General features: G+C 68.6%; 160 protein-coding genes, 8 pseudogenes and 1 other annotated feature (2 of these 169 running past the window's edge). Of the genes and pseudogenes, 76 read left to right on the forward strand and 92 right to left on the reverse strand.

The features are described from left to right. On the forward strand, window positions 1-507 hold the end of the coding sequence (gene acmB / locus MVF96_RS17600; RefSeq protein WP_137810409.1) for a methyl acetate hydrolase AcmB. 699 nt of this gene lie to the left of the window's left edge; only the last 507 of its 1,206 coding nucleotides appear in the window; the start codon falls outside the window, past its left edge; its stop codon occupies window positions 505-507. Window positions 508-1,094: 587 nt separating this feature from the next. Here acmB and MVF96_RS17605 read toward each other — a convergent pair. After that, window positions 1,095-2,354 (reverse strand): HNH endonuclease, encoded by a 1,260-nt coding sequence (locus tag MVF96_RS17605; protein WP_137810408.1) that lies wholly within the window; start codon window positions 2,352-2,354, stop codon window positions 1,095-1,097. Between the two features lie 570 nt (window positions 2,355-2,924). Between MVF96_RS17605 and MVF96_RS17610 the strand changes: the two genes are divergently transcribed. From MVF96_RS17610 to MVF96_RS17635, 6 genes are all read left to right on the forward strand, one after another. Next, complete coding sequence (locus MVF96_RS17610) at window positions 2,925-4,307, forward strand: FAD-binding oxidoreductase (RefSeq protein WP_068970093.1); 1,383 nt, start codon at window positions 2,925-2,927, stop codon at window positions 4,305-4,307. A 32-nt stretch (window positions 4,308-4,339) separates the two neighbouring features. Then, window positions 4,340-5,530 (forward strand): helix-turn-helix transcriptional regulator, encoded by a 1,191-nt coding sequence (locus MVF96_RS17615; protein WP_068970089.1) that lies wholly within the window; start codon window positions 4,340-4,342, stop codon window positions 5,528-5,530. 201 nt (window positions 5,531-5,731) lie between these two features. Then, window positions 5,732-7,591, forward strand: a complete 1,860-nt coding sequence (locus tag MVF96_RS17620; RefSeq protein WP_247449868.1) for an acyl-CoA dehydrogenase — start codon at window positions 5,732-5,734, stop codon at window positions 7,589-7,591. A gap of 65 nt (window positions 7,592-7,656) precedes the next feature. Further along, window positions 7,657-8,418: an SDR family NAD(P)-dependent oxidoreductase gene (locus MVF96_RS17625; RefSeq protein ID WP_065631863.1), complete on the forward strand. Its 762-nt coding sequence runs from the start codon at window positions 7,657-7,659 to the stop codon at window positions 8,416-8,418. Between the two features lie 31 nt (window positions 8,419-8,449). Next, the gene (locus tag MVF96_RS17630) at window positions 8,450-8,968 is read left to right on the forward strand and encodes a PH domain-containing protein (RefSeq protein WP_247449872.1); all 519 of its coding nucleotides are present in this window, start codon (window positions 8,450-8,452) and stop codon (window positions 8,966-8,968) included. Beyond that, complete coding sequence (locus MVF96_RS17635) at window positions 8,955-10,463, forward strand: PH domain-containing protein (RefSeq protein ID WP_247449874.1); 1,509 nt, start codon at window positions 8,955-8,957, stop codon at window positions 10,461-10,463. Before MVF96_RS17630 ends, MVF96_RS17635 begins: the two co-directional genes overlap by 14 nt. A gap of 25 nt (window positions 10,464-10,488) precedes the next feature. Here MVF96_RS17635 and MVF96_RS24770 read toward each other — a convergent pair whose 3' ends face one another. After that, window positions 10,489-10,947, reverse strand: coding sequence for a chromate transporter (locus tag MVF96_RS24770; protein ID WP_247449876.1), 459 nt, complete (start codon window positions 10,945-10,947; stop codon window positions 10,489-10,491). Further along, window positions 10,857-12,137: a chromate transporter gene (locus MVF96_RS17645; RefSeq protein ID WP_247449879.1), complete on the reverse strand. Its 1,281-nt coding sequence runs from the start codon at window positions 12,135-12,137 to the stop codon at window positions 10,857-10,859. Before MVF96_RS17645 ends, MVF96_RS24770 begins: the two co-directional genes overlap by 91 nt. Between MVF96_RS17645 and MVF96_RS17650 the strand changes: the two genes are divergently transcribed. The 3 genes from MVF96_RS17650 to MVF96_RS17660 all read left to right on the forward strand — a co-directional run bounded on the left by MVF96_RS17650 (window position 12,136) and on the right by MVF96_RS17660 (window position 15,204). After that, entirely contained in the window at window positions 12,136-12,591 is a 456-nt protein-coding gene (locus MVF96_RS17650) for a chromate resistance protein ChrB domain-containing protein (protein WP_247449881.1), read from the forward strand. The two genes, MVF96_RS17645 and MVF96_RS17650, sit on opposite strands and share 2 nt — an antisense overlap. 73 nt (window positions 12,592-12,664) lie before the next feature. Further along, entirely contained in the window at window positions 12,665-14,497 is a 1,833-nt protein-coding gene (locus tag MVF96_RS17655; protein ID WP_247452131.1) for a hydroxysqualene dehydroxylase, read from the forward strand. Between the two features lie 41 nt (window positions 14,498-14,538). Then, window positions 14,539-15,204 (forward strand): TetR/AcrR family transcriptional regulator, encoded by a 666-nt coding sequence (locus MVF96_RS17660; RefSeq protein WP_247449883.1) that lies wholly within the window; start codon window positions 14,539-14,541, stop codon window positions 15,202-15,204. On the opposite strand, the gene MVF96_RS17665 is transcribed toward MVF96_RS17660, so the two are convergent. Further along, window positions 15,135-15,650: an NUDIX hydrolase gene (locus MVF96_RS17665; protein ID WP_418930397.1), complete on the reverse strand. Its 516-nt coding sequence runs from the start codon at window positions 15,648-15,650 to the stop codon at window positions 15,135-15,137. The genes MVF96_RS17660 and MVF96_RS17665 overlap by 70 nt on opposite strands. An 80-nt stretch (window positions 15,651-15,730) precedes the next feature. On the opposite strand from MVF96_RS17665, the gene MVF96_RS17670 reads away from it, so the two are divergent. After that, on the forward strand, window positions 15,731-17,440 hold the full coding sequence (locus tag MVF96_RS17670) for a nucleobase:cation symporter-2 family protein (RefSeq protein ID WP_247449886.1): 1,710 nt from the start codon (window positions 15,731-15,733) through the stop codon (window positions 17,438-17,440). Between the two features lie 28 nt (window positions 17,441-17,468). Here the strand turns inward: MVF96_RS17670 and MVF96_RS17675 are convergent, their stop codons facing one another. After that, the gene (locus tag MVF96_RS17675) at window positions 17,469-17,846 is read right to left on the reverse strand and encodes a cupin domain-containing protein (protein ID WP_078113335.1); all 378 of its coding nucleotides are present in this window, start codon (window positions 17,844-17,846) and stop codon (window positions 17,469-17,471) included. Window positions 17,847-17,997: 151 nt separating this feature from the next. On the opposite strand from MVF96_RS17675, the gene MVF96_RS17680 reads away from it, so the two are divergent. From MVF96_RS17680 to rsgA, 4 genes are all read left to right on the forward strand, one after another. Next, entirely contained in the window at window positions 17,998-18,231 is a 234-nt protein-coding gene (locus MVF96_RS17680; RefSeq protein WP_247449888.1) for a hypothetical protein, read from the forward strand. Next, window positions 18,232-18,615 carry a VOC family protein gene (locus MVF96_RS17685; RefSeq protein WP_247449889.1) on the forward strand — a complete coding sequence of 128 codons (384 nt, stop codon included), beginning with the start codon at window positions 18,232-18,234 and terminating at the stop codon, window positions 18,613-18,615. A gap of 72 nt (window positions 18,616-18,687) precedes the next feature. Beyond that, a complete protein-coding gene (gene aroA, locus MVF96_RS17690; protein ID WP_247449891.1) occupies window positions 18,688-19,989 on the forward strand; it encodes a 3-phosphoshikimate 1-carboxyvinyltransferase in 1,302 nt (433 codons plus the stop codon). Between the two features lie 22 nt (window positions 19,990-20,011). Continuing rightward, on the forward strand, window positions 20,012-21,046 hold the full coding sequence (gene rsgA / locus MVF96_RS17695; protein ID WP_211538389.1) for a ribosome small subunit-dependent GTPase A: 1,035 nt from the start codon (window positions 20,012-20,014) through the stop codon (window positions 21,044-21,046). A gap of 9 nt (window positions 21,047-21,055) precedes the next feature. Here the strand turns inward: rsgA and MVF96_RS17700 are convergent. The 9 genes and pseudogenes from MVF96_RS17700 to hpf form a co-directional block, all read right to left on the reverse strand. After that, a pseudogene (locus tag MVF96_RS17700) lies at window positions 21,056-22,254 on the reverse strand (fatty acid desaturase family protein). A 72-nt stretch (window positions 22,255-22,326) separates the two neighbouring features. Then, a complete protein-coding gene (locus MVF96_RS17705; RefSeq protein ID WP_247449893.1) occupies window positions 22,327-23,670 on the reverse strand; it encodes a fatty acid desaturase family protein in 1,344 nt (447 codons plus the stop codon). A 232-nt stretch (window positions 23,671-23,902) separates the two neighbouring features. Beyond that, window positions 23,903-25,045, reverse strand: a complete 1,143-nt coding sequence (locus MVF96_RS17710) for a GNAT family N-acetyltransferase (RefSeq protein ID WP_139363036.1) — start codon at window positions 25,043-25,045, stop codon at window positions 23,903-23,905. 82 nt (window positions 25,046-25,127) lie between these two features. After that, window positions 25,128-26,243: a ferredoxin reductase gene (locus MVF96_RS17715; protein WP_247449895.1), complete on the reverse strand. Its 1,116-nt coding sequence runs from the start codon at window positions 26,241-26,243 to the stop codon at window positions 25,128-25,130. A gap of 76 nt (window positions 26,244-26,319) precedes the next feature. Beyond that, window positions 26,320-26,886 (reverse strand): DUF6912 family protein, encoded by a 567-nt coding sequence (locus MVF96_RS17720; RefSeq protein ID WP_247449897.1) that lies wholly within the window; start codon window positions 26,884-26,886, stop codon window positions 26,320-26,322. Between the two features lie 51 nt (window positions 26,887-26,937). Next, window positions 26,938-28,428 carry a wax ester/triacylglycerol synthase domain-containing protein gene (locus tag MVF96_RS17725; RefSeq protein ID WP_247449899.1) on the reverse strand — a complete coding sequence of 497 codons (1,491 nt, stop codon included), beginning with the start codon at window positions 28,426-28,428 and terminating at the stop codon, window positions 26,938-26,940. A 55-nt stretch (window positions 28,429-28,483) separates the two neighbouring features. Then, window positions 28,484-29,005 (reverse strand): Rv3235 family protein, encoded by a 522-nt coding sequence (locus MVF96_RS17730; protein WP_336276196.1) that lies wholly within the window; start codon window positions 29,003-29,005, stop codon window positions 28,484-28,486. Between the two features lie 260 nt (window positions 29,006-29,265). Next, complete coding sequence (gene secA, locus MVF96_RS17735; protein ID WP_247449903.1) at window positions 29,266-32,094, reverse strand: preprotein translocase subunit SecA; 2,829 nt, start codon at window positions 32,092-32,094, stop codon at window positions 29,266-29,268. A 152-nt stretch (window positions 32,095-32,246) separates the two neighbouring features. Continuing rightward, window positions 32,247-33,068, reverse strand: coding sequence for a ribosome hibernation-promoting factor, HPF/YfiA family (gene hpf, locus MVF96_RS17740; protein ID WP_058251942.1), 822 nt, complete (start codon window positions 33,066-33,068; stop codon window positions 32,247-32,249). Window positions 33,069-33,421: 353 nt separating this feature from the next. Here hpf and MVF96_RS17745 point away from each other — a divergent pair, with 353 nt between their 5' ends. Beyond that, window positions 33,422-34,093, forward strand: a complete 672-nt coding sequence (locus MVF96_RS17745; RefSeq protein WP_418930398.1) for a ComF family protein — start codon at window positions 33,422-33,424, stop codon at window positions 34,091-34,093. Between the two features lie 19 nt (window positions 34,094-34,112). On the opposite strand, the gene lpqB is transcribed toward MVF96_RS17745, so the two are convergent. The 3 genes and pseudogenes from lpqB to mtrA form a co-directional block, all read right to left on the reverse strand. Beyond that, on the reverse strand, window positions 34,113-35,861 hold the full coding sequence (gene lpqB, locus MVF96_RS17750; RefSeq protein ID WP_247449905.1) for an MtrAB system accessory lipoprotein LpqB: 1,749 nt from the start codon (window positions 35,859-35,861) through the stop codon (window positions 34,113-34,115). After that, window positions 35,858-37,529, reverse strand: a pseudogene (gene mtrB / locus MVF96_RS17755) (MtrAB system histidine kinase MtrB). Before mtrB ends, lpqB begins: the two are co-directional and overlap by 4 nt. Next, entirely contained in the window at window positions 37,526-38,209 is a 684-nt protein-coding gene (gene mtrA / locus MVF96_RS17760; protein ID WP_247452133.1) for an MtrAB system response regulator MtrA, read from the reverse strand. Before mtrA ends, mtrB begins: the two are co-directional and overlap by 4 nt. 89 nt (window positions 38,210-38,298) lie before the next feature. Between mtrA and MVF96_RS17765 the strand changes: the two genes are divergently transcribed. Together MVF96_RS17765 and MVF96_RS17770 are read left to right on the forward strand one after the other, a co-directional pair. Next, complete coding sequence (locus MVF96_RS17765; protein WP_247449908.1) at window positions 38,299-38,952, forward strand: dTMP kinase; 654 nt, start codon at window positions 38,299-38,301, stop codon at window positions 38,950-38,952. 378 nt (window positions 38,953-39,330) lie between these two features. Further along, window positions 39,331-39,846, forward strand: coding sequence for a hypothetical protein (locus MVF96_RS17770; RefSeq protein ID WP_137811466.1), 516 nt, complete (start codon window positions 39,331-39,333; stop codon window positions 39,844-39,846). Window positions 39,847-39,926: 80 nt separating this feature from the next. Here the strand turns inward: MVF96_RS17770 and ahcY are convergent, their stop codons facing one another. From ahcY to MVF96_RS17830, 12 genes are all read right to left on the reverse strand, one after another. Beyond that, complete coding sequence (ahcY, locus tag MVF96_RS17775) at window positions 39,927-41,396, reverse strand: adenosylhomocysteinase (protein ID WP_058251947.1); 1,470 nt, start codon at window positions 41,394-41,396, stop codon at window positions 39,927-39,929. Window positions 41,397-41,504: 108 nt separating this feature from the next. After that, window positions 41,505-41,684 (reverse strand): methionine/alanine import family NSS transporter small subunit, encoded by a 180-nt coding sequence (locus MVF96_RS17780; RefSeq protein ID WP_058251948.1) that lies wholly within the window; start codon window positions 41,682-41,684, stop codon window positions 41,505-41,507. Further along, window positions 41,681-43,258 carry a sodium-dependent transporter gene (locus MVF96_RS17785; protein WP_137810654.1) on the reverse strand — a complete coding sequence of 526 codons (1,578 nt, stop codon included), beginning with the start codon at window positions 43,256-43,258 and terminating at the stop codon, window positions 41,681-41,683. The genes MVF96_RS17780 and MVF96_RS17785 overlap by 4 nt, the downstream gene beginning before the upstream one ends. A gap of 188 nt (window positions 43,259-43,446) precedes the next feature. Continuing rightward, a complete protein-coding gene (locus MVF96_RS17790; RefSeq protein WP_058251950.1) occupies window positions 43,447-43,749 on the reverse strand; it encodes a WXG100 family type VII secretion target in 303 nt (100 codons plus the stop codon). A gap of 46 nt (window positions 43,750-43,795) precedes the next feature. Next, window positions 43,796-44,119, reverse strand: coding sequence for a WXG100 family type VII secretion target (locus MVF96_RS17795; protein WP_014927790.1), 324 nt, complete (start codon window positions 44,117-44,119; stop codon window positions 43,796-43,798). 118 nt (window positions 44,120-44,237) lie between these two features. Further along, window positions 44,238-45,068, reverse strand: coding sequence for an ESX secretion-associated protein EspG (locus MVF96_RS17800; RefSeq protein WP_058251951.1), 831 nt, complete (start codon window positions 45,066-45,068; stop codon window positions 44,238-44,240). Continuing rightward, window positions 45,065-46,120 carry a PPE domain-containing protein gene (locus tag MVF96_RS17805; RefSeq protein ID WP_058251952.1) on the reverse strand — a complete coding sequence of 352 codons (1,056 nt, stop codon included), beginning with the start codon at window positions 46,118-46,120 and terminating at the stop codon, window positions 45,065-45,067. The genes MVF96_RS17800 and MVF96_RS17805 overlap by 4 nt, the downstream gene beginning before the upstream one ends. Window positions 46,121-46,197: 77 nt before the next feature. Continuing rightward, a complete protein-coding gene (locus tag MVF96_RS17810; RefSeq protein WP_137810653.1) occupies window positions 46,198-46,509 on the reverse strand; it encodes a PE family protein in 312 nt (103 codons plus the stop codon). Further along, window positions 46,506-47,798, reverse strand: coding sequence for a hypothetical protein (locus MVF96_RS17815; RefSeq protein ID WP_247449911.1), 1,293 nt, complete (start codon window positions 47,796-47,798; stop codon window positions 46,506-46,508). The genes MVF96_RS17810 and MVF96_RS17815 overlap by 4 nt, the downstream gene beginning before the upstream one ends. Window positions 47,799-47,845: 47 nt before the next feature. Next, a complete protein-coding gene (locus MVF96_RS17820; RefSeq protein WP_058251955.1) occupies window positions 47,846-48,154 on the reverse strand; it encodes a type VII secretion target in 309 nt (102 codons plus the stop codon). A gap of 58 nt (window positions 48,155-48,212) precedes the next feature. Next, the gene (locus MVF96_RS17825; RefSeq protein WP_078113319.1) at window positions 48,213-48,524 is read right to left on the reverse strand and encodes a YbaB/EbfC family nucleoid-associated protein; all 312 of its coding nucleotides are present in this window, start codon (window positions 48,522-48,524) and stop codon (window positions 48,213-48,215) included. A gap of 8 nt (window positions 48,525-48,532) precedes the next feature. Further along, window positions 48,533-48,913, reverse strand: coding sequence for a hypothetical protein (locus MVF96_RS17830; protein ID WP_137809593.1), 381 nt, complete (start codon window positions 48,911-48,913; stop codon window positions 48,533-48,535). 373 nt (window positions 48,914-49,286) lie between these two features. Here MVF96_RS17830 and MVF96_RS17835 point away from each other — a divergent pair, with 373 nt between their 5' ends. Continuing rightward, window positions 49,287-50,933 carry a MinD/ParA family ATP-binding protein gene (locus MVF96_RS17835; protein ID WP_247449913.1) on the forward strand — a complete coding sequence of 549 codons (1,647 nt, stop codon included), beginning with the start codon at window positions 49,287-49,289 and terminating at the stop codon, window positions 50,931-50,933. A 299-nt stretch (window positions 50,934-51,232) separates the two neighbouring features. Here MVF96_RS17835 and MVF96_RS17840 read toward each other — a convergent pair whose 3' ends face one another. Continuing rightward, window positions 51,233-51,859, reverse strand: a complete 627-nt coding sequence (locus tag MVF96_RS17840) for a DedA family protein (protein ID WP_058251958.1) — start codon at window positions 51,857-51,859, stop codon at window positions 51,233-51,235. Between the two features lie 241 nt (window positions 51,860-52,100). Here MVF96_RS17840 and MVF96_RS17845 point away from each other — a divergent pair, with 241 nt between their 5' ends. The 3 genes and pseudogenes from MVF96_RS17845 to MVF96_RS24495 all read left to right on the forward strand — a co-directional run bounded on the left by MVF96_RS17845 (window position 52,101) and on the right by MVF96_RS24495 (window position 54,460). Then, entirely contained in the window at window positions 52,101-53,177 is a 1,077-nt protein-coding gene (locus tag MVF96_RS17845) for an alpha/beta fold hydrolase (protein ID WP_058251959.1), read from the forward strand. Between the two features lie 34 nt (window positions 53,178-53,211). After that, the gene (locus MVF96_RS17850) at window positions 53,212-53,736 is read left to right on the forward strand and encodes a hypothetical protein (RefSeq protein ID WP_137809591.1); all 525 of its coding nucleotides are present in this window, start codon (window positions 53,212-53,214) and stop codon (window positions 53,734-53,736) included. 59 nt (window positions 53,737-53,795) lie between these two features. Then, a pseudogene (locus MVF96_RS24495) lies at window positions 53,796-54,460 on the forward strand (TM2 domain-containing protein). Between the two features lie 89 nt (window positions 54,461-54,549). Here the strand turns inward: MVF96_RS24495 and truA are convergent. From truA to infA, 8 genes are all read right to left on the reverse strand, one after another. Further along, entirely contained in the window at window positions 54,550-55,488 is a 939-nt protein-coding gene (truA, locus tag MVF96_RS17860; protein ID WP_137809590.1) for a tRNA pseudouridine(38-40) synthase TruA, read from the reverse strand. Then, on the reverse strand, window positions 55,445-56,065 hold the full coding sequence (gene rplQ / locus MVF96_RS17865; RefSeq protein ID WP_058251962.1) for a 50S ribosomal protein L17: 621 nt from the start codon (window positions 56,063-56,065) through the stop codon (window positions 55,445-55,447). The genes truA and rplQ overlap by 44 nt, the downstream gene beginning before the upstream one ends. A gap of 81 nt (window positions 56,066-56,146) precedes the next feature. Continuing rightward, window positions 56,147-57,199: a DNA-directed RNA polymerase subunit alpha gene (locus MVF96_RS17870; protein ID WP_058251963.1), complete on the reverse strand. Its 1,053-nt coding sequence runs from the start codon at window positions 57,197-57,199 to the stop codon at window positions 56,147-56,149. A gap of 79 nt (window positions 57,200-57,278) precedes the next feature. After that, window positions 57,279-57,884 (reverse strand): 30S ribosomal protein S4, encoded by a 606-nt coding sequence (rpsD, locus tag MVF96_RS17875; RefSeq protein WP_058251964.1) that lies wholly within the window; start codon window positions 57,882-57,884, stop codon window positions 57,279-57,281. A 24-nt stretch (window positions 57,885-57,908) separates the two neighbouring features. Further along, window positions 57,909-58,316 carry a 30S ribosomal protein S11 gene (gene rpsK / locus MVF96_RS17880; RefSeq protein WP_004023536.1) on the reverse strand — a complete coding sequence of 136 codons (408 nt, stop codon included), beginning with the start codon at window positions 58,314-58,316 and terminating at the stop codon, window positions 57,909-57,911. Further along, the gene (gene rpsM, locus MVF96_RS17885) at window positions 58,316-58,684 is read right to left on the reverse strand and encodes a 30S ribosomal protein S13 (protein WP_004023537.1); all 369 of its coding nucleotides are present in this window, start codon (window positions 58,682-58,684) and stop codon (window positions 58,316-58,318) included. Before rpsM ends, rpsK begins: the two co-directional genes overlap by 1 nt. A gap of 210 nt (window positions 58,685-58,894) precedes the next feature. After that, window positions 58,895-59,008 carry a 50S ribosomal protein L36 gene (gene rpmJ, locus MVF96_RS17890; RefSeq protein ID WP_005207978.1) on the reverse strand — a complete coding sequence of 38 codons (114 nt, stop codon included), beginning with the start codon at window positions 59,006-59,008 and terminating at the stop codon, window positions 58,895-58,897. 117 nt (window positions 59,009-59,125) lie between these two features. Continuing rightward, a complete protein-coding gene (gene infA / locus MVF96_RS17895) occupies window positions 59,126-59,347 on the reverse strand; it encodes a translation initiation factor IF-1 (RefSeq protein WP_004023539.1) in 222 nt (73 codons plus the stop codon). A 248-nt stretch (window positions 59,348-59,595) separates the two neighbouring features. Here infA and MVF96_RS17900 point away from each other — a divergent pair, with 248 nt between their 5' ends. From MVF96_RS17900 to fdhD, 6 genes are all read left to right on the forward strand, one after another. Next, window positions 59,596-59,742, forward strand: coding sequence for a hypothetical protein (locus MVF96_RS17900; RefSeq protein WP_247449915.1), 147 nt, complete (start codon window positions 59,596-59,598; stop codon window positions 59,740-59,742). A 16-nt stretch (window positions 59,743-59,758) separates the two neighbouring features. Further along, on the forward strand, window positions 59,759-59,941 hold the full coding sequence (locus MVF96_RS17905; RefSeq protein ID WP_247449917.1) for a hypothetical protein: 183 nt from the start codon (window positions 59,759-59,761) through the stop codon (window positions 59,939-59,941). Between the two features lie 27 nt (window positions 59,942-59,968). Beyond that, a complete protein-coding gene (locus tag MVF96_RS17910) occupies window positions 59,969-60,361 on the forward strand; it encodes a phage holin family protein (protein WP_058251965.1) in 393 nt (130 codons plus the stop codon). Further along, window positions 60,358-61,107 carry an SIMPL domain-containing protein gene (locus MVF96_RS17915; protein WP_211538375.1) on the forward strand — a complete coding sequence of 250 codons (750 nt, stop codon included), beginning with the start codon at window positions 60,358-60,360 and terminating at the stop codon, window positions 61,105-61,107. The genes MVF96_RS17910 and MVF96_RS17915 overlap by 4 nt, the downstream gene beginning before the upstream one ends. Before the next feature lie 280 nt (window positions 61,108-61,387). Further along, entirely contained in the window at window positions 61,388-61,837 is a 450-nt protein-coding gene (gene dtd / locus MVF96_RS17920; protein ID WP_247449919.1) for a D-aminoacyl-tRNA deacylase, read from the forward strand. A 40-nt stretch (window positions 61,838-61,877) separates the two neighbouring features. Beyond that, entirely contained in the window at window positions 61,878-62,744 is an 867-nt protein-coding gene (gene fdhD / locus MVF96_RS17925; RefSeq protein ID WP_247449921.1) for a formate dehydrogenase accessory sulfurtransferase FdhD, read from the forward strand. Here fdhD and MVF96_RS17930 read toward each other — a convergent pair. The 7 genes from MVF96_RS17930 to MVF96_RS17960 form a co-directional block, all read right to left on the reverse strand. Next, window positions 62,716-63,846, reverse strand: coding sequence for an ABC transporter ATP-binding protein (locus tag MVF96_RS17930; RefSeq protein ID WP_078113311.1), 1,131 nt, complete (start codon window positions 63,844-63,846; stop codon window positions 62,716-62,718). The genes fdhD and MVF96_RS17930 overlap by 29 nt on opposite strands. A gap of 49 nt (window positions 63,847-63,895) precedes the next feature. Continuing rightward, entirely contained in the window at window positions 63,896-65,209 is a 1,314-nt protein-coding gene (locus MVF96_RS17935; protein WP_247449923.1) for an ABC transporter substrate-binding protein, read from the reverse strand. Between the two features lie 106 nt (window positions 65,210-65,315). After that, the gene (locus MVF96_RS17940) at window positions 65,316-66,152 is read right to left on the reverse strand and encodes a carbohydrate ABC transporter permease (protein WP_247449925.1); all 837 of its coding nucleotides are present in this window, start codon (window positions 66,150-66,152) and stop codon (window positions 65,316-65,318) included. A 4-nt stretch (window positions 66,153-66,156) separates the two neighbouring features. After that, window positions 66,157-67,182: a carbohydrate ABC transporter permease gene (locus MVF96_RS17945; protein ID WP_247449927.1), complete on the reverse strand. Its 1,026-nt coding sequence runs from the start codon at window positions 67,180-67,182 to the stop codon at window positions 66,157-66,159. Window positions 67,183-67,270: 88 nt separating this feature from the next. Continuing rightward, window positions 67,271-69,358: a bifunctional lysylphosphatidylglycerol flippase/synthetase MprF gene (locus tag MVF96_RS17950; RefSeq protein WP_247452134.1), complete on the reverse strand. Its 2,088-nt coding sequence runs from the start codon at window positions 69,356-69,358 to the stop codon at window positions 67,271-67,273. Window positions 69,359-69,410: 52 nt separating this feature from the next. Beyond that, window positions 69,411-69,884, reverse strand: a complete 474-nt coding sequence (locus tag MVF96_RS17955; protein ID WP_247449929.1) for a hypothetical protein — start codon at window positions 69,882-69,884, stop codon at window positions 69,411-69,413. Window positions 69,885-69,896: 12 nt separating this feature from the next. Beyond that, window positions 69,897-70,277, reverse strand: a complete 381-nt coding sequence (locus MVF96_RS17960) for a hypothetical protein (RefSeq protein WP_247449931.1) — start codon at window positions 70,275-70,277, stop codon at window positions 69,897-69,899. Between the two features lie 380 nt (window positions 70,278-70,657). Between MVF96_RS17960 and MVF96_RS17965 the strand changes: the two genes are divergently transcribed. Then, the gene (locus MVF96_RS17965) at window positions 70,658-72,268 is read left to right on the forward strand and encodes an HNH endonuclease signature motif containing protein (RefSeq protein ID WP_247449933.1); all 1,611 of its coding nucleotides are present in this window, start codon (window positions 70,658-70,660) and stop codon (window positions 72,266-72,268) included. Window positions 72,269-72,360: 92 nt separating this feature from the next. Here MVF96_RS17965 and map read toward each other — a convergent pair whose 3' ends face one another. From map to rpsH, 9 genes are all read right to left on the reverse strand, one after another. Then, on the reverse strand, window positions 72,361-73,158 hold the full coding sequence (gene map / locus MVF96_RS17970; RefSeq protein WP_058251973.1) for a type I methionyl aminopeptidase: 798 nt from the start codon (window positions 73,156-73,158) through the stop codon (window positions 72,361-72,363). Between the two features lie 53 nt (window positions 73,159-73,211). Continuing rightward, entirely contained in the window at window positions 73,212-73,766 is a 555-nt protein-coding gene (locus tag MVF96_RS17975; protein ID WP_004023564.1) for an adenylate kinase, read from the reverse strand. Then, window positions 73,763-75,067, reverse strand: coding sequence for a preprotein translocase subunit SecY (gene secY / locus MVF96_RS17980; protein ID WP_247452135.1), 1,305 nt, complete (start codon window positions 75,065-75,067; stop codon window positions 73,763-73,765). The genes MVF96_RS17975 and secY overlap by 4 nt, the downstream gene beginning before the upstream one ends. Before the next feature lie 229 nt (window positions 75,068-75,296). Further along, entirely contained in the window at window positions 75,297-75,737 is a 441-nt protein-coding gene (gene rplO / locus MVF96_RS17985; RefSeq protein WP_004023566.1) for a 50S ribosomal protein L15, read from the reverse strand. Beyond that, on the reverse strand, window positions 75,734-75,919 hold the full coding sequence (rpmD, locus tag MVF96_RS17990) for a 50S ribosomal protein L30 (protein ID WP_058251976.1): 186 nt from the start codon (window positions 75,917-75,919) through the stop codon (window positions 75,734-75,736). The genes rplO and rpmD overlap by 4 nt, the downstream gene beginning before the upstream one ends. A gap of 2 nt (window positions 75,920-75,921) precedes the next feature. Continuing rightward, window positions 75,922-76,569, reverse strand: coding sequence for a 30S ribosomal protein S5 (gene rpsE, locus MVF96_RS17995; protein ID WP_058251977.1), 648 nt, complete (start codon window positions 76,567-76,569; stop codon window positions 75,922-75,924). Between the two features lie 46 nt (window positions 76,570-76,615). Continuing rightward, entirely contained in the window at window positions 76,616-77,020 is a 405-nt protein-coding gene (gene rplR, locus MVF96_RS18000; RefSeq protein WP_058251978.1) for a 50S ribosomal protein L18, read from the reverse strand. Window positions 77,021-77,023: 3 nt separating this feature from the next. Further along, window positions 77,024-77,560 (reverse strand): 50S ribosomal protein L6, encoded by a 537-nt coding sequence (gene rplF, locus MVF96_RS18005; RefSeq protein ID WP_058251979.1) that lies wholly within the window; start codon window positions 77,558-77,560, stop codon window positions 77,024-77,026. Between the two features lie 15 nt (window positions 77,561-77,575). Next, window positions 77,576-77,974, reverse strand: a complete 399-nt coding sequence (gene rpsH / locus MVF96_RS18010; protein WP_004023571.1) for a 30S ribosomal protein S8 — start codon at window positions 77,972-77,974, stop codon at window positions 77,576-77,578. A 273-nt stretch (window positions 77,975-78,247) separates the two neighbouring features. Here rpsH and MVF96_RS18015 point away from each other — a divergent pair, with 273 nt between their 5' ends. From MVF96_RS18015 to MVF96_RS18105, 19 genes are all read left to right on the forward strand, one after another. Continuing rightward, a complete protein-coding gene (locus MVF96_RS18015; RefSeq protein WP_068969971.1) occupies window positions 78,248-79,348 on the forward strand; it encodes a PQQ-dependent sugar dehydrogenase in 1,101 nt (366 codons plus the stop codon). Window positions 79,349-79,633: 285 nt separating this feature from the next. Continuing rightward, window positions 79,634-79,975, forward strand: coding sequence for a cupin domain-containing protein (locus tag MVF96_RS18020; RefSeq protein ID WP_083229291.1), 342 nt, complete (start codon window positions 79,634-79,636; stop codon window positions 79,973-79,975). A gap of 124 nt (window positions 79,976-80,099) precedes the next feature. Then, entirely contained in the window at window positions 80,100-83,843 is a 3,744-nt protein-coding gene (locus MVF96_RS18025; protein WP_247449935.1) for a nitrate reductase subunit alpha, read from the forward strand. Next, window positions 83,843-85,528, forward strand: a complete 1,686-nt coding sequence (gene narH, locus MVF96_RS18030) for a nitrate reductase subunit beta (RefSeq protein WP_165629734.1) — start codon at window positions 83,843-83,845, stop codon at window positions 85,526-85,528. The genes MVF96_RS18025 and narH overlap by 1 nt, the downstream gene beginning before the upstream one ends. Further along, window positions 85,525-86,190, forward strand: coding sequence for a nitrate reductase molybdenum cofactor assembly chaperone (gene narJ / locus MVF96_RS18035; RefSeq protein ID WP_165629733.1), 666 nt, complete (start codon window positions 85,525-85,527; stop codon window positions 86,188-86,190). The genes narH and narJ overlap by 4 nt, the downstream gene beginning before the upstream one ends. Before the next feature lie 8 nt (window positions 86,191-86,198). Continuing rightward, the gene (gene narI, locus MVF96_RS18040; RefSeq protein WP_058251983.1) at window positions 86,199-86,948 is read left to right on the forward strand and encodes a respiratory nitrate reductase subunit gamma; all 750 of its coding nucleotides are present in this window, start codon (window positions 86,199-86,201) and stop codon (window positions 86,946-86,948) included. Continuing rightward, window positions 86,945-88,153, forward strand: coding sequence for a nitrate/nitrite transporter (locus tag MVF96_RS18045; protein WP_247449937.1), 1,209 nt, complete (start codon window positions 86,945-86,947; stop codon window positions 88,151-88,153). Before narI ends, MVF96_RS18045 begins: the two co-directional genes overlap by 4 nt. 85 nt (window positions 88,154-88,238) lie before the next feature. Then, complete coding sequence (locus MVF96_RS18050; RefSeq protein ID WP_211538362.1) at window positions 88,239-88,850, forward strand: DUF4262 domain-containing protein; 612 nt, start codon at window positions 88,239-88,241, stop codon at window positions 88,848-88,850. A 138-nt stretch (window positions 88,851-88,988) separates the two neighbouring features. Further along, window positions 88,989-90,389: an O-antigen ligase family protein gene (locus MVF96_RS18055; protein WP_068972027.1), complete on the forward strand. Its 1,401-nt coding sequence runs from the start codon at window positions 88,989-88,991 to the stop codon at window positions 90,387-90,389. 32 nt (window positions 90,390-90,421) lie between these two features. Beyond that, window positions 90,422-91,378, forward strand: a complete 957-nt coding sequence (locus MVF96_RS18060; protein WP_083229461.1) for a glycosyltransferase family 4 protein — start codon at window positions 90,422-90,424, stop codon at window positions 91,376-91,378. After that, window positions 91,368-93,026: a flippase gene (locus MVF96_RS18065; protein WP_247449939.1), complete on the forward strand. Its 1,659-nt coding sequence runs from the start codon at window positions 91,368-91,370 to the stop codon at window positions 93,024-93,026. Before MVF96_RS18060 ends, MVF96_RS18065 begins: the two co-directional genes overlap by 11 nt. Next, window positions 93,023-94,120, forward strand: a complete 1,098-nt coding sequence (locus MVF96_RS18070) for a glycosyltransferase family 4 protein (protein WP_247449940.1) — start codon at window positions 93,023-93,025, stop codon at window positions 94,118-94,120. The genes MVF96_RS18065 and MVF96_RS18070 overlap by 4 nt, the downstream gene beginning before the upstream one ends. A gap of 62 nt (window positions 94,121-94,182) precedes the next feature. Further along, window positions 94,183-95,274: a glycoside hydrolase 5 family protein gene (locus MVF96_RS18075; protein ID WP_058251989.1), complete on the forward strand. Its 1,092-nt coding sequence runs from the start codon at window positions 94,183-94,185 to the stop codon at window positions 95,272-95,274. A 144-nt stretch (window positions 95,275-95,418) separates the two neighbouring features. Next, entirely contained in the window at window positions 95,419-96,810 is a 1,392-nt protein-coding gene (locus tag MVF96_RS18080) for a YveK family protein (RefSeq protein ID WP_068972024.1), read from the forward strand. Further along, the gene (locus MVF96_RS18085) at window positions 96,800-97,906 is read left to right on the forward strand and encodes a glycosyltransferase (RefSeq protein ID WP_068972023.1); all 1,107 of its coding nucleotides are present in this window, start codon (window positions 96,800-96,802) and stop codon (window positions 97,904-97,906) included. The genes MVF96_RS18080 and MVF96_RS18085 overlap by 11 nt, the downstream gene beginning before the upstream one ends. After that, window positions 97,893-99,164, forward strand: a complete 1,272-nt coding sequence (locus MVF96_RS18090) for a hypothetical protein (protein ID WP_068972022.1) — start codon at window positions 97,893-97,895, stop codon at window positions 99,162-99,164. Before MVF96_RS18085 ends, MVF96_RS18090 begins: the two co-directional genes overlap by 14 nt. Beyond that, the gene (locus MVF96_RS18095; protein ID WP_247449943.1) at window positions 99,161-100,378 is read left to right on the forward strand and encodes a lipase family protein; all 1,218 of its coding nucleotides are present in this window, start codon (window positions 99,161-99,163) and stop codon (window positions 100,376-100,378) included. Before MVF96_RS18090 ends, MVF96_RS18095 begins: the two co-directional genes overlap by 4 nt. Before the next feature lie 44 nt (window positions 100,379-100,422). Then, window positions 100,423-101,091 (forward strand): GAF domain-containing protein, encoded by a 669-nt coding sequence (locus MVF96_RS18100; protein ID WP_058252030.1) that lies wholly within the window; start codon window positions 100,423-100,425, stop codon window positions 101,089-101,091. 131 nt (window positions 101,092-101,222) lie between these two features. Beyond that, window positions 101,223-102,716, forward strand: coding sequence for a sugar transferase (locus tag MVF96_RS18105; protein ID WP_058252031.1), 1,494 nt, complete (start codon window positions 101,223-101,225; stop codon window positions 102,714-102,716). A gap of 22 nt (window positions 102,717-102,738) precedes the next feature. Here MVF96_RS18105 and MVF96_RS18110 read toward each other — a convergent pair whose 3' ends face one another. The 3 genes and pseudogenes from MVF96_RS18110 to MVF96_RS24690 all read right to left on the reverse strand — a co-directional run. After that, window positions 102,739-102,879: a hypothetical protein gene (locus MVF96_RS18110; RefSeq protein WP_189340137.1), complete on the reverse strand. Its 141-nt coding sequence runs from the start codon at window positions 102,877-102,879 to the stop codon at window positions 102,739-102,741. A 257-nt stretch (window positions 102,880-103,136) separates the two neighbouring features. Further along, window positions 103,137-104,387 (reverse strand): aminotransferase-like domain-containing protein, encoded by a 1,251-nt coding sequence (locus MVF96_RS18115; RefSeq protein ID WP_247449944.1) that lies wholly within the window; start codon window positions 104,385-104,387, stop codon window positions 103,137-103,139. 19 nt (window positions 104,388-104,406) lie between these two features. After that, window positions 104,407-104,733 (reverse strand): annotated as a pseudogene (locus MVF96_RS24690) (hypothetical protein); the annotation flags it as partial. Window positions 104,734-104,771: 38 nt separating this feature from the next. Here MVF96_RS24690 and MVF96_RS18120 point away from each other — a divergent pair. The 5 genes from MVF96_RS18120 (at window position 104,772) to MVF96_RS18140 (ending at window position 112,101) form a co-directional block, all read left to right on the forward strand. Continuing rightward, entirely contained in the window at window positions 104,772-105,887 is a 1,116-nt protein-coding gene (locus tag MVF96_RS18120) for a DUF559 domain-containing protein (protein ID WP_068972020.1), read from the forward strand. Next, complete coding sequence (locus MVF96_RS18125; protein ID WP_068972019.1) at window positions 105,869-106,549, forward strand: hypothetical protein; 681 nt, start codon at window positions 105,869-105,871, stop codon at window positions 106,547-106,549. Before MVF96_RS18120 ends, MVF96_RS18125 begins: the two co-directional genes overlap by 19 nt. A gap of 4 nt (window positions 106,550-106,553) precedes the next feature. Next, a complete protein-coding gene (locus MVF96_RS18130) occupies window positions 106,554-109,952 on the forward strand; it encodes a helicase HerA domain-containing protein (RefSeq protein ID WP_247449946.1) in 3,399 nt (1,132 codons plus the stop codon). Between the two features lie 46 nt (window positions 109,953-109,998). Continuing rightward, window positions 109,999-111,426, forward strand: coding sequence for an AIM24 family protein (locus MVF96_RS18135; protein WP_226513836.1), 1,428 nt, complete (start codon window positions 109,999-110,001; stop codon window positions 111,424-111,426). Window positions 111,427-111,507: 81 nt separating this feature from the next. Next, window positions 111,508-112,101: a DUF4262 domain-containing protein gene (locus tag MVF96_RS18140; protein ID WP_247449949.1), complete on the forward strand. Its 594-nt coding sequence runs from the start codon at window positions 111,508-111,510 to the stop codon at window positions 112,099-112,101. Between the two features lie 27 nt (window positions 112,102-112,128). On the opposite strand, the gene MVF96_RS18145 is transcribed toward MVF96_RS18140, so the two are convergent. Next, window positions 112,129-113,411, reverse strand: a protein-coding gene (locus MVF96_RS18145) for an IS3 family transposase (protein ID WP_247449950.1) whose coding sequence is annotated in 2 segments (ribosomal slippage) — window positions 112,129-113,123 and window positions 113,123-113,411 — 1,284 coding nt in all. Because the reading frame shifts where the segments join, the coding sequence is not laid out codon by codon here. Continuing rightward, window positions 113,005-113,133 (reverse strand) — a sequence feature (AL1L pseudoknot). Its footprint overlaps the gene before it by 129 nt. 274 nt (window positions 113,412-113,685) lie before the next feature. On the opposite strand from MVF96_RS18145, the gene MVF96_RS18150 reads away from it, so the two are divergent. The 3 genes from MVF96_RS18150 to MVF96_RS18160 all read left to right on the forward strand — a co-directional run bounded on the left by MVF96_RS18150 (window position 113,686) and on the right by MVF96_RS18160 (window position 116,544). After that, entirely contained in the window at window positions 113,686-114,999 is a 1,314-nt protein-coding gene (locus MVF96_RS18150) for an HNH endonuclease (RefSeq protein WP_247449952.1), read from the forward strand. A 369-nt stretch (window positions 115,000-115,368) separates the two neighbouring features. Continuing rightward, window positions 115,369-115,821: an SRPBCC family protein gene (locus tag MVF96_RS18155; RefSeq protein ID WP_137809565.1), complete on the forward strand. Its 453-nt coding sequence runs from the start codon at window positions 115,369-115,371 to the stop codon at window positions 115,819-115,821. Between the two features lie 267 nt (window positions 115,822-116,088). Continuing rightward, complete coding sequence (locus MVF96_RS18160; RefSeq protein WP_247449954.1) at window positions 116,089-116,544, forward strand: SRPBCC family protein; 456 nt, start codon at window positions 116,089-116,091, stop codon at window positions 116,542-116,544. A 107-nt stretch (window positions 116,545-116,651) separates the two neighbouring features. Here the strand turns inward: MVF96_RS18160 and MVF96_RS18165 are convergent, their stop codons facing one another. From MVF96_RS18165 to rplN, 4 genes are read right to left on the reverse strand one after another with little or no spacing between them, the layout of a single operon-like run. Further along, window positions 116,652-116,837 (reverse strand): type Z 30S ribosomal protein S14, encoded by a 186-nt coding sequence (locus MVF96_RS18165; protein ID WP_004019490.1) that lies wholly within the window; start codon window positions 116,835-116,837, stop codon window positions 116,652-116,654. A 1-nt stretch (window position 116,838) separates the two neighbouring features. After that, complete coding sequence (gene rplE, locus MVF96_RS18170) at window positions 116,839-117,420, reverse strand: 50S ribosomal protein L5 (protein WP_055475154.1); 582 nt, start codon at window positions 117,418-117,420, stop codon at window positions 116,839-116,841. Window position 117,421: 1 nt separating this feature from the next. Continuing rightward, window positions 117,422-117,739: a 50S ribosomal protein L24 gene (gene rplX / locus MVF96_RS18175; protein ID WP_005197643.1), complete on the reverse strand. Its 318-nt coding sequence runs from the start codon at window positions 117,737-117,739 to the stop codon at window positions 117,422-117,424. Window position 117,740: 1 nt separating this feature from the next. After that, window positions 117,741-118,109 carry a 50S ribosomal protein L14 gene (gene rplN, locus MVF96_RS18180; protein ID WP_004019493.1) on the reverse strand — a complete coding sequence of 123 codons (369 nt, stop codon included), beginning with the start codon at window positions 118,107-118,109 and terminating at the stop codon, window positions 117,741-117,743. A 604-nt stretch (window positions 118,110-118,713) separates the two neighbouring features. On the opposite strand from rplN, the gene MVF96_RS18185 reads away from it, so the two are divergent. From MVF96_RS18185 to MVF96_RS18215, 7 genes are all read left to right on the forward strand, one after another. Next, window positions 118,714-132,579 carry a non-ribosomal peptide synthetase gene (locus MVF96_RS18185; protein ID WP_247449956.1) on the forward strand — a complete coding sequence of 4,622 codons (13,866 nt, stop codon included), beginning with the start codon at window positions 118,714-118,716 and terminating at the stop codon, window positions 132,577-132,579. Beyond that, window positions 132,576-132,833 carry an MbtH family protein gene (locus tag MVF96_RS18190; RefSeq protein WP_068972014.1) on the forward strand — a complete coding sequence of 86 codons (258 nt, stop codon included), beginning with the start codon at window positions 132,576-132,578 and terminating at the stop codon, window positions 132,831-132,833. The genes MVF96_RS18185 and MVF96_RS18190 overlap by 4 nt, the downstream gene beginning before the upstream one ends. Further along, complete coding sequence (locus MVF96_RS18195; protein ID WP_165629711.1) at window positions 132,811-134,067, forward strand: ABC transporter ATP-binding protein; 1,257 nt, start codon at window positions 132,811-132,813, stop codon at window positions 134,065-134,067. The genes MVF96_RS18190 and MVF96_RS18195 overlap by 23 nt, the downstream gene beginning before the upstream one ends. Next, window positions 134,057-134,839 carry an ABC transporter permease gene (locus MVF96_RS18200; RefSeq protein WP_058252001.1) on the forward strand — a complete coding sequence of 261 codons (783 nt, stop codon included), beginning with the start codon at window positions 134,057-134,059 and terminating at the stop codon, window positions 134,837-134,839. The genes MVF96_RS18195 and MVF96_RS18200 overlap by 11 nt, the downstream gene beginning before the upstream one ends. A gap of 91 nt (window positions 134,840-134,930) precedes the next feature. Continuing rightward, window positions 134,931-135,539, forward strand: coding sequence for an ECF RNA polymerase sigma factor SigK (sigK, locus tag MVF96_RS18205; protein WP_058252002.1), 609 nt, complete (start codon window positions 134,931-134,933; stop codon window positions 135,537-135,539). A gap of 7 nt (window positions 135,540-135,546) precedes the next feature. Then, the gene (locus tag MVF96_RS18210) at window positions 135,547-136,488 is read left to right on the forward strand and encodes an anti-sigma factor (RefSeq protein ID WP_137809559.1); all 942 of its coding nucleotides are present in this window, start codon (window positions 135,547-135,549) and stop codon (window positions 136,486-136,488) included. 144 nt (window positions 136,489-136,632) lie between these two features. After that, entirely contained in the window at window positions 136,633-137,730 is a 1,098-nt protein-coding gene (locus MVF96_RS18215; protein WP_418930399.1) for an alpha/beta hydrolase, read from the forward strand. Here MVF96_RS18215 and MVF96_RS18220 read toward each other — a convergent pair. Together MVF96_RS18220 and MVF96_RS18225 are read right to left on the reverse strand one after the other, a co-directional pair. Next, the gene (locus tag MVF96_RS18220) at window positions 137,706-138,056 is read right to left on the reverse strand and encodes a response regulator transcription factor (protein WP_374100826.1); all 351 of its coding nucleotides are present in this window, start codon (window positions 138,054-138,056) and stop codon (window positions 137,706-137,708) included. The two genes, MVF96_RS18215 and MVF96_RS18220, sit on opposite strands and share 25 nt — an antisense overlap. Before the next feature lie 135 nt (window positions 138,057-138,191). After that, window positions 138,192-138,866: a helix-turn-helix transcriptional regulator gene (locus tag MVF96_RS18225; RefSeq protein ID WP_065631886.1), complete on the reverse strand. Its 675-nt coding sequence runs from the start codon at window positions 138,864-138,866 to the stop codon at window positions 138,192-138,194. Between the two features lie 360 nt (window positions 138,867-139,226). Here MVF96_RS18225 and MVF96_RS18230 point away from each other — a divergent pair, with 360 nt between their 5' ends. Then, a complete protein-coding gene (locus tag MVF96_RS18230; RefSeq protein WP_065631800.1) occupies window positions 139,227-139,982 on the forward strand; it encodes an acetoacetate decarboxylase family protein in 756 nt (251 codons plus the stop codon). Between the two features lie 56 nt (window positions 139,983-140,038). Continuing rightward, the gene (locus MVF96_RS18235) at window positions 140,039-141,055 is read left to right on the forward strand and encodes a pirin family protein (protein WP_247449958.1); all 1,017 of its coding nucleotides are present in this window, start codon (window positions 140,039-140,041) and stop codon (window positions 141,053-141,055) included. Between the two features lie 7 nt (window positions 141,056-141,062). On the opposite strand, the gene MVF96_RS18240 is transcribed toward MVF96_RS18235, so the two are convergent. Then, window positions 141,063-141,731, reverse strand: coding sequence for a CE1759 family FMN reductase (locus MVF96_RS18240; RefSeq protein ID WP_247449960.1), 669 nt, complete (start codon window positions 141,729-141,731; stop codon window positions 141,063-141,065). Beyond that, window positions 141,728-142,828, reverse strand: a complete 1,101-nt coding sequence (locus MVF96_RS18245) for an LLM class flavin-dependent oxidoreductase (protein ID WP_247449962.1) — start codon at window positions 142,826-142,828, stop codon at window positions 141,728-141,730. Before MVF96_RS18245 ends, MVF96_RS18240 begins: the two co-directional genes overlap by 4 nt. Before the next feature lie 132 nt (window positions 142,829-142,960). Between MVF96_RS18245 and MVF96_RS18250 the strand changes: the two genes are divergently transcribed. Beyond that, window positions 142,961-143,494 (forward strand): MTB12 C-terminal domain-containing protein, encoded by a 534-nt coding sequence (locus tag MVF96_RS18250; protein ID WP_006360231.1) that lies wholly within the window; start codon window positions 142,961-142,963, stop codon window positions 143,492-143,494. Between the two features lie 80 nt (window positions 143,495-143,574). After that, the gene (locus MVF96_RS18255) at window positions 143,575-144,210 is read left to right on the forward strand and encodes a DUF4190 domain-containing protein (protein ID WP_247449964.1); all 636 of its coding nucleotides are present in this window, start codon (window positions 143,575-143,577) and stop codon (window positions 144,208-144,210) included. A gap of 120 nt (window positions 144,211-144,330) precedes the next feature. Here the strand turns inward: MVF96_RS18255 and MVF96_RS18260 are convergent, their stop codons facing one another. From MVF96_RS18260 to MVF96_RS18295, 11 genes and pseudogenes are all read right to left on the reverse strand, one after another. Continuing rightward, the gene (locus MVF96_RS18260) at window positions 144,331-144,648 is read right to left on the reverse strand and encodes a hypothetical protein (protein ID WP_006360233.1); all 318 of its coding nucleotides are present in this window, start codon (window positions 144,646-144,648) and stop codon (window positions 144,331-144,333) included. Window positions 144,649-144,953: 305 nt separating this feature from the next. Next, entirely contained in the window at window positions 144,954-145,181 is a 228-nt protein-coding gene (locus MVF96_RS18265; RefSeq protein WP_006360234.1) for an MbtH family protein, read from the reverse strand. 121 nt (window positions 145,182-145,302) lie between these two features. Further along, the gene (locus MVF96_RS18270; protein WP_247449966.1) at window positions 145,303-159,195 is read right to left on the reverse strand and encodes a non-ribosomal peptide synthetase; all 13,893 of its coding nucleotides are present in this window, start codon (window positions 159,193-159,195) and stop codon (window positions 145,303-145,305) included. 75 nt (window positions 159,196-159,270) lie between these two features. Continuing rightward, the gene (locus MVF96_RS24695; RefSeq protein WP_418930450.1) at window positions 159,271-165,981 is read right to left on the reverse strand and encodes an amino acid adenylation domain-containing protein; all 6,711 of its coding nucleotides are present in this window, start codon (window positions 165,979-165,981) and stop codon (window positions 159,271-159,273) included. Continuing rightward, window positions 165,967-172,407 (reverse strand): annotated as a pseudogene (locus tag MVF96_RS24700) (amino acid adenylation domain-containing protein); the annotation flags it as partial. The pseudogene MVF96_RS24700 and the gene MVF96_RS24695, both read right to left, overlap by 15 nt. Continuing rightward, window positions 172,387-175,281 (reverse strand): annotated as a pseudogene (locus MVF96_RS24705) (non-ribosomal peptide synthetase); the annotation flags it as partial. The pseudogenes MVF96_RS24700 and MVF96_RS24705, both read right to left, overlap by 21 nt. Before the next feature lie 4 nt (window positions 175,282-175,285). Beyond that, window positions 175,286-199,480, reverse strand: a complete 24,195-nt coding sequence (locus tag MVF96_RS24710) for a non-ribosomal peptide synthase/polyketide synthase (protein ID WP_418930400.1) — start codon at window positions 199,478-199,480, stop codon at window positions 175,286-175,288. Between the two features lie 58 nt (window positions 199,481-199,538). Then, the gene (locus MVF96_RS18280; protein WP_247449968.1) at window positions 199,539-207,674 is read right to left on the reverse strand and encodes an amino acid adenylation domain-containing protein; all 8,136 of its coding nucleotides are present in this window, start codon (window positions 207,672-207,674) and stop codon (window positions 199,539-199,541) included. Window positions 207,675-208,016: 342 nt separating this feature from the next. Next, window positions 208,017-208,879: pseudogene (locus MVF96_RS18285) on the reverse strand (ABC transporter permease). Further along, complete coding sequence (locus MVF96_RS18290) at window positions 208,876-209,685, reverse strand: ABC transporter permease (RefSeq protein ID WP_207624960.1); 810 nt, start codon at window positions 209,683-209,685, stop codon at window positions 208,876-208,878. Before MVF96_RS18290 ends, MVF96_RS18285 begins: the two are co-directional and overlap by 4 nt. Before the next feature lie 29 nt (window positions 209,686-209,714). Next, window positions 209,715-211,160: an ATP-binding cassette domain-containing protein gene (locus tag MVF96_RS18295; protein ID WP_247449970.1), complete on the reverse strand. Its 1,446-nt coding sequence runs from the start codon at window positions 211,158-211,160 to the stop codon at window positions 209,715-209,717. A 316-nt stretch (window positions 211,161-211,476) separates the two neighbouring features. Between MVF96_RS18295 and MVF96_RS18300 the strand changes: the two genes are divergently transcribed. The 6 genes from MVF96_RS18300 (at window position 211,477) to MVF96_RS18325 (ending at window position 216,867) form a co-directional block, all read left to right on the forward strand. Beyond that, entirely contained in the window at window positions 211,477-212,490 is a 1,014-nt protein-coding gene (locus tag MVF96_RS18300; RefSeq protein ID WP_242697057.1) for a polysaccharide pyruvyl transferase family protein, read from the forward strand. 212 nt (window positions 212,491-212,702) lie between these two features. After that, entirely contained in the window at window positions 212,703-213,599 is an 897-nt protein-coding gene (locus MVF96_RS18305; protein WP_165629700.1) for a glycosyltransferase family 2 protein, read from the forward strand. Continuing rightward, on the forward strand, window positions 213,566-214,708 hold the full coding sequence (locus tag MVF96_RS18310) for a hypothetical protein (RefSeq protein ID WP_242697056.1): 1,143 nt from the start codon (window positions 213,566-213,568) through the stop codon (window positions 214,706-214,708). Before MVF96_RS18305 ends, MVF96_RS18310 begins: the two co-directional genes overlap by 34 nt. A 227-nt stretch (window positions 214,709-214,935) precedes the next feature. Further along, entirely contained in the window at window positions 214,936-215,814 is an 879-nt protein-coding gene (locus MVF96_RS18315; protein WP_165629699.1) for a glycosyltransferase family 2 protein, read from the forward strand. Between the two features lie 190 nt (window positions 215,815-216,004). After that, entirely contained in the window at window positions 216,005-216,502 is a 498-nt protein-coding gene (locus tag MVF96_RS18320) for a phosphoribosyltransferase (protein WP_065631405.1), read from the forward strand. Next, on the forward strand, window positions 216,499-216,867 hold the full coding sequence (locus MVF96_RS18325) for a GNAT family N-acetyltransferase (protein ID WP_247449972.1): 369 nt from the start codon (window positions 216,499-216,501) through the stop codon (window positions 216,865-216,867). The genes MVF96_RS18320 and MVF96_RS18325 overlap by 4 nt, the downstream gene beginning before the upstream one ends. A gap of 24 nt (window positions 216,868-216,891) precedes the next feature. Here MVF96_RS18325 and MVF96_RS18330 read toward each other — a convergent pair whose 3' ends face one another. The 15 genes from MVF96_RS18330 to rpsJ form a co-directional block, all read right to left on the reverse strand. Next, a complete protein-coding gene (locus tag MVF96_RS18330; protein WP_247449973.1) occupies window positions 216,892-217,992 on the reverse strand; it encodes a hypothetical protein in 1,101 nt (366 codons plus the stop codon). After that, window positions 217,989-219,218: a sensor histidine kinase gene (locus MVF96_RS18335; protein WP_058252336.1), complete on the reverse strand. Its 1,230-nt coding sequence runs from the start codon at window positions 219,216-219,218 to the stop codon at window positions 217,989-217,991. Before MVF96_RS18335 ends, MVF96_RS18330 begins: the two co-directional genes overlap by 4 nt. After that, window positions 219,202-220,305: a hypothetical protein gene (locus tag MVF96_RS18340; protein WP_247449975.1), complete on the reverse strand. Its 1,104-nt coding sequence runs from the start codon at window positions 220,303-220,305 to the stop codon at window positions 219,202-219,204. Before MVF96_RS18340 ends, MVF96_RS18335 begins: the two co-directional genes overlap by 17 nt. Further along, the gene (locus tag MVF96_RS18345) at window positions 220,302-221,621 is read right to left on the reverse strand and encodes a sensor histidine kinase (RefSeq protein ID WP_078113107.1); all 1,320 of its coding nucleotides are present in this window, start codon (window positions 221,619-221,621) and stop codon (window positions 220,302-220,304) included. Before MVF96_RS18345 ends, MVF96_RS18340 begins: the two co-directional genes overlap by 4 nt. A gap of 124 nt (window positions 221,622-221,745) precedes the next feature. Further along, the gene (rpsQ, locus tag MVF96_RS18350) at window positions 221,746-222,036 is read right to left on the reverse strand and encodes a 30S ribosomal protein S17 (RefSeq protein ID WP_058252339.1); all 291 of its coding nucleotides are present in this window, start codon (window positions 222,034-222,036) and stop codon (window positions 221,746-221,748) included. Continuing rightward, the gene (gene rpmC / locus MVF96_RS18355) at window positions 222,033-222,266 is read right to left on the reverse strand and encodes a 50S ribosomal protein L29 (RefSeq protein WP_004020547.1); all 234 of its coding nucleotides are present in this window, start codon (window positions 222,264-222,266) and stop codon (window positions 222,033-222,035) included. Before rpmC ends, rpsQ begins: the two co-directional genes overlap by 4 nt. Further along, on the reverse strand, window positions 222,266-222,682 hold the full coding sequence (gene rplP / locus MVF96_RS18360) for a 50S ribosomal protein L16 (RefSeq protein WP_004020548.1): 417 nt from the start codon (window positions 222,680-222,682) through the stop codon (window positions 222,266-222,268). Before rplP ends, rpmC begins: the two co-directional genes overlap by 1 nt. A gap of 3 nt (window positions 222,683-222,685) precedes the next feature. After that, on the reverse strand, window positions 222,686-223,492 hold the full coding sequence (gene rpsC / locus MVF96_RS18365) for a 30S ribosomal protein S3 (RefSeq protein WP_004020549.1): 807 nt from the start codon (window positions 223,490-223,492) through the stop codon (window positions 222,686-222,688). A 2-nt stretch (window positions 223,493-223,494) separates the two neighbouring features. Then, window positions 223,495-223,905: a 50S ribosomal protein L22 gene (gene rplV / locus MVF96_RS18370; protein ID WP_247449977.1), complete on the reverse strand. Its 411-nt coding sequence runs from the start codon at window positions 223,903-223,905 to the stop codon at window positions 223,495-223,497. Beyond that, complete coding sequence (gene rpsS / locus MVF96_RS18375; RefSeq protein ID WP_004020551.1) at window positions 223,905-224,186, reverse strand: 30S ribosomal protein S19; 282 nt, start codon at window positions 224,184-224,186, stop codon at window positions 223,905-223,907. The genes rplV and rpsS overlap by 1 nt, the downstream gene beginning before the upstream one ends. Window positions 224,187-224,203: 17 nt before the next feature. Continuing rightward, window positions 224,204-225,040 (reverse strand): 50S ribosomal protein L2, encoded by an 837-nt coding sequence (gene rplB, locus MVF96_RS18380; RefSeq protein WP_004020552.1) that lies wholly within the window; start codon window positions 225,038-225,040, stop codon window positions 224,204-224,206. Between the two features lie 30 nt (window positions 225,041-225,070). Next, window positions 225,071-225,376: a 50S ribosomal protein L23 gene (gene rplW, locus MVF96_RS18385; RefSeq protein WP_058252341.1), complete on the reverse strand. Its 306-nt coding sequence runs from the start codon at window positions 225,374-225,376 to the stop codon at window positions 225,071-225,073. A 1-nt stretch (window position 225,377) separates the two neighbouring features. Further along, window positions 225,378-226,067, reverse strand: coding sequence for a 50S ribosomal protein L4 (gene rplD, locus MVF96_RS18390; RefSeq protein WP_058252342.1), 690 nt, complete (start codon window positions 226,065-226,067; stop codon window positions 225,378-225,380). Next, window positions 226,064-226,720, reverse strand: a complete 657-nt coding sequence (gene rplC, locus MVF96_RS18395) for a 50S ribosomal protein L3 (RefSeq protein WP_058252343.1) — start codon at window positions 226,718-226,720, stop codon at window positions 226,064-226,066. The genes rplD and rplC overlap by 4 nt, the downstream gene beginning before the upstream one ends. 19 nt (window positions 226,721-226,739) lie before the next feature. Further along, on the reverse strand, window positions 226,740-227,045 hold the full coding sequence (rpsJ, locus tag MVF96_RS18400) for a 30S ribosomal protein S10 (RefSeq protein WP_003938093.1): 306 nt from the start codon (window positions 227,043-227,045) through the stop codon (window positions 226,740-226,742). A 405-nt stretch (window positions 227,046-227,450) separates the two neighbouring features. Between rpsJ and MVF96_RS18405 the strand changes: the two genes are divergently transcribed. From MVF96_RS18405 to MVF96_RS18415, 3 genes and pseudogenes are all read left to right on the forward strand, one after another. Next, a complete protein-coding gene (locus tag MVF96_RS18405; RefSeq protein WP_165629693.1) occupies window positions 227,451-227,927 on the forward strand; it encodes a hotdog fold domain-containing protein in 477 nt (158 codons plus the stop codon). A 121-nt stretch (window positions 227,928-228,048) separates the two neighbouring features. Further along, the gene (locus tag MVF96_RS18410) at window positions 228,049-229,848 is read left to right on the forward strand and encodes an N-acetylglutaminylglutamine amidotransferase (protein WP_065629644.1); all 1,800 of its coding nucleotides are present in this window, start codon (window positions 228,049-228,051) and stop codon (window positions 229,846-229,848) included. Continuing rightward, window positions 229,845-230,686 (forward strand): annotated as a pseudogene (locus MVF96_RS18415) (alpha/beta hydrolase family protein) (it continues 1,071 nt past the right edge of the window). Before MVF96_RS18410 ends, MVF96_RS18415 begins: the two are co-directional and overlap by 4 nt.

Consider the following 230,686-nt stretch of genomic DNA (forward strand, 5'->3'; position numbering starts at 1 on the left):
ATGCGCAAGCGGGGCGAGCTCGTCCCCAACCACCGCTGGGAACAGCCTGCCGATCCCGAGATCGACATGGGCGGGCAGGGCCTCTGGTCCACCGTCCCCGACTATCTGACCTTCCTGCGAATGTGGTTGCGCGAAGGCCGCTCCGACCGCGGTCAACAGATCCTGCGCCCGGAGACCGTCACCACGGCGTTGCGCAACCAGATCGGCGATCTCGCGGTGCGACGGCTGCCCGGAGTGATCCCGCCGCTGAGCCACGATGTCGAATTCGATCCGGGGACACCGAAATCCTGGTCGTATCCGTTCATGGTGAACGACACCGACACCCCCACCGGCCGCAAGGCGGGTTCGCAGTCGTGGGCCGGGCTGGCCAACCTCTACTACTGGATCGATCCCCACACCCGGATCGGCGGCTTCTGGGCCACCCAGATCTTCCCCTTCGTCGACCCCGCATCGATCGACGGGTACCGCGACTTCGAGGCGGCGACGTACCGAGCGTTGGCGGACTGACCTACGGCGCGTTCGTCATCAGGCAACGCCGAGCAGTACCCAGTTGCTCTGCCCGGTGAGATCGCGAAAGCACCGACCCGGTAACGGCATTACGCAGAGATCGCTACCTCACAACGCCGCCGACGACCATGCCGTCGTCGACCACTCCTGTCCGGTGCACTCCAGTCCGTTGCACTCCGAGATCCCCACCGATGAACGCGAGGGTGTAGATGTAGGCGATCGGCGGGGGCACTGGCTGATCTGTCGTACCGGTCTCACCCCATCCATGGTGGCGGGCGCCCGCTGCTCGACCGTCGCGGTCGAGCGGTTCAACCGCGCCCCGGCCCGTCGCAGTGCTCCCTCATCGGTGGTCGACGACGGACTCAGCCAGGGCACGCCCCGAAAGTTCCGCGGAGTGTGGCTCGAGGGCGCGATTGCTGCCGAACGGGGGCGTTGCGTGTTCGTCCGACACCCCGTTCCCGCGACGGTGATCCGCTGCGGTAACGGAGTACGGAGGGGCAGCACTGTGGAGTTGTCAAGGGACGGACGCGGTCCCGGGTACGGTCCGGGTGCAGAAGGTGCTACGCGAAAGTGTGACGGAGGGCCGGTCAGGCGGCGTCGTCGAGTCGCATGGTGCGTCGGTTGTAAGCGGGTAGTGGTCGACGTTGCGGGTCGATGATCGCGGGTGGGACGAGCCAGGGATGACGGTCGAATCCCATCACGATGTCCCAGCCATGGTGGTGGACCTGGGTGTGGCAGCGTTGGCAGAGCAGGCAGCCGTTGTCGAGGTCGGTGGCGCCGCCGTCTGCCCACGACTTGATGTGATGCACCTGCGTATGAGACGGCGGCGCACCACATTTGATGCAGCAGGTGTCGCGGACGATGATTGCTCTGCGGAGGTGTGCCGGATACAAGCGGTGGGTGTGGCCCATCTGCAGCGGCACGCCCTCACGGTCGAGGATGATCTCGGTCAGGGATCCGTCGCAGGAGACCTGTTTCGCCGTCACTTGGCTGACCGATCCGGTCCACGGCAGCGTCGCCAGGTCTCCGGTCGCGGGGATCGTCAGCATCAACTGGGTGCGTGGGCTTCCGACGGTGTCGATGCTCGCGCCGATCGCGGCTTGGTCGAGGATCAGTTCGAAGGCGTCGGCGCGGCGTTGCTCGGCGGTGCGACGGTCCTCGGCGCCGTCGGGTTCGGGCCGTGGGCAGGACCGTTCGTCGATCATAGCCAGGAACTTCTCACCCACGACCTGGGTGAGGTCGGCGCGGACTTCGACGCGGCCGTCGTCGGTGGTGTGCGCGTTCACCGAGTTCAAGCGTGCATCGTCCGACGCTGGGGTTCCGGCGTCAGAGGCGTCGGCGAGGGCGTTGCTGATGGCGTGAGCATGCTTGAGCACTTCGGTCGGCGTAGCACCGGATAGTGCTTGGGCGATGAGTTCGATCTCATACCGGGAGCGTTCTCCCTCGGAAAGAGCGTCACCACACCGTTTTTCGATCTCGTTCATGCCGCGGACGATGGCATCGACGACCTCGCCGGACAGCCGCCCGTCAGCGGCATGACGAGACAGCGCAGGCAACCCCGGCAACGCATCGACGCTTCGCATGGTGCGGTGCGCGGCGGCCGGTGCGTGGCCTGACTCGATCAGCAGTTTCTTGGTGGTGCTACCGGCCTCCTGTGCGACACCGAGTTCGTCGAGTTGCGCTGCGTGCGCGACGATCTGATGATCGGCAAGGTTGCGGATCAGGCGCCACGTGTCGAGGGCGTCGAATGTTGCTCTGCCCGTCGGGTCGTCGGTGGGTGGGGTGGTCTCGATGAGTTGATCGAGGAGCGTGGTGAGCTCTGGCATGACTCCAAGGTACCGGAACATTCGTTCGACTACGAGGAGTTTCCACAGGCTCAGAAATCTCGAAACTGTCGACTGTGCAGCGTTTTTCGTCGAGTGTGCGTCGATTCGCGTTGATTGTGCGTGAATCGTTGACAGAGGTGAACTTCAGTCACATCTGTTACGGATTCTGGGTGAAAAGTTGCGAGTCTGAAGTGGACTGAAGATCCCGCGAACTCGCTCCCCCGGGGCGCATCCGCAACCCGCCGGGCGTGTGGGGCTGGGTCCGCAGGGGTTGTGCAGCGGCGTCGGGTCACCAAGTGGCTTCGACTCGGCGCCTCGACCTCGACGCGCTCCTTCGTCGCTTGCTCGGCCCGGCGGCTCCGCTCGGTGCCGGCTCAACCAGCGGGGGTCGGGTCGACTGACGCCCCCCAGACTTCTGGGACGCACACGAACCCAGAACTCTGGCACGAGCATTTCCCGCGTTCGAGGGATGGCGGGAACAAAAGGGCGTCGGCCACTCTGAGTCCCATGGAGCTGCCGAGTCCGGCGGCCCACCACAGCAGCACCGACGCTCGAACCCGTTCATCCCCAGATCATTACGAAGGAAGCATCGTGTCCATCACCTCCGAACCCATCGACTTCACCGACTTCGACGCCCTGCTCTCCGCGGTCAGCGGTCCCGTTCTGACCCCGGCCGACGAGGGCTACACCGCCGAACTGACCGGCTTCAACCTCGCGGCGATACCCGCCGCTGACGTGGTCGTCGGGGCGACGAACGCTGCCGACGTCGCCGCCGCCGTGCGATATGCGCGCTCGAACGGGATGCGGGTCGGTGCGCGGGCGACCGGGCACGGATCGCCGATCGAGGGGCGCGGCACGGTCGTCGTCACCACGTCCCGGATGGCGGGGGTGAGTGTCGATCCGGTGACCAGGACCGCGCGCGTCGAAGCCGGTGCGCGGTGGCGCGATGTGGTCGCCGCGACCGCTCCGCACGGCCTCACCGGGCTCGTCGGCTCGTCGTCGTCGGTGGGTGTCGTCGGGTACACACTCGGCGGCGGGCTGAGTCCGTTGGGTCGTCAGTTCGGTTATGCCGCCGATCATGTCCGGTCGATCGAACTCGTCACCGCCGATGGTCTCGTCCGCACGGTCGACGCATCCGCGGGTTCGGACCTGTTCTGGGCACTGCTCGGCGGACGGGACGGCTTCGGCATCGTCACCGCGCTCGAGTTCGAGCTCTTCGATCTGCCCACGGTCTATGGCGGCGGGATCTTCTTCGCCGGCTCGGCGGCCGCCGACGTCCTGCACGCCTGGCGCGAATGGGCGCCCTCCCTGCCCGAGGAGGCCGGGACCTCGGTGGCGATCCTCCGCCTCCCGCCGGACCCCAACCTGCCCCCGCCCCTGCAGGGTCAGCTCGCCGTGCACGTCCGCTACACCCACACCGGGGACCCGGCCACCGCCGCCGCGTTGCTCGCACCGATGCGGTCGGCGGGTCCGATCCTCCTGGAGAACATCGACGTCCTCCCGACGGCTGCGCTCGACGCGGTACATATGGACCCGCCCGGGCCGATGCCGAGCGCCGAACGCGGCTGCGTACTCGCCGATTTTCCGGCATCTGCCGTGGATGCCCTGCTCGCGGTAGCCGGGCCGCAGGTCGCGAGCCCGCTGGCCATCGTCGAGGTCCGTCTCCTGGGTGGCCGGTTGCGGTCGCCGCAGCGCGTACCCAACGCCGTCGTGGGACGCGATGGCGCGTTCTCCGTCCTCGCCATCGGCGTACCCGCCGGCCCGCTGGGCGAACAGGTCGGTGAGCATCTCGCGGCCGTCACCGACGCGGTGGCCGCCCACTCCTGTGGAGCGCTGCTCAACTTCTCCGGGCGGACGGCAACCGAACGCGACGCGCTGTGGTCGACCGACCAGCGGACGCGCCTCGAGACCATCCGACGACGCCACGATCCGGCCGGTGTCCTCCGTCCGGGGGACCCCACTATTGTGGGATAGACATCCGTGCAGCTCATGCCCACAATTGTCGAATGACATCGAGTCTGACCGCCGAGCGTGTGCGCCGCGACATCGAGGTCGTGGCCCACGCCGGCCTCGGTCTCGACGACTTCTTCGCCGAGACCGTCGCCTCCCTGAGCCGCGCGGTGCCCGTCGACGCGGTCTGCATCGGCACCTTCGATCCCAACACCGTCCTGCTCACCAGCGCCCGCAAGTACGGATCACTGCTCGGCGAGGATCACCGGGACCCGGACTGGGGTCTCCTCGAATACGGGCAGGTCGAGCCGACGGCCTACCGCGAGATGGTGGCCGCCAAACGCGATGCGGTCGGACTCAACCTCCTCAACCGGGGCGCCACCGAACGGTCCAATCGGATGTCGCAGTTGATGATTCCCGAATACTGCTTCCACGACGAGGCCCGCTTGGTGCTGCGTGACGGGGACCGGGCGTGGGCCGGGATCGCGATGTTCCGCAGCGGGGCCGGATGCCGGCCCTTCGACGCCGACGAGATCGACTTCCTGGGTTCGCTGTCGCGCACTCTCGCCTACGGCGTGCGCGTGGGGTTGCTGAGCAGTGTGGTCGCCGGCGGGGCGAGTGCCGCCGCCCCGGCCGCCGTCGACGCGCCGAGTCCGCCACCGCCGACCGGCCACGGCCCGGCGGTGCTGATCATCGACCGCAGCAACGAGATCGTGCAGATGAGCGCAGGCAGCCAGGAGCGCATCGCCGACCTCGCGTCCGGTCCGAACGGCGCGGCGGTGATGAACCCGATCTACGGCCTGATCGGAGCCGCACGCCGTTACGGCTCGGGTGAGTCCTCCGTCCCGCCGCGCCTCCGGGTGCGCGGGGCGTCGGGCATGTGGCTCGTCATCCACGCGTCTCCGCTGTCGTCGGCCGACGGCCGGGTCGGCGAGGTCGTGGTGACCATCGAGGAGGCCCGCCCGCCCGAGATCATCCCGCTGGTCGTCGAGGCGTTCGGGCTCACGGCCCGTGAACGCGACGTCACCCAGATGGTGCTGCAGAGCGTGGCCACCAAGGACATCGCCACCGCCCTGCACGTTTCCGCCTACACCGTGCAGGACCACCTCAAATCGATCTTCGACAAGGCCGGCGTCCGCAGCCGGCGCGAGCTGATCGCGCGAATCTACTTCGACCAGTACGCCCAGCGTCTCAACGATCCGCTGCTTCCGTCCGGGTCGTTCGCCACCCCCGACACCGAGCTCTAGCAGCTCCTCCCCCGTACCCGCCCAGTGCGCGCATCGCACCGGGCGGGTTCGTCGTCGTCTCATAGTGAGACGTACGCCCTGCCGCACCGTGTGACGAACGGGCCGGGGTCTCGCACGCGGCCGCGGCGTGCCGGGGCATGATGGACGGGCGACGGACATCCGCGTACCAGCGTCCGCCCACCTGACCGACGAGGAAGTGCGATGACCACACCCATGTCCCGGCGGGACCTCGAGTTCCTGCTCTACGAATGGCTCGATGTCGAGGCGCTGACCTCGCGGGAGCGCTTCTCGGCACACTCGCGGGAGACCTTCGACGCCGTGCTCGAACTCAGCGCCGACATCGCGATGAAGTGCTTCGCACCCGCCAACAAGATCGGCGACGCCAACGAGCCCTACATCGGCGACGACGGCAAGGTCGTCCTGCCCGACGAGATCGTCGCCGGCCTCACCGAGTACCGCAAGGCCGGTCTCATCTCGGCCTCCTTCGACGACGAACTCGGCGGCATGCAACTGCCCACCGTCATCCGCCAGGCCTCCGCCGTGTGGTTCCAGGCCGCCAACGCCGCGATGTCGTCGTACAACTTCCTCACCGTCGGCAACGCGAACCTGCTGGCCGAGTACGCCACCCCCGAGCAGCGCGACACCTGGGTCCGTCCCCTCGTCGAAGGCCGCTTCTCCGGCACGATGTGCCTGTCCGAGCCACAGGCCGGCTCGTCGCTGGCCGACATCACCACCAAGGCCGAACCCGCCGGCGACGGCTCCTACCGCATCACCGGCACCAAGATGTGGATCTCGGGCGGAGACCACGAACTCACCGAGAACATCGTCCATCTCGTCCTGGCGAAGATCCCCGGCGGCGGCCCCGGCGTCAAGGGCATCTCGCTGTTCATCGTGCCCAAATACCTCGCCGACGGAACACGCAACGACGTCGCGCTCGTCGGCCTCAACCACAAGATGGGCAACCGCGCCACCACCAACACCCTGCTCAACTTCGGCGACGGCACCTTCCCCGTCGACTCCACCCAGACGGCTCCCGGCGCTGTGGACGATCAGCCCGCCCGCTCCGCTCCCGGCGCTGTGGACGATCAGCCCGCTCGCTCCGCTCCCGGCGCTGTCGGCTACCTCGTCGGCGACGAACACCGCGGCCTGTCCTACATGTTCCACATGATGAACGAAGCGCGCATCGGCGTCGGATTCCTCGCCACCGCACTGGGTTACGCCGGGTACCGGGCCTCCCTCGACTACGCGAAGGTGCGTACGCAGGGCCGACCCGTCGACCACAAGGATCCGTCGACCAAACCGGTCCCGATCATCGAACACGCCGACGTGCGTCGGATGCTGCTCGCCCAGAAGTCCTACGTCGAAGGCGCTCTCGCGTTCGGGTTGTATTGCAGCACCCTCGTCGACGAGGCGGCCACCACGACCGACCCCGCCGAACGCGACCGGCTGAACCTGTTGCTCGAGGTACTCACCCCGATCGCGAAGAGCTGGCCCTCCCAGTGGTGTCTCGAGGCGAACAGCCTCGCGATCCAGGTCCACGGCGGATACGGTTACACCCGCGAATTCGACGTCGAGCAGTACTACCGGGACAACCGGCTCAACCCGATCCACGAAGGCGCCCACGGCATCCACGGCCTGGACCTGCTCGGGCGCAAGGTGATCATGCAGGGCGGGGCCGGTCTCGCCGCGCTGGCCGAGACGATCGAGGCCACCGTCGCCCGCGCACGGACTGTCGACGGACTCGACACCCTTGCCGACACGCTGCACGCGGTGGTGGACCGGCTGGTGAAGGTGACCGCGCACATCTGGTCGGCGGGCGACCCGAAGCTGTCGCTGGCCAACGCCACGATCTACCTGGAGTCGGCCGGCCACATCGTGATCGCCTGGATCTGGCTCGAACAACTCCTCGCCGCCGACGGCCGGACCGGTGACTTCTACGACGGCAAACGCGCTGCGGCACAGTATTTCTTCCGGTATGAACTACCCAAGACCGGCCCACAGCTCGATCTGCTGACCGCACTCGACCGCACCACCCTCGACGTCGAACCGTCCTGGTTCTGACACCGATTCCGACTCGACCGGCGCCCCGCGTCGGTCACCGTGCTGAGTACTCAAGGGAGACAACGATGTCCGTGATGGATCTGTTCGACACCACCGGCAAGGTGGTCATCGTGACCGGCGCCTCGTCCGGGCTGGGGGTCTCGTTCGCCCGCGGTTTCGCCGAAGCGGGCGCGGATGTCGTACTCGCCGCGCGCCGGGCGGAGAAGCTCGCCGACACCGCTGCCGCCGTCGAGGAACTCGGCCGCAAGGCGCTGGTGGTCCCCGCCGATGTCGCCGACCCCGAGCAGTGTCAGCGGGTCGTCGACGCCGCGATGGAGACCTTCGGCAAGGTCGACGTGCTCATCAACAACGCCGGCGTCGGGACCGCGTACCCGGCGACCCGCGAGACCCCCGAACAGTTCCGCGGCGTCATCGACGTCAACCTGAACGGCTCCTACTGGATGGCCCAGGCCTGCGGGCGGGTGATGCAACCGGGTAGCTCGATCATCAACATCTCGTCGATCCTCGGCATCACCACCGCCGGGCTGCCGCAGGCGGCGTACGCCGCGAGCAAGGCCGGCGTCATCGGCCTCACCCGCGACCTGGCCCAGCAATGGGGCGCGCGCAAGGGCATTCGCGTCAACGCCATCGCCCCCGGGTTCTTCGAGAGCGAGATGACCGACACCTACCAACCGGGATATCTCGACTCCCAGATGCCCCGGGTACTCCTCGGCCGGACCGGACACGGCGAGGAACTCGCCGCCACCGCGATCTGGTTGTCCTCGGCCGCAGCCGGATACGTCACCGGCCAGACGCTGCCCGTCGACGGCGGCATCACCGTCACCTAGCATCGGGGAATCCACCCCTAGACTGGCGGCAATGGAGCCCTCATCTGATCCGACCGTGCCGGTGCACCCGACCCTGCGTGACCCGGTCAACAGTGTCGATCCACGCGCCAAGACCCTGTGGCGCATCGGCCCGCTCGTCCTCGGGGTCCTGGGCGTGGTCGCCGCCGTCGTGGTGGCCGTCGTCGTCGACCAGACGCGATGGATCGCGGTGTTCGCCGCGGTCGCGGTGGTCGTCGTGACCGTCGCCTGGGTCGCGGTTGTTCCGCAGTGGCGCTACCGCTTTCACCGCTGGGAGGTCAGTGACGACGCGGTGTACTCGCAATCGGGCTGGTTCGTCCGGCACCGCGTGATCATCCCGATCGCCCGGATCCAGGTGGTCGACACCGAGGCCGGGCCGATCGAACAGTTCCTCGGGCTGGCGACCCTCACCGTGACCACGGCGTCGTCGGCCGGGACGATCCACATCGCCGGTCTCGACGCGGAGGTCGCACGGACGACCGCCGCCGATCTGACCATCCGCACACAGGCTTTCACCGATGACGCGACCTGAGCCGTTCGCCGTCGACGGGCCGGACGACTGGCACCGGTTGTCGCCGTGGATGATGGCCGTCAAACCCGTCGAGCTCCTGCCCTCACTGATCCCGGTCGTGATCGCGCTGGTCTTCGCCGGCTCGGGCGCGCCGCTGTTCACCCTGATCGCCACCGCGGTCATGGTGCCGTTCGTGACGGTGGTGCCCTGGCTGACCACGCGCTACCAGGTCACCGATGAGCACGTCCGGGTGCGCAGCGGGCTCGTCACACGCAAGGTCGCGACCGCGCGCCGGGACCGCATCCGCAGCGTCGACCTCACCGCGTCCCCGGTTCACCGCGTGCTGAAACTGCAGAAGGTCAAGATCGGCACCGGAGGGGACGACGAGTCGTCGGCGGTCGTCCTCACCGCACTCACCGTCGACGAGGCGCGGGCGCTGCACGACAATCTGATGGCCACGCGCACCCTGCGGGGACCGTCGGCGCCCGCCGGCACCGACCCCGACGACCCGACCGCCCCGGTGGCGGCCGAGGACCCCACGGTCCTGGCACGGTTCCAGACCTCGTGGCTGCGCTACTCCCCCTTCTCCGTCGCCGGGCTCGCACTGGCCGCGGGCGCCGCCGGCCTCGCCGCGCAGATCGCCAACGACGCCGGGGTTTTCGCGGAGGGGATCGGATTCGCGCGCGACGCCGTCGACTCCATCCGCGAGACCGCGATCGGACTCGTCGTGCTGGGTGCCTGTCTGCTCGTGATCGTCGTCGGCGGAATCCTGTCCGTCCTGGGGTACGTCCTGAACTACTGGAACTTCCGGCTCCTCCGCTCCCCCGACGGGACCCTGCGCACCGAACGCGGACTGCTGACCACCAACGCGATCAGCTTCGACGAACGGCGCATCCGCGGCAGTCACCTCACCGAGCCGGTCCTCATGCGCCCACTCAAAGGCGCTCGCCTGCAGGCGATCGCCACCGGCAGCACCAAGCACCCGCTATTGCTCCCACCGGCACCGATCGACGAGGCGATGCGGGTCGCCGGTCTGGTCACCGACGAACGCACCGAGCTCACCACGCCGCTCGTCGGACACGGCGTCACCGCCGGGCGACGTCGGATCAACCGCGGATTCCTGTCCGGCGCAGTCGTGTTCGTCGCCATCGGCGTCGCGATACTCACGCACGCCCTCCCGACGCCATGGCTGGCGGTGGGGGTCGTCGCCGTTCTCGGCTCGACCGCGCTCGGTGTCGTCCGCGCCCGGCACCTCGGGCATCGACTGACCTCTCGCTCGGTGGTCATCGCACCGCCGAGCGTCGCGCGGCAACGCATCGTCGTCGACCGGGACGGTGTGATCGGCTGGGCCAGCCGTACGTCGCTCTTCCAGCGCCGGGCGGGCGTCACCACACTCATCCTCGCCACCGCGGCGGGCGCCGAGCACTACCCTCTCGTCGACGTCGACGAGGAGACCGCGGCCGGCGTCGCCCGTGATGTCTCGCCCGACTGGATCCGCCCGTTCCTCGTGCCCTGACGACACCCGTTCAGGTCAGGGTCGTTCAGGTCAGGGGCAGGCCGACGGCGGCGGCGAGCAGGCCGAGCACCGCGCAGATGCCGAGGGTCCGGAGCACCGACTGCTTGAGCGGATAGATCAGGACGAAGGCGATCACGGTGATCACCACGGCCAACGGACGCAGGGTGTCGAGATGCGGGACCGCGAGGTGCAACGGCCCGGCGGTGACGACCGTGGTGTCCCGGAACAGCGTGTGCAGTGCGAAGTACATTGCGAGATTGGCTATCACGCCGACCACCGCGGCGGTGACGCCGTTCAGCGCGGACGTCAGATGCCGGTTGTTGCGGAGCTTCTCGATGAACGGCGCGCCGAGGAAGATGAACACGAAACTCGGCACGAACGTGACCCAGGTGGTCAGGAGTGCGCCGATGGTCGCCGCGACCCAGGGGTCGAGACCGCCCGGATCGCGATAGGCGCCGAGGAACGCGACGAACTGGACGACCATGATGAGAGGGCCGGGGTCGTCTCGGCGAGTCCGAGTCCCCGGACCATCTCACCCGGCGTGACCCAGCCGTAGACCTCGACCGCCTGCTGGGCGATGTAGGCCAGGACGGCGTAGGCGCCGCCGAAGGTGATGAGGGCGGTCCACGTGAAGAACGTGCCCTGCTGGGTGAACACACTGCCCGTCCCCGTGGTCGCCACGACGATGCCCATCGGGATGATCCAGGCCAGCGCACCGACACCGAGCACCAACCCGGCGCGACGCCAGCTCGGGGATGCCGTGTGGATCGCGTCGTCGGCGATGATCGGCGCGGGCCCGTCGTCGGCGACCTCCTTCTGGGCGGCGACGACACGGCGGCCGGTCAGCCAGCCCAGGACGCCGGCCACGGCGATGACGATCGGGAACGGGACGGCGAAGACCGCCAGGGCGATGAACGCGGCGACCGCGATCGCGATCTGCACCGGCCCGGTGAGCGCCCGTTTGCTCACCCGCGTGACCGCCTGGGCGACGATGGCGAGCACCGCGGGGCCGATGCCGGCGAACAGGGCCGCCACGATGGTCGTCGCGCCGAAGGCGACGTAGATCGCCGACAGCCCGAGTATCGCGATCACCCCGGGCAGGACGAACAGGATGCCCGCGATCAGCCCACCGGCGGTTCCGTTGAGCAGCCAACCCACGTAGATGGCCAATTGCTGGGCTTCGGGCCCGGGCAGCAGCATGCAGTAGTTGAGGGCATGGAGAAACCGGCGCTGGCCGATCCAGCGCCGGTCGTCGACCAGTGCCCGCTGCATCACCGCTATCTGACCCGCGGGACCCCCGAAGGTCTGCAGCGAGATCAGGAACCACGCGCGGGTCGCGGTCCGCAGCGAGACCCCCGCGGTCGGGTCGACGTGGTCACCCGACTCGACGGCCGCCGTCCCTTCGGTCTCCGGCGGACCGTCCGCACGTCTCGACGCATCCGAACTCCCGGGTCGACCGGATCTCTCCGACATCACCACTCGCACCCCTTCCACCACGCACCAACGTGCCCACGTCGCCGCGGTCGTGCGGCTCCCAGCAGATGCAACCACGAGGTCGGGTCGGCCGCGCCCACCAACCCGGCCGAGTTCGAACGCATCCGCGCCGAACTCCAGTCGGCCCGCGAAGCCGAGTACGCGGACATAGTCGACGAGGCGCAGCAGGCGGAAGACCATGCCGACCCCGCGAAACAGCTCGGCGTCCTACGTCGCAGGTTCCGTGAGATCACCCGACGGGACCACTTTCCGACAGAGTCGCGCGAGACCGCCCGACAAGCACTTCGCACACTGGCCGACCGACTCCTCGAGACCGAACCGGCGAGGCCGTCGTGAGGTGGGCGACCCGGTCTTGTGGGCGATCGCAGAGATCATCCACGAAGCCGACATCGAAGACGACCGCTACGACGCTCCGGAAGCGCCGGGCCTCGATGTCGTGTTGCGCGGCCTCTCCCTCATCGGCGACGACGAACACACGCTGTCGGTCTCGGATGCGTTTTCGACGGTTTGCACGAGTACTTTCGCCAACGCACCCTCACCGGCCGCGAACCGTCGTAGGCAACCGCGGGGCGCGTCGGAGCACCCCGTGAGACGATTCGCCAAAACCGTCCGACCCACTTTGACGCTGTGGTAGACATCACAGCAGATTAGTCAACGCTGACTGTTCTCCATCGCCGCGGACAGTCGTCGACAAAGGGGTCATGGGGATGTCGGACGCCACTTTTACTTCGAACAGCAACTCGCCGAACAGCTTTCCGCGCCGGTCCATGCTGCGCGGATCGGCTGCCGCCGCAGTCCTGGCCGGTACCGCAGTGGCCCTACCGGGCGTCACGGTCCCCTCGGCGCGGGCGGTGCCCCGCTCCGGCGCCGGCCGCGGCCGCGACGTCGCGATCTTCGGCGGCGGGATGGCCGGCTTGTCCGCCGCGCACGAACTCGTCGAGCGCGGCTTCGGGGTCACGGTCTACGAGCCGTCGCGCCTCGGCGGCAAGGCCTACAGCCACGACGTCCCCGGCACCGCACGGGGTGGTCGCCTCGCACTCCCCGGCGAGCACGGTTTCCGGTTCTTCCCGGGTTGCTACCAGCACGTGCCGGACACCATGGAGCGAATCCCCGTCGGCAACAGCAACGTTCGTGACCGTCACCTCATCGACGTCGAGTCGGCGGTCATCGCCTTCGACGACGCCGGGTATGCCCCGACCACCGCTCCGGCATCGATCATGGGTTTCGTCCAGCACGCGAACGAGATCGTGACGCTGGACAACCTGCGCAACGCGTTCATGACCGGACTCAAGTTCGTCGTCGATGTGCCGCCTCCCGAACTCGCGTTCTTCGTCACCCGCGAGCTGATCATCGCGACCAGTTGCACCGAACGTCGAATCGGCCAGTGGGAGAATCAGTCCTGGATGCAGTTCGTGAAGTCCAAGGGCAAGTCACGGGCGTATCAGCGATATCTCGTAGGCGCCCTCACGCGAGCGCTTGTCGCCGCGAAACCCGACACCGCCTCGGCACGGACCATCGGCCAGATCGGACTGGCACTGGCCACGTCGGCGACCGGATTGATCAGCGGATACGACGCCGGGCTCGTGCACGGCGGCGTCGACCGAATCCTCAACCGCCCCACCAACCATGCGTGGATCGACCCGTGGGTGGCCCACCTCCGCGGTCGCGGCGTCCGCTTCGAGATGGGGACCGGCCTGGCGCGACTGAATCTGGCGCGCGGCCGGATCAGTGGAGCGCAACTCACCTCCGGCGCTCCGGTCGATGCCGATTGGTATGTCGCCGCGATGCCCATCGATCGCCTCCGTCCGTTGTTGTCGCCCGAGTTGGTCACGGCCGACCCGTCGCTGGCCGGTATCCACGCTCTCAAGGACGACTGGATGGTCGGCATCCAGTACTTCCTGTCCCGGCGCGCCGACATGCCGCCGAGCCACATCGCCGCGCTGGGTACCCCCTGGGCTCTGACCGGCCTGTTCCAGGCCCGCCCCTGGAACGTCGACTTCGCGCGCACCTACGGTGACGGCCGGGTGAAAGATTGTCTGTCCATTGACATCTCGGAGTGGGAGAAGCCAGGCATCCTCTACGGCAAACCCGCCAAACAGTGCACCCGGCAAGAGATCGCGCGGGAAGTGTGGGCCCAGATGAGCCGAGCGATGAACTCGGGGGCCCGGAAGCTCCTGCGTTCGGAGGAGATCGTCACCTGGTCCCTCGACCCCGGGATCACCTGGTCGCCGTCCATCGCCAACGCCACACCGCTCATGGTCAACACCGCCGGCTCGTACAAGAACCGGCCGAACGCCTACACGTCGATTCCGAATCTGTTCATCGGCGGCGACCATGTCCGGAGCAACATCGATCTCGCGACGATGGAGGGCGCCAACGAATCCGGCCGTCGGGTGACCAACGCGATCATCGCCGCGGCCGACAGCCCCGCCCGCGCGGCGACCGTCTTCCCGCTCTGGGAGCTGCCGATGCTCGAGCCGCTGAAACAGATCGACCGCGATCGCTACCGCGCGGGCCTCCCGCACATCCTCGACGTGTGAGGCCGCGGGTCATCCGCGCCGCGCCGAACTACGATCCTCGTGTGACCACCTCTCCCGGCGCCCCGCGCGCGCGGCAGCAACGCAGCGGGGTCACGCAGACCCGCATTCTCGATGCCGCGATCCGAGTCCTCGTCGATCGCGGGTACGCCGCCGCGAGTACGGTCGCCATCCAGAACGAGGCGGGCGTGAGCCGGGGCCGGTTGTTGCACCACTACCCGTCGCGGGACGTCCTGCTGATGGCGGCCGTCGGACACCTCGCCCGCACCCGCATCGCCGAACTGCCCAGCCACGTCGAGTGGCCGACCGATCCGGTCGAGCGCATCGCGCTGGCCACCGATGTCGGCTGGTCGACGTTCCACCAGCCGTACTTCGTCGCGTCGATGGAGTTGTGGGTCGCGGCGCGGACGAATGCCAATCTGCGGACGGCATTGCTCCCCACCGAACGCGAGATCGGCCAGACCGTCCGGCGCGCGGTCGCCGGGTTCCTCGGTCCCGAGCTGACCGCGTCACCGCGATACGCCGCCCTCTACCCGCTGCTCCTGACGAGCATGCGCGGCGCGGCGACCACCTACCTCATCGACCGGCGCGACCCGCTGACCGACCCGCATCTCCCGCTGTGGCGAGACCTGACGCGCACCTACCTCCTCGGTGACGCCGGGTCCGCGGACCCCAGCGACTCGAGCAGACGGTCGACGAACGGAACCTGAGCGGGGTTGAGCCGGCTCCGCGCGAGATCGACGGAACACCATTCGGCGCGGTCGATCTCGGGGAACGCCTGCATCCGTCCCGACCGCGGCGGCCACATCAGCTCGAAGGTGTTGCTGACGACCGACACGACGTCGAGGTCGCCTTCCACGGCGAATCCGATCACCCTCTTGCCACTCTTCAACCTGACCTCGCCGAGTTCGATCGGCGGGGCGTCGGGCACCGGGCTCCCGATCTCCTCGGCGTACTCACGTCGCGCGGCGGCCCACTCGTCCTCGCCCGGTTCGACGAGCCCCTTGGGCACCGACCACGACCCCGCGTCCGGTTTACGCGCCCAGATCGGACCCCCGGGGAACACCAGGAGAACTTCGACGGCAGCGGCACCGTCGGCCGACGTCGTCCGGCGATAGAGCAGGATTCCCGCGCTGCAGCGGGAGGCGGTGGCCATCACGGATATATCTTGGCGGAAACGTCGCAGATACACGCTCGCGCCTTCACGGAAACGTGCGAACCGTAGAACAACTGACCATGTCGGTTCTCGATGTCGTCAAGAACGGAAGGTCCGCCGCACATCCGGTGGACGAGATCCCGCCGTTCATCAAGCTGTTCCCGCTCGGCCTCCAGCACGTCCTGGCCATGTACGCCGGGGCCGTCGCGGTACCCCTCATCGTCGGCGGCGCGATGGTCGGCGCCGGCCAACTCGAGCAGGGTGACATCGTCCACCTGATCATGGCGGACCTGTTCGTGGCGGGCATCGCGACGATCTTGCAGGCCGTGGGGTTCTGGCGGTTCGGGGTCCGACTCCCGCTGATGCAGGGCGTCACCTTCGCCGCGGTCGGCCCGATGATCACCATCGGGACCTCGTACGGCATCACCGCCATCTACGGGTCGGTCATCGCGTGCGGGTTGTTCATGATCGCCGTCGCACCGATCGTCGGGAGACTGATCCGCTTCTTCCCGCCGCTGGTCACCGGGACGATCATCCTCATCATCGGGGTGTCCCTGATGCGGGTGGCGGCCGGCTGGTTCGGCGGCGGCACCGCCGCGGGCCCCGACTTCGGCGACCCGAAGAACATCTCCTTCGGATTCCTCACCCTGGCCGTCATCATCGGCATCGAACGATTCGCCCCCGCGGCGATCCGCCGGGTGTCGATCCTGCTCGGCCTGGTGGTCGGCACCCTGATCGCGATCCCGTTCGGCATGACGCACTGGGATCAGGTCGGCGAGTACCCGTGGGTCGGCATCCCGCAGCCGTTCCAGTTCGGCGCACCCACCTTCGAGGTCAGCGCCATCATCTCGATGATCATCGTCGGCGTCGTAATCATGACCGAAACCACCGGCGACATCGTCGCCGTCGGCGAGATCGTCGACCAGAAGATCACCCCGCGCAAGCTGGCCGACGGAATGCGCGCCGACGGCCTGGGCACCGCACTCGGCGGCGTGTTCAACACGTTCCCCTACACGGCCTTCGCGCAGAACGTCGGCCTCGTCGCGATCACCGGGGTCAAGACCCGCCACGTCGCGACCTGCGCCGGCGTGATCCTGGTAATCCTCGGCCTGCTGCCCAAGATGGCCGCCGTCGTCGAGGGCATACCGCTGCCGGTGCTCGGCGGCGCCGGAGTCGCCCTGTTCGGCATGGTCGCGGCCAGCGGCATCCGGACGCTCGCGAAGGCGAAGCTGAACAACACGAACATCCTGGTCGTCGCGATCTCGGTCGGTGTCGCCATGCTGACCGAGGCCAAGATCTACTACACCGACCGCGAACTCGGCGAGGCGCCGGTCAACGTGGTCCTGGATCTCTACGCCCAGTTCCCCGACTGGTTCCAGACCATCTTCCATTCGGGGATCTCCGCGGGTGCGCTCACCGCGATCGTGTTGAACCTCCTGCTGAACACGCGCAGCGTCTCCGCCGATCCGGTCGACTACCACAACACCGGCGACATCGCGGTGGTCGGTGCACCCGACGGTTCAACCGACCTCTCCGGCGCCGACAGCGTCCGCGCCGCCGCCTTCGACCCGCGTGACGCGTTGGCGGCCGCCGACCCCGACACCCCGCCCGACACGCTTCGCTACCTGGCCGACCACGACTCGTCGCTGCACCCGTTCATCGTCACCAATCCGGCCACGCCCAAGGACCTGGCCGATCACATCAAGAGCCTCGGCGACCCGAAGGTGTTGCGGCTCTTCGACACCTGGGACGGCTACACCTCGGGCGGGTTCTCGCGGCGCGGTTCGTGACGGGCTCGGTTCGGACCGTGGTCGGTCGTCACCCGGTCTGCTGTTTGGCGTAGTTGCTGGCGCCGTAGAAGTCCACGAGCACCACGGGTTCGTCGCCGACCACCCAGGCGTCGTGGCCGGACGGCAGGGACGTGATCGATCCCGGCCCGGCGTCGAACTCGGTGCCGTCGGCCATCACGATGTGCAGGACCCCGGAGACGTGATACTGGAAATGCGGTGCCTCACACAGTTCGGTACCGGCGATCGGTTTGACGTCGACCGACCATCGCCAGCCGGGCTCCAGGGTCAGCCGGCCGATGTCCGACGTCCCAACGGTGAGTAGCTCCACCTGCCCGTGCCCGAAGGTGCGTACCTCGTCGGGTTCGGCGAAGTCTCGGTGCTCGGTCCGGTGCTCGATGCTGGTCATGATTCCCTCCCGGTGATCGTGCGGTAGCCCGACCACGACAACGCTAGGCCGCTGATCTTGCGGTTGTACTGCGACGACCGCACGATCGCGCAACGGTCGGGCCGCTCCCGAATCCCGCGCACCGCGCCCGGTTCGGCCTATCGTGGAACCCATGTCCCCCAGTTCTGATCCCGAGCCGATCGACGACGACGGGCGCATCATCGACCCCGACCTCCCGCACGAGTGGCCGCACGATTCCGCGTTCGCGTTCGGCGATTCGACGCCCATCGGCGAGACGGAACGGCTGGCCCGCGAACGGGCCGCGTACGAGGCCGCGAGCCACGGGAGCGACCTCAACCGCGGACACGCCCTGGGCGGCTCCGCCGGCACCACCGAGGGGCAGTAGATGGAGGTCCTGGCCAGCCGGGTGCTCCTGCTCTCGGCCGATCCCGAACGCCTGCAGTCGTTCTACCGCGAGCGGCTCGGTCTGCCGGTCCACCGCGAGTATCCGGGTGGTGTCGTGTTCTTCGCCGGCAACGGGCTCATCGAGATCTCGTCGCACATGAAGACCGACGAGCCGGCCTCGTCCAGCGATTCGGTTCTCTGGCTTCAGGTCCGGGACGCCGAGGCCGTCGCCGACGAGTTCCGCGACCGCGGCGTTCCCGTGACCCGCGAGCCGCGCACCGAGCCGTGGGGTCTCATCGAGATGCACGCGACCGATCCCGACGGCCGGACCCTGATCGTCGTCCAGATCCCCGCCGATCACCCGCTGCGCAAAGACACGCGATAGATCGGGAACCCACCGCCGTGGACGGCCCATCGGCGGCGGGGAACGTGAGCACCCCATGACAGACTGGACGCCATGAGTTCCTGGAACGCGCCGACGATCACCGAGGGTGGCTTGGGTGCAACCGCCGGAGGCGGCCTGGATGCAACCGTGGAGTTGCCGGGTTCCAAGTCGATCACCAACCGCGCTCTCGTCCTCGCCGCCCTCGCCGAGGGGCCGTCGACCGTCCGTGGAACCCTCCGGAGCCGCGACACGAACCTGATGCTCGCCGCGCTCGAGGCCCTGGGCGCCGAGATCCGCATCGACCCCGCGAGCGAGACCACGGTCTCGATCGTGCCCGGACCCCTGCGGGGTGCCGCGATCGACTGCGGCCTCGCCGGGACCGTGATGCGGTTCCTGCCGCCGGCCGCGGCCCTGGCCACCGGGCGCGTGATCTTCGACGGCGATCCCCACGCGCGCAAACGGCCGCAGACCACCATCCTCGACGCGTTGCGCGGGCTGGGTGTCGCCGTCGACGGCGATCGATTGCCGTTCACCATCGACGCCACCGGCACCGTGCCCGGCGGCGAGGTCACCATCGACGCATCCGGGTCATCGCAATTCGTGTCGGGGCTCCTGTTGTCGGCGGCCCGGTTCGAGGCCGGCGTCGTCGTCCGGCACGTCGGCGCGGCCGTCCCGTCGACCCCGCACATCGACATGACCGTGGAGATGCTGGCGACGGCCGGCGTCGTCGTCGACACCTCCGAACCGAATGTCTGGCGCGTTGCTCCCGGGCCGATCGCGGCCGTCGACTGGACGGTCGAGCCCGACCTGTCGAACGCGGCCGCGTTCCTCGCCGCGGCAGCCGTCACCGGCGGTACCGTGCGGGTGCCGTACTGGCCCGCCGTGACCACCCAGCCCGGTGCACGGATCGCGGACGTCCTCGCCGCGATGGGTTGCGCCGTCGAGCATCTCGACGGCACGCTGTCGGTGCGCGGACCCGCGGTACTCAAGGCCGTCGACCTCGACCTCCGGGACATCGGCGAGCTCACCCCCACCATCGCCGCGCTGTGCGCGCTCGCCGACGGGGAGTCGGTACTGTCCGGGATCGCCCATCTCCGCGGCCACGAGACCGACCGGCTCGCCGCGCTCACCACGGAGATCACCCGCCTGGGTGGGACATGCGCCGAAACCGGCGACGGACTACGCATCACCGGCACCGCCGGTTCCCCGTTACGCGGGGGGACCTGGGAGTCCTACGCCGACCACCGGATGGCCACCGCCGGAGCCATCGTCGGCCTGGTGACACCCGGAGTGGTGGTCGCCGACATCGAGACGACGAGCAAGACGCTGCCTGACTTCCCGGGGATGTGGCAGCAGATGCTGGGGCGCGCATGAGCTCTCGAGGACAGGCGCGCCGTTGAGTCGCCGCGCGGCGAGCTACGACGAATCCGACGTCCGGGTCCGTCCCGGGAAGGGCACCCGACCGCGCACCAAGACGCGACCGTCCCACGACGACGCCGAGCAGGGCATGGTGGTCTCGGTCGATCGCGGTCGCTGGGGCGTGGTGCTCGACGGCGACCCGGATCGGCGCGTCGTCGCGATGCGCGCCCGCGAACTGGGTCGCACCCCGATCGTCGTCGGCGACGACGTGTCGGTGGTGGGCGACCTGTCCGGCCGGCCCGACACGCTGGCGCGCATCGTCCGGGTGGCCGATCGTCGAACGGTGTTGCGCCGCACCGCCGATGACTCCGACCCCTACGAGCGGATCGTCGTGGCGAATGCTGATGCGCTCCTCATCGTGACCGCCATGGCGGATCCACCGCCGCGCACCGGATTCGTCGAACGCGCACTGGCCGCGGCCTATGTGGGCGGCCTGTCCCCCATCCTGTGCCTGACGAAATCGGATCTCGCCGATCCCGCCGAATTCACCGCGGCCTTCGCCGATCTCGACTTGCCGGTGGTGTGCGCGGGCCGCGACGACCCGCTCGACGAGATCCTGTCGACGTTGCGCGGTCGGATCACCGCATTCATCGGCCACTCCGGGGTCGGCAAGTCCACTCTGGTCAATCGTCTCGTCCCGGACGCATATCGGGCGACCGGCGTGGTGTCGGGAGTGGGCAAGGGCCGGCACACGTCCACCCAGTCGGTGGCGTTGGCCCTGCCCGATGACGGTGGCCCGCGTGGCTGGGTCATCGACACCCCCGGCATCCGGTCGTTCGGACTCGCGCACGTCGGACCCGACGACATCGTCGCCGCCTTCGACGATCTCCACGCCGCCATCGAGGAATGTCCCCGCGGCTGTACACATCTGGGCCCACCGGCCGATCCCGAGTGCAAGCTCGACGAGCTGACCGGTCACTCGTATCGTCGCGCGATGGCCGTGCGCCACCTCTTGGTGGCGGTCAGCGGCGGCGAGGGTGACGCGGCCGAGGAGCCACGGACGGCGGAGTGACCGCGCGTGCTACCGCCGGCGACGCCGGGCGCGCAGCTCGCGGATCGCGGTCTTGAGGCCGGCGGCGCGGGGGGTCATCCCGGCGAAACGCTTCTCCGACGCGGTTTCCGGGGCATCGTCGGCGGTGTCGCGCAGAAACGAGTCGGGCAGGGCCAGCTTGTTGATCGTGCGCAGCGTCTGAAGATACTGCACCACAATCGATCCCGTGGTGTAGGGCAGATCGTACTTGTCGCAGAGCGCGCGTACCCGCACCGCAATCTCGGCGTACCGGTTGCTCGGCAGGTCCGGGTAGAGATGGTGTTCGATCTGGTAGCAGAGATTTCCGCTGAAGAAGGCCATCGCGGGCCCGGCGTCGAAGTTGGCCGTGCCGAGCATCTGGCGCAGGTACCACTGGCCCTGGGTCTCGTTCTCGAGCGACTCCGCGGTGAACTTCTCCGCGCCGTCCGGGAAGTGCCCACAGAAGATGACGACGTAGGCCCAAACGTTGCGGATCAGATTGGCACTGAGGTTCGCGGTCAGCGTGTGCTTGAAGTTCGGTCCCGACAGCGCGGGGAACAGGACATAGTCCTTGGCCAACTGCTTGCCGACCTTGCGCGCGAACACCTTCAGCTGCGGATCGCGACCTCTTTGGGTTTCTTCCCCGAGATGACGTCCTTGATGGAGAGGTCGTGCAGACCGATCCCCCACTCGAACAGCGCGGCGAGCAGGATGTTGGTGACCGGCTGGAGGAGCTGCTTGGGCTTCCACGGTTCGTCCCGTGTGACCCGGAGGGTCTTGTAACCGACGTCGTGGTCCATGTCGAGGACGTTGGTGTACTTGTGATGGATGTAGTTGTGGGAGTGCTTCCAGTGCGGCGAGGCGCACACCATGTCCCATTCCCAGGTGGTCGAGTGGACCTCCGGGTCGTTCATCCAGTCCCACTGCCCGTGCATCACATTGTGCCCGAGCTCCATGTTCTCGATGATCTTCGACAGCGCGAGCGCTCCGGTGCCCAGCAGCCAGAGCGGCCGGGAACGGCTGCCCATGAGAGCCGCGCGGCCTGCGACCTCGAGAGCACGGTGCGCCAAGATGGTGCGCCGGAGATACCGGACGTCGCGCATGCCGCGGTCCGCCTCGATCTCGCGGCGGAGCGCGTCGAGCTCGGCACCGAGTGCTTCCACGTCGGCGTCGGTCAGGTGCGCGTACTCGTTGATATCAGTGATTGCCATTGCGCCTCATTATGCCCCTGTCGAGGCCACTGCCTTGGTCTCGATGTGTGCCGGCCGTCTGACCTGCGCCGATCAGGCGGCCTGCTCGTCGGAGCGGGTGGCCGACGAATCGGCGCCGATCCGGGAGCGGAGCGAGCGAGGCGCAGTCCGGTCGCGCCGCCGGGAGCGGAGCGACGCGATGGCCGAGCGGAGTCCCCGGCGCGCGCCGGTGGTCTCGTCAATCGTCGCCTGCAGACGCGCGCCTTCGGGCAGGCCCTGCTTGAAGCGGCGTTCGGAAGCGGTCTCGGGTGCGTCGTCCGCGGTCGCCGACAGGTACTTGTCCGGCAGCGAGAGCTTGGCGATGGTCCGCCACGCCTTCGCGTACTGCACCGGGAACGGACCCGAGGTGTACGGGAGGTCGTACTTGTCGCACAGCGCGCGCACACGTACCGCGATCTCGGCGTACCGGTTGCTGGGGAGATCGGGGAAGATGTGGTGCTCGATCTGGTACGACAGGTTCCCGCTCATGAAGGCCAGGGGGAATCCGGCGTCGAAGTTGGCGCTGCCGAGCATCTGGCGCAGGTACCACTCCGCCTGCGTCTCGTTGTCGATGTCCTGCTTGGTGAACTTCTCCGCGCCGTCCGGGAAGTGCCCGCAGAAGATGACTGCGTTGCTCCACACGTTGCGGATGACGTTGCCGAGCGCGGTCGCGGTCGCAGCCTTGGCATACGCGCGGCCGTAGCCGACCTTGTGCCCCGTCGCGGCACTGACCAGCGCGGGATAGGCGAGGTAGTCCTTGGCGACCTGCTTGCCGATCTTCGACAAGACCTCGTTGCGATTGCGCCGGAACTCTTCCTGGGCCTCCGGGGTCTTGCGCTTCTTGCCCAGCTCGAGGTGCTGCACGGCGACCCCGTATTGGAAGGCGAGCGCGAGAATCGTGTTGTAGACGAGATTTCCGTAGTTGAACGGACGCCACCGCTGATCGCGCGTGACGCGCAGCAGTCCGTAGCCCACATCGTCGTCCATGCCCAGCACGTTCGTGTACTTGTGATGGATGTAGTTGTGGGTGTGCTTCCAGTGCGCCGACGGGTCGGTGTTGTCCCACTCCCAGGTGGCGCTGTGCACCTCCGGGTCGTTCATCCAGTCCCACTGCCCATGCATCACGTTGTGCCCGAGCTCCATGTTCTCGACGATCTTCGCGACGCCGAGGGCGCACGCACCCGCCCACCAGGCCGACTTCCGAGTCGAACCGAACAGCAGGGCGCGGCCGGTGACCTCCAGCCCGCGCTGGAATCGGATCGTGTTGCGCAGGTACCGCGCATCCCGCTCACCACGGTCGGCTTCGATGTCGGCGCGGATCGCGTCGAGTTCGGCTCCCAGAGCGGCCACGTCGGACTCGGTCAGGTGCGCGTATTCGGGGATGTCGGAGATCGCCATACGTGTGGTTCCCTTCGCCGGTGGTCGGTCGATGGCGCGACTTCGAGGTGCGCGTGTCAACCGCTGCCTACGCCTACGTTTCCGTAACTTACGCAAGCGTAGGTTGGCGACGGCGTCGTGTCCAGTGAGTGTGACGAACCGGGACTCAACCGATCAACGGAACGGGTTCCGTGCCGGCGAGGAAGCTGCACAGTCGACGCGAGACAGTGAATGGTCGACGGGGCGGGACTAGTCAGTCCTTGCGGTCGGCCTCGTAGTCGTCGCGGAACAGCTCGAATCCCACGAGGTCCTCGAAGACGCCGTCGGACCGGGCGGCGAGTTTCTGTGTGCCGAACTCGCGGAAGCCGGCGATGCGGGCGAGCTTCTTGCTGCCCTCGTTGCTGTCAGCGGCGAAGAGGGTGAGGCGGCGGAACCCCAGCTTGTCGAAGGCGTACCGGACCGCAGCCGGAAATGCCTCGCCCAGAACGCCTTTGCCGCGGGCCTCGGGGTGCGTGTAGAAACCCGCCTCGGCGCCGGTGACCTCGTCGATGTGCAGCAGGGTGATGTCGCCCAGGTAGTCGTCGGTCTCGCGATCCGCCACCGCCCAGGTGCATGTCGTGCCCTGCGCGGCCGTCCACCACTTGCGGAGGCGTTCGGCCGCGGCGTGTTCGAGTTCCAGCGGATCGGGGCGCGCGAACAGGTACTTGCGCGACACCGGGTCGTCGAGCGTCTCCCGGATGCGCGGGTCGTCGGTCTCCGCGAGCGGCCGCAGGCGGAACCGCTCGGTCTCGAAAACGTCTGTCCGCCAATCGGTCTTGGGATGCTGAGGATCGCCTGCGTGCAGCGATCCGACCCAGGCGTCGCGGATGTGACCGCGGACCTCGATGCCGTTGGGAACCGCGGCGTCGAGACGGAATCCGCAGGAGTGGGCCACCCGCAGCGCGTCGATGTTGCCGGCGACGGTCGTCCATCGGACGACCTCTTTGTCCGCTTCGGAGAATGCGTAGTTGACGGCCAGCAGGACGGCGCGCTTCATCACGCCCCACCCGCGGGCGTCGGGGTGCAGGTCGTAGCTGAGTCGGGTGAGCGGGCCCTCGCCCTCGATGTCGACGGTGCCGACGAACCGGCCGTCGAATTCGACGGCCCACAGCATCCGGGTACCCTTCGCCCAGCTGCGCGGCGCGTAGTCGAGGGCGAAGCGTTCGGCTGCCGCACGACTGTACGGTGCCGGGATCGGGGTCCATCGCATCATGGCCGGATCCGCCGCGAGTTCGACCATCCGGTCGAGGTCGTGGGGCTCATGCGGCCGCAGGGTGACGCCTCCGTCACTCAGGACGGGGATATCGCTGGGGGCCGGGGCCTCAGCGGTCACTGGTGCCTTCGCCGGCGTTTCCACAGAACAGATTCCTCTCGCCACGCACGTCGTTCACCCTACCGGCTCACCGATGGGCGCGAGCCACACGAGACGAAGACGCTGCTCAGACGGCGAGGGTGCAGTCTCCCGCCGCAGCGGAAACACAGGTCTGGATGCGTTCGCCCTCGACGTGTTCGACGCCCGAGCGCAGGTCGCGCACGCATCCCTTGTCGAGCATGACCACGCAGCTCTGGCAGATCCCCATCCGGCATCCGAACGGCATCATCGCGCCCGCGGCCTCCCCCGCCTCGAGCAGCGTGGTCGCGCCGTCGACGACCGCCGATTTCCCGGACCGGGAGAACGTGACCGTACCGCCCTGTGCCCCGACGACGCCGCGTTCGAGGGCGAACCGCTCGATGTGCAACTGCTCGGTCAGGTGCGCCTCCGCATAGAGGCGCTGCAGGCCGTCGAGGAACCCGGCGGGTCCGCACGCCCAGGTCTGACGTTCGCGCCAGTCGGCGCAGAGGGACGGCAGCACGTCGGGAGTGATCTGCCCGTCGGTTCGCGTGTACTGCACATGCAGGTCGACGACGCCGCTGTCCGCCAGGTCCCGGAGTTCGTCGGCGAAGAGCAGATCGGCCGGCGTGGGCGTCGAGTGCACGAGTGTGATGTCGGTGCGCTGGTCGCGGTGTCGTGCGGTGCGCAGCATCGAGATGATGGGCGTGAGTCCGCTTCCGGCGGTCACGAAGAGAATCTTCGCCGGCAACGGGTCCGGCAGCACGAACTCCCCGCGCGGTGCGGCGAGACGGACGACCGTGCCGGGCTGGAGACCGTTCACCAGGTGACTGGACAAGAAGCCCTCGGGCATCGCCTTGACCGTGATCGAGATCGTCTTGTCGTTCGCCGACGAGTCGGGGGTCGAGGTCAGCGAATAGGAACGCCACGCCCAGCGGCCCTCCATCAGGACGCCGATGCCGATGTACTGACCCGGGGCGTAGTCGAACGAGAAGCCCCAACCGGGCCGGATGCGGATCGTCGCGGTGTCCTCGGTCTCCTTGGTCACCGAGACGACCTTGCCCCGCAGCTCGCGGGCCGACCACAACGGATTCGCCAGGTGGAGATAGTCGTCGGGCAGGAGCGGCGTCGTGATCCGGGTGAGCGCGGCGCGGGCCCACTGCGAGCCGCGGCTGCGGGCCGCGACGCCGGAAACCGGTTCCTCGAACCTCTCGAGCAAACCCATCTCACTTACCGCCTTCGACGTCGGGGAACGTGTCGGAGCCACCATAACCTACGCAACCGTAGGTTAGTGGTTCGGTTCAGAGCAGCTCGAGGAGGAACGGCAGTTCCTGAGTCGCGTACCACGCGAGATCGAAGTCCTCGACGTCGCCGACCGCGAGTTCGGCATCGAGGTCACCCATGTCGGCGGCGTCGATGACCACCACGGCCGCACGGACCTTCGGCTCCGCCTCGGCGACGTCGACATGCACCGACGCGATCGCCGACACCGGGACGGGCCCGGCGATCTTGACCACCGCGTCGTCCAGGTCGGGACGCAGTGTCACGTCCTCCACGTCGGCCGCGACGACCACGCGCCGGGGCGGCAGACGCGAGGTGTCCGCGGGGTCGGTGACCGCCTCGTCGGCGACCAGTTCGGACTCGGACTCGCGGTCGCCGGCCTCCGGGGCCTCCCCGGCGAGCAGGCGCAACGACGCACGCGCGGCCTCGCGCAGCGCGACCTCGGACAGCTCCTCGTCATCCCCGGAGACGAAGGCCTCACGCAGCGCGGGCGTCAGGGCGAAACCCGTGCCGCCCAGCGGACGGAACTCGCCGTCGGTATCGAGCCGCAACAGCATCGCCAACGTCGCCGGCAGGTACACCCTCATTCGTCAACTACTCCCGTTCGGCCAGCGGTAGGGCTGGGTCAGCTCATCTGGTCAGCTCTTCTGGGTCAGCTCTTCGTGGGACTCGAAGACGTAGTCGGCCATCGCGGGCAGATCGGCGATGACCCCGCGGTCGGCGACGAAGGCGAAGTGCAGATGGTCACGGTACTCGACCACGCTGATCGCCAGCGCACGCTGCGACACGAGGGTGGGAATCGAGAAGACCTGGCGCACCGGTGCGCCGAGGACGAAACGGTCCGGCACCGGCGACGTGCTCATCGCCACCGGCACGTTGTAGGCACGGCTGTTCAGCGACCGGAACGCCCGAGAGCTGATCTCCGGGAACGGCACCACACCCAGTTCGGGGAAGAGCGGGCTGGGACCGAGAGTCATCCGGCGCGGCGACTGCGCATATCGGTCGGCCAGACCGGCCACCTGCGCCAGCCGAACGGCCGGATTGCTCTCCCCCACCGGCAGATCGGTGACGAAACTCGGTTTGCCGACCCCGATCCACCCGGGTTCCGGCTCGGCCGCGCGCTCGACACCCGGGTCGCGTGCCGACAGCGGCACGACGACCCGCACGGTGTCGGCGGGCACCTCGGCCGGATCGAACGACAGCATCCACTTGCGCATGACCCCGGAGATGATGGCCAGCTCGACGTCGTTGATGGTGCAACCGTGATGCTCGGCGACCTTTGCGCAGCCCCGTCGCGGCAGCGCGACGGTGGTGAAGGACCGGGTGGTGGTACCCGCGTTGTTCAACGGACTGCGTGGCGCCGAGTCGGTCAGCTGCGACACCACGTCCCCCACGCGCCGCACGGTCGTGCCGACGGCGGACCGCATCTCGGACACGATTCCGTTGCCGTGGAGCACCGTGTCCACGAGGTCGCCCGGACGCGCGAGCGCCTCGGCGAGGGCACCGGCGACGAGATGGGTGCCGCCCGGCGGCCTGCCCGGCATCCACAACTCCTCCGGCAGCAGTTCCGCTGTCTCGGTGTCGTCGCAGATGACCTCACTGATCTCCCGGCTGCCCGCATCATCGATGAGGCATCGGTGCGACTTGGTCAGGATCGCGAGTCGGCCGTCGGCGAGACCCTCGATGAGATACATCTCCCAGAGCGGTCGCGTGCGGTCGAGCGGCCGCGACATCACCCGGGCGACGAGTTCGTCGACGTCGACGGCTCCACCGGGCCGCGGCAGACCCGCGCGACGGATGTGGAAGTTGATGTCGAAGTCGGGGTCGTCGACCCAGACCGGGCGCGCGAGCCCGAGCGTCACCTCGCGGACGACCTGGCGATACCGCGGGATGAGTTGAAGGCGGTTCTCGACCAGCGACACCAGACCCGCGTAGTCGAGCGTCGACTGCCGGGACGCTCGCCTGGCCGCATCGGACGCTTCGGATCCGGTGTCGCCCGGTTCGGCGTTCTCCGAGGTCGCCTGCGCGGCCGCGGGATCGACGATCAGCAACGCCCCGAGGTGGGTCGTGGACCGCGAATCGTCGAGGAAGTAGTACATCGCGTCGCGGGGCGACAGACGGGTGACCACGACGCCGATCGTAACCGCCGACGCGGATTTCCGTGGTCTGCGCAGGAGCTACCCGTCAGCCGAACTCGAGGGCCACCAGCTGCCACCGGTATTCCACTCGACCCAACGATCGCCGGCCCGGGTCCGCGGCGCCACGGACCCGGATCGGCTTGCGCTCGATGCGGCCCGCGAACGCCCGGGTCCGCCCACCCCCCTCGTACGAGCCGAACACTTCTGCGGCGCTGGGATCGCACACCTGGACGTGTACGCGCCGCAGCACATTCCCGGCCGACATCTGCGCCACCGGCGTCGATGCGGTCCCCGGCGTCCCGGTTCCGGTCGACTCCGGAATCCGAAAGGCGTCGTGCCGGACGAGGGCTGCGACCTGGTCGGCGATCGCCGGCGACACGACGTCGCCGAGGTGCGCGACCGAGCGACGCCGATCGACCACCTCGAACAGCAGCCGGGACACCGCAACGGTGAAGCGGCGGGCCTCGGCCGCGGCGACCGCGGTCTTGCGCGCCGAAACGGCACCCGGAGCCGACCCCGGGAACGGCCGGATGGCCGTCGGAGTCGCAAGGCCGTGCGGTGCTGCCACCACCGGACCGGCGGGCTCGTACGGCGGCGCCGGACGAACCCGGACCCGCGGTGTCTGCTGCGACGGCCGCGATCCGTGCGGCCGCGACGTGCTCGTGGGTGCGAGTTCAGGACCCGCCAGGAGTGGACGCATGGGATTTGGACGCACGGGGCGTCCCGGTTCCATCGAATCCGAGAAATCCGCCGACGGTCGGTCCCGGACATCTCGGGGACCGACCGTCGGCGGTCACTGCTGGTGGCGGCACCCGCTTGGGGCGCCGGTCAGCGGCGCTGCTTCTTGGACTTCGGCGGCTTCGGCCGGGACCCCTTGGTGGTGGCGCGGGCCGCGGCGCGGCGCTCGCGACGGCTGGCGGATTCCGCGGCGCCCGAGAGCTCCTCCTCCTCGGAGCGCACGACCGTACCGCCGCCCTCGCCAGGGCCCGAGTACGTGACCGCCGCGTCCGCCGACTGAGTCGGGGCCCGCAGGGCGGCCGGGGCCTGAGCACCGGAGTCGGCGGCCGGAGCGGGAGCGGGCACCGGTGCCGGGGCACCCGCGCCCACGGCCGCGCGCAGGTCGGCAGCACTCGGGAGCGGTTGCTCGGCCGCCGGCTGCTGTGTCTGCACCTGCGCGTTGAACAGGATGCTCAGCGTCTCTTCCTTCAAGCCCTCGAGCATGCCGTGGAACATGTCGAAGCCCTCGCGCTGGTACTCGACGACCGGGTCACGCTGGGCCATCGAACGCAGGTGGATGCCCTCGCGCAGGTAGTCCATCTCGTACAGGTGGTCGCGCCACTTGCGGTCGAGCACGCTCAGCAACACGCTCCGTTCGAGCTGTCGCATCGCGCCCTCGCCGGCGATCGCGTCGATCTGCTTCTCACGGGTGTCGTACGCGGCGCGCGCGTCGGCGACGAGCTTCTCGCGCAGCTCGTCGGCCGAGATGTCATCGCGCTCACCGTATTCGGACTCACCGACGACATCCTTCGGATCGAGCTCGATCGGGTACAGCGCACGCAGTGCGGTCCACAGCTCGTCGAGATCCCAGTCCTCGGCGTAACCCTCGGCGGTCGCACCGTCGACGTAGGCCCCGACGACGTCGTCGACCATCTGCTTGACCTGCTCGTGGTGATCCTCGCCCTCGAGGATGGTGCGGCGCTCGGCGTAGATGACCTTGCGCTGCTCGTTCATCACCTCGTCGTACTTGAGCACGTTCTTGCGCATCTCGAAGTTCTGCTGCTCGACCTGCGTCTGCGCGCTGCGGATCGCCTTGGTCACCATCTTCGCCTCGATGGGGACGTCGTCGGGCAGCCGGTTCATGATCGCCTCGAGCGCACCGCCGTTGAATCGACGCATGAGCTCGTCGGCGACCGACAGGTAGAACCGCGACTCACCCGGATCGCCCTGGCGGCCGGAACGGCCGCGCAGCTGGTTGTCGATACGGCGTGACTCGTGGCGTTCGGTGCCCAGCACGTACAGACCGCCGGCCGCGCGGACCTCCTCGGCCTCCTTCGCGGCGTCGGTGCGGGCGACCTCGATGGCCTCGTCCCACGCGGCCTCGTACTCGTCGGGGGTCTGCACCGGGTCGAGACCGGCCTTGCGCAGCCGGGTGTCGGCGATGATGTCGGGGTTGCCGCCGAGCACGACGTCGGTACCGCGACCGGCCATGTTGGTGGCCACGGTGACCGCGCCGAGCCGACCCGCCTCGGCGATGATCTGCGCTTCCTGCTCGTGGAACTTCGCGTTCAGGACGCTGTGCGGGATCTCGCGCTTCTTGAGCTGGCGGGAGAGGTATTCCGAACGCTCGACGCTGGTCGTACCGATCAGGACGGGTTGTCCCGTCGCATGACGCTCGGTGACGTCGTCGACGACCGCGGCGAACTTCGCCTCCTCGGTCTTGTAGATCAGGTCACCCTGGTCCTTGCGGATCATCGGCTTGTTGGTCGGGATCGGCAGCACCCCGAGCTTGTAGATCTGGTCGAACTCGGCGGCCTCGGTCTCGGCGGTACCGGTCATCCCGGACAGCTTCTCGTAGAGGCGGAAGTAGTTCTGCAGCGTGATCGTGGCAAGCGTTTGGTTCTCGGCCTTGATCTCGACGCCCTCTTTCGCCTCGATGGCCTGGTGCAGGCCCTCGTTGAAGCGACGCCCGTCGAGCACGCGGCCGGTGAACTCGTCGACGATCATGACGTTGCCGTTGCGGACGATGTAGTCCTTGTCGCGCTGGAACAGCTCCTTGACCTTGATCGCGTTGTTCAGGTAGCTGACCAGGGGCGAGTTGGCGGCCTCGTAGAGGTTGTCGATGCCGAGGCGGTCCTCGACGAACTCGACGCCGGCCTCGTGGACACCGACGGTCTTCTTCTTGATGTCGACCTCGTAGTGCACGTCGCGCTCGAGCAGCGGGGCGATCCGCGCGAACTCGGTGTACCACTTGCTCGACCCCTCGGCGGGGCCGGAGATGATCAACGGGGTACGGGCCTCGTCGACGAGGATCGAGTCGACCTCGTCGACGATCGCGTACGAGTGGCCGCGCTGGACGAGGTCCTCGAGCGAGTGCGCCATGTTGTCGCGCAGGTAGTCGAAGCCGAATTCGTTGTTCGTGCCGTAGGTGATGTCGGCGGCGTAGGCCTCGCGCCGCGCGGCCGAGCTCATGCCGGTGAGGATGACGGCGGTGTCGAGACCGAGGAACCGGTGCACGCGGCCCATCCACTCGGAGTCGCGCTTGGCCAGGTAGTCGTTGACGGTGACCACGTGCACGCCGTCGCCGGAGAGCGCGTTGAGGTAGGCCGGGAGCACACAGGTGAGCGTCTTGCCCTCACCGGTCTTCATCTCGGCGATGTTCCCGTAGTGCAGCGCCGCCCCGCCCATGATCTGCACGTGGAAGTGCTTCTGGTCGAGCACTCGCCACGCCGCCTCGCGGGCGACCGCGAAGGCCTCGGGCAGCAGCTCGTCGAGCGACGCCCCGTCGGCGATGCGCTCTTTGAACTCGTCTGTCTTGGCACGCAACTCGGCGTCGGTCAACGCCTCGACGTCATCGGACAGCGTCTCGACGTGCGATGCGATCGCATCGAGTCGCTTGACCATGCGGCCTTCGCCGACACGCAACAGCTTGTTCAGCACCGTGGATCGAGTCCCTCACCTGTAGAAAACACACGGAATCCGGCCCGCGCGAACGCACAGACCGGATCCCATGGTACCGAGGTGAGCTGAGCAGACCCTGATCGGATCGTCGGACATCGACCGGATGACCGCCCGCGGGGCCCGCTCGGGCGTCAGGTCAACCTGATGAGCCCGTAGTCGAAGGCGTGCCGGCGATAGACGACGGACGCCTTGTCGGTCTCCTTGTCGTGGAACAGGAAGAAGTCGTGGCCGACCAGTTCCATCTCGTAGAGCGCGTCGTCGACGGTCATCGGCACGGCCGTGTGCTCCTTCACGCGGACGATCTGACCGGGTGTGTATTCCTCCACGCCGTCGTCCCACTGTTCGGCGGAGTCGGCCGCCGTCGAGTTCGGATCACCGACGAAACCGTCCACGGAGAGCTGGTTGTCGCGGAGGGGCGGCGCACCGATCTCGGTGGCTTCGGCGACCGAGAGCGGCCGGCGGTTGCCGTGATGGACACGGCGGCGGTCCTTGACGCGGCGCAGCCGGGACTCGACCTTGTCGAGCGCGTGTTCGAGGGCGGCGTAGAAGTTCTCGCCGCAGGCCTGCGCCCGGACGATCGGCCCCTTGCCCGTCGCGGTGATCTCCACCTGTTGACAGACCTTGGACTGTCTCCGGTTGCGCTCGTGGTTCAGCTCGACGTCGAATCGGTAGATGGTCGGATCGAATCGCTCGAGACGAGCGAGTTTGTCGCCGACGTAGATGCGGTAGTGGTCGGGGATCTCGACGTTGCGGCCGCTGAACACGACCTTCGCGGTGGGTTCGGCCGGCTCGTCGGCGTCCACCGTTCCCGGTGGGCGGACGAAGGCGAATTCCGGATCGTAGGAATCGTTCTCGGTTGATCGGCGGTCGGGCGCGGGACCCTCCTCCACGGTCGGCCGTGGGTCGGCGGTCTTCGGTTCGCGCTGGCCTTTGCGGTGGATGACTGTGGACATTCAACTACCTCCTGAATTGTCCCGAAGCCGGTTGAATCGCCGTGATCTGTTGTCGCACTGGCGATTCGAACGGCACCGAGGATGTGTCCATGTCAGCTGACAGCTGACACTCAAAGACAGGGGCATCACCTCCCGGCAAAAGCGGTCGTGGCCGGCACACCTCGACGGCCTCCGGCAACCTGCTGTACCCCCGACCGTAGCCGCAAGTTCCGGTATCGGCCACGTTTTGCGGCGCGGCGTCGGCATGTCGAGACGAACGGGCACGAGATCCTCCCGCGAGCACCCGCGCCCCGGTTGTGCACACCCTCGCCCACCGCCCCGCACACCTGTGCGAGGTGCACTACCGTCGGCGCGTGACGTGGCGCCGGCAGGTCTTCGAGGCGGGAACCGATCTGATGTTCCCGATCGTCTGCGGCGGGTGCGGTCGCCCAGGTACCCGGTGGTGCCGACGATGCGAGCGCGCGTTGTCCGACGCCCCCATCGCGGCCCACCCTCGGGTCGCGCCCGGCGTCCCGGTCTGGGCGCTGGGCCGGTACCGCGGTCCGCATCGGCAGGCGATCATCGCGCTCAAGGAACACGACCGTCGCGATCTCGCCCGGCCCCTCGGCACCGCTCTCGCGCTCGGTGTCCGCGTGCTGGCCCGGTGGGGTGAGCTCCCCGACGCCGAACGGATGCTGCTGATCCCGGCACCGACCCGCCGGATGACGGCGCGGCGGCGCGGCGGGGACCCCGTCACGGCGGTGGCGGCGAACGCGGCGCCCGCACTGGGCCGACGGGTACGGGTCGCACCGCTGCTGGTGACGTCGGCGACGGCACGGGACTCCGCCGGACTCGACGCCCGGGCCCGCGCCCGGAATCTACGCGGCGCCGTCCGGCTGCGCTCCGGCGCCCTCCCGGCCCCCGGGGCGAGCGCGATCCTGGTCGACGACGTGCTGACGACCGGCGCGACCGTGACCGAATCGGTGCGCGTGCTCGCCGAGAACGGCGTCGACGTCGCGGCGATCGTCGTGCTCGCGGCCGCCTGACGGTAGCGGCTCGGGTCGCTTAGGGCAGGACCGGGATCGCGCCCTCGATCATCGCCGGCTCGACCTCGGTCCAGTACTGGTCGGGCTGGCCGTTGCTGCTGCCGAGTCGCAGCACACCGCGCTGATCGCCCACGTAGATCGTCGAGGCGTTGGCGACCACCGCCCGCACCGGCGGGGACACGTTGCCGCTCAGCAGGCCGACCGCCGGGGTGCCGTCGATCGACAGCTGCACGACCGGCGACTCGGGTGCCTCGCGCGCGATCATCAGCGTCGTCGGCGACGCCCAATCCACCGAGACCGCGCGGTTGCCGATGTTGTAGGCCGCGATCCGCGGGCTGGTCAGCGAGACCTGGCCCTCGGTGTTGGTCGACAGCACCGCGAAGACGATCTGTCCGCCGACCACTAGTGCGGTGCGCACACCGTCCGGGGCCACCTGCATCTCGGTGATCGCGCCTCGCGCGACCGTAGGGATCGACGAAGCCTCGACGGGCACGGTGGCGGTGCCGTCGTCGTCGCGTTGCCATTGGATCGGTTTTCCGTCGACGACGACCCACACGGTGTTTTCGTCGGAGCCGAACGACGGCCGGGTGATCGACGACCCGCCGACGATCGGTCCGACATCGCCGCCGTAGTCGCCGATCACCAGTTCGAGCCTGCGCTCGGGTCCGGACAGACTCCGGACCGCCGCCACCCGCGCCCCGTTGTCGGAGATGGTCGCCGACCGCAGATCGCGCGCCGACCCGAGCGGCCCCTGCACCGGCACGGTCGCGGTGTCGGTCACCGCCCGCAACGCGCCGCCCGTGACGATGTTGAGGCCGACATCGGTGGTGGGCACAGAGTTCGGATCGAAGGCCCGCACGTCGGTGGTCTGCCATCCGGAGGCGCGTTCGGCGGCCAGCGGCGCGCCGTCGGCGTCGATGACGTAGGGCCCGGATATGTCGGCGCCGTCGAGCGTCCAGATGATCTGCGCCGCCAGCAGGTTGCGATCCCGCGCGGGGGCGCTCCCGATGCCGTCGAGATCCACACGTACGCCGCCGCCGGCGAGGCCGACGACCGGACCCCGCAGTGCGGCTCCATTGGGGAAACCGCTGTCCACTGCCGCCGCGAGGTCCGACGCGGGTCCCGCGATCAACCGGTTCACCAGCACGGTCGGGTCGGTCGCCTGTCCGGCGTAGAGCCAGCGCGGGTCGGGGACGAGCCGGCGCCCGGTGCGGTCGCTGTAGTACAGCGAGACCGGCCGGTAGGTGCTGTCGAACTGGTCCCGGTCGATCATCGTGCCGTTCGGCAGGGGCCCGTCGATGCGCCACTGGTCTCCCGAGCGGGTGAGGCTGATGCTGGTCTCGACCCGTCCCGAGGCCGGCAGCAGCTGACCGTCGGACTTGAGGGTCCCGACATTGTCGCCGATGAGCCGCATCCGCACCGAGTCCTCGTTGCGCTGGTCGACGAAGGTGTTGATCTCGTCGACGATCAGCGCGTCGCCGCGGTCGTCCCACTGCTGCGAGGCGACCGAGGTCAGGAAGGCGCGCGCCGAGCGATGCGCCGAGTCGGGATCGACGGTGGACTTGAGGAAGGCCCGCACCAGGGCCTCGGGATCCATGTCGGCCTGGGGCACCGGGACCGCGTTGGTCGCGCCCTCGCGTTCGAACGATTTGATCGGCTGGGGAGACGAGTCGTTGGGGATCGCCCCGCACGCGGTGACCAGCAGCAGCGCCGCGACACCGAGCGCCAGCGCCAGGACGGCGCGGCCGGACCGGGATGACCGCGTCATTCGGCACCCGCTCCCGGGCCCGCGGCGCGCCCACCCGTCCTGGGCGCGGAGGTGCGCTGCAGGGTGCCCACCGATTTCAGGGGCAGCGGCGAACCGAGGACCTTGTGCCCGCGCACGAGCGGCAACGTCAACCGGAAGCACGCGCCCTTGCCCGGTTCACCCCACGCCTCGAGGCGCCCCTGGTGCAGGCGGGCGTCCTCGATGCTGATGGCCAGGCCGAGGCCGGTACCGCCCGAACGCCGGAATCGCGACGGGTCGGATCGCCAGAACCGGTTGAACACCAGCTTCTCCTCCCCGGCCGCAGTCCGATGCCCTGATCGCGCACGGTGATGGCCACCGCGTCACCATCCGAACGCATGGTGAGCGTCACCGGTTTCCGTTCGCCGTGATCGATGGCGTTGGCGAGCAGGTTCCGCAGGATGCGTTCGACGCGACGCGGATCAATCTCGGCCAGGACGGGTTCGGCCGGGAGATCGAGGACGAGCTCGGTGCCGGTCTCCTCGGCGAGGTGACCGACGGTGGCCAGGGCACCGTCGATCGGGATGGCCATGTCCATCCGCTCGGCGGCCAGTTCGGCCATGCCGGCGTCGTGACGCGAGATCTCCAGGAGCTCGTTGAGCAACGTCTCGAAGCGGTCGAGTTCCTTGTCCAGCAATTCCACCGACCGCTTGCGGACCGGGTCGAGATCCTCGCGGCCCTCGTAGAGCACGTCGGAGGCCATCCGCACGGTGGTCAGCGGTGTACGCAGTTCGTGGCTGACGTCGGAGGTGAACTGCCGCTGCAGTCCGCCGAACTCCTCGAGATGGGTGATCTGCTTGGACAGGCTCTCGGCCATGTCGTTGAAGGACATCGCGAGCCGGGCCATGTCGTCCTCACCGCGGACCGGCATTCGCTCCTTCAGTCGGCCGTCGGCGAACCGGACCGCGATCCGCGACGCCGACCGCACCGGGATGACGACCTGACGCGACACAAGCCACGCGATCGCGGCCAGCAGACCGAGTAGCACGATGCTGCCCGTCAGCAGCGTGCCGCGGACGAGGTCGAGCGTGTTCTGTTCCGCGGTCAACGGGAACACGAGATACAGCTCGAGGCCGGGCACCGAGGCGTTCGTGGGACTGCCGACGATCAGCGCCGGCGCCCGACCCCCGTCCCGTCGGGGACCTGGGTGTACTGGTAGGCGACCTGCCCGCCGCGGACCATGTCCCGCAGGTTCGACGGCACCTCGGCCGTCGGCCCGACGCCGCTCGCGACCCCGTTGTCGGAGCCGCCCGGTACCAGCAGGACGGTGTCGAAGGCACCGACGGCACCCGACGCCTGCCCGGTGTCGGCGTCCCGGTCGGTGAGCAGGGACCGCGTCTGACGCAAACGGTTCTGAACGGACATGTTGCCCGCGCCGCTCGACAGATCGCGCTCCACCGAGATGCGGGCGCGATCGATCTCCTCGGTCGCCGCCGCCAGCTTGACGTCGAGCAACCGGTCGGTGATCTGGGTGACGAGGACGAAGCCGAGAATGAGGAGAACGACGACCGACAGCACCAACGTGGACACCACGACCCGCAACTGCAGCGAGCGCCGCCAGATGTGCCCGAAGGCACGTCCGACAGCGCCGGCGGTGCGGGTGAAGCGTCCGAGAGTGCTGTTGACCCGTCGTCGAGATCGACCGATCACGGCGGGCCGGCCTTGTAGCCGACCCCCACCGTCAGGACGACCTCGGGATTCTCCGGGTCGGTTTCGACCTTGGCGCGTAACCGCTGGACATGCACGTTGACGAGTCTAGTGTCCGCCGGGTGCCGGTATCCCCACACCTGTTCGAGGAGGACGTCGCGGGTGAACACCTGACGGGGCTTGCGCGCGAGCGCGACGAGCAGGTCGAACTCGAGCGGGGTCAGCGAGATCGGCACACCGTCGCGGGTGACCTTGTGCGCGGGCACATCGATCTCCACCGGGCCGATCGACAGCAGCTCGGCCGGTTCCTCGTCGGTCCGGCGCAGGCGCGCACGCACCCGGGCGACCAACTCCTTCGGCTTGAACGGTTTGACCATGTAGTCATCGGCGCCGGATTCCAGGCCCAGCACCACATCGACGGTGTCGGACTTCGCCGTCAGCATCACGATGGGCACACCCGAATCGGCACGCAGCACACGGCAGACGTCGATGCCGTTCATGCCGGGCAGCATCAGGTCGAGAAGCACCAGATCGGGACGGATCTCCCGGACCGCGGTCAGAGCCTGCGTGCCGTCGCCCACCACGAAGGGCTCGAAACCCTCGCCGCGCAACACGATCGTCAGCATCTCGGCGAGTGCATCCTCGTCGTCGACGACGAGGATGCGGGGCTTCATGTTGTCAATGGTGACATCACCGTGATGAAACCGTGGTGATCGACGCGCCGGGACGGACGTTCTGACCCGATTGGTTCCGTCCACCTAGACTCCCCCGCGTGGGTCAATTGATTGCCGTGGAAGGACTCGACGGCGCCGGCAAGAACACCCTGGTCACCGGTCTGATCGACCGATGGTCAGCGGCCGGACTCCGGGTCGCGACGTTCACCTTCCCCCGCTACGGCCGGTCGGCGACCGCCGACATCGCGGCCGAAGCGCTCCACGGTTCGCACGGTGACCTACGCGACAGCGTGTACGCGATGGCACTGCTGTTCGCGCTCGACCGGGCCGGAGCGGTCGAGGACATCCACGCCGCCACCGAGGCCTACGACATCGTGATCCTGGACCGCTATGTCGCGTCCAACGCCGCCTACAACGCCGCACGTCTGGAGCAGGGCGCCGGCGGTGAGATGGTGCGGTGGGTCGTCGACCTGGAGTTCGGCCGATTCGACATGCCGGTCCCCGATCGCCATGTCCTGCTCGGGGTGCCACCGGAGGTCGCGATGCAGCGTGCGGCGTCGCGCGCCGACCAGGACGCGGCGCGAGCCCGGGACGCCTACGAACGCGACGACGCCCTGCAGCGCCGGGTCGACGCCGTCTACCGCGAACTCGCGGGGGACGGTTGGATGTCGCCCTGGTACCTGTTCGACGGCGAGGATGTCGCGGGCCTGGCCGACGACCTCCGTACCGACCGAACAGCACCGACCGAATGACGCGTCCGATGACCTCGCGGCGCCCTTTCGATAGCCTTGGACCACCGATTCTGAAGGGCGTTTCATGACCTATCAGCCACCGCCACCAGGTGGTGGACCGCCGCCGTACGGTCCGCCGGGCCCCGGCCGGCCGGGCCCGGGTCCTCAGGGTTCGGGCCCGCCGGGTCCCGGCAGGCAGGGCCCCGGTCAACAGGGTCCCGGTCAGCAGTACGGCCCGGGTCGGCAACCAGTGCCCGGTCCGCATCGCCCGGGGGGATACGGCCCTCCGCCCGCCCCGTACGGCCGCCCCCGTTCGCCCCGGGACAGTACGGTCCCTCCGCGCCCGGGACTCCCGGCTTCGGAGGCCCGCCCGGCCCGCCGCCGCGTGGCAACACCGGGGTGATCGTCGCCTGGGTGCTCGGCGGCGTCGCGATCGTCGCGGTGATAGCCCTGGTGCTCACGGTGGTGGTGACCAGATCGTCGTCGGACGACACCGTGGTCGCCGGTTCGTCGAGCGCGACATCGGGCCCGACCTCCGCCTCCGACGACCCGTCGCCGAGTGAGAGCGGGTCGGAGCCGGGATCGACCGACTACACCGCCCTTTCCGAGATCCGGGCGGCGTTGCTCGCCTACATCACCGCCCGCAACGAGCGCGACGTCGCGCGCATGCGCGCCGCGGTGTGCACCCAGTCCCGAGACCGGATCACCGGCGTACCCCCTGCCGACGGCGGAGACATCGTTCTCGACGGCTTCCTCGACACGGTCTTCGACGGCGACGTCGCCCAGTCCGAGGTCGTGTCCCACCTCGAGAAGGGCACGGAGAGAACGGCATCGGAGAAGTCGAACGAGCGCTTCCTCAAGGAGGAGGGTTCGTGGATCTACTGCCCCGACGCCGAACCCGACATCGGAACCTGACTTCGGGAACCCGGCTTTCGAACCCCCGGTCATAGAAAAGGAGCCCCACCGAGGTGGGGCTCCTTTTCTATGCCGATCGATCAGTAGCGGTAGTGCTCGGGCTTGTACGGCCCCTCGACATCGACGTTGATGTACTCGGCCTGCTCCTTGGTGAGCTTGGTGAGCTTGCCGCCGAGCGCCTCCACGTGGATGCGGGCCACCTTCTCGTCGAGGTGCTTGGGCAGGCGGTAGACCTCGTTGTCGTACTCGTCGTTCTTCGTCCACAGTTCGATCTGCGCGATGACCTGGTTCGAGAAGCTGTTGCTCATGACGAACGAGGGGTGACCGGTCGCGTTGCCGAGGTTGAGCAGACGGCCTTCGGAGAGCACGATGATCGACTTGCCGTTCTCGAAGATCCACTGGTCGACCTGCGGCTTGACGGTGATGCGCTTGGCACCCGACCGCTCGAGGCCGGCCATGTCGATCTCGTTGTCGAAGTGGCCGATGTTGCCCAGGATCGCCTGGTGCTTCATCGCCCGCATGTGCTCGAGGGTGATGATGCCGAGGTTGCCGGTCGAGGTGATGACGATGTCGGCGTTGCCGATCGCGTCCTCAACGGTGACGACGTCGAAGCCGTCCATCAGCGCCTGCAGCGCGTTGATCGGATCGATCTCGGTGACCTGGACGCGGGCGCCCTGGCCGGCCAGCGACTCCGCGCATCCCTTGCCGACGTCGCCGTAGCCGCAGATCAGCACCTTCTTGCCGCCGATGAGGACATCGGTGCCGCGGTTGATGCCGTCGATCAGCGAGTGGCGGGTCCCATACTTGTTGTCGAACTTCGACTTGGTGACCGAGTCGTTGACGTTGATCGCCGGGAACGCGAGGTCGCCGGCGGCGGCGAACTGGTACAGCCGCAGCACACCGGTGGTGGTCTCCTCGGTGACGCCCTGGACCGACTCGGCGATCGCGGTCCACTTGCCCTTGTCCGTCTCGAACCGCTTGCGCAGCAGCTCGAGGAACACCTTGTACTCGGCGGGGTGGTCGTCCTCCGCGGGCGGGACCACGCCGGCCTTCTCGAACTCGGCACCGCGGAGCACCAGCATGGTGGCGTCCCCGCCGTCGTCGAGGATCATGTTCGCCGGTTCACCGGGCCAGGTCAGCATCTCCTCGGCCGCCCACCAGTACTCCTCCAGGGTCTCGCCCTTCCAGGCGAAGACCGGCACACCCTTCGGCTCGTCCGGCGTGCCGTTGGGCCCGACGACGATCGCCGCGGCCGCGTGATCCTGGGTGGAGAAGATGTTGCACGACGCCCATCGCACCTCGGCGCCGAGCGCGGTGAGGGTCTCGATGAGGACCGCGGTCTGCACGGTCATGTGCAGCGAGCCGGAGATACGAGCTCCCTTGAGCGGCAGCACGTCCGCGTATTCGCGTCGAAGCGCCATGAGTCCGGGCATCTCGTGCTCGGCGAGCTCGATCTCCTTGCGGCCGAAGTCCGCGAGGGACAGGTCGGCCACCTTGTAGTCGATTCCGTTGCGGCTGTCGGCCTTCAGCTCGTCCTGAGCGGTCGTCACTTGATCCCCTTGTCGTTCGCGTCGGGCGCCCGTCGATGCAGGCGCGAATGCGTTCGACCCAGGCTAACCGAACGAGCGGGCGGTTCCGAGGGGCAGGTGCTCCGAGCCTCAGGTGTCGCGCGAAGGGTGGGGCCGGGCCGCGCGGTCGGCGTCCTCCCGGACCAGGTCCGGATCCTCCGCCAAGTCCTCCACCTCGGGCCGACGACGGAGGAACACGATGCTCGCGACGAGCCCACCCCACACGATGGTGATCGACACGATGAGCATGACGATGGCGATACCGCTCATCGGACGGTCTCCTTCGTGGACGGGCCGGAGGTGCGGCCGGTGTCGGCCAGCGGTGGCCACGGTAGGAAGTCCGGTTGATCCCGGCCCTTCCAGGACGGCAGGGTGAGCAGCACCGCAGCCACGACGATCAGCGCGATCGTGCCCCAGCCGAAGACGCCGAGGTACCACGTCGGGTATCCCTCGTATCCCTCGTCGATGACCGACCACACCTTCTGCACCAGCATGATCGTGAGGAAGATCGGCGCCACGACCCCGACGAGCGCCAGCCAGATCTTGCCGACCTTGAACGTCGAGACGGCGTTCAGGTGCTGGCGCAGCATGTCTCCGCGGCGGAGCACCCAGATGAGGATGACCGTCATCATGATCGCCGACGCGACGACGCCGACGTTGTTGGCGAACATGTCCACCGTGTCGAGGGCGATCAGGCCCGAGGTCGTGGAGAACAGGGCGATCGAGATCAGACCACAGATGCCGGAGACGCCGACCGCCGCCTTGGTGCGGCTGATGCCCCACTTGTCCTGGAGCGCACCGGACACACCGATCATCAGCGAGATGAGCGAGGTGAAGCCCGCGATCACGAGCGAGCCGAAGAACAGCGCCCCGAAGAACGCGGCGCCCGGCATCTCCGAGATGACGGCCGGGAACGTGACGAAGGACAGGATCGGACCGGTCAGACCCTCGAGATCCGAGACGGCCACCTGCTGCTGGTAGGCCAGGAAGCCGAGCGCCGAGAACACGCCGATGCCGGCGAGGATCTCGAACGAGGAGTTGGCGAACGCGACGACCAGACCCGAGCTGGTCATGTTGGCCCGGCGTCGCTGGAACGACGCATAGGCGATCATGATGCCGAACGCGATCGACAACGAGAAGAAGATCTGGCTGTAGGCCGCGATCCACACGTCGAGGTCCTTCAGCGCGGCCCACTGCGGGGTGAAGAGGGCGTTGAGCCCGTCGGCGGCGCCGGGCAGGGTGATTGCCCGGATCACCAGCCCGGTGAACCCGATGAACAGCAACGGGATGAACACGATGTTGACCTTCTCGATGCCGTTGGCGACACCGAGCGCCAGGACGGCCAGCACCGCGAGCCACACGATGACCAGGGGCAGTGCGACGCCGCCGACGACGGTCGTCGAGACACCCGGATCACCGACCTGGAGGTAGTCCTGGGTGAAGAAGGTCGCCGGGTCGTCGCCCCAGCTCTGGTTGAACGAGAAGAAGAAGTAGCTGGCGGCCCAGGCGATGACCGCCGCGTAGTAGACGCCGATGACGAACAGCAGACCGGTCTGGAACCAGCCCAGCGCCTCGACCGGCTTCTTGATGCGTCGGAACGACAGTGGTGCGGTGCCGCGGAAGCGGTGCCCGACCGCGTAGTCGAGGAACAGCACTGGAATGCCCGCGGTCAGCAGGGCGACCAGATACGGGATGAGGAACGCGCCGCCGCCGCTCTCGTACGCGACGCCCGGGAAGCGCCAGATGTTGCCGAGGCCCACTGCGGAACCGATTGCGGCGAAGATGAAGCCGGAGTTCCGGGTGAACTGCTCCCGACCACCTCCGACGGTCTTGGCAGATGCCACCGCTTACCTCCTCGTCGAGATCTGCGCCCTCGGGGTACGGGTGCCGCGAGGTCTGTAGACGTCGACGCTATCGCACGAAGCGGGACTCCCGCGGGCGTTGGCAGACGGCGCGCCCGAACGCGAACGGGGACCCCCGGCGCACGGCCGTGGGTCCCCGTCCTGACGTCGGGCTACGAGTCGGTCGGCGGTCAGACGAGACCGCGGAAACCCGTTCCGATCGCTGCGTCGGTGTCCTGCATGACACGGCTGGCGTTGCTCACACCCTGCTCCAGCGCGGTCAGCGAGTCACGGGACTGGGTGAAGATCCGATCGAAGGCGCCCTGCGCGTCGACGTAGGCGGCCTTGGCCTGCTGGGAGTTCCAGTTCCCGTCAAGGGCGGCGACCTGCGCCTTGAGCTGCGAGTTCAGGTCCTCGAGCCGGGTGAAGGCAGCCCGGAGGCCGCCGCTGAGATCGCCGAGAGCGGCGAAGTCGTAATTGATGGAGCCGTTCATGGTGGGTTCCTTTCGCAGAACGTGAGGTTCGGGATGCGGACCGGTGTCAGACGCTGGTGTTGAGTCCGCGCGCGGCAGCCGCGTCCTGGTCCTCGTAGCCGGCGAAGCCGTTGGTGAGCTGGGTCTTGATCTGCTCCAGCAGTTGGTTCATGGTCAGCGCGGCCTTGTTCCAGTCGGTGTGCGTGCCGTCGAACGCGACACCGGCCGAGCCCTGCCACGTGGGTGTGGCGTTTCCGGCGTGCTGGGCGATCTGGTTGATGACGGCCTTCATGTCCTCGACGAGACTGCCGACCTTGGCTGCGGTGGCCTGTCCGTCCGCGACGTTCACGGTGACGCCGGCGCCGCCGCCTGCTCCGGGCAAGTTCAGCATGAGTGCTCCTCCTGTGTAACGGCACCGTTTGGCGATGCCCCCGTTGGTATCCGTGACACAGATACCCCTGACAGTTGATTCCCGCGGCGGTCTGTTCCGCGGAATCCCCCGATGCGGATCATGGCATCCATTTCCCGTCGGGCAGGGTCTCTATCAACAGGCTGACCGCCTGTGCGATTCGATGACCCGTTCCCGGCGAGAAGGTGGTCCACACCCGACCGTCCGGGGACTTGCTGGGACTGGACACGATTCGACCCCGTTCGGTGTCGAAAATCGCGACAGCTCCAGAAGATTGAGCGAATCGTCCGTCCTCGTTCATCGAGGCGACGACCTCGGTGCGGGTCCGGCACGACGCGAACCCTGCCGAGACGACGACGGCATCGGCCGGTGCGGCGCCGAGCGCGTGCAGGGCGTCGGTCGTCTCGGTGCCGGCCCGACAACGGCCGAGCCGGTCGACGACCTCGTCGGACGGAGCCGAGAAGGCCGTGAATTCAGCCGGCTCCGCGGCGGATTCGAGAGCGTCGAACTGAGCCCGCACGACCGCGGCGAGGGCCTCGACGTCGGCGACATCGACGACCGTGACGTCGACGCGACGGCCCGTCCGCGTCACGAGTACGTGGTCGTGGCCGTTGCGCGCCACACAGATTCGGCGAACCGCGTCGTCAGTGTAGGAGCGGATCTCGATCTCGCGCTGCGGTTGCGCCAGCACCCGTAGCACCGTCGACGCCCACGGTGTGGGCTCACCGTGCTCGACGAGTTCGAGCGCCGCGATCACCGCGTCGGGGTCGGCTTGGGTGACGTTGGCGGAGTCATTCCCGGTGTCGGACTCCGCGGCAACGTTCCCGAGGTCGAGGACGACCGGCCAGGTCTGGACTCCGAAACGTTCGCCGAGCCGGCACAGGACTGCGGCATCGAACGTCATCCCGGCGTCGTGCACGATCGGCATCATCGGCGTTCACCCGGGTTGCCGAGCATCAGCGTCTCCGATAGGTAGCGCGGATCGACGTCGGGCATTCCGTGCCCGTCTGGCGCCGAGACATAATGCGCAGCAGGACGATCCGACGTGGCCAGCTCGGCCCAGGTCGTCTGTTCCGTGGATTCGGTCGCCACCGAGGGCGGAGGGTCGGACGAGTCCAGTTCGGCGGCGTCGGCGCCGACGGTGCGGACGACCGAACCGCGGTCCGCCGTGGCGACACCCGGGGCCACCGGCGGCGGTACGCCGGGGCCGGTCACGGGGGCCGACGCCCCCGGAGCGCCGCCGGACGTCGTGGCGGCGACCTGCGATGGTCCGCTCGCGACGATCGTCGGTGCGTACTTCAGCTTCTCGGGCGGCGGCAGGAACACTCCCCCGATGCCCGCGGGCATCGCCGCACCCAGAGGCGCGGCCGGCGCCGGGGTCGGAGGTGGCGCGGCCGCGCGGGCCGCCGCCGCCCGCTCGGCGGCGAGCGCGTCACCGGACACGAGCCCCGGTGCGGGTTTCGCCGATTCCCACGGCGCGGCAACAGGTTCGGTGGCATTCTCGTACGTCTGCATCACACGGGCAGCCCGCATTCGCTGGTGCGCGACCGCACGCTCGGCCTGGGCGGCCGCACCGGCGATGATCGGTGCGACCGCGGTGGCGGTGGTTGCGATCTCGTGCAGTTTCTCGACGACGTCGACCTCGGCGAGGTCGGGCATGTTCAACCGCGCGACCGTGATCGCCGCGGCCTGGGCTTCGGCGCGTGTGGCATTCTCGGCCGCCTCGGTCGCGACTTCGGCGAACCACGGGGCCAGCCGGGTCAGCTTCTCGAAAGCCGCACTGGTGTGGGCGGACTGCCAATGCGCCCCCAGGCGTGCCAGCACGGCGGCGTATTCGACACCGGCTTCCCCGACCTCCGCGGCAAGAGCGGCCCAGGCCAGGCCCGCTTCCGCCAGCGGCGCGGGCCCGGGACCGGCGCCGAGGTCGGCGGCGAGCTGTTCGGTCGGACGGGTGTCCCAGTTGACTCCGGTGAAGCCGATCACGAGCGCCTCCCTTCGATGCCGGCGGGTTGTGGATGTGCGAGCGGAATGATGTTGCTATGCAGGGGGTTCGCGCTCTCCTACAACGCCACGCGGAAGGCGTCCGACGCCTCGGCATCACCCTCGATGAAGCCGGCGGCCTGCGCGCGGAGTACGGCGGCGATCTTCCGCATCTCCAGAACTCCCGTCGCCGTGTCCGTTTCGAACTTCTCGGCTACCGTCGTGAAACTCTCGGCAGCTGCGGTCGAGACCTCATCGCGACCCTGCGCGGCCACGGGCAACGCCCGACCGGCGGCGGTGAGCGCGTGTTCCAGGCGGTCGGCGATCCGGTCGAGGTCGCTTGCCGCCGAGATCAGTTCGGCGGGTTCGACGCGGAGTTGCGAGTTGCTCATACTTCCTCGTTTCGTTTCGGACCGGGCACGCCCAGTCGCAGTTCGATGTCCGGGCTGGGATCGGCTTCGGCGGCTTCCTCATGACCGATGACGGCTGGAGCGACCTCAGGCGACTCACCGACCACGCGACGGCCGTTGTCCTCGGTGACGAGATAGTCGGGTACCGAATGCTGGTCGTCCGCGGCGCCCGCGCCGCGCGCACCGGCGGCACCCATCGGGGCACCGCCCATCGGTGCGCCACCCATCGGCATAGCGGCGGGCGCCGTCACGGGCCTGGCGGTCGTCGATGCACCGAGGGCGGGTTCGCCGAGGTTGAAGTTCGTCGGGACGGTCGGTCGAGAAGCGCCCAGCGGCGTCGCTATTCCGCCCACGCCTCCGATGCCACCGCCACCGCCGCCTCCCCCGCCACCACCACCGCCGCCCGCGCCCTTCGACTTCGGCGACAGCGCAGCCGGGACGACGGCAGGTGAACCGTGTTCGACGTTCAGCATCTTGCTGATCGGTTGCATCAGCGAGGTGGGCAGTTCGGTGGCCGTCGACATCGCCGGCGACACGACGTCGAGGATCGAGCTGGCCAGCGTGAACGGCGATTGTCCCGCGCCCGCGGTGGGTGCACCGGTGACGGCGACCGGGGCACCGTTTACGGCCATAGCCGTCGTCGGGCCGAGTAGTTCGGCCCGGGTCACCGCGACCGCGGCGGTCGCCTGCGACAGTCCGACGGAGGCGAACCCGGCCGCAGCTGCGAAGCCTGCGCCGACCGCCGGTGTCATCATCATCGGTACCGCGAAGCCGGTGATCTTCGCGACCGTCGCCGCGATGATCCCCTGCACCACTGCCAAGCCCTTTGCCACGATCGCGGCCGCCGTCTTGGTATCCAACGAGATCCCCGACCCCTGCGTGGCCAGAGCCGAACTGTTCGCCCCCGCCTCGGCGGTCTTGGCGCCGGCGCTCACCGCGCCCTGCCCTGCCCACAGCTGGTCGGCGAGTTTGAGTGCGCTCTGCCCCATCGTCATCGACGTCTCGAGCACCTTGGTGAGGCTCTCGAAGATGACGGTCGGGTCGAATCCGCCACCCGAGAGATCACCGGTGCCGAAACCACCCAGCAGATCGGTCATCGGTTTGATGAACATGTCCAGGTTCGGTGGCTGCAGCGGTGGCAGTCCCGGCATCGGCGGCAACGGGGGCAGCACCGGCAGCGGAGGCAGACCCAGTCCGCCCAGGACGTCGGCGACCGTGCGGTCGAGGATCGGGCCGAGCGGGGTCGCCTCGATCATCTCCTGCACCGTCATGTGATTCAGGGCAGGCACATCCGGGATGCCCGGTAGCGGTGGAACCGTCACAGCACCGAACGGATGGCTGCGGCGCTGGCGGCGTCGGTGCCCTCGAACTCGGCGAGACCCGCCGCAGTCGATGCCGCGGTGGCGGCATGCACGGCCGCGAGTTGCCCCACGGACATGAGGTGACTGGCCTGCGCAGCGATGAAGGCGGCGAGGAACTCCTGCCCGATGAGCCCGAAGACGGGGACCATCGCCGCTGTGTTGGCCGCGGCGTCGATCGACCCGGCGGTGCCGACGGCGGTCGCCATCGCGGCGTTCGTGGCGGCGAAGCCCTCGAGGACCTCCGGCGTCACCTTGACGTTCGTCATTCTCGAACCCCCTCGTGGGTGTCAGTCTGATGGATCGGTGTCATGTCGGCCGGGTCCGTCATTCGGCCGGACGAGCGGCCAGCATGTCGCCGAACGACTCGTTGAACTCCTCGGTCACCGCGGCGATCCGGGCGTAGACCTTCTGTGCGGCCAGCGCGGCGGTCGTCACGACCTGGTCGGCCAGCCGGCTCGCACCGAGTTCGTTGGCGCCGTAGGCGAATTCGAGGTCGATGAGCGCGCCCTTGCCGTCCACCTCGGCGGTGACCAGCCCGTCGGACGACGTCTCCCGGACCGAGATCGCGCGTAGCTTCTCCTGAAACCCGTGCAGGCCGTCGAGCTGCCGTTGCGCGCGCGCCTCGAGTTCGTCCATTCCCCAGGTCATCGCTGCAACCACGACGCGGGCGCGTCGGCTTCCTCGTCGTCGCGCCACTCGGCTCGTGCGAGATCGTCCGGGCGGGGCAACTGCATCTCCTGCACGAGGTCCCGGTCGATGCCGGCGGCGAGCAGGTTCTCGCGGAGCCGGATACCGGCGGACATCGCCGCCTGCTGACAGAGTCGGAGGATGTCCCCGGCGAGCAGAACCGGATCCTTGTCGAGTTCGGACGCCTCGATACGAACTGCCACCGGAAGACCTTGCGCGGTGGTCCGGACGCCGAGCCCGCCCGACCGTGACCGCGCGGTCACGAACTCGTGCAACACCGCCCACGGGTCGTCGGGATCACCGTCGACGAGATCCCGAGGATCGTCGGAGTAGGTCATGGAAAGCTGCACCCCCTTCACGCCGAATATGACGCAGCCGGGGCCCCTTCCGGTTCCATCGAATTTTCGTTCGACGGAACCAGACCTCCCACATACGGATCCGTGAAGAACCGCGCACCCCGCTGCGCACATGTGTTGAGTGTCTGCATAGTGCCATACTCGGTTCGGCCTCACCACACCAGAGATGCACTATGCCGAACGCGTGTCCTCGAGACGGCTCTGTGGACGTCGTCCGGACCAGGTCGAGGACCTTGGGTAGACTGCCGCAGGACGCAGCCGGGGTCGATCGACAAAACGGGGTGGATCGCTGCACGCCTCGCCGAACTCGCCGCAACGCGATCGGCGCCCGGCCGCTTGACCAGAGGATTCCCCGATGACGTACGAGAACCCGACGAGACCGGACGGAACCGGGCCCGGCACCCCTGATGCCGACGCCCCGGCGCCGCCGCCCTGGCTGCAGTTCGCCCCGCCGACCGCCGCTCCACAACAGCCGCCGGCAGCAGCGCCCGCGCCGCCCGCACCCCGGGGACCGTCCGCACGTCCGGACAGCGGATCACCGGCCCGCGAGACGATGCCCCCGCGGCCGGACTTCGAAAGCCGGTCGGCGCCACCGCCCGACCATCCCGCCGCCGTCCGTCCGCCCGCCGACCACGCCGGCGCCGCCGACCACCCCGGGGCCGCGCCCGCCGATCCGCATCCTCACGGCGGGCCCGTTCCGCCGGAGCCGCGTCCCGAGATCTCACCGACTGAGAACCCGGTCGCTCCCCCGTGGTCGCCGCAGGCCCCTCCCGTCCCAGGGCCGGACCACTTCGGACCCGACAACCTCGGACCCGGGCACGTCACCGGCCCGGCACCGTCATCCGGAATGCCGCCGCACCCCGCCGCGTCGCAGATCGTGCCGCCCGCCCCGCCGGCTCCCCAGTCCGCTCCCGCGTGGTCCGCCCAGCCGGGGATGCCACCGACTCCGGTCGCCGGCCATCAACCTCCGCCGTACGCGGGTCCCGCTCCGATGGGCCCCGGTCCCGCGCCCGCCTTTCCCGGGCAGCCGATGCAGCACGGATACGGGCCGCCGTCGGGAGGCCCTTCGCTCGACGAGGTGGCACTCATCCGGAAGGCCCGTCGCGCGCCGAGTCGCGGCTGGCGTCGTGCGGTGCACACGCTGTCTGCCGGTGCGATCAATCCCGGTGAGTCGCAGGGCGACATCGAATATCAGCAGCTGCTCGAACGGGTGAACCGGCCGGTCCGGGGCGACTATCGGATCGCCGTGCTGTCGCTGAAGGGCGGAGTCGGCAAGACGACGACCACCGTCGGCCTCGGCTCGACGTTCGCCTCCCTGCGGGGCGACCGCGTCATCGCCGTCGACGCCAATCCCGACCTCGGTACGCTCGCACAGCGCATTCCGCAGCAGACCCGGTCGACCGTCCGCGACCTGCTCGCCGATGAGAACGTCTACCGCTACTCAGACGTCCGGGCCCACACGTCGCAGGCGCCGAGTCGCCTCGAAGTCCTTGCCTCCGAACGAGATCCGGCGATGGCCGAGGCGTTCAACGAGGAGGAGTACCGCGGCGTCATCACCGTGCTGCAGCGCTTCTACAACATCATCATCACCGACTGCGGCACCGGTCTGAGCCACTCGGCGATGAACGGGGTCCTCGACCTCGCGAACACGATCATCCTCGTCAGTTCCCCGGCTCTCGACGGCGCCCGCAGCGCCGGCGCGACCCTGGACTGGCTGGAGGCGCACGGTTTCGGGCACCTCGTCTCGCGCGCCGTGGTCGTCCTGAGTTCGTCGCGACCCGGGTCGTCGACCATCGACACCGACCAGCTGGGTCAACACTTCCTCACGCGGTGCCGCGCCGTGCACAAGATCCCGTTCGACGACCACCTCGCCGAAGGCGCGGACGTCGACCTCGAACTGATGTCGAAGCCGACGAAGCGATCGTTCGTCGAACTCGCGGCGACCATCGCCGACGATTTCTCGGGTGGCCCCGGACAACGGGAGGAGCCGTTCCTCCGCTGACCGACCCCTGATTCCGGGCGGCGGAAGGGACCTGGTGAGACGCGGGGCAGACCCTTCGTGACGCGCCCTCCGCAAGCTCCGGGCGCTCCTCAGGGAGCGGCGGTTGGTCGCGCCTTTCCGCAAGCTCCGGGCGCTCCTCCGGGAGCGGCGGTTGGTCGCGCCTTTCCGCAAGCTCCGGGCGCTCCTCAGGGAGCGGCGGTTGGTCACGCCCTCCGCAAGCTCCGGGCGCTCCTCAGGGACCGGGGGTTGGTCACGCCCTCCGCAAGCTCCGTGCGCTCCTCAGGGACCGGCGGTTCGCCTCAGGGCGTCTCGGCGCGCCGATCGCGCCGCGCGATCCGCCAGCGCCGACCGAAGTGGATGAATGTCGGTATGACGATCGTGCACACGGAGGCGATGATGAAGATCTCGATGTTGTCGCGGATGACCGGGATGTTGCCGAGGAAGTAGCCGAGCAGGATGATCCCGGCCGCCCAGGTGAAACTGCCGAGCACGCTGAAGAGGGTGAACGTCCGATGTGGCATGCCGCTGAAGCCGGCGACCAGCGGGGTCAGGGTGCGGACGATCCCGATGAACCGGCCGAAGAACACGGTGAGCGGCCCGAAGCGGTCGAAGTAGTGGTTCGTCCTGGCCAGATACTCGGGTCCGATGGTGCGCATCAGTTTGCCCTCGACCACCCCGCGCCCCACACGGCGGCCGATGAAGTAGCCGCACTGGTCGCCGATGATCGCCGCCAGCGGCACAGCCAGGCACAACAGCCACAGCGGTGCGAAGGGATCGGGTTGCGCGGCGAACACGCCGGCGGTGAAGAGCACCGAGTCGCCGGGAAAGATGAACCCGACCAGGATGCCGGTCTCCACGAAGATCAGCACGCAGAGTCCGATGAGGCCACCGGTGGCCACGAAGGACTCGATGTCGAAGGGGTTCATCGAATCCAACACTAGTGGCGCAGCGACCCGCCGGGGCCCGGTGACCGTCGCGACGTGGCAAAGCGTCGGCAACCATTCAGATCCCGGCAACCCAGGTCGCAGCCGGCACCCGGCACCCGCCGCGCACGACGACCGGTGATGCGGTTTACTCGACGCCTAGCGGGACAACGCCCATTGCCATCCACCGCTCCGTCGCGAGGACGCGACCGACACCGCCCGAGCGACACCGAGGGGAGAGACAGTGCCCACCAAGCACCGGGATCCGTCCCCGACCACGACGTCCGGTCCGACGCTGCGTCCGGTCTCCGACACCGACGTCCGCATCGAGTACCACACCATCCACGGCTACCGGCGCGCCTACCGGATCGCCGGCAGCGGTCCGGCGCTGCTGCTCATCCACGGCATCGGTGACAACTCGTCGACGTGGGACGAGGTCATCCCGATCCTCGCGCAGCACTACACCGTCATCGCACCCGACCTGCTCGGCCACGGGGAATCGGACAAGCCACGCGCCGACTACTCGGTGCCGGCCTTCGCCAACGGCATGCGCGACCTCCTCGTCGTCCTGGGGATCAGCAAGGTGACGGTCGTCGGCCACTCCCTGGGCGGCGGCGTCGCAATGCAGTTCTGCTATCAGTTCCCGCGCTTCGTCGAGCGCCTGGTGCTGGTCGCGGCCGGCGGGGTCACCCGCGACGTCAACCCCGCCCTGCGGTTGTTCTCGCTGCCCGTCGTCCCGCAGGTGCTGTCGGTACTCCGCGTCCCCGGCGTGATCCCTGGTCTCACGACGCTCGCGAAAGCGATCGTCGCCGCGCCGATGCCGCCCCTGTTCCCGTCCTCGGCCACGCCCGAACATCTACTGGCCGACCACGAGGACCTCATGCGGGTCCTCGGTGGGCTTGCCGACCCCACCGCGTCGGCCGCCTTCCTCCGTACTCTGCGCGCCGTCGTCGACTGGCGCGGCCAGTCCGTCACGATGCTCGACCGCTGCTACCTCACCGAGCGCCTGCCGGTCCTGCTCGTGTGGGGCGACCGGGACATCGTGATCCCCCATCACCACGGCGAACTGGCGCACTCGGCGATCCCACACTCGGAGTTCGAGACCTTCTCCGGCTCAGGACATTTCCCGTTCCACGACGACCCCGAACGGTTCTGCCGGATCGTCATCGACTTCATCGCGCGCCACGCGCCGGTGGAATTCGATCCGCTCAACTGGCGGCATCTGATGTCCGAGGGCGCCCATCCGGAGCAGTTCGTCGGCGACGACGAGACCGTCGACGAGGTGCTCGAGGCCTTCGGAGACGAGCGCAACGCCACCTGACCCGAAACACACTCGCGTATGCCACCATTGCGGGATGACGTACCCGGGGAATGGCAATGACGGCACCCGTCCGTTGCCGCATCAGCCGAACGCCTACGACTCCAGTCCCGGCTTCGTGCCCGCTCCCGCCCAATTCCCGGGCCCCGGCATGGGTTACGCGCCGCCCGGGCCGTTCTTCGACGCGGGTGCCGCGGCATTACCCGAGCCGCCGCTCGTGGTCATCGGTGACATCACGTGCACCCAGCACTACGTGATCACGCCGTCGGGCACGTTCCCGCTCGCGGGTTCGCAGTGGGAGGTCACCGACATGTCCGTGTCCTCCGAACAGATGTCGCAGACGGGCCTGGTGCTGGCGCTCGTCGGGTTCTTTCTGATCTGCTTTCTGAGTCTGCTGTTCTTGCTGATGAAAGAACGGCGCACAACGGGCTTCATCCAGGTACGGGTCCGGGGCGCGGGCGGCGCGATGCACGTCACCAACGTCCCCGCCACGTCGCCCTGGACGATGAGCGATGTGTCCGGTCGCGTGTACTACGCACGCGAACTGGCTACCGTCGCCTGAGCCGACCGCACGTTCGAGATGAGCACGCCGCTCTATCCAGTCACGAGGAGGACCACCCGATGACCACACCAGACAACCCGGGCGACAAGCCCCACGACCCGTTCGTCAAGCAGCCACCGGCCGACGCCTCGCCGTCGTACGGCACCGACCCCGGCCAGCAGCCGGGGGGTTCGAGTTCGGCACCGCCGGGACCTCGCAGCCCGGCGTCGGCAATCCCCAGTACGGCGACCAGCAGTACGGGAGCCAGCAGTACGGCGACCAGCAATACGGGAACCAGCAGTACGGGGCACCCCAGCAGTACGGCGACCAGCAGTTCGGGGGCCAGCAGTTCGGGGCACCGCAGCAGTACGGCGCACCCCAGCAGTACGGGGCTCCGCAGGGCGGGTATCCCGCGGCGCCCGGTTACGGCTACGGCGGCGCACCCGACCCCACTGCTCCCTACGGCCGTGACCCGTCCACCGGCGAGCCGCTGTCCGACAAGTCGAAGCTGGTTGCCGGCCTGCTGCAGATCTTCCTGGGCAGCCTGGGCGTCGGCCGCTTCTACATCGGCGACAACACCACCGGCGCGATCCAACTCGGCCTGACGATCCTCGGCTACATCACCGCGATCTTCTTGATCGGGTTCGTCATCATCTTCGGTGTCGCCATCTGGGCGCTGGTCGACGGCATCATGATGCTGACCGGCAGTGTTCGGGACAAGAACGGCCTCAAGCTGGGCAACTGACCGCTGCGCTCGAGGAGGCCCCGGGGATCTGTCCCCGGGGCCTCCTTGTGTCACAACAACTCCGGGCTCGCCGTCGAGACGGCGGGTGGTCACCCACCACAGCAACCGGTCGACCCGCGCACGTCACGGGTCACCGTGTTGCGGGCGGCGAGTTCGTCGTCGGCGGGATAGTCGACGCCGACCAGGCACAGACCCCGGGCCTCGGCGACGGGGACCTGACTGCTGCGGGTTCGCTCATCGAGAAGCCCACGGCACCAGTCGATGTCGCGCCTGCCGTCGCCCACACTCGCGACCGCGCCGACCAGCGACCGCACCATCGACCAGCAGAACGCGTCCGCGCTCACCTCGCCGACGAGGACTCCTTCGGCGTCCCGTCTCCAAGAGAACCGCTGCAGTTCCCGGATCGTGGTCGCACCCTCCCGCCGACGGCAGAACGCCGCGAAGTCGTTCAGGCCGAGCAACTCCGACGATGCCGCGTTCAACGCTTCGACGTCGAGCGGCCGACGCCATGTCGCGGTCGTCCGCGCGACCACCGGTTCGGCACCCCACCGTGCATCGGTCAACCGATAGCGGTAATGCCGGCGCAGCGCCGAGAACCGAGCGTCGAACTCGTCCGGGACAACGCGCACGGCCGTCACCCGGACGTCATCGGGACACATCTTCGCGAGACGCCCGACGAGCGTCGCGGGATCACCGGCGATCGATCGGGTCTCCAGTACCGACTTCGGAACCTCGGCGTGCGCGACCTGCCCAGTGGCATGCACACCGGCGTCGGTGCGCCCCGCCACCGTCAGCCGCACCGGCACCCGCAGGACCGTCGACAACCTGGTCTCGAGTTCCTCGCACACGCTGCGCTGGCCGACCTGCCGTGCCCATCCGGCGAAGTCGGTGCCGTCGTACGAGATGTCGAAGCGGAGACGACAGAACCCGCCGGCACCGGAATCGGCGCCGACGGGTTCGGTCTGCGGTTCTCGACTCAGTCGACTACTTCTTCTCACCGTCGACGTCGGCTCCGGCTGCCTCGGCATCGGGAGCGGTCGCGGCGGTGGACTCGTCGTCGATAGCCTCGGCGACAGCCTCGGCGTTGGCGACCTCGGCATCGGTGGCGTCGGCCTCGACGGCCTCCACCACGTTCGCGTCAGCCGAATCGGTATCAGCGACAACCTCTTCGGTGGCGTCGAGCTTGTCCTCGGCGGCCTTCTTGGAGGCGGCGACGCGGGTCGCGCGGCTGGCCTCGCTCGACGCGGTGGACTCGCGCACCAGCTCGATCACGGCCATGGGGGCGTTGTCGCCCTTGCGCGGCAGCGTCTTGATGATGCGGGTGTAGCCACCGGGACGATCGGCGAAGAACGGGCCGATCTCGTCGAACAGCGTGTGCACGACGTCCTTGTCACGGATGTCCTTCAGCACCTCACGGCGGTTGGCCAGCTTGCCGGCCTTGGCGTGCGTGATGATCTTCTCCGCGTACGGACGCAGGCGCTTGGCCTTGGCTTCCGTGGTGGTGATGCGGCCGTGCTCGAAGAGCGAGGTGGCGAGATTCGCCAGCATCGCCTTCTGGTGGCTGGCCGACCCGCCGAGGCGGGCACCCTTGGTGGGCTTGGGCATTGTCTTCTCCTAGGAGGACCCCGCATCACTCGATGCGGAAGTCAGGGTTGGGCAGTGACAGCTACCGCCGCGTCGTAGCGACTACAGCTGCTCGGTCTCCGCGAAATCCTCACCGGAATCGGCGTCGAAGGACGCGTCTTCCGACCACGTGCCGGTGGCCGGGTCGTAACCCGCGACCTGCGACGGATCGAAGCTGGCCGGGCTGTCCTTGAGGGACAGGCCGAGCGCGTGCAGCTTGACCTTGACCTCGTCGATCGACTTCTGACCGAAGTTGCGGATGTCGAGCAGATCCGACTCGGTCCGCGCAACCAGCTCGCCGACGGTGTGCACACCCTCGCGCTTGAGGCAGTTGTAGGAACGAACGGTCAGCTCGAGATCCTCGATCGGCAGGCTGAACGACGCGATGTGGTCGGCCTCGGCCGGCGACGGCCCGATCTCGATGCCCTCGGCCTCGACGTTGAGCTCCCGGGCGAGCCCGAACAGCTCCACCAGGGTCTTGCCCGCCGACGCCAGTGCGTCACGCGCACTGATCGAGTTCTTGGTCTCCACATCGAGCACCAGTCGATCGAAGTCGGTGCGCTGTTCGACACGGGTGGCCTCGACCTTGTAGGTCACCTTGAGCACCGGCGAGTAGATCGAGTCGACCGGGATGCGGCCGATCTCGGCACCCGACGCCTTGTTCTGCACGGCCGGGACGTAGCCGCGGCCCCGCTCGACGACGAGCTCGATCTCGAGCTTGCCCTTGTCGTTCAGGGTGGCGATGTGCAGATCGGGGTTGTGCACGGTGACACCGGCCGGGGGCACGATGTCGGCACCGGTGACGGTGCCCGGACCCTGCTTGCGCACGTACATGGTGACCGGCTCGTCCTCGTCCGAGCTGACCACGAGGCCCTTGAGGTTCAGGATGATGTCGGTGACATCCTCCTTGACCCCGGCCACGGTGGTGAACTCGTGGAGGACACCGTCGATGCGGATGCTGGTGATGGCTGCACCCGGGATCGAGCTGAGCAGGGTACGACGCAGTGAGTTGCCGAGGGTGTAGCCGAAGCCCGGCTCGAGCGGCTCGATGACGAACTTCGAGCGGTTCTCGGCGAGGACTTCCTCGGTGAGGGTGGGTCGCTGTGAGATGAGCATTCTGTGGATCTCTCCTTTGGCCGCCCGCTATATGACGGCCTCGAGGGGTGTACCGAACAGCTGTTGCTGTCGGGCGGTGTTACTTCGAGTAGAACTCGACGATGAGCTGCTCGGTCAGCGGGACATCGATCTGGGCACGCTCGGGCACGCTGTGCACGAGAACACGCAGGGTCGACGGCACGACCTGGAGCCAACCCGGAACCGGACGATCGCCGACGAGCTCCTTGGCGATCTGGAACGGGACGGTCTGCAGCGACTTCGGGCGGACATCGATGATGTCGTACTGGCTGACGCGGTAGCTGGGCACGTCGACCTTCACACCGTTGACGGTGAAGTGGCCGTGGCTGACCAGCTGGCGGGCCTGGCGACGGGTACGCGCGATGCCGGAGCGGTAGATCACGTTGTCGAGACGGGTCTCGAGGATCTTCAGCAGTTCGTCACCGGTCTTGCCGGTGCGACGGTTCGCCTCTTCGTAGTAGCGGCGGAACTGCTTCTCCAGGACGCCGTAGGTGAAGCGCGCCTTCTGCTTCTCCTGCAGCTGGAGCAGGTACTCGCTCTCCTTGATCCGCGAGCGGCCGTGCTGGCCGGGCGGGTAGGGGCGACGCTCGAAGGCAGCGTCTCCACCGATCAGGTCGACGCGAAGACGACGAGACTTCTTGGTTGCGGGGCCGGTATAACGAGCCATGTTTCTCTGTTCCTCCCTTTCCCGCTAGACCCGACGCCGCTTGGGCGGACGGCAACCGTTGTGCGGCTGCGGGGTGACATCGGAAATGGTGCCGACCTCGAGGCCGGCTGCCTGCAGGGAGCGGATGGCGGTCTCGCGACCCGAACCCGGTCCCTTGACGAACACGTCGACCTTCTTGACGCCGTGCTCCTGGGCCTTGCGCGCAGCGTTCTCGGCCGCGAGCTGAGCCGCGAACGGGGTGCTCTTGCGCGAGCCCTTGAAACCGACGTGGCCCGACGATGCCCAGCTGATGATGTTGCCGCTGGGATCGCTGATCGACACGATGGTGTTGTTGAACGTCGACTTGATGTGTGCGTGGCCGTGCGGGACGTTCTTCTTATCGCGACGGCGGGTGCCCTTCTTGGGGCCTGCGCTACGTGACTTCGGAGGCATTACTTCTTCTTCCCGGCGATGGTCTTCTTCGGGCCCTTGCGAGTGCGGGCATTGGTCTTGGTGCGCTGTCCACGAACGGGCAGGCCACGACGGTGGCGCAGACCCTGGTAGCAGCCGATCTCGATCTTGCGACGGATGTCGGCCTGCACCTCGCGACGGAGGTCACCCTCGACCTTCACCGAGGCTTCGATGTACTCACGCAGCTTCGAGACGTCTGCGTCGGTGAGATCCTTCGCTCGGAGGTCAGGGCTCAGGCCCGTTCCCTCGAGGATCTCCTTGGAGGTGGTACGCCCAACTCCGTAGATGTAGGTCAGTGCGATCTCCAGCCGCTTCTCGCGGGGGAGATCCACACCAGCAACACGTGCCATGTGGCGGATTTCCTTTTCGATTCTCAGAGGTCTGCTCCCAGTCCGTCCCGCGAGCTGGTGCCGAACCGTGTGTCCGGCCTCGTGGGCTCCGGCCTCTGATCCGGAGGTAGGCGGTGACGCGTCTGTCGCCGCTGGTGTTGGGAGGTCCTGTTGTATTCAGTTGTCGATCTTCAGTTGTTCTGACTCAAGCGACCCGGAGGGTGCGCGTGATCAGCCCTGACGCTGCTTGTGACGCAGGTTCTCGCAGATCACCATGACCCGACCGTTACGGCGGATCACCTTGCACTTCTCGCAGATCGGCTTGACGCTCGGCTGAACCTTCACGTCAATCTCTCCTGCTCGGCTCGCCCGCGCGCACGCCGAAACGGCCGTACACGTGGGTGTCGGTCTCCTCCCGAACGGATGTCCGGGAAGTCTGTCCCCGGCGACGCCGGGAAAGTCCTACTTGTAGCGGTACACGATTCGCCCACGAGCCAGGTCGTAGGGCGAGAGTTCCACGACGACCCGGTCCTCGGGCAGGATGCGGATGTAGTGCTGCCGCATCTTGCCGCTGATGTGGGCGAGAACCTTGTGTCCGTTCTCCAGCTCAATACGAAACATCGCATTGGGCAGGGGTTCGATCACTCGACCCTCGACCTCGATGGCCCCGTCTTTCTTCGCCATGTCCTCCGCGATCCTGGCCGTGACCACGACATCTGGGCGACGTCGCGGCCCATTGGCCGGGTTGAATCAGTGTTTGTCCGTTAGGGTGTGGGCACCGGTCCGCGAGGACCTGCACCCGGTGTGCGCCGACCGGACCCACGTGCTGACACGCCGAGGCCCGGCGCGCGATGCGCACCGACGGTCCATGCTACGCGAACAGGCAGGCCAGGCCAAATGCGTGCGCGGCGTCGCAAGGAGGTCCGAAGCGGATGGGGACGGTCGACGACTATCTCGACGGGCTCGACCCGGACGACCGCGCGGTCATCTCCCGGACTTATGACGTCTCCCGCCACACGGTCCCCGGCACCACGCAGGGCAAGGGCTACGGGATGGGAGGCCCTGACGTATCGCGGTAGCCCGCTCCTGTCGGTGATGCGCACGAAGAATCACATCGGGCTGTACCCGTTCAGCCCCGAGGCGGTCGACGCCGGGCGGCCCTTTCTCGCGGGTTTCGACGTCCAGAAGGGCACCGTACGTTTCCAGCCCGAAGCCCCTCCGTCAGACGACGCGATCCGCGCCATGATGACGTTCCGTCGCGATCAGATCGATGGTTGAGGCGAGGGTGCTGGCACACTGTCGCGCATGCTTGCCTTCCTCGTCCGCACCGTGCTGACCGCGGTGGCCCTGTGGGTCGCGACGCTGATCGTGCCGGGCATCGACTTCGTGGGCGGTTCGACGACCGCCGAGAAGGTCGGTATCGCCCTGGTGGTCGCCGTGATCTTCGGCGTCCTGAACGCGATCATCAAACCGATCGTGCAGATCATCGCGATCCCCTTCTACATCCTCACGCTCGGTCTGATCCACATCGTCATCAACGCATTGATGCTGGAGCTCACCGCGTGGATCACCCGCAACACCACGCACTGGGGGCTCGAGGTCGACGACTTCTTCTGGTCGGCGATCTTCGGCGCCATCGTCGTGTCGGTGGTCGGGTGGCTCCTGGCCCTGCTGATGCGCGACCCGGTCGACCGATGACGAGAACACGCGGCGCCGACACACTGCGCCCCGCACTCCGGACGACATCGGTCCTCGCGGCGCTCGCCGCCGTGGTCCTGGTGGTGGCCGGGTGCGGCAGCGACACCGGCGGGCAGCCACGGTCGGTGACCGTCGTCGGGTCGGGCCAGGTCAGCGGCACCCCGGACACCCTGCGCGCCGACATCGGCGTGGAGGCGACCGCGTCCGATGTGACGACCGCGCTGAACGAGACGAGCGCCAAGGTCACCGCGGTCACCGACGCGGTCGTCGCGGCCGGAGTGGAGCGCAAGGACGTCGCCACGCAGCAGGTGTCGGTGAACCCGCAGTATTCGAGTCCCGCACCCGGCGGTTCGAGCCAGATCAGTGGATACACCGCGACCAACACCATCCGCGTGACCATCCGCGACATCTCGACGGCGTCGACCGTGCTGAGCGCCGCCGCGACCGCCGGTGGGGACAACACGCGCATCAACAACGTCGCCTTCGCCATCGACGACGACTCGGAACTCCTCGAGAAGGCGCGCGAAGCCGCGTTCACCGACGCCCGGGGCCGCGCGCAGCAGTACGCCGGTCTCGCCGGCGACTCGCTCGGCGACGTGCTGACCATCAAGGAGAGCACCAGCGGCCAGGAACAGCCGGTCTCGCCCGGTACCTTCGAACGCGACGTGGCGGCCGCGCCCGTACCGGTCGAGCCCGGCCAGCAGGAACTCACCTTCACCGTCACGGTCACGTTCGCGCTGGACTGAACACCCCGTCCGTGCACCGCACCCGGACCTCCACACCCTGACGATGACCTCCACACCTGATCCGAAAGAACGCCCTGCCCCCTGCTCCCTGAGGAGCGCCCGGAGCTTGCGGAGGGCGCGTCACGAAGGGTCTCCGCAACCGACTCACCAGGACCCTTCGTGACGGCCTCCGCAAGCTCCGGCCTCCTCAGGGAGCAGTGATTGGGCTCGCGCCGAGCACAACGGGTTCTTTCGTAGTCCACGACGGCCGTCAGGCCGCAGATACCGAGAAGGAGGATCGATGCGCGCCGTTCTCCAGCGCGTCAGCCGAGCGAGTGTGAGCGTCGACGGCGAGGTCGTCGGCGAGCTCGACATCCCGCCCGGCGCCGCGGGCCTCGTCGCCCTGGTGGGGGTCACGCACGACGACACCGTCGACCACGCGAGCAAGCTGGCCGACAAGATCTGGCGCCTGCGGATCTTCGACGGCGGGGACGGCCCCGAACGGGCCGCCGCCGACCTCGGCGCCCCGATTCTGGTGATCAGCCAGTTCACGCTCTATGCCAACACCGCAAAGGGCCGGCGCCCCTCGTGGAATGCCGCCGCGCCTGGGCCCGTCGCCGAACCGCTGGTCGACGCGGTGGTCGACGCGCTCCGGGCCGCCGGCGCGACGGTGGCCACCGGCCGTTTCGGCGCGCACATGGAAGTCGGTCTCGTCAACGACGGCCCGGTCACCCTGGTGCTCGACGTCTGAGACCGCAGACACAAACAGTCGCAGGACTACCGTGGTGCCGGTGGGACGAATCACCGCACGCCGCCGCGTCACCCGCGTCCGACGCGACGCTGAGCCGACGCAGCGCGCGGACACCTTGGCCGTCGAGGAACCGCTCGAGATCCGGGTCGGCGGGCACACACTGGCGGTCACCATGCGCACTCCCGGCCACGACTTCGAACTGGTCGCCGGCTACCTGGTCTCCGAAGGTGTGCTGACCACCGGCGCGGATTACTCGACGGCCCGTTACTGCGCAGGCACCGACGGCCAGGGCGCCAACACCTACAACGTCATCGACGCGACGCTCGCCCCGCATGTGCCGCCACCCGGTTCCGAGATGGTCCGCGCCAACCCCGTCACGAGTGCATGCGGCATCTGCGGCAAGGACAGCATCGCCGCGGTCCACACCGCGTCGGTCCATGATCCCGCCGCCGACACCATGAGCGTGGCCGCCGGGACGGTCCTGGACCTCCCCGACCGGTTGCGCGCCGAACAGAGCGTCTTCGACAAGACCGGTGGCCTGCACGCCGCCGCGCTGTTCGACGCGGATGGTCGCATGCTCGCCGTCCGGGAGGACGTCGGTCGGCACAACGCCGTGGACAAGGTGATCGGGTGGGCGGTTCTCGCCGACCGACTACCCCTGTCGGGCACCGTCCTCCAGGTCTCCGGCCGCGCGAGCTTCGAACTCGTCCAGAAAGCCGCGATGGCGGGAATCCCGATGCTGTGCGCGGTCTCCGCGCCGTCGTCACTGGCGGCCGACGCCGCCGACGATCTCGGCATCACGCTCGTCGGCTTCTCTCGCGGCGAGTCGATGGTGATCTACAGCCGTCCCGATCGGATCTCCCTGCCCGAAGCCGCGATCACCGAAGAGGTTTCGGTCCCGCGCTGAGGTCGTGACGACGCGGGTCGTCGAGGGCGACCCCGCTGATCGGATCGAACCAGTACGTCTCGTCGACCTCCGGGGTCAGCCCGATCACGTCACCGACCTCGATCGTCCGGCGATGATCGACACGGATGACGATGCGACTCCCGCGCAACCGGACGTCCGCGCTGCAGTAGACGAACTGTTCGGCCCCCAGCTCCTCGACGAGATCGACCGTTGCGGTGAGGTTCCCGGCCTGCGGTGCAGCCGACACCTGCCATGACTCGGCACGCAGACCGACGACGACGTCGCCCGCGGACGCCGACGACAGCACCGACGGCGGAACCCGGACCTCGGCGCCACCGAGGCGTACGATGCCCGCGTCCACCCGGGCGTCGATCAGACACATCTGCGGTGAGCCCATGAACGACGCCACGAACAGGTTCGCGGGCCGCGAGTAGATCTCGCGCGGACTCCCGACCTGTTGCAGCACACCGTGATCGAGCACGGCGACCCGGTGCCCCATGGTCATCGCCTCGACCTGGTCGTGGGTCACGTAGAGCGTCGTGATGCCGAGTTCCCGCTGCATGGCCGCGATCTGGGCACGCGTGCTCACCCGCAACTTGGCGTCGAGATTCGACAACGGCTCGTCCATGCAGAACACCTTGGGACGTCGCACGATGGCACGACCCATCGCGACCCGCTGTCGCTGCCCACCGGACAGCTTCGCCGGTTTGCGGTCGAGAAGCGGTGTGAGTTCCAGCATCTCGGCGACCTCACCGACCCGGGACGCGGTGTCCGCCTTGCTCATCCCGGCGTTGCGCAGCGCGAATCCCATGTTGTCGGCGACCGTCATGTTCGGGTAGAGCGCGTAGTTCTGGAAGACCATCGCCACGTCCCTGGCCTTCGGCGCCCTTCCGACGACGTCGACGTCGTCGATCAGGATCGCCCCCGACTCGACGGACTCCAGACCCGCGACCATCCGCAGACTCGTCGACTTCCCGCATCCCGACGGTCCGACGAGGACCATGAACTCGCCGTCGTCGACGGCCAGGTCGAGCGAGTCGACGGCGGGTTTCTGGCCGTCGGCGAAGCGCCGGGTCGCGCCGTCGAAGGTCACCGATGCCACGACCGGCCCCCTCGTCGCCGGCCCACGACCGGCCCCGCCACGTCGCCCGTCATGACGGGAGCTTCGGCGCGATCTGCGCCTCGTAGATCTGCGCGATCTGGCGCTGGGTGTCGGCGAGGGTCGCGGCGACATCGGCGTTCTGCAGGCCGATGCGCTCGTAACCGGTGCCGATGATCTTGTCGCCGCCGGGGACGAAGACCCGCGCGTTGTTCTGCGGTTGTGTCCGCGGAAGCTGCTCGATGGCGGTGGCGAAGTTCGGGTTCTTCTCCAAGAACGCGACCATCGACGGGTCGTCCTGCGCGGATTTGCGCACCGGCATGTAGCCGACATTCTGCGAGAAGTAGGCGGTGTTCTCGGTGTTGGTGATGAACTCGATGAACTTCAGCGCGTTGACCTTGCGCTCGTCGGACAGTTTGGCCGGGACCGCGAGACCGGCACCGCCCGTCGGGCAACCCGAGACCCCCTGCGGCGCGGGCAGGAAAGCAGTACCGAAGTCGAAGGCGGCGTTCTCCGTGATGCCCGACAGATCGCCGGTCGAGGCGATGGTCGAGGCGATGATGCCGGCGCTGAAGTCGCCGGCGATGTCGTTGGAGATCTTCGCGTACCGTTTCGTGTTGATCGAGTCGCTCAGATATTGCGCGGCCGCAACGGTCTTCGGATCGGTGAACTTCAGCTCCCAGTCGTTCGAGTAGGCGCCGCCGAATGTCCAGGTCGGCCCCTGGAAGGTCCATCCGAGGTAGTCGGTCGCGTTGCCCCAGCCGTGCGCGCGCTTGTCGCCGCCGACCACGGTCTGGATCCGCGGGCCCCAGTCGTCGAACTCGTCCCAGGTCTGCGGGCCGCGGTCGGGCAGGCCGGCCCGGCGCCACACGTCTTTGTTGTAGTAGAACAGCGGAGTCGACCGCGCGTACGGCAACGCCCACGTCTGGTTGTTCCACTTGTAGTCGCCGACAAGCGAATCGACGTAGTCGGCGGTGTTCACGTTCGCACGGCCGAAGAAATCGTCGAGGGGGCTGATCGCGCCGATGAGCGCGAAGTTGAACCACCAGACGTCGGACAGGATCATGATGTCGGGCACGGCGCCGCCGGACAGCGCGGCGTTGAACTTCTGCGCCGCCTCCTCGTAGTTCTTGCCGGCGTCGACGAGCTGCACGGTGATGCCCGGGTTGGCCGCCTCGAATCGAGAGATGAGTTCTCGTTCGACCTCGATGGATTTGCCGGGGTGATTCGACCAGAAGCTCAGCTTCGAGGCGTCGCCCGACGACGAACCGCCGTCACCCGAGGTTCCGGCGCATGCGGCCACCAGAGCACCGGCCGCGGCCGTCGCGGACGCGGCGAGGAACCCGCGCCGGGACATGTTCATCATCTGTCGTCTCCTTCGATCGTCTGTGTGTCAGTCGTTCTCGCGCGGGGGTGTTCTCGCGCGGGGGTGTTCTCGCGCCAGGTGTTCTGGCTGGTGGGGTGTCGGCCGGTCAGCCCTTGACCGCCCCGGAGGTGAGGCCCTTGATCATGTGCCGTTGCAGGGCCAGGAAGAGGACGAGCATCGGCAGCATCGCGAGCACGGTCGCCGCCATGACCGGGCCCCAGTTGGTGAGACCGTCGCTGTTCTGCAGGAGGGTCAATCCCACGGGCAGCGTGGCAACCGAGGCGTCGTCGGCCATCAGGAACGGCCACAGGTACTCGTTCCACTCGTTGACGAGGGTGATTGTCGCGAAGGCGACCATCGTCGGGATCGACAGCGGCAGCACCACTCTGGTGAGCAGGCGGAAGTGACCTGCCCCGTCCATCCGCGCCGCCTCGATGATCTCGGGCGGGATGGACAGGAAGTGGTTGCGCATCAGGAAGGTCCCGAATGCGACACCGGCGAGCGGCAGGATGATGCCGATGAAGGTGTTCCGCAGTCCCAGTTGGGCCACCAGGGCGTAGTTGGTGATGACGGTGATCTGGTTGGGCACCATGAGCGCGGCGATGATGACGACGAACACGATGTTCTTGCCCGGGAAGCGCAGGAACACCAGCCCGTACGCGCTCAGCACGCCCAGCACGAACTTGGCCACGCCGAGGATCGAGGTCACGATGACCGAGTTGCGCAGGTAGCTCCAGAACGGTACCGACGTCGTGGCCTCGACGTAGTTCTCTGGACGCCACGTCGACGGCCACCACACGGCCGGTTGCACGTAGATCTCGGTGCGAGCCTTGAACGACGCCAACAGGATCCACACCAGGGGCAGCGCGATGATCACCAGCACCACCGTCATCGCCGCGTACCCGCACGCGTCGGCCAGTCGTCGGCGGGTGGCCGGCGTCATCGCCTCACCGCCGGGGCGCCGTCGCTTCTGCCCGGGGCCCGCCGGCGGACGTCTGGACTCGTCTGTGCGCCCCGGCGTGGCAACCCGTCCGGACACCGGACTCGTGGTGACGGGCCTCATCGCGCTCCCTGTCCATCATGCGCACCTGGATCACCGTGATGGCCAGCAGGACGACGAACATGACGGTCGCGACGGTGGCGCCGTAGCCGGCACGGAAGTTGACGAAACTCTCCTCGTAGACCTGGTAGACCATCGTGGTGGTGCCATTGCCCAACGGGCCGCCCCGGGTCATCACGTTGATGATGTCGAACACCTGTAACGAGTTGAGCAGCACGGTGATCGACAGGAAGAACGTCGTCGGCCGCAGTTGCGGCAACAGCACCTTGCGGAAATAGGTCCACCAGGCGGCTCCGTCGATCGCGGCCGCTTCGTCCAGATCGGTCCGTTTACCCTGCAGCGCAGCCAGATAGATGACGAACGCGTAACCGAGGTTCTTCCAGATGTAGGTCACCGTGATCATGAACAGTGCCCACGACGGCTGCTGGTAGAAGTCAGGCGCAGAGCCCAGTCCGAGGCGCACCATCACGTCGTTGACGAGGCCGAAACTGGGGTCGAAGACGAACTGGAAAGCGATGCCGACCGCCGCCCCGGACAGCACGAACGGAGCAAAAGCTGCCGATCGCACCAGATTTCGGCCGCGCAGTTTACGGTCGAGCAACAGTGCGAGCGCCAGGCCGATGACCATGCTGCCGACGACAGCGGCGACCGTGAAGATGACGGTGTTGGCGACGATCACCCGGGTATCGGCACGGGTGAACCATTCGAGGTAGTTGTCGATCCCGACGAACGTCGCTCCCGCCTCGGCGATGTTCCAGTCGTAGAACGACATCCGGATGTTCTCGACGAGCGGTCGATACGTGAACACGCCGAGGAGGACGAGGTTCGGCACGACGAGCAGGAGGAACAGCCCATAGCCTCGCCAGGGACGCCGCCCCGTTGCGGGCAGCACATGTTCGTCGACCGATGACACTGGCGAAGTCTCGCCGTCGGAGACGACCGGATGGTGAACTCAGGCGGCGATTCCCGTGAACGATGCCTTCACAGCCGGGGCGGGCGGGTCACTCCCCTCGTGACGCCGCCAGCCGGACCAGCTGACCGGTCGTGGCATCCGGCAGGTACGCCCTGGAGATGGCCACACCGATACGCGGCAGGTCGGATTCGTCCCGGAAGGCCAGATACACCGGCTCGTAGCGGGGATTGAACTTCTTCTTGAAGGTGTGCAGTGAGCGGAATCCGTAGTAGGGCTCGAGCGCGGCACCCAGCGTGTCGAGCAGTTTGTCGAGCGGCTCGGCGTCGAAGTCGCCCGTTCGCGCCAGCGGTGCGCCAGACAGCGAGATGAACTGCGCTCCCTCGTCTTTGAAGGCGACTGCCGACGACGCGATGAGATACTCGACGACCGGCCCGAACCCGTCCGTTCGGCGTCGCATGATGTCGAGCGTCCACCCATCGACGTCGCCACCCGGCGCGTACACCGGTAGCCACGAGAGCACGCCGTGCACGTTGCCCGTCGGATCCACCGCGAGTGCCACCCGGACCGCGGGGTCCATCGCCTCCTCGACACTGCCCAGGGTGAATCCCATCTCGGGAAGGCCCTTGTCCCCCACCCACTCCTCCGAGATCGCGCGCACCTGGGTCCTGACGGCGAACGACTCGTCGGCCAGCGAGACCATCCGCATCGAGATGTCCTGCTTGGTGGCCTTGTTCATCGCCGATCGCACGTGCTGCCAGGGCTTGCCCTTGAACTCCAGACCCGGCAGGTCGACGATCGTGTCCTCGGCGATCTGCACACTGAGCCATCCGCGTCCGGTGACGATCTCCGAGGTCGCCGAACCGATCGAGAACCAGCACGGAGTCGCGCCGGCGCTCTCCGCGAGGTCGACGAAGGCGTCGACGGCGTCGGCCAACCGCTCGGATGCGCACACCGGGTCGGCCAGGGCCACCATGGTCCCGACGTGCTTTCGGTAGGTCACGACGGACTGGTCGTCGAGATCGCCCGCAGCGCCGGTGAACTGGTAGCTGTTGCCCGGCCAGGTCGTCATCCACGACATCGTGCCGCCGCCGTGCGCGCGCAGCAGTTCCTTGACGCGGGCGACCGGGTCGTCGCCGTCGACGGACGCACCGACCTGACGCACGCGCCACGGCACCGCGAACGCGAACCGGCCGGGGATCAGGATGGCCAGGACCAGCACCCAGAGCAACGTGGTTCCGAGCGTCACGGCGCCCTCCGACGACACGTCGGTGAAGACCACCAGGATCACCGCCAGCAGGGTCGCGATGACGTTGAGCGCACCGAGGACGACGGCCACCCACCACGCCCACCGTTTACCCCGCCGGAGTTGATCGGCGATGAGCACGTTGACGACGAGGCCGATGAGCATCGTGAAGACCGAGTCGTCCCCGGCGTCGGTCGGCCCGAGCGGCCCGCTGCCCGGGAACAGGAACACCAGGAGGTTCGCGCCCGCGATGACCAGCAGGGCAGCGAAACCCAGCATGCGGACCTCACGCCGGGTCCGCGGCACCCAACCGTGTTCGTTGGTGGCGAAGAACTTCTCCCCCACGATCAGCATGATGATCGCGGCGAGAACGTACTCGACCGAGGCGAGGGTCCCCTCGAACAGGAACGCGACCGAGACGATGGCGCCCAACAGGACCCGGACACGTAGCCGCCAGGGCGAACGCACGGTCGCCGAGGCCACCGCGACCGCCGAGACCACCAACGCCCCCACCCCGGTGGCGCGCGACTCCGCGAGTTGCTCCGCCCACCGCCACGACGTGACCTCGGAGGAAAGCAACCACAGCAGCAACACCGTCAGCAGGGATGCGATCAGGTGGCCGCCCACACCGACCAGAACGGCCTTCACGGTGCCCAACTGCCATTCGGCCCAACCCATTCCGACGACGACCGCCACCAGCGCCAGCAGGTACAGCCAGGGTCCGGGCTCGACGAACGCGGAGCTGACCGGCGTCCACCACTTGCCCTCTCGGAGCGCCGGGAGCCCGAAGGCCACCTCGTGATACCACGACTTGTCGTTCGCCCTACCCCACAGCGATCCGGTCGTCGCACCGACGATCAGCAGGGCCGCCGCGAGAGCCACGGTGAACGGAAGCCGCCGCACGACGGTGAGCCAGGAGACGTCGGAATGCATGGTCAACGGTACGACGACACGACCGGCCGCACACGGTCATCGGGTTGATCGGTCACCCGCCGGACGCTGGAACCCACCGTTCGTCGTCACGACGCCACAGCACGGGTACATGGTCGATGTGGGTGGCACCTGGGTTGAGCCACCACGTCGTGTCCGGACCCCAGCCGGCCAGCACGGTCGCCCCCTCCCGCCTCTCGAGCGCAATCTCGATCCCGGCGCTCGTCAGATAGCCGCTGACGCTCACATGGACGGCGTCGAAGTCAGCGGCGAGGGCTTTCCAGTCGGGCATGAACCAGCGGCGATGCCGACCGGAGGTGTTGTACCAGTTCCATCTCCTCGACGCGGTCACCTCGAGTGGGTAGTGGTCGACCAGCCGAGCCCAGTCCGCGGGTGCCGCGACTTCGTATACCCGCGCGGGTTCGCCGACGGACACCGTCCAGACTCGGGCCTCCTCTCCGATCGAGGTGTCTTCCTCGGCGACGAGCTGCAACGCGCCGAGGCCCGGGCGGGCACGCGTCGTCTGCACCGTCCCCGCGGCTTACGGCGTCGACCACCACTCGTCACTGAACGCGCGGTGAGGATTGCGCTCGAACTCCCGACGCGAGCGCGCCTCGCCGGCTTCGACGTGGGCCCGCCACTCATCCCACCGCACGCACTCGCTCCGGCACGGCAGGGCGGACTCCGGAAGCGCCTCGTTTCCGAACGGGTAGGCGATCACGCGCTGGAGCGCGAGATCGACCGGGTCGTCCCACCATGCACAGACCGGATGGCGGAGCAGCACCCCCGCTATCAGCTCGAGCACCGCAACGACTTCTGTTGCGGCATAGCGGATGTCCTCCTCGTCGGGAGGCTGCCAGTGCCGCGCGAAGTCCACCGCGTACCCGAGTGCACCCAGGAGCTCCGATTCATCCGCCGCCACGAGGCCTTCGACGTCGACGCTCCAAATCGCGGCCCGAACATCTGGAGATGTCCGAGGTCGCCGATACTGATCGACCCGTTCCCCGTGGCGTAACGGAATGACATGTTCGCGCAGAGGGATCGTCCGCGTCGCGTAGCGAGGATCTCTAGGGTGCGGGCCATCTCGCCGCCGGTATCGGTGCCGGATGCCGCACGCCATCGGATTGGTGCTCGCGGCTTACCAGACCGCTGAGATGATGCACTCCGCGCTGTGGCGCGAACCGCCTTACCATCCCCCACCGACAACCGTCCGTCACCCACGAGAAGACGAAATTCGTTGCACACCAACCTAATAGCCGGTAGAGTTGGACCCACATTCGATTCACCACAGGGGGTGAGGTCGTGTTCGATTCCCAACGAGACGTCGGCACCGACGCGCCGACCCCTCGTGCGGTCGAATTGGTTGCCGATCTCCACCGCACCCTCGACAAGTTGCAGACCGTGGATCTGTCACCGTGTACCGATGCCGAACTCGCCGACGTGACCGCGGAAACCGAACGCGCCATCGCACGGTTGACCGTCGCCGGTGACCGGCAGATCGATCAGGTCGAGGCCCGCGACCTGCCCCGCAAGGCCGGCTGCCGCACCCTCATGCAGTACATGACACACCAGCTGCGGGTGTCGAACCCGATGCGACGCCGTAAGCAGATGGACGCCACCGCCCACCGCACCAGCCTCGGCGGCGAACTCCTCCCACCCGAATACCCCTGCCTCGCCGAAGCTTTCGCACAAGGCGCGGTCGGCACCGCACACGTACAAGCCACCCTCGACGTCCTCGACCGCATCCCGGGCACCATCGACCACGACATCAAGGTCGCCGCCGAACGACAGATGGCCGAGATCGCCACCGACCACACACCCGCCGACATCACCCAACTCGGTGCCCGCCTGCTCGCTCACCTCGACCCCGACGGCACCCTGACCGACGACACCGACCAGAAACGACGCCGCGGCCTGTGGATCGGACGGCAACGCGCTGACGGCACCGCCAAAATCTCGGGCACCCTGACCCCCGCACTCGCCGCCCGACTCACGATGATGTTCGCCGTGTGGGGCAAACCCGGACTCAACAACCCCGACGACCCCGCCTCACCAAGCGGACCGGCCGGCACCGCCGACCCCGACGCCCTGGCCTCGGCAGCCGACCGCGACGGTCGCACTCTCGCCCAAACGAATCACGACGCCCTCGACGCCGCACTGGCCGCAGGCTTCGCCGACGGCACACTCGGCACCTCGCACCGAGGCCTGCCCGTGCAACTGATCATCAAAGCCGACCTCGGGGACCTGATCCGAGAAGCCGGACTCGCCACCACCGCCACCGGCACCCTGCTACCCGTCCGGGACCTGATCGCGATGGCCGCCGACATGCAACCGTGGCTGGCGATCTTCAAAGACGCCACCACCGTTCCGCTGTACTTCGGGCGCGGCAAACGCCTCGCCACCCGCGAACAACGCCTCGTCTCCTTCGCCCGCCCCGATGGGGAAGTGTGCTCGGCTCCCGGGTGCGATCAGCCCGCCACCCACATCGAGCTTCATCACGCCGAACGAGACTGGGCCGAGGGCGGACTCACCGACATCGATGACCTCGCACCGGCCTGTCCCCGCCACAACCGCATGGTCGGCGACCAACCCGGCCAATACACCACCCGGATCGTCCGGTCCGGGCCAGACGAAGGCCGCTGCCTCTGGCGATTGAACGCCGAACCCGGCGCACCACCCAACCCCGAACGCCTCAACCGCCGACCCGACATACCCAAGCGGTTGCAGGCCCACCTCGAACAAGTGCGGCGAGAGATCCACGGACGCAACACGTCCGGCGATCAGACACGCCCCCAGCAACAACCCGTATGGCCGATCGTCGACTACTGGCCAGCGGCCCTCCCGCCACTGCGCCCGGGCCAGACCTATACGCCGGTCGAGGCGTGTCTCGCCGAACTTCTGGTACGAAACTGACCGCGCAACAACAGGACAGCATCCAAGAACTTCAAGCCCTACAGTGCGGGATTCGTATCGGTTCCCGTTACGAATCCCGCACTGGCGTGGAGTCAGACCGGGCGCGGGGTGAGGATACGGGGTCCGTCGGCGGTCACCGCGACGGTGTGTTCCCAATGGGCGGAACGCGAACCGTCGTCGGTGACGACTGTCCAGTCGTCGTCGAGGACGGTGGTGTCCGTGGTGCCCAGCGTCAGCATCGGCTCGATGGCCAGGGTGGAGCCGATCACGAGCGTCGGCCCCTTGCCGGGTTCACCCTCGTTCGCCAGGAACGGTTCCATGTGCATCTCGCGGCCGATGCCGTGGCCGCCGTAACCGTCGACGATGCCGAAGGGCCGGCCGAACTTCTTCTCCGCGGCGCGCGTGCCGAGTTCGATGGCGTGGGAGATGTCGGTGAGGCGAGCGCCGTCGACCATGGCCGCGATCCCCGCCTCCATCGACAGCCGCGTCGCCTCGGAGAGTTCCTCGTCGGCGGTGGACAGTTCCCCGACCCCGAAGGTCCAGGCCGAGTCCCCGTGCCAGCCGTCGAGGATGGCGCCGCAATCGATCGACACCAGATCGCCGTCGGCGAGAACGACGTCCGCGGACGGGATGCCGTGGACGACGACGTCGTTCACCGAGCTGCAGATGGATCCGGGAAAGCCGTGGTAGCCCTTGAACGAGGGCACCGCCCCGGCCCCCCGGATCACGGATTCGGCGACCTCGTCGAGATCGAGGGTGCTGACCCCCGGCTTCGCCGCATCGCGCACCGCGACGAGCGCGGCCCCGACGACCGCGCCCGCCGCGGCCATGGCATCGAGCTCGCCCGCACTGCGGAAGGGGACGACGCGCTTGCGCTTACGAAAACCCATGCCCTACAGCGATTCCTCGGTTGTCAAAGACTGTGCGGTCAGAACGCAGCGGGTCAGGAGACGCCGGCGCCGAGCGCGCTCAGGACGCGCTGGTGGACGCCCTGGATGTCACCGACCGCGTCGATCGTCTTGACCTGGTCGCCGTAGTACGCGAGCAGCGGCGCGGTCTCCCGGGTGTAGACGTCCATCCGGTTGCGGATGACCTCTTCGGTGTCGTCGGCGCGGCCACGCGCCAGCATGCGCTCCACGACGACGTCGGTGTCGACGACGAACGAGAGCACGGCGTCGAGCGAGGCGTCGAGATTCGCCAGGATGTCGTTCAGCGCGTCGGCCTGCTCGGTCGAGCGCGGGAAACCGTCGAGGATGAAACCCTTCGACGCATCCGGCTCGCCGACGCGGGCGCGGACCATGTCCACCGTGATTTCGGACGGGACGAGGTTGCCGGCGTCGAGGTACTTCTTGGCCTCCACACCCACGGCGGTGCCCTGGGAGATGTTGGCGCGGAAGAGGTCACCGGTCGAGATGTGGGGGATCCCGAGTGCTTCGCTCAAAAGCTCCGCCTGGGTGCCTTTACCTGCTCCGGGCGGGCCGAGAATGACAAGTCTCACTTCAAGAATCCTTCGTACTTGCGTTGCATCAACTGACTGTTGATCTGCTTCATCGTGTCCAGACCCACGCCGACCATGATCAGTACGGCCGTACCACCGAACGGCAGGTTCTGGACGTTGCCGCTGTTACCGATCTCGAGGAACAGGTTCGGGAGTACCGCGATGATACCGAGGTAGATCGAGCCCGGCAGAGTGATGCGACTGAGCACATACCCGAGGTATTCGGCCGTGGGCGCTCCCGGACGGATGCCCGGGATGAATCCACCGTACTTCTTCATCTCGTCGGCGCGCTCCTCCGGATTGAACGTCACCGCCACGTAGAAGTACGTGAAGAAGATGATCATCAGGAAGTAGACGGCGATGTAGACGCCGTTGCTCGGATCGGTCAGGTACCTGGTGACGTATTCCTGCCAGGTCGACTGCGTCCCATCGGGATTGCGCGTGAGTTCGACGATCAGCTGTGGCAGATACAGCAGCGACGAGGCGAAGATCACCGGGATGACGCCCGCCTGATTGACCTTCAGCGGCAGGTAGGTCGACGACCCGCCGTACATCTTGCGGCCCACCATGCGCTTTGCGTACTGCACCGGGATGCGGCGCTGACCCTGCTCGATGAACACGACGCCGGCGACGATGATCAGCGCGGCGACACAGACCAGGGCGAAGACGAGTCCGCCGCGGCTGTTGAGGATGGTGCGACCTTCGGCGGGGATACGCGCGGCGATACCGGCGAAGATCAGCAGCGACATGCCGTTGCCGATGCCGCGCTCGGTGATGAGCTCACCGAACCACATGACGACACAGGCGCCGGCGGTCATGACGAGCACGATGATCGACAGACCGAAGATGCTCTGGTCGTTGAGGACTTCGCCGCTCTGCGCACAGGACTGCGGAAGGAGCTGGCCACGATCGGCGAGGGCCACGATGCCCGTCGACTGCAGGAGTGCGAGGGCCACGGCCAGGTAGCGCGTGTACTGCGTCATCTTGGCCTGGCCGGCCTGGCCCTCCTTGCGGAGTTGCTCGAAGCGCGGGATGACCACGGTCAGCAGCTGCACGATGATGGCCGCCGTGATGTACGGCATGATGCCGATCGCGAACACCGACAGCTGCAGCAGCGCGCCGCCGGAGAACAGGTTGATCAGGGAGTAGACCGAGCTCGACTCACCGGACGAGACCTCGTCGAGACACGCCTGCACGGCCTGGTAGTCGACACCCGGCGACGGGACGGTCGCTCCCAGCCGATACAGGATGATGATGCCGAGAACGAAGAGGATCTTCTTCCTCAGATCCGGCGTCCGAATGGCCGCGAAGAGGGGGAAAGCACTAACTCCTCCTAGTAACGACCACGCGAGGTCTACGTTCCGGGTCGGTGCGACCCGACCCCCGTGTGCTCGGCAATCGACGATGATCTTTCGGGATGCGGCAGTCTTGGGCGTGTCCGGCAGGACAACCTCTGAGACTCTAACAGTCACACCGAAACGCCCCGGTCGGGCGGCAGCGATGCTGCCGCCCGACCGCGGTGTGTGTCCGTCAGAGTTCGGTGACGCTGCCACCGGCAGCGGCGATCTTCTCCTTGGCGGAGGCGGTGAACTTGTCGGCGGTGATGTCGACCTTGACCGACAGGTCACCGTCGCCGAGAACCTTCACCAGCTTGTTCTTGCGAACGGCCCCGGCCGCGACGAGCTCGTCGACGCCGATGGTGCCGCCCTGCGGGAACAGGCGGGCGATGTCGCCGACGTTGACGACCTGGTACTCGATCCGGTTGCGGTTGGTGAAGCCCTTGAGCTTCGGCAGCCGCATGTGGATCGGCATCTGGCCACCCTCGAAGCCGGCGGGCACGTTCTTGCGTGCCTTGGTGCCCTTGGTGCCGCGACCGGCGGTCTTACCCTTGGACCCCTCACCGCGACCCACGCGGGTCTTGTCGGTCTTCGACCCCGGAGCGGGGCGAAGGTGATGGAGTTTGATGGTCATGCTTGAACCTCTTCGACTGTCACGAGGTGACGAACCGCGTTGATGAGGCCGCGGTTGATCGGCGTGTCCTCGCGGGTGACGGTCTGGCGGATGCCCTTGAGTCCGAGGGTCCGCAGGCTGTCACGCTGGTTGCTCTTGGTACCGATGGTGCCCTTGACCTGAGTGATCTTCAGCTGAGCCATGATCAGACCCCCTGTCCTGCGCGAGCGCGGAGCATACCGGCCGGGGCGACGTCCTCGATCGGCAGACCGCGGCGGGCCGCGACCTCTTCGGGACGCTGCAGCATCTTGAGTGCCGCGACGGTGGCGTGCACGACGTTGATGGCGTTGTCCGAGCCGAGGCTCTTGGCGAGGACGTCGTGGACGCCCGCGCACTCGAGCACGGCACGCACCGCGCCACCGGCGATCACACCGGTACCGGGGCTGGCCGGGCGGAGCATGACGACACCGGCGGCGGCCTCACCCTGGACCGGGTGGGTCACGGTGCCGGCGATCAGGGGCACGCGGAAGAAGTTCTTGCGAGCTTCCTCGACACCCTTCTGGATCGCGGCCGGGACTTCCTTGGCCTTGCCGTAGCCGACGCCGACCATGCCCTGGCCGTCGCCGACGACCACGAGAGCGGTGAACGAGAAACGACGTCCACCCTTGACCACCTTCGAGACGCGGTTGATGGTCACCACGCGCTCGAGCTGGTTGCGGTCCTGGTCGCGGCCGCCACGATCGCGGCGGTCGCCGCGGCCACCGCCGCGACGGTCGTTGCCGCCGCCCTGGTTGTTCTGGTTGTTGTCGTTACCGGCGGGTCCGTTTCCGCCGTCACGCTGACGTCCGGGCATCAGAGGTTCCCTCCGGTCATGTGGGTGTAGCTGTTCGAGATGGTCATCAGAAGCTCAGGCCTCCCTCGCGGGCGGCGTCGGCGAGCGCGGCGATCCGGCCGTGGTAGTCCTTGCCGCCACGGTCGAACACGACGGCGTCGACGCCGGCAGCCTTGGCGCGGGCGGCGATGAGCTCGCCGACCTTGCGGGCCTGCGCGGACTTGTCGCCGCCGGCCGCACGCACATCGGCCTCGATCGTCGATGCCGCGGCCAGCGTCTTGCCGGCCAGGTCGTCGATCAACTGGACGTGGATGTGGCGCGAGCTGCGCTTGACCGCGAGACGCGGACGGGCCGGGGTTCCGCTGACCTTCTTGCGGAGGCGGAAGTGACGGTTGCCGGTCGCCTTGCGACGACGCGTCGAGACGTCCTTGCCGATCGGCTTGCGCACTGTCTTGGTAGCTGAATCACTCATGGCTTACTTACCCGTCTTTCCGACCTTGCGACGGATCTGCTCACCCTCGTAGCGAATGCCCTTGCCCTTGTAGGGGTCCGGACGACGCAGGCGGCGGATGACCGCCGAGATCTCGCCGACTTGCTGCTTGTCGATACCCGAGACCGAGAACTTCGTCGGGGACTCCACGGCGAACGTGATGCCCGCCGGGGCCTCGATCGGCACGGGATGGCTGTAACCGAGCGCGAACTCGAGGTCGCTGCCCTTGGCCTGCACGCGGTAACCGACACCGAAGATCTCCATCTTCTTGGTGTAGCCCTGCGTGACGCCCACGACGAGGTTGTTCACGAGCGAACGGCTCAGGCCGTGCAGCGCGCGGCTGCGACGCTCGTCGTTGGGGCGGGTCACGACGATGGAGTTGTCCTCCTTGGCGACCGAGATGGGCTCGGAGACGGTGAGCGAGAGCTCACCCTTGGGGCCCTTCACGGTGACGTTCTGGCCGTCGATGGTGACGTCCACGCCCGCGGGGATCTCGATGGGGTTCTTTCCGATACGCGACATGTGTTGTTACCTCCCCTACCAGACGTAGGCGAGGACTTCGCCGCCCACGCCCTGGTTGGCTGCCTGGCGATCGGTGAGCAGGCCCGACGACGTGGAGATGATGGCCACGCCGAGGCCGCCCAGAACCTTGGGCAGGTTGGTGGACTTTGCATAGACCCGGAGACCGGGCTTGGAGACGCGGCGCAGACCGGCGATGGAGCGCTCGCGACTCGGGCCGTACTTCAGGGAGACGACGAGGTTCTTCCCGACCTCCGCGTCTTCGGTGCGGTAGTCGGTGATGTAGCCCTCGCGCTTGAGGATCTCGGCGATGTTCACCTTGATCTTCGACGAGGGCAGTGTCACCTCGTCGTGGTACGCCGAGTTGGCGTTACGCAGACGCGTCAAGAAGTCTGCGATCGGGTCAGTCATGGTCATGGGTGACCGTCAACCTTTCTCGTAGCGGTTCCCATACAGCGCCGGTGGCCGGAAAAATCCCGGTGACCTGCGGTGGGCCTTCCACGAAGTGGATAGTTGTTTGGAGAAGGTTCTCGCCGCCGATGCCCTTGGCTTTTCGCCGGCACCGGAGACTATTCAGTTGTGTCCCGGACACCTGAGGTGCACAGGCAACCGGTCTAGTGTAGGGAATCCGCAGCGTAGACCCAAATCGGCACCGGTCGGCAGTGGCGACCATCAGGCACCATCGAGGGTATGGATCGACGCAAACTCCTCAAAACGGGCCTGCTCGGGGCCGGGCTGCTCGGCATCACCGGTACGTCGCTGGTGACCGGGTGCGCCACCGACGATCCGCCGACGCGGGATCGATCCGGCTCGGGTCCGACGGGCACGTCCGCAGACGCCGCGTCGGTCGAGACCGTCGCATCCGGGCTGAACGTGCCGTGGGCGCTGGCCTTCCTCGGTGACGGCGATGCCCTCGTCACCCAGCGCGACGACGCCACGATCGTCCGGGTGTCCCCTGGGGGTGAGGTCCGGACCGTCGGCGAGTTCGCTGACGCCGCTCCCCGCGGCGAAGGCGGGTTGCAGGGCATCGCGGTGGCGCCAGGCGACGAGAGCGCGGTGTTCGTCTACTACACGACCGCCACCGACAATCGGCTGGTGCGCCTGGACTTCGACGGCGACCGGCTCACCCGTCCCCGACCGCTGATCACCGGACTCGACGCGGCCTACAACCATCACGGCGGCGCCCTCGCCTTCGGTTCGGACGGAAGCCTGTTCGTCGCGGTCGGCGATGCCGCCGTACCCGAGGTCGCCCAGGACGTCACCGCGTTGAACGGCAAGATCCTGCGGGTGGACCGGGATGGCCGCCCGTGGCCGGGCAACCCGTTCGGCAACGAGGTCCACTCGTACGGGCACCGCAACGTCGAGGGCCTGGCCTTCGACGGCGCAGGCCGGCTGTGGGCCAGTGAGTTCGGACAGAACCGTCGTGACGAGCTCAATCTGATCCGACCGGGTGGCAACTACGGGTGGCCGGAGGTCGAAGGCGATTCCGATGATCCGCGGTTCGTCGCGCCGGCCGCCACCTGGACCACGCAGGAGGCGTCCCCGGCCGGGCTGGCGATCATCGGCGACCGCGCCTACATGGCCGCGCTCCGCGGCCGGCGGCTGTGGGAGATACCGCTCACGGGGTCGGCCGCCGGCGAGCCGGTGAGCAGGTACGCCGACGAGTTCGGCCGGCTGCGCGTCGTGGCCGCCGCGCCCGACGGCTCACTGTGGTTCGGCACGAGCAACACCGACGGACGCGGCCGGCCGGCCGACGGGGACGATCGTCTGCTCCGGATGCGGCTCGGCTGACCACAGTTCCGGCGCGCGGACCAGAAGCCATCCGACGGGCGCCGATCGGTTCTGTACGGAATCGACAGTTCGATTCTCGAATCATTTCGCGGAACCATTTTCCGAAATCGTCTCATCGCCGGACTCTCATGGGTGCGAGCCCGTCATCACCGGGTGTTTTCGCAACGATTGTGTGGCCTATTCCAGGCGGCAGGATCACCGCGTCGGTCGACAGCGTAACAACGAACTGGCCTCGATCCGCCGAACATCACCTCGTCGCCGCGCCGCGATGTCATGGTGGAACACGTGGATTCGACTCATCTTCCCGAGCTCGTCGACGAGCTCCTGTCCTCGGCCCGCGAAGCGTCGAGCCGACGGGCCTCTCATACGTTGCACGGCAACTCTTCTCGACATCTTCGACAAACGGTGATCGCACTGGTCGCGGGCGCGGCACTGTCGGATCACGACAGTCCCACCGAGGCCACGCTGCAGGTCCTGCGCGGGCGTGTCGTCCTGACCTCGGCGGACGGCGATCCGGCCGGCCGGTGGGAGGGCGCCACCGGCGACCTGGTGACCATTCCGTCGACGCGTCACGGCCTGACCGCACAAGAGGACTCGGCGATCCTGTTGACGGTTGCCACGCGTTGACCTAAGCGACCAGATTGTTTCCCGAATGACCGACGGGTGTATTTCCCACAAACGTTTTCGGCATATCTGATCGACTTTGCGATTCGGGAAGAAACAATTGCCGACCCTCCGTATGGTGTCGCTCATGGCCCGGTCAGAAGATGTACAGGGTTCTGCAGCCACCGCACTGTTGGACATCGGCAGGTTCTTCACCCGATGGGACGAGACCGACGATCGTCGTGTCGTCTTCCGGGACGGCGGTCGGGCGGGTGACGTCTTCTACCGGGATCGATGGAGCCACGACAAGATCGTGCGCTCGACACACGGCGTGAACTGCACGGGCTCCTGCTCGTGGAAGGTCTACGTCAAAGACGGGATCATCACCTGGGAGACCCAGGAGACCGACTACCCCTCGGTGGGCCCGGACCGGCCCGAGTACGAACCCCGCGGGTGCCCGCGGGGCGCGGCCTTCTCCTGGTACACCTACTCCCCCACCCGGGTCCGACACCCGTACGCCCGGGGTGTGCTGGTGGAGATGTTCCGCGAGGCGAAGCGCCGGCTCGGCGATCCCGTGCTGGCGTGGGCCGACGTCGTCGGAGACCCGCTGCGCCGACGCTCCTACCAGCGCGCACGGGGCAAGGGCGGGCTCGTTCGCGTCTCCTGGGACGAGGCCGTCGAGATGGCCGCGGCAGCGCACGTCCACACGATCAAGGCCCACGGTCCGGACCGGTGCGCGGGTTTCTCCCCGATCCCGGCCATGTCGATGGTCAGCCACTGCGTCGGCACCCGGTTCATCCAGCTGATCGGCGGGGTGATGACCTCGTTCTACGACTGGTACGCCGATCTGCCGGTGGCCAGTCCCCAGGTGTTCGGCGACCAGACCGACGTCCCGGAGTCCGGGGACTGGTGGGACGCGACGTACCTGATGATGTGGGGTTCCAACGTCCCGGTGACGCGGACCCCGGACGCGCACTGGATGGCCGAGGTGCGCTACCGCGGCACCAAGGTGGTCTCGGTCAGCCCCGACTACGCCGACAACACCAAGTTCGCCGACGAATGGCTGCCCGCGCAGGCCGGCACCGACGGGGCGCTCGCGATGGCGATGGGACACGTCATCCTCACCGAGTTCTTCGTCCGGCGCTCGACCGGGTTCTTCGACGACTACGTGCGCCGCTACACCGACCTGCCGTTCCTGATCCACTTGGACGAAAAACCGGGCGGGCCGGACGGTGACTCGACCGGCACCGACGTCCCCGGAAAATTCGTCCCTGGGAAGTTCGTGACCGCCGACGAGTTGCCCGGCGCGGAACATGTTGCCTCCGAGGACGTCTGGAAGACGGTGTGCTGGGACGAGGCACGCGATGAGCCGGTGGTGCCCAACGGCTCGATGGGGTTCCGGTACGCCGACTCCGGTGCGGGGCGATGGAATCTCGATCTCGGTGGCGCGCAACCCGCGCTGACACTCATGAGCGATGCGGCCGAATTCGTCGAAGTCGCGTTCCCGGTCTTCGACGCCCCCGACGGCAGCGGCGCCGTGGTCCGCCGAGGTGTCCCCGCGCGGCGGATCGGGGGACGGCTCGTCACGACCGTCTTCGATCTGATACTCGCGCAGTACGGCGTCACCCGGGACGGGCTCCCCGGCGAGTGGCCCACCGGCTACGACGACGCATCGGCGCCGTACACACCGGCGTGGCAGGCCGAGATCACCGGCGTGCCGGCCGCGGCGGCGATTCGCGTCGCGCGCGAATTCGCCGCCAACGCCGAGGAATCCGGCGGCCGCTCGATGATCATCATGGGCGCCGGGATCTGCCAGTGGTTCCACGGCGACGCGACCTATCGGGCGATCCTGTCCCTGCTCATCCTCACCGGATGCATGGGCCGCAACGGCGGCGGTTGGGCGCACTACGTCGGGCAGGAGAAGTGTCGTCCGATCACGGGCTGGATCTCGCTGGCGAACGCGCTGGACTGGACGCGCCCGCCGCGGACCATGACCGGGACCTCGTACTGGTACATGCACACCGGGCAATGGCGCAACGACGGGTACTCGACATCCTCACTCGCCTCCCCGCTGTCGCGCGGCACGATGGACCACGAGCACACCGCCGACGCCATCGCCCAGTCGGCGCGGCTCGGCTGGATGCCCTTCTATCCCCAGTTCTCCACCAACCCTCTCGACGTCGCCGACGAGGCGACCGCCGCCGTGGATCGCGGTGACGCCGCCGATCCGGCGTCCTACGTCGCAGAGCGTCTGCAGAACGGCCAACTGACATCCGCCATCACCGACGTCGACGCACCCGAGAACTGGCCCCGGACCCTCGTGCTGTGGCGGTCCAACCTGCTCGGTTCCTCGGCGAAGGGCAACGAGTACTTCCTCCGGACCCTGCTCGGCACCCACCACAACGTGCTCGGCGCCGAGAAACCCGAGACCCCGAGGCCTGCCGAGATCCGTTGGCACGACGACATTCCGGAGGGGAAGCTCGACCTGCTGCTGTCGGCGGATTTCCGGATGACATCGACCACGCTGCTGTCGGACATCGTCCTGCCTGCTGCGACCTGGTACGAGAAGCACGACCTGTCCTCGACGGACATGCACCCGTTCGTCCACGCGTTCACACCGGCGATCGACCCGCCGTGGGAGGCGAAGTCCGACTTCGACCTGTTCCACCGGCTCGCACGCAAGCTGTCGGACCTGGCACGCACCCACCTCGGTACACGGCGCGATCTCGTCAGCGTCCCTCTGCAGCACGACACCCCCGGCGAGGTTGCACAACCGCACGGCCGGATTCTGGACTGGCGACACGACGGCGTTGTCGGACAGCCAGGCCGGAACATGCCCAACTTCACCGTGGTGGAACGGGATTACACCGCGATCGCGGACAAGCTGGCGTCCATCGGACCGCTCGCGGACACCCTCGGCTTCACCGTCAAGAACGTGACCTACCCGCTCGAGGAACAAACACGCACACTCGCCGAATCCAACGGCGTGATGCTCGGCGGCGCCGGCGACGGACGACCGGCCATCGACACCGACGAGAAACTCGCCGAGGCGATCCTGACGTTGTCGGGCACCACGAACGGCGAACTCGCGGTGGCCGGCTTCGAACAGCTGCAGCAACGCGTCGGCTTCCGCCTCGACGACCTCGCGCGCGGTTCGGAGGAGAAGCGCATCCGCTTCGCCGACACCCAGAAGGCACCCGTGCCGGTGATCACGTCGCCGGAGTGGTCCGGGTCGGAGACCGGCGGCCGCCGGTACGCACCGTTCACGGTGAACATCGAGCGGCTCAAGCCGTTTCACACGCTCACCGGACGGATGCACTTCTATCTGGACCACGACTGGATGATCGACATGGGCGAGTCGCTCCCGATCTACCGGCCGCCGCTGGACATGCACCGCCTGTTCGGCGAACCCAAGCTCGGACCCGACGGCGCCCGGGAGATCACGGTGCGGTACCTGACGCCACACTCGAAGTGGTCGATCCACTCCGAGTACCAGGACAACCTGTTCATGTTGTCGCTCTCCCGCGGCGGGCCGATCGCCTGGCTGAGTCCCCAGGACGCCGCCTCGATCGACGTCGCCGACAACGACTGGATCGAATGCACCAACGCCAACGGCGTTTTCGTGTGCCGTGCAATCGTCAGCCATCGCATGCCGGCCGGGGTCTGCTACGTCCACCACGCCCAGGAACGCACGATCGACGTCCCGAAGTCGGAGGCGACGGGCCGCCGGGGCGGCATCCACAACTCGCCGACGCGGCTGCTGGTGAAACCGACCCACCTCATCGGCGGTTACGCCCAGTTGTCCTACGCCTTCAACTATCTCGGACCGACCGGCAATCAACGCGACATGGTCTCGACCATCCGCAAACGCAGCCAGAAGGTGACGTACTGATGCGGGTCATGGCCCAGGTCGGGATGGTGATGAACCTCGACAAGTGCATCGGGTGCCACACCTGCTCGGTGACCTGCAAGCAGGCGTGGACCAATCGGTCCGGCACCGAGTACGTGTGGTTCAACAACGTCGAAACCCGTCCCGGACAGGGGTATCCGCGACGGTACGACGACCAGGAGACCTGGCAGGGCGGCTGGGTCCTCAACCGCAACGGCAGGCTGCGCCTGCGCGCCGGCGGCCGCGTGCGGAAGCTGTTGACCCTGTTCGCGAGTCCGGTCCAGCCGACCATCGAGGACTATTACGAACCCTGGACCTACGACTACCAGACCCTCATCGACGCCCCGCTCGGCGACGATTTCCCGGTCGCCCGTCCCAAGTCCCTGCTCACCGGCAAGGACACCAAGGTCACCTGGTCGGCGAACTGGGACGACAACCTCGGCGGTGCACCGGAACTCGCCGAGCGCGACCCCATCGTCGAGAAGCTCCGGCGCGATTCCGAAGACGCGGTGAAGTTCGGCTTCGAGCAGACCTTCATGTTCTATCTGCCGCGGATCTGCGAACACTGCCTCAATCCGTCATGCATGGCATCGTGCCCCTCCGGTGCGATCTACAAACGCAGCGAGGACGGCATCGTGCTCGTCGACCAGGACCGCTGCCGCGGCTGGCGGCAGTGCATCACGGGCTGCCCGTACAAGAAGATCTATTTCAACCACAAGTCCGGCAAGGCCGAGAAGTGCACGCTGTGTTACCCGCGCATCGAGGTCGGGCAACCGACGGTGTGTTCCGAGACGTGCGTCGGCCGGCTTCGCTACCTGGGCATCTTCCTCTACGACGCCGACGCCGTGACTGCGGCCGCCTCGGTCCCCGATGATCGCGATCTGTATGAGGCGCAACTCGATCTGATGCTCGACCCCGAGGATCCGGCGGTGATCGCCGCCGCTCGACGCGACGGCATCCCGGACGACTGGCTCGAGGCCGCGCGCCGATCGCCGGTCTACGCGCTGGCGAAGAAGTACCGTGTCGCGCTCCCGCTGCACCCGGAATACCGCACGATGCCGATGGTCTGGTACGTCCCACCGCTGTCGCCGATCGTCGACCTGCTCGCCGAGCAGGGTCACGACGCCGAGGGCGCGGGAACACTGTTCGGCGCGATCGAGGCCCTTCGGATTCCGGTGGAGTACCTGGCCGAATTGTTCACCGCCGGTGACACGGTCGTCATCGACACGGTGCTGCGCCGCCTGGCCGCCATGCGCTCGTACATGCGCGACGTGACCCTGGGCCGTGAACCCGACGCCGGAATACCGGCCGCGGTGGGGATGACCGAGGAGGCGGTGTACGAGATGTACCGCCTGATGGCGATCGCGAAATATGAAGAGCGATACGTGATCCCCACGGCTCATCTCGAACAGGCCGAGAAACTGGACGAGATGGGATGTTCGCTCGACTACGACGACGGACCCGGCATGTTCGACTCGTCGCCGTTCGGCGAGGCCAGCGGTCGTCCCGCGCCGGTGTCGGTGGAGACGTTCCATGCGCTGCGTCAGCGTCAGACCACTGACACGGCGGCCGGCGAGCACACGATGGCGGGCCGGACCAACCTGCTCAATTGGGACGGCAACGGGGCCCCGCCGGGCCTGTTCCCCGAACGCGTACCCGGATCGACTCCCGACGAGGAAGCACGATGAGGGGACCACGGTTGTTCGCACGTCGCTCGCGGGCGACCGACGAGGGCACCGTCATACGGTTGATCGCGTCCTGGTGCCTGAGCTATCCCGACGACGAGGTCCTCGGCCGCGTCGATCTGATGCGGGCCGCCCTCGCCGAGATGGATGACGCACAGACCCCACATCTGCTGCGGCAGATCACCGACCACCTCGCCGACGGCGATCCGGCAGCGCTGCGCCGCGAGTACATCGAGCTCTTCGATCTCTCGAAACGGCACACGCTCTACCTGTCGTACTGGTCCGACGGCGACACCCGGCGTCGGGGCGCGTCGCTGGGCGAGTTCAAGCAGGCCTACCGCGACAGTGGATTTCTCGTGGACCTGCGCGGTGAATTGCCCGACCATCTGCCGATCGTTCTCGAGTTCAGCGCGCGGGCCGATCCGGGCCGCGGCGTCGAGCTGCTCGAGAAGCACCGTGCAGCACTGGAATTGATCCGGTTCGCCCTGCTCGACGCGGAGTCGCCGTACGCCGGGGCGGTGGCGGCGGTGTGCGCCACCCTGCCCAGTCCCTCCCCACCCGACCGGGCCACGGCCATGGCGATGTGTGCACCCGCACCGACGGAGACTGTGGGACTGGAACCCTTCGATCCCCGCCTGCTTCCGATCAACCCGACCCGCGCGTGAGGTGACCCGTGGACATCTTCCTGTGGGGCGTGGTGCCCTACGCGACGCTCGGACTGCTCATCGGTGGAACCATCTGGCGCTATCGCTACGACAAGTTCGGGTGGACGACGCGGTCATCCGAGCTCTACGAGTCCCGCCTCCTGCGGATAGCGTCGCCGCTCTTCCACTACGGCGTGCTCGTGGTGATCATCGGCCACGCGATCGGATTGCTGATCCCGGAGTCGTGGACGGAGGCCATCGGCGTCTCGGAGACGCTGTACCACTGGGGTGCCGGGGGTTTCGGGATCCTGGCGGCAGTCGCCACCCTCGTCGGGGTCGCGATGCTGGTGTACCGCAGGCGGACCGTCGGCCCGGTGTTCATGGCCACCACGCGTAACGACAAGGCGATGTACCTGGTGCTGGTCACGGCGCTGGTGGCAGGCACCTACATCACGCTGATCGGCACGCTCGACCCGCACGCGCCCGGCGTGAACTACCGCGAGACCGTCTCGCCCTGGTTCCGTTCACTGTTCGTGTTGCAACCGGACGTCACGGCGATGGCGGCGGCGCCCTTGCGTTTCCACGTGCACATCCTGATCGGGATGCTCCTCTTCGCGATGGTCCCCTTCACCCGGCTGGTGCACATCTTCACCGCGCCGGTGCACTACCTCTTCCGTCCCTACATCGTGTACCGAAGCCGCGACCGACGTGTCGCGCCGGGTAACCAGCCCCATCGGCCGGGGTGGGCGCCCGTCGGAGTGAAGGACCGTGATCGATGAGCACCGACACCACGACGCCCGCCATCAGCTCGCATGCGCAGACCACGAACCTCGCTCTCGCGACACTCGCGTTCACGATCAGCTTCTGGGCCTGGAACCTCATCGGTCCGCTCGGGGTCGTCTACACCGACCAACTCGACCTGAGCGCCACCCAGAAGTCGATCCTCGTCGCCATCCCGATCCTGGTCGGCTCGCTCGGGCGAATCCTGACCGGCGCACTGACCGACCGCTTCGGCGGCCGCCTCATGTTCACCGTTCTGCTGGTCGCCACCATTCCGTTCGTCCTGCTGGTCGCCGCCGCCGGACATTTCGACAGCTACGCGTTGCTGCTCGTCGCCGGCTTCTTCCTCGGCGTCGGCGGGACGACGTTCGCCGTGGGCATCCCCTTCGTGAACGCCTGGTACGACAAGTCCCGGCGCGGGTTCGCGACCGGCGTCTTCGGAGCCGGGATGGGCGGAACGGCGTTGTCGGCCTTCTTCACCCCCCGGTTCGTGTCGTGGTTCGGATACATCGCGACGCACATCATCATCGCCGTCGCGCTCGCGGTGGTCGCCGTGGTCTGTTGGTTGTTCATGCGCGACTCACCCAGGTGGGCCGCGTCCCACGACTCGGTGGTCCCCAAACTGATCGGTGCGGCCAAACTGCCGATCACCTGGCAGCTCGGTTTTCTCTACGCTGCGGCGTTCGGCGGCTTCGTCGCCTTCAGCACCTACCTGCCGACCTACCTCAAAGACGTCTACGACTTCGACCTCCAGGCGGCCGGCACGCGCACCGCCGGTTTCGCGATCGCGGCCGTCATCGCCCGGCCCGTCGGCGGTGTCCTGTCCGATCGCTTCGGACCGCGCATCATCACCGTGATCTCCTGTGGCGGTGCCGCCGTGCTCGCCGTGTGGATGATCACCAAGCCGCCCCTCGAGATACCCGCCGGTCTCGACTTCGTCCTGATGGCGGTCTGCATGGGACTCGGTTCGGGGTCGGTCTTCAGCTGGGTCGCGCAGGCCGCGCCCGCCGAGCGGGTCGGTTCGGTCACCGGGATCGTGGGTGCCCTCGGCGGGCTCGGCGGCTTCTTCCCGCCCATGGTCATGGGGGCCACCTACGACGCGACCACCCACAGCTACACGATCGGGCTCGTGCTGCTGGTCGTCTTCGCCACGTGCGCGGCCCTGTTCACCGTGTTCGGCATCCGACGCACGGCGAACACCTGACGCCCACCTCCTCGGCTGCGGCGTCGGGAGAATTGTCGGGGCCTCGTGTTCTGATGTTCGCACCCGTCGAACAAAGGAGCGATCCATGTCAGACCACGCTGCCGCGATCCGAGGTCTGCCCCGGTGGCATCCCAATCCGCTCATCCGTTCCACCATCGAGACCATCCGGCGCTGCGGCTGGCAGGTGACCTCGGTCGGCGAGGCGGACGCCGAGTTCGACGCACCGCCTGCAGATGCTCGAACCGAGTGCGGGTTCTCCTACACCTCCGGACTCTCGCTGCACTCGATCCCGGAGCTCTCGATCTACGGCGTCGATCCCCTGACCGCGACACACGTGCTGAACGAACTGGGCGCCCTGCTCCACCAGGAGGACTGGCGTGATCTCGTCGCCGCGCAGTCCGACATCCCGTTGCAGACGGTCGCCGTGACCGTCCGACTCATCGAGCAACTCGACCACGACGAGCTGCTCCTGGCGAACCTGTTGTTCCCCGACCACCCGAAACTGCAGGTGGTCTGGCCCGACGACCACGGCCACCTCCCATGGGAAGACGGCTACACCCTGCTCCCGATGCACCAGCCGGTGAAGGGGATGCCGCAACTCCTGGATCCCCCGCGCCCGCAACCACGCCTTCTCACAACCGAATCCGGGCCCGACCGAACCCGCCCGCGACGGGCACGTCGCATCTCGGGTCACTGACCTGCGGCCGGCGGCCTCCCGGCGTGTCCGGGGCGACATGTGTCCGTGTTGCCCCGGACAAACGGAGCCCGGAGATGCCACCATGGTTGGTCTGGGGGCTCGAACAGACCACGGGGGCACGTGGAAAGGCAGGTCGGCGTGGCGCACCTCCCGGTCGTGGTCGCTGCACTCGTCGCCCTCGTCCTCGCGGTCGCCTTCGTCGCCGTCATCTACCGGCGTCCGCAACGCGGTCTCCTGGTCTTGGCCGCGCTCACCCCCCTCGACGGTCTCCTCGACATCGCCCCGTTGCCCGGCGTCGCCTCGGCGTGGAAGGAGGGCGTCCTCGCGCTGACGCTGATCTGCGCGGCCAATCGCCGGGTCCGGCCCGCCGACCGGACGGACCCGCCGTTGCAGCTGCCGTGGTGGCCGGCCGCGGCCGTGCTGGTCGCGTTCGGGGTCGTGTCGGCGCTCTACGTCTACGGCCCCATCGGGCTGTACGGCGTCAAGGTCACCTTCTTCTACCTCTTCGTGGTCCTCGCGCTATGGCTGACGCCGTTCGACGCGCTCGACCGCGACCGACTGGTCTCGATCATCATGGCGCTCGGGGTGCTCACCACCCTCGTGGGCATCGGCCAGCAGCTCCTGGGTCCGGCGCGGCTGGTCGAACTCGGCTACACCTTCGGCGAGCAGGTGCGGACGAGCGGTCCGCTGTTCCGGACGTTCAGCACGTTCAATCAGCCCTTCGGTTTCGGACTCTTCGTCATGCTGGCCCTGCTCGTCGGCGGAGCAGTGGCGCTGTCGGACACCGCCCGCCGGCGCAACCGGTTGTTCCTCGTCTGCTGGCCGGTCATGGCGATCACGATGGCCACGTCGGTGGTGCGGGCGGCGATCCTCGGCCTCATCGTCGGTGTGATCTGGCTTGCGGCCCTTCGCTTCCGCCGCCTCATCGCCCCGCTGCTCGCAGTCGGGGTCGTCGCCGTCATCTCGCTGCCGTTCCTGCCGTCGAACATCACCAAGGTGTTCTTCTCGTCGAGCAGCCTGAGTCAGCGCGGCTCCGGGTGGGGTGAGATCTTCGCGAGCATCTGGGTGCACCCGCTCGGGACCGGCCTGGCGTCGAGCGGATCGGCGGCCGACGCGATGTCGGCGGCCCAGGGCGACACGACGCGGACGATCACCGCCGGCGCCGGCGGTACCGTGCAGCAGTTGTCGAAGAACTACCAGCCGGACAACTACTACGTGAAGCTGCTCATCGAACTCGGGCCGATCGGGTTGTGGTTGTTCCTGGCCCTGATCGTGACCGCGATCATCTGGTGCGTGCAGTACTCGCGCCGGATGCCCGACCCGGATGGAGCCCTCGTCCTGGGTGTCAGTGCGTCCATGGTCGCGGCGATGGTGGCCTGCCTGGTCGCCACCTACTTCGAGATCTTCCCGCTCGACTTCTACTTCTGGTTACTGTTGGGAGCTGCTGGATGCGCGACGGCACAACACGAATCACGTACGGTGCGCTTGCACTTCGTCCCGGAGGCAGCGGCGTCCAGACCTACATCCGCGAACTCCTGAGGGCACTGCCCGGCCACGTCGACGGCACCGCCCTGTCCGCAGTCGTGCAGACCGACGCGGTCGGCGAACTGCCCCCGGCGATCACCCCGGTGGAGCGTCCCGTCGCCGACGGTGTCCGACGGGCGGTGTTCGGCGTACTCCCCACCCGCTCGGGCGGCGTGTTCCACGGTCTCGACGTCGACCTACCAGTCGCCGGCCCCGCCACCACGGTCGCGACCGTGCACGACCTGTCGGTGCTCGACATGCCGTCCGCGTCGAGCCGGTTTCGCGCCGCGGGCGAATCCGTACTCGTCCGCACGACCCTCCGTCGGGCCGACGTGCTGATCGCCGTCTCCGAGTTCACCGCCGAACGAATCCGCGAGACCTGCGGACGGGATGCCCACGTCACCGAACTCGCGCCCGCCGACTGGGCCCGCCCACCCGCGCCGGCCGATGTCGAACGGGTTCGGGCGAAATACGATCTGCCGGAACGCTTCGTGATGCAGATCGGCACCGTCGAACCCCGCAAGAACGTCGAACTCGTCGCGGCGGTCGCCCGGCGCCTCGACATTCCGTGCGTGCTCGGCGGCGCGGGTTCGACGGGCCCGGGCGCCCCGTCGTCGGCGGTCGGGCTCGGTTACGTCGATGTCGGGGACCTGCCGGCGCTCTACGCCGCGGCGACCGTGACCGCCTACGCCTCGTTCTACGAGGGTTACGGCCTTCCGCCCGTCGAGGCGATGGCCTGTGGCGGTGCCGTCGTCGCGAGCGCGGTGGGCGCGCTTCCCCAGGTCGTGGGTGACGGCGCGACACTGGTGCACGGCCACGACGAGGACGACTGGGTCCGTGCCCTCGAACCCCTCGTGCGCGACGACTCGGCGCGCACCGAACTCGTCGCCGCCGGCACCTCGGTGGCGTCAGCCCTCAGCTGGGACACCACGGCCCGCCGGACGGTCGAGGCCTACCGGGCCGGCGGCATCGACATACCCGGTGCGGGGCGCCGTGAGCCCTGACGTCACCGGCCCGCTGCCGTCCGATGCGCTGGTGGATCAGCAGGCCGAAGCCGAGCTGCTGGCCCGCGCGACCGGTGCCGGGAGCGCAGCGGGCGGGCCGAACACCACCGGCGCCGGGAGCGCAGCGAGCGGGCCGAGAATCACCGGCGCCGGGAGCGCAGCGAGCGGGCCGACGACTGCGCCGGCCGCCGAGCCCGGCGCGCACCCGGCCTCGGATGCGCGGGCCGCCACCCGTGCCACCATCGCGATGCTGACCAGTCGCGTGGTCATCGCCGCCCTCGGCTGGGCCGGGAGCGTCCTCATCGCGCGCACCCTGTCCCCGGAGGACTGGGGCACCTACTCCTTCGTGTTCGCGCTGCTCGGTCTGACCGCGATCTTCACCGACCTCGGGGTCGGCCGGGCGGTGATGGCCCGGCTCATCTCCGACGACCCCGACGACGTCGCGAAGACGTCCTCGGCGTTCATCGCCCTGCGGGTGGTGCTCGGCCTTCTCGGCTACCTGATCGCCGTCGCCTACGTGATCGTGCTGCAGTATCCCGGCGACGTGATCCGCGCGACCGCGATCGCCGGACTCGTCGTCGTGTTCGCCACGCCCGCACAGGCACTCACGGTCATCTTCCAGAGCCGGCACCGCCTCCTGCTCACCGCGATCGCCGAGAGCCTGGGCCAGGTTCTGCAGCTGGCGCTGACCATCGCCGCCGTGCTCGTAGCGCCGGCACTGCTGGTGTTCGTACTCGCCCCGGTCGCGAACGAGATCCTGTCGCTGATCATCAAGGTCGTCGGGATCGCGCGCCGGTCGTCGGGACTGCGGCCGTCGCGGGTCGTCGAATGGTCGCGATGGAAACCGATGCTCTCCGATGCCCTTCCGCTCGCACTGGGCCTCGCCCTGACCATCGCGCTGCAGAAGGTCGACGTCCTGCTGCTGAGTCTGCTCGATTCCCTCGACGCGGTCGGCATCTACAGCATCGGGTACAAGTTCTCCGACATCATGGACACCTTCATCCTGGCCGCGATCGGACCCGTCAGCACCCTGCTGGTCGCCGCCTGGCCCGACCAGTCGGCGGTCCTGCGCCAGCGGTGCCGGAGTGCGGCGGTGGTGTTCGCCGCGGGCGGTGCCGTGGCCGTGGCCGCCTTCTGGCCGAGCGCCGGCCCGATCATCGGACTCCTGTACGGCGACCGGTTCGTCGTCGGGGCCGACGCCGCGCGGCTGCTCGTTCTGGGCGCGGCGCTCACCGCCTTCATCGTGCTAGGCATCTTCCTGCTCGCGGCGACCGGTCGGGCGAATCGCTACCCGTGGATCGCGGTCGGCGGCCTGGCACTCAACGTGGTGCTCAACCTGATCCTGATCCCGCGGTACTCCTATGACGGGGCCGCCTTCTCCACCGTCATCACCTTCGCCCTCGCGGTGGTGGCACTGTGGGTAGTCATCGGTCGGACGCTGCCCATCACGGGTCTGCTCCCACTCGGCGCACTCACCACGTTGACCCTGTTGACGGTGGCGGCGTGCGCCATCGGGGTCTGGCTCGCAGATTCGGTTCCCTGGCCGGTCATCTCGGCCGGTACCGCACTGATCGTCGCCGGACCCGCGGTACTGCTCACCCGGGCGGTGACCACGCCGCCCGGACGACACACGAAGGTGGTCCGATGACCGATTCCGAGCACCCGTGCACGATCGTCTTCGTCGCGCACACCGGCCAGGTCTCCGGGGCGGAGAAGGTGATGCTCGATCTGATCGACGTCGCGCTCGAGCGCGGCCACCCGGTGCGGGTCGTCAGTCCCGACGGCCCCCTGGTGGGACGACTCCCGGTCCCGGTCGACCATGTGTCCATCCCGCCGCTCGGCCTGAGCGGCGAGCGCGGTGTGGCGCGCCTCGCGGGTGCCGGTCGCCTCCTGCTCGACTGGGTACGCGCTGGTCGCACCCTGCGCCGGGTGACACGTCGGTCCGACACCTCGACGATCGTCAACTCCTTGTTCGCACTCCCCGCCGTACGCGTCGCGCAACCGACGGGCCGCGTCTCCTGGCTCGTGCACGACACCCTGACGTCGGGGCGGCAGCGCGCCGTCATCCGCGTCAGCGCACCCGTGATCCGGCGCGCCGTGGCGGTGTCGGAGGCGACGTCGGTCCCCCTCGCGGACCTCGGTCTGCCGGTCGTCGTGGCCCACAACGGAGTCACCTGGCCGGTCCCCGCGCTGCCCACCGGGCTCCACGACCCACCGGTCGTCGGGATGCTGGCTCTGCTCACCCCCTGGAAGGGGCACATCGTCGCGCTCGACGCGGTCGCCGGTCTGCCGGACGTCGAACTGGAGTTCGCCGGGGGCTCCTTCCCCGGGGACGCCGATCACGTTGCCGCACTGCATGCCCGGGCCGCCAGACCGGACCTCGCCGGACGCGTCCGGTTCCTCGGGCACACCGATCTCCGCGCCGCCCTGGAGCGGTGGGATGTCGTGCTCTCGGCGAGTGTGACGCCCGAGGCCGGACCGCTCTCGGTCCTCGAGGCGATGGCCTACGGCACACCGGTCATCGGCACGGATCACGGCGGCACCACCGAGTTCCTACGGGACGGCGCCGGAGTCCTCGTCCCGCCGTCGGATCCCGCCGCGCTGGCCGCGGCGATCAGCCGCGTCCTCGACGACGCCGACCTGCGCCGTTCGCTGACCGCGGAGGCGCGTCGTCGGATCGCGGACGGACACGACAAGTCGGCGACCCTACCGCGTATGCTCGACGAGTTGTTGTCCGGCTGAGGAGAAGTCCACCGCCGGCACCTGCCGCGCGCGATGCGCGTCTCGTCAGATAGGCACCATCCATGACACGGTCCCTGCACGGTCGGGCCACCCGGTCGGCCCTCGCATACGTGTGCATCCTCGTCGCAACCCTCGCCGCGATCGTATGGGTCCGCAGCGACGCGCATTCGGCGCCGGCTGCGTGCTCACTCGCCAACGGCGAGAACAAGGTCGCGGCGTCGCCGGGTGCCTCGTTGCTCGGTGCGTCCGATGAGGACCTCAATCGGGAGCTGTCGGTCGCCCAGGACCTCGGTATGTGGGCGGTGCGACTCGACGTGGACTGGTCGGTCGTCGAACCCCGGCGCGGACAACGGAACTGGGCGCCCATCGACCGGGTGGTCAACGCCGTGGTCGCCCACGGGATGTGTCCGCTGGGGCTGGTGACCTACACACCGCTGTGGGCGGCACGCGCGTCCGACTTCCCGCGCAACAGCCACTACCGGCCCGCCGACCCCAACGTCTTCGCATCCTTTGCCGCGGCCGCGGCGCAACGGTACGCCGAATCGATCGCGGTCTGGGAGATCTGGAACGAGCCCAACCTGGCGAACTACTGGCTGCCGAGGGCGAACTCGGCCGAGTACGGCCGCCTGCTCGCTGCGTCCTACGCGGCCGTCAAACGCGCGGTCCCCGGCGTCGCGGTGATCTCCGGAGGGCTCGCACCCGGCACCGACAACGGCCGCGACATCGCACCGCTGACCTTCGTGCGCAATCTGTATCAGGGCGGATTCAACCGCTCGCTGGACGCACTCGGCGTGCATCCCTACACCTATCCGGCTCTGCCCAACGACCCCGCCGCGGCATCGTGGAGCACCGCGGCACGGATGTGGGACATGCGCGACGTGATGGTCGCCGCGGGCGACGGCGACAAGAAGATCTGGATGACCGAGTTCGGCGCACCGACCGGAACCGGCACGAACGCCGTCACCGAGGAGGTCCAGGCACAGAGCATCGCGATAGCCATCGGCGCCCAGAGCGACGCGCCCTGGCTCGGACCGCTGTTCGTGTACTCGCTGCGAGACGCCGGCACCGACCCGAACAATCTCGAGCACAACTTCGGCCTGGTGCGCCGCGACTGGTCACCGAAGCAGGCGTACTCGATGCTCGCCTCGCGGTGACCTCCGAAATCGTTTCTCGCACACGCCACGCCCGCCGGTGCCGACCACGATTGCCCGCTTCCTTCGTTATGGTGAACTGACAGCTGATCGACACTGCAATGTCCGGGGATGGTCGGGGGGCATCCGACACCACAGGAGTTAGGCGTGACCTCCAGCTTCGATGCCGCCGGGCGACGTGATGCGCCGCCCTCGGTCGACCTGTTCGGGCACTTCGGTGATCTCTTCCGTGTCGCCGTCCCCGCGATCCTGATCGGCATCCTCGTCGGCGCCTCGGTGTTCGCGCTGCGGACCGCATTGGTCCCGAAGGAGTACTCGGCCACGGTCGTCACCGAGATCACGCCGGCCGGCACGATCATTCCGGGCGACGCCTTCGTCGAACAGTTGCGTGCCCCGTTCGTGGCGCTGTCCACCGACGAGAACGTCCTGCAACAGGTGCTCACCCAGGTCGACACCGGATGGACGACAAGCGAGTTGAGCTCGCACGTCACCACGACTCCGGGAACGGCTCCCACACTGATGGACTTCACCGCCACGGCGCCGACGAGTACCCAGGCCGAAGACGTCGCCCGCGCGATGGTCACCGCCATCTCCGCCGCGTCGCTGTCCACCCATGCCCGCGACATCACCCGGCAGATCGATCAACTGCGTGCGCAGGTGACCGCCGAGCGCGTCCGCAACCGCGCACTGCCCGACCGCAGCGAGGCGAAGGTCGAATCCGATGCGACCCTCGCCGATCTCGACTCCCAGCTCACCCGGTTGCAGAACTCGTCGTCGGACACGCTCACCATCCTCGCGGCACCGTCGGCGAGCGAGGTGCCTGTCAGCCCCAAACCGGCCCAGGAGGGTGCGGTCGCCGGCATCGCCGCGACGATCATCGCGGCGGAGCTGCTCGCACTGCTCCGTGGGCGGGTCGGCCGGAAACCGAACCCGATCTGGGCCCGCCGCGCGGCGCACCGGTACGGCGCGGAGCTCACCTACGGACAGCGGGGCGAGCCGGCGCTGCCGGCGAATCTGCTGCCCGCGTTCGCGCAACGCCATCGCCGCGCCCAGGTCGCGCTGATCCTCACCGGCGACCACATCGACGCCGCTCGCGCGATCGACGACATCCGTCACCCGGAGGACGACGCGACCACCGGGCACCGTCTGCGCATCGTCCGGTTCCCTCTCGCCGAGCCCTGGTGGCAGAGCGTCGATCCCGGGGACGTCGCGCTCGCGGCTGTGGTCGTCTCGTCTGCTGGACGTGATCGCAAGGCGGCCGACCGGGCGCTGTCCCAGCTCGCGACCATCGGGTCGACCCGTCATCTGATCGTGCAGCGCACGGGGAAGCAGCCTTCCGCGCCTGCCCTGTCCACCGCCGCGGACCCGGTCCCCGACAATCGTGCCGGGGGCGAAAGTGCCGGGGCCACAGCCGCATCGAGAGCCGAGGTTGCCACACCCATGACACCCCAGCCGCCGTCTGACGATCGACGAGGCGCGACACTCGATTCCGACCGGTTCCGAACCGCGCCGGGAGATGTGGGCAGCAATGCCCGGTGACCGCGTCGCCGTCGTCCACGAACGACTCACGGAGATCGCCGGGTCCGAGCACGTCGTCGAACAACTCGCCGCGACGTGGCCGACGGTCGAGGTACACGCGCCGATCTCACGGACCGAGGGGGTACCGGCCGGATTGGCCGAGCCGCCGATCACCTCGTCGCTCAATCGCGCCTACCGCCTGCTCGGCGAACGCAGCTACGCCCCGTTGCTCCCGCTGATGCCACTGGCATTCCGGCGGATGCCGCTGCGGGATGCCGACGCGGTCGTGACCAGCCATCACGCCTTCGCCACCCAGGCGGTGCACGCGACCGACGCGCCGGTCATCGCCTACGTACACAGTCCGGCCCGCTGGGCATGGGATCCGTCGCTGCGCGCGGGCGAGGGCGGCGGGGCAGCCGGCGCCGCGATCCTGTCGGCGCTGTCGGTGGTCGCCCGGCGCTGCGAAGTCGGCGCCGCGCCCCGTCTGCACACCGTCGTCGCGAACTCCTCGGCCGTCGCCGAGCGCATCCGCGAGCACTGGGGACGTGAGTCGGTCGTCGTGCACCCGCCGGTGGACCTCGACGGCTTCACACCGGATCCCGCGGTGCCCCGTGAGGACTTCTACCTCCTCGCCGGACGACTCGTCCCGTACAAGCGACCCGACCTCGCGATCGCGGCGGCCGCCCGCGCCGACGTCCGGCTCGTGGTCGCGGGAGACGGACGGGCCATGCCGCAGTGTCGCGAGCTCGCCGGCCCGAAGACGACGTTCCTCGGCCGCGTCCCCCACGACACCCTGCTGAACCTGCATCGCAGCGCCCGCGCGGTCCTGATGCCCGGGATCGAGGACTTCGGCATCGTGCCCGTCGAGGCGATGGCCACCGGCACGCCCGTCATCGCGCTCGGTGAAGGCGGCGCCCTCGACACCGTCGTACCCGGATCGACCGGTCTGCTGATCGAACCGGGGACCGACGACGAGATCGTCGAGCGGCTGGCCGCGTCGTTGCGCGACTTCGCCGTCGACGACTACGACCGATCCGAGATCCGCGCCTGGGCCGAGCGCTTCCGGCGCGAACGGTTCCGCGACGAGATGCGCGAGGTCGTCGATGCCGCGCTCTGACAACGCCGCAACCGCCGGGGCGCAGCGTGCCTCCGTCCTCGACCGTGCACTGGCCACGTCCCGCACGATCTCGGTGACCGGCCCGATGACGGCCCCGGATCTCGACCTCATCCGGGCTCGCCTGACCCGGGCGTGGACACCGACGTCGAGACTGAGTCTCGTCCCCGATCCGGCGTCGGCGAGCTGGGCCCACGACGTGGCGACCCTGCCGCGGGTCGTCGAGCGGCCCGACCTCGCCGACCTGCCGATCGGCGACATCATGACGCGCCTGCGGAACCGTCCCGAGCCGCTGCCCCGACTCGAGGTGCTCGTGTGTGGTCAGTGGCTGGTCATCGACCACACCCACGGCATGGGCGACGGCCGTCTCGGCGTCGAGCAGATCGCCGGTCTGGCCAGCCACCACGAGTTCCCGATGACCGAGCGATTCGAACGCTCACTGCCGCCGGACGCCGCCTGGCAGGCACTGCGTCGTCACGTCCTGCGACACCCGAGACGCCTGCGCGACATCATGCGCCTGCGTGCCGCGAACGTCTCGCCGCCGACCGACGGACCCACGCGCGTCATCGAGGACTGGCATGCCACCCGCTGCGCCGTCACCGCCGCGATGCGCCCGGGGCAGACCGACGAACTCAAGCGTGCGATCGCCGACACCGGTGTCCGGATGTCCTCGGCGGCGGTGACCGTCGCGCTGTGGCGCGCCGCCCTGTCCGCGCAGGGCGTTTCCCTCGACGAGCGCACGCAGATCCTCTTCGACTGCCGCCGTTATCTCGACGCCGGGCACGCCGAGGACCACGGCAACTTCGCCGTGGGCATACCACTGCGCTTCCCACGCGACGCGACGCCGATGGAGATCGGGGACCGCATCCGTGCGGTCGCCGAATCCGGTTGGCCCGCGGCCGTTCTGGCCGCGGGAGAACTCCGGGCGCGCCTGCGTCGATCGTCACCCGAGGAGCCGCCCGTCCCGCGCCGGGTCGAGGTGCCCGACCGGTTACGACTGTCGGTCAGCGACCTCGGGCGGATCGGGATCTTCGGTGATCTGCCGTGGGATCTGGCGGCGGCCTCGCATCACCTGTTCGCCTATGTCGAGCCCGATGGCCCGGATGCGGCGAGCATGCTCGTCAGCGAGATCGACGGTTCGCGCAGTTTCACCGCGACGTTCTGCAGCGATTTCGTCGGTCGCCCGGTCATCGAGGCGGCTCTCGACCACCTCTGCGAAGATCCGGTGTCCCTGCTGGATCGGCTGCTCACACGCTCATGAGGACGGTGTCGCGGCGCGTCGGGCGCCCGCCTGCGACCGTGCTCGTGGCCGTCCTGCTCGTCACAGCACTGCTGACCGCCGCATGTTCGGCCTCCGCCGGCCCGGCGTCTGACGATGCATCGCAGAGCTTTTCGGCACCGCCGGGGGCGTCGGCCGGCGATCTGGTGGGATCACCCATACCGACCGACGCCTACATCTCCCTGCGGCGCATCGTCGACCGCACCGTGCGGTTCCGCTACCTGTCCACCGACCCGGTCAGCGGTGCGCTGGTTCCCGTCTCGGCCGCGGTGTTCGTGCCGCGCGGCCGGACACCGGCGGGCGGATGGCAGATCCTGGCGGTCGGACACCCGACGACCGGCATCGCGGGCAACTGCGCCCCGTCGCTGCACGGCAACCTGCTGGGCACCGTCGGGCTCATCGCGTCGCTGCTCGAGCAGGGATTCGTCGTCGTACAGACGGACTATCGAGGACTCGGCACACCAGGACCCCACCGTTATCTCGACCCGGCGCCCGCCGCGAACGACATCATCGACTCGGTGCGTGCGACGCGGATGATCGTCGACGGCACCAGCGATCAGTGGTGGGGCTTCGGGGTGTCACAGGGCGGGCACGCGGTGTTCCACGCCAACGAGATCGCGGCGACCTACGGTCGCGGTCTGCGACTGCGCGGGACGGTGAGCATGAGTCCCGCGCTCGACGTCGCGCCGTTGGCCGATGCGATGGATGCCGGCACCCTCACCCCGGAGCAGATCGCGTTTCTCCCGCTGGTCCTGACGGGATTGAAGGCGATCCATCCCGAACTCGTCATCGACGACTACGTGCACGGACCGCTGCGTGAGGCGTTCGGCGTGTTCCTGGAGTGCAACGACGCCGCGATGGTGCAGAAGCAGGCCATCGTCGAGGAGGTGCGACCGGAGGACTATCGCCCGGTCGACGACGTGGCCACCGACCGACTCCGGACGTGGCTGCGCGAGGTGAGTCTGCCCCAGGGTCGGGCTTCGGCCCCGATGCTCGTCGCCTACAGCGACGCCGACGACGTCATCCCGGCCCCGTGGACCGCGGGAGCCATCGATCGGGGATGCCGGCTGGGCGATGCGATCACCGCGATCGAGGTCCGCGGTCAGCCGCACGGCATACTCGACATCGGCTCCGCGGCGACCGACTGGGTCCGGGCCGTGCGGTCAGGACAGCGTCCGCCGAACACCTGCGCGTGAGCTGTGTGCCGACCGGGTCGACCCGGGCAGCGAGAGGAGTGACGATGAGTTCGAACACCGAGGACGGTGCGAACACCGTGAACCCCGTCGACGACCCCACTCCGGATGGCGAGCCGACCACGGACCCAGCCCAGCTCGCCGCACTCTTCGACACGTCACCCGAGGCCGGCGTGCACGCCGTCCTCGAAGCGGTGCGCGGGCGCAACCCCGACATGGCCCGGTCGCTCCGCGCGATCCTGTCCGATCCGGAGCGGATGCGTGCGCTGAAGGACAGCGGCCTGCTCGACGACCCGCCGACCCACAGCCTCGACGAGACGATCCGGCTCACGATCGATGCCGTGGGCGTCCCGCACGTCGCCGTCAACCTCATCACACCGGACGAGCAGGCGACCGCCGCGATCGCCTTCCGGTCCGGGAGTCCCGACGGTCCCAGCACCCGGTCGCTGGTCAACTCCCTCTGCGTCCTCCCGGTGGTCAGCGGTTCACCCCTCATCATCGACGACATCGCCGACCACGCGCTCCTCGCCGACCACCCGACCGCCGTCAGCGGGGAGGTGACCGCCTACCTCGGCATCCCGCTCGCCGACGACGACGGACATGTCATCGGCACGTTCTGCGCCTGGGACTCGGAGGCGCATCACTGGTCCACCGCGGAGGTCCAGCTCATGTCCGATCTCTCGATCCTGGTCCAGGAGCTCATCTTCGGGCGATGACACGGGCGCGTGCCCTCGTGACCTGGCGGTGAGCATTCGGTACCCAACACGTGGCCGGTAGGCGCACGCGGGACCGCCGCGTACACCTACAATCGTCGGGACGGGGGGCTGTTCTTTCGGATGGAGTGGACTTGTCGACCCGTGTATCGCAGGCCGAGTTCCCGCAGACCACGAGGCGCACCCCGGTGTACTCGTCGCCCAACGGTCGGCGCACCTTTCACGAGCTGATCCGCGACGATCCCCTGAGCACGATCGTGACCGTGTCGATCGACGTGTTGTCCGCGACGATCGCGGTGGCCGCCGGGATCTGGTGGGTGAGGAGTGGCAGCGGCGCGAACCCGCCGTTGTGGACACTCGCCACCTTCGTGCCGACCCTCGTGATCGTCTTCTCCTTGCGCGGGGTCTACCGTCGGGGGCTCAATCGCCGGTTCCTCGACGAGGTCGGCCGGGTCATGACCGGATGCACGATCACCGCGATGATCCTGCTGTGTTCTCTGCTCCTCTCCTACTCCGACGACAGACCCGGCGCCGCGGTCACCAAGGTGTGGGTGTCGGCGCTGTTCTGGGTTCCGTTCGGTCGTCTCATCCGCGACATCATCCAGCGGAGTCTGCGCAAGAACGGTCATCTGCTGTCCCCCACGCTGATCATCGGCGACGGGCCGATCACCGCACAGGTGGTCGGCCGCATGGTGGCCGCGCCGGAGCACGGTCTCCGGCCGGTCGGCATCCTGGCCGCCGGCGCGCCACCCCGCGCCGATCGGGACGAGGGACCCACCAACGAGATCGCGCAGCTCGGCGGGGTGGACGAACTCGACGACGCGATCCGGGCGACGAAGGCCGAGGTCCTGGTCGTGGCCTTCGCGGTCACCAATGTCGAAAGGCTCACCGCCGCCGTCCGTATCGCCCACCGGCACGGGGTCAAGGTGTGGATCGTGCCGCGCATGTTCGACGTCGTCGGACGCCGCAGCCGGGTCGACCACATCGGCGGGCTGCCCCTGATGTCCGTCCCGCACACCAACCCGCGCGGTTGGCAGTTCCGTACCAAGCACATCGGGGACCGGGTGGTCGGAGCCCTGATCCTCGCCGCGATCTCACCGCTGTTCCTCACGCTCATGCTGCTGGTCCGGCTGAGCTCGCCGGGCCCGATCTTCTTCGCCCAACCGCGGGTGGGTCGCGACGCGCGGGTGTTCAACTGCCTGAAGTTCCGCTCGATGCGGCCCGAGGACCCCGCCGCGGAGAAATTCCGGCCGACCGCGGGCAGCGCACCCGGCGGCGTCGAGGGCGTCGACCGCCGCACCAGGATCGGCAAGATCATGCGCTCGACGTCGATGGACGAACTACCCCAGTTGCTCAACGTGATCCGCGGGGACATGAGTCTCGTGGGTCCACGCCCGGAGCGTCCCGAGTACGTCTCGCTGTTCGAGGTGCAGATCCGGCGATACGGCGAACGCCACCGGGTGAAGGCCGGGGTCACCGGCTGGGCGCAGGTGCACGGCCTGCGCGGTCAGACCTCCATCGCCGACCGCGCCGAGTGGGACAACTACTACATCGAGAACTGGTCACTCTGGCTCGACGTCAAGATCCTGCTCCTGACCGTGCTCGCGGTGCTCAAACGGGCGGAGTAGCCGCGGCCACCCACCCGCCTCGTCACATCGTCGGACGTCGGGTGTCGTACGCGGGGCGATACGGCACCCGTCCCCGCTCGTCGCGGATGGTGACGATCAACGTGCGGGCGATGACGACGAGCAGGATGATGCCGCTGACGATCGCGAGGAGCAGTGCGGCCATGACGACCTCCTGACGCCGGAACATGGTGTGCCGGCATTCAATCGCCGATCACGACCTGGTGGTAGATGCCGACCGCGCATCCGTGGACTCAACTGCCCGCCCATGGTGACGCGACCCCACCGGTCGGCGCCACTGATTTTATCCGGCGGGCCGGTGCCGTGGTCCGGCGACGGCATCGCCGACGGACAGCATCATCCGGCACACCGCCGAGAAGTGCGGTGCGGCAACGACACGCAGTCCGCGACGGTCGGTATCTCTCACGCCGGGCGCGTCAACGCGTCCGGCGCCCCCGGGCGATCAAGTGATGCCCATACGTCCCGCAACACGTCGACGCCGGCGGCGAGGTCGTCGGCATCCTCGGTGAACGGAACGCGGATGTAGCGTTCGTGCGCCCCGTCGACGCCGAACTTCGGTCCGGCGCTGATCCGCACACCTCGGTTCAGGGCGGCGGCCGCGAGCGCGGAACTCAGCGGCGCCCCGAGTCCGACCCACATCGCCAACCCACCGTTCACGTCGGGAATCTCCCACTCCGGCAGATGTTTTCGCAGAAGTTCGGTGAGCGTGTCCCGGCCGGTACGAAGCTGCGCGGAACGAACGGCGAGCAGGTCGTCGTAACCGGCCAAGACCTCGGCGGCGATCCGCTGGTCGATGATCGGCGAACCGAGGTCACCGGCGGGTCGCCGTCGGACGATCCGGTCGACGATGTCCTCGTCGGCACGAATCCATCCCACCCGCAATCCACTCCACACCGTCTTGCCCAGCGATCCGATCGTCACCACCGGCACCGAGGACCTCACCGGCGCATGCGCGGCGAACGGGAAATGGTCCGTCCGACGATCGATGTCGAGCTCGGCAGTCGTCTCGTCGACGAGCAGCGCGGTCCCGGCCCGGCGCGCCGCGTCGGCGAGCCGCTCTCGGTGGGCGGACGGCATCGAGGCACCCGTCGGGTTCTGGAAATCCGGTATGCAATAGGCCATCTCGGGTCGCAACCGGCTGAGGACCTCGACGAAGTGGTCCATGTCCCAGCCGGCCGCGGTGACCGGCGTCGACACGAGCCGTCCGCCGGCCTCGGCGATCGCCTCGTAGGCGTGCGGGTAGGTCGGGGTCTCGACGACCACCCGGTCGGCTCGTCGGAGCAGGGTCCGCGCGACGAGTGCGATGGCGTGCTGCCCACCGAGGGTCACCACGATCTGCGCCGGGGTCGTGGGCAGTCCGCGGTCGGTGTATCGCTCGGCGATTCGTCGGCGTAGCAGCGGATCGCCGACCAGGTCGAGTCCGGGCCTGCGCAGCAGGTCGGGCACGTTACCCGTGACCCGCTCGATGATCGCCTCGAGACCGGGCACCGGTTCGGGAACGGCGTGCGCGAAGTCGATCTCGGCAACCGCGCCCGGCCCCCTCCGCGGGAGCATCGCGACGGAGCCGGATCCCCGGACGCTGACCAGATAGCCGGCCTCGCGCAGCGCCTCCGTACGCCGACACCACCGTGGTCCGACTCCGCCCGAGCGCATCGGCGAGAATTCGCTCGGCGGGCAACCGCGTGTATGTCGCGATCCGGCCGTCGTCGATGAGGAGTCGGATGCGGGCGGCGAGGGCCGCGTAGGCCGCGTCGCCGCTCTCCCACTCACCGAGCAGCGTGACGAGTTGCTTCACCCCGAGGTTCGAGCGAGCCACCGGCCGGCCGATGACTCGCGGTGCACCCACAGAATCCTCCTCACCGGTCGCCAGGGTCCAACGACGCCCTGCGGCCGTCGACGTCCAGTCAAACGCAGTGCCCGCGGGCACCACAAGGTCCAATCCGCGGTCGGTGGACTGCCGTCGAGCGGTGGTGGCGGTCCGCAGATCACCCGTGACCACCGGGCGGCTGTCGGGTTCGGGCGATATCGTCGGCGTCGATGAACATCCGCCCGTCAGCTCTCGACGCGGCCGTGCGTCCCGGGCATGTGCTACGTGTCGATGACGTCGACGGCCTCGCCCTGGCCGACCTCGTCGACTCGGTCTCGGCTGACCTACCGGTGTTCCTGGACCATCGCGGACCCGGCGATCGCACCGCCCGGGAGGTCGTCCGGGAGGTCCTCGATGCACTCGAGGACATCGTCGTCGCCCTCTTCCCGGTCTGGCTCCCGGGCCATGAGCCGGGCCTGCCGGTCGACGCCGACGACGCCGAGGCCACGGCGCGCCTGCTGTGCCGGGACGCCGGCTTCCCCTCGCCCGCCGTCATCCATCTGGCCCGTGCGGCCGCCGGCGCGCGACGTCCCGGCCCCGGCCCCGCCGACGACGCCCGGGCGGCCGCGCTGACGTTTCTCTTACGACGGGGATACGGACGTGGTTCCGTGGTCCTGGCCGTGCGCGCCGACACCGCATTGGGCGAGCGGGCCCAGCACGCGGCCGCCGCCGCGTACGAATGGCTGGCCGACCACGCCGACCTCACCGTGTGGCTCACCGCCGACGCCCTGCCCGCGGTCACGAGGGTGCCGGCCATCCGGATCGGAGTACCCGCGGGGCGGCGATTCCCGCCGCCCGGTCCGGTGGAGGCGCTGCACGATCCGTCGTCGGCCTCGGCGAGGCCCGTCCTCGTCGCCTCCCGTCCGTCGGGGAGACCGGCACCGCACAGCGATGCCGAGCAAACCCTCGAACGCGCCCTCGCGCGTGCACCGTGGGCTCGCGACCGACAGTGGAACCGGAGTCCGCGCGACCTCGATCCGCTCCACCCCGCGGTGATCGTCGACCTGCTGTGGCCGAGTGAACGCGTGGTCGTGGAGGTCGACGGCGCGGATCATCGCGGCCCGGTAAAGTACGCGCGAGATCGACGTCGCGACAACATGCTTCAGCGTGCCGGGTACCTCGTTCTGCGTTACACGAACGACCACGTTCTCGACGACACGTCCCTTGTCGTCGCAGAGCTGGCCGCCGTGATCGCCGAGCGCTCCCGACCACCGGCATCGTCCCGACCGACGCCCGCCCGACCCCCTTCGACCCGCGAGGAGCATCCGTGGACCACGCCCAGCTGACGCCGATCCAGAGTGCGGCGCTGTTCGTCCTGCTGGCCGAGTCCCGAGAGCTCTCCAACCCAGAGTTGAAGGAGTTCGGTGCCGCGCTGGACAAGCCGGCCCGCAACCATCTCAACGCCCTCGGCCTCGTCGACTCGCGACTCGGCGCACGCCGCGCGTACTTCCACACCCTGACCGACCGCGGGTGGGCCTGGTGCGCGGCCGAACTGACGTCCGAGCCACCGAAGAGGTCGACTGCACCGACGAAGGCCATGTACGCGGTCCTCGCCGGCCTCGCCCGGTACCTCGACGACGAGGACCTCCGTCTCCACGAGGTGTTCGGCCGTCCCCGACGCCCTACCCACGAGGAGCCCGGGACCCCGATCGCAACGGCTGCGTCCGACCCGGCGTCGTCCACCGTCGATCCCCGGGACCAGATCGCGGCCGCCTACCGCGCCCGGGCCGTCACGGCGGGCGACTTCGTCCTCGTCACCGATCTGCGCGCCGACCTGCCCGGGATGAGCGACGAGGTCTTCGACGCCACGATGGTGGAGTTCCAGCGCGCGCCGGGGGTCAGCCTCATCCCGCAGGAAGACCAGGCGTTGCTGACTCCGGCCGACCGGGCGGCCGCGGTGACGGTGGGCACGCAACCGTGCCATCTGTTCGCGATCGAGGAGAGCTGATCCGATGGACGCCGACGCCCGTCACGCACTGGAATCGATCCGCCTCAACTGGGCCGACACCCCCGACGACGTGTGGGGCACCGCCGACCCCTTCCACGTCGGGGGCCTGCACGAGGACACCATCGTCGACATCATCCGTTCGTTCGACGACGCCCGTCGTTCGCCGTCGGGGAGTCCGATCGGGGTCACGGTGCGCGGTCCGGCCGGATCCGGCAAGACCCATCTCCTGGGCCGGGTCCGGCATCGTGTCCAAGAGGAGGGCGGGTACTTCTTTCTCGTCAAGCTGCTCGACGCCACCGACTTCTGGCGTTCGGTGCTCGTGGCGATCATCGAGGACCTCGGCCGACCGACGCCCCGCCACCGCTCGCAGCTGAATCAGCTCCTCCACCGCCTCGCGATCGACGCCGGGGTCTCGGACGGGACACGTGACGCCGTGACCGGCGGCGCGTCGCTGACACCCGCCGCTCTCGATGACTTCGTCCACGGCGTCTACACCCGCCATTCGCGGCACCGACGCCGGTCGCAGCACATCCTGCGTGCGCTCGTACTGCTGGAGTCCGACGACTTCGCGGCCAAAGACCTCGGCGAGGCGTTTCTGCACCTGGACATCGACGACGCGGAGGAACTCGCCGCCTGGGGCATCCGCAATGCCCGCCTCGGTTATCAGGAGATCGTCGAGAACATCTCGCGGATCATCGCGTTCGACGATGCGGCGGTTCTCGCGATCGACCAGATCGACACCCTGATCGAGGCCGGCAAGACCGCCGAGCCGGGCGAGGAATCACAGGTGGAGAAACTGGCGCACGGCCTGATGTCGGTGCGCGACACCATGAGTCGGACCACATGTGTGGTCTCCTCGATCACCGCCGCGTGGGAGTACCTCGCCGGACACGTCATGCGATCAGCGGTTGATCGGTTCCGGTTGCCACCCACCCTGCAACGGCCCGCGAGTGCGGACTTCGGCCGGCTCCTGCTCGCCCGGCGTTTCGCGCCGGGTTTCGCCGGCGTCGGATTCACGCCGCCCCATCCCACCTGGCCGGTCACCGACACCGCACTGACGGCGGCCACCGATTACACCCCGCGCGAGCTGATGGTGACCGTGGACCGCCAGATCGCCGCGATGCTCCGCAGCGACACGTTCGCCGAGATCACCGACCTCTCCGGCGCCACGTCCAAGACCTCCGCCGGCCAGGGCACACTCCCCCTGATCAACCAGTCCCGCACCACGACAGACGTTCCTGACACGGGGGCGTCCGCTCGGGGGCGCTCGTCGTCTGCTGAATCGTCGTCTGCAGGGTCGTCGTCTGCGGGGTCGTCGTCAACCGACTCGTCGTCGACGACCACCTCGGACAATCCCGCGTTCGCGAAGCTCGACCAGCGGTACGCGGAGTTGATCCGGCGTGCGGACCCGCTACCCGCATTGGTACCCGACACCGAGGACCGGATCGTCCCCTCGCTCCTCCATGCCGGATTGGCGACGTGGATCCAGGCACTGTCCCGCGACGCCGACCGCTGGCAGCTCGATGCCCGGCCGGGACCGAAGAGTCCGCTGCACGGGCGGATCCGACAACTCGTCGACCCGAACCGGGACATCGAGCAGTCCTGGAGCTTCCGTGCCATCGCGGCATCGAACGCGCGTGCCGTCCAGACGCGCCTGTCGAGCGCGACGACGACCTCCGGTTTCACCCTCGGCGACATCGAACGCACCCTGGTGATCCTGCGGCGAGATCCCTGGCCCACCGGGCCCAAGACCCGGCAGATGGTCGAGGAACTGCACGATCGGGGCGGACGGGTCGTCGCCTGGACCGAACAGGACATCAAACGGCTGAGCGCGCTGGCACAACTGCGGGCCGAACGGCCCTCGCATCTCCGGGAGTGGATCTCCGACCGCAACCCGGCTGCCGAGATCGCCTTTCTCACCGACATCCTGGGCCCCGCACTCGAGGCGCCGGCGCCACGCGTGCAGTCAACGGATTCCGCGGCAACTACTTCGGACACGCCTGCCAAACGCCACGAGCCCGGCACCGCGGACGAACGCTCGACCACGACGCCACCCCGCGAGACGACGACGGACGAGTTCCGGTCGACCGACCCTCGGTCGGGGACGGCGGGGTACGACACCGCCGAATCGTCGTCGCGAACCGCACCCGCCGGCGAACAGTCGATCACCCTCGGGCGAAGTGTCGCCACCGGCGAGGCGGTGACCGTCTCGCTGCTCGCCCTGCGCAAGCATGTGGCGCTGTTCGCCGGATCCGGTTCGGGGAAGACGGTGTTGATCCGCCGCATCGTCGAAGAGGCTGCCTTGCAGGGCGTTTCGTCGATCATCCTCGACGTGAACAATGACCTCGCACGCCTGGGGACACCGTGGCCGGACGCCGACCCGCGTCCGTGGACGCCCGACGACCGCGAGCGCGCCAAGCGCTACCTGCACGACACCGAGGTCGCGGTCTTCACGCCGGGTCGGGCATCGGGGCGGCCATTGAGTTTCCAGCCGCTACCCGACTTCAGCACGGTGGTCGGCAACCCCGACGAGTTCCGTGCCGCGGTCGACTCCGCCGTCGGCGCCCTGATCCCGCATGCCCGGGCCATCGGGACCAGCGCGAAAGCCTATCGGCAGCAAGCCGTCCTGCAGCAGTCCATGGAGGCCTTCGGACGTCGCGGCGGCGGCGCCCTGCAGGCATACGTCGGACTGCTGACCGAACTGCCAGACGACGCGAGCACCCTCGCCGACGCCCCGAAGCTCGCCGCCGAACTCGCGGAGAACCTCAAGGCCTCGATGGCGATCGATCCCGTCTTCGGGGGTGACGCCGCCCCGGCCGACCCGGGGTATCTGCTCACTCCCTCACCGGGTTTCCGGGCCCGGGTGTCGGTCGTGAACCTCGCCGGCCTGGGCACTGACGACCGGCGGGCCGGTTTCGTCAATCAGCTCCAAATGGCGCTGTTCGCCTGGATCAAGAAGAATCCGGCCGCCGACCGGCCACTCGGCGGACTGCTCGTTATGGACGAGGCGCAGAACTTCGCCCCGTCCGTCCGGATGACCGCGGCGTCGAAGAGCACGAGCGCATTGGCGTCGCAGGCTCGCAAGTACGGCCTCGGGCTCATCTTCGCGACCCAGTCGCCCACCGGCATCGACAACAAGATCTCGGCCAACTCCTCGACCCAGATCTTCGGACTGCTCAATCATCCGACGCAGATCGACCGCGCCAAGGAACTCGCCGCCAACAAGGGCAGCAGGATTCCCGACATCGGCAAGCTCCCGGCGGGGACGTTCTACATCGCGAGTGAGGGCGGGCGGTTCGCCAAGGCCGAGACGCCGCTCTGTCTCACCTACCACCCGTCGAGTCCGCCTACCGAGGACGAGGTCGTCGAGCTGGCGCGCTCCACGACACCGCGTCCGCGGTGACGGCCGGGCCCGACTTCGCCGACGGCCGAAGACGATGGTTGGCACAATGGACACCGTGCTCACGCTGACCGCCGGAGAGAACCGTCCGCTGCCGTCGACGGCCGTGACCGTCTCGGTGCGCTCGGCATCGCCGGTCAACACCTCGGCGATCCTGCTCACCGATGCCGGTCGCGTCCGCTCCGACGCGGACCTCGTCTTCTACAACCAGCCCAGCGGCCCCGGCGTCGGATACCGGTCTGCCGGCTCGGCCGACATCATCTCGGTCGACACCGCCGCGCTGCCTCGGGAGATCGCGACGGTCGTCGTCGCGGCGAGCCTCGACGGGACCGGGCCCACGAGTTTCGCGACCGCCGGCGCCCTCAGCGCGACGCTGACCGGAGGCGGCACCGAACTCGTCTTCAGCCCCTCCGGTCTCACCAGCGAAGCGGCCGTCGTGTGCCTCGAGATCTACCGGCGCAACGACGTCTGGAAGGTTCGTGCCGTCGGCCAGGGATACGACGCCGGTCTCGCGGGCCTCGCCACCGCCTTCGGCATCGAGGTCGACGACGAGCCCGCGACGCCGCCTCCTGGACGGCCGCCGCGAGTCACCGATCCGCAGCCCTGGCCGCCGGCCGCGTCGACGCCAACCGCGCCGCCGCCGACACCCGAACCACCGGCCCCGCAATGGAATACACCGTCCACACCGCCGCCTCCGCCCCGGCCTCCGGTCACCGCCCAACCACAGGGAGTTCCCATGCACAGCGATCTGTTCGCGCCGTCCCACGCCGAGGTCACCGGGCAGGGGATCCAGAAGCAGGGAAGCAAGATGTGCCGGGTCGGCCTCGCCGGTGAGGTCATGGCCCGCACCGGCTCGATGGTGGCCTACCAGGGCAACCTGAAGTTCGAGGCGCTCGGCTCGGGCGGCCTCGGACGGATGATGCGTCAGGCGATGACCGGCGAGGGCGTTCCGCTGATGAAGGTCACCGGACAGGGCGACCTGTTCCTGGCCGATGCGGCGTCGGACGTGCACCTCATCGACCTCGACGGTTCCGACGGCCTCACCATCAACGGCGCCAACGTCCTCGCCTTCGACTCCTCGCTGTCCTACGACATCGCCCGTGTGCAGGGTGCCGGCGCGATGAGCAACGCCGGACTGTTCAACTGCGTCTTCACCGGGCGCGGCCGGATCGCCATCACCACCGACGGCACCCCGGTCGTCCTCAACGTCGACGCCGCGACCTATGCCGACCCGCAGGCCGCGGTCGCGTGGTCGTCGAGCCTGCGCACCTCGGTGAAGTCCAATGACTCGTTCAACCTCGGCACCCTGATGGGACGCAGCACCGGCGAACGGTTCACCCTCGAGTTCTCCGGGCGCGGGTTCGTCGTCGTGCAGCCGTCCGAACTCCCGCCCGGCGGGTTCGTCGGCGGGACCGGTGGCGGCGGGTCGGCCGGGTCAGGGGCCGGCGGCGTGTTGGGTGGCATCCTCGGGCGCTGACGAGGCGGAACTCGGACGTCGCCCGAATCTGTCGGTGCCGACTGCTCTACTACGCTCCACCTTCGAACAACAGGAGCGAGCATGACCCACCACTTCTCCGATCTGCGGGGTCTGCCCCGCTGGCACCCCGACCCGCTGGTACGCGAGACGCTCGACCGCATCCGGCGCTACGGTTGGGCGGTGACGGCCGTCAGTGACGAGTGCACGTGTCACTCTCCCGAATGCGAAGCACCTGACTGCTCTTTCGCGTACACCACCGGCCTGCGCTTACACGACCTCCCCGAGTTGGCGGTGTACGGACTGGATGCACGAACGAGTGCATCGGTTCTCAACGAGCTGGGCAGCGTGTTTCACACCTATGACTGGCACTCGATCGTGTCGAATTCGGTTCCCATACAACTGGATTCGCTTGAGGTTCCGGTCACCGTCATCGAACTGGTGGACAAATCCGATCTCATCGTCACCAACGTCCTCTACCCCGACGCTCCGGTCTTACAGGCCGTGTGGCCTGACGATCTGGGCAGCTATCCGTGGGAAGAGGGTTACACCCTTGCACCGGAACACCAATTCGTGATGGGCGTGCACGACCCGCGAGCGACCGGTGGCGACAGTCCGCGCGTCATCTACCCGCACCCCGGAATGAACCGGGCCCAGCGGCGCAAGGCGGCCCGATGAATCGCCCCGGGTTTGCTGGAGGCTCGGTTAGTTGGTTCCAGCGTTTGCGGGGACCGGGTTCTCACGGTAGCTGGTGACGGTGTGGGTCGACCAGTAGGCGCTCTCGTACTCGACGGGTGGGACGTGTCCGATCTCGCCGTGCAGGCGGCGGTGGTTGAACCATTCGACGTACTCAGCGACGGCGATCTCGACCTCGCCCACACCTGCCCAGCCGCCTCGCGGGCACATCACGGGGTTACGGATGCATTCGGCTTTGAACAGCGAGTTGAACGCCTCAGCCATCGCGTTGTCGTATGAATCCCCTTTGGAGCCAACAGATGTCACCGCTTCGGCTTCGGCCAGTCGTTCGGTGTAGCGGATGGCTCGGTATTGCACTCCGCGGTCGGAGTGGTGGATCAGCCCGGCCACGTCGTGGCCGGCACGCGACCGTGCCCACAATCCCATGTTCAGGGCGTCGAGGGCGAGGTCGGTGTGCATGGTGGTCGAGACCTGCCAGCCGACGACCATCCGCGAGAACACGTCCAGGACGAACGCCGCGTACACCCAGCCCGAGTGGGTGCGGATGTAGGTCAGGTCCGCCACCCACAACGCGTTCGGTGCCGCCGCGGTGAACTGACGGTTGACCCGGTCAGCCGGCCGGGGTGTTTCAGCTCCCTCGCTGCGCGTGGTCTTGCGTGTCTTGAGTCTCGCTATCCCTTGCAGCCCATCGACTTTCATCAATCGCTCGACGGTGCAGCGGGCAACACTATGGCCCTGTCTGCGCAATTGGGCATGCACCTTGCGGGCACCGTAGACGCCGAGGTTGTCGGCATGCACCGCGCGGACCTGGGTAAGGAGCTCCCGGTCACGCACCACACGAGGCGCCTCGGTCTTCTGGGGGCTCAGGTGGGCTCGTACCGTGGACGGAGCGATCTGGGCGGACGTATCGCGCAATGCCGCACAGATCGGATCGACTCCGTGTTCATCGCGGTGAGCCGCGACGAACTCCACGATCAGCGCTGTGGGCGGTCGATCTCCGCCGCAAAGAAAGCCGAAGCCTGCTTCAAGATCGTGTTCGCTCGCCGCAGTTCACGGTTCTCCCGCTCCAACGCCGCGATGCGGTCAGCGTCCTCACTCGTGGTGCCCGGGCGGACCCCGCCGTCGATCTCGGCCTGACGAACCCAATTGCGCAACGCCTCGGGATGGACTCCGAGCTGATCGGCGATCCGCTTGATCGCACCTCTCGACGAATCGGGATCTTGTCGCGCTTCACATGCCATCCGGGTGGCCCGGTCCTTGAGTTCCTCACTGTACTTGCGTGGTGCTGCCATGCTCTCCATCCTTCACAGGTTCGAGAGCCTCCGACAGACCCGGGGCGGTTCACGACGCCGACGCCGACGCTGAGCAGGCGAGCGGCCAGGTGATCAGCCTGAGTTGCGGGGCCGGGCCATCGACCGTTCGGTTCTTGTCGGTGCCCCCGGATACAGTGAGTTCCTAGAGGCCACAGATGAAAGACGCATATCGGCAAGCGGTTACGCCGGTGTCGAACCAACGATGACGAGAAGCCCTACCTCCAGTTCTGTCCTGTGATGTGGAAGGTTCGTCATGACAACAACACTCGCCACCACGCCGTGCCGAGAGACCGAAGGTGCCGAACACCTCGACGGTGAGGGGTATCTCGCTGTGCTGACCGCGATTCGCGAGTCGCTGTGGGATCTCGCACCTGGTGGCGCAGAGCCAACCGCTCGTCAAGCGCACACCGCGATGACCCTGCTGATCGAACTCCGCGCCATCGTGGACCACCATGCCGCCGTCGGCGCCGCCACTCTCGACCGCCTCGGAGTCGCCCGAGAATCGACCGGCAAGACATCCATCCTCTTGATCGCCATGGGCGCGGCCCCCACAATCGCACACCGCTGGTTACGGATTGGCAATTGCCACCCCCGGCTTACGCAGCTACCCGGCTACACCGCCGACGGCGCCATCCCCGGCGAACATGCCGACGCCATCGTCACCGGTATCGCGCACGTCGAGCGTCGAGCACCCGAGGGTGTCTGCATCGAGGAACGAGCAGAAGTCGAGCAGGCATTGATCGCCCAGGCGATGTCCGGAGCCACCCCTGCGCAGATCGCGAGGAGAGCCCGCGAACTGGGCAACGAGTATGCGGCCATCACCGGCGGGCTACCGCCTGGCGAAGACCGCACCATCAACGAGTTCACATTCACACCGACCGGCGACGGCAGGCTCCGCGTACGTGGCGACCTCGACACGGTCATCGCCGAAAAGCTGACCGCTGCAATCGAATCCCTGAACAGTCCGCGACCGGAGCCCGACGGATCCGACGATTCTCGGACGCCCCGCGCCCGTAACTCGGACGCCCTGGAACTCATCCTCGATGCCGCGGCCGTGGCCGACACCAGCCTCGCCACACCGCCGAAGACCCACGTCAGCGTGCTGCTGCCGGCGACCGCTCCGGACAAGGCGAGCCTGTTGTGGATGGGCTCTATCAGTCCCACCACCGCGAGGTTGCTGGCGTGCGACTCCACGATCACCGATGTCGTGATCGACGGCGACTCCGTCCCCTTGCAGATGGGCACAACCAAGCGATTGTTTCCGGCGCACCTGCGGCGAGCGATCATCATCCGCGATCAAGGCTGCATCAAATGTGGGGCACCGGCCGGGCGCACCCACGTCCACCACATCGAGTTCTGGAGCAAGGGCGGACCCACAGACCTGGACAACGGGTGCCTGCTCTGCGCGTCATGCCATGCCCACATCCATGCCGGTGACTGGGACATCGTCATGGGCACCGATCACCACCCCTGGTTGATCCCACCTGCATCGATCGACCGGCGGCGGAGGCCACTCCCGGCGTTCAACCGCCGCACCAGGACTCTCGATGACCGGGCCGCAGCCTGATCGATCCACCTCAGTGATCGATGACCGGCTCGCATACGCGAGCGGCCGGAGAAAACCCGCGCGTCAACACTGCTGACGCAGGATCCCGACGAGGACGACGCCCTGCTCAACACCTTCGCGCGCCGATCCGTCGGACCGCGCATGCCCTTTGAGAACTCCATAGTGTTCACGCCCGGCCTGTGGTGCGGGCGAAAAGCGTGAGGCCCCACCTTCTTGGTGGGAGGTGGGGCCTCACAGCGGCCGGGCTCGGCACCGGTGGTGTGCTGGGCGGGATCCTCGGGCGCTGTGGCCCACCGGGTCTCGTAGCGAAAAGCGATGTCATAGAACATACTTGGCTACCGAATCCGGCGGGCGGGTAACGTCGACGCCATGCCCGAAGCAAGTGCGACCATCCTCGTCCGACACCCCCTCACCACGGTGTGGGAGTACTGCCTCATCCCGGAGCACGTCGCGGCGCTGACGCCCGGCGTGATCGGCGTCGAGACCGTCACCGACGGGCCGGTCTCGGTCGGGACCGTCTGGCGCGGCCAGATGAAGGGGCTCGGCCGCGCCGTCGAGTGGACCGGCGAGTTCACGCGGGTGGATGCGCACACCGCCACCGAGTTCTCCTCCACGGAGTCACCGCTCGAGTTCGCCATCTCGGCCACGTTCGCGGAGGTTGGTCGCGGCGTCGAACTCACCTATCGCATCCGCAACGCCGGCGTCGGCGGGGCGGTCGGGAAGCTCGCCGACGCGCTGGCGATCCGCGCGTATCAGCGATCGCTCGCCGCGAACGCGAAGAAGCTGCCGCGCCTGGTCGACGAATGGGCCGCCACCCGCTGACGACGACGCGGTCCGAGGAGTGCGATGTCGGGCATCAGTCCACGAGCGATCGATCTCCGACGGAGAAATCCATGACGACGACGGTCATGAAAGTCTTTGTTAGACATACGAATCGGGGACAATTCGGACGTAGCCTTCGGGCCGACGGGGAGTACTCTGACCGGCGGATGCATCTCGTTCGGACCGTGCACCACCCGCCCCGAGACGGTGTGCGGCGTGGCTCCGGCCCTGCCGACCCACAATCGTTCGCACACCAAGGGTTCCGTCATGCCCGAATCCAGCGCATCCGTCACAGTCCAGCAACCACTCGACATCGTCTGGGACTACATGTCCGCTCCCGAACACACCACCGCCTACCTACCGGGAACCGTCGAGGTCACTCCGCTGTCCGATGGGCCACTCGCCGTCGGCTCTCAGTGCAAGGGTAAGACGGCCGTCCTCGGTCGGACCGTGGACTGGCGGGGAGAGTTCACCCGCGTCGACACCTGTAAGGAGACGGAGTTCCAGACCGTCGAAGCGCCGTTCCCGTTCACCACGCACATCTCTTTGGAGGAGACCTCCGACGGCGTCCGGGTGACGTGTCGGATCACGTCCTCGACCGGTTTCGGCGGGGTGTTCGGCAAGATGGCCGATCCCATCGTCAACCGCATCTATCAGCGTTCGCTCACCGCGTCGATCGAGAGCGTCCCCGACCTCATCGAGGAGTGGCTCGCTCAGCAGTGACACGACAACGGCCCCACCTCGCCGAAGCGAGATGGGGCCGCTGGGGAATCGGTAGCACGAATGCGCTCCATGAGCGCATTCGTGCTACGAAATCCTGGGGGTGAGAGTCACCAGCTGGACTTCTGCACGCCCGGCAGCTCGCCGGCGTGCGCCATGTCGCGCAGGCAGATTCGGCACAGGCCGAACTTGCGGAACACCGAGTGCGGGCGGCCGCACTTGTTGCACCGGGTGTAGGCCCGCACGGCGAACTTGGGCTTCTTGTTGGCCTTGTTGACCAGAGCCTTCTTTGCCATGTCAGTTGTCCTTAACGTTGTTGTCCTTGAACGGGAAGCCCAGGGCACGCAGCAGCGCCCGGCCTTCGTCGTCCGTGGTGGCCGACGTCACGACGGTGATGTCCATACCGCGGGGCCGGTCGATGTTGTCGATGTTGATCTCGTGGAACATCGACTGCTCGTTCAGGCCGAACGTGTAGTTGCCGTTGCCGTCGAACTGACGGTCCGACAGGCCGCGGAAGTCGCGGATACGCGGGAGAGCGATGGACACGAGACGGTCCAGGAACTCCCACATGCGGTCGCCACGGAGGGTGACGCGCGCACCGATCGGCATGCCCTCGCGCAGCTTGAACTGTGCGATGGACTTGCGAGCGCGACGGATCTCCGGCTTCTGGCCGGTGATCTTGGCCAGATCCTCGACGGCGCCGTTGATCAGCTTCGCGTCACGGGCGGCGTCGCCGACGCCCATGTTCACGACGACCTTCACGACGCCCGGGATCAGCATCACGTTGGGGTATTCGAACTCTTTGTTCAGCGTGTCCTTGATCTCCTCGCGGTAGCGAGTCTTCAGGCGCGGCTGGATCTTGGGTTCAGTAGAGGTCATGTCAGATGTCCTTCCCGCTCTTGCGCGAGATCCGGACCTTCTTGCCCGTTTCCTCGTCGACGCGGTAGCCGACGCGAGTCGGGTTGCCGTCGGAGTCCACGACCATCACGTTCGAGACGTGGATCGAGGCTTCCTGGGTCACGATGCCTCCGGAGGAGGCACCGCGCTCGTTGGCCGACGCGGCGGTGTGCTTCTTGATTCGGTTGACGCCCTCGACGAGGACACGCTGGGTCTTCGGGAAGGCCTGGATGACCTTGCCCTTGGCGCCCTTGTCCTTGCCCGAGATGACGATCACGGTGTCACCCTTGTGGACCTTCATGTCAGATCACCTCCGGTGCCAGCGACACGATCTTCATGAACTTCTTCTCACGCAGCTCACGGCCGACCGGGCCGAAGATGCGGGTTCCGCGGGGGTCGCTCTCACCCTTGAGGATGACGGCGGCGTTCTCGTCGAAGCGGATGTAGCTTCCGTCCGCACGACGGCGCTCCTTGGTGGTGCGCACGATGACGGCCTTGACGACCTCACCCTTCTTGACGTTGCCGCCCGGGATGGCGTCCTTGACAGTGGCGACGATGACGTCGCCAATGCCGGCGTAGCGCCGCGAGGAACCGCCGAGCACGCGGATGCACAAGATCTCCTTGGCACCGGTGTTGTCGGCGACTCGCAGGCGGGATTCCTGCTGAATCACTCGTTAGTCTCCTTGACCTGGCTTCTTATGTACGGCGGATTTCCGACCCGACGCACACGGTCTGTTGCCATCGAACACACGCCTGCCTGGGGTTTTGACCAGGTTGTGACACCCGGGCCGTCCGCCCCAGTGGGTTCGTGAGCCGATTCGCGACACAGCGGTGCCGCAGGCAACCCCACAAGTGTAGGGGAATGCCCAGGTCCCGGCCAAATCGATGGTCCCGGCGACCGCGCGGGGGTTTCGGATGACGCCGGGCCGGCAAAGTTTTCCGCGCACTGACCCATCTGGGGTGCACCGCCACGCGAAGCACCCATGAGACGAGATCGACCAGACACAAGCCCGTCCGGCGAGCAATCAGTGCGAGCCGGAAGGGAGCGAAACACGGGGGGCGTGTCAGCGCCGGGGGTAATTCTCGGCTGCCGATCGTGAGCCGAACGGTCACCATGCTCCCCGGGCTCCGCAGTTCAGTCCGACAACTGCGGCCTGACGGCAAGTCCTCGACTCGGGGCCACCAGCCCCGTGAGCGATGACCGGAGTTCGAATCCCCCAGTCCGAGCCGGGTTCGACGCTGCCGTGCGGGCACGCACTCACAGGGGAGGCACGCGTGACCACAGACGACGCGGTCCGGAACACCGTTGCTACCGACATCGACACCGACCTGACGATCCCGATGACCGCCGCTCAGCGCGGCATCTTCTACGCCCAGCAGCTCGAGCCGGACGTGCCGATGACCATCGACGCGTTCGTCGAATTCCGCGGCGACACATCGGGTCCACAGGGCGAGAGCGGTGACGACCCACTCGTCGACGTCGATCCGGACATCATGCAGCGTGCTGTCACCCTCACCGAGAGTGAGACCGAGGCCCCGCTGCTGCGGCTGATCCCGACCGACGACGGCGAACCGATGATGGTTCTCGACCGGTCGCAGCACGTGGTGCTGGGTCGACAGGACTTCTCTGACGCCGAGGACCCGCGCGCGGCCGCACTGGCCTGGATCGACCGCCGGCGCAGTGCCAGCTCCGACGTCTTCGCCGACAACATCCTCGAGACACACCTGCTCAAAGTGGGTCCCGGACACTCGATCTGGTATTGCCACGGTCACCACATCGGCTTCGACGGCTATGCCGCGATGTACATGATGCTTCGTGTCGCCTCGCATTACACGGCGATCGTGAACGGAACGCCGCCGCCGATCGCGGACACCGCGTCGATGGTCGACATCGCCGAGTTCGACCGCGAGTACCGTGCCTCCGCCAAGTTCGCCGAGGACCGCGAGCACTGGGCGTCCCATCTGGCCGATATGCCCGAGATGACCACTCTCACCAGCCTTTCCGCTCCGGCCGCGCCGTTGTCGGTCGTCCGATCGGCGGTCCTCGACGACACCCTCGTCGCCCGGATCCGCGAGCTCGGACACAGCCACCGGGTCCGGCCGGCGTCGGTCATCACCGCTGCGGTGGCCGCCTACGTCGCGCGCTACACCGACCGCGACGAGGCCATGCTGAGCCTGCCGGTCGCGGCCCGCGACCGCGACGTGCTGCGCACCTCGGCGGGTCTGACCTCCAACGTCGTCCCGTTGCGTATCGCGCTCCACGACGATTCCGCCACCGTGACCGATCTCCTGAAATCGGTCAACGCGGAGATCAAGGCCGCCGTCCGGCACCAGAAGTTCCGGCACGAGGACATCACCTCCCAGATCCTCGGGGCAGCGGGGGCGCGGCGTGGCTTCTTCGGCCCGCTCGTCAACGTCATGCTGTTCTTCCAGCACATCGACTTCGGCCCGCTCAAGGGCGAATTGCACGTCCTGTCCACCGGACCGATCGAGGACCTGTCGGTCAACGTGTACGACAGCCTCGACGGCGGGATGACCCTGGACCTCGAGGCGAATCCGAACATCTACCCGGACGACGACATCACCACCCACCACCGTCGTCTCGTCGACTTCGTGACCGCCTTCGTCGGTGCGCCCGGCGACACGAGGATGTCGGACCTGCACCTCCTGACCGACGCCGAACGCGAAGCGCTACCCGAGCGCATGACCGGGGAACGGGTCGACCACGGCACCACCACCCTCGTCGACCTGCTCGACGACGCGACCCGGGCCCACCCCGACGACACCGCGCTCACCGACGCGCAGGACGGGCGATCACTCACCCATCGCGAATTCACCGACGCGGCAACGCAGCTCGCGGCGGCACTCACCCGGCGCGGGATCGGTCCGGAGAGCGTCGTCGGCGTTCAGCTGCCCCGCAGCACGGACCAGATCCTGGCGCTGCACGCGGTGATCCGTGCCGGCGGCGCATTCCTGCCGATCGACCCGGCCGAGCCGGCCGACCGGCTCGGGCACATCCTCGAGGTGGCCGCCCCCGACCTCGTCATCACCGACACGGTGCTGGCCGAACTGCGTGCCGACAAAGGGGTCGCCGCGGCGACAACGCCCCCGGGCCCCGACACGGCCGCGTACGTGCTGTTCACCTCCGGTTCCACCGGCAAGCCGAAGGGCGTGGTCATCACCCACCGCGCCATCGTCAACCGCCTCGCGTGGATGCAGGCCCGCTACGAGCTCGCACCGGACGACCGGGTGCTGCAGAAGACCCCGTCCACCTTCGACGTGTCGGTCTGGGAGTTCTTCTGGCCGTTCACCACCGGCGCGGCACTGGTCGTACCGACTGCCGACGGTCATCGCGACCCCTGGTATCTGCGTGACGTGATCGCCGAACACCGCGTCACGACACTGCATTTCGTGCCCTCGATGCTCGCCGCCTTCACCGCGGCACTCGACGCCGACGATGCATCGGAGCTGACGAGCCTGCGCCGCATCTTCACCAGCGGTGAGGCTCTGACTCCCGCGACGGTCGGTGCCGCCGCGATGCTGACGTCCGCTCCGATCCACAACCTCTACGGCCCCACCGAGGCCGCGATCGACGTCACCCACCACGACCACTGCCGCGCCGACGTCCCGGTGATCCCGATCGGCTCCCCGGTGTGGAACACCGGTGTCCACGTGCTCGACCACCGCCTGCGGCCGCAACCGCCCGGCGCGATCGGCGAACTCTATCTCGGCGGCATCCAGCTGGCCCGCGGCTATCGCTCCCGCGCGGACCTGACCGCATCACGGTTCGTCGCCTCGCCGGCCGTGCCGGGCGAACGGCTCTACCGCACCGGCGATCTCGTCCGTCTGAACGCCTCCGGCGAGCTGGAGTACCTCGGTCGCACCGACTCACAGGTCAAGATCCGCGGCCAGCGGGTCGAACTCGGCGAGATCGAGTCGACCCTCAGCCGGCTGCACGGCGTGACCGCCGCGGGCGTGGTCATCCGGGACGATCTGGTCGCCGGTGAGCCCACGATCGTCGGTTACGTCACCGGCACCGGACTCACCGACAAGGACCTGCGCGCCGAACTCCGAACCGCGCTACCGGATCACATGATCCCCACCGCGATCATGGTCCTCGACGCACTGCCCACCACTGCCAACGGCAAGCTCGACCGCCGTGCGCTGCCGCGGCCCGACCTGCGGACCCACCGCGAGTTCGTCCCCGCGCGTACCGCGCTCGAGCGCTTCGTCGTGGCGACCGTCGCCGATGTGCTCGACCTGCGCGACGGCATGTCCGACGAGGTGGCGAACGAGGCTCCCGCCACGGCTCCGGCGTCGGTGTCGCTGAGCGACAACTTCTTCGAGATCGGCGGGACGTCACTGTCGGCGACACGGATGGCCTCGCGGCTGTCTCGCGCCACCGGCCATCGGATCGGGATCCGTACGGTGTTCGACGCCGACGACCTCGCCGGCCTAGTAGCGGCCCTCTCCGACCTGGGCGTCGACACTGATGAGCCGGCCGTCGGCTCCGCCTCGGTCCCCTCCGACGACACCGCCGGGCGGACCGTCTCCGGAGCCGTGCCGCTGTCCCCGGCCCAGCATCGGCTGTGGCTCGCGACACGGTTGGACTCCGCGTCCTCGGCGACCTACAACATGCCGTTCACCGTCCGCTTCGTCGGCGCACTCGACACCGACGCACTCCGGACGGCCCTGATCGACGTCGTCCGCCGACACGAGCCGCTGCGCAGCGTCGTCGCCGAGATCGACGGTGTGGCATGCATCTCCGCGATCGACCCGGACGCGGTCGACGTCGACCTGCCGGTCCTCGCGACCGGTGACGTCGCCCAGTGCCCAGACCGCGACTTCGCCTCGCTCCCCTTCGATCTGGCCGCCGAGATCCCCGTCCGTGCGCGCCTCGTCCGAACCGCCGACGACGATCATCGACTCACGATGGTCGTCCATCACATCGCGGCCGACGGCTGGTCGCTGGCCCCCCTCGCCGGCGACCTGGCCACGGCCTACCGCGCCCGCCGCGACGGCGCCGAGCCCGAATGGTCGCAGCTGCCGGTCTCCTACTCGCAGACCAGCGCCGCACGTCACGCATGGCTCGACGAGAGTCCGCATGCCGCGGCCGAACTCGAGTTCTGGCGGGACACCCTCGACGGGGCGCCGGGCGAGACCGAGCTGCCCCTGGACCGTCCCCGAGGCCGGGATTCGGAGGTGACCGGTCGGTCCGGATCGTCGGTGACCTCGACCATCGACCCGGACACCTACGGCGCGATCCGGACCATCGCGACCGAGGCCGACGCCACGGTCTTCATGGTGCTCCACGCCTCGGTGTCGCTCCTGCTCCGTTCCCTCGCGCAGTCCTCGGACGTCATCATCGGCACACCGGTGTCCGGACGCGGCGACGCCGACCTCGACGACCTCGTGGGCATGTTCGTCAACACGCTGGCGTTGCGCACCGTCGTCGACAAGGACCTGCCGTTCGCCGACCTGGTGGCACATGTCCGGGACACCGATCTGAACGCGTTCGACAACGCCGACATGCCGTTCGACCGACTGGTGACCGAACTGAACCCGGCCCGTTCGGGCAATGTCCACCCGTACTTCCAGGTGTCGATGGCCCTGGAGGACCGTTCCGCCATCCGGCTCGACTTCGCCGGGCTCTCGGCGACCGCATCCCGCGTGGACACCGGTCGCACCACCTTCGATCTGCAGTTCACGTTCACCGAGGTGCGCGGGGCGACCGGCGAGCCCGCCGGCCTCACCCTCGAGATCGGTTACGCCACCGCTCTCTTCGACCGGGACACGGTGGCCGGACTGGGTTCGCGCCTGGTCCGCATGCTGGAGGCGGCGACCGCGGACCCGAGCGCCCCGATCGGCGACCTGCCGGTGCTCGACCTGCACGAGCGTCTCGATCTCGTCCCGGCAGTCGGCGAAGGCCGCCGTCCGGTCGAACACCTCACCCGGCTGCTGTCGGCGGCCGCGGAGTCCTCGCCGCACCGCGTGGCGGTCACCGACGGCACCCGGTCGCTGACCTACCGCGAACTCGACGCGGCGTCGAACCAGCTGGCGCGGGCGCTCATCGACGGTGGCGCCGGACCTGAAAACCATGTGGCCGTGGCACTTCCGCGCAGTGTCGAGTGGATTGTCGCGATGTGGGCGATCGCCCGCACCGGAGCCGCCTGGCTCCCGGTCGATCCCGCGTATCCGTCCGGCCGCATCGAACACATGCTGACCGACTCGGGCGCACGACTGCTCGTCACCGATCGGTCGTCCGATCCCGGCGCCGGGCCCGCTCTGAGCACAGTCGTCCTCGACGACCCCGCGATCCGCGACTGGATCGAAGCAGAATCAACGGAGCCCATCGCGGACTCGGAGCGCCGAGGCGTCCTCGACGTCGACCAGCCCGCCTACCTGATCTACACATCGGGGACCACCGGCACGCCCAAGGGCGTCGTCGTCAGCCACCGCGGACTCGCCGACTTCGGCGCGCAACAGGTCACGCAGTACGGGATCACGCCCACCAGTCGGACGATGCACATGGCGTCGCCGAGTTTCGATGCGTCGGTACTCGAGATCCTGATGGCGATCTCCGCCGGGTCGACCATGCACATCGTGCCGCCGGGCATCGTCGGCGGCACCGAGCTCGCCGAGCTGATGCGCGATGCGCGGATCACGCATGCCTTCCTCACCCCGTCGGTACTGACCACCATGACGCCGGACGACGTCCCCGATCTCGAGGTTCTCGTCATCGGCGGCGAGCACCCGAACTCCGAGGTGGTCCGCACCTGGTCGACCGGCCCGAAGCTGTTCAACGCCTACGGTCCCACCGAGACCACCGTGGTGGCCGCGGTGTCGCCGCCGATCAGTCCCGACTACACGACGCTGACCATCGGCCGGCCCATCCGCGGCATCTCCGCGCTGGTCCTGGACGAGCGCCTGCGTCCGGTCGCCCCCGGCGCGATCGGCGAGTTGTACATCGCCGGTGAGCATCTCGCCCGCGGGTACCACGGCGTCCGACCGCTGACATCCAAGCGCTTCATCGCCAACCCCTACGGCGATCCCGGCGAGCGCATGTACCGAACCGGCGACCTGGTCCGGTGGACCTCCGATCACGAACTCGAGTTCCGCGGGCGGGCCGACCATCAGACCAAGATCCGTGGGCACCGCATCGAACTCGGTGAGATCGACGCCGCCCTGGTCGCTGACGAGTCGGTGCGGGCGGCGGTCACCACCACGCATGGCGAGGGCGACCGCGCCCATCTCGTGTCCTACGTGACCGTGACCGCGGGCGCCCACGGGCAGGCCGCCGCGGTGCGAGACCGATTGGCGCAGCGCCTGCCCCGGCACATGATCCCGTCGACGATCATCGAGCTCGACGAGATCCCCACGACCCCGATCGGCAAGGTCGACCTCCGGGCACTGCCCGCGCCGGAGCCGGGATCGGTGGACGGCGACGTGGCGTTCGTCGCGCCGCGCAACCCCCTGGAGCAGGCGGTCGCCGATCTGATCGCCGAGCGTCTCGAGCTGGAACGCGGCACCATCGGCCGCGATCACGACTTCTTCGACCTCGGCGGCAACTCGTTGCTGGCGACCCAGATCGTCGGCGCACTCGAGAATCTCACCGGGCGACGAGTCCCCGTCCGCGAGGTCTTCGACCACTCGACCGTCGCCGGCATCGCCCGGCTCGGCGGCGCCGACGAGGGTGACACCGCCCTCGTCGAGGCGCGGACGCTCGCCGACCTCCGGCACGATCCGGACAGCCCCGCGCAACCGGGACCCGCGCAGCAGCAGCTCTGGTTCCTCAACCAGCTCGCGGGCGGTGCTGACGCCGATCCGGGTCGAGCCGACAACGACAACGGTTCGTCGACAGCCGATTACGCCATCGCCTTCGCGCTGGATCTCCGTGGCGATCTCGACGTGGACGCCCTCTCCGGCGCGCTCCGATACGCCGTCGACCGACACGAGATGCTGCGCACCGTCTACCCCGAGCACGACGGGCGCCCCGACCTGGACGTACGTTCCACCGACGAGGTGCAGACCGAACTCACCGTCGTCGAGACGACTTCGGCGGAGTGGCCGGCCCAGGCGCAGGCGCTGGCGCGTCGCCCGTTCGACCTGACCGTCGACGTACCGCTGCGCGTCGCACTGCACCGGATCGACAGTGACACCGCGCATCACAAGCTGACCCTTGTCATCCACCACATCGCTGCCGACGGTTGGTCCATGGTGCCGCTGCACCGCGACATCACCACCGCCTACGCCGAACTGCGGACGGCGGCCGAGAACGGTACCGAAGCCGCGGTCACCGCCGCTCCGCCGGCCCTGGACTATCGCGACTACCTGCGCTGGCAGGCCGATCACCTCGAGACCCGAACCGATCTGGCCGACCGGTGGCGACTGGACCTGGACGGGATCGATGTCGGTCCGATCCTCGTGCCCGACGCGCCGAGCGGGTCCGCCCGCACCGCGGGCGTGGTCGAGGTCGACTTCGACGCCGAACTACGCAGCCGCCTGTCCGCACTGGGCGGCGGCCGGGCGACCGAATTCATGTGCGTGCATGCGGTGTTCGCCGCGCTGCTGCATCGGCTGAACGCCGACCCGCAGGTTCATGTCGCCGGTTCGGCGTCGGACATCGTGATCGGCACACCCGTCGCCGGACGCGCCGATCCCCGGCTCGCCGACATCGTCGGCATGTTCGTGAACTCGGTCGTCCTCCGGACCCCGGTCGACGGGAGCCAGGGGTTCGCGGCCCTGCTCGACTCCGTCCGCAGCCGCGATCTGGACGCGCTGGCGGGCGCCGACATGCCGTTCGAGCAGATCGTCTCGATGCTCAATCCGCCTCGCACGGACCGGCATCCGATATTCCAGATCGCGCTGGCGTTCGACGCCGGGGTCTCTGACACCCTCGAACCGGACCACACCAGGGTGGATCTGCCCGGCCTGCAGGTCGTCGCCGAGGAGATCGAGACCGCGGCCGCCCGGTTCGACCTCGAACTGCGAATCCGCAATGGGCGCGCGCGGTTCACCTATGCGACCGATGTCCACACGCACGAGCGCGTCAGCGAACTGGCCCGGATGTTCGTCGATCTCGCACGCGAGGTCGCCGCGGATCCGTCGACACCGCTCGACGACCTCGCCGGGGCCGCTGATCTCGCGGCCACCGCCGATCCGGCTGTGCGCGACCACCGCTCGATCGAGCCGCGGCATCTCGCCGACATTCTCGCCGACACCGTCATCGACCACTCCGATCGCGTGGCGGTCGAGGACGGAGACCGCACGCTCACCTACGCCGAGATCGATCGGATCTCCGCGCGCTGGGCACTCACCCTGCGCGATCTCGGGGTCGGAACCGAGGACGTGGTCGCGATCGCCGTCGATCGCAGCCTGGAATCGGTGATCGCCACGTGGGCCGTGACGAAGGCGGGCGCGGCCGCACTGCCGGTCGACATGCGTTATCCGGCCGAGCGGATCGCCCACATGATCGCCGATTCGGGCGCCATCCTCGGCATCAGCAGCGCCGACCACCGTCGCGATGTGCCGCACGACATCTGGTGGCTGACCCCGGAGGATCTGCGCACCGGCGAGCGCGCTGGCTTCCGGCCCCCGGCCCGGCACCCGGATTCGATCGCCTACATCGTCTACACCTCCGGCTCCACCGGAAAACCGAAGGGCGTCAGCGTGTCCCACCGCGGCCTGGCCGCATTCGCCCAGACCCAGCGGGAGCGGTACGAGGTCGGCCCCGGCGATCGCACCCTGCTGTTCGCCTCCCCCTCGTTCGACGCATCGATGCTGGAGTTCCTCCTCGCTGTCGAGTCCGGCGCGACGATGGTGGTGGCACCGACGACGATCTACGGCGGCGACGAACTCGTCGAGTTCCTCGACGAGCGCGAGGTCACCCACGCGTTCATCACGCCGTCGGCCCTCGCCGCCGCGGCACCCCATCCGCTCCCCCACCTTCGGACCCTCGGCGTGGGCGGCGAGGCCAGCACTCCGGAACTCGTGGCGCGCTGGGGAACCGGCCGTCGCTACATCAACTCCTACGGACCGACCGAGACGACCATCGTCGCGACGATGTCGGCGCCGCTGCACCCGGGTGAGCCGATCACCATCGGCACGCCGGTCCACGAATGCACCGCACTCGTCCTCGACCACCGGTTGCGCCCGCTGCCCGACCACGTCCCCGGCGAGCTCTACCTCACCGGGCCGGGAGTGGCACGGGGCTACCTGGGGCGGCGCAGCCTGACCGCCGGCCGGTTCGTGGCCTCCCCCGACGGAAACGGCGCCGTCATGTACCGCACCGGTGACATCGTGCACCGCGACGCCGACGGCGCGCTGACCTACCACGGTCGCAGTGACAACCAGGTGAAGGTCCGCGGTTTCCGCATCGAACTCGACGAGGTGAGTGCGGCACTGGCGGCCGTGGACGGAATCGACTTCGCCACCACCGTCGTCCGCGGCGAGAGCGCATCGGCCACCCTGGTCGGTTACGTGACGCGCTCCGCCGGGGCGGCCGGCGACCCCGAGTCCGCAGACGCCCCGGAAACAGTGGACACCGCACAGGTGTTGGAGTCGGTCCGCAGCCGCCTGCCGCGCCACATGATCCCGTCCGCGATCGTCGTGCTGGACGAGATCCCATTGACCGGCAACGGCAAGCTCGACCGGCGGGCACTGCCGGAGCCGTCGGCGAGCAGCATGTCGTCCGTCGGTCGCGCACCGCGCGGTGATGCCGAGACCGCGCTGGTCGGCATCGTCGCCGACGTGCTCGGCCTCGCTCGCGAGGAGATCGGTGCCACCGACGACTTCTTCCTGCTGGGTGGCACCTCGCTGCAGGCGACCACCCTGGTCAGTCGGATCAACCGGGTGTCGGCCGACGGCCGCCTCCGCGTCCGGGACGTCTTCGACCACCCGACCGCCGAAGCCCTCGCGGACCTGATCAGCCTGCCGGCCGACTGGGCACCGACCGCGGAGTCCGACGAGTCGTCGGGTCGCCCGGTCCGACGGGAGACATTCCCGCTCGCGCCGGTCCAGCGCCGCCTGTGGTCGCTGGCGGCGGCCGACCCCGCGTCGACCGAATACCTGATGCCCTTCGTCCTGCGACTGACCGGGGACATCGATCTCGCGGCCCTCCGCGGCGCACTCACCGATGTCGTCGCCCGGCACACCAGCCTGCGGACGGTCTTCGAGGCGGTCGACGGGACACCGACGGGCCGGGTGCTCGACGATCCCGCGGCCGTCGTCGGCTCGCTGACCCCCGTCCTCCCCGCGGACCCCGACGCACTGATGAGCGAGATCGCGCGCCTCGCGTCGACGCCCATCGACCCGACCACCGAGGCGCCGCTGCGTGCCACGGTCGTCGCGGACCCCGGTGCGCGTGGCGAGACCGCGACGCACATCCTGCTGCTCGTCGTGCATCACATCGCCGCCGACGGCGCGTCGTTGCCGACCCTCGTCGGCGACCTGGCGCAGGCCTACCGAGAACGACGCGCCGGCCGCGCCGACACCTGGGATGCGGCCGCTCTCGACTACCGCGACCACGCCGTCGAAAGTGCGACAGCGCCCGCGGCGACCGACGAGCTGGGATTCTGGACCGAACACCTCGCGGGTGCGCCCGCCGAGAGCACGGTCGAACCGGTCGGCGGCGGCAGACGCGGTTCCGGTGCCCGGTCGGTGAGTCTGCCGCTCCCGGCACACACCCGGGCGGGACTGACCGCCTTCGCCCGCGAACAGTCGACGACGCCGTTCTCCGTCCTGCATACCGCACTGGCGATCCTGCTGCACCGTCTGGGCGTCGGCGACGACCTGGTCATCGGCAGTCCGGTCGACAACCGCACCGGTATGACCGGCGTCGACCGCGACTACAGCGGCGTGGTCGGCATGTTCGTCAACATGGTGCCGCTGCGCAGCCACCTGCGCAGCGCGGAGACCGTCGCCGCACTCGTCCGCCGGACCCGCGACACCGACATCGACGCCCTCGATCACCGCGGGGTGCCCTTCGACGACATCGTGACCGCGCTCAATCCCGAACGCGCGCACGGTCGACACCCGCTCTTCCAGGTGGCGTTGTCGGTGCACGACTTCGCCGGTGGCGCGCCGACCCCGGTGGGCGGTGCGGATTCCCTTGCCGGGACCGCCGTTCCGATGGACGACGACCTGATGGCCGAGGTGGCCGAATTCGAGTCCCTCGCAGCCAAGTTCGACCTGCAGTTCACCGTCACCGGCCTGGGCGCGACCGACTCCGACACCGACGCCGCCGTCCAGATCACCTACGACGCGGCGCGATACGGCCACGACGACGCCCAGATGCTGGGAACGCGGCTCATGCGCGTGTTGCGCGGCATGCTCGGCGACCCCGGACGCGCGATCGGCGACATCCGCATCACCGACCCCCTCGAGGTGGCCGAGCGCACCCCCGCTCTCGGACCGCGCGGCAACGCACCGACGACGCTGGACGTGCTGATCGCCGATGCGGTGCGGCGGCACCCCGACGGGCTCGCCGCGATCGGGCAGCCCACCGCGGACGGCGAGGGCCCTGAGACGCTCACCTACGCCGAACTCGACGCACGCTCGAACCGGCTGGCCCGGGTCCTCCTGGGCCGCGGGGTGGGGGCCTACTCGCGCTCGGACGACGAGCCGGGGACCGAGGGTCCCGACGTCCGGTCGTCCCGCGAACCGGTGGTCGCGATGGCGATCAGCCGTTCCATCGACTCCCTGGTGGCGATCTGGGCGATCGTGAAGGCCGGCGCCGCATACGTTCCCATCGACCCCGAGTATCCCGCCGACCGCATCGCGCACATGCTCGGCGACAGCGGCGCGCAGCTGGTCGTGACGACCTCGTCGTCGTGGGAACGCATCGCGGAGAGCTCGGCCGGGAGCGAGATACCGACCCTCGTCCTGGACGCCGCGTCGACCCGGACCCGCATGAAGCACTCCTCGCCGGCGCCGATCACCGACGCCGAGCGGGCGTCGACGATCCGCCCGGATCAGTTGGCGTACATCATCTACACGTCGGGATCGACCGGTAAGCCCAAGGGCGTCCTGGTCCCGCACAGCGGGTTGCGCGCGGTGCACGACGAACTCGCGGAACGGATGAACCCCGGACCCACGTCCCGCGTGTTGCACTTCGCCTCACCGAGTTTCGACGCCTCCCTGCTGGAGATGCTGCTCGCGCTGGCCGGTTCGTCGGCACTGACCATCGTCGAACCCCACGTCTACGGCGGCACCGCGCTCAGCGATGTGATCAGGGCGCGCCAGGCGACGCATGCGTTCATCACCCCCGCCGCGGTGGCCAGCATGGATCCCGCCGCCGTGCCGTCACTGCGCGCACTCGCGGTCGGTGGCGAGGCCTACGGAACCGACCTCGTGCGGCGCTGGTCGCCCGGTCGCACGATGATCAACGTCTACGGACCCACCGAGACGACGATCATCACGACCGGCAGCCGGTCGCTGACCCCGAACACGCCGCTGACGATCGGCACGCCGAACAACGGCGTCGGCGCGCTCGTCCTCGACGATCGGCTGCACCCGGTGCCGCCCGGCGTCACCGGCGACCTGTACCTGACCGGCGTGCAGCTCACGCGCGGTTATCACCGTCGGCCCGGCCTCACCGCGGTCCGGTTCGTCCCGGCTCCGATGGTCACCGGGCCCAGGTTCGCCGGCCAACGGATGTACCGCACCGGCGATCTGGTCCGCTGGACCGACGACGGGCAGCTCGTCTACGTCGGCCGCAGCGATTCCCAGGTGCAGGTCCGCGGATTCCGCATCGAACTGGGTGAGATCGACGACGCGCTCGCCGCCGAACCCGACGTCGACTTCGCCGTGACACTCGTGGACGGCACCGGGGCCCAGGCGATCCTGCGCAGCTACGTGACCGCGACGCGCGGGCACGAACCCGATCCCGCCGACCTGCGGCGCCGGGTGGGACGACGGCTGCCGCGGCACATGGTGCCGGTGTCCGTCTCCGTGCTCGAGAACATTCCGCTGACCCCCACCGGCAAACTCGACCGCGCGGCGCTGCCGACCCCGGCCGTCTCCGCCTCGGGCCGGGCGCCGGCCCCCGGGACCGAGACGACCATCGCCCGCGTCTTCGCGGAGGTGCTCGAGGTCGACCTCGATGCCATCGGTGCCGACGACGGATTCTTCGACCTGGGTGGCAACTCCCTGATGGCCACCGCCGTGACCGGCAAGCTGAGCGAGCTCACCGGACAGCACCTGGCGGCGCAATCGCTGTTCGGGGCCCCGAGTCCCGCCGAACTCGCCGAGCTGCTCGACGGAGGGGCGCACTCCGACGGGGACACCGGACCGTCGGCCTCCGGTCTCGACACCCTCCTGCCGTTGCGCCGCACCAGCAGCGACGCCGGAAGCGATGCTCCCCCACCGCTCTTCGTGGTCCACCCGGCGATCGGACTGTCCTGGAGCTTCACCTCCCTGCTGCCCCACCTGCCTGCCGACCGCGCGGTCTACGGCCTACAGCACCCGGCGTTCGCCGGTGATCCGTGCCCGCAGACGATCGCCGACCTCGCCCAGGTGTACGTGGCGAAGCTGCGCACGGTGTCACCGGAGGGGCCGTACCACCTGCTCGGATGGTCGCTGGGCGGGTTGATCGCCCACGAGATGGCCGTGCAACTCCAGGAGGCCGGCGAGACCGTCGAGCAACTCGTCGTGCTCGACAGTTACGTCGTCGCCGAACGGCCCGACCTCGACACCGAGGCGTCGATCGCAGAACTCATGCGCGAGTTCGGACTCGACGTCCCCGACGGTGGCGAGGAGGGCACCGAGCCTTCGGTCGCGGACGCGTTCCGCGTCATCTCCGCGGCGGGCGGCGCGCTCGGCGGCTTGTCCGAGGAGACGCTCACGACCGTGCACGAGGTGTTCCGCCACGCGTCCCCACTCGCCCGGAACTGGCGACCCCGGGTCTTCGACGGCGACCTCACCTTCGTCACCGCGACCGTGGACGCGCACGACGGCCCGCCGGCGGTCGCCGACTGGCGCAGCAAGGTCACCGGTCGCGTCGTCGAGGTCCAGGCGACCAGCACCCACGCACGCATGTTGCTGCCGGAGAACGTCTCCGAGTGGCTGACCGCAATCGAATCAGGCCCGATCGAATCAGACCCGGGCACACCGGGAATCGCAGCACAGGAGGAGGAATCATGACGAACCCGTTCGACGACACCGCGGGGACCTTCCGCGTCCTCGTCAATCACGAGAACCAGCATTCCTTGTGGCCGGACTTCGCCCCCGTCCCCGACGGTTGGACCGTCGTGTTCGGTCCGTCGGGTCACGACGAGTGCCTCGAGTACGTCGAGGAGAACTGGCGAGACATGCGGCCCGCCAGCCTGATCCGCGCGATGGAACGTTCGCAGAACAGTGAAAGGGAGGTCACACATGGGGCGGCACAGTATGGCTGACACCACGTCGGCCGAAACCACTCCGGGGACCACGGCGTCGCCGTCCGGTCCGGTCACGACTCCCGGCGAGACGTCCACCGATGGCGTCTCCCCCGCCCGCAACGCCCTCGAGCTGCGCGGCCTGCGAAAGACGTTCCGCACCGGGCTGTTCGGCCGGGGTCGCCGCGTCCATGCCCTCAACGGCCTGGACCTGACCGTGCCCGCCGGCACCGTGCACGCGCTGCTCGGCCCCAACGGAGCCGGCAAGACCACCACCGTCCGCGCGGTGGCGACGCTGATGAAGCCCGACGAGGGCAGCGTCGTGGTCGACGGTGTCGACGCGCTCGCCGATCCCGGCGCAGCCCGCAAGATCATCGGCGTGTCCGGGCAGTACGCCGCCGTCGACGGGAACCTGACCGGCTTCGAGAACCTGCGGATGGTCGGTCAGCTGTACGGACTCTCCCGGGGCGAGGCCTCGGCACGGGCGCGCGAACTGATCGCCGACCTCGCCCTGCAGGACGCCGCCGACCGCCCGATGCGTACCTACTCCGGCGGCATGCGCCGGCGGCTCGATCTCGCCGGCGCCCTGATCAACCGACCGTCCCTGGTCATCCTCGACGAACCGACGACCGGGCTGGATCCCCGTGGGCGACGCCAGATGTGGGAGGTCATCACCGAACAGGTCGCGAACGGCGCGACGGTCCTGCTCACGACGCAGTATCTGGAAGAGGCCGACGCCCTGGCCGACGAGATCACCGTCATCGACCACGGGACGATCCGGGCCCAGGGCAGTGCCGCCGACCTCAAGGCCTCCACCGGTGCGTCGATCCTCACCATCGAGGTGCGTTCGGACGGGACCGCTCACGACGAGCTGGTCGCCACGACCCTCGCCGAGGTCGGACTCGGCATGCCCGAACGACTCGACGAGTCGGATCGCCCCGACCCGGCACACACCGACAACTCACGGTGGTCCCTGCCGGTCAGCGACGGGAGCCGCAGCGCGGTCGCCGCCGTCCGGGCGCTCGACGCCGTCGGAATCGTCGTCGTCGACGCCACCGTCGCGACGCCGACCCTCGACGATGTGTTCCTGGCCCTCACGGAGCGGGACACGCCGGACAACGATGGCGGCAGTGACCACGGCGAAACATCGGCCACGGCCGATGCCGAGACCACCGTCATCCCGACGGTGGCCGACGCCGATCCCGATCTCTCCCACGCCCCGACGACCCGAACGGATCGACTCCATGCTCACTGACACCGCAGTGCTGGTCGAGCGGAACCTGCTCACCGTCAAGCGAATTCCCACCCTGCTCATCAGTGCCACCATCCAGCCGCTGATGTTCGTCTTCCTGTTCGCCTACGTCTTCGGCGCGACCTTCGGCGGGGGTTCCTACCGGGAATTCCTGATGGCCGGCATCTTCACGCAGACCGTCGTCTTCAACGCCGCCTTCACCACGGTCGGCCTGGCCAACGACACCTCCGACGGCATCGTCGACCGGCTGCGGTCGCTACCGATGTCCCGGTTGGGCGTCATCAGCGGCCGTGTCACCTCGGACATGCTCCTGGGCGTCGTCGGCCTCGCGGTGATGGTCGCGTGCGGGCTCGCCATCGGCTGGCGGGTCCAGGGCAGTGCCGGCGACGCCGCCCTCGCCTTCGGCATCATCGGACTGTTCGCGCTCGCCATGGCGTGGGTGGGTGCGGTGACCGGTCTCGCCGCGCCGAATGTCGAAGCCGCACAGAGCATCGGGTTCTTGTGGATGTTCCCGGTCACGTTCCTGTCGAGCGCGTTCATCTCCGCCCAGAGCCTGCCGGGTCCGCTGCGCGCGATCGCCGAGTGGAATCCGGTGACGGCAGTGGCGACCGCGTCCCGGCAGCTCTTCGGCAACGAGGCACCGCCGACCTTCCCCGAGGCCACCGGATGGGTGGCCGACCACGCGGTCGGATACTCGGTGGGATCGGCACTGGTCATACTGGCGGTGTGCATACCCGCCTCGCTCATCCTGTACCGCCGCGCCGCCAACCGGTGATCTGCAGGTCAGTGATCCATGGATTCGCGATCGGTAGCCCCGGGATCGACGATCACCCGAGAAATCCCTACGTCTTCGTTACCGTGGAACCGTGACACCGGACGATGGCAGCGCGGCCACCGACGCGCACCACGGACGCGGGGGCGAAGCACAGATGCTGCGGGAGTTGCTGGCCGCAGCCGCGACGGGCGACCGGACCGCGTTCTCCACGCTGTACGACCGCACGAGTTCACGGATCTACGGACTCGCGTTCCGCGTCGTGCGGGACCGTCAGTACGCGGAGGAGATCGTCCAGGAGGCGTACCTGCAGTACTGGCAGAAGGCCGGCGAGTACCAGCCCGGGCGCGGTTCGGTCATCACGTGGATGATGACCATCGCCCATCGGCGGGCCGTCGACCGCGTCCGATCCGAGGAGCTCCAGCAACAGCGCATGTCGCAGTATGGCGCGGTCTCGGTGGAGACACCGCGGAACATACCGCTCGAGGTCGTTGTGCAGACCGACGAGGCGCGTACGCTACGAACATGTCTCGGCACGCTCACGGAACTGCAACGGAGCTGCATCGAGATGTCGTATTTCGGGGGCCTGACCTATCCCGAGGTCGCCCGGCACACCGATACCCCCTTGCCCACCATCAAATCTCGGATTCGAGATGGCCTGCGTCGGTTGAGAACCTGCCTGAGGACGCACGAGGACGCCTGATCCCACAATGACCACATCCGATACGACCGGGGACCGCGGGGCCACCTGGCTCGACGACCACGTCGAATTGTTCGCCGTCGGCGCGCTGACCCCCGACGAGACCAGACGCGTCGAGTCAGAACTCGCCGCACTTCCACCCCACGAGCGGGCGGAACACGACGCCCAGATCGCCGACATCCAGGCGGCCATGGCGGGTTTCGCGACGACGTATGCGCTCGACGCACCGCCCGAACTCCGGGACCGGGTGCTGCAGCACGTCTTCGAGGGTGCGGCGCTGACCCCGGAGGCCTACGTACCCTCGGGCATCGATCCGGGCCCGCAGAACCCGGCCGCCGCGGTCGATCCCGTCCCGCCGGTCGCACCCGCGGGAACGGGCCGATCCGGCGAGAGCGACCTCGCGCCGCCGCCGCCGGTCGAATTGCGGCCCCGCGACTCGCGCCACGGACAGCATCGATCGGGTGGAACCGCGCGGCGCCCGGCACGCGCAACGGCGATCCTGGCGGCCGCGGCGGTGACCGTGGCCGTGGCGCTGGGGGCAGGCGTGCTCATCGGTCGCACCACCGCCCCCGAGTCGTCCACCTCGTCGACGGCGCTCAGCGACTCCCAGCGTGAGGTGCTCGGGGTACTCACGGCCGCGGACGCGTCCGTGAGCGTCGAGCCATTGGCCGACGACCGGGGCACCATCGCGGTGGTGACGTCCGAATCGGCCGACCAGGCGGTCGCGCTCCTGCGGGACCTGCGCACGCCCATCCCGGCCGACAGCACGTATCAGTTGTGGCTGGTGGGCGGTGCACCGCAGCCGGTGCCGGCCGGGCTGATCCCCGGAGACGACACCGCCCCGGTGGTGGTGGACGACGTGCGCGGGTCGAGCGTGCTCGCGGTCACCATCGAACCGGCCGGCGGTTCGCCGCAGCCGACGACACCGATCCTCGCCCAGGTCGCCCTCTAGGCCGGCGAGAATTCGATCCTTCGGGTGACAGCCCTGGCGATCTCCGCTCGTATCGTTCTTCTGTGTGCGGGCGATCCATAGACTGTGGGGCCGGCACGTCGGCGCGTCCGATCCGACGGGATCTCGAGAACGAGTAGGTGCGATGTGAACGGAATCGGTCGTCGGGAACAGCGGCAGCGACATCTCGGCGGGTGGCGAGTCCTCGCCGGGTTGCTGACGGTGGGTGCGGTCATCGCGGGCCTCGCGACCGCTCCCGGGGCGCCGGCGGCCGCCACCCCGTCGTCCCCCGACGGTTCCCGCGTCGTCGACTCCTACACCGATGACCCGCAGCAGGTGACGCTGCTCGTCCACTCCGCCTCGATGAACCGCACGGTCCCGGTCACGGTGCTCACGCCACGGGATCGGACCCGGCCGGCACCCACCCTGTACCTACTCAACGGCGCCGGTGGCGGGGAGGACTCCGCGACCTGGGACGCACGGACCACCTACAAGCGGTACTTCGCCGACCGGCACGCTTATGTCGTCACCCCGATCGGTGGCGCCTACTCGTACTACACCGACTGGCAGCGCGACGATCCCGCTCTCGGCCGCAACAAATGGCAGACCTTCCTCACGAAGGAACTGCCGCCCCTGATCGACGACGAGTTCGACACCACCGGCGTCAACGCGATCGCGGGGATCTCGATGGCGGGGACCTCGGTGCTCAATCTCGCCATCGCCGCCCCCGGGTTGTACCGATCCGTCGCCGCCTTCAGCGGGTGCGCTCGGACCAGCGACCCGGCCGGCCAGCAGTACATCCGATTGGTCGTCGAGGACCGCGGTCAAGCGGACATGACCAACATGTGGGGCCCGCTCGACGGTCCCGGCTGGCGAGCCAACGATCCGTACCTGAACGCGGCGAAACTGCGCGGCAGCAAGGTCTACATGACGACCGGGACGGGAGCACCGGGTGTCCACGAGCAGCTGACCGACCCGAGTATCGCGGGCGACGGTTTCACGCTGGCGAACCAGGCGATCGTGGGCGGCGGGATCGAGGTCGCCATCGACATCTGCACCCGGCAGATGGTCGAGCGTATGCGTGCGCTCGACGTCCCGGTCGAGGTGAACTTCCGCCCGACCGGCACCCACTCATGGGGTTACTGGCAGGACGACCTGTACCGGACCTGGCCGTATCGAACGCGACCTGCGCTGAGCGCTCAGTATTCGAGGGCCAGGCCTCACCACTGGTCGAGACCGGTGTAACCGTCCTGGAGTGCTCGCGCGAAAAGGTGGGTTTTCGTCGGCGCACTTCGCCCGACCGCGGTGTACTTCGCCCGGATGCGCGCAAGGTGCGTGCTCACCGTGGACGCCGAGATGAAGAGTCGTGCGGCGGCATCTTCTTTGGACTCGGCGGCTAGCCAGGCGAGCAGAACCTCGACCTCCCGGTCCGACAGACTCGGACGTGTCACTGCCGCTGAGCGCTCGACGGGAACCAGGTAATCAACCGGCTTGGAACGTTGCCGTGGCACGACTCCGTGCCGCGGTGCGGCCGCCGTCCTGGCTCGGAAGATATCTGAAGTGACCGTCATTGTTCCCATCCCCTGTTCAGACCGGCGCTATCTCGTGTGTCCCCGACGCCCCAAATCAATCTGTTTCAACGTTAAGACGGCGTAGTAACTGTCGGTAGACCCAGAAATGGGGACTCGACTCCCGCGGCCATGCCGTCAGCCATGTTTCGTTCGCCCCCAGGCCCCGTCGGGTGTTGACCGTCCCTCGTGCCGGTACCGCTGCGGCACCGGGAGCCATCCGTCTTCGACGGCACGCTTGAAGAGATCCACCTTGGTGCGCGTCGGCCGCCCGGCGTCCGCATACTTCTGGCGAATCCGCTTGAGGTACTCGTTGACCGTCTCCGCGGAGACCCCGAGAGCAGCCCCGACTCGGGCCGACGTCTCGCCGGACGCGTACAGCGCCAACACTTTCTGCAACTGAGGCGACAGGTCGACAGTCGCCAGTTCGGGGTCGCCGTCTATGGCGGCAGCCCATTCTGTGGTGAGGACCGCCCGGCCGTCGGCGGCCGCCCGGATGGCGTCGATGATGACCGACTCGTCCGCCGACTTGAGCACCACGCCGAGCGCTCCGGCGCGCGCCGCCGATCTCAACAGCGCCGGATGCTCTCCAGAGGTGTACACGACGGTGGCCACTCCGGCCGCCGACAATGCGTTGACGTTCTCGCGAGGCGTGGTGCCGTCGTCGAGACGGAGGTCCAGCAGGACCACGTCGAGCTGCATGACACTGAGCACGCCGGCAACCGTCGTCGCCGAGCAGACCAACGAGATGTCCGAAACCGGGTCCAACACTCGTTCGATTCCCCAGATCGGGGACCGATGGTCGTCGACCATTCCAACCCGGATCGCTGCATGACCCTCCGACGAATCCTCGTCGATCAAGGTCGTCTGCTCGTCGTTCACCAACACCCCCACGAGGCACATGCGAGACTCTCAGCCTTTACTCAGCTTCACGTTACTGAAACCTCGACCAAAGCTACGTGCCGAGTCGGACATATCACCCGTCGGAGCGCGAAACTACATCAACTGGTCCCGATCTGACCGCTGGCGTGTCCACATTCTTGGGGACACCACCCGGATGGGTCCCGCCGGGAGCGAAGGCATGCAAGACTAGAACATGTTCTAAAAAGGTGATCGTGCCGGCGTGGTCCGGCGACCCGACCCGACCCGACCCGACACGCAGGAGCAGAACAGGTGAGCGCACCTTCGACGCACGATGTACTCGGTACCCCGGTGACCATGCCGGTCGAGATCCGGCACGCACGGTGCTTCGTCGCCGGTTTCACCGCCGACACCCGGGCCGTGGCACGGGCCATCGACGCCGAATCGGCACAGCCCGGGACGCTTCGCCCGTTGCGCATCCGACCGGGTCGCACCATGTGCATGCTCGTGTTCGTCGACTACGTCGACGGCGACCTCGGACCGTACAACGAGTTCGGCGTGTGCTTCCTCGTCGAGGATCCGACCACCCCACCCGCCTCGCCGATCCGGGCAGTGCGCTCACTGCTGAAGGGGGACGCGCGTGCGCTGGTGCACCGGCTCCCCGTCGACGGCGACTTCACCCTGGCCGCCGGGCGCGGCATCTGGGGATTCCCGAAGACACTCGCCGAGTTCGAGGTCGATCACTCCTCCGCCACCAGACGCGGCCGCCTCGTGTCCGACGGCGCACTCGTCGCCGACCTGAGTGTGAAGCCGGGGCTCAAGGTCCCGGACTCGACCGCCGACACCGTGTTGCACGCCTATTCGCAGCTGGACGGGATCACGCGGATGACACCGTGGCGGCTCACCTCGACCACCGGGACCCGCACCCGCATCGGCGGCGCGCGCCTGACCCTCGGCGACCACCCCATCGCCGACGAACTCCGATCCCTGCAGTTGGGGCGGCACGCCCTGATGTCGAGCTCGGTCGATCGGATCACGATGCGTTTCGAGAACCCCACGCTGGTCTGACCGCGATCTCCGCCGGGTTCGCGGACGTCCGTGCCGCGGTCGCGGACAATGGTTCCATGAGCAATCTCGAGACGGACCCGGTCGAGGTCGAGTGCCATGCCGATGCCGGCGTCGCCGCAGGTTCGGGCCTCCTCCACATGGACGTCCTGACCGCGCGCGACGTACCGCTCGGCGGCCCACGCGCGATGACGGTGCACCGGACCCTCCCGCAGCGGTCACGTTCGCTGATCGGAGCCTGGTGCTTCATCGACCACTACGGCCCCGATGACGTCGCGAGCAGCGGCGGGATGGACGTGCCACCACACCCGCACACCGGACTCCAGACGGTCAGCTGGCTGTTCACCGGCGAGGTCGAGCACCGCGACACGATGGGCAACCACGCGATGGTCCGCCCCGGCGAGATCAACCTCATGACCGCCGGGCACGGCATCGCGCACACCGAGGTCTCGACACCCGACACCACCACCCTGCACGGGGTGCAGCTGTGGGTCGCGTTGCCGGCCGAGAACGCCGACACCGCACGCGACTTCGCACACCACCGGCCCGATGCTCTCGACCTGGACGGGGTCACCGCCAAGGTCTTTCTCGGCGAACTGTTCGGCACCCGCTCGCCGGTGCACACGTTCACGCCGCTGACCGGCGCCCAGCTCGACTTCGCACCCGGCGCCGCCGTCGACATCGACGTCGACCCCGAACACGAGCACGGCATTCTCGTCGACACCGGAAGCGTCGAGGTCGCCGGCGCCGACGCCGCACCGCTGGCCCGCACCGAGCTGGGCTACATCGGCTTGGGCGCAAAGCGGATCACGCTCACCAACGTCGCCGAGACCGACGCCCGGGTGATCCTCCTCGGCGGCGCACCGCTGGCGGAGGACATCGTCATGTGGTGGAACTTCATCGGGCGCACACACGACGACATCGTCGGCTACCGGGACCAGTGGGAGGCGCGCAGCGAACGCTTCGGGCAGGTGCAGGGTTACGTCGGTTCGACGCAGCACCTGCCCGCGCCGCCGCTGCCGCACTCACGGCTGCGCGCCCGGGCCAACACCCCGGGGCGCGCCGCCCCCGGGTGAGGGCGCATCACGCCGTTCCGAGCAACCTCGCGAAGTTCGCGATCCCCGCGGCCTCGACCGCCTGCTGCCTGCCGTCGGCCACGGCCGCGCGCGGCGGTTCCCCGTCGGCGGCATTCCCCGGCCCTGTGCCACCCCTCGGTCCGAGGAGCGAGACGAGTTCGGCTGCGGCACGGCCGATCCGGTCGTTCAACGACGCGGTGTCCCCACCGGCGCCCGCCCAGTCCGCCGACGCGGCGTAGACGCCGGTCGGCAGGACGACGGCACGTAGGTAGGCGAACAACGGTCGCAGCGCGTGGTCGAGCACCATCGAGTGGCGCGGGCTGCCGCCGGTCGCCCCGATCAGCACCGGTTTGCCCGACATGGCGTCGATGTCGACGAGATCGAAGAACATCTTGAACAGTCCGCTGTACGACGCGTTGAAGATCGGGGTCGCCACGATCAGGGCATCGGCCCCCTCGACCGCGTCGAGTGCCGCGCGTGCCCGGCCCGAGGCGAAGCCGACCGTCATCGCCTGTCCCAGGTCGGCGGCGAGGTCACGCAGGTCGACGATCTCGACGTCCGCGCGGCCCGCCCCGAGTCCTTCGGTGACGGCGGCGACCATCCGGTCGACGAGCAGTCGCGTCGACGACGGTTCGGAGAGACCGGCGTTCACCGCGACGATCCGCAGGGCGGTCACGAGGACACCTCCACATCCTGATCGGCTTCCTGGCGGGCGGCGACGAGCGAGGCGTGCGTCGGCGCGTCGGGAACGTCGTCGGGACGTCCCTCCGCAAACCCGGCGCGCAGGTCCGGTAGCACCTCGCCCAGCAGGTCGAGCTGCTCCAGCACGGTCTTGAGCGGCAGTCCCGCATGATCGACGAGGAACAGCTGACGCTGGTAGTCGCCGAAGGTCTCCCGAAAGGTCAGCGTCTTGTCGACGAACTCGGCCGGGCTGCCGACGGTCAGCGGCGTCTGCGAGGTGAAGTCCTCGAGCGACGGACCGTGTCCGTACACCGGCGCGTTGTCGAAGTACGGGCGGAACTCGCGCACCGCGTCCTGCGACCTCGGTCGGATGAAGAACTGTCCGCCGAGCCCGACGACGGCCTGGTGGGCCTTGCCGTGGCCGTAGTGCTCGTACCGTTCGCGGTAGAAGTTGATCAGCCGCTGGAAGTGCTCGTTGGGCCAGAAGATGTTGTTCGCGAAGAACCCGTCCCCGTAGTAGGCGGCCTGCTCGGCGATCTCGGGACTGCGGATCGAACCGTGCCAGACGAACGGTGCCACGTCGTCGAGCGGGCGGGGCGTCGAGGTGAAGGACGTCAGCGGGGTCCGGAACTGTCCTTCCCAATCCACCACGTGCTCGGTCCACAACCGATGCAGGAGGTGGTAGTTCTCGATCGCCAGCGGGATCCCCTGCCGGATGTCCTGGCCGAACCACGGATAGACCGGACCGGTGTTGCCGCGCCCGAGCATCAGGTCGACGCGCCCGTCGGCCAGATGCTGCAGCATCGCGAAGTCCTCGGCGATCTTGACCGGGTCGTTGGTCGTGATCAGCGTGGTCGCGGTACTCAGTTGCAGGCGCTCGGTCTGCGCCGCGATGTAGGCCAGGGTCGTGGTGGGCGACGACGAGAAGAAGGGCTCGTTGTGGTGCTCACCGAGCGCGAACACGTCGAGCCCGATGTCCTCGGCCTTCTTGGCGATCTGCACGATCGCCTTGATCCGCTCGTGTTCTGTGGGCGTCGTGCCCGTGGTCGGGTCGGTGGTGATGTCACTGACGCTGAAGAGTCCGAACTGCATGTCGCGCCTCCTTGTGATGGTTACACCGAGCATAACAGGACCGCGGTCCGATTAATTCCGGTGGCCGGTGAGTTAGTGTTGGCTCACTGCGGAGAAGCGCCGCGGATAGACAACTGCATCGAGGAGAGTCGCATGAAGATCCGGAAGTCCGTCGCTGCCGTCACCCTCGCCGGGGCCGCTTTGTTCGTCGCCACCGGTTGTTCGGAGTCCACCGACACCGTCGACGAGGCGACGAGCGCGGTGTCCACCGCCGTCGAGTCCGCGGCGAGCCAGGTCGAGACCGCCGCCAGCGACGCGGTCGACGAGGTCACCGGGCTCAGCAATGACGACGCACAGGAAACCCTGCGCCAGGCCATCGACCCGAACACCTCCTCCGAGGAGCTCGACCAGGTCATCGACGTCACCAATCCCGCCACCAAACCGGCCGCGATGGCTTTCGCCAAGGGCGCGTCCGCCGCGGGATACACCCCGGACGCGTTCTCGGTGAAAGAGGTCACCGAGGACGGCGACAAGGCCACCGCAACCGTCGCCGTGAAGAGTCCGCATTCCTCGACACCGGTCGACATCCAGCTCGGCTTCGTCAAGGTCGACGGCGACTGGAAGCTCAGTGGTGACGCCATTCAGCAGCTGATCAGCATGGGCAGCGGCCAGCAAGAGGGCAACTAGACCCACGGCGCACGTCGCCTCCTCGCCTACACTCGGACGGGTGTGGTTCCGACCCGGAGCCGGGCGGCGAGGAGGTGTACGTGCGTACCGATCAACCCACCCAACCGTTCGCTCCACCGGTGACCCAGCGGCACGCGCGGTGGCCGCTGGTCAATGATCTCGACGACACCGAGTTGCCGGCTGCGGCCGAACCGACCGGCACGCGGGTCGACGTGCATGTTGCGGTACCCGCGTCGCCGAAGCTGCCGACCAGGGTCGAGCCCGCGGCGGAATCGTCACCGTGGATGGTGACGCGCAACGCCGGCCGGCTGCCGGCACGGGAACATGCCGCATTGCCGCCGGTGGGCGACTTCTGGGGCCTGGAGAACGCCCGCCGGGCACCCCTTGCCGCGATGCCGCTGCCCGCGCGGACCTTTCCGGCGCGCTCGGCGCCGTACCTGACCCGGCCCGTCGGCGGCCGTTCCGTCGCACCGGCTGCCTCGCTGGCTCTGACCTCCGGGCTGATCTCCCTACCCCTGACCCTCCTGCTGGGACTGGGCGCGATCCTCGGACTGATCGCCGTCGTCGCCGGCGCGGTCGGAGTCAGGCAGGTTCGACGCGCCCCCGCAGAGCGCAAGGGCACCGGTCGCGCGATCACGGGCATCGTGACCGGCGCCGGCAGCGTGATCGTGGGCGGCCCGATCCTCTTCCTCGTTCTGCTCCTCGCCGGACTGTAGCCGCAGGCGCACTGTTCGAGGCCTGTCGCCGCCACGCTTGTCGCCGCCACAGTCGCACGACCGCAGAAACAACGAGACCCGCCTGTCGGCGGGTCTCGTCGGGTATGTCGGTGCGGGCCTCTAGCTGACCGCGCGGAGTCGGGGCCGGACCGAGGCGACCTCGCCGCGCTCGCGGCCGAGCCAGGCCTGGATCTCGCCGATGACCTGCAACCGGGAATCAACCGGGTCGATGTCCACGAGAGACGGCATGCAGTGCATCAGTGCGGCGTAGAACGCCGAGGTCGGCGACATCCCGTACTCGGCCAGCACGCTGCCGTAGTCCTCGACGCGATCGGCGAGTTCACCGTAGGTGAGAGCGTCATCGCCCAGCCGAACAGCGGTCAGGTGGGGCGTGATCGCCCCTCGTGTCTGGATGTCATCCAGTAGTAGCTGGTCCATGATTACTGCCTTCCCGCCCGTGGAGCGTCGATCGCTGTGTCCCCGCCTCCCCTGACGTTGGTACTCATGCGATCCTTCAACCAAGTGTGCCCTACCTCATTCAACTAGTAGAACACTGACTCAACATGTGTGGGATATTCCACAACAATTTCGGTAACTGTGCTGCAATCCGATGTTACGGCTGTGACTGCAGTTGCGACAGGTCACCACTGGGTTGATTCTTTACCTGTTATCCACGTGCAACTGTCCCGATATTCGAGCACGACCGACTTTCGCAATCGCGAGTGTCGGGGCCCGTCACCGACTCAGGCGTCGCCGCTCTTGTCCGCCTCCATCGCCTCGATGAGGCTCTTGGGCCGGAGGTCGGTCCAGTTCTGCTCCACGTACTCCAGGCACGCGGCGCGGCTGTCCTCGCCGAAGACCTTGGTCCACCCGGCGGGGATGTCGGCGAACGTCGGCCACAGCGAGTGCTGGTTCTCGTCGTTCACGAGCACGTAGAAGCGGCCGTCCTCGTCGTCGAATGGGTTCGTCATGGGTGTCCTTTCTCCATCGGCACGGCGACTGTCGTCACCCGCCTGCTTTGTTGTTGTCGAACGTAGTGGCTCGCCGCCCGGATTCACGCGAGGTCAGGTCGATGATGTCACGCAAATCCCCTCATTCCGGTGTCCGCTCGCCGAGGCCGTCGACCTGCGACAGCTGGGCATCGAGCGCGGGGCCGACGACCGCGAGCGCGTCGGCGTTCGCCATCCCGAGGTGGTGGGTGGCCACATCGACGTTGTCGACGGCGCCGGTGACGAACGGCCGCCAGGCCGCGGCCAGGGTCGACGGGTCGTCCTTGTCCTCGGTCGCGGTGAACACGTGTACGTCGCCGGCGAAGACATCGGGCCGGTAGTCGAGGACCACCTGGGTCGAGGACTCGAAGCTGTCCATGATGCGTTCCACCTGATCCTCCGCGAGCAGGCCCATGCCGGAGATCTGCTGCCGGATGATCGCGGTGACCTCCTCGGAGGTGGACGCCTGCACGTCGTCGCCGAGATCGAAGAGATCCCGCCAGCCGCCGAGGACGTCGACCACGGTGGACGCGTCCGGCTCGATCGCCGGCCCGGGCTCCGCCGCGGCCGCCTCGACCGGCTCCCCGTGCTGGGGGACGTCGTGGACGATCACCGGTTCGTCCTCCGGGCGGGAGTCCATGATCCCCAGGTAGGCGACCTGCTCCCCGAGTTCCCCGAGGTGGACGGCCATCGCGTGGGCGATCACGCCGCCGACCGACCAGCCGAGCAGATGGTAGGGGCCATGCGGCTGGACCCGCCGGATCTCCTCGACATAGCGCCGGGCCAGCACCCGCGCGTCGGTCACGCTCGGCTCTCCGGTCACCACATGCGGGTCCTGGAGTCCGTAGATGGGCCGATCCCGCAGGTGCGGTGCCAGCCCGCCGTAGAACCACGCCAGGCCGCCGGCCGGGTGCACGCAGAACAGCGGCGGCCGCGAACCCTCGCCGCGAAGGCTGATCACCACGTCGTTGCTCACCGCGTTGTCCTCGGCCAGTCGGCGGGCCAGACCACGCACGGTCGGATCGCTGAACAACCACGCGAGTTCGATGTCGAAGCCGTTGCGGTCGCGCAGCGCCGCCGCGACCCGGGTGGCCGAGAGGGAGTTGCCGCCCAGGTCGAAGAAGCTGTCGGTGGCACCGATCTGTTCGACGCCGAGGACCTCGGCGTAGGCATCGGCGATCGCCTGCTCGACCGGGGTGGCCGGGGCGACGAATTCGACGGAAGCCACCTCGGGAGCCGGCAGCGCCGCTCGGTCCAGCTTGCCGACCGGGGTCAGCGGGAACTCGTCGAGCACCGTGATCGAGGCAGGCACCATGTGTCCGGGCAGCTGCGCGGCCAGCAGACCACGAAGAGCGTCCACCTCTACACCGTCACCGACGACATAGGCGGCGAGGCTCGACGCCACCGAACTCGGGGTCCCCGACGAACCGACACCGACGACGACCGCGGATCGCACCTCGGGCGCCGAGCGCAGCGCCGCCTCGATCTCCCCCAGCTCGATGCGGAGGCCGCGGAGCTTCACCTGGTCGTCGCTCCGACCGGAGTACTCGAGGGTGAGACCTCCCGAGCGCGACTCCCGCCACCGCACGACGTCACCGGTCCGGTACATCCGTCGTCCGGCGCCCGCATACGGACTGGCGACGAACCGCGCGGCGGTCAGGCCCGGCTTGTCGAGGTAGCCACGAGAGAGGGCGGGTCCGAGGACGTAGAGCTCGCCGGCCACGCCGACCGGGACGGGCCGCAGGTGCGCGTCGAGCACCAGGAACTCGACGCCGGGCAGCGGACCGCCGAGGCGGACCGGCTCGCCGGGCGTCGCCGCCTCACCGACCGCGATCATGATCGTCGTCTCGGTCGGGCCGTAACCGTTGTGGATGCGGGTGTGCGGTGCCCAGGCGTCCATCACCGACTGCGGCACCGCTTCGCCGCCCACGGACACCGCCTGCAGGCTGGGCAAGGCGGTCGGGTCGAGCGTCGACAGCACCGACGGCGTGAGGAAGGTCGTGGCGACCTCGTGTCGCTGCATGAACTCCTGCAGCTCCGCGCCACCCACCGCGGTCGACGGCCGGTAGGCGAGCGTCCCGCCGTTGACCGTCGCGAGGAGGTATTCGAGCACCGAGGCGTCGAAGCTCGGGGACGCGAATCCCAGGACAACCGCGCCGTCCTCGACCCCGAGCGCCCGCGACTTCGCGATGGCGAAGTTCCGTAGACCCGAATGTGACACCGCGACGCCCTTGGGGCGACCGGTCGAGCCCGAGGTGTAGATGACATAGGCGACGTTGTCGGTCCGAACCGGTCCGGCCTGCTCCCCCGGCTCCACGGCGGCCTCGGAGGTGGCGTCGAGTTCGGCGACCACCGACGTGTCGTCGAGGCGAAGCCACTCGAAACCCTCGTCCGGCAACGCTCCGACTGCGGTGACCGACAAACCCAGCCGGGCGCCCGCGTCCTCGACCATCGTCGCCACGCGTTCGGCGGGATAGTCCGGATCGATCGGGACGTACCCGCCGCCGGTCTTCGCCACCGCCCAGATCGCGACCAACAGGTCGACGGACCGGGGAATCGCAAGCGCCACCAGTGTTTCCGCACCGACGCCGCGACCGATCAGCCACCGGGCAAGGCGGTTGGACCGGGCATGCAGCGCAGAGTACGACAGCGTCGCCCCGGAGGCGTCGACCACCGCGGTCCGACGCCGATAGCGCGTGCCGGCCTCGGTGAACAGGTCGCCGAGCAACACGGGTTCGGCGGCCTCGCCACCGCGCACCGGCACCAGCGACTCGGCCTCACCCGCCAGCAGGATGGGCGCGGCGGCGACCGGAGCGCCCGGGGTCGCGGTGAGCGCGTCCAGATGGTTGACGAACCGCGCCGTGAACCCGGCGGCGGTGGACTCCGTGAACAGATCGGTGGCGTATTGCACTGCCGCCGTCCAGGTCTCGCCCGCTCCGGCCTTCGCGACCGAGAACAGCAGGTCCACCTTGGCCGGCACCTCCCCCGCGTCGAGCGGGGTGACCGCGATGTCGCCGAGATCGGCTGGCAGCGACTGTCCGGCGAGCTCGGGCACCACGCTCTGGTCCAGGGTCAACCACACCTGGGTGAGCGGCGCGAACGACTCGGAGCGAACCGGATTGAGCCGATCGACGAGGGTCTCGAACGGCAGGTCCGCATGCGCGAAGGCGTCGAGGTCGACACGGCGGACGCGATCGAGCACGTCGGCGAAGGTGTCGGCTCCCGCGTGCGCGGTCCGCAGCACGAGCGTGTTCACGAACATCCCGACGAGCGGATCGAGCACGGCGGCGCCCCGACCGGCGATCGGCGTACCGACCGCCACGTCATCGGTGCCCGACAGATCGGCGAGCAGGACCGCCAGCGCCGCGTGCAACACCATGAACGGGGTGGCCCCGAACTCGTCGGCGACGGTGTCGATCCGCGCGGTGACGTCCGCCGGGATCGTGAAGGACACGCGCGCACCGCGCTGCGACGCGACCGCCGGACGCGGGCGGTCGGTCGGCAGCTCGAGCAGATCCGGCATGCCGGCCAGGTGTGCGGTCCAGTAGTCCAGCTGGGCGCCCATCGCCGACGTCGCGTCGTCGACATCGCCGAGGGCACGTCGCTGCCAGATGGCGTAGTCGGCGTACTGGACGTGCAACGGCTCGAATCGCGGCTGCTCCCCGGCCGTCCGCGCGAGATAGGCGGTGGTGAGGTCGGTGACGAGCGGGCCGAGGGATTCACCGTCGGAGGCCACGTGGTGCAGCACCACAGCCAGAACGTATTCCGTTGTGCCGGACGAGGTCTCGATCTCGAGCAGCCTGGTCCGCACCGGCCAGTCGGCAGTGAGGTCGAAGCCGACGGTGACCGCGGACCCGACGACCGCTCCCGGATCACGACCGTCGGCCGCCGGCACGAACTCGTGGTCGAGCCGGGTCGCGATGTCGGACACCGGGGCGATCACCTGGACCGGCATACCGCCGACCTCGGGGTAGGTGGTGCGGAGGATCTCGTGCCGCGCGACGACGTCGGCGATGGCGGCGCCGAGCGCCTCGGGATCGAGTGCACCGGTCAGGCGCATCACGGCCGGGATGTTGTAGGCCGCCAACGTCGGATCGAACCGGTTGATGAACCACATCCGCTGCTGGGCGTACGAGAGCGGGATCCGGTCGGGCCGCGGTGACACCGCGGCGATCGGCGGGAGTCCGCCAGTACGGTCGCCGAGGCGTTCGGCCAGCAGGCGCGGAGTCGGCGCCTCGAAGACGTCACGCACCGTCACGTCGACACCGAGAGCGTCCCCGAGCCGGGCCGCCGCCCGCATCGCCGACACCGAATTGCCACCGATGTCGAAGAAGTTCGTGGTGGCGCCGACGTTCTCCGGCGACATCGACAGCAGCTCGGCGAAGACCGACGCCGCCGCCGCTTCCCGCGGGCCGGCGACCGGCACGATCGCGGCGGTGTCGACGGTCGGCGCGGGCAACTGCTGTCGCACGATCTTGCCCGCGCTGCTCAGCGGCATCTCGTCGATCAGCATCCACATCCCGGGACGCATGAACTCCGGGAGCGCTTGCGCCACCGAGTGTTTGACCGCATCCAGGTCCACCGAGGCCGGCGTCAGGTAGGCCACGAGTTGCTGCCCGGCTGGGGTCTCGACGACGGCCGCCGCCGCGTACACGACGCCCGGCGCCGACGTGAGGGCCGACTCGATCTCGCCGAGCTCGATCCGCTGGCCACGCAGCTTCACCTGGAAGTCCGTGCGGCCCTGGTATTCCAGCTCACCGTCGGCTCGCCAGCGGACCAGGTCACCGGTCCGGTACAGGCGAGACCCCGGAACGCCGTACGGGTTCGGCACGAAGCGTTCGGCCGTCAGCGCGGGTCGCGAGGTGTATCCACGGGCCAGCTGGACACCGCCGAGGTACAGCTCGCCGGTGAATCCCGGTGCCACCGGGCGCAACCGATGGTCGAGCACCAGCGCGGCCGTGTTCGCGACGGGCCGTCCGATGGAGACCGAGTCGCCCGCGACCCGCGCGACGGTCGCGTAGATCGTCGCCTCGGTCGGTCCGTACTGGTTGTGGATCGGCGCGTGCGGGATCAGCTCCCGTACCGTCTCGGCGACGCGCTGCGGGAGCGCCTCGCCGCCTGTATGCAGGTAGCGCAGCCGTGAGAGACCGCGCAGCTGTTCGGGATCGGCGACCTCGGTGAGCACGGCGAGCATCGAGGGCACCAGCGTCGCCGACGTCACGCCGAAGTCCGCGAGGTAGCGCAGGACGGCGACCGGGTCGCGATGCGCACCCGGCTCCATGACCACCAGGCGACCGCCCGAGAGCGGCGGGCGGAGGATCTCGCCGACCGACGGATCGAAGGTCAGCTCGAGCACCTGCAGGAAGACGTCGCCGGGGCCGAAATCGTAGGCGCCGCGGTCGTAGTCGAGATGGGCGCGCAGGGTTTCGTGACTCACCGTGACGCCCTTGGGACGACCGGTCGAACCCGACGTGAAGATGGTGTAGGCCGGATTCGCGCCGACGACTGCCGACGAACGCTCCGCCGGCGCGAAGAGCGACGCCGGTTCACCAGCGTCCGAGTCGTCGTCGACGGCCACGACGGTCACACCGGGGTCGAGGGCCTCGATGCCCGCCGGGACCAGTCCCGGGCCGATCAGCACCGCCGCGACATCGGCGGTGCGCGCCAGATAGTCGATGCGATCGGCCGGCGCGGCCGGGTCCATCGGCACGAATTGCCCACCGGCGGCGAGAATCGCGTGGACGGCGACGATCATCTCCGTCGACCGCGGGATGCACACGCCGACCGCGACCTCAGGTCCGACCCCCAGACCCACGAGCCGCCGGGCGAGAACGCTCACCCTGCTTCCCAATTCGGCATAGGTCGAATGCGCGCGGGTCGAGGCCCCGGCCGAACTCACCACCGCAATCGCGTCGGGCGACGCGACGACGCGCTCGAGCAGGAGATCGGCGACATGGGTGCCGGACGGGATCAGCTCCGGGCCGGTCGACCACGTGTCGAGGCGGGCCTCGTCGTCCTTCGACATCGGTGGGATGTCGGCGATCCGGGTCTGTGCGTCGCCGGCGATGGCCTGCAGGATGCGCTCGAGGGACCGCGCGAAGACGGCGATCTCGTCGGTGGCGAAGGCGTCGGGAAGGTAGGTCAAGCGGACCGCGATGCCCGACGCGGTCGGCGAGGTCGCGAGGTTGAGCGGGTAGTGCGTGGCGTCGGAGACCTCGACGTCCCGGATCGCCAGTCCCACTGCCGCACTGGCGGCACCGCCGGCCAGTGAGTCGTTGTCGACGGGATATGACTCGTGCACGGTCAGGGTGTCGAACAACTGCGGCCGTCCGACGGCGGTGAGGATCTCGGGCAAGCCGATGTGCTGGTGATCGAGCACGGCGGTCTTGTCCGACTGCAACCGGCCGAGGACCTCGGCGATCGTCGCCTCCGGGTCGACGTCGACGACGGCGGGCAGCGTGTTGATGAACAGGCCGACCATCGACTCGACGCCGTCGAGTCCGGCGGGACGTCCGGACACGGTCTCGCCGAAGGTGACCACCCGGTTGTCGGTCAGCCGGGACAGCAGCACCGCCCAGGCGAGCTGCAACACCGTGGCCGTCGTCGAACCGGATTGCCGCGCCGTCCGCTCCAGGCCCGAGACCAGGTCGGGTTCGAGGACCCAGCGATGCTCGCGCGGCAGATGGTCTGCTGCGGAGTCGTTCTCGGCATCCTCGACGGCGTGGCCGGTGAGTCCGGGGGCGACCAGGGTCGGCTCCTCGACCGGTTCGAGGACTCGTCGCCACGCCGCGAGACCGGCGTCGAGGTCGGTGTCGGCGATGCGGGCCAGGTAGTCGGCGAAGTCGGTGCGTTCGGTCGTTCCCTGGCCGGTGAACGGGGTCCCGGTCGCATAGAGCGCCAGCAGGTCGGCCAACACGAGCGGCCCGGACCAGCCGTCGAACAGGATGTGATGGTTGGTGATGACCACGCTCGTGCCCTGTGCGTGGCGCACGACCACCGCTCGCAGCAGCGGCGGGTCGGCGAGGTCGAACGGTTCGGTGCGCTCGGCCGCCGACACCTCGTCGACGGCAGCCCGGACATCCACCTCTGCGGTGGTCGGCACGTCGAGCACGCGCCAGCGCAGCGGCACCGTCTCGGGCACGACGGTGACCACGTGCCCGCTGGGCACCCGGACGAACCCCGATTTGAGGGTGCGGTGGTGATCGAGCAGTGCGACCACCGCGGTGCGCAACCGCTCGAGGTCGACCTCGCCCTCGAGATGCAGAACTGCCTGCGTCACATACACATCGAGTTCGTCGGTGCCCGCGAGTTGGGACTGGAAGTACAGCCCGCGTTGCAGCGGCGACAGGGCCCAGACCTGCGCGCCGGGGAACCGCTGCGCCACGATGTCCAAGTCATGTTGGGTCACCTCGGCGCCCGGGACATCCGACGGCGAGCGGCCGACGTCGACGCCGTCGGTGACGAGGCGGACGACGTCGGCGAGTTCCGCGGTCCACCGTCGTGCCATGTCGCGGACGTCCTCCGGCGACAGGATCGCCGCGGGGAACTGCAGATCGGCCGAGAGCACACGCCCCTTCGAAGACGCACCGGTGCTCGCGTTGACCGTCAGCACGCTCATGGCCGCCACCCCGTCGGACACCGTGGCCGGGAGGAACGGCGCGTCGGGTGCGGGCAGGAAGCCCGCACCGGCCGGTGTTGCGGTGTCGGACGACGGGGCGACCGACGACAGGGGGTCGGCCCCGTCCGGGTTCGTCGGGTCCTCGCTCTGACCGGTCGTACCGCGGGTCCCGAGATAGTTGAACGCGATCGTCGGCAGCGGACGCGAATGCAGTTGCGCGGCCGGGTCGCCGGGGCCGCGGCCGTCGGCGGCGTAACGCAGCAGGCCGAAACCGATCCCGGAGTCGGGCATGCCGAGACGTTCTTCCTTGGCCGCCTTGACCGCGTGGACCACGTCGTCGGCCGGATCGAGGGCGAGCGGGGCGATCGAGGTGAACCAGCCGACCGTGCGCGACAGGTCGGCGCGCCGCGGGTCCGGGCCGGTGAGCAGGACGTCCTCGTATCGGCCGTGCCCCTCGGTGAGCACGGTGACGGGAGCGGCGTCGGCGATGCCGCGATCATGTTGCCAGGAGCGGACCGCGCGCGCGAGGGTGCCGAGCAGGACGTCGACGACGGACGCCGAGAACGCCTCGGGCACAGTCGTCGTCAACGGGTCGACGATGGCCGGGTCGACGCGGTGGACGATCGAGGTCAGGGTGCCGTATCGGTCGCGGTCGGGGTCGAGCGGCGCGCCGAAGTCGGTCGGAAGGGCTGGGGACCGGTCGAGCCAGTACCCGGCTTCGCCACGACGGGCGTCGAGCTGCGCGGTGAGTGCCCGCTGCCACGCACGTTGCGAGGTCTCCTCGGCGCGAACCGTCACGGGTTGCCCGGAAACCAGCTGGGCGTGGACGGTCAGCAGATCCTCGATCAGGATCGGCCACGACACCGCGTCGACGGCGAGGTGGTGCAGTACCAGCACTATTCGTACGGGCCGATCCGCCTCGTCGGGAGAACCCTGCGGGGCGGCGCCGCTGACCACCGTCGCGGCGACCAGCCGCCCGGCGGCCGGGTCGAGGCGGCGCGCCGCCTGCGCATGCGCGTCGACCAGCGCATCGGCGAACCTGGCCTCGCCGGGTACGGTGTCCGTCGCCACCGACACGATCGAGGCGCCGGGATCGAAAGGTGTTCCGGTGGTGAGGGTCCAGGTGTCACCGGTCTGGGTGCCCCCGGTCTGGGTGTCACCGGTCTGGGTGTCCCCGACGGACTCCAGGCGCGCACCCAGCATCGGATGCGCGTCGACGACCGCGCCGAGCACCGCGCCGAGGTGGGCGACGGTGAGTCCGGCCGGTGCCGTGAGCACCATCGACTGGTTGAAGTCGGCGAGGTCGGCCGGCGTCCGCGCGGCGTCGACGAGCCAGGACACGATCGGCGGGAGATCGACCCGTCCGGCCGGATCGTCGGTGGGCTCCGCGAGCATCGGGGCCCGGTCCCCACCTGCCGACGCCACCCGCGCCATCGCGCGAATGGTCTTCTGCTCGAAGATCTCTCGCGGCGACAGCGACAACCCGGCGGCCTTCGCGGCGGACGCGAGCTGGATGGACATGATCGAGTCGCCGCCGAGCGCGAAGAAGGACTCGGTGACCGAGACGGTGTCGAGACCCAGCAGCCCCGCGACGATCGCCGCGAGGGTCTCTTCGGCGGTCGTCGCCGGTGCGACGTATCCGTCGGCGGGCGTGGTGAACTCGGGCACCGGCAGTGCGCGCCGGTCGAGCTTGCCGCCCGGGGTCACGGGCAGCTCGTCGAGCACCATCGCCGAGTGCGGGATCATGTGTCCGGCAAGCCGATCCGCCGCCCCGGCCAGGACGGCGTCGGCGTCGAGGCGGTCGCCGGCGGTGTCGTCGCCCACGAGGTAGGCGACGAGCCGGGTGCGACCGTGGTCGTCGTCGACACCGGTCACGACGACCGAGCCGACGCCCGGCTGGTCACCGAGAACGGATTCGATCTCGCCGAGTTCGACTCGCTGGCCGTTGATCTTGACCTGGTGGTCGGCGCGCCCGGCGAACTCGATCGCGCCGGTCGCGGTGATCCGCACCAGGTCGCCGGTGGCATACATGCGGTGGCCCGCCTCGCGGGCGAACGGGTCGGCCACGAAGGACGACGCGGTGAGGCCGGGGCGGCCGAGGTATCCGCGCGCCAACGAGTCGCCGCTCGACAGGTAGAGCTCACCCACCACGCCCTGGGGTACCGGGTGCAGACGGCCGTCGAGCACGTAGGCGGCGAAGCCGCGGACCGGTCGTCCGATGGTCACGGGCGCGCCGGGCTCGGATCGTCCGGTGGTCGCCCAGACGGTGGCCTCCGACGGGCCGTAGAAATTGAACATCCGGCGGCCGGATTCCGGTGTGGCCCACCGCGCGATCAGCTCGGGCGGGCAGGCCTCGCCACCGGTGACGAGGTTGCGGACGGTGCGGCCCCGGCGGGGGTCGACGGTCGCCAGCACCGTGGGGGTGATGAGGGTGTCGGTGACCCGATCGCGCTCGAGGATGCGGCCCAGTGCATCGCCGGCGTACTCCGACGCGGGCGCCACGACGAGGGTGTGTCCGACCGCGATCGACCACATCATCTCCAGCACCGAGGCGTCGAAGCTCGGGGAGGCGACGTGCAGGACACGCGTGTCGGGGGCCTGCGCCGGCGTTCCGGTGACCTCGGTCAGCGCGGCGACGAAGTTCGCGATGCCGCGATGCGGAACCCCGACCGCCTTCGGCCGTCCGGTGGAACCGGAGGTGTAGACGAGGTAGGCCAGGTCGTCGAGAAGGACCGGCCGATGACGCTCGACGTCGGTGACGGGTCCACCGGCGACGGCCGGATCGTCGAGCGAGGCGAGTTCGAGCCATTCGCAGGATGATTCTCCCAACCGGTCCCGCGTCGGCGCATCGGTGATGCCGAGGCGCACACCGGAATCGGCCACCATGAACGCAATGCGGTCACTCGGGTAGGCGGGGTCGATCGGCACGTAGGCGGCACCCGCCTTGATGACACCGAACACGGCGACCACCGACCCGATCGACCGCTCGAGGCCGACGGCGACCACGTCGCCGGGCCCGACCCCACGGGAGATCAGCTGGCGTGCGAGACGATTGGTTCGTTCCTCGAACTCCGTGTACGAGATCTCGTTGCCGTCGTGGACCAGTGCCGGACGATGCGGGTCGAGGGCGCGCCGCGCGAGGAGTTCGGTGAGGGTCACCGGCTCGGTGACCCCGCCGTCGGCGGCCGGCGCCGTCTCGCCGATGGAGTTGCGGCTCGGCGCGCTGAGGGTGGCCGCGTCGATGCCGGCGATGTCGACGTCTCCGACGGGCAGCGACGGGTCGGTGGCCATCGCGGCGATCACCTGCAGCCAGACCTCGGCGAAGCGGCGGATGGTCGCGGCATCGAACAACGACGTGGCGTACAGGAAGTCGGCCCGCATCGGCGACGACCCGGTCCGCTCGGACACCGAGACGGTGAGGTCGAACTTGGCGATCGGGGCGGCGGCCCCGAGCGGTTCGGCACTCAGACCCGAGAGCTCCACCCGGTCGATCTCCTCCGGCTGTCCCCCGGCGGCGACGAGGGTGTAGGCGATCTGGACCAGCGGCGGATAGGCCGTGGACCGCTCGGGCGCGAGTTCCTCGATCAGATCATCGAATTGCACGTCGGCGTGCGCGAAGGCATCGAGGTCGGTGGCGCGGATCGTGGCGATGAGGTCGTCGACGGTCGATGCCGGGTCGACGTCGGTGCGCAGCACGAGCGTGTTGACGAACATGCCGACGAGGTCGTGGAGCGCGGCGTCGGGGCGGCCGGCGATGGGTGTGCCGATGACGACGTCCCGGGTCGAGGCGAGCCGCGCGACGGTGACGGCGAGTGCCGCGTGCAGCACCATGAACACCGTGACGTCGCGGTTGCGCGCCAGGTCTTCCAGGGCGGCGGCGAGCGCGTCGTCGACGGTCACGGACTCGACGGCGGCCGCGGTGTCGAGCACGGCCGGCCGCGGGCGATCCATCGGCAGGTCGGTCACCGCGGGCAGATCCGCGAGGACCTCGCGCCAGTGCGCGAGCTGCCGCCCCATCGGTGCGCCGGGATCATCTGCGGCGCCCAGGTATTCGCGCTGCCACAGCGCGAAGTCCGCGTACTGGACCGCGGGCGCGGCGACCGGCGGTGCGGCGTTCGTCCGGGCCAGGTACGAACCGAGCAGGTCGCGCACGAAGATCGGGGTCGACTCACCGTCGAAGGCGATGTGGTGCACGGTGACGACGACGTCCACCGCCTCGGCATCGCGGCGCAGCACCCGGACCCGGAGGGGGAACTCGGCGGCGACGTCGAAACCGGTGGTCGCCGAAACGAACAAGTCCTCCTCGGTCTCCACCGCCTGCCAGTCGAGGCGGGCGCGGGCCGTGTCGGGATCGGTGATGAGCTGGAACGGCCCCTGCTCGTCGCTGGGGTAGGTGGTGCGCAAGATCTCGTGGTTGGCGACCACGTCGCCGACCGCGGCCTCGAGCGCGTCGAGGTCGAGAGTTCCGGTGAGACGCAGCGCCATCGGGATGTTGTAGGCCGCCGAGGCGGTGTCGAACTGGTTGATGAACCACATGCGACTCTGCGCCGTTGACAACGGCAACCGCGCGGGCCGCGGCATCGCGGTGACCCGCGGGACGCTCCGGCCGCGTCCGGACACCAGGCCGGCCAGATCCCGCACCGACGGCGCGTCGAACAGGTCGCCCACCGACACGTCGACGTCGAGCAGGTCGGCCACACGCGCCGCGACCCGCGCCGCGGACAGCGAGTTGCCGCCGAGGTCGAAGAACGACTGCGTCACGCTGACCCGGTCGGTGCCCAGCACATCGGCGACGATGGCCGCGATCGAGGTCTCGGCGTCGGACTCGGGTGCGGCGACTTCCTCGACGGTGAGTTCGGGGACCGGCAGCTTACGCCGGGCGACCTTGCCCGCACTGTTCAGCGGCAGCTGCTCGAGTGCCATCCACACCGTGGGCCGCATGTAGGCCGGCAGTGTCCGCGCGACAACCGATTTCACCGCGTCGATGTCGACCGACGCCGGCGAGACATAGGCGACGAGGTGTGATTGCCCGGACACCTTCGCCACGGTGGCGGCCGCGTGGAGGACACCCGGCGCCGACATGAGGACGGACTCGACCTCCCCCAGCTCCAGTCGCTGTCCGCGGAGCTTCACCTGGAAGTCCGTGCGGCCCAGGTATTCCAACTGGCCACGCGCATTCCAGCGGACGAGATCGCCGGTACGGTACAGACGTTCACCGGGTTCACCGAAACCGTCGGTGTTGTCGGCCGCCTCGCCGCGCGCGGGAGCCGCGAAGGGACTGGCGACGAACCGTTCGGCGGTCAGGCCGGGCTGCGAGGCGTAACCGCGGGCGAGTTGCACGCCCCCCAGATACAGCTCCCCGGGCACGCCTGAGGGCACGAGCTGCAGTCGCGAGTCGAGGACGAAGGTGGTGGTGCTCGGCACCGGGACGCCGATCGGCACCGACGTCTCCCCCGCCCGCACCTGATGAGCGGTCACATCCACCGCCGCCTCGGTCGGACCGTAGAGATTGTGGACCTCGTTGCCCGGCAACGCCGCCACCAACGCCTGCGCCACCGGCGCGGTCAACGCCTCACCCGAGGTGAACGTCAACCGCAACGACGACAGCTCACCCACCCCATCGCCCAGGACATCGAGGAACACCGACAACATCGACGGCACGAAATGGATGACCGACACCCGCTCAGCCGTGATCAACCCCGCCAGATACCGCGGATCACCATGCCGCTCCGGCTCGGCCACCACCAGCGTCGCCCCCACCGCGAACGGCAGGAACAACTCCCACACCGACACATCGAACGTCACCGGCGTCTTCTGGACGAAGACATCCGAGTCCTTGATCGAATACCAGTCCCGCATCCACTCCAGACGATTCACGATCGCTGCATGCGACACCGTCACACCCTTCGGCCGCCCCGTCGACCCCGACGTGAACAGCGTGTACGCCGCATCGGCGGGCTGCAGGGGCGCGAGCCGTTGGTCGTCGGTGACCAGTGCGGTGGCGAGATCGACCTCGGCGGTCGTGTCGACCACGACCGCGGTGACGTCCGCCGGCAGCTCGACGGCGGAATCGGCGGCGACGAGGACCAGCCGGGCGTCCGCGGTGTCGAGCATGTACCGGGTGCGGTCAGACGGCGCGTCGATGTCGAGCGGAACGTAGTGACCGCCCGCCGCGACGACGCCGTGGATGGCGACGAGAAGCTCGACCGACCGCGGGATGGCGACCGCGACGGCGACGTCGGGTCCGACACCGATGGAGATCAGATGACGAGCCAGTGAGTCGACCCGTGCACCGAACTCGGCGTAGCTGACGCGACGCGAACCGAACACGATGGCCGGTACGTCGGACCTCGTCGCCACATGCACCACATCGGTCACCGTTGGGCCTCCATCTCGCCTCGTCGCCTGCCGTCTCGTCCTGCGTTCCCCATTCCCCCCGTGTGTTCGCTGCGCTCAGTCATCCCCACCGGGACCACTGCCGTCGGAACCATCGTCACCGTAGCGACCCGCGTCCCCGTTCAGGCCGTTGTACCCGTCAGGATCGTCGAGGCCGTTGTACCCGCCGCGACTGTTGTACCCGCCGCGACCGTTGTACCCGACCCCGCGGCCGGCCACACCGTTCTCGCCGACTCCCGGCTCCCCCGCGCCGGGCTGCCGGGATCCGATGATGCCCGGCAGGGTCGCACCGGTCGGCCGCGTCGCGGCACCCGCCGACCACGCCAGCACGCGATCACGTTCCGCGGGCGTCACGAGCGGACACTCCCCGACCGCGGCATCCGGTCGGGCGGTGAGCCCGTCGAGGAGCGTAACCAGGCGCTGCGCGAGCAGTTCGACGGTCCCCTCGTCGAACAGGTCCGTGGCGTACACCATCGACGCCGACCAGGACCGGTCCGGACGGGCGACCACCGCGACCGTCAGGTCGAGCTGGGCGGACGTGACCGGCGACTCGAGTGGCGCGACCCGCAGCCCCTCCGCCTCGAGCACCGGTGAACCGCTGCCGGCGTTGGTCAGCGTGAGCATGACCTGTGCCAGCGGCGAGAACGCCCTCGACCGGGTCGGGTTCAGACGTTCGACCAGTGTCTCGAACGGCACGTCGGCGTTGGTGAAGGCGTCGAGGTCGACGACCCGGGTGTCCTCGAGCAGTTCGGCGAAGCTCATCGACGGGTCGACCTCGGCCCGCAGGACCAGGGTGTTGACGAACATACCGATCAGCTGATCGATCTCGGCGCGTCCGCGACCCGCGATGGGCGTGGCCACCGCGATGTCGTCGGTCGCGGTGACCCGGGCGAGCAGCACCGACAGGCCCGCGTGCACCACCATGAACGGCGTCATCCCGCGATCGCGCGCCAGCGCCGAGATCCGCGCCGCGACGTCGTGCGGGATCTCGAAGTCCACCCGCGCACCCCGCATCGACGCCACGGTCGGGCGCGGGCGGTCGGCGGGCAACTCCAGCACGTCGGGAACCCCGGCGAGCTGACGCAGCCAGTACGACAGTTGCCGGCCGACCACCGACGTCGGGTCGTCGACCGCCCCGAGCTCGCGTTGCTGCCACAGCGCGTAGTCGGCGAACTGGACCGGCAGCGGCGGCAGGTCCGGTGTCCGGCCCGCGGCCCGGTCGCGGTAGGCGGTCACTACGTCGGTCATCAGGGGCCGCATGGACTCACCGTCGCCCACGATGTGATGCAGCACCGCGAGCAGGACCCACGAACCCTCACCGCGCTGCCACAACCGGATCCGGACGGGCACCTCGGTGGTTACGTCGAACCCGGCGGACAGTGCGTCGAGGAGCTCGGCCTCCGAGGCACATTCGACGAGCCGGGGCAGTGCCGCCGGACCCTCGGCGTCGTGGACGACCTGCGTCGGCCGGCCGTCGACGGCGGGGAAGGTGGTCCGCAGGATCTCCTGCCGGGCGACGACGTCGCCGATCGCCGCGCTCAGGGCCTCGACGTCGAGCTCGCCGCCGAGTTCGACACCGATCGGCAGGTTGTACGCCGCCGACGCCGGGTCGAGGCGGTTGATGAACCAGATCCGCTGCTGCGCGAACGACAGCGGGATCTCCGCCGGTCTGGGCTCGACCCGGATCACCGGAGCGCGCAACCCGCCGCGGTGTTCTCCGAGAGCGGCCAGGGCCCGCGGGGTGGGCGACTCGAACACGTCCCGGACGCCGATGTCGGCGTTCAACGCGTCGCCGACGCGTGCAGCCAAGCGGGTCGCCGACAGCGAGTTGCCGCCGAGGGCGAAGAAGTCACCCGTCACCGACACCGCGTCGACGCCCAGCAGGTCGGCGAAGACGGCCACGACGCGCGCCTCGGCCACCGTCTCCGGGGCCACGAGGTCGTCCGCCGCGATCTCCGGGGCGGGCAGGGCCCGCTTGTCCAGCTTGCCCGTCGGGGTGAGCGGCAGGGCGTCGAGGACCGTGATCGTCGCCGGGATCATGTACGACGGCAACCGATCCGCGAGATGGTCGCGCAGCTCGCCGACGTCGACGGCCGCGGCCCCGCCCGCTTGCGCGTCCGACGTCGGCACGACGTAGGCGGCCAGGGCGGTCGCGACCGACCCGCCCACCCCGAGCACCACGGCCGTCTGGACACCGGGATACGAGGACAGCGCGTTCTCGATCTCGCCCAGTTCGATGCGCAGCCCGCGCAGCTTCACCTGGTCGTCCGAACGTCCCAGGTACTCGAGCACCAGCTCACCCGACGCCGAGCGCACCCACCGGACACGGTCGCCCGTGCGGTACATGCGATCGCCGGGCACCCCGAACGGGGACGCCACGAACCGTTCGGCGGTCAGTTGCGGGCGCCCGAGGTAACCGCGTGCCAGCGAGACGCCGGTGGCGTACAGCTCGCCGGCCATCCCGACGGGCACCGGCGCCAGGCGCTGGTCGAGGACCAGCAGACCGGTACCCGGCACGGGCGCGCCGATGGTCACCGGTCCGTCCGGATCGAGCGGACCGCTGATGGTGACCGCCACCGAGGTCTCCGTCGGACCGTAGGCGTTGTGGAACGCGACCCGGTGCGACCACGCGCGGACGAGTGCGGCCGAGACCGCCTCGCCACCCGAGGCGAGCATCCGCAGTGCGGGCAGCTCGTCGGGTTCGACCGTCGCCAGCACACTCGGTGTCAGGAACACGTGCGTCAGCGCGTGCTCGCGGAGGAATCCGGTGAGCACCTCGCCGCCGACGACCTCGTCCGGCCGGTAGACCAGCGTCGAACCCGAGGTCGAGGCGAGCAGCCACTCGAGCACCGAGGCGTCGAAACTCGGTGAGGCGTAACCGAGTACACGTGAACCCGGACGGATACCGAACCGCTGCGCCTCGGCGACCGCAAAGGCGTGTGCACCACGATGGGTGACCGCGACACCCTTGGGCACACCGGTCGAGCCGGAGGTGTAGATGACGTAGGCGAGCGCGTCGAGACGCGGGGCACCCGACACCTCACCCGGGGTGAGCGGACTGCCGTCGACCTTGCGCACCGCCTCGGAAAGGGTGTGCACATCGATCGACTCGACCTCGCCCGGGACGTCGACGCCCGAATCCGGTCCTCGTCGATCGGACGTGATGACCAGTCGCACACCGGAATCGGTGATCATGTGCGCGATGCGATCGGCGGGCAGCGTCGGGTCGACGGACAGGTACGCCGCACCCAGCTTCGCCAGGGCCCACTGCCCGACCAGACGGTCGACGGTGCGTCCCACCGCGAGCCCCACCACGTGATCGACGCCGATCCCCCGACCGGTCATCCACCGCGCGAGACGATTCGAGCGCTCGTCGAGCTCGGCGTAGGTGAGCGATGCGCCGGTGCCGTCGGTGACCGCGACGGTCTCGGCATGCGTGGCCGCGATGTCGGCGAAGACCTCGCCCAGCAGTCGCGGCTCCGGCGCCGCCGGACCGTTCACCGGGGCGAGTTCGGCGGCTGCCGCCGCGTCGAGCAGGGCGATCGCCGAGGTCGGCCGATCCGCATCGTCGACGGTCGTCCGCAGGATCTCGCGCAGTGCCGCACCGAACACCCGCACCTGGTCGTCGGCGAAGGCCGACGGGAGGTACTTGAGCTTCAGCAGCAGGCGATCGCCCGACGGTGACGACGCGAGGTTGAGCGGATAGTGCGTCGAGTCGTCGGCATCCACGCCGACGATCTGCAGACCACCGGCCAGCGACGTGTCCGCCGTCGACAGCGAGTCGGAGTCCACGGGGAACGACTCGAACACGGTGAGGGTGTCGAAGAGGGCACCCATCCCGGCCAGCGCGGTGAGGTCGGCGAGGCCGACGTGCTGATGGTCGAGGACTGCGACCTTGTCGGCCTGCATCGCGGCGAGCACGTCACCGATGGCGGCGGTCGGATCGACGTCGACGACGCTCGGGACCGTGTTGATGAACAGGCCGACCATGCCCTCGACACCATCGAGGTCCGACGGGCGGCCCGACACGGTCTCACCGAAGGCGACGACCCGGTTACCGGTCATCCGCGACAGCAGTACCGCCCACGCGAACTGCAGGATCGTGCTGACCGTGACCCCGCGCTCGCGGGCGAGCCGATTGATCGCGGCCGTCGTCCCGGCGTCGATCCACTCCTCGTGGTTGCGCGGCAACGAGGTGGTCGTGGCCTCCTCGGCGCCGGAAACCAGCGTCGGTTCCTCGAGCGGCGACAGCACCTCCCGCCACGCGGCGAGACCTGCGGCCCGGTCGGTGGCGGCGAGACGCCGGACGTGATCGCCGAAGTCGGTCTCCGCGGCGATGGTGGCCGTGTACGTGCCGACCCCGGCGTAGAGCGCGAGCAGGTCCGCGAGGACCAGCGGCCCGGACCAGCCGTCGAGCAGGATGTGGTGGTTGGTCACGATCAGGCTCAGCGTCGTCGCGGAACCGGCGGCGTGCTCGACACCGACGAACCGCATGAGCGGCGGATTCTCCAGATCGAACGGCGTGATCCGTTCGGCGTCGGCGATCTCGCGCACCCGCTGTGCGGCCCCGAGGTCGTCGAGACCCGCCTCCAGGGACACCTCGGACCACGGCAGGTCGACGCGCGGGGGCACGACGGTCACCAGTGCACCTCCGGGCGTACGCACGTACCCGCTGCGCAACACCCGGTGGTGGGCCACCAGTTCCTCTGCGGCCGACCGCAATCGCGAGCGGTCGATGTCGCCCCCGAGGTGCAGGACCGCCTGGGTGACGTAGACGTCCACGCTCGCGGCTCCCGCCGACAGCCCATCGTCGACGGCCGACGGGTCTCGCGACGCCATCTGCGACTGGAAGTACAGACCGGACTGCAGCGGCGTGAGTGGCCAGACGTCCGCACCCGGGAAACGCACCGCGAGCGCGTCGAGTTCGGCCTGGGTGACGGGCGTGCCCGGCACGTCCGACGGCGAGCGGCCCGGGTCGCCGACCGCGGCGACGTGCTGCGCGAGCGCGACGAGTTCATCCGCCCACAATTCGGCGAGCGAGGCGATGTCGTCGGTCCCGAACAGTGCCGACGGGAAGGTGAAGTTGGCCGTCAGGCGCCGGGCATCGCCGTCGCTCTGCGTTCCGACGTTGACGCTCAACGGGTTCAGCGCGACCATCGCGCCCGACACCGACGGCGGCATCCCCGGTGCGCTCGGCGCGCCGGTGAACGGGATGACGTCGTGCTCGGGTTCGGCCGCGGGGCGTCCCGCGCGTCCGGCGCCGAAGAAGTTGAACCCGATGCTCGGCAGCGGACGCTGCGACAGCTCGGTATCGGCGCCGTAGCGCAGCACACCGAAACCGAGCCCGCCGTCGGGTTGCCCGAGGCGTTCCTCCTTGGCCGACTTCACCGCATGGGCGACGTCGGTGGACGGATCGACGGCGACCGGGGCGATCGTGGTGAACCAGCCGACCGTGCGGGACAGGTCGACGGCGCGTTCGCCGTCGGCGGTGACGATCTCGTCCTTGCGGCCGTGGCCCTCGACCAGGACCGTCACGGGTGCGACGTCGGCGATGCCGCGCGCGGCCTGCCACGACCGGACCGCCCGTGCGAACGTTCCCAACAGGACGTCGTTGGCGTTGCCGCGGAACGCTTCCGGCACCGAGGTCAGCGCGGCCTCGGTCACCTGCGCGTCGAACGAGTGGACCACCGACACCTCGGTGGCGAACCGGTCCCGCGACGCGTCGAAGTCGATCCCGAGATCAGTGGGCCGGGCCGGGAGCCGCTCGAGCCAGTACGGCAGCTCGGTGGCGCGCCGGTCGGCCTGTGCGCCGACCGCGTGGGCCCACGCCCGCTCGGACGTCGCCTCGGCACGCAGGGCGATCGGCTGACCCGCTGCCCGCTGCGCCCATCCGGTCACCAGGTCCTCGACGATGATCGGCCAGGACACCGCGTCGACACCGAGATGGTGGATCGCCAGGACGACCCGGCCGACGCCGTCGACGTCGGTGACGATGCCCGCCGCGACGAGTACACCGGTCGACGGATCGAGGTGTGCCAGCGCCTCGCCATGCGCGGCGCGCACATCCTCGTCGTGGCCGGGGGTACCCACCGACGAGGCCGAGGACCGCGCGAACACGTACGGCGCTGCGCTCGGGCCATCGGTTCCCGAACCATCTGGGCTCACGCCGGAACCGGCGACGAGTCGCCAGCGGTCACCGTTGCGGGTGAGACGCGCGGACAGCATCGGGTGCACCGCGATGAGCTCGGACAGCAACTCCGACAACGCGTCCACGGTGAGCCCCGACGGTGCATGAAGCACCCGGTACTGCGAGAAGTCCGCGAAATCGCCCGGCTCCGAAGAGTGTTCGATCATCCACGACATCACCGGCAGCAGCGGCAGGTCGCCGTGCGCGCCGCCCGCGGGTTCGTCGAGCGCCGGCAGGCGGTGGGCCTCGCCGGCGACCACGCGGGCCATCGCCCGGATGGTCCGTTGCTCGAAAATGTCTCGCGGTGTCAGCGTGAACCCGGCCGCGCGAACCGCCGAGGCGAGCTGGATCGACATGATCGAGTCGCCGCCGAGCGCGAAGAACGACTGGGTGACCGAGACCCGCTCCAGTCCGAGCAGACCCGCCACGATGCTCGCCAGGGTCTCCTCCGTCGCGTTGGCGGGCGCGACGTGATCGGCGTCGAGCCCCGCGAAGTCGGGGGCGGGCAGGGCGCGGCGGTCGAGCTTGCCCGCGCTGTTCAGCACGACGTCGTCGATCGGCATCCACAGTGTCGGACGCATGTACTCCGGGAGTGCCTGTGTCACCGCGTCGCGCAGGACCTCGAGGTCCACGGTCGACGGCGCGACATAGGCGACCAGATGCTGTCCGCCCCCCGGCGCGTCGACCACCGTCACCGCGGCGTGCACGACGCCGGCCGCGGCCGCGACGACGGACTCGATCTCGCCCAGTTCGATGCGCTGGCCGCGCAGCTTCACCTGGAAGTCGGTGCGGCCGAGGTACTCGATCTCCCCGTCGGTGTTCCACCGCACGAGATCACCGGTTCGGTAGAGCCGCGAGCCGGGCCGGCCGAACGGGTCGGCCACGAAGCGCTCGGCGGACAATCCCGGTTGCGCGGCATACCCGCGTGCCACCTGATCGCCACCGAGATAGAGCTCACCCGGGACTCCCGTCGGGACAGGATTCAGTCGCGCGTCGAGCACATGGGTGGTCGTGTTCCAGACCGGCACGCCGATCGGCACGACCGACGGTGCCCGGGTCACGTCGGCGTAGGCCACCTCGACCGCCGCCTCGGTGGGACCGAACAGGTTCACGATCCGCACGTGTGGCAGCAGCTCGTGGGCACGGGCCACCACCGCGGGCGGTAGCGCCTCACCGGAGGCGAACAGCCAGCGGAGCGTACCCAGGCGCGAGATCGTCTCGGCCGGTACGACATCGAGGAACACCGACAGCATCGACGGGACGAAGTGCACCGAGGTGGCACCGCTGGACGCGATCAGGTCGGCGATGTAGAGCGGGTCGGCGTGACCGCCCGGTTCGGCGATCACCATCGTCGCCCCGGTCAGCAACGGCGCGAACAGCTCCGGCACCGAGACGTCGAAGGTGTACGGCGTCTTCTGGATGATGCGATCGCCCAGGGTCCAGGGGTACTCGTCGAGTCCCCACCACAACCGGTTGGCCACGGACGCGTGCGAGACGGTGACGCCCTTCGGCCGTCCCGTCGAACCCGAGGTGAACAGGGTGTACAGCGCGTCGTCACCGCGGATGGGCCGAACGCGCTCGGCGTCGGTGACCGGCGGAGTCGACTGATCGATGTCGCGGGTCGAATCGACGGTGACGCGCCGGATCCCGTCGTCGAGACCGGACAGGTCGGCCGCCACGGGCCGCGGTCCGACGAGGAGGACCCGCGCGGCCGCGGTCTCGACCATGTAGCGCACGCGGTCGCCCGGGGCCGCGGTGTCGATGGGCACGTACTGTCCACCCGCCGCGGTCACCGCGTGGACCGCCACGACCATCTCCACGCCGCGATCGATGCACACCGCCACCGCGACGTCGGGACCGACGCCCAGCGCCAGCAGCTCGCGCGCCACATCTGCGACCCGGGCTCCGAATTCGCGATAAGACAGCTCACGGTCAGCGAAGGTCAGCGCGATCGTGTCGGGATGCCGGGTAGTGCCGGCCTCTACCCCGGCGACAACGGATTCCGCTGCGATGACGATCTCGGTGCCACGGGACCGACGCAGTATGTCCGCAACCTCGGCGGGTTCGAGGAGCGCCGCCTCAGCCACCGGCGCCTCGGTCCGCGCCGTCAGCTGATCGAGGATCGCGACGAACCTGCGGGCCAGCTGAGCCACGGTGTCCTCATCGAAGAGGTCCCGTGCAAACACGAACTCGAGCGGCCAGTCGCCGTCGCGCTCGGGGACGGTGACACCGACGGTGAGGTCGAGTTTCGCCGGCGGGTCTGCGGGCGACATCGGTTCGATGTCGAGACCGGCAACGGAGGCCGGGGCCGTGTCGGCTCCCATCTCGGGGAGAGCCGTCTGACCGAAGGTCAGCATGACCTGCGCCAGTGGTGCGAACGCCTCCGACCGTACGGGGTTGAGTCGCTCGACGAGCGTCTCGAACGCGACGTCGGCGTTGGCGAACGCCTCGAGATCGGTCTCGCGCGCCTGCTCGAGGAGTTCGGCGAACGTCATCGACGGGGCGATCTGCGTGCGGAGGACGAGGGTGTTGACGAACATACCGACCAGCGGGTCGAGGACACGCTGGCCGCGTCCGGCCACCGGCGTCGCAATCGCCACGTCCTCCCCCGCCGACAGACGCGCCAGCAGAACCGCGAGCGCCGCATGTACCACGATGAACGGCGTCGCGTCGGCCTCGCGAGCGAGGTCGCGCACGCGGTCGCCGATCTCGGCCGGTATCGCGGCACCGACCCGGCCGCCCCGCTGCGAGGCGACGAGCGGCCTCGGCCGATCGAACGGCAGCGTGAGCACCTCGGGCAGATCGGCGAGTTTGTCTGCCCAGTAGGACAACTGGGCGCCGATCACCGAGTCCGGGTCGGACCCGTCGCCGAGGACATCGTGCTGCCAGAGCGCGAAGTCGGCGAACTGGACCTCGAGCGGTTCGAAGTCGGGTGCCCGCCCGGCGACCCGTGCGTCGTAGGCGTTCATCACGTCGGCCAGGAGCGGATTCATCGACTCGCCGTCGGCTGCGATGTGATGGACGACCACTGCGACCACGGACCGCCCCGGCTCGACCGGCCAGACCCGCACACGGACCGGCCAGTCGGCGCTCACGTCGAAGCCCGCGACGATCGCGCTCTCCAGTTCGTGCTGATCCGCCACGATGCCCCAGTCGAGGCGTTCGGCGATCTGCTCGCGCGGGTGGATCAGCTGATACGCCGCCCCCTCGACGGACGGGAAGGTGGTGCGCAGGACCTCATGGCGCCCCACCACGTCGGCCATCGCCTGATGCAGTGCGCCGGTGTCCAGAGGTCCGGTCACCTGCAACACCACCGGGATGTTGTAGGTCGGCAGCGACGGATCGAACTGGTTGATGAACCACATCCGCTGCTGCGCGAACGACAGCGGGACGAGTTCCGGCCGTTCGGCATTCGCGACGATCGGGGGCAGCGCCTCCGCGTGTCCGGACACCTCGCCCACCAGCGCACGCACCGTCGGCGCCTCGAACAGGTCGCGCACCGAGGTCTCGACGCCGAGCACCTCGCCCACCCGGGCGGCGACGCGCGTCGCCGACAGCGAGTTGCCACCGAGGTCGAAGAAGGACTCGGTCACGCTGACCTGGTCGATGCCCAGGACCTCGGCGAACACCGCGGCGACCGCGACTTCTTGGTCGGTCTCCGGTGCCACGATCTCACCGACCTCGATCACCGGTGCGGGGAGCGCCGCCTTGTCGAGCTTGCCGACCGGGGTGAGCGGGAGCTCGTCGAGCACCGCCACCGATGCCGGCACCATGTGCGCCGGAAGTCGTTCGCCGACAAATGCTCTCAGCTCTGCCGGATCGACCTCGGCCCCGGTGGTGACCACGTAGGCGGCCAGTGCGGTGGCGACCGAACCGCCGACACCGACGACCACGGCCGAGCGGACCGCCGGATGCTCGGCGAGAACTGCCTCGATCTCACCGAGTTCGATGCGCAGACCGCGCAGCTTCACCTGGTCGTCGCTGCGCCCGGAGTACTCGATGACCGGGGCGCCGGCGGAATCCTGCTTCCAGCGCACGATGTCACCGGTGCGATACATCCGGTCACCCGGGTGACCGTGCGGGTTCGCCACGAACCGATCGGCGGTCAGGCCCGGACGGTCGAGGTATCCGCGCGACAGCGCGCCGCCGTTGACATACAGCTCACCTGCGACCCCGATGGGGACCGGACGCAACTGCGCGTCGAGCACCATCAGGCCCACGCCGGCGAGCGGGCCGCCGAGCGAAACCGGCTCGCCCACCGCCATCGGCGCACTGATGGTCACGCCGATCGTGGTCTCGGTGGGGCCGTAGAGGTTCTGGATCCGCCGGAACGGCGCCCAGCTGTCCTTGAGCGCCTGCGGCACGGCCTCGCCACCGGCGTAGACGACCCGGAGGGCCGGGACGGCCTGCGGTTCGATGGTCGCGAGCACGGTCGGCGTCAGGAACGTGTGGGTGATCGCCTGCCGCATCATGAGGTCCTGCAGCGGCGGGCCGCCGACCGCGTCGGCGGGGCGGTAGATCAACACGCCGCCGGACACGATCGCGAGCAGGTACTCGAGCACCGACGCGTCGAAGCTGGGCGAGGCGAAGCCGAGCACCCGCGAGTACTCGTCGGCACCCGACCGGCGAATCTCCTCCGCGGCGAAGTTCGCGAGGCCGGAGTGGGTCACGGCGACACCCTTCGGTCGCCCGGTGGAGCCCGAGGTGTAGATCACGTAGGCGACGTTGTCCACCCGCACCGGCCCACGACGATCCGCTGCGGTGATCGGCGCGTCGGACAGTGTCTCGATCTCGGCGGACAGCGTGGCGTCGTCGAGACGGAGCCACGAGAAGCGTTCCCCGGGAAGGGTTCCCGACGCCTGGACGGCCAGGCCCAGGATCGCACCCGAGTCCTCGACCATGTTCGCCACCCGTTCGGCGGGATAGTCCGGGTCGATCGGCACATACCCACCACCGGTCTTGGCGACCGCCCAGATCGCGACGAGCAACTGCGCGGAGCGGCCGATCGCCAGAGCGACCAGCTTCTCCGGGCCGATGCCCTGACCGATCATCCAGCGCGCCAGGCGGTTCGACCGCGCGTCGAGATCGGCGTAGGACAGCCAGACGTTGTCGGCGTCGACGACGGCCTGACGCGGACCCCACTTCGCGGCGGCCCGGGCGAACAGATCGCCCAGGACGACCGGCTCGGTTCCCGGTCCCCCGGTGACGACCGCGTCGGAGTCGGCGATCGACACCGTTGTGCGCTCCGGCTCGGGTTGCGCTGCGGCGCGGGCGAGTTCGGCCAGCGACATCGTGTCGCCGAGCGTGATCTGCCGCAGCGGGGTCCGGGGATCGTCGACGGCCTCGGTCAGCAGTCCGACGAGCTGCTCGCCCAGGCGGACCGCGGTCGACTCGTCAAACAGGTCCGTGGCGTAGGTGATGGTGCCCGCCCACTCCTCGCCGCGGCCGGGCTGGGTCATCCCGATGAGCAGGTCGACGCGCGCCGGGGTCTGACCGGTGTCCACCGCACTCACCTGGAGGCCGGCGACCTCTCCCACCGACAGGTCGGCGCCGGCGAGCTCCGGCAGGGTGGATTGGTCGAAGGTGAGCCAGACCTGGGTGAACGGAGCGAAGGCCGCCGACCGCTGGGCACCGGCGGCATCGACGACGATCTCGAAAGGCACATCGGCATTCGCGAACGCGCCGAGATCGGCCTCCCTGGTGGCCTCGAGCAGATCGGCGAAGCCGCGGTCGAGGTCGACGCTGGTGCGCAGCACGAGCGTGTTGACGAACATTCCGATCAGCGGATCGAGCACGCGTTGACCTCGACCCGCGACCGGGGTGCCGATCGCGATGTCGTCGGTCGCCGACAGGCGCGAGAGCAGCGCGGCCAACGCCGCGTGCACGACCATGAAGGGTGTGGCGCCGGTGTCCTGCGCGACGCGCGCGATCCGGTCACCGACCTCGGCCGGCACGGTGAAGGAGGCGCGTCCGCCGCGCTGGCTGGCACGAGCCGGGCGGGGCCGGTCGGTGGGCACGTCGATCACGTCCGGCAGACCGGCCAACCGCTCGACCCAGTAGGCGAGCTGGCGACCGACAACGGATTCCGGATCGTCGGGCGAGCCGAGCACGTCGTGCTGCCAGATCGCGAAGTCGGCGAACTGGACCTCGAGATCTGCGAAATCCGGGTCGGCATCGGCGGTTTCGGCCAGATAAGCGGTGACGACATCGCTCACCAGGGGCATCATCGACTCACCGTCGGAGGCGATGTGGTGGGTGACGACCGCGAAGACGTGCTCGTCCGGGGCCACCTCCCAGATCCGCGCGCGGATGGGCCAGACGGTGGAGACGTCGAATCCGGCGGACACCGCGGCCTCGATCTCCGCCTGCGAAGACACCTCCTGCCAGTCGAGGCGAGCGGCGACCGAGGTCGCGCGGTTGATCTTCTGATACGGCGTGCCGTCGGCGGACGGGAACGTGGTCCGCAGCGACTCGTGCCGCGAGACCACGTCGATGAGTGCGGCATGCAGCGCCTCGGTGTCCAGCGACCCGGACAGCCGCAGCACCACCGGCAGGTTGTAGGCAGACGAGGCGGTGTCGGCCTGGTTGACGAACCACATCCGCTGCTGGGCGAACGCCAGCGGGATCCGTTCGGGTCGCGGAACCACCGGGACGATCGGTGCGCGCGCGGGATCGAGATCCGCACTGGCGCTGGCCAGTTCGCGAACGCTGGGTGCGTCGAACAGGTCACGCACCGAGATGTCGGTCCCGGTGACCTCGCCGACCCGCGCGGCCAGTCGCATCGCCGACAACGAATTGCCACCGAGATCGAAGAACGAGTCGGTGACGCTGACCCGCTCCACCCCCAGCACGTCAGCGAATACCGCCGCCACGGCAGCCTCGGCCTCGTCGGCCGGTTCCACATACTCACCGGCAGCGAACACCGGCTCCGGAAGCGAGCGGCGATCGATCTTGCCCGCCGTGTTCAACGCGATGTCCTCCACCGGCATCCACACGCTCGGCCGCATGTACTCCGGCAACGCTTCCGCGACGACGGCCTTCACCGCATCGAGATCGATACGCTCACCCGGCACACCGGCGAGGTAACCCACGAGATGCTCACCACCACCAGGAGCAGTCGCCACAGTGGCCGCCGCATGCACCACACCCGGAGCCGACGCGATGACCGCTTCGATCTCACCGAGTTCGATGCGCTGTCCGCGCAGCTTGACCTGGAAGTCGGTGCGACCGAGATACTCCAGCACGCCATCGGGACGGCGGCGCACCAGGTCGCCGGTGCGGTACAGACGCGAGCCCGGCCCGCCGTACGGGTCGGCGACGAATCTCTCGGCAGTGAGGTCCGGGCGGGCGGCGTAACCGCGGGCGAGTTGGACCCCGCCGAGGTAGAGCTCGCCGGGCACGCCGGGAGGGACCCGGCGCAACCGCGAATCCAACACCACTGCAGAAGAATTCCAGACCGGGACACCGATGGGCACCGTCGGATCATCCGCGGCGACGGAGTGAATCCGCTCGAACGTGATCTCTACCGCGGCCTCGGTCGGGCCGTACAGGTTGAAGAACCAGGCATCCGGCCACAGTTCGCGCACCGGTGCCGCGACCGCAGGCGGCAACGCCTCACCCGTGGTCGAGACGATCCGGAGGGTGTCCAGCGCGGCGAGCTGTTCGCGGTCGACGACCTCGAGGAACACCGAGAGCATGGACGGCACGAAGTGCACCATCGTCGTGCCGGTGCGGGCGATCTCGTCGGCCACCTGCCGCGGATTGAGGTGACCACCGTCGGCAAGGACGACCACGCGCGCACCGATCGCCAACGGCGCGAACAATTCCGGCACCGAGCAGTCGAAGGTGTACGGCGTCTTCTGCATCACGACGTCGTCGGGGCCGATCGGCAGCGCGTCCAGGCCCCACCACAGGCGGTTGAGCACCGCCGCGTGGGACAGGGTCACACCCTTCGGACGTCCGGTCGACCCGGAGGTGAAGAGGGTGTATGCCGCATCGTCCGGGCGCAGCGGCGCGAGTCGCTCCTCGTCGGACACCGGGGCGGCGGACGCCGCGTCGACGTCCAGCAGTGCCGAGGCGTCGACGGTCATGACACGGACCCCGGCCTCGTGCGCGGCGTTCACCGCGCCGGGTACCCCGTCCGCGTCGGCGACCAGCAGCACTCGCGCACCGGCGGTCTCGTACATGTAGCGAACGCGGTCCGCGGGTGCGGCCACGTCGACGGGTACGTACTGACCACCGGCGGCGACGACGGCATGGATGGCCACCATCATCTCAACCGATCGCGGAACACACAGCGCCACCGCGACATCGGGGCCGACGCCGGCGGCGATCAGTTCACGGGCCAGGGTGTTGACCCGGGCCGAGAACTCTCCATATGACACCTCCCGCTCACCGAAGACGAGCGCGGTTGCGTCGGGGGTGCGCTGCGCCTGCGCGGCCACAGCCTCGCTGACCGTCTGCACGGCGGGCAACGCGACATCGTCGCCCCACTCCGCAGCCTCGATGGCCGCAACCGTCGACGACGCCACGAACGCCGCATCCCCCACCGCGACCTCGGGCACAGCAGTCAACTCACCCAACAATCGAGTGAACCGATCGACGAACTCCACCACGGTCGACTCGTCGAACAGATCTGTCGCGTAGATGATCGAGACCGGCCAGTTCTCGCCATCGGGTCGCGAGGACACCGTCACCCACAGATCGACCTGCGCGGCGACCGCCACGTCGTCGTATGCGGCGACCGACAACCCACCCGCGTCGCCTATCGCATCCGCCGCCGAAGCAGCCGGGTCGAACGAGAAGATGACCTGCGCCAACGGCGAGAACGCTTCGGAACGGACGGGGTTCAGGCGATCGACCAGGGTCTCGAACGGGATGTCGGAGTGGGCGAAAGCGTTCAGGTCGACCTCGCGGACCTGTGCCAACAGTTGTTCGAACGGCTGTGCGCCGTCGACCGCCGTACGCAGCACCAGCGTGTTGACGAACATGCCCACGAGCGGGTCGAGCACTGCCTGCCCACGGCCGGCGATCGGCGTACCGATCGCGATGTCGTCGGTCGCCGACAATCGCGCCAGCAACACCGCGAGCGCCGCATGCACCACCATGAACGGCGTCACATCGGCCCCGCGTGACACCTCTGTGATACGGGCACCGATGTCAGCCGGAATCCCCACGTCGTACCGAGCACCCCGGCCCGACGCGACCGCGGGACGCGCCCGATCCGCCGGCAGCTCCAGCACGTCCGGGAGACCGGCCAATTGCGCGGTCCAGTACGCCAGTTGCCTGCCGACGATCGACTCCGGATCGTCCGGGTCGCCGAGAACGTTGCGCTGCCAGATGGCGAAATCACTGAACTGCACTGCCAGCGGGTCGAACTCGGGCTCACGCCCACCTGTCCGGGCGTCGTAGGCGGTGACCAGATCCGACACCAGCGGTGCCATGGATTCTCCGTCCGCACCGATGTGATGCATCACCACGGCGAGCACGTACTCACCGGGAGCGACCGGCCACAGGCGCGCCCGGATCGGCCAGTCCTCGGTGACATCGAAACCCGCGGTCGCCGCGGCCACAAGAGCGTCTTCGGAGTCGACGATCTGCCAGTCGAGGCGATCGTCCACCGCGGACTCCGGGTGCACGAGTTGGTACGGCAGACCCTCCACATCCGGGAAGGTCGTACGCAACACCTCGTGCCGCCGCACGACGTCGACGAGCGCCGCGTGCAGCGCATCGGTGTCGAGATCGCCCGAAAGACGCAACACGGCCGGCAGATTGTGGGTGGCCGCACCCGGTGCGAATCGGTTGATGAACCAGATCCGTTGCTGCGCGAACGACAGCGGAATCCGCTCCGGCCGTGGGTCGACGACGGTGATCGGGGGCAGCGCCTCACCGTGATCGCCGACGGCGGCGATGAGGGACCGAACCGTGGGGGCGTCGAAGACGTCGCGGACCGATACCTGTGTGCCGAGGAGTGCACCGGCGCGCGCGGCCAGGCGCATCGCCGACAGCGAGTTGCCACCGGAGGCGAAGAAGTCTGCGGTGACACCGATCTCGTCGACACCGAGTAGGTCCGCGAAGACCGCGGCAAGCGCGCTCTCCTGCGGCGTGCGTGCCGCTTCCCGGTCGGTGTCGATGTCCATCGCAGGCGGTTCCGGAAGCGACCGCCGGTCCACCTTGCCCGACGTGGTCAGCGGCATCTCCTCGACCTCGACCCACACCGCGGGTCGCATGAAGTCCGGAAGAGCCTGTGCGTGCCGCGACGTCATCGAGATCGAGTTCGCCGGCGCGCCGTGGCGACACGTATGCGACGAGGTGGTCGCCGGCGGACGTGGAGACGAGCGTCACCGCGGCGTGCAGGACGCCGTCGGCTCCGGTGACCACCGACTCGATCTCGCCGAGTTCGACTCGCTGGCCGCGGATCTTGACCTGGAAGTCGGCGCGGCCGAGGTATTCCACCCGTCCGTCGTCTGTCCATCTGGCCAGGTCCCCGGTCCGGTACATCCGGGATCCGGGTCCGCCCGAGGGGTTCGCGACGAAGGACTGGGCGGTCAGGTCGGGACGGCCGGCGTACCCGCGGGCCAACTGCACACCGCCGAGGTACATCTCGCCGATGAAGCCCGGCGGAACCGGGCGCAACGCGGCGTCGAGGATCTGGACCGTCGAGTTCCACACCGGTCCGCCGATCGGGACCACGGCATCGGTCGCGTCGAGGACCCGCTCCCCGGTGATGTCGACGGCAGCCTCGGTGGGGCCGTACACGTTCCAGATCTCCGCGCCGGTGCGCGCACGCAGGTCGCGGACGAGACCCGGCGTCAGTGCTTCGCCGCCGGAGAGGATGAAACGCAGTTCCGACAGCGCGGAATCCGCCGCGCCGTCGAGCAGCACCGCGAGCATCGACGGTACGAAATGCACACCGGTGGCCCGGTTTTCCCGAATGAGCCGTTCGAGATAGGCGATGTCGCGGTGCCCCTCCTGCGCGGCGACGACGAGGTCTGCGCCGGCGAGGAACGGAGTGAACAGCTCGCCGACCGACGGATCGAAGGTGTAGGGGATCTTGTGCAGCAGGATGTCGTCGGCGGTCACGCCGAAGGCGTCCACACCCCAGCGGATGCGGTTGATCAACGCTCGGTGGTCGATCGTGACGCCCTTGGGACGTCCGGTCGATCCAGAGGTGAACAACGTGTAGGCCGCGTGCTCCGGACGGAGGTCCGCCGGGGCGGCGAGTGCTTCGGAACGGCCCGTCGACGTCGACGACGCCAGATCCACGGCGACCAGCGCCACCCCGGGCAAATCCGCGTCGGCGACCGCGACCACGGCCCCTGGTGCGACCAGGACGAGGCGCACATCTGCGGTGGCCAGCACGTAGGCCGTCCGGTCCGCGGGGGCCTCGATGTCGATCGGCACGAACGCGCCGCCCGCGACGATCACGGCGTGGATGGCGGCGACCTCGTCGAGCGACCGAGGCATGCACACCCCGACGGCGACGTCGGGTCCGACACCCCGGTCCCGCAGCTCCGCAGCCAGCGCAGTGACGCGGACACCGAAGTCCGCGTAGGACAGTTCGGTGGCGTCGTCGCGCACTCGTGCGTCCGCGTGTCGGCGGTAGGCCTGCAGCAGCGCGCCGGCCATGGTCTCGTCGGGCAGTTCGACATGCGGGCCGGAGGAGAAATCCGCGACCGCGTCGCGGTCGGATGCGGAGAGCACTTCGAGCTCGCGCAGCCGTCGTGCGTCGTCCGTCGCGACGGCATCGAGAACACGGGTGATGATCGCGGCGAACCGCATGACCGCCGTCTCGTCGAAGGCGTTCGGGAGGTACTTGATTTTCAGGAGCAGCTCGTCGCCTGCCGGGCCGGTGACGAAATTGAGCGGGTAATGCGTGCCCGTCACCGTGTCGATGCGGGCGACGTCGAGTCCGCCGGTTACCCCGGTGTCGGCGCTCGAGATCGAGTCGGTGTCGATCGGATACGACTCGTGCACGGTGAGAGTGTCGAACAACGGGCCGGCGACTCCCGTGGACGCCGCGAGCGCGGGCAGTCCGACGTGCTGGTGGTCGAGCACCGACACCTTGGCCTGCTGCAGTGCCGACAGCACGTCGGCGATCGACGCATCGGGGTCGACGTCGACGACGGCAGGCAACGTGTTGATGAACAGACCGATCATCGTGTCGACGCCGTCGAGATCAGCCGGACGTCCGGAGACCGTCTCACCGAAGGTGACGACCCGCTCCCCGGTCAGCTTGGACAACAGGACCGCCCAGGCGAACTGCAGCACGGTCGACGTGGTGACGCCGCGCAGTCGAGACATCTGCTCGAGCGCCGCTGTGGTCTCCGCATCGATCCGGAAGTGGTGTTCGGCGGGCTGCTGATCCGTGGTCGCCACGGCGCCCCCGGGCACGACCAGGGTGGGCGAATCGACCGGAGCGAGCACCCGAGCCCACGCCCGGCGGGCCGCGTCGCCGTCCGCGGTCGCGATGCGCCGCAGATGATCTGCGAAATCGTTTCCGCCCGAGTAGGCCTGACGGGTGTAGGTCTCGTTCGCCGCGTACAGCGCGAGGAGGTCGGCCAGCACCAGGGGGCCCGACCAGCCGTCGAGCAGGATGTGGTGGTTGGTGACAATCAACGAGGTCTCACCGGGATGGTCGACCGCGACGAAGCGGACGAGAGGTGCATGTGCGAGGTCGAAGCCCCGCAGCCGCTCATCGTCCGCGAGTTCGGCGACACGGGCGTCGACGTCGTCTCCGGTTCCGAGACTCACGCCGAGCCAGGGCACGTCGACGGACGACGGCACCACGGTGACGACGCGGCCGTCGACCGTGGTGACGAAAGCCGACCGCAGGACACGGTGGGCGGCGAACAGCTTCTCCGCCGCCTCTCGAAGGCGATCCGAATCCACACCGCGCAGGGTGACGACAGCCTGGGTGACATACACGTCCACGACGTGGTCGGATTCCAATGCTCGGGCAGATTCGACGTAGAGACCCTGCTGCAACGGCGACAGCGGCCAGATGTCGGCGCCGGGGTGGGCCGCGGCCAGTGCGTCCAGTTCGTGCTGGGTGAGTCCGGTGCCCGGCACGTCAGACGGTGACAGTCCGACGGACGTGCCCTTCCGGACCAGGTCGACGACGGCCGAGAGCTCGTGCGCCCACAGTCCGAACAGCGCGGTGATCTCGTCATCGGCGAAGAGTGCACCCGGGAAGTTGGCCCCGGCCAACAGCTTTCGCCTACCGTCCGCGTCGTACGACGTGGTGACGGTGACACCGAGCGCGGCCAGCGACACCATCGCGCCGGACGCGGACGAGCCGAGGACCGGCGCTTCGGGCGCGTTGGTGAACGGCAGGGCGTCGGTCCGGGCGACAGCGGCCCCGCTGCCTGCGCCGAAGTAGTTGAACGAGATGGTCGGCAGCGGTCGCGACGCGAGTTCGGCGTCGGCTCCGGGCCCGTACCGCAACCAGCCGAACCCGATGCCGTTGTCCGGCTGGGCCAGTCGTTCCTCCTTGGCTGCCTTGACCGCGTGCACGACGTCCTCGCCCGGGTCGAGGGACACCGGGACCAGCGTGGTGAACCAGCCCACCGACCGGGACAGGTCGGCGCGGCGCGGCGACGGCTCGGTGGCGAGTACCTCTTCGTATCGCCCGTGCCCCTCGGTGAGGACCGTGACCGGCGCGGTGTCGGCGACCTCGCGATGGGTCTGCCACGACCGGACGGCGCGTGCGAACGCCCCCAGGAGAACGTCGTTGACGTTGCCCCCGAATGCCTCGGGCACCGAGGTCAGCACCGCCGCCGTGACGTCGGCGTCGATCTCGACGGAGACGAGGCGTTCGGTGGACATACGGTCTCGGTCCCGGTCCAGCTCGACGCCCAGCGAGGTGGGCCGGGCAGGCAGCCGGTCGAGCCAGTGGCCGACCTGTCCCGACCACGAATCAGTCCTCGCCGCAAGAGCATTGGTCCAGGCCAGGGCACTCGTCTGTTCCGCTCGCAGATCGATGTCGCGACCACTGGACAGCTGGGCCCAGCCGGTGACCAGGTCCTCGATCAGGACCGGCCACGACACGGCGTCGATGCCGAGGTGGTGGATCACGACGAGCACGCGTCCGGCGCCGTCGGGGTCCCGGACGATTGCGGCACGCGCGAGACGGCCGGTCGCCGGATCCAGCGTGGCCGAGATGGTCCGGAACGCGGCGCGCAGATCGGCGTCGAACCCGGCGGTGCCGATCGCCGCGGTGCTCGTGACGCCGATGACGGCCTCGGTTGCGTCGAAGCCGTTGCCCGCGACCGACTGCCAGCCGTCTTCGGTCTCGATCAGCGTCGCGGTGAGCATCGGATGCGCGGCGACGACCGCGGCGAGCAGTTCGCTCATGCGGGCGAGGTCGAGGTCCTCCGGCGCCAGCAGCACGGCCGCCTGGACGAAGTCGGCGAAGTCGGCGGGATCCTGGGAATGCTCGATCATCCAGTGGACGACCGGCGACACCGTGACCTGACCGACGCCGGCCGGGTCGCCCTCCTCCAGCATCTCCAGGCGTGCGGCACCGTTGTCGGCCGTCGCGGCCATCGCCCGGATCGTGCGGAGTTCGAAGATCTCGCGCGGGGACAGGTCGAGACCGGCGGCCCGCGCCGCCGAGGCCAGCTGAATCGACATGATCGAGTCGCCACCCAGAGCGAAGAACGACTCGGTGACCGACACGCGGTCGACACCGATCAGGTGCGCTACGATTGCGGCCAGCGTTTCCTCGGTCGAGCTCGCCGGCGCCACATAGTCCTCGGTGTGCACGCCGAAGTCGGGCTCGGGCAACGCCTTCCGGTCGATCTTGCCCGCGGTGTTCAGCTCCAGGAACGGAACCGTCACCCAGACCGTGGGTCGCATGTACTCCGGCAGCTCCGCCGCCACGGCCGCCTTGACCGAGTCGAGGTCGACGTCCTCCGGTGCCACGTAACCGACCAGATGGTCGGCGCCGGTCGGGGCCTTGGCGACCGTCACGGCGGTGTGCACGACGCCGTCGACGGCCGCGATCACCGACTCGATCTCGCCGAGTTCGATGCGCTGGCCACGCAACTTCACCTGGAAGTCGGTGCGGCCCAGGTATTCCAGCGAGCCGTCGGCCTGCCACCGCACCAGGTCGCCGGTGCGGTACAACCGGGAGCCCGGCGCGCCGAAGGGGTCGGCGACGAAACGCTCGGCGGACAGGTCGGGGCGCGCTGCGTAACCGCGCGCCAGCTGTACGCCACCGAGGTAGAGCTCACCCGGGACACCGGCGGGCACCGGCCGCAGCCGGGCGTCGAGGACCCAGGTGGACGTGTTCGCAACCGGCACGCCGATCGGGATGAGCGCGGGCGCCGAGGTCACGTCCGCGACGGCGACCTCGACCGCCGCCTCGGTCGGACCGAAGAGGTTGACGATCTGCACCTGCGGCAGCAGGGCGTGCAGCCGGGCGACGACGGCCGGGGGCAGCGCCTCGCCGGACGCGAACACCCAACGGAGCGATGAGAACTCGGCGAACCTAGCATCCGGGACGAGGTCGAGGAAGATCGACATCATCGAGGGCACGAAGTGCACCGAGGTGGCCCGGGTCTCGACGATCAGGTCGGCCAGGTACTCCGGATCGGTGTGTCCGCCCGGACGGGCGACGACCATCGTCGCGCCGGTCAAAAGCGGGCCGAACAACTCCGGCACCGAGACGTCGAACGTGTACGGCGTCTTCTGCACGACGCGGTCGCCGACTGCCCAGGCGAACTCCCCGAGTCCCCATAAGAGGCGGTTCATCACGGCGGTATGCGACACCGTCACGCCCTTGGGGCGGCCGGTCGAACCGGAGGTGAAGAGCGTGTATGCGGCGTGGTCACCGCGTAACGGCGCCAGACGCTCGGCGTCGGCGACCGGCGCGGCTTCCGTCGGCGGCGTCGAGGTGTCCACCTCGACGACCTGCACGCGGTCGCCGAGGCCGTCGATCGCGGGCGGCCGGGTTCCCGCGGCCACCAGCACGATCCGCGCCTGGGCGGTGTCGACCATGTACTCGACGCGGTCGGTGGGCGCTCCGGGATCGATGGGGACGTATTGGCCACCGGCGGCGAGGACGGCGTGCACGGCGACGACCATCTCCACCGACCGGTCGATGCAGACACCGACGGCGACGTCCGGCCCCACGCCGGATCCGATCAGTACCCGCGCGAGATCGGCGACGCGGGAACCGAATTCACGGTAGGTGACCTCACGGTCGGCGAACCGCACCGCGATCTGTGCCGCGTGTGCGGCGACACCGTCGGCCACCGCCTCGGCGATCACCGACCGGCCGAGGGTCGCCGACTGCCCCACGGACCACTCGGCGACGCGCGCGCGGTCGTCGGCGGAGACCAGTGCGAGGTCGCCCACCGCACGGGATAGGCGCCCGGCGCCGGCGAGATCGCTCAGCACCGACACCAGCCGGGTCGCGAGTTCGGTCACCGTCTCGGGGTCGAACAGGTCCTGCGCGTAGATCATCGTGCCCGACCACGCGCGGCCGGGGACATCGGCCGCAACGGCGACGGCCAGGTCGAGTTGCGCCGAGACCTGTGGCGGGTCGACCGGCGTGATGGACAGTCCGGCGAGTTCGGGCACGTCGGCAGAACCGCTGCCGTCGGCCGGCAGTACGGCCCCGGACAGCAGCGACTGGTCCATGGTCAGCATGACCTGGGCGAGCGGTGCGAACGCCTCGGAGCGGATCGGATCCAGATGTTCGACGAGGGTCTCGAACGGGAGGTCGGCGTTGGTGAACGCGTCGAGATCGGTGGTGCGGACCTGGGCCAGCAACTCGTCGACCGTCATGCCGGGGACCACGCGCGAGCGCAGCACGAGCGTGTTGACGAACATGCCGACGAGCGGATCGAGCACCCGCGACCCGCGACCGGCGACCGGCGTCGCGATCGCGATGTCGTCGGTGGCCGAGAGGCGGGCGAGGAGCACCGCGAGGGCGGCGTGCACGACCATGAACGGAGTGACACCGTGCGCACGAGCGGCACCGGCCACCGCCTCGGCGACGTCGGCCGGGATCTCGAAGCCGATGCGGCCGCCCCGGGCGGTGGCGATCGCCGGGCGCGGGCGGTCGGCCGGAAGCTCCAGCACGTCGGGAAGGCCGGCCAGGCGGCCGGTCCAGTGGGCGAGCTGCCGGCCGAGGACGGACTCGGGGTCGTCGGCTGAACCGAGCTCCTCGTGCTGCCAGATCGCGAAGTCGGCGAACTGCACCTCGAGCGGGACGAACGTCGGGGTCTCCCCGGCGCTGCGCGCGACGTAGGCCGTCACCATGTCGGCGACCAGCGGCTGCAGCGACTCGCCGTCGGAGGCGATGTGATGGGTGACGAGGCCCAGGACGTGGGTGTCGGCGTCGATCTGCCACAGGCACGCGCGGACCGGCCACTGGGCGGCCACGTCGAAGCCGCGGGACACCTCGGCCTCGAAGTCGCCCTGGGTACGCACGTGCGAGAAATCGAGATGCGCGGGCACCTGGTCGGCATCGGCGATCACCTGGTGCGGACCCTCGGCGTCCTGCGGGAACGTCGTCCGCAGCACCTCGTGCCGTACCACCACATCGGCGATCGCCGCGCGCAGTGCCTCGACATCGAGCCGGCCCGACATCCGGACGACGGCCGGGATGTTGTAGGTGGGCAGGCTCGGATCGAACTGGTTGATGAACCACATGCGCTGCTGTGCGAACGACAGCGGGATGTGTTCGGGGCGAGGCGACACCGCGACGATCGGGGCGCGTCCGTCTGCGTGCCGCGACCCGGACGCGATCAGATCACGGACGTTCGGCGCGTCGAAGAGGTCCCGGACCGTGACCTCGGTGCCGAGCACGTCGCCGACGCGCGCGGCCAGGCGCATCGCCGACAGCGAGTTGCCGCCGAGGTCGAAGAAGCTGTCGGTCACGCCCACCAGGTCGACACCCAGGACATCGGCGAAGACAGCGGCCACCGACTCCTCGACGGGGGTGGCGGGAGCGACGGTCTCGCCGCTGCCGAAGTGCGGCTGCGGCAGGGATTTCCGGTCGATCTTGCCCGAACTGTTGAGCGCGATGTCGGGCAGTGGCATCCACACCGTGGGACGCATGTACTCCGGCAGTTCCCGGACCACGGCCGCCTTGACCGCGTCCGTGGACACGGTGTCGGGAGCGAAGTAGGCCACCAGATGCTGTCCCGAGCGAGGCGACTCGGCCACCGTCGCGGCGGCGTGGACCACTCCCGGTACGGACGCCACAACCGTCTCGACCTCGCCGAGCTCGAGTCGCTGGCCGCGGAGCTTCACCTGGAAATCGGTGCGGCCCAGGTATTCCAGCTGGCCACGCGCATTCCAGCGGACGAGGTCACCGGTCCGGTACATCCGGCCGCCCGGCGCGGCGTACGGATCGGCGACGAAGCGATCCGCAGTGAGATCGGGGCGCGACGCGTATCCCCGCGCCAGCTGGACACCCGACAGGTACAGCTCACCGGGTACGCCGACCGGCACCCGGTGCAGGCGCGAATCCAGAACTCGTACAGCAGTATTGGGCACGGGGACGCCGATCGGCACCGACGTCTCCCCCGCCCGCACCTGATGGGCGGTCACGTCCACCGCCGCCTCGGTCGGGCCGTACAGATTGTGGACCTCGTTGCCCGGCAACGCCGCCACCAACGCCTGCGCCACCGGCGCGGTCAACGCCTCACCCGAGGTGAACGTCAACCGCAACGACGACAACTCACCCACCCGATCGCCCAAGACATCCAGGAACACCGACAACATCGACGGCACGAAATGGATGACCGACACCTTCTCGGCCGTGATCAACTCCGCCAGATACCGCGGATCACCGTGCCGCTCCGGCTCGGCCACCACCAGGGTCGCCCCCACCGCGAACGGCAGGAACAACTCCCACACCGACACATCGAACGTCACCGGCGTCTTCTGCACGAAGACATCCGAGTCCTTGATCGAATACCAGTCCCGCATCCACTCCAAGCGGTTCACGATCGCCGCATGCGACACCGTCACACCCTTGGGCCGCCCCGTCGACCCCGACGTGAACAGGGTGTACGCCGCATCGGCGGGCACGATCGACCGCCCGCGCTCGTCATCGGTGATCGGCGCGGCGGCGAGATCGACGACCCGCTCCGCATCGACGCCGACAAATGACACCGACTCATTCAGTCCCGCAACCGATTCCGGCACCGCGCCGGAGGCGACCAGGACGTGACGCACACCCGCGGTCTCGACCATGTAGGCCGCGCGATCGCGGGGCGCGGTCGGATCGACGGGTACGTAGTGCCCGCCCGCGGCGACGACGGCGTGGATGGCCACCATCATCTCGATTGAACGCGGAAGGCACACGGCGACTGCGTCTCCGGGCCGCACGCCGGAGGCGAGCAGGGTTCGGGCGAGGGTCCACACCTGAGCACCGAACTCCCCGTACCGCACCGACCGGCCGCCGAACGACAGCGCTCGCGCGCCCGGGTTCTCCGCGACCCGGGCGACGAGGGCGTCGGGCAGGGTGACAGCGGGAACGTCGGACTCGGCGCCCGACTCGGCGCTCTCGATCTGTGCGTGCGCGGCATCGTCGAGCAGGGTGGTGTCACCCACCGGGGCGGCGGGAGACGTGACGAGTCGGCGCAGCACCTCGACGAAGCGCGCGCCGAATTCGGCGATCGTCGGTTCGTCGAACAGATCGGTCGCGTAGATCAGCGAGACGTCCCACGCGGCGTCCGATGTCGCGGTCACGGTGACCGTCATGTCCATCTGGGCGGCGACCGAGTCCCGCTCGACCGGCGCGATCCCCAGTTCGGTCACCGTGTCGACGACCGCACCGGCCGTCATCGCCGGATCGAACGACAGCATCACCTGGGCGAGCGGCGAGAATGCCTCCGAGCGAACCGGATTGACTCGCTCCACCAGGGCCTCGAACGGCACGTCGGCGTGCGCGAACGCATCCAGGTCGGTAGCGCGGACCGCGGCGAGCAACTCGTCGAAACTCATGCCCGGCCGTACCTCGGAGCGGAGGACGAGGGTGTTGACGAACATGCCGACGAGTGGGTCGAGGGCACGCTGCCCACGTCCCGCGATCGGGGTGGCGACCGCGATGTCCTCGGTGGCCGACAGCCGGGCGAGGACGACCGCGAGGGCGGCGTGGACCACCATGAAGGAGGTCATCCCCCGCTCGGCGCGCAGGGCGTCGATGGCCGCGGCGACGTCTGCGGGGATCTGCAGGCTGTGGTGTGCACCGTGGTTGGACGCCACCGCCGGACGGGGACGATCCGCCGGGAGTTCGAGGACCTCCGGCAGTCCGGCGAGCTGGGCCGTCCAGTACCCGAGCTGGCGACCGATGATCGAGTCCGGGTCATCGGGGTCGCCGAGGACGTCGTGCTGCCAGATCGCGTAGTCGGCGAACTGCACCGCCAGCGGGCCGAACTCCGGCTCGGACCCCCGGCTGCGCGCCTGGTACGAGGTGACGACGTCGGAGACCAGCGGCGCCAGCGACTCACCGTCTGCACCGATGTGGTGGAGGATGATCGCGAGTACCGCCTCGGTGTCGTCGACTCGCCACAGTCGGGCCCGCAGTGGCCACTGGGCGGTGACGTCGAATCCGGTTCCCGCGGCGAGTTCGAGCTCGTCGGCGGAGTCCACCAGCGCCCAGTCGAGTCGCGTATCGACCTCGCCGGTGGGGTGGATCAGCTGATACGGCTCGCCGGCGTCGTCGGGGAAGGTCGTGCGGAGCACCTCGTGCCGCTCCACCGCGTCGACGATGGCGGCGCGGAGCGCGTGGGTGTCGAGCGGACCCGTCAGGCGCAGTACCGCCGGGATGTTGTAGGCGACCGAGTCGGGCTGGAACCGGTTGATGAACCAGATCCGGCGCTGCGCGAACGACAGCGGGATCCGGTCCGGGCGCGGCGACACCGCCACCACGGGTGGCAGATTCGCGCCGCGTCCGGCGACTGCCTCGACGAGGTCGCGGACGGACGGCGCCTCGAACACGTCCCGCACCGAGACCTCGGTACCGAGTGCATCGGCGACGCGCGAGGCGAGGCGGGTCGCGGACAGCGAATTACCACCGAGGTCGAAGAAGCTTGTCGTGACCCCGATCTCGTCGACTCCGAGCACCTCGGCGAAGACCTGCGCGACCGCGGTCTCCTGCGGGCCGGTGGGCGCGACGATCTCCTCGACCACGGTGGCCGAGTCGGGTACCGGAAGGGCGTCGCGGTCGAGTTTGCCGTTCGCGGTGAGCGGCAGGGTGTCGACGTCGATGATCTGGTCCGGGACCATGTACGACGGCACCGCGCGGCCGGCGATGCGCCGGACCTCGGTCGCGTCGACCGCGTCCTGCGCGTCGCGAACCAGGTAACCGATGAGTTGCTCACCGCGACCGGGGATGTCGACGACACGCGCCGCGGCCGCGCTCACACCCGGGACTGCCAGGAGTGCCGCCTCGATCTCACCGAACTCGATCCGATAGCCGCGCAACTGCACCTGTGCATCGCCGCGGCCGAGGTACTCGATGTCGTCGCCCACGCGACGGGCGAGGTCGCCGGTGCGGTACATGCGGGTTCCGGGCTCGCCGTAGGGTGACGCGACGAAACGCGTCGACGACAGCCCGGCGCGTTTCAAGTAGCCCTGCGCCAGTTGCCCACCGGTGACGTACATCTCGCCCACGATGCCCTCGGGGACCGGCCGCAGCCGGGTGTCGAGCACGTGGATGGCCAGCGACGACAGCGGACGACCGATGAAGCTCGCGTCGTCGGCCGCCACCGATTGCGGGTCGAGCGGCCGGAAACTGACGTGCACGGTCGTCTCGGTGATGCCGTACATGTTGACCAGCGTCGTGGTCTCGTCCGGATGATCGTCGAACCAGCGCCGCACCTGCTCGAAGCTGAGCGCCTCGCCGCCGAACACGATGTAGCGCAACGACAGCGGGGTGTCGCGGCGTCGGCGGGTCTCGGCGAGCTGGTAGAACGCCGACGGCGTCTGGCTCAGCACGGTGACCCGTTCGCGGGCGAGCAGGTCGAGGAACTCCTCCGGCGCCCGCGCCAGGTCCCGGTCGACCAGGACCAAGCGGCCACCGGTCAGCAGCGGTCCCCACAGCTCCCAGACCGAGAAGTCGAACGCGTACGAGTGGAACATCGTCCACACGTCCGTCTCGTCGATGTCGAAATCACCTGCGGCGGTGTCCATCAGGGTCACCACGTCGCGGTGGGTGACCTCGACACCCTTGGGCCGGCCCGTGGAACCCGACGTGTAGATCACGTAGGCACGCGAATCGGGATGAACTGTAACCGGTTCCGGACTCGCAGCGGCACCCTCGGCGACCAGCTGCGCGACCGACACCACCGGCGTGGTGCCCAACTGGGACAACAGTTCGAAGTCCGCGGTCGTGTCGTCGATGATCACCGCGCTCGGCGCGGCATCGGAGACGATGAAGCGCAGACGGTCGACGGGATTGGTGGTGTCCAGCGGCAGATAGCCCGCGCCGGAACGCAACACACCCAGGATCGAGGAGACGAGATCGACACCGCGGGAGGTCGCCACGGCGACGAGATCGCCGGTGGACACCCCACGCGCGTGCAGGGCCGCGGCGACCGCGGCGGAACGCTCGTCGATCTCGCGGTAGTCGAGTGTGGACGTGGTGTCGGTGACCGCCGGACGATCGGCGTGGGTGCGCGCTGCCCGCGCGAACAACTCGGCGAGCGAGACGTCGGTGTTGCGGGTCCGGGTCACCGGCGGCTTGAGCTCGCTGCGGTACTCGGCGTCGTCGAGCAGGGAGATGGCCCCGACCTCGGTTGCCGGGTCGGCGACGAGGGTAGTGAGGATGCGGATCAACGCATCCGAGTACACCTGCACCTGCCGCTCGTCGAAGGAGGCGGGCAGATACTTCAGTTTCAGCTCGATCTGGTCGCCGACCACGCCGGTCACCAGGTTGAGCGGGTAGTGGGTCGAGTCGGTGGCGTCGAGATCCTCGATCCCGATGCCGCCGGCGTCGGCCCCCTGCTTCAGGGACTGGGCGTCGACCGGGTAGGACTCGTGCACCGCGAGGGTGTCGAACAGCTGTCCGCGACCGACGAGTGCGGTCAGCTCGGGCAGTCCGAGGTGCTGGTGGTCGAGCACCGCGACCTTCGAAGCCTGCAGCGCGTCCAGGACGTCGGCGGCGCGGGCGCCCGGGTCGACGTCCGCGACCGCGGGCAGGGTGTTGATGAAGAGGCCGACCATCGTCTCGACGCCGTCCAGATCGGCCGGACGTCCGGAGACCGTCTCGCCGAAGACGACCGTGCGCTGACCGGTGATGCGCGAGAGCAGCACCGCCCAGGCGAACTGCATCACCGTCGAGACGGTGACTCCCCGTGCGCGCGTGAGGTCTTCGACGGCGGAGGTGATCTCGGCCGGGAGCAGCACGCTGTGATCGCGCGGAAGCTGATCGGAGGTCGCCTCGCGGCCGGAGCCGACGAGGGTCGGCTCGTCGACGGCGGACAGCACCGACCGCCAGGCCGCCAGTCCCGCTTCGGTGTCGGAGGCGGCGATGTACCGCAGGTAGTCGAAGTAGTCTCCCCGAGCCCCGGATTCGGCGGCGACGGTGCCGGTGTAGGTCTGACCGGTGGCGTACAGCGCGAATAGGTCGGCCATGATCAGCGGGCTCGACCAGCCGTCGATCAGGATGTGGTGGCTGGTGACGACCAACGTCGAGCGCGTGCCACTGCGGACGAGGACGAACCGCATGAGCGGGCCGGACTCGAGGTCGAACGGCGTCGCGCGTTCGACCTGCGCGACTGCGGCGATCGCATCGTCGCCGCTGTTGGCATCCACTGTTCGCCAGGGGATCTCGATGTTCTCCGGAACCACCGCGACGACCTCGCCGCTGGGTACCCGGACGAAACTGGAGCGCAGTACCCGATGGCGGGCGAAGACCGCGCGCACGGCCTCGGCGAGACGGGTGGCGTCGACCTCGCCCTTGAGCGTGAGAACCGCCTGCGCGGTGTAGACGTCGACCGCCCCGGCTTCGCGGCCCGCCGCGGCGAGTTCGGCCTGGAACTGCAGGCCGCGCTGCAACGGCGACAGCGGCCACACGTCTGCGCCCGGATACCGCCGGGCCAGGTGATCGAGATCGTCCTGGGTGACGCGCGCACCGAGGACATCCGACGGGGAGAGTCCCGGATCGCCGACGCGGGCGATCTCGTCGACGATGGTCGCGAGCTCGGCGTCCCAACGCCGCGCGAGGTCGTCGACCGCCTCGGTGTCGATCGCACCGCGCGGGAAGGTGAATCCCGCGACGAACTCGCGACCGCTGTCGCCGATCGCGGTTCCCGCGTTGATGCTCAGCAGGTTCGGCACGACCATGGCGCCGGTGACCGTGCCGGGCAGTCGCGGTGCGGCGGGGTCGGGCAGGAACGGCATGCCCGCCTCGCCCACGGCCGAGGCGTTCTCGCCGCCGGCCCCGGTCCCCGTGACGTTGCCGAGGTAGTTGAATCCGATGCTCGGCAACGGCCGCCGGGACAGCTCGGTGTCGCCATAGCGGAGGAGCCCGTAACCGATCCCGTTGTCGGGCTGGCCGACCCGCTCCTCCTTGGCGAGCTTGACCGTGTGCACGGCATCGCCGCGCACGTCGACGGCCATCGGCGCGATGGTCGTGAACCACCCGACGGTCCGGGACAGATCCACGGTCCGCGGATCGGTTCCGCGTAGCAGCGCTTCCTCGTATCGGCCGTGCCCCTCGAGCAGGATGGTCACCGGCCGGTCGTCGGCGATGCCCCGGGCCTGCTGCCACGACCGGACGGCGCGCGCCAGAGCAGCCACGAGAGCGTCGTTGACGTTGCCGCGGAAGGCGGTCGGCACCGAGGTCAGCAGCGCCTCGGTCACCGACGAGCCGACCGTGTGCACCACGGTCTCGGTGGTCGACATGCGGTCACGCGCGCGGTCGACCTCTGCCCCGAGGTCGGTGACCCGTTCCGGCGACCGTTCGAGCCAGTAGCGCAGCTCGTCGGATCGCCCGGCCCGCTGGGCATCGAGCGCGGCGGTGAAGGCGCGCGCCGAGGTGACCTCCGGTCGCAGCGAATACGCATGGCCGCCTTGATGTTGCGCCCACGCGGTCAGCAGGTCCTCGATGATGACCCGCCACGAGACGGCGTCGACGCCCAGGTGGTGGATCACGACGACGAGCCGTGCGGCGGCGTCGGGGTCGGTGACCAGGACGGCCGCGACGAGTTGCCCGGTGGTCGGGTCGAGACGCCGCGAGGCGTCCTCGAAGGCCGCGACGACGGTGTCGGAGAAGCCGGGGTCGGCGGTCCGTACCGGACTCGCGAGGGCGGTGACGGCGCCGGGATGCAGTGGCGCGACGCCGGTGCGCATGCGCCATTCGCCGTCGGACTGCCCGGGTTCGACCGCCGCGCTGAGCATGGGATGTACGGACACGACCTGCGCGAGGAGTTCCTGCGCGATCTCGACGGTGAGTCCGGCCGGCGCGGTCAGCACCATGGACTGGGAGAAATCGGCGAAGTCGGTGACCTCGTCGGTCTGATCGAGGATCCACGAGACCACCGGCGGCACGGCCATCGGGCCGATCCCGCCGCCCGCGGGTTCCTCGAGGGCGGGCACCCGCTCGCCACGGGCGCCGACGGCGCGGGCGATCGCACGAACGGTCTTGTGCTCGAAGATGTCTCGAGGCGACACATCGATCCCGGCGGCCCGCGCCGCCGAAGCGACCTGGATGGACATGATGGAATCGCCGCCGAGGGCGAAGAAGGAGTCGGTGACGCTGACGCGTTCGAGACCCAGGAGTCCGGCGATGATCGTGGCGAGCTGCTGCTCGACCGGCGTCTCGGCGTCGACGTGATCGGAGTCGACCTCGATGGTCGGCGCGGGGAGTGCCCGACGATCGAGCTTGCCCACCGGGGTCAGCGGCAGTGCGTCGAGCACGACGATCCCGGCCGGCACCATGAACAACGGCAACCGGTCGGCGAGGTGCTCGCGCAGCGTGGCGATGTCGACTGCGTCGCGCAACACCACATAGGCGGCGAGCGCCGCGACGACCGACTGTCCACTCGCGGCGAGCCCGCCGTCGGAGTCGACGCCGACGACGACCGCGGAGGCCACCGCGGGGTGATCGCCGAGCGCACTCTCGATCTCGCCGAGTTCGATACGCAGACCGCGAAGCTTGATCTGGTCGTCGCTACGACCGACATAGTCCACCGAGAGCGACCCGTCGCGGTCACGGGCCCAGCGGACGATGTCCCCGGTGCGATAGATCCGGTCGCCCGGCGCGCCGAAGGGGTTGGCGACGAAGCGCTCCGCGGTCAGACCGCGGCGCTCGAGGTAGCCGCGCGCAAGGGCCGGGCCGCTCACGTACAGTTCGCCCGCCACCCCGACCGGAACTGGGCGGAGCCGGGAGTCGAGCACCAGCAGGTCGACGCCGCCGATCGGCGGTCCGACGAGGACCGGTTCCTCGACCCGCATGGGCGGGCCGATCGCGACACCGATCGTGGTCTCGGTGGGTCCGTAGAGGTTCTGGAAGCGCACCAGCGGTGCCCAGCGGTCACGCAAGGTGTCCGGGACCGCCTCACCGCCCGCGTAGACGGTGTGCAGATCCGGGAGGTCGGCCGGATCGAGGGAGGCGAGCACTGTCGGGGTGAGGAATGTATGGGTCACGCGGTGCTCGCGCATGAAGTCCGCGAGCGGTGCACCGGCCACCGCGTCGCGGTGCCGGTACACGACGGAGGCACCCACGGTGAAGGCGAGCAGATACTCGAGTACGAAGGCGTCGAAACTGGGTGAGGCGAAACCCAGGACGCGTGAGTCCGGGGTGATTCCGGATTTCTCCGCGGCCTCGACGCCGAAGTTGCGCAGGCCGCCCGCGGTGACCTCGACGCCCTTGGGCGTACCGGTCGATCCGGACGTGTAGATCACGTAGGCCGTGTCGTCGGCCCCGACCGCGCTCGGCCGGTCGGCGTCGGTCACAGGCGAATCACTGGCCGCCGCAACGGCTTCGATGAGCTCCGGCGCGTCCAGTTCCAGCCACTCGCTGCCGGGAATCCCGGGCCCGGCCACGTCGCCGAGCGTGAGCCCGAGCCGCGCACCGGAATCGGTGATCATGTGCGACACGCGATCCGCCGGGTAATCCGGGTCGATCGGTACGTACCCGGCCCCGGTCTTGGCCACCGCCCAGATCGCGACCATCAGTTCCGCCGACCGTGGGATGAGCAGCGCGACCAGGGTGCCGCGGCCGATGCCGCGATCCAGCAGGTGACGAGCCAGCCGGTTCGACGCGGCATCGAGCTCGCCGTACGTCAATGACCGCTCGGGGTCGACGACCGCGGTCCGGTCCGCTCCGCCGCGCCGGACCGCGGCGGCGAACAGCTCGGCCAGCGGCACGGCCGGTGTCGCGGGCTGACGGCCCACGGGGGTCAGCAGCTCGCGCTCGTCGGTGTCGAACAGGTCGGCGTCACCGACCGGCACGGTCGCGTCGGTGACCAGCTCGTGCAGCAACCGCGCGAATCGATCCATCATCCGCGCGACCGTCGCCTCGTCGAACAGGTCCGTGGCGTAGTTGACCCGGCCGATCCAGGACCCGGCGCGACCCCCGCGGAGTCCGACCGTCAGGTCCACCTTGGCCGAGTTCTCCTCGGTCTCCACCACTTCCACCGCGAGCTCGTCGATGTCGGCGACGAGAGTGGACGGATCCGCGGGAGTGGGGTCGACGGTCAGCAGGATCTGCGTCAGCGGCGCGAAGGCCTCCGAACGTGACGGCGCGAGTGCGTCCACGACCGCCTCGAAGGGGGCATCGGCGTGGGCGAAGGCGTCGAGATCGGTGACCCGCACGGCGTCGAGAAGGTCGGCGAACCGCTGCGCCGGGTCGACGACGGTACGCAGAACCAGGGTGTTGACGAACATGCCGACCAGCGGATCCAGGGCGGCGTCGCCGCGTCCGGCGATCGGCGTGCCGATGGCGATGTCGTCGGTGGCCGAGAGTCGCGACAGCAGCACGGCCAGTGCCGCATGGATGACCATGAACTCGGTGACACCACGCTCGGCGGCGAGCCTGCGAACGAGATCTGCAGTTGCCGAATCGATCTCGAATCCGACTTCGGCGCCGGCCATCGACGCGACCTTCGGACGCGGACGGTCGGCGGGAAGTTCGAGCACCTCGGGAAGCCCGGCCAGCGCGGTGCGCCAGTAGTCGACCTGCGCCGAGACCCGCGAACCCGGGTCGTCGATCGAACCGAGCTCACGACGTTGCCAGAGCGCGACGTCGGCGAACTGCACCTCCAGATCCGCGAAGTCCGGCGAACGGCCCTGCGAGCGCGCCACATAGGCGGTCACCACATCGGTGACCAGAGGCCGCATCGATTCGCCGTCTCCGGCGATGTGGTGGATCACGATGAGAACGATGTGTTCGAGATCGTCGACGCGATGCACGCGGATGCGGATCGGTCGCTGCACCGCGACGTCGAAACCCGCGCCGGCGGCAGCGAACAGGTCGGATTCGTCGTCGACGACATCCCAGTCGAGTGCGGCGCCCACACCGGCGGCGTCCCCGATGACCTGCCGCGGTGCACCGTCGATCGACGGGAACACCGTGCGGAGCACCTCCTGGCGCTCGACGACGTCGACCATCGCGGCACGCAGCGCGGCGAGGTCGAGCTTGCCGCGCAGGCGCAGGGCGATCGGGATGTTGTAGGCCGCCGAGCTGGTGTCGAACTGGTTGATGAACCAGATGCGTTGCTGCGCATAGGACAGCGGGATCTCATCCGGGCGCGGGCGCACGGCGGTGACCGGCGGGAGGCCGGGTACGCGGTCGGCGACGCGCTGAGCAAGTTCACGCACGCTCGGCGCGTCGAAGAGGTCGCGGACGCTGACCTCGACGCCGAGCGCCGCACCGGCGCGGGCCGCGACCCGCATCGCGGCCAGGGAGTTGCCGCCGAGATCGAAGAAGGAGTCGACGACCGACACCCGCTCGACACCGAGGACTTCGGCGACGACAGCGGCCAGGGCCTGCTCGGCCGGCGTCGCCGGCTCGACGATCTCGGACCGGGACACGGTGGGCGCCGGCAGCGCGCGCCGGTCGACCTTGCCGGAGGCGTTACGGGGCATCTCGTCGAGGACGACCCACAGCGTCGGGCGCAGGTGGGTGAGCAACCGTTCCGCGGCGAAGGTGCGGACCGTGTCGACGTCCACGGTGTCGCCCGGATGGCCCGTCAGGTACGCGACGAGCGCATCGCCCGCGGACGTCGTGGTGACCGCGGCAGCGGCGGCGACCACGCCCGGCGCGGCGGACAGGACTGCCTCGGTCTCGCCGAGTTCGATGCGCTGTCCATGGATCTTGACCTGGAAGTCGGCGCGGCCGAGGTACTCGAGTTCACCGTCCGCGCGCCAGCGTGCGAGGTCGCCGGTCCGGTACAACCGCGAGCCCGTCGGCCCGGCCGGGTCGGCGATGAACGCCTGGGCGGTCAGCGCCGGCGCGCCGGCATACCCGCGGGCCATCTGCGCGCCACCCAGGTACAGCTCGCCGGGGACGCCGGGCGGCACCGGGCGGAGGCGGATGTCGAGGACCCGGGCCGTCACGCCCGGTGCCGGGCGGCCGATGGTGACGACCTCGACCGGTTCCGCCAGGGGCCGGATCGTCGCGTCCACCGTCATCTCGGTCGGCCCGTACTGGTTGACGACCACCGCGTGTGGGGCGGCCGCAAGCGTCTGCTGCGTCACCGCGGGGGTGAGTGACTCACCGCCGGTGAAGATCTGACGCACCGAGGACAGACCGGTGGCGGGATCGAAGCTCTCGTCGAGGAACACCGCGAGCAGCGACGGCACGAACTGCACGGAGGTGACCCGCTCGTCGGCGATGACCCGGGCGAGATGCGCCGGATCACGGTGGCCGTCGGGTGCTGCGACCACGGCCGTGGCGCCCGCGACGAACGGCCAGAACAGCTCCCAGACCGAGGCGTCGAAGGTGTAGGGGGTCTTCACCAGCACCCGTTCGTCCGCCGGGTCACCGGTGTAGGCCCCGAACCAGGACAGCATGTCGTGCAGGCCCCGATGGGTGACCGTCACGCCCTTGGGCTGTCCGGTCGAGCCCGAGGTGAACAGCGTGTAGACCGGGTGCCCGGCGCGCAGCGCCACCGGACGATCCGCGGGCGTGACGGGAGCCGACGCAGCGGTCGCGAGCGCGTCGAGATCAACGGTGACGAAGGTTTCCGGAACGGTGGACGCGGCCTCGGCCCAGCTCGGACGTGCCCCGGCGACGACCACCGTCGACGCACCGGACAGCGCCAGCTGCCGGCGGACGACCTCGGCCGGCGCCTCCGGGTCGATCGGCACGTAGGTTCCGCCGGCGAGCACGATCCCGTGGATCGCGACGAGCATCTCGACCGACCGCGGAACGGCAACCGCGACTGCCACATCCGGCCCGACACCCTGCTCGAGCAGTCGTCGTGCGAACGCGTGGACCAGCGCCCCGTACTCGGCATGGTCGTAGGTGCGCCCGCCCGCGCGAACGGCGGGGCGGGACGCGTTGCGGGCGAACGAGTCCGCCAGCGCATCCGCGACCGTGACGACCTGCCCGGGACCGGCGTCGGTGTCAGCCGCACCGACCCATCGTTCGATCGCCTCGTGCTCGGCCGAGGTCATCAGCTCGGCGTCGCCGACAGGCGCACCCGGGTCCGCGGTCAGGGCGTCGAGAAGGCGGACGTACCGATCGGCGAACAGGCGCACCGATTCGGCGTCGTACAGGTCGGTCGCATAGAGCACCGAGCCCTGCCAGTTGTCGCCGTTGTCGGCGATGCCGACGGTCAGGTCGACGCGCGCGGAGAGTTCGTCCGGTTCGGCCGGGGTCACGGCCAGGCCGCCGGCCTCGCCGATCGTCCCCCCGCCGATCGTCAACGTCTGCGAGGCCAGGTCGGCGATGGCCGACTGGTCGAAGGCGAGCCACACCTGCGCGAGGGGCGCGTAGGCCTCGGTGCGCAGCGGGTTCACCCGTTCGACGACCGCCTCGAAGGGGATGTCCGCGTTCGCGAAGGCCTCGAGATCGGTGCGGCGGACGTCGTCGAGCAGCTGGCCGAAGCCGGCCGAGGAGTCGACTCCGGTCCGGAGGACCAACGTGTTGACGAACATCCCGACCATCGGGTCGAGGATCGACTGGCCACGACCGGCGATCGGCGTTCCGACGGTGATGTCCTCGGTCGCGGACAGGCGCGACAGCAACACCGCGAGCGCCGCATGCGCGACCATGAACGGGGTCAGCCCGCGATCGCGGGCCAGACGCGCAACGCGCTCCGAGACCTCCTGCGGCACACTGAATTCGACGCGTGCACCGCGCTGTGAGGCCACGGCCGGACGTGGGCGGTCGGTGGGCAGCTCGAGCACGTCGGGCGCGCCGTCGAGTTGCCGCGCCCAGTACTGGAGCTGTGCCCCGATGAGCGAGGAGTCGTCGGTGGCGGCGCCGAACACCCGACGCTGCCACAGGGCGACGTCGGCCATCTGGACCGGCAGCGGCCGGAAGTCGGGCGCGTTCCCGGCCACCCGTGCGGTGTACGCGGTGATCAGGTCGGTCACCAGCGGCGCCAGGGATTCGCCGTCGCACGAGATGTGGTGCACCACCATCCCGAGGACCGCCTCGGTGTCCGAGATCCGGGAGAAGCCGACGCGCACCGGCAGTTCCGCGACCAGGTCGAACCCGCCGAGCATCACCTGCGGCAGCGCCGCTTGCGGCACCTCGCGCCAGTCGAGCATCGCAGCCGCCGCCGAGGGGTCGTGGACGAGTTGGTAGGCGTCGCCGTCGGCTTCGGGATAGGTGGTCCGCAGGACCTCGTGGCGGGTCATGACGTCGAGCAACGCCGCACGCAGCGCGTCGGCGTCCACGTCGCCCGACAACCGCAGGACCATCGGGATGTTGTAGGCGGGCGAGGCCGGGTCGAACCGGTTGATGAACCACATGCGCTGCTGTGCGAGCGACAGCGGGATGCGGTCCGGACGGTCGGTGACGGGTTCGATCGGCGGCAGCCCCGGCCGCTTCGACGCCGCGGCCAGCGCGAGGTCGCGAACCGTCGGGGCGTCGAATAGATCACGGACGGTGAGGTCGACGCCGAGCGTCTCCGCGGCGCGGCCGACGATGCGGGCGGCCAGCAGCGAGTTGCCGCCGACGTCGAACACCGACTCGACGACGCTGATGTCCTCGAGACCCAGTACCTCCGCGAAGATGTCCCGCAGGGCCGCCTCGGTGTCGTTGTCGGGCGCGACGAACTCGGTCGTCGACGCCAGCACCGGCCGCGGCAGTGCGCCGCGGTCGAGTTTGCCGTTCTGGGTCAGCGGTAGCCGCTCGACCGCCATGACGACGTCGGGGACCATGTACTCCGGCACCGTGGCCGCGACTCGGCGGCGCACGACCTGTTCGTCGACCTCGGCGCCCGGCTCGGGAACCACGTAGGCGGCGAGGATCTCACCCCGGTCGGGCAGATCCACGACGTTCGCCGCACCCGCCGCGATCCCGTCGACACCGACGAGTGCGGCCTCGATCTCGCCGTATTCGATGCGGAAGCCGCGGAGCTGGACCTGGGCGTCGCCCCGACCGAGGTACTCGATGTCGTCGCCGACGCGACGCGCCAGATCGCCGGTCCGGTACATCCGGTCACCGGAACCGTCGGGCGCGAACGGATTCGCGACGAAACGGGTGGCGCTCAGACCGGCTCGACGCAGATAACCCTGCGCGAGTTGCGTTCCGGTGACGTACATTTCACCGATGACACCCTCGGGCACCGGCCGCAGCCGCGAGTCGAGGATGTGGATGTCCAGCGACGACAACGGCCGTCCGATGAACGACGCGTCACCCGCCGACACCGCGTCGCGGTCCAGGGCGCGGTAGCTGACATGCACCGTGGTCTCGGTGATGCCGTACATGTTGACCAGTTGCGCCGGATCGGCCGGGTTGTCGTCGAACCAGCGCCGGACCTGCTCGAAACTCAGCGCCTCGCCACCGAACACGATGTAGCGCAGGGCAAGTGCGGCCTGCTTCTGCCGCTGGGCGGTGATGAGCTGGTAGAAGGCCGACGGCGTCTGGCTCAGCACCGTGACCCGCTCGGTCTCGAGCAGTTCGACGAAGGCGTCCGGATCGCGCGTGGTGTCCTGGTCGACCACGACGACGCGCCCGCCGGTGACCAGCGGTCCCCAGATCTCCCAGACCGAGAAGTCGAATGCGTAGGAGTGGAACAGTGTCCACACGTCGTCCGGACCGAACGAGAACTCCTGCGCCGCGGCCTTCATCAGCGCGACGACCTCGTGATGCGAGACGACGACGCCCTTCGGCCGGCCCGTCGAACCCGAGGTGTAGATCAGGTAGGCCGGCAGCCGCTCGTCGAGGGGTTCGGGCTGCGCTCTCACCGCTCCCTGAGGAGTCCCGGCTGCCAACTCCTCGGGCGCCGCGAACCGCACGTCGATGACGCCCCACGCCGCGGCCAGGTCTGCGTCGGCGAGCACCAGCAGCGGCGCGGCGTCGTCGACGATCGACTGCGCGCGCGCAACCGGCTGGGAGCGGTCGAGCGGCAGGTACGCCGCTCCGGTCTTGAGGACGGCGAGCAGGGCCACGATCAGCTCGGCACGGCGCGCGAGCGCGACACCTACGAGGCGACCCGGACCTGCGCCGGTGGCGCGGAGTGCGCCGGCCAGCACCTCGGACCGCTCGTCGAGCTCGCGATAGGACAGTACGGTGCCGGTCGCGTCGCTGACCGCGGGCCGGTCGGCGTGGCGGGCCACCGCGGAACGGACGAGACCGGGCAGTGAGCCGAGGTCGGTGCTGCCGATCAGCTCCAGGGCCCGCTCTCGGATCAGCCCGATCGCGCGCCGGGTGGCGTCGGCGATCTCCGCGGGTGCGCGGCCGGCGGCGGCCTCGGTCTGGGTGACCCCGGCGCCGACGGCTGCCTCGGTGTCGAGCCCCTGGGCGACGAAGATCTGGGCCGTAGCCGAGACCCGTGCGTACAGCTCACCGAAGGTGACCGGACCGGACGCCGCCTCGTAGGCGGTCTCGGAGGGTGCGACGCCGGCCGAGAAGGCGATTAGGTGCAGTGTCGAAGGCCGCGAGCCCCAGGCGAGAGAGATGTTGGAGGCCGTTGAATCGACATCGGTCACGTCTGAGTCATTCCTTTGGTCGACTGCACTGCTTCGTTCCCGCGGGACCTGCCTCCGGTCACGGCGCGCCATCCAGAACCCGGAGTGCGTTGGTGCGGAGCTCTTCCAGTACGTCACCGAGTGCGTCGGGCCCCGACACCGCGAGGCCGGGCAACAAGCTCATCAGCGCGGTGGTGAGGGCAGAGTCCGGGTCAGGGAGTGCGGCAGCCATCGCATCACTGATCGACGACAGCACCATGAACGTTACCTGCGCATCCTGATGTGCGGCCGCCACCGCATCCGGCTGTGCGGCCGTGGCACGGGCGACCAGATCGGGGAGCGAGACGGCGCGTTCGGCGTCGGCGATGTCACCGGCCGCCGCCTGTTCGGCCGCGGTGACGATGTCGATGTCGCCCACCAGCACCTGCGGGTTCTCCGACACCTCCTCGAGTACTCGCAGGTACCGCTGCGCATAGCTCTCGACCGTGTTTTTGGTGAAGATGTCGGCGGCGTAGATCAACTGGCCCGTCATTGAATCAGCGTCCTTTGCTGCCGGTGCACCGAAGTCGTTCGGGAACAACGTGAGCTGGAGATCCACCTTGGCTGGGGTCAACTGCTCGGATACCGGTGCGATCGTCATCGAGTCCATGTCGAGCGAGGGGATGGTGAAGTTCTGGTAGGCGAACATCACCTGATAGATGGGGTTGTAACTGGTGGGCGGAGAGGAGAGAACAGATGACACGATCGTATCGAACGGGATCTCGGCGTTCGCCATGTCCGCCAGGTCCTCGTCGCGGACCCGCTGTAGGAGCTCGGCGAACTTCTCCTCGTCTTGGAGCCGCGACCGCAGGGCCAGGGTGTTGACGAACATGCCGACCACGCCGTCGAGTTCGGGCTGACCCCGCCCGGCGAAAGGCGTGCCGATCACGATGTCGCGCTGGGTGGTCAGCCGACTCAGGAGCACCACCAGAGCGGTCTGCATCACCATGAACAGTGTCGCGTTGTGCTGGCGCGCGACCGCCTCGAGCTTGTGCACCAGGCCGCCGTCGATGTCGAACCGCACCTCCTCGCCGACGAAGGACGGCGTCCGCGGGCGGGGACGGTCGGTCGGCAACTCCAGCCGGGCCGGCGCGTTGTGGAGCCGATCGGCCCAATAGGCGAGCTGTCGGTCCGCCTCGGTCGTGCCGTCGGGCCCGGGAACGGCGAGGGACTCCTGCTGCCACAGCGTGTAGTCCAGGTACTGAACCGCGAGCGGTTGCCACTCCGGCCGGCGACCGGCCACCCTCGCCGAGTACGCGGTCATGACGTCGGTGGCCAGAGGGAGCATCGAGGCGCCGTCCGCGGTGATGTGATGCACGACGAAGACCAGGATGTGCTCGGTCTCGGTGAGCCGCAACAACATCATCCGCAGCGGCGGGGCGATCGTGACATCGAAGCCACGGCCGGTGAACTCCGCGATCACCGGCACGGGGTCGCCGTCGACGTCGACGACGCTGCGCTCGAGCAACTCGAGTGCCGCGTCCCGGTCGAGCACGAGCTGGATCGGCTCGCCGTCGACCAGCGGATAACGCGTCCGCATCGACTCGTGGCGGTCGATGAGGTCCTCGATGGCGCCGCCGATCGCGTCGGTGTCCAACTGCCCCGACAGGCGCAGCGCCATCGCGACGTTGTAGGCGGGCGACGCCGGATCGGCGCGGTTGATCAGCCACATCCCGCGCTGCACCGCCGACAGCGGCGCGCGGTCGCCGTGCGTGCGTGCCGCCAGACGCGGACGGCGCGAAGGGGTTCCGTGGTCGCTGGCGAAGGTTGCCATGGCCTGCACCGACGGCGCGTCGAACACCGCGGCGACCGGGATGTCGACCTCCAGGTCGGCGGACAACCGGGCGGCCACCTTGGTCGCGCTCAGCGAATTGCCGCCGAGGTCGAAGAACGACTCGGCCACGCTGATCCCGTCCACGCCCAGGACATCGGCGAAGACCCGCGCGATGATTCGTTCGGTCTCCGTGCTCGCCGGCACGAACTCGGCGGTCTCGATCACCGGTGCGGGCAGCGCCTTGCGATCGACCTTGCCCGCCGAGTTGAGCGGCATGGTCGGCAGCGGCATCCAGATCGTCGGCACCATGAACTCCGGTACGGTTCCGGTCAGATGCGACTGCGCCTCGGCCGGGGTGACGGAGTCGGGCGAGTAGTAGGCCACGAGACTCTGTCCGGCCGCGAGGTCGGCGACGGTGACCGCCGTGTGGACGATGCCCGGCACCGACATCAGCGCCGACTCGATCTCACCGAGCTCCAACCGCTGACCGCGCAACTTCACCTGGAAGTCGTTGCGGCCCAGGTATTCGATCTCCCCTGCCGAGCTCCACTTGCCGAGGTCGCCGGTCCGGTACAGACGCGATCCGGGCGGGCCGTACGGGTCGGCGACGAAGCGCTCCGCGCTCAGCCGGCCCTGCGACACGTACCCGCGGGCGAGCTGGACACCACCGAGGTAGATCTCGCCGGGCACACCGACCGGAAGTGGCCGCAGCCGGTGGTCGAGGATGTGGATCGTCGTGTTCGGTACCGGCCGCCCGATCGGGACGACGGTCTCCGAACCGCGGACGTTGTGCTCGGTGACGTCGACGGCCGCCTCGGTCGGTCCGTACAGGTTGTGCAACCCGACCGCGGGCAAGGCGGTGCGCAGCCCACCCGCGGTCGAGGCGGTCAGGGCCTCCCCCGAGGTGAACACCTGGCGCAGTGAGCTCAGTTCGGCCAGACGGTCCGCACCGACGACGTCGAGGAACGTGGACAGCATCGACGGCACGAAGTGCAGCGTCGTCACGTCCTCGCCCTGGATGATGTCGACGAGGTAGGACGGGTCGCCGTGGCCACCGGGCACCGCGACCACCAGGCGCGACCCGGAGATGAACGGCCAGAACAGTTCCCACACCGACACGTCGAAGGTCACCGGCGTCTTCTGCAGTACGACGTCACGCTGGGTGAGCGTGTAGTACTCCTGCATCCAATCGAGGCGGTTGACGATCGCGCGATGCGACACCACGACGCCCTTGGGTCGTCCGGTGGAGCCGGAGGTGAAGATCGTGTACGCGGCATTCTCGGGACCGAGCGGCCCGCGACGCTCGGTCGAGGCGAACGGCGCGGCGTCCGAGTCGACCGCGGCCGCGGCGTCGACCACGGTGACCGTGACGCGATCGGCGAGGTCGTCGACCACCGCGGGGCGACGCCCCGGTCCGACGAGTACGCGCCGGGTACCGGCGGTCTCGAGCATGTAGTCGGCGCGATCGACCGGCGCCTCGGTGTCGAGCGGCACGTACTGCCCGCCGGCGAGGACGATCGCGTGCACCGCGACCAGCAGCTCCACCGACCGCGGGATGCACACCGCCACCGCGACATCGGGACCGACACCGTCGTCGATCAGCTGTCGTGCGAGCGCCGTTGCACGAGAGGCGAACTCGCCGTAGGTGACCTCGCGGTCGGCGAAGACCAGTGCGACTGCCTCGGAGTCCTGGCGGTACCCGGTCAGCAGCGCGGCCGCGAGATCGGGCGCGGTCGGCTCGCGACGGGCGCCCTGCGACCAGCCCCGAACCGTGTCCACCTCGGCCTCGGGGAACGCGAACAGGTCGTCGACGCGCAGCGCCCGGCCGGCGTCGTCCGCCTCGAGCGACTCCGCGATCGTGCCGAGTACGTCGTGGAGGTAGCGCGCGAACCGTTCGACGGTGGACTCGTCGAAGAGATCACGCGCATATCCGAAGGCCACCGAGATCTGCCCGGCGTGGTCGCCGGTGTCGGCGTACTCGACGACACTGAGTGAGAGGTCGTACTTCGCGAACGGTGCCCGCGCGTCGATGAGGCTGATGCCGGCCTCGTCCTCGAAGAGCCGCTCGACCTGATCGTGCTGCATCACCAGCTCGACCTGGAACAGCGGCGAATGTGCGGTGGAACGGCGCGCACCCACCGCGTCCACGACCTGCTCGAAGGGCACATCGGCGTTGCTGAGTGCTTGCGCGCGAGTGTGATTGGCCTCGCTCAGCAGACTGTTGAGGTCGGTGTCGGGATGCACCCGCGTGCGGAGCACGAGGGTGTTGACGAACATGCCGATCAGGTCGGCGAGCTCCGGCTCGTCCCGGCCGGCGATGGCGGTGCCGATGGCGACATCGTCGCTGCCGCTGAGACGCGACAACACCACGGCGAGCGCGGCGTGGAAGATCGCGAAGACGGTCACACCGTGCTGCGCGGCCACCGCGTGCAGCCGGGCGACGGTGTCGGCGTCGAGGAGGGTGTCGACGTAACCGCCCGCACCGGACGGCCGGATGGGTCGCGCGCGATCGGTGGGCAACGAGATGAGTTCGGGCATCCCCGCCAGTTCGGTGCGCCAGAAGTCGAGCTGCGCCGACATGAGCGAGGTCTGGTCGGCGGCCTCCCCCAGAACCTCGCGCTGCCACAGCGCGTAGTCGGCGTACTGCACCGGCAGCGGGCGCCATGCCGGCTGCTCGTGGGCGAGTCGCGCGGCGTAGGCCGTCAGCACGTCGGTGATCAGCGGCCCGAGGGAAGCGCCGTCGCCGACGATGTGGTGCATGACGACGATCAGGACGTGATCGAGCGTTCCGTCGGTGGCCACGGCGCGGAAAAGTCGTGCGCGGACCGGATATTCGTAATTCAGGTCGAACCCGGTCACGGCGAAGTCGGCGAGCCTGCGCTCGGTGTCCGCGGGTGCCACGTCGACCACGTCGAACAGCCGGGCCGCGGCCGCCGCCTGCGCCGAATGGATGAACTGGTAGGTCTCCCCGTCCTCGTCGGGGAACGTCGTCCGCAACGGCTCGTGTCGTGCGATGACATCATCGATCGCCGCGGCGAGCGCGGCGGCGTCGACGTCGGCGCCGAGCCGCACCGCCCCCGGGATGTTGTAGGCCGGCGAGGTCGGGTCCAGCCGGTTGATGAACCAGAGACGACGTTGGCTGAAGGCCAACGGAATCCGGTCCGGGCGCGGCTGCGGCACCAGCTCCGGCCGGCGCGCGGCGGCGTCGTCGGTCACCGGTGTCGCGACCCGGATGATGTCGCCGAGGCTCTGACTCTCGAAGACGTTGGCCAGCTTGATGTCGAGCCCGACGACGGTACGCAGGCGCGACGCCAGCCGGGCAGCGGTGAGCGAGTCCGCGCCGAGGGCGAAGATGTTGTCCTGCAGCCCGATCGGCTCGATGTCGAGCAACTCTTCGACGATGGCGACCACTTCGCGTTCCCGCGGAGTCGACGGCGCGACGTAGGCGACCCGTTCGTCACGCGCGAACACCGGCGCGGGCAGCGCCTGCCGGTTCAGCTTGCCGTTCGCGGTGAGGGGCAGCTCGTCGATCAGCATGACGGTGTCGGGCACCATGTATCCGGGCACATGGGCGCGGACCTGCTCGCGGATTTCGGCTTCGTCGAGCTCGCAACCGTTTTCGGCGACCGCGTAGCCCACCAGTTTCGCCCCGCCGACCGATGCCGCGTCGGTGACGACCGCAGCGGCCGCGGCGACGCCGTCGACGGCACGCAGCGCCGTCTCGACCTCGCCCAGTTCCACACGGAATCCCCGCAACTGCACCTGGGTGTCGGCGCGCCCCAGATACTGGACATCGGTACCGATCCGCCGGCCGAGATCGCCGGACCGGTACATCCGCTCGCCGGTGCCGTACAGGTCGGCGACGAATCGGGTCGCCGTGAGGCCGTGGCGGTTGCGGTACCCGCGCGCGAGTTGTCCGCCGACGACGTAGATCTCGCCGACCGCACCCTCGGGCACCGGACGCAGGCGGTTGTCGAGGACCCGCAGGCCGAGCGAGTTCAACGGACGGCCGATGAGGCTCGCACTCTCATCGCGCACCAGATCGGGATCGAGCGGACGGTAGGTCACGTGGACCGTCGTCTCGGTGATGCCGTACATGTTGACGAGTTCGATCTCGTCACCGAACGCCTCGTACCAGTTGTGCACCTCGTCGAAGCGCAGCTCCTCGCCACCGAAGACGATGTAGCGCAACGCCAACGACGTTCCCGTCCGGCGCCGGACGTCGGCCACGATGCTGAACGCCGAAGGCGTCAGGGACGCCACGGTGATCTGCTCGTCGGCGAGCAACTGCAGGAACTCGGCGGGCGCGCGGGCGACCATTCGGTCCACGATCACGGCACGACCGCCGGTGAGCAGCGGGCCGAAGATCTCCCACACGGAGAAGTCGAAGGCATAGGAGTGGAAGACCGACCACACGTCCTCGGGCGTGAACTCGAAGTCGGCGGACGCCGCGTCGAGCAGCATGGCGACGTTCCGATGAACGATCTCGACACCCTTGGGCGCCCCCGTCGATCCGGAGGTGTAGATGACGTAGGCCGTCGCCTCCGGGGTCCGCGGGCCGCGCGGTACCGGGACCGCGGCGACTTCCGGAGTCCCCGCCTCGTCGAGGAGATGTCCGGCCTCGACGACCTCGCACTCCCCCGCCCACCCGGGCCGATCGCCGTCGGAGACGATCAGGCACGCCGGCGCGGCGTCGTCGACGATGTAGCGCAGACGCTCTTCCGGATTGCCGGTGTCGAGTGGCAGGTATCCCGCTCCCACCTTCAGAACGGCCAGCATCACGACGACGAGACTCGTGTCGCGCGCCGTCGCGACGCCGACCAGGTCGCCTGCTCCGATACCGCGAGCGTGCAACGATCGCGCCATCGCGTCCGAGCGGCTCGCGAGTTCGGCGTAACTGAGGGTCGTGCCGCCGGCGTCGGAGACCGCGCCCCGGTGACGATGAGCGGTCGCGACCTCGTCGAACATCTCGACGAGGGTCGGCGTGGTCGCCCGCGGTCGTGGCTGTGGAAGTGCCTCGAGCAGACGGCGATCGGTGTCCACGAGCAGGCCGACGTCGGCGACGGGGGTGTCGAGTGCCTCCTCCGACAGGAACCGGTCCAGGAAGGTCAGGAATCGCTGGTGCAGAGCGTCGAGTTCGGCCGGTGCGTACAGATGTGGGTTGCCGTGCAGGTCCACGACGAGCGGTGCGCCGGGGCTCGACTGGTACAGGTTGATCAGCAGATCCTCGAGGATGCCCGAGGTCAGGATCCGGTACTCCATCTCGGTGCCGTCGATGGCGACCTGCTCGTCGAAGAACACCATGTTGATGGTGGGTCCGAACGAGACCGAACTCTGATCGAGACCGGCGTCGCGGCGGATGTCGTCGGAGCGGTAGCGCTGGTGCCGCAGTGCGCCGGTCAGTTCGAGCTGCGCGGTCTGGATCAGCTCCCGCACCGACTTCGAGGCCACCTCACGCAACCGGATCGGCAGGATGTTGGACACCATGCCGCCGGAGATCTTGATCTTGGCGGTGGCCCGGCCGGTGACCGGGAGGCTGAGGACGATGTCGTCGTGGTTGCTCATGCGCGCCAGGAACGCGCCGAACGCCGAGGTCATCAGGACGGCCAGCGAACTGTTCAGCTCACCGGCGAGGGCCTCGTACCGGCGTTGCCGGTCCGGGTCGAGAGCTGCACTGGCCACGACATTGTCGAATGACAGCGAACCGGTGGTGCCGACCTTGGACAGCGTCACCCGCTCCGGCAGGTCCGCGACGCGCTCGAGCCAGTGCGCGCGGTCGGTTTCGCGCCGGGTGCTGCCCTGGTAGGCCTCTTCGTACTCGACGATCCCGGCCATCGTGGCCGGCGCCTTGTCGCGCGGCTCCTCGCCCCGCCGGAGCGCGTTGTAGCGGTCGACGGTCCGACGCATTATCGACAACGCGGCATAGCCGTCGATGATGATGTGGTGGGCACGGTTGTACCAGAACGTGCGCTCGTCGGAGATCAGCAGGATCGAGACGATGATGAACTGGTCGTTGAGGAGATCGACGGGTTGCCGGTACTCGGCCTGCATCCACGCCGTCGCGGCCGCAACCGGGTCCGGCTCGGACCGGAAGTCCAGGATGTCGACGGTCTGATCGAAGTCGACATCGACGTACTGCATCGGGATGCCGTCGATCTCGGTCAGACGGACGAACGGCGACTCAACGAGTTTGCCGACCTCCTCACAGCACCGCGCGAAGAGGTCGATGTCCAGTCCACCCGGCGCGTGGCGGATGTCCACGTACTGAGCGATGTTGACCGAGTACTCGGACGACAGCGACTCGGCGAACCACATGCCGCGCTGCGCCGCGGTGAGCGGAAGAACCTGAATGGTCTCGTCCACCTCACCCGGCGTACCGGCACGGTAATCGGCGATTGCCACGTCCTCTGAACACTCCCTCGTTAGTCCTGCAGTCGATCAGGACCTCGCACGATCCCGGCCGGTGAACCATCGAACGCACCATTCCGAACGCCTACACAAGTATTCGATCCTATTTCACTTACGGGTGGGTGCCGCGCCCGGGAGCGTCGGGTGACGCCTCTATCTATCGTGCATGGTAGGGGCACCGTTACAGCGGAACCGTCAGCTCATCGACTTACCCACCAGGTGAAATAGCAATCCCCCTTTCGCGGTCCGATGTCAGCGGTTACGACACTATGGTCTTTTTCCCGTTCCAGAGTGCAGCACCACGCTCGAATGGCCCAAGTCGCGTCGAAGATCGACTCATCGATCGCGCGCGGCTTTCCGATAGCCGCGCAGCGCGGGATAAATCGACAACGAGAGAATCACCACAACCCAAATCGTCACCTTCGTCAGACTCTCGGTGAGGGGCCCCCGGCCGCGAGATTGCGCATCGCATCGATCGCCGGCGTCATCGGCTGGTTGGCGACCACGGGTTGCAACCACGACGGGTAGGCGTCGATCGGGGAGAATCCGGAGTTGAAGAACATCAGCAGGCTCGAGAACAGGCCGAGATAGGGCACCAGCGGGGCGCCCGGGCGCGTGTTCACCGCCAACGCAAGGGTCATGCACGCAAAGGCCGCACCGTAGGCCAGGGCCACCAGAACGAGTCCGATCGCGGGCCCCAGCCCCTGAGTGAACCGGAAACCGATGAGGTGCCCCGCCACCAGGAGCGCGATCGTGGTGAACAGAATCCGGATCATCTCCGACGCCACCCGCGACGTGAGGTCCGCGGCGCGGTTGATCGGCAGGACATACAGGCGCGCCAGGAGCCCGGTCGAGCGCTCCCGGTTGAGGCGCGTCGCCGAGGCGATCGACCCGAACATCGCGGCGACCAGGATCACCAGCGGCACCGTGCCGAACGCGGAGTTGCGTCCGGTTGCCGCGCCGATCGTGTCACCGAGAACGACTTTGAACATGACCATGCTCAGCGCAGGGAAGAGCAGCGACTGCACGAGTGTGGGCCAGTCCCGGACATAGACCTTGACCTGCCGTCCGACCAGTGGTCGGGTGTGCGCCAGCCACCCGCGCAACGACCCCTCGAGGGCGGGCCCCGACCCGGTTCCCGCCGGGTCCGCCAGCCCGATGGCGTCGTCGTCTACGGGGACAGTCGTACGCGTGGTCATGTCCGGATCCTCCGATTACCCACCGCGAGCAGCACGACTGCGGCCGCCGCCAGTCCCACGCACCACCACACCGAAGGGCGGAGCAGGTCCCATGTCGCCACGCCGTGGTCGAGCGCCCTCATCGATGTGGTCAGCTGCGAGATCGGCTGATTGCGGACGAAGGGCTGTATCCACTCGGGGAACTCCGACAGCGGCACAAAGCCCGTCGAGAGCATTCCCAGGATGAGCGTAGGGAGAGCCATCGCCTGGCTGGTCGCCTCGGGCGTGCGGGCCACGAGGCCGATACCGTCTGCAAGAAGCGCTATCAAGATGCCGACGAGGCCGGTGAGTGCGAAGAGCGCGATCGTGTCGATCGGGCCGCCTTGGGGTCGCCAGCCGATCACGAGGCACGCCACCGCGCCGCACACCAATGAGACGGCGAGGAGCGATGCGTTGGTTGCGGTACGAGCCAGCATCGGGACGACCGCGGGCATCGGCAGAACACGGAACCGCGTGTTGATCCCCTCGGCACCGTCGAATGCCGACCGCATGGCTGCCGACGACGCGGCGAAGCCGACTGATTGCAGCAGGATGATGGGCATCAGGAACTGGCCGTAGTTCATGCCCGGGGCCGAGTCCATGAGGCTGCTCAACGGGAGATAAAAACATACCGCGAGAAACATCGGTGAGATGAAGGCGAAGACCGCCTCGCCGTTGCGGAAGACCTTCGAGACGCCGCGCCCGGTGAGCGCCCACCACTGCTGGACCGGACGCGTCCGCGCTTCCAGGGGCGGCAGCTTCGACTCGACCGACGACGTCGCGCCGATCGGCCGGGCCGCGCCCGACAGATCAGCGGTCACGACGTCGGTTTCCGGTCGCGGCGCGGATCGGTGAGCGCCAGGAACACCTCGTCGAGCGACGGTCGTCGCATCGCGACGTCCGACAGCGCGATTCCCGCTTCGGACGTCCGTCGGATGACCTCCACCAGGGTCTGCGGGCCGCCGGGGGCCGGCACCGCGACGACATGGGTGTCGACCGAGGAGTCGGCGGGTTTCGGCTCGAGGTCCGACAAAACCAACCGCAGCGCCGGGAGGTCGGATGCGTGGGCGGGTGTCACTTCGCAGTACGCGGCTCCGATTGACCCTTTCAACTCGTCCGAGGTGCCTTCGGCGACAACGCGTCCTTTGTCGATGACCACGATGTTGTCCGAGAGGGTGTCGGCCTCTTCGAGGTACTGGGTGGTCAACAAGATCGTCACACCTGACCTCTTCAGGGTCTCGACGAGCGACCACACCTCCTGGCGACTTCGCGGATCGAGCCCCGTGGTGGGTTCGTCGAGGAACACGACCTTCGGCGACGTCACGAGTCCGCATGCGATGTCGATCCTGCGTCGCATGCCGCCGGAGTACTTACCGACCTTCTTCGCACCGGCATCCACGAGCGAGAACGTGTCCAGCAGCTCGTCCGCGCGGGTTCGGGCCGCCTTCTTTGAGAGCCCCAGCAACCGGCCGAAGAGTATGAGGTTCTCCCGGCCGGTGAGCGACTCGTCGAGGGCCGCGAACTGACCGGTCAGCATGATGGATCGCCGGACGGCCGCCGCTTCGTGTTGCACATCGTGCCCGCACACCGACGCCGACCCGCCGTCGGGTTTGAGGAGCGTACACAGCATGTTGACCGTCGTGGTCTTGCCCGCGCCATTGGGTCCGAGGATGGCGACGATACTCCCGGCGGGAACGGCGAAGCTGACGTCCTCGACGGCGACGGTCTCCTTGAAAGTCTTGCGCAGATTCGACACCACGATCGCGGGCGGCGATGACGAGGGAGCCAGCACCGGCGCCTGCCGGTCGCCCGGTTGCGCCGGCTCGCGCAGAGGAGCCACCCGGGGCGTCTGGACGGGCTGGGCCTCACCGAACTCGGTCGGTGAGGTAAAGGGTTCGGGCGATGTGGAGGGTGTCGGCGATCCGAACGGAGCCGTCGGCTCGAAGGCGGCCGGTCCCGGGTCTGCGACCCGTTCGGTCATGGGCGTCTGCCACTGCCCCACTGCCCCGGCCGGCGACCGCGTGATCGCGGAGGCTGAGCTCCCCGCGCCTTTGGACGAGCGTTCCGCGACCGACTCCTCGGCGGGCGGCGACTGGCCGTTGGTTTCCGCGGCTACGGGGCCGTCACGTTCGGCGCGCCAACGCCGTAGCTTCTCCTCGACCGGATCGGGCAGGCCGAAGGGGTCGGCGAGGTCGTCGGGGCCGCCTTGAGATCGGCGATGCCGTGGCTCGTAGGCGGCAACGCGCTCGGTGGCCTCGGACATGTCTTCCTATCGCTCGATGGACATCGTGGAATCTCGCAACCAGCCTAGCGTCAGCCGAGGTCCTCGCGAGGTCGTCCGCACAGCCGCCGGGTGACGTCGTCTTCATCGTCGCGCCCCGCCGAATAGTTAGCCTTGCGCTGTTTTCCCAGCCCACCACCGCCTCAAACCGGCGGCATAGCGACTCATCGCCCGCCGGACGGCGGGGTGATGGATACCGTCCCTGAACGACAACAGTTCGATGTTCCTCCGGCGCGTCGTGGTGTGTCTCGAGCGTCCATGGGGGTGTTCATCGCTCGAGCCGTCTATCGTGCAGTTCGTGGACTCATCTTCGGGCAAACACATCCGACAACGAACGCGGGAAGTGCTCGAACAAGTGATTCCTTCGGACCACGGGGCGGCGCTCCTCGATTTCCCGAATCACGCAAACGCCGGCGATGCTCTCATCTACCTCGGGGAACTGGCATACCTCGCGGACATAAACTGCACCGTTCGCTATTCTTGCGTTTACAACACTTACGACAAATCAGTCATGGACGGCCGGGCTCCCGAGGCCGCCATTCTTCTACACGGCGGGGGCAACTTCGGAGATCGGTATCCGACCTTCCAGAAGTTCCGCGAACAGGTTATTGCCGAGAACGCGGAACGCACGATCGTGCAGATGCCGCAGACGTTCGAGTTCGCCGAATCCAAATTCTTGACGAATACGCAACGCATCTACGCTGAGCATCCGAATCTGACGATCCTGATCAGGCACCAGCACGACCTGGAGAGAATCTCCGAGCTTTTCCCGTACAACCGAGTTCTGTTCTGCCCCGACACGGCCTTCGGCGTCGGCCCGTTGCAGCCGACTCGAACTCCAGACCACGCCCTTGTCATCGTGAAACGAGTCGATGGCGAATCAGCGCAACCGTCCGGCAGCCTCCCGGCGAGCGTGACACACGATGCGTTCGTAGATGACTGGCGACCAATGTGGCTGGGTAACGCTTGGCGCTGGGTTCCGCGGTCGCTGTTCATCGTGGCGCTGAGCACTCGCCCAGCCCTGAGGGGCGCCATCGCCGGATGGAGTCAGCGATCGTTCGAGCGCCAAGCTCAGATCATCGTCGACCAAGCGGTGAGCACGTTGTCACGCGGGCGCGTCGTGGTCACCGATCGACTGCACGCCGGCATCTTCGGCTTGCTCATGGGCAAGCCCGTTGTGCTTGTCGACAACGCGAACCGCAAACTCTCCGCCGCCTATCAGGACTATCTCGCGAATCTCGGCTCGGTCGAGATCGCCGGAGACTTCGTCTCCGCCATAGACACTGCACGCACCCTCTCGGAATCGAACTGAGTAACGACGGCGACTGCGCGTGATGTCGCTCGATTCCATTAGTGCGTCAAACTAGCCACCAGTCGCGCGCGGACAATTCAAATGCCCTCCACGACACGTCCTTTCGCACGCGTCACCGTAGTGGTAATGTCCGTTGCCAGATTGCCCGGCGGGCCTATGCCCGTGCGTCAACGGCAGTTTTCCCCGCCCTCGACAGAAGGTCTGTATCAACCGTGCCCACGCTCAGCGTTGTGATTCCCGCTTTCAACGAGGAGGAAAACCTCGGGCCGTGTCTGGACCGGTTGCTGGCCCAGACAGTACCCATCGACGAAATAATTGTTGTCAACAACTGCTCGACCGACCGAACCGTCGACATCGCCGACGATTATGCAACGCGGCACGCCTCGGTCCGGCGGATCGACGAGCCGAGGCCCGGAATTCACGTAGCACGCCGTTGCGGACTGGACAATGCGACTTCCGAGATCCTCGCGAAGGTGGACGCAGACACAAGGGTCCCGGCGCTCTGGGCTGAGGTCGGTATACGGTTCTTCGACTCGAACGCAGACGGGGGCCCCGAGACCGCCGCACCACGCGATGCCAGCACAGACACCGACAGCCCAGCCGCCAAGACCGGCAACTTCGGCGCTTTGACCGGGCCGTTCCTGATGCACGATGCTCCGATGTACGAGCGGCAACAGCGCATCGCCACCAAGAGCTACCGCAAGTTGGCCAACGGCGGCCCCATCCAATCCGTGCATGGTCCCGCGTACTTCATCAGGGGCGACGCTTGGAGGACGATCCGAGACGACCTGCACGACCACGACCCTATCTGGGAAGACCTCGACATAGGACTCGCATTGCAGAATCACGGTCTAGGCGTCTATTTCGATCCCAGGCTGCTCGCGGACTCGTCCTGCCGGCGTCTCCGGTTCACCCCTTGGAGGAACATCCGGTACGCGCTCGGCGGCATCCACACTGCACGGGCGCATGGACAGCGCAAAGTGGCTGCAGCGATGGCGCTGAATCTACCATTCCGCCTCGCAATGTACGTCTACTTCTGGCTCCTCCTGCGACCTTGGGACAACGAGACCCGTACGTGGCGGCCCTACCGCTTTTTCCGCAGCGCATGAACGCGGCGACCGATGACGGCTACGCGTCGACGATGTCGGTCCGGTCGCTCGTGTCAAGCGCGACGCGCATCGGCGCCGAGATCACCGGACCGAACGACCGGTCGTTCACGGTCGTCACCGAGGCGAACTACACGCTGAACTCATCTCCGACACCGTGGCTGTCTGCAACACTGCCGGCAGCGATGAAAGCCAACATGAGCTTGACCCTGGCCGGCGACGTTGATGAGGCGGCTCTCGACAACTCGAACCGCGCTCAGGATGTTCTGTCGATGTGGTATCCGCGCCACTATCCCCGTGTCGTGGTCGAGGCTCAGACGACGCCGGCGTCCGCTGACCGCGCATCTGGGGTCGGCTGCTTCTTCAGCGGGGGCGTGGACAGCTTTTATTCCGCGTTCACGCGGAGCGAACAGATCACCCACCTGATCTTCGTGCACGGGTTCGACATTGCAATCGACGACGCCGAACTCGCGGCCGAAGCTTTGCAGGCTGCACGTGCGGCGGCCGCCGAAATCGGTAAGCCATTGATCGAAGTACGAACCACCCTTCGATCAGCATTCGGCGATCCACTGGAACTCACGTGGGGCCACATATATCACGGAGCAGCCCTCGCCCACGTGGCCAATGCACTGTCCCCGCACCTGGGCACGGTTATCGTCCCGTCTTCGTTTAGAACAGACCAATTGCACCCATGGGGGTCACATCCCGATTTGGACTCCGCCTGGTCGAGTTCGACAATGACCATCGAGCACGACAACGTTGATGTTGGACGCTTCCAGAAGATACGCGCGATCAGTGACTCTTCGATTGCGATGAAACACCTGCGTGTCTGTTGGCAGAATCGAGACGGCCGATTCAATTGCGGTCGGTGTTCGAAGTGCTTGCGCACGAAATTAGGGATCGAGATCGCCGGCGCTCAATGCATGACACTTCCAGGCAGCCTGGATCCCAAAGCCATCCGACGAATGTATGTCGACCAGACCGAGAGAATGTTCCTTCGCGAGGCTCTCACCGAACTCCGCGAGGGAGATCTCAACGCGCCAGAACTCGAACGCGCTGTGCGCTCAGCCATTCGCCGCAGCTATGTGTTGCAGTACTTCGCCCGAGGCTGACCAAACCATGCCAAGGTACTGATCAGCAAACCCGACTAGTCGAGACCGTAGTATCGCGACGTGGGGCAGTTCAGGGAAGAGTGGTCAGACATTGCAAGGTCCGAAGCCTCCGTCGAGCTGCCTGCCATAGTCGCCGTTACTCCACGGTCCGTTTTCCGAGAAGCGACGTCTACAGAGTCCCTACCACTATCCACCTGACCTGTATCTGATCAAACGAAGGAGCCGCCATGCCCACGTTGAGCGTAGCGATCCCCGCGTATAACGAGGAGTTGAATCTTGGCCCTTGCCTGGACCGACTACTCGCCCAAACACACCCCATCGACGAGATCATCGTTGTCAACAATTGGTCCACCGATCGAACTGCCCTGATTGCCGACGAGTACGCCTCGCGTCATCCGAACGTGCGCCGTGTCGACGAGGAGATCCCGGGTGTACACCATGCGCGGCGCCGAGGTCTCGACGAGGGCGCCTCCGACATCATCGCGAAGGTCGATGCCGACACCCGGGTGCCGCCCGATTGGGCCGAGACCGGACTCCGCTTCTTCCGAGAAATCGGACATGACGAGTCCGACTTCGGCGCGTTGACGGGCCCCATTCTCATGCATGATGCGCCGAGGTATGAAAAAAACAAGCGGGCGGCGCAGAAGAGCTTCCGCAGGTTGGGCCGGGGCCGTGCGATCGGTTCCGTTCGGGGTCCTGCGTATTTTCTACGGCGCAGTGCTTGGTTGGCGATCCGCGACGATCTGAACGATTACGACCCGATCTGGGAAGATCTGGACATCGGATTAGCTTTGAAGAAGCACGGCTATCGGATTTTCTTCGATCCGGCACTGCTTGCGGATTCCTCGTGCCGTCGATTCCGATACGCACCATGGAGGAACTTTCGATACGCCCGAGGCGGAATCGCGACGGCCCGAGCTCATGAAGACCGCAAGATAACCACGGTGATGATGGTAGACCTGCCCTTCAAGCTGGCGGTCTACACATATCTATGGCTGCTGTTGCGCCCGTGGGACCCACGCACCCGAACATGGCGGCCGCACCGTTATTTCCTGCCCCTTGCGCCCCATATCTCGGCCGAAATTCCTCCTCCCCTGCGGCCATAGATCGAACGGTTGGATCTGAAACGGGGACAAGTCACGCGGCGTCGTTGGGACCCGACACCCAATCGGCGATCCCATGAGGTTGGCCGTCGGTCACACCCGCGTAGTGGACAGCGCACACGACGCACCGTCGCGCAGAAGGTTCGACGACCTCGTCCGACGTTCCGCCCCGGAACTTGGCAGAGTGGTCCCCATGACCACTCCATCTCCCGAGCGCGAAGTGCTCACCTGGGAGCTCAACGGCATCGCCTGCCGTGAACTCGCCGAGCAGGTGGCCGCCGACGCGTTCGTCCCAGACATCATCCTCGGAATCGCCCGCGGCGGCCTGATCCCGGCCGGCGCCCTCGCCTACGCCCTGGACTGCAAGCTGATGATCTCGTTGAACGTCGAGTTCTACACCGGCGTCGGCGAGACACTGTCCGAACCGGTGATGCTGCCCTCGCTCTTGGAGTCGAGCGGTCTGACCGACCAGCGGGTGCTCGTCGTCGACGACGTGGCCGACACCGGCAAGACCCTCAAACTGGTCAACGATTTCTGCCAGGAGCAGGGACGGGTCGCCGAGGTCCGCAACGCCGTGCTCTACAAGAAGCCGCACACCATCACGATCCCCGACTACAGCTGGCGGACCACCGACAAGTGGATCGACTTCCCCTGGTCCGTGCACGGCCCGATCGTGGCGGTGCAGCGATGACCGCGGACAAGACCGGCGCCGAGACCACGGTCCGCGACAACCCCGCCGAACGCCGCTACGACATCCACGTCGACGCGCCCGGTGGTGAGGCACTGGCCGGCTTCGCCGAGTACCGCGACCGGGTCTCCGGGACCGACGCTTCGACGACCGAGCGGGTGTTCTTCCACACCGAGGTCGACCCGGCATTCGGCGGACGCGGTCTCGCGACGATCTTGGTACGCGAAGCCCTCGACGACGCACGCGCACGCAACCTCACGATCGTCGGCGTGTGCCCGCTGGTGGCCGCGTTCCTGAAGAAACACCCGGAATACGCCGACGCGACCGCTCCGGTGACGCCGGCCGTCCTCGAGTGGTTGCGCTCCTGATCCGGACTGATCCGAATCTCGTCCTCACGTGCCCGAGACGCTCCGCACCACCTCGCCCTCTGCGGTCATCTCGATCCGACGCGTGCAGTCTCGCGACGAGACGACCACGGACGCCGCCACCGGTCGGCCCGGCGGCATGATCCGGGCTGTCACCCGCTCGTTGTCGGCAGCCAACTCATCGAGCAACAGGCGCGCCATCCGATCGCGTGACGAAGCGCGGTCTTCTTCATCGAGCGATTGCAGCGCCCCGTCGTCGAGCAGGATCACCACCGCCCCGCGGGCTCGCGCCGCCCACACCGCATCCCGGATCGCGGGCGTGTCCCAGTCGGGTGCCCGGATGCCGTCGCGGAGCTGGGCCTCGAGCAGATGCACCTCGGCGATCTCCGACGACGAGAACTCGTCGTTCGCGGCGATGCGCTCCAGGACCGGGCGCGCACGCTGCTCGAAGTCCTCGAAATTGCGCCGGCGCTCGTCGGCGGCCGCCTCCGTCGATGCTGCGTCGAACGCCTCCCGGAGGGACCGGGCCCGCAGTTCGGCATTCTGATCGGCCATCGGCCGGAGGATGAGCAGGAACAGCGCCGACAGGACGAGAACCGGGTATGCCCACACGGTGATCGTCACGCCGGGAACGAAGCCGCTGCCCCGGTCGAGACCCCACAGCCCGCACAGCACGCTCATCGCCACTGCGCCGGCCCACGCGATTCCCGGCTGCCCACGCACCGCGACGAGCGTCAGCACCACGATTCCTCCTGCGGTCGCTGGGCCGTTCTGCAGCGTCATGTACTGCTCGGCGGGCAGCGACCACCACGAAATCCCGGTCGCGGCGAGCACCGCGACGGCGGCCGCAACGGCCGACCGTCGATCACATCGGCCGTCCGGGAGTCGCACCACCCGTCGTGCCGTGACCACCAGCAGCCCGAATGCCACGATCAAGCCTGCCCATCGACGGGGTGAGGTGATGTGCAGGCCGGTTCCGACGGTCACTGTCACGTACGCGACCGCGAATCCGACGAGCGCGACAAGCACTGCGCGGGATCGAAACCCGAAGAAGTCGTCGTCCTGACCGCCGGTCCCGGCGGCCGCGCAAGCAGTTGCGGCGGACGCCTGGATGCCTGCGCCGCTCATCTCGGCGACCATGAGAGCCTCACCACCGTCCCGCGGCCGGGAGCGCTGCGCACCTCCGCGTCGCCGCCGATCGCGCGCATTCGACCGATGAGTCCGGCGTCGATGCCGAAGCGCGACGAGTCGAGATGTCCGGGGTCGAACCCCACTCCGTCGTCGGCGACGCCCACCCAGAGCGCGTCGGCCGCGAGTTCACCACCGACGACCCGCTCCGCGTGGTCCCCGGCATGGCGCACGCTGTTGCGCATCGCCTCCGACAGAGCGGCGAGCACGGCCTCGACGACCTCCGCTGGATAGGTCTGGCCGTTGTCGACGACGTGGACGGTGAATTCCACGTCGTCGTCGATCTGTGCGGTCGTCAGCCGGACTTTCCGGAGCAACTCTGTCGGGACGACGTCACCGCCCACATCGCGGTCGCCGCGACGCCAGGCGTCGATCTCGCCGAGAGCCTGTCGGGCCTGCTCGGCCACCCGCTGGTCCCGGGTCGACGGCCGCAGCGCGAGGAGGCAGGCGATCACATGATCGTGTATCAACGCGTCATAGCGGGAGCGTTCGGCTTCCCGTGCGACCGCCGACGCGGTCACCTCCGCCGCCCGCACCGCGGTGGAGCGCGTCTCCCCCAGCTTCTGAGCGGTTCGCATCGTCACAATCCCCACCGCCATGAACACCCCCGTCAGCCCGATGGTCAGGGCGGTACTCGTGTACATCGTCGCCCGGACACCACCGAACACGGCCAGCTGATTGGCGGTGTGCACCATCGCCGTCGCCACCACGAGATAGCCGATCGCCGAGCCGAACCGGAGCGCGATCACCAACGCGAGCCCGGGGACGCCGGGAAACTGCACCAGCCACACCGGCCACCGTCCGTACCCGCCCGCGGTGTCGGGGTTCCATGCGACGAACCACAATGCCGTCGCCAGGAGGTAACCGGCGGCGCTGCAGATGCCCGCCGGCAGTATCCATCCCGTCGTCGGACGGAAACTACCGACGAGCAGTGCGATCGCGGGTCCGACGATGAGTGCTGCACTGAGCGGCGGCCACCACGAAGCCGTCAGCGAGGCCGAACCGATCAGAACCGGCAGCATCGCCGCGGAGTAGGCGATCACGCCCGCTCCGACGAAGCGAGCCGCATAGTGTTGTGCGCGTACCAGATCGGCGTTGGTCTCGATGGGTTCCGCGTCGGTTGCGGCGCCGTCGTCGACCCTCCGTGCGCTAGGCGTTCTCAGCACGTGCCTCGCGCCCGATTTCGGTGCGGACCAGCACACGGGGGTGGAACTCGACCCGGTGAGAGACGTGGCTCGCGTCCACTCCGACCGACGCGAGCGCGTCGCGACCCGGTGGCTGGATGCGTACCGTCACGCGGCCGTCCTCGACCTCGTCCAGCAGCTCGGCGACCGCGTTCGCCAGCCGTTCACGCGCCACGGCCGCGTGCGCGTCGTCGAGCGCGGCCAGCCCGCCGTCGTCGAGCAGAACGACGCGCACACCCCGCTGACGCGCCCGCCACGCCGCGTCCCGGACCATCGGGAGGTCGAGCCCGGAGGCACGGATGCCGTCGCGTAACTGCGCCTCGAGCAGTCGGGCCGTGGCCACCTCGTCGGCGGTGAAGGTCTCGCGGCGCGCCATGCGTGTGAGGACTGGGCGTGCGCGTTCGTCGAGAGCGGCGAGACGTCGGTCCCGCACCTCGGTGGCCGCAGCGGCGGCGGCGTCGAGCGCCGCCTGGCGTTCGTTGGCCGCGCGTAGTTCGTAGATGTTGCGGGCCATCGGGCGCAGCATGACGGAGAACAGCGACCCCATGATCATGATCGCGTATCCCGGCAGGGTGATCGACAGTCCCCAGACCGCTCCCGCGGTCGAGACGGCACCCCACACGCCCGCGATGACGCTGATGCAACCGCTCGCGAGCCACGCCGCCAGGGGACGACCGCGCACCGCGACGAAGGCCAGGATGATCACCGAGGCCCCCATCGGCGGCCCGGTCTGCATCACGTGCGACGGCGGCGACGGCAACGAGAACAGCGTCACGGCCACGGCCGAGACGGTCATCGCGGCGATGACGGAGGTCGTCGACCCGGGCAGCGGATCACCGGGCGAATCGAGGATCGTCATCCCGGCCACGACGAACAACACGAAACCGGCGAACACCCCGGTCCACTGCCACCACCCGGTGATGGACGAGTCGGCATAGAGCGTCACGGCGAAGTAGCCGCATGCGAACGCGCCCATCATCAGCCACAGGGGCCGCGACCCGATGCCGAACGCATTGACGACCTCGCCGCGTTGGGCGTCGTCGACGCCGCGAGAACACTCTCGTCTCACGGCCGCTCCCATCGGATCTGAACCGTGGTCCCCCGCCCGGCGCGACTGTGCACCCGCGCGTGGCCACCGGGCAGCCTCGCGAGACGACCGCGGATGCTCACCGCGATTCCCAGCCGGCCGACCGCCACCGACTCCGGATCGAACCCGACGCCGTCGTCGACGACCGCCATGCTCAGGGCGTCGGATGCCAACTGCACGATGACAGCGCATTCGGCATCGTCCCCGGCGTGGCGCAGCACGTTCCGCAACGACTCCGACATCGCCTCGACCACCGCATCGAGGACCTCGACGGGATACGAGGCGGGCTCGGCACGCCGAACCTCCACGCCGTCCTGGTCACCGGGGTCCTGGTCACCGGGGTCCTGGTCACCGGGGTCCTGGTCATCGGCGTTCTGGCCACCCACGACCTCCACGTCGAATCGTTCGGAGATGTCGGCGGCGGCCGACCTGATGCGACGGACCACCTCGACATCCGGAACGGTGTCCGCATCCCCGGGTCCCGGCACCCGGGCGAGTTCGTCGAGGGCCGACGCGGCCTGGGCGGCGAGCCGCTCGTCGGGACGCCCCGGCCGGACGGCCAGGAGTGAGGCGATGACCCGGTCGTGCACGATGGCGTCGAACCGCTCTTTCTCCACCTCGCGGGCCGACGCCGCGGCCACGTTGGCCGCGGTGCGGTAGGTCTCCTCACGCGTCTCGTCGAGCTCACGGCCGGTGCGGGTCGCGACCAGCACGACCGCGAGGAAGACACCGGTGAACACCAGCGACCACAGGATCTCCACGGGCGCATCGGAAGTCACCTCACCGAATCGGCCGAGCTGCTGGGAGATGTGCGCGAGGGTCGACGACACGAGCAGACCCGCCACCGCGAGACGCGGCCGCACGAGCATCAGCACCATGCTCGGCATACCGCAGAAGGCGACCATCCACTGCGCCGAGTCGTCGGGATTCGTCAGGGTCGTCCCGTTCCAGGCCACGAACCACAGACCCAGGCCGAGGATGTACCCGGCCCAGGTCGTCAGGGCGAGCGGGGTGAGCCACGCCGTGCCCGGTCGAAAGGTCGCCGCGATCAACAGGATTCCCGGTCCGACCGACAGCAGGATGCTCAGCGGTGGCCACCAGGCGTCGGTCAGCGGCGCCGAGGCGAGGATCGACGCCGCGGAGACCACGGGGTAACCGATGAAACCCAGGCCCAGGAAGCGGGCGCCCACCCGGCGGACGCGGTCCAGATCCGGCTCCGCCGAATCCGATTCGAATGCGCGCCGCACCCACGCGGGTCGTGCGGGGGTGTCGCCGCTCGCGAGATCGGTGGTGGGCATCGCGTCTCACCCTCACACCGCCGGACTCGGTGGGTCAATCCTCCGTTGAGACCAAAAAACGACGAAACCGGCCCGCTCCCTGGAGGGAACGGGCCGGTGACGGTAGAACTCGTTGGGAGAGGGCTTACTTGGCCTTCTCCAGCACCTCGACGAGACGCCAGTGCTTGGTCGCCGACAGCGGGCGGGTCTCCATGATCCGCACGCGGTCACCGACGCCGGCATCGCCGTTCTCGTCGTGGGCCTTGACCTTGCTCGTGGTCCGGATGATCTTGCCGTAGAGCGGGTGGCTCTTACGATCTTCCAGCTCGACCACGATGGTCTTCTGCATCTTGTCGCTGACCACGTAGCCGATGCGCTCCTTGCGGCGTGCGCGCACCTCGGTCTGGGTTTCGGTCACCTTCTGGTCCTCACTCATGCGTCATCACCATCCGGTCCGGACGCCAGGCCCAGCTCCCGTTCGCGCATCACGGTGTAGATACGCGCGATCTCGCGACGCACGGTCCGCAGGCGACGGTTGTTGTCGAGCTGGCCGGTGGCCATCTGGAACCGAAGGTTGAACAGTTCTTCCTTCGACTCTTTCAGGCGATCGACCAGATCAGCGTCGTTGAGCTCACGAAGCTCGTTCGCAGCAACTCCGAGTGCCATCAGAACTGCTCCTCTCTGGTCACGATCCTGGTCTTGATGGGGAGCTTGTGCTGCGCGCGACGCAGGGCCTCGCGAGCGATCTCCTCATTCGGGTAGGTCATCTCGAACAGCACGCGACCCGGCTTGACCGGGGCAACCCACCACTCGGGCGAACCCTTACCCGAACCCATGCGGGTCTCGGCCGGCTTCTTGGTCAGCGGGCGGTCCGGGAAGATGTTGATCCAGACCTTGCCGCCACGCTTGATGTGCCGGTTGATCGCGATACGAGCGGACTCGATCTGACGGTTGGTGATGTACGCGCCTTCCAGAGCCTGGATGCCGTAATCGCCGAACGTCACCTTGGTGCCGCCCTTGGCCTGCCCCTTGAGGCTGGGGTGGTGCTGCTTGCGGTGCTTGACCCGACGTGGGATCAACATGGCCTAGCCCTCCTGCTTCTCAGCCGCACCAGCGGTGGCCTCGGCGGGAGCGGCCTCGGCCGCGCGAGCGGCGTCGGTGCTCGTCGCAGTGGTGCCCGAGGCACCGCTACGCCGGGGCCGGCTGGGCCGGCGCGGACGGCGATCCTCGGCTGCCGGAGCGGCCGCGGCCAGCTCACGACGTCCACCGACGATGTCGCCCTTGTAGATCCACACCTTCACGCCGATCCGGCCGAAGGTGGTCTTGGCTTCGTAGAGTCCGTAGTCGATGTCGGCGCGCAGCGTGTGCAGCGGCACGCGACCCTCGCGGTAGAACTCACTGCGGCTCATCTCTGCGCCGCCCAGACGACCCGAGCACTGGACCCGGATGCCCTTCACGTTCGGCTGACGCATCGCCGACTGGATCGCCTTGCGCATCGCGCGGCGGAACGCCACACGGTTGCTCAGCTGCTCGGCGACGCCCTGGGCCACCAGCTGGGCCTCTGACTCGGCGTTTTTGACCTCGAGGATGTTCAGCTGGACCTGCTTACCGGTCAGCTTCTCCAGGTCGCCGCGGATGCGATCGGCCTCGGCGCCGCGGCGACCGATGACGATGCCCGGACGCGCGGTGTGGATGTCGACGCGAACCCGGTCACGGGTGCGCTCGATCTCCACCTTGGCGATGCCGGCCCGCTCGAGCCCCGTGGAGAGGAGCTTGCGGATGGCAACATCCTCTTTGACGTAGTCCGCGTACTGCTTGTCGGCGTACCACCGCGACTTCCAGTCGGTGGTGATGCCCAGACGGAAGCCGTGCGGGTTGATTTTCTGGCCCACTACTAGGCTCCCTTCTTCTTCGGCTGACGCGAACGGCTACGGCCGCCGGCTGCCTTCTCCGGCAGGCTCTCCACGACCACGGTGATGTGGCTGGTGCGCTTGCGGATACGGAACGCACGACCCTGCGCGCGCGGCTGGAAGCGCTTGAGGGTCGGGCCCTCGTCGGCGAACGCGGTGGCGACGACCAGGGTCCGGCGATCCAGATCCAGGTTGTTCTCCGCGTTGGCCACGGCACTCGCCAGGACCTTGTACACGGGCTCGGACGCCGACTGCGGTGCGAACCGCAGGATGTCGAGGGCCTCGTCCACGTTCTTGCCGCGGACCAGGTCCAGGACACGACGCGCCTTCATCGGCGTGACGCGCACGAACTTGGCGGTCGCCTTTGCTGTCGGATTATCGGTCTGCGTAGTCATTACCGGCGCTTCGCTTTCCGGTCATCCTTGATGTGACCCTTGAAGGTACGGGTGGGGGCGAACTCGCCCAGCTTGTGCCCGACCATCGAATCCGAGATGAACACCGGCACGTGCTTGCGGCCGTCGTGGACGGCAAAGGTGTGACCGATGAAGTCGGGAATGATGGTCGAACGACGGGACCAGGTCTTGATGACCTGCTTGGTGCCCTTCTCGTTCTGGACATCCACCTTCTTCAGGAGGTGGTCGTCGACGAACGGGCCCTTCTTGAGGCTGCGTGGCATTCTCTTACCTCCTCCTGTTATCGCTTGTTCTTGCCGGTACGACGGCGGCGGACGATCAGCTTGTCGCTGGCCTTGTTCTTGCGGGTACGGCCCTCGGGCTTGCCCCACGGGCTGACCGGGTGGCGACCACCGGAGGTCTTGCCCTCACCACCACCGTGCGGGTGGTCGACCGGGTTCATGACGACACCACGGACGGTCGGGCGCTTGCCCTTCCAGCGCATACGGCCGGCCTTGCCCCAGTTGATGTTGCTCTGCTCGGCGTTGCCCACCTCGCCGACGGTGGCGCGGCAGCGCACGTCGACGCGACGGATCTCGCCGGAGGGCATACGCAGGGTGGCGTAGGTGCCTTCCTTGCCCAGCAGCTGGATCGACGATCCCGCGCTGCGGGCCATCTTCGCGCCGCCACCCGGACGCAGCTCCACGGCGTGGACCTGGGTACCGGTCGGGATGTTGCGCAGCGGCAGGTTGTTGCCGGGCTTGATGTCGGCGGTCGAGCCGCTCTCGACGACGTCACCCTGCTTCAGGCCCTTGGGCGCGATGATGTAGCGCTTCTCGCCGTCGACGTAGTGCAGCAAGGCGATCCGCGCGGTGCGGTTCGGGTCGTACTCGATGTGAGCGACCTTGGCGTTGATGCCGTCCTTGTCGTTGCGACGGAAGTCGATCAGACGGTAGGCGCGCTTGTGGCCGCCACCCTTGTGACGAGTGGTGATGCGGCCGTGAGCGTTTCGGCCACCACGCCCGTGCAGCGGACGCACCAGCGACTTCTCCGGGTGGTCACGGGTGACCTCGGCGAAGTCGGAGCCGCTGGCCCCACGACGACCCGGGGTCGTCGGCTTGTACTTACGAATAGCCATGAGTCTCTAGTCCTTCTCTGGGCGCCCCGGTCAGCTGACCGAGCCCCCGAAGATCTCGATGGGCTTGCTGTCTGCGGTCAGCGACACGATGGCGCGCTTGGTGGACTTGCGCTGGCCGTAGCCGGTGCGGGTCCGCTTGCGCTTGCCCTGTCGGTTCGCGGTGTTGACGCTGGCAACGCTGACACCGAAGATCTTCTCGATCGCGATCTTGATCTCGGTCTTGTTGGACTCCGGGTGCACCAGGAAGGTGTACACGTTGTCCTCCATGAGCCCGTAGGACTTCTCCGAGATCACGGGCGCCAGGATGATGTCGCGCGGGTCGGCAACGGTCGCCATGTCAGGCCTCCTCTGCTGTCTTCTCGACGGCAGCCTTGGCATCCGCCGTGTTCTGCTCGATGAAGGCATTGAGCGTCTCGACGCTGAACACCACCTCGTCCGAATCCAGGACGTCGTAGGTGTTGAGCTGATCCGGCGCGATCGGCAGCACGTTCTGCAGGTTCGCGACACTCAGCCACGCCGTCAGGTCCTCGCGGCCGAGGACGACCAGGAACTTGCGGCGATCGGAGAGGCTCTCCAGGAACTGACGCGCCGACTTGGTCGAGGGCTTCTGCCCGGAGACCAGTTCGGTGATCACGTGGATGCGCTCGTTACGAGCGCGATCGCTCAGCGCACCGCGCAGTGCGGCCGCCTTCATCTTCTTGGGGGTGCGCTGGCTGTAGTCGCGCGGCTGCGGGCCGTGGACGGTGCCACCGCCGGCGAACTGCGGGGCGCGGGTCGAACCCTGACGCGCACGGCCGGTGCCCTTCTGGCGGTACGGCTTGGCGCCACCGCCGCGGACCTCGCCGCGGGTCTTGGTGGAGTGCGTGCCCTGGCGTGCCGCGGCCTGCTGGGCCACGACGACCTGATGCATCAGCGCGATGTTGGCCGGGGCGTCGAAGAGCGCGGCGGGCAGGTCAACGGTTCCGTTGGTCTTGCCGTCGGCGGTCTTGACGTCCAGCGTCAGCTTGGTAGCCGTCTCGGTGCTCATTTGGCACCACCCTTCACTGCGTCGCGAACCATCACGATGCCGCCCTTGCGACCCGGGATCGCTCCCTTGATCAGCAGGAGACCGGCCTCGGCGTCCACCTTGTGGACGGTGAGGTTCTGCGTGGTCACCTTGTCGTTACCCATGCGGCCTGCCATGCGCATGCCCTTGAACACGCGACCCGGCGTGGCGCAGCCACCGATCGAACCCGGAGCGCGGTGTACGCGGTGGGCACCGTGGCTGGCGCCCAGACCGGCGAAGCCGTGACGCTTCATGACGCCGGCGAAGCCCTTGCCCTTGGAGGTGCCGGTGACGTCGACCAGCGCGCCGTCGGCGAAGATCTCGGCGGTCAGTTCCTGACCGACCTCGAACTCGGCGACGTCGTTGACGCGGATCTCGGCCAGGTGGCGGCGCGGGGTGACCCCGGCCTTGCCGAACTGACCGGCGACCGGCTTGGTCACCTTGCGGGGATCGACGGCGCCGTAGGCGAGCTGGACGGCGGTGTAGCCGTCACGGTCCGCGGTGCGGAGCTGGGTGATCACGTTCGGGCCGGCCTGGATGACAGTCACCGGGACGACGCGGTTGTTCTCGTCGAAGACCTGGGTCATGCCGAGCTTGGTGCCCAGGATGCCCTTGGTCGAACTCTGATTGCTCATGTGTTATCTCGCCCCCGTCCTACTGGATGTTGACGTCGACGCTGGCCGGCAGGTCGATGCGCATGAGCGCGTCGACCGTCTTCGGTGTCGGGTCGAGGATGTCGATGAGTCGCTTGTGGGTACGCATCTCGAAGTGTTCGCGGCTGTCCTTGTACTTGTGCGGCGAACGGATGACGCAGTACACGTTCTTCTCGGTGGGCAATGGCACCGGGCCGACGACGCGTGCCCCGGTACGGGTCACGGTCTCCACGATCTTGCGCGCCGAAGCGTCGATCGCCTCGTGGTCGTAGGCCTTGAGCCTGATGCGGATCTTTTGTCCCGCCACGCTGTGTCCTCTTCCGTCAGTTGTTCTCGACAGACAAACACCGCGTGATCTGGACCGACCTCTCGCCGGCTGAGCACATGACCACCGTGTGAGATACGGCAATCGACGCTGTTCATCTGTCGTTGTACGTTGGCTCGCACCTGGTACGAGCCGGTTTGCTCCGGCACCCGCGGTCGGGCGTGTCGGGACCGTGAACCGAAATCGGGGCACGCGTTACACGCCCAGTCCCCGTAGACCGGGCCTGGGAGTCATTCACCTGATCGCGACCGCGGGTCTGGCACATGGCACAACCTGCGTCCGCCGGTCAAGGCAACCCGAACAGTATGCATCAGGTCGGGAGCACGATCAAATCAGTGCCGGCGACCGTCGGCCGAACCTTACCTGACCGATGAGTAAGATACCGCCATGAGTTCCACGAACCCCACCTTCGCCCTGCGCAAGAAGCTGCCCGCCAATCCGCTGGGCAACGTCCTCTTCTCCCTCGGCATGGTCGCGAAGGTCCCGTACTTCGGCACCGTCCTGCCTCTCGTGCAGGAGATGGAGCCCGGCTACTGCAAGGTCACCGCGCCCAACTGGTTCGGCGTCCACAACCACATCGGCACCTTCCACGCGATCGCGGCGTGCAACCTCGCCGAGGCCGCGATGGGGATGCTGATGGAGGCCACCACGCCCACCACCCACCGTTGGATTCCCAAGGCGATGCAGACCAGCTATCTGACGAAGGCCACAACGCGCCTGACCGCCGAGGCGCGACTGGCCGACCCCGTCGACTTCGACGCGATCACCACCGGCACCGACGTCACCGTGTCGGTGAGCATCGCCGACACCGAGGGCGTCGAGGTCGTGCACTGCGACATCACCACCTGGTTGACGCCGAAGTAGTCGCCCCGCCCGGGGTGCCGTCCCGACCGGCTGCTCCTAGGGTGGGAGGATGCCTCCGCCCGGGGCACCAGGGCACCAGCGGCACCGGAGTACGACAGCTAACGAGGAGGACCACCGACCCATGTGCGGAATCTGCGGCGAGATCCGGTTCGACGGGACGGCTCCGGATGTCTCGGCGGTCGACGCCATGACCTGCGAGATGACGCGTCGCGGCCCTGACGGCTCGGGCGTCTTCTCGAAAGGCGCTGTGGCGCTCGGTCATCGGCGCCTGAAGATCATCGACCTGACCGAAAAGGGCAGTCAGCCGATGATCGACCCGGCACTCGGCCTGGCGTTGGTCTTCAACGGCTGCATCTACAACCACCACGAACTGCGCGCCGAACTCGAGGGCAAGGGCTACACGTTCTTCTCCCACGCCGACAGCGAGGTCATCCTCAAGGCGTTCCATGCCTGGGGCCCCGACTGCGTCGACCATTTCATGGGCATGTTCGCGTTCGCCGTCGTCGACACCGACACCGGCGTGGTCACCCTCGGACGGGACCGGCTCGGCATCAAACCGCTCTACCTCGCCGACACCCCCGGTCGACTCCGGTTCGCCTCGTCGGTGCAGGCGCTCCTGCGCGCCGGCGACGTCGACACCTCGATCGACCGGGTGGCGTTGCACCACTACTTCAGCTTCCATGCCGTCGTCCCGGCACCCCACACCATCTACAACGGCATCCGGAAGCTGCCGCCGGCCACCGTCATGACGATCCAGCCCGACGGACGCCGCACCGAACGCCGTTACTGGGAACCGGCTTTCGAACCGCATCCCGACCGCCGGGACTGGGACGAGAAGCGATGGCAGCACGAACTGCTCGACTCGCTGCGGACGTCCGTGCGCCGGCGCATGGTCGCCGACGTCCCGGTCGGCGTGCTGCTGTCCGGGGGCGTCGACTCCTCCCTGGTCGTCGCGCTGCTCGCCGAGCAGGGTCAGACCGACCTCGCGACCTTCAGCATCGGATTCGATTCCGCGGCCGGGGAATCGGGGGACGAGTACGCCTACTCCGACCTCATCGCCGACACCTTCGGCACCGACCATCACAAGATCCACATCGGGACCGACCGGTTGCTGCCCGCGATCCCGGATACGGTCGCGGCGATGGGCGAACCGATGGTCAGCCACGACTGCGTCGCGTTCTATCTCCTGTCGCAGGAGGTCAGCAAGTCGATCAAGGTGGTCCAGTCCGGTCAGGGCGCCGACGAGATCCTCGGCGGGTACAGCTGGTATCCCCCGCTGCTGGACGTGACCCGGGAGAAGACGACGCGCGCGTACGCCGACGTGTTCTTCGACCGCGACGATGTCGACATCCGCGGCATCCTCGCAGACGACTACCTCACCGAGGCCGGGTACGACCCGAGCTTCGAGTTCGCCTGGGCCCACCAGTCCGCACCGGGCGCGGCCACCGCCGTCGACGCCGCCCTCCGCCTGGACACGACCGTCATGCTCGTCGACGACCCGGTCAAACGCGTCGACACCATGACGATGGCCTGGGGCCTGGAGGCCCGCGTCCCGTTCCTCGACCACGAGTTCGTCGAACTGGCCGCCACGTGTCCCCCCGATCTCAAACTCGCGCATGGCGGCAAGGGCGTCCTCAAGGAGGCGAGCCGGGCGCTGCTGCCGTCGGCGGTCATCGATCGCACGAAGGGGTACTTCCCGGTGCCGGGTATCCGCCATCTGACCGGCGGTGTCCTCGATCTCGTGTCGGACACCCTTCGGTCGAAGGCGGCCCGCGATCGCGGCCTGTACCGGCCCGCGGCCCTCGACCGACTGTTCGCCGACCCCAACGGAATCCGCACGAGACTCGACGGCAACGAGCTGTGGCAGGTCGCCCTGCTGGAGATGTGGTTGCAGACGATGGAAGCGAACGCCCGACGGTGACCGCTCTGCGCTTCGACGACCGCGGCTGGAAGACCTACGGCGCCTCGCTCTCCCCCGACGGGAGTGCCTTCGCCTACATCGTCGACGAGGGCACCGGTTATCCGCGGGCCGCGCAGCGGTCGCTCTCGCGGGACGGCGTCGGCGAGTTGCGCTGGGTGCAGCTACGATCCACCGGGCCCGTCCGAAAGGTGGTGCACTCCACCGACGGTCGCTGGCTGGCGGTCGAGATCGCGCCGAGCGGCGGTGAGCATCACCAGGTGTGGGTCGTCACCACCGATCCCGACGACGACACCGCCCATCGCATCGCCGCGACCCGCCCCGACGGGCGATCGTTCGGCACGGTGGGCCTGGTCGGCTGGGACACCGACTGGGTCCTGATCACCGCCATCGATCAGGACGGCACCTCCCACGCGCTCCGCGTGCATCCGGGGACCGGGACGACACTCACCCTCGATCAGCGCGTCGGCAGCGTGCTGATCGACTCGTGGAAGGGCGCCACCCTCGTCCGAGTGGGCCCGCGGGGCTATCACGACATGTTGCTGCTGCGCCGCCGCCCCGAGTCGGGTGACGACGAGATCACGATGACCCCGCTGCTCCCACAGGATCCCGGCGCGGTCACCGACCAGGGTTACCTCCTCGACCAGGGTTTCGATCACTCATCCCTGGTGTTCGTCCCCGCCCCGAACGAACCGGCCCGCGACCTCGACAGTGTCCAGGCGCTGGTGCGCAGCGATTTCGACGCCAAGTTCCCTCGGCTTCTGGGAGTCGAGGTCAGCAAGTTCGGCGTGCGCTTCCGGGTGATGGCCCAGCGCGTCGACATCGGGCTCGACGAGTTCGC

This window comes from Gordonia hongkongensis, assembly GCF_023078355.1.
Classification (GTDB): domain Bacteria; phylum Actinomycetota; class Actinomycetes; order Mycobacteriales; family Mycobacteriaceae; genus Gordonia; species Gordonia hongkongensis.

Bases quoted from the DNA above. Each gene is read 5' to 3' on its own strand.
- MVF96_RS17605 (WP_137810408.1), bottom strand. From the start codon at position 2,354: ATGTTCCGGTACCTTGGAGTCATGCCAGAGCTCACCACGCTCCTCGAT.
- MVF96_RS17615 (WP_068970089.1), top strand. From the start codon at position 4,340: ATGACATCGAGTCTGACCGCCGAGCGTGTGCGCCGCGACATCGAGGTC.
- MVF96_RS17620 (WP_247449868.1), top strand. From the start codon at position 5,732: ATGACCACACCCATGTCCCGGCGGGACCTCGAGTTCCTGCTCTACGAA.
- MVF96_RS17625 (WP_065631863.1), top strand. From the start codon at position 7,657: ATGTCCGTGATGGATCTGTTCGACACCACCGGCAAGGTGGTCATCGTG.
- MVF96_RS17630 (WP_247449872.1), top strand. From the start codon at position 8,450: ATGGAGCCCTCATCTGATCCGACCGTGCCGGTGCACCCGACCCTGCGT.
- MVF96_RS17635 (WP_247449874.1), top strand. From the start codon at position 8,955: ATGACGCGACCTGAGCCGTTCGCCGTCGACGGGCCGGACGACTGGCAC.
- MVF96_RS24770 (WP_247449876.1), bottom strand. From the start codon at position 10,947: ATGGTCGTCCAGTTCGTCGCGTTCCTCGGCGCCTATCGCGATCCGGGC.
- MVF96_RS17650 (WP_247449881.1), top strand. From the start codon at position 12,136: ATGCCGACCCCGCGAAACAGCTCGGCGTCCTACGTCGCAGGTTCCGTG.
- MVF96_RS17645 (WP_247449879.1), bottom strand. From the start codon at position 12,137: ATGGTCTTCCGCCTGCTGCGCCTCGTCGACTATGTCCGCGTACTCGGC.
- MVF96_RS17655 (WP_247452131.1), top strand. From the start codon at position 12,665: ATGTCGGACGCCACTTTTACTTCGAACAGCAACTCGCCGAACAGCTTT.
- MVF96_RS17665 (WP_418930397.1), bottom strand. From the start codon at position 15,650: ATGGCCACCGCCTCCCGCTGCAGCGCGGGAATCCTGCTCTATCGCCGG.
- MVF96_RS17670 (WP_247449886.1), top strand. From the start codon at position 15,731: ATGTCGGTTCTCGATGTCGTCAAGAACGGAAGGTCCGCCGCACATCCG.
- MVF96_RS17675 (WP_078113335.1), bottom strand. From the start codon at position 17,846: ATGACCAGCATCGAGCACCGGACCGAGCACCGAGACTTCGCCGAACCC.
- MVF96_RS17680 (WP_247449888.1), top strand. From the start codon at position 17,998: ATGTCCCCCAGTTCTGATCCCGAGCCGATCGACGACGACGGGCGCATC.
- MVF96_RS17685 (WP_247449889.1), top strand. From the start codon at position 18,232: ATGGAGGTCCTGGCCAGCCGGGTGCTCCTGCTCTCGGCCGATCCCGAA.
- aroA (WP_247449891.1), top strand. From the start codon at position 18,688: ATGAGTTCCTGGAACGCGCCGACGATCACCGAGGGTGGCTTGGGTGCA.
- MVF96_RS17705 (WP_247449893.1), bottom strand. From the start codon at position 23,670: ATGGCGATCTCCGACATCCCCGAATACGCGCACCTGACCGAGTCCGAC.
- MVF96_RS17715 (WP_247449895.1), bottom strand. From the start codon at position 26,243: ATGGGTTTGCTCGAGAGGTTCGAGGAACCGGTTTCCGGCGTCGCGGCC.
- MVF96_RS17720 (WP_247449897.1), bottom strand. From the start codon at position 26,886: ATGAGGGTGTACCTGCCGGCGACGTTGGCGATGCTGTTGCGGCTCGAT.
- hpf (WP_058251942.1), bottom strand. From the start codon at position 33,068: ATGTCCACAGTCATCCACCGCAAAGGCCAGCGCGAACCGAAGACCGCC.
- lpqB (WP_247449905.1), bottom strand. From the start codon at position 35,861: ATGACGCGGTCATCCCGGTCCGGCCGCGCCGTCCTGGCGCTGGCGCTC.
- MVF96_RS17780 (WP_058251948.1), bottom strand. From the start codon at position 41,684: ATGAGCGGTATCGCCATCGTCATGCTCATCGTGTCGATCACCATCGTG.
- MVF96_RS17790 (WP_058251950.1), bottom strand. From the start codon at position 43,749: ATGAACGGCTCCATCAATTACGACTTCGCCGCTCTCGGCGATCTCAGC.
- MVF96_RS17795 (WP_014927790.1), bottom strand. From the start codon at position 44,119: ATGCTGAACTTGCCCGGAGCAGGCGGCGGCGCCGGCGTCACCGTGAAC.
- MVF96_RS17800 (WP_058251951.1), bottom strand. From the start codon at position 45,068: ATGATGCCGATCGTGCACGACGCCGGGATGACGTTCGATGCCGCAGTC.
- MVF96_RS17810 (WP_137810653.1), bottom strand. From the start codon at position 46,509: ATGAGCAACTCGCAACTCCGCGTCGAACCCGCCGAACTGATCTCGGCG.
- MVF96_RS17815 (WP_247449911.1), bottom strand. From the start codon at position 47,798: ATGACGGTGCAGGAGATGATCGAGGCGACCCCGCTCGGCCCGATCCTC.
- MVF96_RS17820 (WP_058251955.1), bottom strand. From the start codon at position 48,154: ATGACGAACGTCAAGGTGACGCCGGAGGTCCTCGAGGGCTTCGCCGCC.
- MVF96_RS17825 (WP_078113319.1), bottom strand. From the start codon at position 48,524: ATGGACGAACTCGAGGCGCGCGCGCAACGGCAGCTCGACGGCCTGCAC.
- MVF96_RS17830 (WP_137809593.1), bottom strand. From the start codon at position 48,913: ATGACCTACTCCGACGATCCTCGGGATCTCGTCGACGGTGATCCCGAC.
- MVF96_RS17835 (WP_247449913.1), top strand. From the start codon at position 49,287: ATGACGTACGAGAACCCGACGAGACCGGACGGAACCGGGCCCGGCACC.
- MVF96_RS17840 (WP_058251958.1), bottom strand. From the start codon at position 51,859: ATGAACCCCTTCGACATCGAGTCCTTCGTGGCCACCGGTGGCCTCATC.
- MVF96_RS17850 (WP_137809591.1), top strand. From the start codon at position 53,212: ATGACGTACCCGGGGAATGGCAATGACGGCACCCGTCCGTTGCCGCAT.
- truA (WP_137809590.1), bottom strand. From the start codon at position 55,488: ATGCCGAGGCAGCCGGAGCCGACGTCGACGGTGAGAAGAAGTAGTCGA.
- rplQ (WP_058251962.1), bottom strand. From the start codon at position 56,065: ATGCCCAAGCCCACCAAGGGTGCCCGCCTCGGCGGGTCGGCCAGCCAC.
- MVF96_RS17870 (WP_058251963.1), bottom strand. From the start codon at position 57,199: ATGCTCATCTCACAGCGACCCACCCTCACCGAGGAAGTCCTCGCCGAG.
- rpsD (WP_058251964.1), bottom strand. From the start codon at position 57,884: ATGGCTCGTTATACCGGCCCCGCAACCAAGAAGTCTCGTCGTCTTCGC.
- rpsK (WP_004023536.1), bottom strand. From the start codon at position 58,316: ATGCCTCCGAAGTCACGTAGCGCAGGCCCCAAGAAGGGCACCCGCCGT.
- rpsM (WP_004023537.1), bottom strand. From the start codon at position 58,684: ATGGCACGTGTTGCTGGTGTGGATCTCCCCCGCGAGAAGCGGCTGGAG.
- infA (WP_004023539.1), bottom strand. From the start codon at position 59,347: ATGGCGAAGAAAGACGGGGCCATCGAGGTCGAGGGTCGAGTGATCGAA.
- MVF96_RS17900 (WP_247449915.1), top strand. From the start codon at position 59,596: ATGGGGACGGTCGACGACTATCTCGACGGGCTCGACCCGGACGACCGC.
- MVF96_RS17905 (WP_247449917.1), top strand. From the start codon at position 59,759: ATGCGCACGAAGAATCACATCGGGCTGTACCCGTTCAGCCCCGAGGCG.
- MVF96_RS17910 (WP_058251965.1), top strand. From the start codon at position 59,969: ATGCTTGCCTTCCTCGTCCGCACCGTGCTGACCGCGGTGGCCCTGTGG.
- MVF96_RS17915 (WP_211538375.1), top strand. From the start codon at position 60,358: ATGACGAGAACACGCGGCGCCGACACACTGCGCCCCGCACTCCGGACG.
- dtd (WP_247449919.1), top strand. From the start codon at position 61,388: ATGCGCGCCGTTCTCCAGCGCGTCAGCCGAGCGAGTGTGAGCGTCGAC.
- MVF96_RS17935 (WP_247449923.1), bottom strand. From the start codon at position 65,209: ATGATGAACATGTCCCGGCGCGGGTTCCTCGCCGCGTCCGCGACGGCC.
- MVF96_RS17940 (WP_247449925.1), bottom strand. From the start codon at position 66,152: ATGACGCCGGCCACCCGCCGACGACTGGCCGACGCGTGCGGGTACGCG.
- MVF96_RS17950 (WP_247452134.1), bottom strand. From the start codon at position 69,358: ATGCATTCCGACGTCTCCTGGCTCACCGTCGTGCGGCGGCTTCCGTTC.
- map (WP_058251973.1), bottom strand. From the start codon at position 73,158: ATGGGTTTTCGTAAGCGCAAGCGCGTCGTCCCCTTCCGCAGTGCGGGC.
- rplO (WP_004023566.1), bottom strand. From the start codon at position 75,737: ATGACCATCAAACTCCATCACCTTCGCCCCGCTCCGGGGTCGAAGACC.
- rpmD (WP_058251976.1), bottom strand. From the start codon at position 75,919: ATGGCTCAGCTGAAGATCACTCAGGTCAAGGGCACCATCGGTACCAAG.
- rpsE (WP_058251977.1), bottom strand. From the start codon at position 76,569: ATGCCCGGACGTCAGCGTGACGGCGGAAACGGACCCGCCGGTAACGAC.
- rplR (WP_058251978.1), bottom strand. From the start codon at position 77,020: ATGAGTGATTCAGCTACCAAGACAGTGCGCAAGCCGATCGGCAAGGAC.
- rplF (WP_058251979.1), bottom strand. From the start codon at position 77,560: ATGTCGCGTATCGGAAAGAACCCCATCGAGATCCCCGCGGGCGTGGAC.
- rpsH (WP_004023571.1), bottom strand. From the start codon at position 77,974: ATGACCATGACTGACCCGATCGCAGACTTCTTGACGCGTCTGCGTAAC.
- MVF96_RS18015 (WP_068969971.1), top strand. From the start codon at position 78,248: ATGGATCGACGCAAACTCCTCAAAACGGGCCTGCTCGGGGCCGGGCTG.
- MVF96_RS18025 (WP_247449935.1), top strand. From the start codon at position 80,100: ATGGCCCGGTCAGAAGATGTACAGGGTTCTGCAGCCACCGCACTGTTG.
- narH (WP_165629734.1), top strand. From the start codon at position 83,843: ATGCGGGTCATGGCCCAGGTCGGGATGGTGATGAACCTCGACAAGTGC.
- narJ (WP_165629733.1), top strand. From the start codon at position 85,525: ATGAGGGGACCACGGTTGTTCGCACGTCGCTCGCGGGCGACCGACGAG.
- MVF96_RS18045 (WP_247449937.1), top strand. From the start codon at position 86,945: ATGAGCACCGACACCACGACGCCCGCCATCAGCTCGCATGCGCAGACC.
- MVF96_RS18050 (WP_211538362.1), top strand. From the start codon at position 88,239: ATGTCAGACCACGCTGCCGCGATCCGAGGTCTGCCCCGGTGGCATCCC.
- MVF96_RS18070 (WP_247449940.1), top strand. From the start codon at position 93,023: ATGACCGATTCCGAGCACCCGTGCACGATCGTCTTCGTCGCGCACACC.
- MVF96_RS18075 (WP_058251989.1), top strand. From the start codon at position 94,183: ATGACACGGTCCCTGCACGGTCGGGCCACCCGGTCGGCCCTCGCATAC.
- MVF96_RS18085 (WP_068972023.1), top strand. From the start codon at position 96,800: ATGCCCGGTGACCGCGTCGCCGTCGTCCACGAACGACTCACGGAGATC.
- MVF96_RS18090 (WP_068972022.1), top strand. From the start codon at position 97,893: ATGCCGCGCTCTGACAACGCCGCAACCGCCGGGGCGCAGCGTGCCTCC.
- MVF96_RS18095 (WP_247449943.1), top strand. From the start codon at position 99,161: ATGAGGACGGTGTCGCGGCGCGTCGGGCGCCCGCCTGCGACCGTGCTC.
- MVF96_RS18100 (WP_058252030.1), top strand. From the start codon at position 100,423: ATGAGTTCGAACACCGAGGACGGTGCGAACACCGTGAACCCCGTCGAC.
- MVF96_RS18110 (WP_189340137.1), bottom strand. From the start codon at position 102,879: ATGGCCGCACTGCTCCTCGCGATCGTCAGCGGCATCATCCTGCTCGTC.
- MVF96_RS18115 (WP_247449944.1), bottom strand. From the start codon at position 104,387: ATGCGCTCGGGCGGAGTCGGACCACGGTGGTGTCGGCGTACGGAGGCG.
- MVF96_RS18120 (WP_068972020.1), top strand. From the start codon at position 104,772: ATGAACATCCGCCCGTCAGCTCTCGACGCGGCCGTGCGTCCCGGGCAT.
- MVF96_RS18130 (WP_247449946.1), top strand. From the start codon at position 106,554: ATGGACGCCGACGCCCGTCACGCACTGGAATCGATCCGCCTCAACTGG.
- MVF96_RS18135 (WP_226513836.1), top strand. From the start codon at position 109,999: ATGGACACCGTGCTCACGCTGACCGCCGGAGAGAACCGTCCGCTGCCG.
- MVF96_RS18140 (WP_247449949.1), top strand. From the start codon at position 111,508: ATGACCCACCACTTCTCCGATCTGCGGGGTCTGCCCCGCTGGCACCCC.
- MVF96_RS18150 (WP_247449952.1), top strand. From the start codon at position 113,686: ATGACAACAACACTCGCCACCACGCCGTGCCGAGAGACCGAAGGTGCC.
- MVF96_RS18155 (WP_137809565.1), top strand. From the start codon at position 115,369: ATGCCCGAAGCAAGTGCGACCATCCTCGTCCGACACCCCCTCACCACG.
- MVF96_RS18160 (WP_247449954.1), top strand. From the start codon at position 116,089: ATGCCCGAATCCAGCGCATCCGTCACAGTCCAGCAACCACTCGACATC.
- MVF96_RS18165 (WP_004019490.1), bottom strand. From the start codon at position 116,837: ATGGCAAAGAAGGCTCTGGTCAACAAGGCCAACAAGAAGCCCAAGTTC.
- rplE (WP_055475154.1), bottom strand. From the start codon at position 117,420: ATGACCTCTACTGAACCCAAGATCCAGCCGCGCCTGAAGACTCGCTAC.
- rplX (WP_005197643.1), bottom strand. From the start codon at position 117,739: ATGAAGGTCCACAAGGGTGACACCGTGATCGTCATCTCGGGCAAGGAC.
- MVF96_RS18190 (WP_068972014.1), top strand. From the start codon at position 132,576: ATGACGAACCCGTTCGACGACACCGCGGGGACCTTCCGCGTCCTCGTC.
- MVF96_RS18195 (WP_165629711.1), top strand. From the start codon at position 132,811: ATGGGGCGGCACAGTATGGCTGACACCACGTCGGCCGAAACCACTCCG.
- MVF96_RS18200 (WP_058252001.1), top strand. From the start codon at position 134,057: ATGCTCACTGACACCGCAGTGCTGGTCGAGCGGAACCTGCTCACCGTC.
- MVF96_RS18210 (WP_137809559.1), top strand. From the start codon at position 135,547: ATGACCACATCCGATACGACCGGGGACCGCGGGGCCACCTGGCTCGAC.
- MVF96_RS18220 (WP_374100826.1), bottom strand. From the start codon at position 138,056: ATGACGGTCACTTCAGATATCTTCCGAGCCAGGACGGCGGCCGCACCG.
- MVF96_RS18225 (WP_065631886.1), bottom strand. From the start codon at position 138,866: ATGGTCGACGACCATCGGTCCCCGATCTGGGGAATCGAACGAGTGTTG.
- MVF96_RS18235 (WP_247449958.1), top strand. From the start codon at position 140,039: ATGAGCAATCTCGAGACGGACCCGGTCGAGGTCGAGTGCCATGCCGAT.
- MVF96_RS18245 (WP_247449962.1), bottom strand. From the start codon at position 142,828: ATGCAGTTCGGACTCTTCAGCGTCAGTGACATCACCACCGACCCGACC.
- MVF96_RS18250 (WP_006360231.1), top strand. From the start codon at position 142,961: ATGAAGATCCGGAAGTCCGTCGCTGCCGTCACCCTCGCCGGGGCCGCT.
- MVF96_RS18260 (WP_006360233.1), bottom strand. From the start codon at position 144,648: ATGGACCAGCTACTACTGGATGACATCCAGACACGAGGGGCGATCACG.
- MVF96_RS18265 (WP_006360234.1), bottom strand. From the start codon at position 145,181: ATGACGAACCCATTCGACGACGAGGACGGCCGCTTCTACGTGCTCGTG.
- MVF96_RS24695 (WP_418930450.1), bottom strand. From the start codon at position 165,981: ATGCGTCCGACACTGTGGATGCCGATCGACGACGTCGTGCTGAACAGC.
- MVF96_RS18295 (WP_247449970.1), bottom strand. From the start codon at position 211,160: ATGTCCGAGGCCACCGAGCGCGTTGCCGCCTACGAGCCACGGCATCGC.
- MVF96_RS18315 (WP_165629699.1), top strand. From the start codon at position 214,936: ATGCCCACGTTGAGCGTAGCGATCCCCGCGTATAACGAGGAGTTGAAT.
- MVF96_RS18320 (WP_065631405.1), top strand. From the start codon at position 216,005: ATGACCACTCCATCTCCCGAGCGCGAAGTGCTCACCTGGGAGCTCAAC.
- MVF96_RS18325 (WP_247449972.1), top strand. From the start codon at position 216,499: ATGACCGCGGACAAGACCGGCGCCGAGACCACGGTCCGCGACAACCCC.
- MVF96_RS18330 (WP_247449973.1), bottom strand. From the start codon at position 217,992: ATGAGCGGCGCAGGCATCCAGGCGTCCGCCGCAACTGCTTGCGCGGCC.
- MVF96_RS18345 (WP_078113107.1), bottom strand. From the start codon at position 221,621: ATGCCCACCACCGATCTCGCGAGCGGCGACACCCCCGCACGACCCGCG.
- rpsQ (WP_058252339.1), bottom strand. From the start codon at position 222,036: ATGAGTGAGGACCAGAAGGTGACCGAAACCCAGACCGAGGTGCGCGCA.
- rpmC (WP_004020547.1), bottom strand. From the start codon at position 222,266: ATGGCACTCGGAGTTGCTGCGAACGAGCTTCGTGAGCTCAACGACGCT.
- rplP (WP_004020548.1), bottom strand. From the start codon at position 222,682: ATGTTGATCCCACGTCGGGTCAAGCACCGCAAGCAGCACCACCCCAGC.
- rplV (WP_247449977.1), bottom strand. From the start codon at position 223,905: ATGACTACGCAGACCGATAATCCGACAGCAAAGGCGACCGCCAAGTTC.
- rpsS (WP_004020551.1), bottom strand. From the start codon at position 224,186: ATGCCACGCAGCCTCAAGAAGGGCCCGTTCGTCGACGACCACCTCCTG.
- rplB (WP_004020552.1), bottom strand. From the start codon at position 225,040: ATGGCTATTCGTAAGTACAAGCCGACGACCCCGGGTCGTCGTGGGGCC.
- rplW (WP_058252341.1), bottom strand. From the start codon at position 225,376: ATGGCGACCGTTGCCGACCCGCGCGACATCATCCTGGCGCCCGTGATC.
- rplD (WP_058252342.1), bottom strand. From the start codon at position 226,067: ATGAGCACCGAGACGGCTACCAAGCTGACGCTGGACGTCAAGACCGCC.
- rplC (WP_058252343.1), bottom strand. From the start codon at position 226,720: ATGAGCAATCAGAGTTCGACCAAGGGCATCCTGGGCACCAAGCTCGGC.
- MVF96_RS18405 (WP_165629693.1), top strand. From the start codon at position 227,451: ATGAGTTCCACGAACCCCACCTTCGCCCTGCGCAAGAAGCTGCCCGCC.
- MVF96_RS18410 (WP_065629644.1), top strand. From the start codon at position 228,049: ATGTGCGGAATCTGCGGCGAGATCCGGTTCGACGGGACGGCTCCGGAT.